Below are 230686 nucleotides of genomic sequence, written 5' to 3' on the forward strand. Positions count from 1 at the left end.
ACCCGGTCGGCCCAGTCGATCTGCAGGGTGGCCGGCCCGAACGAGAAGTCCCCGCGGGCGACGGCTGCGTCGCGGAGGGTGGCGACGACCGATCCGGAGCGCGGGGCGGAGGCGATCTCCATCCGCAGCTCCCACTCCTTGCGCGGTTCCTCGACGACGTCGAGGCGCTCGATCATGCGCTGCGTCTGCTTGGCCTTCGCGGCCTGCTTCTCGCTGGCCTCGCTGCGGAACTTGCGGCCGATCTTGTCGTTGTCGGTGGCCTTGCGCCGGGCGTTCTTGACGCCCTTGTCCATCCAGCCCCGCTGCATCTGGGCGCGGCCCTCGAGCGCGGAACGCTTGTCGGCGTACTCGTCGAACTCCTCGCGGGCGTGCGAACGGGCCCGCTCGCGCTCCTCCAGGTAGGAGGCGTAGCCCCCGCCGTAGAGGTTGATCTGCTGCTGGGCCAGATCGAGCTCCAGGACCTTGGTGACCGTACGCATCAGGAACTCGCGGTCGTGGCTGACGACCACGGTGCCGGCCCGGAGCCCCGAGACGAAGCGTTCGAGCCGCTCCAGACCGTCGAGGTCCAGGTCGTTGGTGGGTTCGTCGAGGAGGAAGACGTCGTAGCGCGACAGCAGCAGCGAGGCCAGACCGGCGCGGGCCGCCTGGCCCCCGGAGAGCGCGGTCATCGGGAGGTCGAGGCCGACGGTGAGGCCGAGGTCGGCGGCGACCTCCTCCGCCCGCTCGTCGAGGTCGGCGCCGCCGAGGGACAGCCAGCGCTCCAAGGTGTCGGAGTACGCGTCGTCGGCGCCGGGCGCCCCGTCGACCAGGGCCTGGGTCGCGGCGTCCATCGCGGCCTGGGCCTCGGCGACGCCGGTGCGGCGGGCGAGGAACTCCCGCACGGATTCACCCACCCGGCGCTCGGGCTCCTGCGGGAGGTGCCCGACGGTGGCGGTGGGTGGGGAGAGCCGGAGCTCGCCCTCCTCCGGCCGGTCGAGACCGGCGAGCAGGCGGAGCAGCGAGGATTTACCGGCGCCGTTGGCTCCGACGAGACCGATCACGTCGCCGGGCGCGACGACGAGGTCGAGTCCGGCGAAGAGGGTGCGGTCACCGTGCCCGGCGGCGAGTTCCTTGGCGACGAGAGTGGCAGTCATCAGGGTGCCGATCCTAACGAACCGGAGCGGCCGTGTTCCCGCCGGACGGTGGGTGCGACCATGGCCGCTGCGGCCTCGGGCACCCGGGGACGGCCCGGGGAGGGGTGAGCGCGGTGACGGACGTGATCGTGGTGGGTGGCGGAGTCAGCGGGCTGACGACGGCGCTGCTGCTGGCGGAGCGCGGCCACCGGGTGCGGGTCTGGTCGCGGGACGCGGCCTCGGCCACCACGTCGGCGGTGGCGGGGGCCCTGTGGTGGCCGTACCGGATCGAGCCCGCGGCTCTCGTCGGTGACTGGTCGCTGGAGACGCTCGAGGTGTACGAGGAGCTGGCCGCCGCGCCCGGGGAGACCGGCGTCCGCATGGTCGCCGGGGTGCACGGTGGTGAGCGGCTGTCCGCGCTCGGGGCCTGGGCGCGCCGCCTCGGCCGCGTGTCCGAGGTGGAAGAGGGGCTGCGGGTGACGCTGCCGCTGATCGACATGCCCGTCCACCTCGGCTGGTTGGAGGACCGGCTGGCCGCAGCCGGTGGTGCGGTCGAGCGGCGTACGGTGCGTGGCTTCGAGGAGGCCGCGGCCGAGGCCCCCGTGGTCGTCAACTGCGCGGGGCTCGGCGCGCGGGAGCTGGTGCCGGATCCCGGGGTGCGGCCGGTGCGGGGTCAGCTGGTGGTGGTGGAGAACCCGGGCATCGAGGAGTGGTTCACCCTGGCGGATCCGGCGTCGAGCGCGACGACGTACCTCTTCCCGCAGCCGGGCGGGCTGGTCCTGGGCGGGACCGCCGAGACGGACGACGCGCGTACGGAGCCCGATCCGCGCACGGCCGACGAGATCGTGGCGCGGTGCGCGCGGGTGCGGCCGGAGATCGCCGGGGCGCGGGTCATCGGCCACCGGGTCGGGCTGCGGCCCGCCCGGGACGCGGGCGTGCGGATCGAGGCGGAGGTACTGCCGGGCGGGGGCCTGCTGGTGCACAACTACGGGCACGGGGGCGCCGGGGTGACGGTGGCCAGGGGCTGCGCACGGGCTGCGGCCCAGCTGGTGGGCTGAACCGCCGGCCCCACGGTCCGGAGGCGTGACATCTCGGCCACGGCCCTGGCCCAGGCGCGCGGCACCGCGGCCACGGACCGGAGGCACGACGCCGGGGCCTGGCCGGGTCGAACCACGCCGTGCCCCGGTCCGGACGGACGGCGCCGGGCGGGAGGCGGCAGGGGTGCCGGGCCGCATGGCGGACGCCGGGTCAGGCGGGCGGGTCGTGCTTGTGCCGCTCGTCGGAGGTGACCTCCGCGGGCCCGGGGCCGATCCGGATCTCGAAGTCCCCGTCGTACTTGGCGTGCCCCTGGATGACCGCGCTCTCGACGGCTTCCACACCGAACTCCCTGCGGACGATCATCGGGTCACGCCGCAGGTCCCTCATCAGCGCGACGCACATGCCGATCATCACGAGGGTGAACGGGGCGGCCACCAGGATGGTCAGGTTCTGCAGGCCTGCCAGTGCGTCGCCCTGCCCGTTGCCGATGAGCAGCATGACGGCCGCGACCGCACCGGTGACGACGCCCCAGAAGATGACGACCCAGGTGGCGGGCTCCAGCACACCCTTCTGGGAGAGGGTGCCCATGACGATCGAGGCCGCGTCGGCACCGGAGACGAAGAAGATGCTGACCAGCAGCATGACGAGAACGCTCATCACCGTGGCGATCGGGAACTCGCGGAGCATGCCGAAGAGCTGGGCCTCCGGGGTGCTTCCGACGCCGCCGAGCCGGCCGGCCTCCTGCAGGCGGATCGCGGAACCACCGAAGATCGCGAACCAGACCAGGCTGACCGCGCTGGGCACCAGCATGACCCCGCCGACGAACTGACGGATGGTCCGGCCGCGACTGATCCTCGCGATGAACATGCCGACGAAGGGCGTCCACGAGATCCACCAGGCCCAGTAGAAGACGGTCCAGCTGGCGAGCCAGTCGGCGACCTCGCCCTCACCGGTCGCCTCGGTGCGCCCGGCGAGCTGCGGCAGTTCGCCGAAGTACGAGGCGATCGACGTGGGCAGCAGGTCGAGCACGATGATCGTGGGCCCGGCGATGAACACGAAGACGGCCAGGACGAGCGCGAGCACCATGTTGATGTTGGACAGCCACTGGATGCCCTTCTCCACGCCCGTGACCGCGGAGAAGACGAAGGCGGCCGTCAGGACGCCGATGATCACGATCAGCAGGCCGGTGCTCGTCTTCTCCATCCAGTTCAGCTCCTGGAACCCGCTGCCCACCTGGAGTGCGCCCAGGCCCAGGGAGGTCGCGGAGCCGAAGAGGGTCGCGAAGATGGCGAGGATGTCGATGATCCGGCCCCCGCCGCCGTGTGCGTGCCGTTCCCCGATCAGCGGCTCGAACACGGCACTGATGGTCTGCCGCCGGCGTTTGCGGTAGGTGCTGTACGCGATGGCGAGCCCGACGACGGCGTAGATCGCCCAGGGATGCAGAGTCCAGTGGAAGAGTGTGGTCGCCATCGCCGTCTGCATCGCCTCGGCGGCGTCGGCGGGGTGCGTGCCGGGGGGCGGATTGACGAAGTGGGCCAACGGCTCACTCACACCGTAGAACATCAGGCCGATTCCCATGCCGGCGCTGAACATCATGGCGACCCAGGAGATGGTCCGGAACTCCGGCTCTTCACCCTCCTGGCCGAGCGAAATCTTCCCGTACCGGCTGATCGCGAGCCAGAGGGCGAAGACCACGAAGCCCGAGGCCGCCAGCATGAAGGCCCAACCACCGTTGTGGATGAGGCCCTTGAGCATACTGTTGGACACGTCCTCCAGTGAGTCGGTGGCCGTGGACCCCCATACCACGAAGGCGACGGTGAGCACCGCCGTGACGCCGAAGACCACGCGGTCGGTGGAGGGCCGCCGACCGTGGTGCGGCTCGGCGGGTAGGTCGGCCGTGACCGCCAGCGGCTCCCCCTGCCCGCCCGATCCCTGCTCGTCTTGTGACACAAATGGCACCTTTCACGCAGTGCGAAATTTCGCTCCCCGTAGGCAGTACCACAAACGACGCGCCTCACACGGGATCAACAAGCTCTATCGGCTTGCCCGTTTGTGAGGTGATATGCGGCCCGTTCGTCCAGAAGCAACGGAATCAGTGCCCGGGCCGGCTGCCGCATCGGCACGTACGCTCCGTCACCGTCGCGGTGGGAAGCGACGCCGTGCAGCGCGAGTTCGTCCCCGACGTCCGCGTACTGCTGCGCGTCGAGCCGGTATCCGCAGGGCGGGTCCCGGAGGATCTGACCCGGCCGGGCAGGATCGTTGTCGGCGCCGCCCAGGTACACCGGCCCCGGGTCGCCGGCCGCCGCGTGGCGGGCGGCCCCGGTCGCGGCGGCGACGAGACCGCGGCGCTCCCCGACGAAGGAGAGCAGACCGTCCAGGGCGGCCCGGTGGGAACGGACCCTGCGCCGCTTGTTGAGCGCGTGGTCGGACCGCTCGGCCTCGCCGAGCGGATCCGCCCGGGACTCGACGAGCAGTCCCAGCGCGTGCTTGACGCCCGCGGCGTTACGCAGGATGCGCTCCTGGCCGTCCCCCGCCGTCTGCCCGACCGGTTCCTGGGTGACGGGGTCGGTCCGGATGCCGTAGTGACCGCTGGTGTACCCGGCCGCTGCCGCCGCGGGCCTCACGTAGTCGTCGGCCAGACTCCGCGCGGCGTCGCGCACCCCGGGCGCGGTGTTGCTGTTGCGGGGCCACAGGACGAAGAGGTCCTCGTCGTAGAACGGCGGGGTGGCACGGTATTCGTGCAGGTCCACGATCACGTCGGGCCGCCGGTCCCGGATCACCCTCGCCACGGCCCGGGCCTCCGCCGTGCGCAGCGCGATGTGGTCCCGGTTGATGTCGACGCCGTCGGCATTGCCCCGCGTGCCCGCCGCCCGGCCGTCCGGGTTGGCCGTGGGGATCACCAGGACACGCGTGCGGGACAGCAGGCCTCGGGTCGTCCGGTCCCCGGCGCGGGCGAGGTCGCGGACGGCCGACAGGCACGCCTCGCGGCCGGCCGGTTCGTCGCCGTGCTGGCCGCAGACCAGCAGGACCGTGACGGCGGCCGGGCCGGACACGCCGAGGTCGACGAGCCGCAGGGGCCGTCCCTGTCCGGTCGTACCGATCCCCTCCACGCGGACGCGGCCGCTCGACCGGTCGACCGCGGCGAGGAACGACCCCTCCTCCGTCTCCCCGGTCCACCGCGCGCCCCCGGTGCGCTCGAAGCCGGTGCGGGGCACCGGGAGCGCCGCCTCGGCCCGCACCGTCGCGTACGGCACGGCGAGCAGGGCCGCCGCAAGGCCCACGGTCAGGTCGCGGGAGACCGTGCGGCGGCGCGGAGGGGCGAGCCGCGGGGTGCGGGCGGGACGTGCGACCACCCGTGACGGCTGGGGGATCATGCGGCGACTGCCTCCCGGAAAACGGCGGGGCGAAGGACCCGGTGGTGCCTGTGCGTGCGTGAGTGTGAGCGGACGGTACACCGGACGGCCGCCGAGCGACAGGGGTTGATCACCGGCCCGGCCGCACGGCCCGTGCGGTCGGGCCGCCTCTCCCGCGACGGGGAGGACGACACCGCGAGCGGGGCTGCGCGGCGTCGGGTACCCGCTCCCTCGTGGACTCCGTCAGGCCCGCGGTCGTGGGTGCCGTCGGGTGCGGTCGGGGGCGCGATCGTGGGGCCGTCGCGGGCGAGGGAGGCCGTTAGGCTTGCGGCGTTCGTGCTGAATCCCGCCAGCTCCGGCCGCTCGCGGCCGGGACGCGCGCGTACGAGGAGCGTCTCCCTTGCCAGACCCCACCCCCGATCCGCAGCGTGACGTCCGGCCCACCCTGGAGGCCGTGGCGGCCCGCGCCGGTGTCTCCCGGGCGACGGCGTCGCGTGTCGTCAACGGTGGTGCGGGCGTACGGCAACCGCTGGTGGACCAGGTGCGCAGGGCGGTCGACGAACTCGGCTACATCCCCAACCACGCGGCGCGGACGCTGGTCACACGGCGCAACGGCGCGGTCGCCGTGATCATCGACGAGCCCGAGTTCCGGATCTTCTCCGACCCGTTCTTCTCACGCCAGATCCGCGGGATCAGCCGCGAACTGAACGCGCACGACGCGCAACTGGTGCTCCTGCTCGTGGAGGGCAGTGGCGACTTCGACCGGGTCACCCGCTATCTGGCCGGTGGGCATGTGGACGGGGTGCTGGCGTTCTCGCTCCACACCGACGACGAACTTTCCGCGATCATCCGGCGGTTCAGGGTCCCGACGGTCTACGGAGGCCGCCCGGAGCTTCCGGCCGCGGGAGCGGAGGCCGGCCCGACGGTGCCGTACGTCGACTGCGACAACCGGGGCGGCGCCCGGGAGGCCGTCCGCCACCTGGTCTCGCTCGGCCGGCGGCGGATCGGGCACATCGCCGGGCCGCGGGACCAGACGTCGGCTCTCGACCGGATCGACGGCTACCGCGACGTGCTGCCCGACGCCGATCCGGCACTGGTCGTGGACGGCGACTTCACCGTGGAGGGTGGCGCCCTGGCCATGACGCGTCTGCTGGAGTCGCGCCCGGACGTGGATGCCGTCTTCGCGTCCAACGACCTGATGGCCTCCGGCGCCCTGCGGGTGCTCCGCGAGCGGGGGATCCCGGTGCCGGACGAGGTGGCACTGGTGGGCTTCGACGACATGGGTTCGGTGGCGGAGACCACGGATCCGCCCCTGACGACGGTCCGTCAGGACGTGGAGGGGATGGGCCGCCTGATGGTCCGGCTGCTGATGGAGCGGCTCAACAGCGACAGCGGCGAGTGGCCCGAGTCCGTAATCACGCCGACCGAGCTGATCCGCCGCGCCTCGGCCTGAGGCCCGCCCGCTCCGCCCGCCACGCGGCCCGCGCCGACCGGGCGAGCGGCAGATAGCGCAGCCGGTCCGGGAGCACCGGCACCACCAGCCGGATCACGGTGCACAGCCGGCGGAGCCTGCGCTCCTGCACCGGGCTCCAGGTGAGGCCTATGGCCTCTCGGGCGTCCGGTGGCATCAGCCCGACGGTGACGAAGCTGCGGAACCGGGCCAGCTGCGGGAGCAGCGCCGGCCACACACTCCGCAGGAGCAGCCGTACGGCCGCCGGGCCCCGGTCGAGCGGGGGTACCGCGGCGTCGGTGGCGACCAGCTCCCGTACGACGGCGGTCGCCTCGATCTCCTCGGCCAGCATCTTGCGGTAGTACGGCCAGAACTCCTCGATCGTCTGCGGCATGTCCCGGTCGTGGATGCCGAGGATCCGGCCGACCTGGAGCCACTCGCGGTACAGGGCGCGCTCCTGCTCCCCGGTGAGCGGGCGGACCAGATAGCGCGCCGCGTGCTGGTACACGGGGAAGCCGGTGGCGTGGACCCAGGCGTAGTTCTCCGGCGTGAGGGCGTGGTAGCGGCGGCCGCGGGTGTCGGTGCCCTGGATGGTGCGGTGCAACTTCCGCAGCCTGCGCCCCTCCTCGGCGGCACCCTCTCCCCCGTACACCCAGAGCTGGAGCGAGCGCAGGGAGCGTTCGCCGCGGCCCCACGGGTCCGTGCGGAAGACCGAGTGCTCGTCGACGCCGGCGCCGACCGCCGGGTGGGCGACCTGGAGCGTGAGGGCGGCGGGCAGCATCAGCAGTCCCCGGATGTCGCCGGCGAGGCTCCACAGGACGCCGCCCGGCGGGGGCGGGGCTGGGGCGTCGCCCCTGACTGCTGCGTCGTTCATGCGGTGCTCCCCACGGCAGGCGGGCGACACGGCTCGGTGCCCGGCCCCCTGCGATCCAGTATGCGGGGGGAGCCGCTACGCCGGGCGGGCGGCTCCGCTGCAGGTCGCGGGCATGCCCCGGGGCGGGCCGCGGGTGGCCGTCCGGATGCTCCGCGTCGGTCGACGTCGTACACGGCCGCCGGTGTGCCCCGGTGCGCGGGCCGTTGTCGACCGGCGGCCCGATCCGGGACCGCGCGCCCCCGCCGCACGGTCGCCCACCGACGACGAGCACTTACACCGAAGTGGTGAGACAGCAATACTGTTGCACCTGTCGATGCCCGTCCGACGACAAGGAGCAGCAGACATGGCCACCGGGGCCGAGGAACCGACGCTCACCGTCGACGAGCTGGCGGCGCGCGCCGGGGTGACCGTGCGCACGGTGCGCTTCTACAGCACCCGCGGGCTGCTGCCCCCGCCGGTGATCGGGCCGCGCCGCGTCGGGCGCTACGGGCCGGACCATCTTTCTCGTCTCGCGCTGATCGAGGAGCTGCAGCGCCAGGGCATGACGCTCGCCGCGATCGAGCGGTATCTGGAGCAGCTGCCGCCCGATCTGAGCGCGCACGACCTGGCGATCCACCGCGCCCTCGTGGCGTCCTGGGCGCCGGACTCCTCCGAGGCCATGGGGCAGGCGGAGCTGGAACGGCGCGCCGGGCGGGCGCTCACCGGGCCGGACGTGGACCGGCTGGCGGCCATGGGCGTGCTGCAGCGCGCGGAGGCCGCCGAGGTCACCTACCGGGTGGATGTGGGGCTGCTGCGGCTCGGGGTGGAGCTCCTGGACGTGCCGATCGCGCACGAGACGATCCTGGCGGCGCGGACGGTCCTGCTGGAGCACACCCGGTCGGCCGCGCACGAACTGACCCGGTTGTTCCGCGACGAGGTGTGGAATCCCTACCGGGAGCGGGAGGCGGACCCGGAGCACGTGAAGGCGATGAAGTCGCTGTCGGCCCATATGCAGCCGATGGTGCTCCAGGCGCTGGTGACGGCCTTCCAGCGGTCGCTGAAGGAGGAACTGCGGGCCGCGTTCACCGCGGAGTGAACCGCGTGGCCACGGCCCGCAGGGACGCCCCGGTCAGTCGTGGAAGGTCTCGCCCTTCTCCGCCTTCTCCAGCAGGAGCGGGGACGGCAGGAAGCGGTCGCCGTAGCGCTCCGCGAGCTGCCGGGCGCGTGCGACGAAGCCGGGCAGCCCGCCCTCGTACCCGTTGATGTACTGGAGCACGCCGCCGGTCCAGGCGGGGAAGCCGATGCCCATGACGGAGCCGATGTTGGCGTCGGCGACCGTCATGAGGACGTTCTCCTCCAGGCAGCGGACACTGTCCAGTGCCTCCGAGAAGAGCATCCGCTCCTTCATGTCCTCGAAGGGGACGTCCGTGTCCCGTCGCCGGGTGAAGTGCTCCCGCAGACCCGGCCAGAGCGCGCCCCGGCTGCCGTCCTCGCCGTACTCGTAGAAGCCCGCTCCCCCGCTGCGCCCGGGCCGCCGGAACTCGTCGACCATGCGGTCGATGACCTCGTCCGCCGGGTGCGTGACCCAGGTGCCGCCCGCCTCCTCGACGGCGCGCCGGGTCTCGTTGCGGATCTTGCGCGGCAGGGTGAGGGTCAGTTCGTCCATGAGGGAGAGCACCTTGGCCGGGTAGCCGGCCTGCGCCGCCGCCTGCTCGACCGACGCGGGCTCGACGCCCTCACCGACCATCGCGACGCCCTCGTTGATGAAGTGCCCGATGACACGTGAGGTGAAGAAGCCGCGCGAGTCGTTGACGACGATCGGGGTCTTCTTGATCCGCCGTACCAGGTCGAAGGCGCGCGCCAGAGCCTCGTCGCCGGTGCGTTCACCCTTGATGATCTCGACGAGCGGCATCTTGTCGACGGGCGAGAAGAAGTGCAGCCCGATGAAGTCGTCCGGCCGCTCCACGCCCTCGGCGAGCACGGTGATGGGCAGCGTCGAGGTGTTGGAGCAGAGGAGCGCGTCGGGCTCCACGATGCTCTGGATCTCCTCGAAGACCTTGTGCTTGAGCGCGGTGTCCTCGAATACGGCCTCGATCACCGCGTCGCAGCCCGCGAGGTCGGCCGGGTCGCCGGTCGGGGTGATGCGGGCCAGCAGCCCGTCGCGCTCCGCCTCGGTCGTGCGGCCCCGGGAGAGCGCCTTGGCCAGCAGCTTCTCGCTGTACGCCTTGCCCTTGGCGGCGGCCTCGGTGGAGACGTCCTTGAGGACGACGTCGATGCCGGCGCGGGCACAGGAGTACGCGATGCCCGCCCCCATCATCCCGGCCCCGAGGACGGCGACCTTGCGTACCTGGCGCTCCTCGATCCCCTGGGGGCGGCTGGCACCGGAGTTCACGGCCTGGAGGTCGAAGAAGAACGCCTGGATCATGTTCTTCGCGACCTGGCCGGTGACCAGTTCGGTGAAGTAGCGGGCCTCGATGGTCAGGGCGGTCTGGAAGTCGACCTGCGCTCCCTCGACGGCGGCGGCCAGGATGTTGCGGGGCGCGGGCATGGGGGCGCCGGCGAGCTGCTTCTTCAGGTTGGCCGGGAAGGCGGGCAGGTTGGCCGCGAACTTCGGGTTGGCCGGGGTCCCTCCGGGGATGCGGTACCCCTTGACGTCCCAGGGCTGCTGCGACTCGGGGTTCGCGTCGATGAACGCGCGGGCCTTGGCGAGCATGTCCTGCGCCGTGGCGGCGACCTCGTGGATCAGGCCGTTCTCCAGTGCCCGCCGCGGGGTGTACTGGGTGCCCTGGAGGAGGACCTTGAGCAGCGCGTCGGTGATGCCCATCAGGCGTACGGTCCGGGTGACGCCGCCGCCTGCGGGCAGCAGACCGAGGGTGACCTCGGGCAGGCCGATCCGGGAGCCGGGGGCGTCCAGGGCGACGCGGTGGTGGGCTGCGAGCGCGATCTCGTAGCCGCCGCCGAGCGCGGCACCGTTGATGGCGGCGACGACGGGCTTGCCGAGGGTCTCGATGCGGCGCAGCGCGTTCTTGATGGCCATGCCGGCGTCGAAGGCGGTCCGGGCGTTCTCCGGGCCGACCTTGATCATGTCCTTGAGGTCGCCGCCCGCGAAGAACGTCTTCTTGGCGGAGGTGTAGATGATGCCGCGGATGGAGTCCTTCTCGGCCTCGGCGCGGTCGGCGACGGCTGCGATGGAGTCCTTGAAGGCCTGGTTCATCGTGTTCGCGGACTGGTCGGGGTCGTCGAGTACGAGGGTGACGACGCCGGTCTCGTCCTGTTCCCAGCGGATGGTCGTGCTCTCGGTCATTGCTTGTCTTCTCCGTAAGCAGGGGTGGCCGGGGACGGTCAGAGACGCTCGATGACGGTGGCGACGCCCATGCCGCCGCCGACGCAGAGGGTGGCGAGGCCGTAACGCAGGTCCCGGCGCTCCAGTTCGTCGACGAGCGTGCCGAGGATCATGGCGCCGGTCGCCCCGAGGGGGTGTCCGAGCGCGATGGCGCCGCCGTTGACGTTGACCTTGTCGAGGGAGAGGCCCATGTCCCTCACGAAGCGCAGGACCACTCCAGCGAACGCCTCGTTGATCTCCACGAGGTCGATGTCGTCGATGGTGAGTCCCGCCTTGGCCAGCGCTTTGCGGGTCGCGGGCGCCGGGCCGGTGAGCATGATGGTCGGCTCGGAGCCCGAGACGGCGGCGGACACGATCCGGGCGCGCGGGGTGAGGCCGTAGCGTTCGCCCACTTCCTCGGAGCCGATCGCGACGAGGGCGGCGCCGTCCACGATGCCCGAGGAGTTGCCCGCGTGGTGGACGTGGTCGATCTTCTCGACCCAATGGTACTTCTGCAGGGCCACGGCGTCGAAGCCGCCCATCTCGCCGATCGTGGCGAACGACGGCTTGAGGGAGGCCAGGGAGTCGGCGGTGGTGCCGGGCCGCATGTGCTCGTCGCGGTCGAGGACGAGGAGGCCGTTGCGGTCCCTGACGGGGACGACGGAGCGGGCGAAGCGCTCCTCCTTCCACGCCGTCGCGGCACGCTCCTGGGACAGGGCGGCGTACTCGTCGACGTCCCGGCGTGAGAAGCCCTCGACGGTGGCGATGAGGTCGGCGCCGATGCCCTGCGGGGCGAAGCCGGTCTCGAAGCTGGTCATCGGGTCCATGGCCCAGGCGCCGCCGTCGGAGCCCATCGGAACGCGGGACATCGACTCGACGCCGCCGGCCAGGACGAGGTCCTCCCAGCCGGAACGGACCTTCGCGGCGGCCAGGTTGACGGCTTCCAGGCCGGAGGCACAGAAGCGGTTCTCCTGCACGCCGGCGACGGAGTCCGGGAGTCCGGCCGCGACGGCGGCGATACGGGCGATGTCGGAACCCTGGTCGCCGAGCGGGCTGACCACGCCGAGGACGATGTCGTCGATGGCGGCCGGGTCGAGATCCGGGAAGCGGGCCCGGATCTCGTGGATGAGGCCGACGACGAGGTCGATCGGCTTGGTGCCGTGCAGGGCTCCGTCGGCCTTGCCACGGCCGCGCGGGGTGCGGATCGCGTCGTAGAGGAACGCTTCGGTACTCAAGACAACTGCCTTTCGGGGTGGGGGCGGCGCAACAGGGAGGTCAGGCGAGCAGCGAGCGGCCGATGATCTCTTTCATGATCTCGGTCGTGCCGCCGTAGATGGTCTGGATACGGCCGTCGGTGAAGGCTTTGGCAACCCGGTACTCCGTCATGTATCCGTATCCGCCGTGCAGTTGGAGACAGCGGTCCGCGACGCGCTTCTGCAGTTCGGTGGCCCACCACTTGGCCATCGAGGCGTGCACGGCGTCGAGTGTGCCGTCCGAGTGATCAACGATGCACCGGTCGAGGAAGGTTCGGGTGACGGCACATTCGGTTGCCATCTCGGCGATCTCGAACCGGATGTGCTGGAGCGCGGAGAGCGGGCGGCCGAAGGCTTCGCGCTCCTTGACGTACCGGGTGGTGATCTCCAGGAGGTGCTCGGCGGCGGCGATGCCCGCGACCGCTATGCCGATCCGTTCCTGGGCCAGGTTGGTCATGAGGTGGACGAAGGCGCCGTCGCGCTCCCCCAGGAGGTTCTCCTTGGGCACCCGTACGTCGTCGAAGAACAGCTCGGCGGTGTCCTGTGACTTCTGGCCGATCTTGTCGAGGTTGCGGCCCCGCTCGAAACCCTCGGCGCCGCGCTCGACGACCAGCAGTGACAGACCCTTCGCACCGCCCTGCGGTGCGGTCCTCGCGACGACGATCACCAGGTCGGCGAGGATGCCGTTGGAGATGAAGGTCTTCGAGCCGTTGAGGAGCCAGTGGTCGCCCTTGTCCTCGGCGGTGGTGCGGATGCCCTGGAGGTCCGAGCCCGCGCCGGGCTCGGTCATGGCGATGGCCGTGATCGTCCTCCCGCTGCAGAAGCCGGGCAGCCAGCGCCGCTTCTGCTCCTCGGTGCCCAGGCCCGTGAGGTAGGGGCCGATGATGTCGTTGTGCAGACCGAGCGCGAGCCCGGAGGCGCCGGCCCGGGTGAACTCCTCGGCCAGGACTGCGCTGTATCGGAAGTCGTCGTTGCCTCCGCCGCCGTACTCCTCGGGCACGGCGAGGCCGAGCAGCCCCTGCTGTCCGGCCGCGAGCCAGGCCCCGCGCGAGACGATGCCGTCCTGCTCCCACTGCTCGTAGTGCGGGAGGACCTCCTTGGCCAGGAAGGTACGGACGGTCTCGCGGAACGCGTCGTGTTCCTCGGTGAAGATCTGCCGCTGCACTTCAGGCCTCCTGGGGTCGGATCCGGACGGTGGAGCCGGCGCTGCGCACGGCACGGCCGCGGCCCGCCGCGCGGGGCGGTGGCGAGGTGGGTTCCATCAGCCGGTGGCCCCCTTCCTCCACAGGCCCGGCACGCCCCAGTCCGCGGCGACGGACTCGGCGTCCGCCCCGGGCAGGGCGGGGCCGGTGCGTACGGAGACCGGGGTGGCCGAGAATCTGGGCGCGGGGGCCGGCTGGGTGAGGCCGCCGTGCTCCACGTAGGTGGCACGGGCGGCGAGGTGCGGGTGGTGCGGCGCCTCGCGGAGCGAGAGGACGGGCGCCACACAGGCGTCCGTCCCTTCGAAGACCTCGGTCCACTCGGCGCGGGTACGTTCCGCGAACCGCTCGGCGACGACGGTGCGCAGCTCCTCCCAGCGACCGGGGTCGTTGCGGTCCGGGGCGCGGTCCCGGATGCCGAGCAGCGCGGCGAACTCCTCGTAGAAGGGCTCCTCGAGCGCTCCGACCGCCATGTACCGGCCGTCGGAGGTCTCGTAGGTGCCGTAGAAGGGGCAACCGCCGTCCAGGAGGTTGGAGCCGCGCCGGTCCTGCCAGGCGCCGGCCGCCATCATGCCGTGGATCATCGTCGCGAGGTGGGCGGCGCCGTCGACGATGGCCGCGTCCACCACCTGGCCGGCGCCACCGGGCGTACGGGCGTGCTGCAGGGCGGCGAGCACGCCGACGACGAGGTAGAGGGAGCCGCCCGCGTAGTCGCCGACCAGATTGGCAGGGACGGTGGGCGGCTCGTCGGCCTTGCCGATCATGGAGAGCGTGCCGGTGAGGGCGATGTACGAGATGTCGTGGCCCGCCCGCGGGGCCAGTGGCCCTTCCTGGCCCCAACCGGTCATCCGCCCGTAGACGAGGCGCGGATTGAGGTCCAGACAGACGTCCGGGCCCACGCCGAGACGTTCGGCGACACCGGGGCGGTTGCCCTCGATCAGGACGTCGGCGCGTTCGACGAGGTCCAGCACCTGCCGGACGCCGTCCTCGGCCTTGAGGTCGACGAGGACCGATCGCTTGTTGCGGTTGGTGAGGTCGCGGGCGGGATCGATGCCGAGCGGGGCGCCGCCCGGACGGTCGACGCGCACCACGTCCGCACCGAGATCCGCGAGGAGCATCGCGGCGAACGGCCCGGGGCCGATGCCCGCCAGTTCGACGACGCGCACCCCGGCCAGCGGGCCCTGCCCTGTCGTTGCCACCGAGCCCCCAAAAGGTATGACACAAATGATGTAACACCGACGATGCTAAGAACGCACCACGCTCCGCACAACCCTTTTGGCCGAGCAAGCGCTTAGCCCTTCCCCCGGATCCTCTCGCACCGGAGCCCGCCCGCGCGTACGACGCCACGAACCGCTCCGCTACCCTCTGCGTGCCACATCGGCGCCACTTCCCTCGGAGGCACTCGTGAACAGGCAGAACGGGGCGGAACGCCCTTACGACGTCGTCCTTTTCGGTGCCACCGGCTTTGTGGGGAAGCTCACCGCCGCCTACCTGGCCGAGCACGCACCGGACGGCTGCCGCTGGGCCCTGGCGGGCCGCAGCCGGAGCAAGCTGGAGCAGCTGCGCGGGCACCTCACCACGATCGACCCGCGCTGCGCGGACCTGCCGCTGCTGACGGCGGACGCGGGCGACCCCGGCGCGCTGCGCGAGCTCGCCGAGTCCGCCCACGTGGTGGCCTCGACGGTCGGTCCGTACGTCTGGTACGGCGAGAAGCTCGTCGCCGCCTGCGCGGAGGCGGGCACCGACTACGCCGACCTCACCGGCGAGGCGGAGTTCGTCGACCGGATGTACCTGGCCCACGACGCGCGCGCCCGGGAGACGGGGGCCCGCCTCGTGCACGCCTGCGGCTTCGACTCCGTGCCGCACGACCTCGGCGTCCTCTTCACCGTCCAGCAGCTCCCGCAGGACGTGCCGCTCACCGTGGACGGGTTCGTCCGCAGCAACGCCGTCTTCTCGGGCGGTACGTTCGCCTCCGCGCTCACCGCGATGGCCCGCGGCCCGCAGACGCTGCGGGCCGCGAGGGAACGCCGGCTGCACGAGCCCCGTCTCGTCGGCCGCCGGGTCCGGGTCCCGCAGGGCTCACCCCACTTCAGCAGGCGGACGGGTACCTGGGCGCTGCCCCTGCCGACCCTGGACCCGCGGATCGTGGAACGTTCGGCACGCGCGCTGGAGCGCTACGGCCCCGATTTCCGCTACCGGCACTTCGCCTCGGTGAAGCACCTGCCGGTGGCCCTCGGTGGTACGGCGGCCTTGGGGGCGCTGGCCGGGGCAGCCCAGGTCCCCGCCGTGCGCGACTGGCTGACGAGCCGCTACGAGCCGGGGTCCGGCCCCGACGCGCAGCGCAGGAGGCGCAGCTGGTTCACGGTCCGCTTCGTCGGGGAGGGCGGCGGGCGGCGGGTCTACACCGAGGTGTCCGGCGGCGACCCCGGCTACGACGAGACGGCGAAGATGCTCGCCGAGTCGGCGCTCGCCCTCGCGCTGGACGAGCTGCCGGCCACGTCGGGCCAGGTGACGACCGCCGCGGCGATGGGCGACGCGCTGCTGGGCCGGCTGCGGGCGGCCGGGCTGGGCTTCCGGGTCGCGGCAGTGCGCTGAGCCGGTCCCCTCGGCCCCCGGTACGTCGGTGCCGGGAGGCCGGGTCCGGCCCCGGGGTGCGTCGTACCGGGCGGTCAGAGCATCCAGGAGGCGAGGGTGACCATCATGGAGACGGTCCAGGCCGCTCCCGCGACCACGCCGAGGGTTACGCCCACGGCGACGCCACGCTGGGAGAGTCGTACGGTTCCGGCGCTCATTCGAGGTGCGTGCTGGTCGATCATGTGTACCAGCCTGCCCCTGAAGTTCGACAACCAACATCCGTTCATGTACTCAGACGGCAACAATCCGGCGCGTGCCCGAGAGCGGCCGGCCGCCCGGCGCGCGGGACCCGGTCAGGCGACCGCTTCCCGCAGCGCGGCCCGGCACAGTGCGTCGGCCCTGCGGGTGGTCTCCGGCTGACGGAACTCGCGGGCCAGCGCCAGGGTGTGGGCGCAGGCGTTGTCCAGCCCGGTGCGGTGGCCGACGGAGACGAACACGGGTTTGGTGGCGTCCTGCGTGCGCAGTGCCCGGCCCACCTCCTCGTCCCCGTCCAGGAGCGGGGAGAAGTCCCCGCGCGCGGGCCCCGGTTCCTCGTAACGGAAGGTGAAGGGGTTCTTCGCGACGCCGATGACCGGCAGGCCGGTGAGGACACCGAGGTGACTGGCCAGCCCGAACCTGCGCGGGTGCGCCCGTCCGTAGCCGTCGCAGACGACCAGGCCCGGGTCGACGGTCAGGGCCTCCAGCGCGGCGAGCACCGTCGGGATCTCCCGGAAGGCCAGCAACCCGGGGACGTAGGGAAAGGTGACCCGGCCCCGCGCGGTGGACTCGGCGACCACGTCGAGGGTCGCCGAGTCCAGGACGACGGCCGCCGCGACGACGACGTCGCGCTCGTCGTCGTAGGCCACGTCGACCCCGGTCACCCGGCCCGTGCCGGGCGGCGGCCCTGACTCGTCGAGCACCACGCGGGTGCGCAACGCGTCCTGGACGGCGCGCGCTTCGGTCTCGTCGGCGGGCGTCCGGAAAGTCGTCATGGTGCCGCCCATCCTACGGCCGTCCCGTAGCCTGGTGATCATGTTCATCCTCGAACTGACCTACACCGCACCGGTCGAACGCGTCGACGCGCTCCTCCCGGACCACGTGGCCTGGCTGGACACCCAGTACGAGGCCGGGGTGTTCATCGCCTCCGGGCGCAAGGAACCGCGTGACGGCGGTGTGATCCTGGCCGCCGGGGACGACCGCGCACGGATCGAGGCGGTCGCGGCGGGCGACCCCTTCGCCGTCCACGGCGTGTGCTCCTACCGGATCACGGAGTTCTACGCGACGAAGACGTCGCAGGCTCTCGCGCCGTACCGGCAGGAGCTGCCCGGATAGCCGCGTCACCGCATCCGCGCGACGCGCCCCTTCTCGCCGGAGGCCCAGCAACCTCCCCGCGGGGCGCAGTCCACGGAGTCGTAGGAGCCCGTGTCCACGGTGCGCCAGGTGCGCCCGCCGTCGCGGGTGAGATCCGTCCCGGTCGGGCCGACCGCCACGGCCGACGACCTGCTGTGCGGCAGCCAGGCCGCTCCGGAGCGGTAGGCGACGGGCGGCACGGAGGCGCGGCGCCAGCTGCGGCCCCCGTCGCCCGTCACGGCCGCGGCCTCCGGTGACGCCTGGTCCGCCCGGTAGTCGCCGCCGACCGCGATGCCGTGCGTACGGTCGCGGAAGGCGAGGCCGAAGACACCGCGCGCCGGATCCCCCGCGGGGATCGTGACCGCGGCCTCGGTCCAGGTCAGGCCGCGGTCGCCGGAGTGCAGCACCCGTGCGGTGGCCGCGCCGCCCGTGGCCAGCCATACGTCCTTGCCGCCGGAGCTGACGAGGCACTGGCCGCTCGCCGCGAATCCCGCCTCGCCGGGCCGGGCGGCGGGCATGCCGGCATCGGGCAGCACCCGCCAGTTCCGGCCGCCGTCCGCGGTCGACAGGATGCGGAACCGTCCGTCCACGGGGTCGCTCATCGCGAGCCCGTGGCGGCTGTCGAAGAAGGTCAGGCAGTCGTAGAAGGCCCGCGCGTCGGTGTTGCGGAAGGACTCGGTCCAGGTGGCCCCGCCGTCGTCGGTGCGAAAGACCCGGGACGCCTCGCCCTCGCCGATGGCCAGGGCCACCGCGCGGCGCTCGTCGAAGGCCTCGATGTCACGGAATTCGAGCTCCGCCGCACCGTCCGGGGACACGTCGCGCCAGTGCCGGCCCCCGTCGCCCGTCCGCAGCACCGTTCCCCGGGACCCGGCCACCCAGGCGGCACTGCGGCTGACGGCGGCGAGGCCGCGGAAGCGCGCGTCCGTGCCCGTGTCGGCGAGCGCCCATCCGGGCCCTCTCTGCTGCGCCCCCGCCGCGTCCCCGACCGTCCGCGCGGAGAGCGCGGACGGCACCGCTTGCACCGACGGCGCGGCCAGCACGGCGGTCACCGCGGCGCCGCACAGCCCCAGGGACATCAGTCGTCTCGTCTTCCCCATCGCCTTCATGGCGCTGGAAGCTAGCCGACGGGCCGACGGCCGTCCAGGGTGCGTCGGGCGAAACGGGGCAGGTGACGGGTGGACCGGGCGGTGACGCAGCTCACGCCGCCGGCCGGTGCACGGATCGAGGCGTTCCGTCGTCTACTCCAGTGCCGGGAACCGTTCTTACGAGGCGAGAGGGAGCAGGTCTTGTCCAGCGTCATCGAGCAGTCCGTGCAGGCCCGCATGGTCGCATCCGCTCCGCGGATGGAAACCCTGCCCGCCACCTTGCACTACGACCTCAGGGACCCTTTCGCGGTCCGCATGGCTTTCCCGGCACCGGCGACCCTCGAAGGCGCCGAGGTGTCCTGGGAGTTCTCCCGCGAGCTCCTGACGACGGGGATCGACGCGCCCGCGGGTCTCGGCGACGTCCGGGTGCGGCCGTTCGGGTACGACCGTACGGTCCTGGAGTTCCACGCCCTCGAGGGCATCGCCATGGTGCACGTCCGCACGGCGGAGCTGCGCCGCTTCCTGAAGCGGGCGCAGGAGCTGGTGCCGGCGGGGGACGAGCACCGCTTCCTGGACCTGGACCGCGGTCTGGGCGAGTTGCTGGGCGACGCCTCCTGACCGGGTGGCCCCGGAAAATCCCGTTGCGCAGCCACGGGGCCCGCTCGTAGCGTGAGCGGTGTCCCTGCTGTCGTCGTATCGGAGAAGGACGTTGCTCCACATCTGAGGTGTCCGTACCCGCGCCGCACGCCGTGCCGTCACATGGCCATCACGTGCGCGCCAACGGTGCCACCCAGTGTCCGAGCCGTCCTCCGTGTCATTCCGACGCAGCCGGGAGTCCCTTGTGCCTGCACCCACGACCCACATCACCTGTTCCTCCCTCTCGTTCTCCTGGCCCGACGGGAGCGAGGTCTTCCACGGCCTCCAGCTCGCCGTGGGCCCCGGACGGACCGGTCTCATCGGGCTCAACGGCTGCGGCAAGTCCACCCTGTTGCGGCTGATCGCCGGCGAACTCGCCCCGACCGGCGGCCGGATCTCCACGGCCGGCGACGTCGGCCACCTTCCGCAGAACCTCGCCCTGGACACCTCACTGCGGGTGGACGAGGCACTGGGCATCGCCCGGAAGCGGGAAGCGCTCGGCGCCATCGAAGCCGGCGACGTCCGGGAGGAGCACTTCGCCACGGTCGGTGACGACTGGGACGTGGACGAGCGTGCCCGCGTGACGCTGGACCGGCTGGGCCTGTCCGGTGTCGGTCTCGACCGGACCGTCGGCGAGATGTCGGGCGGCGAGTGCGTGCTGCTGCGGCTGGCCGCGCTCCTGCTGGCCCGCCCTGCGGTCCTGCTGCTGGACGAGCCGACCAACGATCTCGACCTGTACGCCCGCCGGCGGCTGTACGACGCCGTCGACGCCTGGCCGGGCGTGCTGGTCGTCGTCAGCCACGACCGGGAACTGCTGGAGCGGGTCGACCGGATCGCCGACCTCAGGGAAGGTGCCGTGACCTGGTACGGGGGCAGCCTCTCGGCGTACGAGGAGGCGCTCGCCGTGGAACAGGAGGCCGCCGGGCGGATGGTGCGTGTCGCGGAGGCGGACGTACGGCGCCAGAAGCGCGAGCTGGCCGACGCCCACGTCAAACTGGCCCGCCGCAAGCGGTACGGACAGAAGATGTGGGACACCAAGCGCGAGCCGAAGGCCGTCATGGGCCAGCGGAAGCAGACCGCGCAGGAGTCGGCCGGGAAGCACCGCATCATGCACACCGCACGCCTGGCGGACGCCGAGCAGCGGCTCGACGAGGCCGTCGACGCGGTGCGGGACGACGACGAGATCCGGATCGAACTGCCGCACACCCGGGTGCATCCGGGCAGCGGCGTCCTGACCCTGCGCGACCTCCGGCCGGCTCACGGGCCACGGCTGCGGGGCGAGTGGGACCTGCGGGGCCCGGAACGGATCGCGCTGACCGGCCGTAACGGCGCCGGGAAGACGACGCTGCTGCGCACGATCGCCGGCGAGCTGGCCCCGGTCTCCGGCGAGGCGGACGTGCACGTGCCGGTGGGATTCCTGCCGCAGCGCCTCGACGTCCTGGACGACGGCTCGTCCCTGGTGGAGAACGTGGCCCGCTTCGCGCCGGGGGTCACGGACAACCGGATCCGGGCCAGGCTGGCCCATTTCCTGTTCAAGGGGGCGCACGCGGACCGCCCTGCCGGGACGCTCTCGGGCGGGGAGCGCTTCCGGGCCACGCTGGCCGCGCTGCTGCTCGCCGAGCCGGCTCCGCGGCTGCTTATGCTGGACGAGCCGACGAACAGCCTGGATCTCTCCGGCGTGCACCGTCTCACGGAGGCACTGGAGGCGTACGAGGGGGCGCTGATCGTGGCGAGCCACGACATGCCCTTCCTCGAGTCGCTGGGAATCACCCGGTGGCTGGTGCTGGACGCCGGCGGAATCCATGACGCCACTCCCGGCGAATCGCCGCGAATCCGGGCCCAGGACGTGTGACTTCCTGCATCGCGGGCACCCGTGACCTGCACGAAGGACGACGGTTGCACGGGCCCTGCGAGGGTCCGGCTTGGCGATGCCCTTACCGCCGCCTTAACCTACGGTCACGTAACCTACGAAGCCGTAGGTAATTCTCCCGTCCCCAGGAGCCCCCGTGACGATCACCTCTCCCCACCTCGGCAGTCCGAAGGCGTGGACCGACGCCCACCTGCTGTACGCGCTGGAAGAGGTGGTGGAGAAGGAACTCAACCGCCACCTGAAGGTCGCCAAGGACTGGATGCCCCACGAGTACGTCCCCTTCTCCGACGGCCGGAACTTCCCCGGTATCTTCGAGGACGGCGAAGCCTGGGAGACGAGCCAGTCCAAGGTCACCGACATCGGCCGGATCGCCCTGGTCGTGAACCTGCTGACCGAGGACAACCTCCCCAGCTACCACCACGAGATCGCCTCGCTCTTCGGCCGTGACGGCGCCTGGGGCACCTGGGTGCACCGCTGGACCGCGGAGGAGGGCCGGCACGGCATCGTCATGCGCGACTACCTGCTCACCTCGCGCGCGGTGGACCCGGACAAGCTCGAGCAGTTCCGCATGGTGCACATGGCCGAAGGCTTCGAGTCCGACAACCGTCACTCGATGCTGCACTCCGTGGCGTACGTCGCCTTCCAGGAGCTGGCGACCCGCGTCTCGCACCGCAACACCGGCCACCAGTCGGGCGACCCGGTCTGCGACCGGATGCTGGCCCGGATCGCGACCGACGAGAACCTCCACATGGTCTTCTACCGCAACCTGCTGGGTGCGGCCTTCGAGCTCGCCCCGGACCTCACGATGCAGTCCGTGCGCGATGTCGTCGTCAACTTCCGGATGCCCGGCCACGGGATGCCCGGCTTCGAGCGGGCCGCCGCGCAGATGGCGATCGGCGAGATCTACAACATGCGCATCCACCATGACGACGTGCTCCAGCCCGTTCTCCGCTACCTGAAGGTCCTCGAGATCGACGGCCTCGGCCCCGAGGGCCTCAAGGCGCAGGAGGAGCTCGGGCTGTACATGAGCGGGCTGGACAGCGAGGCGTCGAAGTTCGACGCGAAGCTGGCGGCGCGCAAGGCCCGCATGACGGCCCGCGCCGCCCAGGGCTGACCGCACGGCCCGACGACGGTACGGCGTGCCCGGCCGTACCGTCGTCGGCTCCCTTTCGTGGCGGTTGTAGGGGACGAGGACGCCTCCTGGACTGACCCCCCGACATGGCGGAACGTACTCTGTGCCGGGTGAAGCCAGTGACGCGTCTTGTTCTTTTCGGTGGGCCCGTCGTCATAGCTGTTTCGATCTTGTTCAGCAATGGCGATTCCGAGCCGCCCACGCTCTCACCGCAGCCCTCCGTGTCCCCGAAGACCGCAGAGGCCACTGCGGACGGCGCCGCGGAGGCCGACGAGACCGACGCCCTGCCGCCCGGGCTCGCCGCTCCCCGGATGAAGGAGCTCGCGTCCGAGCTGGTGGCGAGCGCCGAGGCCTCCACCCTGGACTGGCGCAGCCAGTACGGGGCGATCGAGGACGTCGGTGACGGCAACGGCTACACCGCCGGGATCATCGGATTCTGCTCCGGTACGAACGACATGCTGCAACTGGTCGAGGCGTACACCGAGGAACGTCCGGACAACCCGCTCGCCCCGTTCCTCCCGGTGTTGCGCGAGGTGGACGGCACCGACTCGCACGAAGGGCTGGACCCCGGGTTCACCGCCGCCTGGCGCCAGGCGGCCGAGGACCCCGCCTTCCGCACGGCTCAGGACGCGACGAGGGACAGGCTGTACTTCGATCCCGCGGTGCGGCTGGCGAAGATGGACGGCCTCGGCACGCTCGGGCAGTTCATCTACTACGACGCGATGGTCCTGCACGGGCCGGGCATCGAGGAGAACGGCTTCTACGGCATCCGCGACGCCGCGATGGCCGAGGCGGACACGGCCGCGGAGGGCGGCGACGAGGAGACGTACCTCGACGTCTTCCTCGACGCGAGCCGGTCGGCGATCAAGGCCCGGAAGGTCCAGCGTGACACCACGCGTATCGACACGGCGCAGCGGGTGTTCCTCTCCGCGGGCAATCTGGAACTGAAGCCGCCGCTGGCGTGGCAGGTGTACGGCGAGGAGTTCCGCATCCCCTGACCACGGCGGGCCCGGTTCAGGCCCGGTCGCCCTGGCCTCTGCGCAGCCGCTCCCGCTCCTTCTCGGAGAGGCCGCCCCACACGCCGAAGCGTTCGTCGTGGGCGAGTGCGTACTCCAGGCAGGCCACCCGGCCCTCGCAGGCGTTGCACAGCTGCTTGGCCTCACGGGTGGAGCTTCCCGGCGCCGGGAAGAAGAACTCGGGGCCGGTCTGCGCGCACAACGCCGTCTCCTGCCAGGCCAGCGCGTCGTCGGTCATGGTGTTGATCGGCATGCGCCCACAGTGCACGGTGGCGATAAACAAGTGATCAACGCCGCGTCAATGCGCCTCGCTCCCCCGCGGCCCGTTGCGCGGACCGCGGGCCGGGCGCGGCCCCGTCCCGTCCCGCCGGACCGCTGCGCCGCCGCTCAGCCCTCCGGCATCGTGGGCTTGATCACCGCGAACGCCGCACCCGCCGGATCGGCGAAGGTGGCGATCCTGCCGACGTCCGGCACGTCCATGGCCGCCAGCGTGACCGAGCCGCCCAGACGCTCCACGTCGGCCACCGCCGTGTCGCAGTCCTCGACGGCGAAGTACGGCAGCCAGTGGGGCCCCGCGGGGGCCTGGCTCGGCACGCCGTCGATGGGGACGAGCCCGCCGAACCATGACATGTCACGCTCGGTGCCGGCGGGGCGGACCATCGTGTAGGAGCCACCGGGGTACGCCATGTCCTCGGTCTGCCATCCGAAGACGGTGTGGAAGAACGCGGCGGCGGCGGGGACGTCGGGTGTGTAGAGCTCGGACCAGATCAGTGCTCCCGGCTCCCTGATCACGTCGAGGCCGGTATTCGTACCCGGCTGCCAGACGCCGAAGTAGGCCCCGGCGTTGTCCGTGAAGCCGCCCATGCGCCCGTAGTCGAGGACGTCCATCGGGGGGAACGCCGCGGTGCCCCCGGCCTGCTCCACGGTCCTGGCGGTCGCGTCCGCGTCGGGGGTCTGGAAGTAGACCGACCAGGCGGGCTTGCCCTGGTCCTCCGGCACCGTCATGGCGCCCGCGACCGTCCTGCCGTTCAGCTGATACATCCCGTATCCGCCGGTCTCGGGTCCGCCGGGCACCAGCTCCCAGCCGAAGAGGCCGCGGTAGAAGGCCGTTGCCGCGTCGAGGTCGGGTGTGCCGAGGTCGACCCAGTTGGGTGCGCCGGTCACGAAAGCCGGATCGAGCATGGTGTGCTCCTTCAGCGATTCTCGCCGTCTCGCTCATTGGTTCGGACAGAGGGGTTCCCTCCCCGAGATCTCCCGCACCGAGTCTTGCACCGGGGACCGGCAACCGCAGTTCGCGCCGCGCCATGCGCACGGCGCATGGGACCATGGGACACGGCGGGGGCGGCCGGACGGTCCACGATCGTGGTGGGACAGCGGGGACAGAAGGACGTACATGACACAGGCCGCACCCACGGGCGCCGGCGCGCCCACGGGAAGAGCCATCCGGGAACTGCTCGACGACGCCAGGCGGCTCGCCGACGCGGCCGGCGCGGTCCTCGCCGACCACGCCCACGCCGTCGAGGCCGTGCACAGCACGCTCGCTCCACTCCTTGACTCCCTGGTCGGCCGGGAGCTGGCCGGGATCCCCGCCGGCCGGCTGGGCGACGTCACCGAGGGCCGGCTCCTGCTCGGCGCCCTCGAGCAGGCCGGTTACACGACGGTCGGCCGGGTCCACGCCGCCGGGCGCTACGAGCTCCGCCAGATCCCCGGCGTCGGGGCGCGGACGGCCGATCAGGCCCTGGCCGCCGCACGCCAGATCGCGCACGCGGTCCGGGACACCGTGGCCGTACGGCTGGACGTGCACGAGGCGGACGCGGCGGAAGGCGCCACGACCGCGCTGGTCGTCGCCCTGCACCGGCTCGCCGGGGCGGGCGACGACGCGCGCCGGGCCGCCACCGCCGCGCGGCGTCTCGCCGCGGAGCTGGAACCGCTGCTTGCCGCGGCCGTACCGGCGGCGAGCCGGCTGCGCCTGCTGCTCGCGGGGCGCGCGGCCCGTGCCCGGGCACGGGAGGCCGTCGCCTCCGTGCGGGCCGTGCTGGACGAGGCGGTGGCATGTGAACTGCCGTTGCTGTTCGGGCAGGTGTCGGTGGACCTGCTGCGGTCTCCGGCGTCGCCCGCCGAGGCCTGGGTGGACTTCGAGCTGCGGTCGGCGGAGTACTACGGTCTGCTCGCCGAGCTGTCCGGCACCGGACCCGGCCGGGACGCCGCCGAAGGTTTCCTGCCCGCCGGCATCGCGGACCGGGTACGGGGGCTGCGGCTCGACGACACGCGTCTGCGGGTCTCCCTGCGCGGCTACCAGTCCTTCGGCGCGCGCTTCGCACTCGCACAGAAGCGGGTGATCCTGGGAGACGAGATGGGGCTCGGCAAGACCGTGCAGGCCATCGCGGCACTGGCCCACCTCGCCGCACACGGCGAGTCGCACTTCCTGGTGGTCTGCCCGGCCAGCGTGCTGATCAACTGGAGGCGGGAGATCCGGGCCCGCTCCACGCTGCGGGCCGTGCCGGTGCACGGCGCCGAGCGGAGGGACGCGTTCGAGGAGTGGCGCGCGACCGGCGGGGTGGCCGTGGCCACCTTCGACGCGCTGCACGGCCTGCCGGACGGCCCGGGCTGCGGAATCCGGCCCGGCATGGTCGTCGTGGACGAGGCCCACTTCGTGAAGAACCCCGCGACCCGGCGGGCCCGTGCCGTGGCCGGCTGGACCGGCCACACCGAACGGGTGCTGTTCCTGACCGGCACCCCGATGGAGAACCGGGTCGAGGAGTTCCGGAGCCTGGTGCGTCAGCTGCGCCCGGAACTGGCCCCGGCCGTCACCGCCACGCACGGTGTCGCCGGTTCGCACGCCTTCCGCAGAGCCGTCGCCCCGGCCTATCTCCGTCGCAACCAGGACGACGTCCTCGCCGAACTCCCGGCGCTGGTACCGGCCGACGAGTGGCAGGAGTTCTCCGCCGCCGACCTCGAGGCGTACCGCGAGGCGGTCCACTCAGGGCACTTCATGCGGATGCGCCGTGCCGCGTACGCCCGCCCCGCGACGTCGGCGAAGCTGCACCGGCTGCGCGAGCTGGTCGCGGAGGCCGAGGCCGGCGGGCACAAGGTCGTGGTCTTCTCCTACTTCCGCGACGTGCTGCAGACCGTCCGCGACGCCCTGGGACACCAGGTGTTCGGTCCGGTCTCCGGGAGCGTTCCGGCGCCCCGCCGGCAGAAACTGGTCGACGCGTTCGGTGCGGCGGACGGACACGCCGTGCTGCTGGGCCAGACACAGGCCGGCGGTGTCGGGCTCAACATCCAGGCGGCCTCCGTGGTCATCCTGTGCGAGCCGCAGATCAAGCCCACGATGGAACGTCAGGCCGTCGCCAGGGTCCACCGCATGGGGCAGATACGGCCGGTCCGCGTCCACCGGCTGCTCGCGGCGGACAGTGTCGACCAGCGGATGCTGGACATCCTGGCGCGCAAGGACCGTCTCTTCGACGCGTACGCCCGGCGCAGCGACGTCGCCGAGGCGACGCCGGACGCGGTCGACGTGTCGGACGGGGCGCTGGCCCGGCGCATCGTCGAGGAGGAACAGCGGCGGCTGGCGGCCGAGGTCTGAGCGGCCGCCTCGAACCCGGCCCTCAGTGCGTGTGGGTGCTCGCCGCGCCCTCCACATGATGCGGCTCGTACCCGGGGACCGTGCCGTCGGGCTTGGCCACCAGCAGCAGTCCGGCCATGCCCATGTCGGAGTGGCTCTGGACGTGGCAGTGGTACATCCAGGCGCCCGCTCCCACGTGTTCGCCCGCGATGATCTGGAAGCCGAAGGAGTCGGCGGGGCCGCAGATCTTCGTGTCGACGACGCGGCTGGGATCCTCGGGGCCGGTGAGCATCCCGGTCCTGTTGTCCGCCCAGCGGTGCCCGTGGATGTGGAAGGTGTGGTAGTACTCGCCGTGCGTGATCATGACGACCTCGACCCGGTCGCCCACGGTGGCCTCGAAGTCGGGACTCTCGTCGGCGGCCTTGTTGTTGATCGTCATGTCGTTGAAGACGATGGTGATCGTACGGTCCGGCAGGACGTCCCCCTTGCGCCGGACGACGACGGGTCCGTACAGCCCCTTGCGGATGCCACCGGTGCCGTGATCCGTGCCGACGACGTGGTCGTGGTAGTGCCAGTAGCCGGCGCTGCCCGCCTGCCAGGTTCCGTCCTTGCGCCGGCCGGGGGCGTGCGTGCGCCAGGTGTACGTACGGGTGCCGCCCGGTTCGACGTGGCTCCGGTTCATGCGCGTGCCGTCGCTCGCTATGTCGTAGTCGACGCCGTGGACGTGGAGGCTGGCGTCGACGTCCGTGGTGTTCTCGAATTCGATGTGCAGGGTGTCGCCCTCGATGATCTCGATGAGCGGGCCGGGGATCGACGCCTTGCCCTTCTCCAGGCCGTACCCCATCTGACCGTCCGCCAGCTTCTCGGCGTACAGCTTGAGGTGCCGGACCTGGCCACCCGCCGGGGCGGTCCTGGCAGGGTTCTCCGCCGGGGTGGCCTGGACGGTGCCGAGCGACATCGATGTCACGCCGGTCGCCGCCGCCACCCCTCCACCCACGAGCATCCGCCGGTTGAAGGTCCTTCGGTCCATGTCGAACTCCCCAGTGCGAGACGGAAACTGACGCGCTGATCCCCGGAACGGCCCACACCGTAGCCGTGGATCCCTCGTTTATCCACACTCAGGACAAAGTTCGTTCGAATGCTGCCGTAGCTATTGGCGAGCCATGAAAAGGGGTCTAGCTTCGTGCGCTGTCGCAGTGACCACGAAGGCGCAGTGGCAGTGCATGGAGAGAAGTGCAGTGATCCAGGAAGTGAAGTGACCAAAGAGGGGTGGGTGACCACATGCAGCGCACACCACATCACAGGTCCAGATCGCGTCGCGGGCTCGCGGCGGCGGTGGCGGTCGGCGCTCTGACCGCGTCCCTGCTGGGCGGCAACGCCGCCAGCGCCAGACCGTATCCGGATCCGGGGCTCGCGGAACGGATGGCGACAACGTTGTCCCTTCCCTCACCGCCGGGCGGGGCCGACGTCAAGGTGCTGGTCTTCCACGCGTCGGCGGGCGAGGAGTCGCCGACCGTCGACGCGGGGATCGCCGCAGTCGAGAAGATCGGGCTCAGCGGTCCGGCGGCCGGGCGCTTCAAGACCGTGGCCACCGACGACGCCTCGGTCTTCACCAACGGCAAGCAGCTCGGCAAGTACAACGCCGTCGTCTTCCTGACCGGTGGCGGCGACGTCCTCACCCCGGAGCAGGAGGCGGGTCTGGAGGCGTACATGGAGGCGGGCGGAGGCTTCCTCGGCATCCATGACGCGGCCCGTACGGAACCGTACTCCGACTGGTTCACCGGCCTGGTCGGTGCCCGCCCCGCAGCGGGCAGTCCCACGGACGTCCAGCGCGCCACCGTGGAGATCGGCGACCGGCAGCACCCGGCGACCAGGAACCTCCCGCTGGAGTGGAAGCGCCCGGACACCTGGCTGAACTGGAAGGACAATCCGTCCGGCGACGTGCACACCGTGGCCCGGGTCCGCGAGATCACCTACTCCCCCGGCGAGAGTGCCAACGGCTGGGACCACCCGGTCTCCTGGTGCCGTGACTACGACGGCGGCCGGTCCTTCTACACGGCCATGGGCGGTACGGTCAGCAGCTTCGCCGAGACCGACTTCCGGGACCACCTGCGCGGTGCGCTGGCCTGGACGAGCCGCATCTCGCAGGCCGACTGCAAGGCCACCATCGACTCCAACTACACGGCGGAGCGCCTCACCCGGCCCAACCAGCCCGGGCAGAACGACCAGATCGGTGAGCCGCACGGCCTGGTGACCGCGAAGGACGGGCGGGTCTTCTACGTCGGGCGCGGCGGCACGGACAGCAGCGTGCCGGTGGTCACCGACTGGAAGGACCCGAACGTCGGCAAGGGCGAGGGCGAGATCCACGTCTACGACCCGGGGACGAAGAAGGTCACCCTCGCGGGCAAGCTCAGCGTCTTCGGCAACAAGGGCGGCGGCGACGAGCTGGTCAAGGTGGAGGAGGGACTGCTCGGCATCGAGCTGGACCCGGACTTCACCACCAACGGCTGGGTCTACCTGCACTACACCCCGCACGCGAAGATCGATCGCGACAAGCAGACGGCCGTGCGCCAGGTCTCCCGTTTCACCTTCGACCGCGCCACGAACAAGCTGGACCTGGCATCCGAGAAGGTGCTCCTGCACTGGCCGGTCCAGATCCACAGCTGCTGCCACGCGGGCGGCGGCATGGCCTGGGACTCGAAGGAGAACCTCTACATCGCGACCGGGGACAACAACTCCTCCGGTTTCAGCGACGGTTACTCCGGCAACAACCCCCAGCCCAACTACAAGGGCCTGTCCTTCGCCGATGCCCGCCGCACCGCGGGCAACACCAACAACCTCAACGGGAAGATCCTGCGGATCCACCCCGAGGACGACGGCACGTACACCCTGCCGGAGGGGAACCTCTTCACCGGCGAGGAGTCGGACGAGGGGGGCGGCAAGACACGCGGCGAGATCTACGTGATGGGTGTGCGCAATCCCGCCCGCATCTCCGTCGACAAGTCGACCGACACGCTGTACGCCGGCTGGGTCGGCCCCGACGCGGGCGCTCCGAGCACGACCTGGGGTCCCGCCAAGTACGACACGTTCGCGGCGATCACGAAGGCCGGCAACCACGGCTGGCCCTACTGCATGGGCAACAAGCAGCCCTACCGCGACCGCAATCTGCCGGACCCGTCCAAGCCGCTGGACTGGTACGACTGCGACGCGCCGAAGAACGAGTCGCCCAACAACGACGGACTGGTCAACCTGCCGCCGGTGACCGGCAACACGATCTGGTACTCGCCGCAGGGCGGTGGTGTGGACTACCCGCGCGACGCCGAGGGCATCCCCAGCTACAAGGTCGAGGACCAGAAGGAGCTCCTGCCCTGGCTCAAGGGCGGCGGCCAGGCCACGATGAACGGCCCTGTCTACCGGTACGACGCCGCGAGCGACAGCACGGCCAAGTGGCCCTCGTACTGGGACGGCAAGTGGTTCGTGGGTGACTTCTACGACGACACCCAGCCGCGCCACGCCGTGCTCACCGACCCGAAGACGGTCGGCAAGGGCGGGCTCCCCACCCACGCCGAGTCCCTCAAGAAGATCATTCCGGTCGGCGCGAACGGCATCCGCAACCTCATGGACTGGAAGTTCGCCCCTGACGGTTCCCTCTACGTCCTGGACTACGGGCGCGGCTTCTTCACCTCCGACTCCAAGTCCGCGCTCTGGCGTGTGACGTACAAGGGCGGCGGTCCGACCCCGGCCGCCGCCGATCTGGCCAGGAAGGCGGCAGCGCAGTGAGACAGCGATCGCTCCTTACGCGACAGCGGTACCGGCCCGTCAGGGTGTGGCTGGCCCTGCTCGGTTCGTTCCTGATGGTCCTGGGGCTGACGTCGACGGCCGCGTACGGACGTGAGGACGAACAGGCGGGCGCCGCGGCCGGCCAGGTCCTCGACTGGACCGCCGGCGACCCCATCGACCACTATCTGTCGGCACCGAAGACGGCCGTGGCCGGCGCCGCGACCATCGTCTTCGAGAACAGCGCCGCCACGGGCAACACGACCGGGATGCCGCACACGCTGACCTTCAGCGTCTCGGACGTGGAATTCAACGACGATGTCCAGGTGAACATCCTGGCCAACCCCAGCGACAGCGAGGGCGGCAGGCACAGCGTCGAGGTCACCCTCACCCCCGGCCGGTACTTCTACCACTGCACCATTCCCGGCCACGGGTCCATGCAGGGCATCCTCACCGTGACCGAGGGCGGCGGCGAGGACACCACCGCACCCGAGACCTCGGCGACGGTGGACGGGGACAAGGACGCCGACGGCGCGTACATCGGCCAGGCCACCGTCACCGTGGCGGCGACGGACGCCGGTTCGGGCGTCGGCACCGTCGAGTACGCCGTCGGAACCGACGGCGCCTGGCAGCCGTACACCACGCCCGTCGTGGTCGACCAGGTCGGGACGCACACCGTCCGCTACCGCGCCACCGACAGGTCCGGCAACGTCGCGGCCGAGAAGGCGGTCGACTTCACCGTCGCCGCACCGCCCACGGACGACGAGACCGCGCCGGAGACCTCGGCGACCGTCTCGGGCGAGAAGGACGACGCGGGTGCCTACCTGGGGATGGCCACGGTGACGGTGACCGCGTCGGACACCGGGTCCGGCGTCAACACCATCGAGTACGCCATCGGTGCGGACGGTGCCTGGCAGGCGTACACCGCCCCCGTCATGGTGCACGAGGTCGGGACGCACACGGTCCGCTACCGCGCCACCGACAGGTCCGGCAACGTCGCGGCCGAGAAGGCGGTCGACTTCACCGTCACCGCACCGCCGTCGCAGGACAGGACACCGCCGGTGACCGCCGCGGCGGTGACGGGTGACAAGAACTCGGACGGCGCGTTCATCACCAGCGCCACGGTCGCGGTCACCGCCACCGATGCCGACTCGGGTGTGGACAAGGTCGAGTACTCCCTCGACGGCGGCCCGTACCTGGCCTACTCCTCCCCCGTCATCGTGGACCGCGTCGGTCGCCACACCTTCGCCCACCGGGCGACGGACAAGGCGGGCAACACCTCGGAGGCGAAGCAGTCCTCGTTCACCATCGCCGAGAGCGGCGGTGTGCCCGCACCCAACTGCCCCGAGTACGACGAGCGGCTCACCGTCATCGTCGGTACGGTCGACAGCGGCGTCCCCAACCGGATCACGGGCAATCGCTGCACGATCAACGAGCTGATCGAGGACGAGAAGGACTGGTCCTCCCACGCCCTGTTCCTCAAGCACGTCGACAAGGTCATCGACAAGCTGCTGGCCGCAGGGGTGATCGACACCCGTGAGCACAAGAAGATCTACAAGGCGGCCAAGCAGTCCGGCATCGGCAGGCCGGGCCAGGACGAGGGTTACCGCAAGCTCTTCGACGGCACGGCCGGGTCCCTCGCCGCGTGGGAACAGGTGGGCGGCGGGAAGTTCGGGCTGAACGAGGAGGAGGGCTCGATCACCAGCTCGACCACCGTCGACGGCATGGGCATGCTGTGGTTCCCGTCCCGGCAGTACGGGGACTTCTCGCTGAAGCTGCAGTGGCGGGACGACGCACCCGGCACGGGCAACGCCAACGGCGGGGTCTTCGTCCGCTTCCCGAACGTCCACGACCACCCGGAGGAGTCACGTCCCGAGTGGGTCGCCATCAAGTACGGCCATGAGATCCAGGTCAACGACCGGCCCGACGGCGACATGTACAAGACCGGCTCGATCTACGGCTTCGACCGGGTCGGTCTCGGCGGCGCCGGGGTCACACCCAAGGGCACCTGGAACGACTACGAGATCCGGGTGGTGGACCAGCACTACTCGGTCTACCGCAACGGTGTCCTGATCAACGAGTTCGACAACAACGGCGGTCAGCTCTTCCAGCCGCCGCGGGGCGACGACCCGGGCACCGACGGCCGTCGTTACGCCTCCGGCTACATCGGGCTCCAGGTCCACAGCACCACGGACGTGATCTCCTACCGCGACATCCGCATCCAGGAGTTGTAGGGCGAGGCACACTCAGGCGGCCGCGGCCGCGTGCTCCGGCACGCGGCCGCGGCCTCCCGGGTGCCGGTGGCGCCACACCCAGAAGACGGTGCACGAGAGCAGTGACCAGGCCGCCAGCACCAGGAACGGGAACGCGTACTGATGGCCCTGGTAGTAGACCGCCGTGTGCTGTGCGTTGACCGAAGCACCCGGTGGCAGCCAGCGGCCGATGTGCCCGAGCACCGACGGCAGCAGGGGCCAGGACACCGCGCCACCCGATGACGGGTTGCCCAGCAGCACCATCAGCCCCCAGGTGGGGAGCATCGCCCAGCGCCCCATGATGGTGTTGAACATGGTGAAGACCATGCCCGACGCGAACATCGTGAGCGCCAGGATCAGCCAGGACTCGACGAAGGGCAGATCCAGCGCCCCGAGCCACCAGTCCACCACCGCCGCGATCGCGAAGCCGCCGAGCAGGGCGTAGGCGACGGTGAAGAGGATGCGTTCGAGGGGATCGAGCGCTCGCGCGTGCACGCTGAGCTGGATGGCCCCCACGAAGCCGATGATGACGGCGGCGAGCGAGATGTAGAAAAGTGCCAGTCCGCGCGGGTCACCTTCCTGGAGTGGCTTGACGTCCGTGATCGTGACAGGGACCCCGGTGGCCTTCGCGACCTTCGCGCCGGTCTCGGCGAGCAGTTGGGCGACCGTGGCCCCGCCGGCTCCGGCGATGTCCATGGCCACCCCGCGCTCACCCGGCCGCAGGGTCACGAAGACCTTCTGCTCCTCCATGGCCTGTCGCGCCCCGGCCCGGGTCGCGTACCGATGCAGGTGGAGGGAGGCGTCGAGGGCCTCATCCATCCCCACGACGAACTTCTTCCCTCCCCGTGCCTCGGCACCGTCGACCACCGCGGCCGGGATGCTGCGCGGTGTCGGGTCGGCCATCGTGTACGTGTACGAACCGGCGAAGAGGCCGGCCGCGGCGGCGAGGATGAAGAGCAGCACGACCGCCGGGACGTACGGCGACTGCTTGTACGACGCCCACCTGTCGGCCCGGGTCGGGGGCCTGCCGTGAGCTCCGTGCGCGGGCTGCTCCGCCCCCTCGCCGGCGCTCACGCTTCACCGTCGTCGTGCCGGGCGCGGCTGGGCTGCACCCGCTTCGGCTCCCCGGGCATCTTGGGGTACTCCGGCGGGTAGGGCAGGTCTCCGAGCCTGTGCTCCTGCTCGTCGCGCGTGGCCAGCTCCAGCAGCTGGTCGAGCCGGAAGGCGTGGTCGTCCATGTCGGCGTGCAGGTCTCCCACCTCGGCGTACCGCTCGGGCATCGTCCGGATGTCGAAGTCGCGGGGTTCCGCGTCGTCGATCTCCTCCCAGCGCAGGGGCGCGGAGACCGGGGCGTGCGGGAACGGGCGGACGGAGTAGGCGCAGGCGATGGTGCGGTCGCGGGCCGTCTGGTTGTAGTCCACGAAGATCCGCTCGCCGCGTTCCTCCTTCCACCACGCGGTGGTCACCCGCTTCGGCATCCGGCGCTCGAGTTCCCGCCCCACCGCGATCGCGGCGCGGCGCACCTGGGTGAAGGTCCACTCGGGGACCAGGGGGACGAACACGTGGATGCCGCGCCCGCCCGAGGTCTTGGGCCAGCCGCGCAGCCCGTGGTCCTCCAGGACGGACCGCAGCTCGTGGGCCGCCCGCACGGCGTCGGCGTAGTCGGTGCCGGGCTGCGGGTCGAGGTCGATGCGCAGCTCGTCGGGGTGATCGGTGTCGGGCCTGCGCACCGGCCACGGGTGGAAGGTCAGCGTGCCGAGATTGGCCGCCCAGAGAACGGCGCCGAGCTCGGTGGGGCACATCTCGTCGGCGTGCCGGCCGCTGGGGAATTCGATACGCGCGGTGGGTGTCCAGTCGGGCAGGTTCTTCGGCGCCCGCTTCTGGTAGAAGAACTCTCCCCCGACGCCGTCGACGAAGCGCTGGAGAGTGGTGGGGCGCTCGCGCAGGGCGCGCAGGATCCCGGGCCCGACGGCCAGGAAGTACTCGGCCACGTCTCTCTTGGTGTAACCCTTCTCTGGGAAGTACACCTTGTCCGGGTTGGACAGCCGTACGGGCCGCCCGTCCGCGTCCAGCTCGATCGCTGCTCCCATGACGGACACCGTAGGCCGGGGGCACATATGCCGCATATCGGGAGACGGGCTCCGTGCGATGGGCCAGAATCGGGCTATGGACCTGCCGGTGATGCCTCCTGTGAAACCGATGCTCGCCAAGTCCGTGTCCGCGATTCCGCCCGGCATGCAGTACGAGGCGAAGTGGGACGGCTTCCGCGCGATCGTGCACCGGGACGGCGACGAGGTGGTGATCGGCAGCCGGACGGGGAAGCCGCTCACCCGGTACTTCCCGGAACTGGTCACCGCGCTGCGGGACAACCTGCCGCCGCGCTGTGTGGTCGACGGGGAGATCGTGGTGGCGCACGGCGGCCGTCTCGACTTCGACCGGCTGAGCGAGCGCATCCATCCGGCGGATTCCCGGGTGCGGCTGCTGGCCGAGCGGACACCGGCCGGTTTCGTGGCCTTCGACATCCTCGCGCTGGACGACACGTCCCTGCTCGCCACCGCACAGAGCGAACGGCGTGCGGCGCTGGAGACGGCGCTGGCCACCGTGTCGGCCCCCGTCCATCTGGCTCCGGCCACCACGGACCCCGCCGTCGCCCAGGAGTGGTTCGATCGCTACGAGGGCGCCGGGCTGGACGGTGTGGTCGCCAAGCCGCTAGGTCTGCCGTACCGGCCGGACGTACGCGCGATGTACAAGATCAAGCACGAGCGTACGGCCGACTGCGTGGTGGCGGGTTACCGCTTCCACAAGAGCGGCCCGGTGGTCGGCTCGCTGCTCCTCGGTCTCCACGACTCCGGAGGCGCGCTGCAGCACGTCGGCGTGTGCGCCGCCTTCTCCATGCGACGGCGCGCCGAACTCCTGGAGGAACTCGACCCGTTGCGCATCGATCCGGCCGAACATCCGTGGGCGTCCTGGGCCGAGGCGGCGGCGCACGAGAGCGCACGGCTGCCCGGCGCCCCGAGCCGCTGGTCGGGCAAGAAGGACCTCTCCTGGGTGGCGTTGCGGCCGGAGCGTGTCTGCGAGGTGGCCTACGACCACATGGAGGGCGACCGGTTCCGCCACACCACCCAGTTCCGGCGGTGGCGGCCGGACCGCACCCCCGCCAGCTGCACCTACGCGCAACTGGAGGAAGTGGTGCGGTACGACCTGTCCGAGGTGCTCGGCACCGGCTGACCGCGGGCCGGGCCGTCAGGCGGACGGGGTGGCGCAGGGTTCGTCCGCGGGGGTGGCCGGATCGGTGTCCGCCGAGGCCGTGGGGCAGCCCGGGTCGGAGGTGCTGGGGTCCGGTTCGGGTGTCGTGGTGGGGTCGGGGGTCGCCGTGGGGTCGGGAGTCGTCGTCGGATCCGGTGTCGTGGTGGGGTCGGGGGTCGTCGTCGGGTCCGGGGAGCCCGTACCGGTGGGATCGGGACGGGGGTCCGTGGGGGTCGCCGAACCGTCCGGGTCCGGGCTGCCGGACTCCGACGGGGTGGGCGTGGGGGAGGTGGAAGGGCGCGGTGTACCGCTGGGCCTGGGCCCGATGACGATGCCTCCGCCGCCCCCCTTCCCGTCGCCGCCCGGGCTGCCCGGCCCTCCACCGACCGGGGCCTTCGGCCCGGTGCGGCTGCCCGCGCCGGGGCTGCCAGGGACCACGCCCTCGCCGTCTGCGACCGGGTGGGTGCCCCTGCGGTAGAACTCCAGCCACGACAGGACCGTACGCAGGTAGGTGTCCGAGCGGTTGTAGCTGAGGATCGCCCGGTTCAGGTCACCGCCTACCGACAGGTCGCGCGCTCCGGCGCAGAGGTAGTGGCCGGCGGCCAGGGCCGCGTCGGCGATGTTGCCGGGGTCCTTGCGCCCGTCGCCGTTGGCGTCCCTGCCCCAGTGCGCCCAGGTGGAGGGGATGAACTGCATCGGGCCGACAGCCCGGTCGTACCGGGTGTCGCCGTCGTACACCCCGCCGTCGGTGTCAGGGATGTCGGCGAACCCCGCCCCGTCGAGGACCGGGCCCAGGATCGGGGTGAGCGTGGTGCCGCCGGCGTCCACCCGCCCCCCGCCGGCGTGGCCGGACTCGACCTTGCCGATCGCCGCGAGCAACTGCCAGGGCAGACGGCAGCCGGGGTCGGTGCGGCGGAGGGAGTTCTGCGCCGTGCGGTAGGCGGCCAGCACGGTCGCCGGGATGCCGGCCTCGGCCCAGGACCGGGCCGCAGCCGGGCCGACCGGCTTCCCGCCGGTCCTCGGCAGCGGCGTCGGCGGCTCCGGCGACCGCAGGGGCGGCAGTTCGGTGTGATAGCTGTCGTCGTTGGGCACCTCGGTCCAGACCACGTCACCGGCCGCCGCGGTCTTCTCCCCGGCGGCCGCGCCGCCGGCGAGTCCGGGTGCCTGGGACGCGGTGAGCGCCGCCATGGCGGCGACGGCGGTCGCCGTGCCGGTGAGTCCCCGGCGCATCGTTCCGTCGAACCTCACGCGTGCTCCTCCCCGGATCACCTGGTGAACGTGTCGATGGCGGAGATCCGCCAGTTGCCGTCGCGGTGGACGACGTCCACGGCGAACATGGCCGCCGCGTACGTCGTCTCCTCCTGCTTGCCGGTCCGGGTGTTGCTCTGGTCGGCGAAGACGAGCAGCCGGGCGCGGTCACCGTCGAGCAGTTCGACCCCGGCCCCGGTGACGGTCGTGGTGAGCACGAGTTTCTGCTTCGGCGCCTGCGCGCGTACCTCGGCCAGCATGTCCTTGTGCTGCTGGACCGCCTTGCCCGTCAGGTACTTCTGCGCGGCCAGGTCCGACTTCCCGGGCGAGGCGTAGTCGTAGGAGAACACCGCCGCGACCGCCTCGGTGATCCGGCCCTTGACCTCGCTGGTCCGGCCGATGTCGGTGAGGGCGGTGTTCTGCCGGGTGGGGTCGTCCCGCAGCGTCGCGGCCGAGGTGAACGCCCAGGCGGAGAAGGCGCCGAGGAGCACCGTGGCGGCGCAGAGGACGGCGGGCAGCCGGATGCGCAGGCGGGGCAGGCGCCTGCGCGGAGGTTCGGAGGGCTCGTCGGCGCCGGTGGGTGCCGTGGGTTCCTCGGCGGCCTGAGCCCCCGGTGAGTCCGTGGCCGTCACCACGCCCTTCCGGGGTGCGGGTCCGGGCGCGGCGGCCTCCCGCTGCGGGGCGGCCGTCGCGGCGGCGACGGCCAGCCGGCGGCGGCGGTTCACGAGGTGTCGGGTCGTCGGCATGTCAGTGGTCCTCTCGGAGGCGGTGGCGGTGGCGGGTCAGCCGGCGGTGTTGCCGACGGGCGCCTGGCCGAGGGCGCTGAGTTTCCACCCCGCGGAGGTGCGGGTCAGTTGCCCGAGCATCCGGCTCTCCTTCACGGCGGGCTTGCCCGCCGGCGCGGTCACCGTGACCCGCAGGGCCACCATCACCCCGGCCTTCCCGGCCCGGTCGTCCAGCTCGGTCACCGCTCCCGACAGGACCTCGGCGGTGCTGACGGTCTTCGCCGCCTCGATCTGCTTGACGAACGCGCCCCGTCCGTCGACGAGTTGGGAGTGCAGGTCGCCGGTGGTCGAGTCCTCCCAGCTGTCGAGCCCCTCCTCCAGCTGTGCGTGGTCGAGCGTGTTCATGTTCTGCACGGCCTGCTCCCCCGCGGCCAGCGCGTCGTCGCGCGCCTGCGCGTAGGCCGCCGAGTCGTCGTGCGCGGCGTCGTAGCGGGACCAGCCGCCCCAGCCCGCGGCGCCGGCCGCCACGACGGTGAGCACGATCGCCACCACCACCAGTGGGTTCCTCGTCGTCCGTTCCCGTGCCATCGGTGCCTCTCCCTACCTGGAGGTGATCTCGACGATTTTCCAGTGGCCGTCACGCAGTCGTGCGGTCACGGACAGCTGGGCCGCCGCCGTGGTGGCGGGCTTTCCCTGGCGCTCGTACACCTGGTCGAGGAAGACGAGAAGGTGGGCGCTGTCACCGCCGAGCCGGGTCACTCCGGCGCGTAAAACCTGGCTGGTGAGGGTGAGCCTCTGGTCGGCGGCCTGCTTCTCGACCTGGCCGAACAGTGCGGCGTACTGCTGGAGCGCCCTGCCCGCGAGGAGGCGCTTCGCCGCCTCCTTGGTGGCGGCGGTGGCCTGTGGGCTGTACGAGAAGACCTTGGCCAGGGCGCTGCTGACGTCGCCGGTGACCCTGGTGGTCGCCTCGGTGTCGGTCAGCGCGCGGTTGGAGGTGGCGGGGGTGTCGCGGAGCCGCTGCCCCTCGGAGAAGAGGACGCCTCCCGCGGCCAGGAGGACGACGGCCAGCAGCGCCGCGAGGACGGTGAGCCGGTGCCGGTGCCCGAGACCGGTGGCTTCCGGCTCCTGGGCCGTTGCCCGGTCCGTGGTGACGGCCTCCGCCCCGGTGCCGGTCCCGGTGTCCACCATGGTCGTCCCCCGGGTCTCTTTCATGCGCCGCCCCCGACCGGGATCGCGTCGAGTGCCTTGACCTTCCAGCCGTCACCGGTGCGGGCGAGGGTCGCCTCGAAGCGTCTGCGCTCCGTGCCCGCCCTGCCGCCGCGTTCGGTGACCTCGACGTCGACGGTCGCGATGAGTGCCGCCGTGCCGGCCCGCTCGTCGAGTGCGGTCAGTGCCGCGTCGGTGACCGTGCCGCGTGCCGTGGCCCCCGACCCGGTGAGCGCGACCTCGTCCTGCTTCCGGGTGCTCTCCAGCCGGTCGTGCAGTGCTCCGGTCGAGGAGCCGAGCCAGGCGGTGAGTCCCGCCGTGACACTGCCGGCGTCCTTTCCGTCCATGGTGTTCAGCCGGGCCAGGTGGCGTCTGCCGTCCGCGAGGGCGGCGTCCCGGGCCTTGGCGTACGACAGGGTGCCGTCGCCGCGGGCCTGCGCGTACGACCAGCCGCCGAGCGCGCAGACCAGTGCGGCGGTGATCAGGACGGCCCAGCCGCTCAGCGCCTTCGTACGGGCGTTCATGCGCCGCCTCCGAGGCCCAGCAGGCCGGCCATGCCGTCGGCCGTGTCCGGGGTGTCGCCGGTGGTGGTGCCCGGACTGCCGAGGAGCGTCGATCCCGGCGTCGCGGGTTCGGGAACGGGGCCACCCTTCGGGGCGTTCGCACTGCCGCGGACGTTGATGCCCGTACCGGGCGGCGAGGCGCACCGGGCCTTGGTGTTGACGGCGGGGGCGGGCGAGAGGTCGGTGCCCGGGCGGTAGGTGGTGGAGCCGTATCCCGAGGTGCAGGGCAGCGGCTCGAAGAAGGTGACGGACATCCCGAACCGGGCTTTGCCGTCCTCGTCGATGATGCTCGCGCCGGCGGCCGCGACCGCGGGCACCTTCACCAGCAGTTCCTCCAGACCGCGTTGCCGGGTGACGGCGACCTCGGAGGTGGTGAGGAGGTTGGCGACCACGACCCCGAAGGCCGGGTCGAGATCGCGCAGCAGTCCGCTGACCTGTTCCGTGGCGCCCGGGGCGGCGGCGATCAGTCTGCGCAGGTCGGTGTCGGATCCCTTGAGTCGGGCGGCGAGTTCCTCGGCGCCCGAGGCGAAGCCCTTGAGCGCTTCGCCCTGCTCGGCCTGGGTGCGCAGGACCGTCTCGCCGTCCGCCATGAGCTTCGTGGTGGTCGGCAGCGCCTCGTCGGCGGCCTCGACGAACTCGCTGCCGGTGTCGAGCAGGACCTGGAGGTCGTCGCCGCGCCCGTCGAACGCCGCCCCGAACTCGTCGACGACGGTGCGCAGGGCCTCGGCGTCGACGGAGGCCGTCAGGTCGTTGACACCGGTGAGGACGTCGGTGACGGGGGCGGGGATGGTGGTGTCCGCCTGGTCGATGACCGACCCGTTCTCCAGGAAGGGCCCGTCGGAGCGGGTGGGCCGCAGGTCGACGTACTGTTCGCCGACGGCGGAGAGGTTGGCGACGACGGCCCGCAGGCTGTCGGGGATGCGCGGCGCGTCGTTCTCGATGCGCAGTTCGGCCTCGACGCCGTCGTCGGTGAGCTCGATCGGGCCGACCCTCCCGACGGAGACCCCCCGGTACGTGACGTCGGAGTGCGTGAACAGCCCCCCCGTCTGCGGGAGTTGCACTGTCACGGTGTAGTAGCTGCGCAGGCCGACGTAGTGGCCGAGGTCGGCGTACCGCACACCGAGGTAACCGAGGACGAGCACCGCGATGACGAGGAAGGCGACGTTCTTGATCCGGACGGCGGGAGTGATCATCGGCTGGTGCCCTCCGTGTCGGCCGGTCCGCCGGACGGTGCGTCCGAAGGCGGGTCCGTCCGTGTGTCCGGGGTGGTGAGCGACGGGAGCGGCAGAGGCAGGGCGGTCCCGGACCTCTGCTGGGCACCGGGGTAGGTGGGCGTGGGATCGCCGGGGGTGAGGGCGGGGATGATCTGCGTGCCGGGCATGGACGTCACGTCGAGGTACACGTTGAGGTAGTCCCCCTTCACACCGCGGAGCACCTCGTCGGTGAACGGGTAGGTGAGCAGCACCTGCAGGGAGTCCGGGAGGTCGTTGCCGGAGTCCGCGAGTGCGGTGAGGGTGGGGGCTATGGCCCGGAGATCGGCGATCATGTCGGCCTTGCTCCTGTTGACGGTGTCGACGGCGACGGTGGAGAGCGTGTCGAGCGAGCGCAACATGGTGAGCAGGGAGCCGCGCTGTTTCTCCAGGACCTCGAGGCCGGGGCTGAGGCCGGTGAGGACCGTGCCGACGTCCTGCTTGCGCGTGGCGAGGGTGGCGGCCAGCCGGTTGACGCCGTCGAGGGCCTGGGTGATGTCCTCCTTGTGGCCGTCCAGGTCGGTGACGAGCGTGTCGACGCGGCTCAGCATGGAGCGGACCTGCGGTTCCTGTCCGGCCAGTGCCTTGTTGAGTTCGGTGGTGATGGTCTTCAGCTGGGCCACGCCGCCGCCGTTGAGGAGCATGGACAGGGCGCCGAAGACCTCTTCGACCTCGGGGTTGCGGTTGGTGCGGACCAGGGGGATCCGGTCTCCGTCGGACAACGAGCCCCTGGCCGTGCCGTCCGCGGGCGGTGAGAGCTGGACGAACTTCTCGCCGAGGAGGCTGGACTGTTCGAGGTGGGCGTAGGCGTTGGCGGGCATCTCGATGTCCCCGTTGACGCGCATGGTGACCCTGGCGGTCCAGCCGCCCGGGGTGAGGGAGATCTTGGTGACCCGCCCCACGGCCACGTCGTTGACCTTGACGGAGGACTGCGGGGCGAGGCTCAGGACGTCCCCGAACTCGGCCGTTATCTCGTACGGGTGGTCACCGAGGTCGGCTCCGCCGGGCAGTGGCACCTGTTGGATGCCGGTGAAGGACGGCATGTCGACGGTGGTGACGACGAGCGCGACGCCGACCCCGAGCGCGACGAGGGCGGCCGTGCCCGTGGCCGCGCGGGCTCCGGGTCTGCGCAGGGCGCGGCTCATCCGTTCTTCTCCTTCTTCTCGCCCGTCCCGGTCTTCCTCGCCGTCCCGCTGTCCGCCGGGGTGCCGAAGACGGTGCCGACGGCCGGCAGCGGCAGCACGGGCAGCGACTTCTGCCGGTCGGCGTCCACCGGGGCCAGCCCTTCCAGTCCGTCGGCGCCGGATGAGGTGTCCGGCTCGACGAGGGGGCCGCCCATGGACAGCTCGTTGAGGTCGGTGCGTCCGTCCAGGGTCCGGTTGGCCGGGTTGTAGGCGTTGAGTACATTGCCTGCCGTGAGGGGCAGTGTGTCGAGGGATTCGGCGAGCGAGGCGCGCTGGTCGACCAGGGTCTGGGTCAGTGGCACCAGGAGGTCCACGTTCTCCTTGAGGGCGCCACGGTTCTTCTGGATGAAGCCCTTCACCTGGCCGAGTGCGGTGCCCAGCTCCTTCAGCGCCGCGCCGAGGTTCTCCTTGTCGTCGGCGAGGAACCCGGTGACGGTATTGAGCTGCTGCTCGGCCGCCCGCACCTCGCCGTCGTTGTCCTTCAGCATGGTGGTGAAGGTCTGCAGGTAGGACAGCGTGTCGAAGAGGTTGCCGCTGCTCTTGTCGAGCGTCTTCGTCGCCTTGCCGAACTGCTCGACGGAGTCCCCGATGGCCTTCCCGTTGCCGTCGAGGTTCTTCGCCCCGGTGTCCAGGAGTTCCGAGAGTGCTCCGTCGGTGTTGGCGCCGTCCGGGCCCAGTGCCGTGGAGAGTTCCGTGATCGACTCGTAGAGCTGGTCGACCTCGATGGGCGTGGCGTTGTGCGCGGCGGGCAGGACCGCGTGGTCCTCGAGTCGCGCTCCGCCGGAGTAGGCCGGTGCGAGCTGGACGTACCGGTCGGCGACGAGGCTGGGAGCGACGACGACGGCGTGTGCGTCCGCGGGGACCTCGACGCCCTCGTCGAGCCGCAGGCTGACCCTGACCTCCTCGCCCCGCGGTTCCACGGACTCGACGGTGCCCACCTTGACGCCGAGGATCCGCAGGTCCGACCCGGCGTACACGCCGGTGGCCCGGTCGAAGTAGGCGGTGACGGCCGTCGTGCCCTCCTGGTCCATGGCCGTCACCCCGGAGGCCGCGGCTGCCGCCACGACGGCCAGCCCGGCCCCGATGCCGATGATGCGTGTGCGTCTCATGTCAGCGGCCCCCCTGCTTCGGCGGCATGCAGTCGTTCTCCGGGAGCGTGCCGGCGGGCAGGTAGTTCTTGGGGACGACTCCGCAGACGTAGTTGTCGAACCAGCGGCCGTTGCCGAGGGTGTTGCCGACGAGCCGGTTGTAGGAACCGGCCAGCGAGAGCACCTTGTCGAGGCTCTTGCGGTTCTTCACGAGCACGGTGGTGACCCGGCCCAGCGCGTCGAGGGTGGGCCGCAGCTGTGCGTTGTTGTCCGTGACGAGTCCGGTGAGCTGGGTGCCGAGGTTCCGTGTCCCGGTGAGCAGGAGGTGGATGGAGTCGCGGCGGGCCTGGATCTCGCCGAGGAGCAGGTTGCCGTCCTCCAGCAGGGTCTCGAAGCTGCTCTTCCTGGTGGCGAGGGTCTTGGTGAGCCGCTTGCTGCCCTTGAGGAGGGTGGCCAGCTGTGCGTCCCGCTCGGAGACCGTCCTGGACAGGGCGGAGAGCCCTTTCGCGGCGCTCCGTACGTCGGGCGGCGAGTCCTTGAACGTGTCGGAGATGGTCCGGAAGCTCTGGGCGAGCTGGGCGGTGTCGATCTCCTCGATGGTCTCGCCGAGTCCGTTGAACGCCTGGGTGACGTCGTACGGGGAGGTGGTGCGGCTCGCGCCGATGCGGGACCCCGGGTCCTGGGGTGCGTCGCCGAGCGGGTCGACGGCGAGGTACTTCTCGCCCAGGAGGGTCTTGATGGCGATGCCGACGGTGGAGGCGTTGCCGATCCAGGCGTCCTTCACCGTGAAGTCGACCTTCACCTCGGCGCCGTCGAGCGAGACGCCGGTGACCTCGCCGACCTTCACTCCCGCGATCCGTACCTCGTCACCGGAGTCCAGTCCGGCGGATTCGGTGAAGTCGGCACTGTAGGTGGTGCCGCCGCCGATGAAGGGCAGCGCGTCGGCCCGGTAGGCGGCCAGTCCGACGAGGGCCAGGACGAGGAGTCCGGCGATGCCGACGGCTACGGGGTTGCGTTCCCGGACGGGCTTGATCCTCATGCCTGGCACCTCGGTTGGCTGATCGTGATGCCGGTGGGCGGGGCGCTGCCGTCGTCGGTCGTCACACCGCTGACCTTCGCTTCGCAGAGGTAGAGGTTGAGCCACGATCCGTACGAGGCCAGGCGGGTGATGGCCGCCATCTTGGCCGGGGTCTTCTCCAGGAAGCTCTCGATCTTCGGCGCGTTCCTGTCGAGTCCTTCGCTCAGGCGCCCGAGCTGTGCGATGTCCTCCTTGAGGGGCTCCCGCCCGTCCTGGAGGAGGCCGGCGGTGACCGTGGTGAGCGCGCCCATCGCGGTGACGGCCTCGCCGAGCGGCTTGCGGTCCCCGGAGAAGCCCGTGACGAGCTTCTGAAGGGTGTCGACGAGGTCGTCGAACCCGGCCTCCCGGTCGTTGACGGTCTTCAGGACCGTGTTGAGGTTCGTGATCACCTCACCGATCACCTCGTCCTTGGCCGCGACGGTGCCGGTCAGCGATCCGACGTGGGACAGGATGCTGTCCACGGTGCCGCCCTCGCCCTGGAGGACCTGCACGATCGAGCCGGCGAGCTGGTTGACGTCCGGCGGGGAGAGTCCTTCGAAGAGGGGCTTGAAGCCGTTGAACAGCTGGGTGAGGTCGAGTGCGGGCGTGGTCCGTGAGAGCGGGATGGTCGCTCCGGGCCGGAAGCTCGCGCCGACGGGCCCGGCGCCCTGGTCGAGGTCGACGTAGCGCTGGCCGACCATGTTGAGGTACTTGATCGACGCGGTCACCGAGGCGGGCAGCCTGCGGCCCTTGCGCACGGCGAAGCCGACCTCGGCCAGCCGCCGGTCGGCGACCTCGATGGACTCGACCTGCCCGACCTTGACGCCTGCGATGCGGACGCTGTCGCCGACGACGAGTCCGGTGGCGTCGGTGAACCTGGCCTTGTACTCGGTGGTGTCACCGACGCCCGTGTCGGCGATGGACAGGGCCAGGACGGTGGTGGCCAGGGCCGTCACGACGACGAAGACGAGGGATTTCGCGAGCGGTCCCGCGAGGGAGCGGCGCTTCACTTGAGCTTCACCTCCGCACCGCGGAAGGCCGGACCGATGAGCACGCTGCTCCAGTCGGGCAGGGTCTGCGGCCGCACTTTCAGTGAGGGGGCGACGAGTTCGTTGACGAGCTCGCTCTCCTGCGGGGAGTTGGGCATGCCCAGTCCCCCGTCGGGGGCGGCGGACCGGTCCGGTGCCTTCCCGTCCTGGGCGGGGCCGCTGTCCGTGGCGCCGGCGGTGCGGGCGCCGGCGGTGGGTGCCGCCCTGCCGATGTACGGCACCGAGTAGCAGTGCGGCCCGCCGGTCGCGTCGTAGACCGGGGTGTCCTTGCCGGCGACGTACTTGCCCTTCGATTCCACGGCCTTGACGGTGACGTGGAGGCCGGGCTCGTCGGTGCCCTTGCCGAGTGCCTTGTCCATGGCGGGGACGAATCCGGCCATGGTGCGCAGGGTGCAGGGGAAGGCGCCGGAGTACTCCGCGAGGAGTTCCAGCGTCGGCCGGCCCGAGGCGGAGAGGCGGATGAGGTTGTCCTTGTTCTTGCGCAGGAAGGAGGTGACGTCCTGGGCCGACGCCGTGGTGGCCCCGTACAGGTCGGCGAGCTCCGCCTGCTGCTCGGCGATCGTTCCGCTGGTGGTGGTGAAGTCCGTGAGCGCGTCGAGGACGTCGGGGGCCGCGTCCGCGTAGAGATGGCTCACCTTGACGAGTTCCTTGATGTCCGCGTTGAGCGTGGGGAGTTGGGGGTTGAACTTCTTGAGGTGGGCGTCGAGGGTGACCAGGGTGTCGCCGAGCTTGCCGCCGCGGCCCTCGAGCGCCTGGGAGACGGCGCTCAGGGTGGCGGCGAGCTTCTCCGGCTTGACGGCGGTCAGCATCGGCAGGACGTTGTCGAGGACCTCCTCCAGCTCGATCGCGTTGCTGGAGCGGTCCTGCGGGATCACCGCACCCGCCCGCAGCGTCCGTGCGGAGGGGACGGCCGGCGGGACGAGGGCGACGAAGCGCTCCCCGAAGAGGGTGGTGGGCAGCATCTGCGCGGTGACGTCGGCGGGGATCTGCCCCAGCCGGTCCGGTTCGATGGCGAGGGTGAGGCGGGCCCCTTCACCGTCGGTCCGGATGTCACGCACCTGCCCGATCACGACACCGCGCAGCTTCACATCGGCGTTGTCGTGCATCTCGTTCCCGACGCTCCCGGTGCGTACCGTCACGGTGGCGTCCTCGGTGAAGTCCTTCCGGTACACCGAGACCGAACCCCACACGAGCACGGCGGGCACGAGCACGAAGGCCACGCCGGCGAGTCTGCGGCGCACCGTCTGCGCCATCGAGGAATGCATCAGCCCGCCACCTTCACCGTGGTCGTCGCGCCCCAGATGGCGAGTGAGAGGAAGAAGTCGGTGACGCTGATGAGCACGATGGCGTTGCGCACCGACCGGCCCACGGCCACGCCCACTCCGGCGGGGCCGCCGGTGGCGTGGAAGCCGTAGTAGCAGTGGGCGAGGATCACCAGCACGCTGAAGATCAGCACCTTGAGGACCGACAGCAGCACGTCGTCCGGGGAGAGGAAGAGATTGAAGTAGTGGTCGTAGGTGCCCGCGGACTGCCCGTTGAACAGGACGGTGATGTACCGGGAGGCGACGTAGGAGGAGAGCAGCCCGATCGCGTACAGCGGGATGATCGCGACGACCCCGGCGATGATGCGGGTGGTGACCAGGTAGGGCATGGACCGCACGCCCATCGCTTCGAGCGCGTCGACCTCCTCGTTGATCCGCATCGCGCCGAGCTGGGCGGTGAAACCGGCGCCGACGGTCGCGGAGAGGGCGAGCCCGGCGACGAGCGGGGCGATCTCGCGGGTGTTGAAGTAGGCGGAGATGAAGCCGGTGAAGGCGGAGGTGCCGATCTGGTCGAGGGCGGCGTATCCCTGGAGGCCGACGACCGAGCCGGTGGCGAGCGTCATCGCGATCATCACGCCGATGGTCCCGCCGACGACTCCGAGGCCGCCGCTGCCGAAGGCGACTTCGGCGAGCAGCCGTTGCACCTCTTTCAGGTAGCGGCGCAGGGTCCTGGGAATCCAGATCAGCGCACGTACGTAGAAGGTGAGCTGTTCTCCGGAGCGGTCCAGCCAGCCGAGCATCGACATCGCTCAGCCCCCCTTCGGGGGGACGATCTGCAGGTAGATCGCCGTGAGGACCATGTTGACGGCGAACAGCAGCATGAAGGTGATGACGACGGACTGGTTGACCGCGTCGCCGACGCCCTTCGGGCCGCCGCGGGGGTTCAGCCCCCGGTAGGCGGCGACGATGCCGGCGATGAAGCCGAAGACGAGTGCCTTGAGTTCGCCGACGTACAGGTCGGGCAGCTGGGCGAGGGCGGAGAAGCTGGCGAGGTAGGCGCCGGGGGTCCCGTCCTGCATGATCACGTTGAAGAAGTAACCGCCCATCGTGCCGACGACGGAGACCAGTCCGTTGAGCAGGACCGCGACGAACATGGTGGCCAGCGCGCGCGGGACGACCAGACGCTGGATGGGCGAGACTCCCATGACCTCCATCGCGTCGAGCTCCTCGCGGATCTTCCGCGAGCCGAGGTCGGCGCAGATGGCGGAGCCGGCCGCACCGGCGATCAGCAGCGCCACGATGAGCGGGCTGGCCTGCTGGATGACGGCGAGGACGCTGGCGCCGCCGGTGAAGGACTGGGCGCCGAGCTGCTCGGTGAGGGAGCCGACCTGCAGGGCGATGACCGCACCGAACGGGATCGAGACCAGGGCGGCGGGCAGGATGGTGACGCTGGCGACGAACCAGAACTGCTCGACGAACTCCCGTACCTGGAACGGCCGGCGGAAGACGGCCCGGGCGACGGCCAGGGCCAGGGCGAACAGCTGACCGGTCTGCCGCAGCGGGGCCAGGAGCGGTGACGGCGGTCTCCTCCCGGGCACCCGCCCTGCGGGCGGTGGCTGAGGTGCGGGAGGCCCGGGCGGCCGCACCGGCAGGGGGGCCGTCACAGGCGCCCACCGCCCAGGGTCGGCGTGTAGCTGTGCATGATGGCCGTCCGGGCGGCCTCCGGCAGCTGGCCCATCATGGACAGGACCCGCTCCCGGCGGCGCAGTGCGCCCTGCCGGACGGGCAGCCCGGGTGAGGGCTCCAGCTGCGGTACGACGGTCCGGGGGCCGGGGGTGAGGCCGTAGCCGTTGCCGCTCGTCCGCTCGGCCGCCAGGGTGGCCGCGTCCTTCTCCTCCGACATGCCGATGGGCCCTTCGCGGCGCCCCGAGAGGAACTGAGCCACGACGGGGGTGTCGCTGGTGAGCAGTACCTCGCGTGGCCCGAAGGTGACGAGATTGCGGCAGAACAGCATGCCCATGTTGTCGGGGACGGTGGCCGCGATGTCGAGGTTGTGGGTGACGATGAGCATCGTCGCGTCGATCTGCGCGTTGAGGTCGATGAGCAGCTGCGAGAGATAGGCGGTGCGGACCGGGTCGAGTCCGGAGTCCGGCTCGTCGCAGAGGATGATCTGCGGGTCCAGGACGAGGGCGCGGGCGAGGCCGGCCCGCTTGCGCATACCGCCGGATATCTCACCGGGCAGTTTCTCCTCGGCGCCGAGGAGACCGACGATGTCGATGCGTTCCATGACGATGCGCCGGATCTCGGATTCCTTCTTGCGGGTGTGTTCACGCAGAGGGAAGGCGATGTTGTCGAAGAGGGACATCGAGCCGAAGAGGGCACCGTCCTGGAACATGAGCCCGAAAAGCTTGCGGGTCTCCATGATCTCCCGCTCGGGGCTGTTGACCATGTCGACGCCGTTGATGAGGACGCGTCCCTTTTCCGGCTTCAGGAGTCCGATGATGGATTTCAGGAACACGGTCTTTCCGGTGCCGGAAGGACCGAGCATGACACTCACCTCACCGGCCGGCAGTGTGAGGGTCACGTCCTGCCAGATGTTCTGCTTGCCGAAGGACTTGGTGAGGCCTTCGACGACTACTTCGATTCCCATCGGCCCTCCTTCGAAAGGGTGAAAGACGTCATCTGTCGGCGCTCCGGCTCCGGTGAATCCATGGGCAACTCGTCACGCGCGCACCGGGAGGCGCACGCTATGTCCGCCGAAACCGCCAGGACAAGCCGTTGAACAGCGGCAATCGTCGGACTTCGATCTTTGGGCGGATCACTTGTCACCGAATGACAAATCCGTTCCGCGGCGTTGTCGGAATCTGCGCAAGCACTCCGTGTGCACCGGGGTCCCGCAGCCCAGGAGGGCGGAGCCGCGGGGCCCCGGCAATGGGAGGGCTCCACCCCGGTTGGAGGGTTCTGGACCGGAGCGCCTCCCGGTGAACCCTGGTGGCAAGGGGGCGCGACCAGGACTCCACGTACGTCGAACGAGCAGATGAGGACGCGTTTCCGATCTGCTCAACCGGGACGCTACGGGTGAGTAACCTGGCTGCGCAATACCGCACACAAAGAATTCCGGAAGGACACCCGACCTGCTACCGATATTTGTTCACCGGTGAGCATGCGCGGTACGGCGATTGTCCGTGGGTGAGCAATCACGGCCACTTGGCCCGCCGACGGAAGGGCAGGGTTTGTCATCGTGCGAGAAGAGGTTCAGCACCATGGGTGCCGGGGCGCGGGAAGAAAGAAAATGGCCGGCGGCGCCCTTCCCGTGAGGAATGGGCCCGCCGGCCGGTGTGCGGCCGTCTCAGCGCTCAGGCGTGGGCTTCTTCGCCGGGCAGTCCACACTGGCGGTGTCGTTGAGGACGCAGAGCGGCGCCTGGGTGATCTTTATGTAGTTCCCGCCGCCCGAGATCGAGGAGGTGAGCAGGGAGGACACGTCCTCGTCGGCGCCGCAGCCCGTGAACGCCGGTATGTAGGTCTCTCCGTCCATGGACCCGCCACGGTTGACGGTGTATCCCGAGGGTGGATTGCCGGTGCCGAACGCGTGCAGGGTCTGCTTGATCGGTTTCACCGTGTGGCAGCCGGCCCCTACGTCGAGGGGGACTCCGTTGACCTCGACGTCACGGATCCGCAGGTCGAACTCGGCCGTGACCGTCGTGTACTCCGGCATGGCCGGGTCGCTGGTCACGCTGACCGACTCGATCTGCGCCGGCCCGCCGACCTGGATCAGCTCCATCGTCGCCGTGGTGGGCATGAACCCGTAGGTGAGGAAGGTGCCCTGGGCCGGGGGGAGCTGACGGCGTCCCCCGTACTCGAATTCCGCCTCGCTCAGCACCTTGAACGTGCTGGTGCACGGGTCCGGGATGTATTCCTTCATCAGGGTGACGTTCAGGTGCGCGGGCCCCAGCAGGGCCGCCCCGTCCATCTTCTCGACGTTGGTGTATCCGGCCACGTAGGTGTCGGCGGGGGTGGGGAGCGGGATCGGGGGGAACGGGCACGGATCGGGGCCGTCCGCGAGTGCCTCCACGTCCTGTCGCGCCGCCTCCAGCTTCTCCCTCGCGCCGGCGGGGAGTCTCCCCTCGATCCGTGGAGCCCCGGGGGCGGCCTCCTCCGGCTCTGCGGTTCCGCCGTTCTCCACGGGCTTTTCCGGCTCGGCCTCAGCCCCCTCCCCCTCCCCCTCCCCCTCGGCCTCGGCGACGACGACGGTGGCCAGCGTGCCGTCGGATCCGTCCGTGAGCCCGCATTCGACCTCGATCGCGGCCGGCTCCGTCGGGGACCCGTCCTCCTGGAGAGGACTCAGAAAGAGCGTCAGGTCCGAGGCCGACAGGGTGGCCGTCCCCGCCGATCCGAACGTGGCCGTGGGAACGGAACCCTCCGCATGGAGTGTCACCTGCTCCTGGCCGGTGATGCCCTGCGCGGACGCGGAGAGGCCGGACCAGTTCGCCGTGGCGGTCTCGTCGCCCAGCGTGTGCACCACCGTGAGGTCCGCCCGGGCGGAGACCGAGCCGGCACCGAGACCGGCCAGCTCCGCCACGGCAGGTGCGGGCAGCTCCAGGGCGAGGGCGATGTCCCGCGGTTCCACTGGCCGGCCCGCCGTCCCGTCGGCCGGAATGCTTCCCGTGATCACGGCCGTCATCGCATGGGATCCGGAGGGGAACCGGCAGGTGTAGTCGACCGGAACCTCCAGTCCTGGTGCGTCGGCCGCCGATTCGGCACCGGGCAGGAAGGTCGCGGCAGCGATCAGGATGCTGCCTGCGGCGAATCTCGATGAGTGACGCGTCGTCCGACGCACTCGGGCTGCCATGAGTTCATACCCTTCGGGACGCGGCCATGTGTTCACGACCTTCGGGACCCGGCGTCGGGCAGAGACAGGACCGACCGCTCCCCGGGATGCGCCGATCGGTCTACTCGGCGGTACGGTACGCGCGGCCCCACCCCTTGTGAAGCGAGCGACGCGTGCCGCCCCACCGCCCGCCTCCTGGATCCGTGAGTGTTGGCAATCGGTGACAACCACCCTGCGGAAAACTGTCAGTCGACGAGTGACGACGGGGGACGGACGGCCCGGCCGCCCGAGGGCGACCGGGCCGTCCGCCAGGACCGTTCCGTCGATCCGCCCCCGGGTCAGCTGTACTTGATGACCGGGGAGACGCCGGAGGTGTGCTTGATCGTGTAGACACCCTTGAACGTCGCAGTCGACCCGACGATGCCGCAGCCGGGGCCGACCTTGCTGCTGATGGTGAGCAGCAGCGGGCTGGTCGCGGCGGGGGCCACGTCGAGCGTGCCGTTGGCTCCGCCGGTGGACGGGTTGTTGTATTTCGCGTTCACCGATCCGGCCACCTTGAAGGTGCAGGCGCCCAGCACGCTGGTGCCGGTGACCGTGGCACCGATGGTGCTGATGTTGCCCGTGGTGACTCCCGTCCCGTTGGTTCCTCCCGCCGCGTACGAGGTTCCGTTCAGCTTCCAGGGCATGGTGGTGGTGATCGTCCAGGTGCTGCTGAACGGGCCGGTGCACGGGGCGTTGAAAGCCGCCGCGGTGATCGAGGCGAGCTGCGGCCCGGCGGTGGGTGAGGTGGGCGCGTTGCCGGAGGCGGACGCGGTCGTGCACTTGATCGCGTTGCCGATGTTGTCCGTCAGCGTCGTCACGCCGGCGGTGCCGCTGAAGTTGCCGGTCGGGGTGACGGTCCAGGCGGCGGTGGGGCCGGCGACGGCGGACGGCGCGGCCAGGGCGACCGCGGCAGCGGCGGCACCGGCCGCTGTGAGAATGCGCGCCTTGTTGAACATGTGTTTCTCCTCTTCCGTTGGGGATGTGACCGGCCGGTCGATATCCACGTGCGACACCGCCGGACCGGTACGGATACCTGGATCAGGCGGTCCGCTCGTCAGGGTCGGATTTCGCCTTGCCGATGGGAGGTGGCGCTGATCCGTCGTGGAACTCACGTGCTCATTGCCGTCAATTCACCGCACCGAACCGCATGTCGAATCGGTGCTGTGAAATGCCGTACCGCAGCCACGTCGTTCACTGCCGTCCCCGGGGGAACAACGGATCACCGGACGCGGAGTTCATGTCGGCCGCCGGGCCGGTCGTCACTCGGCGGCGGAGTGCCAGAAACCCGACAGGGCCTTGCCCTCGTCCGGCGCGTGGGCCGCCGGCGCGTACGGGCTGGCGAAGTAGGTCGACGTGTCGTCGAGGGTCAGGCTGTTCTTGCCCGCGGCGGAGGGCAGGCCCGTCTTGAGGTTCACGGCCCAGTCCAGGAGTCCGGCTCCGCAGCCGCTGGCGCCCGGCACCGCGAACGCGGTGTCGGCCTGGTCGGCCTCTTCGAAGGTGTACCGGCCCATGACGCCGTTCTCCTCGTCCGGATCCCCGTTGCCCGCGAACCGCTGGAGCGAGAGTTCGGGCGCCGTCGCGTTCTTCGGCTGGAGCAGGACGGGCTTGGACGTCGTGCCGATGTAGCACTTGTCGCCGAGGAGCGGGTTCTTCAGGTGGACGCGGACCGGCAGGGTGAGGATCGGTACGTCGGTGGTGAAGGCCGCCGCCATGTTGAAGTCACGGGGAGCGCCGGCCGGCTCGATGGTCGCCGTGATCCGGTTGAGTTCGACGCTGGTGATCTGCCTGCAGATGGCGGAGACGACCGGCACGCCGCTCGGGCACATCAGGCCGAGCAGACCGCCGGGGACCTCCGCGGAATCGGCGACCAGCGCTCCTTCCGCTGGGGCGACCAGGCTCGTCGTGCCGTCGCTGCGCTGGAGCACGCCGAGTTGGAGATCTGTGTCGCCGGTCGTCACGACCGTGTTCCCCAGCTTGATGGAGCCGCTGGTGGAACCCGAGGAGATGCACGTCGCGACGGTGTCGACGCCGTCCGCCGCGAGCATGGCGGGAGCGTCCACCGGACAGCGGTCGAGTGGTGCCCAGTGACCGTTCAGCTGGGTGGCCGCCGTCGCCGTACCGGTCGAGAACAACGCGCCGAGAGCGGTGACGGCCGCCAGCGTCCCCACACGTGTCCTGTTCGAAACGGATCTCATGTCGTCCCCTCTTGACTGACGCCCGGAAAGGCGACGTCGAAGCACGGAATTGAATGGCTCATCGTCACGTCTCGGCGCGATGGATGGCATGCGCTGACGGCTCGATGTATGCGGTGCATCGTGAGTGGTGCCGAACACGGGATCTCCGAGCACATAATTCGGGAGGATTTCCTGTCCCAATTCGACGAGCCGTGATGTTACTCGCGGGAAACACAGCGACACAATCCCGTCGCCAGAAGATCTTTTCGGTCCGGGATTTTTGATCCGGATATGAGCAGCGGCGCGGGTCGTTTTATCAAGGGGTGCGCATGAACGCGGGACGGGGAGGCCCCTGCGGGGCCTTCCCGTGATCGTGATGACCGAATGTGCCAACAGGGCTGCGCGACCGCCTCGGAACCCGGTGACGCACATGTGACCGTTACCGAGGGTTACCACCAGGCCCAGGGCCGGGCGCGCGGCCGAAAAGATTGTCCGGAAGTGAGCATTCGCGCCCCACCTGCACAGAAGCCCCATAATGAGGGCAAGATGTGTGCCCCTTGCACTTCGATCTCGTCCGACCGGTGGGCACTCCGCCCGACTTGGTCTATCTTCGGCGCCGATGTTGGTATACACCTGTCGGTCCGTGGGAGCGCTTTCCCCCAACTGCCTCACCAACACCGGGCACCGGAGAGCAAGGGGACGGTCATGCCGAGACTCATACAGCCGCTGGACACCGGCGACCCACTGGGGCCCCTCCCCCAGGAATTCGCCGCCATCATGCGGCCGGAACTGCCGAGCCTGATCAAAGAGATAGGTATGGAAGTGACGCGCGCTTATCCCGAGTACGCGCGTCTGCTGAACGGCCCCAACGGCCAGTCCATTCGGCTCGGCGTCGAGCAGAGCCTTTCCTCGTTCGTCGACCTGGTGGCCGAGCCGTCGACCCCCACCGTGTTACGCGACGACATGTGCCGAAGATTCGGGCGGTTCGAGGCGTACGAGGGGCGCACCATGGACGCCCTCCAGGGCGCCTACCGGCTGGGCGCGCGGATCGCGCTGCGGCGCGCGAAGAAGGTGGGCCGGAGCTACCACTTCTCGCCGACCCTGATGCTCAGCTTCGCCGACGCCCTGTTCGCCTACGTCGACGAGCTGGAGTCCCTGTCGCGCGAGGGCTACCTCGAGGTGCAGGCACAGTCCGACCAGCAGAGCGAGTCCATGCGCCGCCGGCTGCTCCACCTGATCCTGGCGGGCAGGCCCGTGCCCCGTACCGCCATAACGGAGCTGTGCGAGCAGACCGGCTGGACGCTCCCGGAGACCGTCACGCTGGTCGCCGTACGCACTCCCGTAGGCGTGGACCCCGCCGACCTCCCTCGCGACGCCCTGGTCGACCTCGGCGACCCGCAGCCGCACCTCCTGATCCCGGGCCCCATGGACGAGGCGCGGCGCGAGATGCTCGACCGCGTCCTGACCGGCACGCGGGCCGTGATCGGGCTGACCGTGCCGACCGCCGACGCCTCCGACTCGGTCCGCTGGGCTCGCCGCGTGGTCGAGCTCATCGACTCGGGCGTCATCGAGGACCTGCCCGTCGTCCGCTGCGAGGACCACCTCGTCACCCTGTGGCTCCTCAGCGACCCGGCCCTCCTCGACCAGCTCGCCGAACGTGAACTCGCGCCGGTCTCCGGTATCAGCGCCACCCGCAGGGAGAGGCTGCTCGAGACCCTGCGCATCTGGCTCGACACCCGGGGAACCGCCGCCCAGATGGGCGAACTGCTGGACGTCCACCCCCAGACGGTCCGCTACCGCATGCGAGGCCTGGAATCCATTTTCGGCGGGCAACTGACCGACCCGGAGACCCGGTTCGCCACCGAAGCCGTCCTGCGCGCCCTGCGGCTGCGCGCCCGGACCACGCACACACTTGGCTGACGCCGCATCACAGCTCGGCCCCGTTATCAACTTACCGACGAGTAACGCGAAATAGACGGTCAGTCCCAAACGGTTGCGACACGGAGACGTTCTCGCCGAAAAACCCGGAACTGCGTCCCGTACACATGGAGGAGCGGTGGCCCACCGGCCATCGCGGAGCATCACCTCCTGGCCAACCATCCGAGAGGGAACCCCCCATGACCGCCTCGCACCTCCTCGTCCCCGTGCCGATCCCGGACCGGGTCGCCGCGCTGATCGGGTCCTGCATCCCGCCGCACATCCTGGAGGCGGAGTTCGACGCCGACTGCGCCGCCCGCGAGGTGCGCAGGTTCCGCGGCCCGCGGCTCTGCGTCGAGGACCAGGCCGACCGCGAGCAGGCCCTGTCCGAGCTCGCCCGGGCCAACAAGGTGCTGGCCGCCCATCACCCCCGTCTGGCGGTGCGTCCGGGCGGACCTTGGTGAGGCTTGCGCGGACAGGACGGCACCCTTACCTTACTCAGAAGTAAGCTTACTTCGAAGTAAGGAGTTCTGCCGTGCCCGACGACACCTCCGGCAACCTCACCGACGAACTGTCCGGGCTCGACTTCGCCGCGGTCTCCCCGCAGGAGTTCGCGCGGATCGTCAAGGGCCTGACCGCCAGGCAGCTCGGCGAGGTCATGCACGGAGACCTGCGCGCCCGGGTCCTCAGCGAGGTCTTCGGCCGGATGCGGCAGCAGTTCCGTCCCGAGGCGGCGGGTCCTCTCAAGGCCCTGATCCGCTGGAGGATCACGGGTGAGAGCGACCGGGTCTACGAGACCTCCATAGCCGACGGGACCTGCACGGTGACCGAGGGCCGCTCGGAGGCCGAGCCCCGCACGACCCTGGTGATGGGTGACGCGGAGTTCCTCAAGCTCGTGTCCGGCAACGGCAACCCGGTGACGATGTTCATGATGCGCAAGCTGAAGGTGGCCGGTGACGTCGGCCTCGCCTCGGGACTCACCCGCTACTTCGACATCCCGAAGGCCTGAGCCCGTGAGCTACTTCTCCCTCGCCCTCACCGAGGAGCAGCAGGATCTGCGCGACTGGGTGCACGGCTTCGCCGCCCAGGTCGTCCGCCCGGCGGCGGCCGAATGGGACGCCCGGGAGGAGACTCCATGGCCCGTCATCCAGGAGGCGGCCCGCATCGGCCTCTACGGGTTCGAGTCGCTGGCCGACATGTACGGCGACCCCAGCGGGCTCTCCCTCCAGATCGCCAACGAGGAGCTCTTCTGGGGCGACGCGGGGATCGGCATGGCGCTCTTCGGCACCTCGCTCGCGGTCGCCGGCATCTTCGCCTCCGGCACCCCCGACCAGCTCGCCGAGTGGGTCCCGCAGTGTTACGGCGACGCGGACGACCCCAAGGTCGCGGCCTTCTGCGTCTCCGAACCGCAGGCCGGCTCCGACGTCTCCGCCATGACGACCAGGGCCCGTTACGACGAGGCCAAGGACGAATGGGTGCTCTCCGGCCAGAAGGCCTGGATCACCAACGGCGGGATCGCCGGGATCCACGTGGTCGTCGCCTCGGCCGACCCCGCGCTCGGCGTGCGCGGGCAGGCCGCGTTCATCGTGCCGCCCGGCACGCGCGGACTGGCCGCGGGCCGCACCGTCAAGAAGCTGGGCCTGCGGGCCTCGCACACGGCGGACGTCTTCCTCGACGACGTACGGGTCCCCGGACACTGTCTGCTGGGCGGCAAGGAGAAGCTGGACGCCCGGCTCGCCCGCGCCCGCGAGGGCGGCAACGCCAAGGGCCAGGCGGCCATGGCGACCTTCGAGGTCAGCCGCCCGACCGTGGGCGCCCAGGCGCTGGGCATCGCCCGGGCCGCGTACGAGTACGCACTGGAGTACGCCGGTCGGCGCGAGGCCTTCGGCCGGCCCGTGATCGAGAACCAGTCGATCGCGTTCGCGCTCGCCGACATCCGCACCGAGATCGAGGCGGTGCGTCTGCTGATCTGGCAGGCCGCCTGGATGGCCCGCAACGACCGGACCTTCGACGCGGGCCAGGGATCCATGTCCAAGCTGCGCGCGGGTGAACTCGCCGTGGCGGCGACCGAGAAGGCCGTCCAGATCCTCGGCGGCGCCGGGTACAGCAGGGAGCACCCGGTGGAGCGGATGTACCGCGACGCCAAGATCTACACGATCTTCGAGGGCACCAGCGAGATCCAGCGCCTCGTCATCGCCCGGGCCATATCGGGACGGCACATCCGCTGAGGCCTCAAGGAGCCGGTGCGGCGGCCCGCCCACCGGCCCCCGCTCAGACGGCGGCCGGGGTGAACCGCACGGGGAGCGATGCCGGGCCCCGGGTGAAGACGCCCTCCTCGACCGGGCCGAAGCCGTCGGCGAGCCGAAGGTCCGGCATCGCGTCGAGCAGCTGGTTGACGCCCGTCTCCACCTCGGCCCTGGCCAGGAGCGCGCCCACGCAGAAGTGCCGCCCGAGCGCGAACGCCAGGTGGTCGGCGGCCGCGGAGAACGCCGTGGTTCCGGTCAGGTCGTCGCGGAACAGGTCGAAGCGGTCCGGGTCGGTGTAGCGGGCCTCGTCCCGGTTGGCGGAGCCGATCAGGCAGGTGACGGTGGCACCGGCCGGGACGATGCCACCGGAGAGCTGTACCTCGCCCGCCGTCTGCCGCATGATCATGTGGACCGGTGGGGTGTAGCGCAGCGTCTCGGCGAAGGCCCGGTCGATCAGGGACCGGTCCCGCCGAACGGCGGCGAGCTGCTCGGGGTGGGCCAGCAGATTGGCGAAGAGCGAGGCGATGGCCTTGTCGGTCGTCTCCCCGCCGGCCGCGAGCAGCAGGCTACAGAAGGCCTTGATGTCCTCGTCGCTCATCCGTACGCCGTCGACCTCGGCGGCACAGAGTGCGGAGAGCAGGTCGTCCCCCGGCTCCTCCCTGCGCCGCTGGATGACCGGGATCATGTACTCGGCGAACTCCTGACGGGTGCGTTCGCCCGCCGCCGTGACCGCCGGGTCACCCGCCAGGTTGCCGAGGAAGGCGATGACGTGGGTGTACCAGTCGTGGAAGCGCTGGTGGTCCTCCCGGTCGAGTCCGAGCATGTCGGCGATGACCAGGACGGGGAAGCGGGTGGCGAACGCCTCGACGAGGTCGGCCTCGCCCTTGAGGCGGAAGGCGTCGATGAGCTCGCGGGCGTTGCGCTCGATGACGGGCAGGAACTTCTCCTGGAGGTCCGCGCCTCGGAAGGCCGGGGCGACCAGGGCCCGCCGTACGGCGTGTTCCCTGCCGCTGAGCTGGAGGATCGTCCTGCCGTGGACGGGCTCCAGTTGCCAGTCGTAGTTCTCGGTGGTGAACTCCTGCGCCCTGTCCTTGAAGACGCGCTCCACGTCCTCGTACCGGGAGACGAGGTAACTTCCGGTGGCTTCGTGGAAGAACAGCGGGGCGCTCTCGCGCAACGTCCGGTAGACCCCGTAGGGGTCGGCGGCGAAGGCGGGCGAGAGAATGTCGGGCGGTGACGATGCCTGGGACACGTGCGACTCCTGTGGGCAGAGATCAAGGTTGGCGTCATGACCGTGAACGAGCGGCACCAGCAAGGCTATTGACCGGGACCCCGATACCGAACCCCTTGGGAGTATTCGTGCACGCCCCATCCGGCGCACCCCGCCCCTCCGTCCTCTTCGTCACCGATCTCGCCTACGAGGCGCGCGGCAGGCGCTACTGCGACGAGGACATCTTCCTGACGTCCCGGTTGCGCGAGGCCTTCGACATCGCGCTCTGTCACCCCCGTGACGCGGCGGCGCTGCTGGGCGGATTCGACGCGGTCGTCGTACGCAACAGCGGCCCGGTCCTGCACTACCAGGAGGCGTACGACGCCTTTCGCACCCGGGCACGAGAAGCGGGCGCCCGGGTCTACAACACGCTCGACGGGCGCGGGGACATGGCGGGCAAGCAGTATCTGGTCGATCTGAGCCGGGCCGGTTTCCCGGTGATCCCGACCGTGGACCGCGCTGCTGACCTCGGACGGCTCCCGCGGTCGGCCGGGTACGTGGTCAAGCCCAAGCTCGGCGCGGACTCGGTGGGGCTGCGCTTCACGGAGGAGCCCGAGCTGCCCGAGGGTGCCGACGGCACCCTGCTCGTCCAGCCCCGGATCGACTTCCGCTACGAGGTGTCGTTCTACTTCGTCGACAACGACTTCCAGTACGCCCTCCACGCACCGCACCCGGACAGGCGCTGGGTACTCGAACCGTACGGACCGAGCCCCGCGGACCTGGAGTTCGCACGCGGCTTCGTCGAGTGGAACACGCTCGCGCACGGCATCCAGCGGGTCGACGCCTGCCGGGCACCGGACGGCGAGCTGCTGCTCGTCGAGCTGGAGGACCTCAATCCGTACCTGTCGCTGGACCGGGTTCCGCAAGAGCTCCGCGAGGCGTTCGTGGCCCGGATGACCGCATCGGTACGGGATCTGCTGGCCTGACCCGTCCGGACTTGCCCCGCATGCGCCGTAGCGGGGCCGGTGCGAGGGTGCGAGGGTGACCACTGCCAGCGAGACCGCCCCCGCCCAGCAGAGTGCCACCGCGCCCCCCGTGCTCGACCCCCGCCGCCGCAACATCGTCTTCGGGACGATCGTGCTGGGAATCCTGCTGGCGGCCCTGGACCAGACGATCGTGGGAACGGCGCTGCCCACCATCGTCTCGGACCTCGGCGGCGCGGAACACATGTCGTGGGTCGTCACCGCCTATCTGCTGGCGGAGACCGTGGCGACGGTCCTGGTCGGGAAGTTCGGCGACCTGTTCGGCCGGAAGCTGATCTTCCAGATCTCGGCGATCATCTTCATCACCGGCTCGTTCCTCTGTGGCCTCGCCTCGAACATGCTGCTGCTGATCATCTGGCGGGGCGTGCAGGGCATCGGCGCGGGCGGCCTCATGGTGACGTCCATGGCGCTGATCGCCGATGTCATCCCGCTGCGCGACCGCGGCAAGTACCAGGGGGCGATCGGCGCGGTCTTCGGTGTCGCCACGGTCGTCGGGCCGCTGCTGGGCGGGCTGTTCACCGACCACCTGACCTGGCGCTGGGCGTTCTACGTCAATGTGCCCATCGCGGTCGTCGTCGTCATCGCCGCGGCCCGGACGATCCCCGCCGTACGGGCGGCGGGCCGGCCGGTCATCGACTACCTGGGCATCGCCCTGGTCGCCGTCGGCGCCAGCGCACTGATCCTCGGGACGAGCTGGGGCGGCAACGAGTACGCCTGGGGCTCGCCGGTCATCATCGGCCTCTTCGTCGGTGGCCTCGTCGCCCTGGCTCTCTTCTGCCTCGTCGAGCTGCGGGCGAAGGAACCGATGCTGCCGATGCGGCTCTTCCGCAACCCGGTCTTCGCGGTCTGCTCCATCCTCAGCTTCATCGTCGGCTTCGCCATGCTCGGCGCGATGATCTACCTGCCGACGTATCTGCAGTACGTGGACGGGGACTCGGCCACGCTGTCGGGCGTACGGACCCTGCCCCTGGTGCTGGGGCTGCTGGCCGCCTCCATCTTCAGCGGCAACGTGGTGAGCAGGACCGGCCACTACCGGATCTTCCCCGTCGTCGGTTCGCTCGTGATGGCGGCCGGGCTCTACCTCCTGTCGCGGATGGGTCCGGGCAGCGGGGTCTGGCTGGAGTCGCTGTACATGCTGGTGCTGGGGGTCGGCATCGGCCTGTCGATGCAGGTGCTGACGATCGCCGTGCAGAACACGGTCGACTACGCGGACCTGGGCACCGCCACGTCCGGGGTGACGTTCTTCCGTACCCTCGGCAGTTCTTTCGGTACGGCCGTGTTCGGCACGATCTACGCCAACGCGCTCAGGCCGAACCTCACGCAGGGTGTCGAGCAGGCCGCGCGGGCGGGCGGTGATCCCGCGACGCTCGCGCGGGCCGCGGAGAGTCCGCAGGCCGTGCACGCCCTGCCCGCCGCACAGACCGCTCCCCTGGCACAGGCCTACGCGGACACGCTGCACACGGTCTTCCTCTGGACGGTTCCGGTGGCCCTGCTCGGGTTCGTCGTCTCCCTCTTCCTCAAGCAGGTGAAGCTCCGCGACAGCGCCCGGGCCGGCTCGACCGACATGGGTGAGGGCTTCGCCCAGCCCGGCGCAGGCGACTCGGCGAAGCTGCTCGAGTCCCGCCTGGCCAGAATCCTCCACGACGCGGATGCCGGTACGGCCCGGCGGATCGTCGCCGAGTCCGATACGCGCCTCGACATGGCGGGGGCCTGGGCGGTGATGCAGGTCGACCTGTTCACCCGGATGGTCGGGCACGCCGGACTGGGGCTCATCGCCGCGCGTCACCGGATCCCTCCGGAAGTACTGGTACCGGTCTTCGACCGGATGATCGAGGAGGGTTATCTGACCGGCGACGCCCGTCTCTTCACCCATACGGCGGCGGGGCGGCGGGAGGCGGCGACGATCTCCTCCGCGTGGAGCCAGTGGCTCAACGAACGGCTGGCGAAGGACGGCGCCCGGCCCGACGACCGGCAGCTGCGGGCCGCCGTCGACGTCATCGCCAAACGGCTCCTCGCGGAGGACCTGACTCACGAGCTGGCACCGGCGCCACGGGAGCGGGTCGCCGCCTGAGGCTCCTCACGGCTCCCAGGACCGGGGCGGGCCGGTGCCTCCCACTTGGGGGCCGTCCGCATGCGCGGGTCGTACGGGGAGGGCGACCGCCGGCGGCACCGCTGTTTCAGTCGACGAAGACCGCCGACGCGTAGACCCAGGCGCCGTCGTGGCGGACGAAGCGGCTCTGTTCGTGCAGTGAGTCGGGGCGGCCGTCGTCGGTGTAGTGCGCGCGGAAGGTGACCGTGCCGGTGGTGTGGAAGGCGCTGCCCTCCGTCGTCTCCAGGATCTCCAGGCGCACCCAGCGCAGCGCGGGGTCGAAGTCGACGGACGGCGGCCGGGTCCCGGGGTGCCAGGTGCGCAGCAGGTAGGCGGCGTCCCGGACGACGAAGGCGGAGTACCGCGAACGCATCAGCGCCTCGCACGTCGGGGCCGCGGCGGCGGACGCGTGCAGCCGGCCGCAGCAGTCCCCGTAGGTGCCCGGGAGCCCGCACGGGCAGGGCGAAGCCGGAGTGATCCGCGGGGATGCCTCCACGACGGGGGCGGGCCGGCGCGGGCGTGAGGTACGTCGTGACATGGGTCCATTGTGACCCGCGGCCCGCGTCTCTCGACGGCCGGCCGCTCCCCCGTCGGCTCGTGGCGGTCAGGGCTTGCGCGCCACGCCTGCGTATCCGGGGATCGGCTCGTCGCCCGGGACGTCGATGACCTCGCCGAGCTCCGGCCGCCAGTCCGCGGAGAGCGAGACGCCCGGTTCGACGAGCTCCAGCCCGTGGAAGAAGGCGGTCAGCTCGGCGCGCGAGCGGGGCCGCAGGGTCATCCCGCGCGCCCTGTACATGGCGCGGGCCTGGGCCGCGCCCTCGGGGTCGAAGTCGCCCGTGGTGTGCGAGAGGACCAGGTAGCTGCCGGAAGGCAGCTGCTCCACCAGCCGGTCCACGAGCTCGGCCGCTCCGTCCTCGTCGTCCAGGAAGTGCAGCAGGGCGAGGAGGGACAGGGCGACGGGCCTCGTGAGGTCGAGGACCTTGCCGGCCGCTTCGAGGATGGTCTCGGGATGCCGGGCGTCGGCCTGGATGTACTCGGTGGCCCCCTCGGGGGCGGAGCGCAGCAGGGCGGCGGCGTGCGCGAGCACGATGGGGTCGTTGTCGCAGTAGACGACCCGGGCGTCCGGGGCGGCCTGCTGGGCTATCTGGTGGAGGTTGGGCTCGGTGGGGATGCCCGAGCCGATGTCGAGGAACTGCCGTACGCCGTTCTCGGCGAGCCAGCGGGTGGCCCGGTGCATGAAGGCGCGGTTGACCCGGGCCATGTCGCGGCCGCGGGAGTCCAGGGCCAGCAGTTGCCGGGCCATCTGTTCGTCGACCGGGTAGTTGTCCTTGCCGCCGAGGAACCAGTCGTACATCCGCGCGGGGTGCGGCTTGCTCGTGTCGATCTCGACGGCGTGGTATTCCTGCCCGGTCATGACGCGCTCCGTTGGTCGGCGGATTCGGCGAACAGTGTGGGTGGCGGCGCTGGGTGACCGGCTGTCAGGTGAGAAGGAAATCGGCCTGGCCGGCCTTGGCGCCCTGGATGAAGGCGGCGATCTCGCCGTGGGTGTAGATGAGGGCGGGCCCGTCGGGATCCGCCGACTGACGGACCGCCACCCTCCCGTCGGCCAGCTTCATGGCCTCGATGCAGTTTCCCCCGTTACCACCGCTCCACGGCTTGTACCAGCCTTCGGTGCCGAGGTCGGCGGCCGGCATGCCGTTGTATATGTGGTTCATCACAGCTCCTTGCGGAAGTCCCGGAGGATTTCCTTCGTGCGTTGTGCAGTTGCGGCCTGAGCCGCCATGCGGTCCATGACCTCGAGGTAGGAGGCCACCTCGGGGCGCGCGTCGAAGTAGACGGCACCGGTCAGGTACTCGCTGTAGACCATGTCGGGCAGTTCCGGGACCGCGAAGCGGAAGAGGACGAACGGCCCGTACGTGCCCGGGTGGTGGCCGGTCGAGAACTCAGCCATCTGCAGGGTCACGTGGGGCAGGGTGGTCGCCTCGAGAAGGCGGTCGATCTGGGCCCGCATGACGTCCGGGCTGCCGACGGGACGGCGCAGGACGGTCTCGTCCATGACCACCCACAGCTTCGGCGCGTCCGCCCTGGTCAGGAGCGACTGCCGTTCCATGCGGAGCGCGACGTGGCGCTCGATGTCCTCGGGCCTGGTCTGGCCGACGGCCCCGGTGCGCAGCACGGAGCGCGCGTAGTCCTCGGTCTGCAGCAGGCCGGGGACGAAGTGCGGCTCGTACATGCGCAGGAGGCTCGCGGCGCCCTCCAGGCTGACGTACATGCTGAACCAGTCGGGCAGCACGTCGTGGAAGCGCTGCCACCAGCCCGGCTTGTTCGCCTCCTCGGCGAGTTCGACGAAGGCCTCGGCCTCGTCGTCGGCGATGCCGTAGGCCTTCAGGAGGAGCTGGACGTAGGGGATCTTCAGCCCGACCTCGGCGGTCTCCATCCTGCGTATCGTCCCGGGGGCGACACGGAGCACCTTGGCGGCCTGGTCGCGGCCCATGCCGACACGCTCCCGCAGATCCTGCAGACGCTTGCCGAGGACGACCTGACCCACGGTCGGGGCGGACCGCGGTTCGCTCACTTCAGACCTCCCGATGCGCTGTTGCGAGCAGTGTGCCATGCGCGTCGCCCGGAGGACACTGCCACTCTGAATTTTTCAGAGTGCCTCTTGCCAAGTGTTCTTGTCAGAGAGAGAGTTGGTGCGTGAACCAGTTCACGTGCTCGTACCCGCCCCTTTTCCACCCGGTGCGAAGCGTGACACAGCCCCCACTGTGAGGAATCGGTCGTGGCACCTGGCAGTGCGCTCATCTCCCGGCTCGCGGATCTCAGCCCCGGGACGGAGGCGCTCCGTTACTGCTTCGCACTGCCGGCGCAGCCCGAGTCGGTGGCCGGCGCCCGGCAGCTGACGCGAGCACGGCTGGCCCAGTGGCGGCTGGGCGGGGACACGCACGACGCGGCGGTGCTGATCGTCTCCGAGCTCGTCACCAACGCGGTGGTGCACACCGCCAGCGCGCGGGTGCTCTGCGAACTCCGGTGCGACGGCGGGCACCTGCGTGTCTCCGTGCAGGACCAGGGGCACCAGCCGGGCGGCCCCCGGCTGTCCCGCACGGCCGATGACGAACACGGGCGCGGGCTTCTGCTCGTCGACTCCATGAGCTCCTCATGGGGATCCCACGACGCGGGAGACGCGTCGGGACGCATCGTCTGGGCCGAACTGCCGTTCCGCAGGGAGCAGGCATGCTGAGGCACGCCCTGGCCCAGTTGCTCGGCGCACGCCGCACCCGTCCCGGCGAGGAGGCCGTCGGCCGGGGCCGGGTCCCACTGCCCCTGCCGCCCGCACTGTCGGCCAGTCTCGGCTGCGACGCCGTGGGCGTCCCCGCCCGCTACGGCTTCCGGCTGATGTCGCATCTGCCGCGCGCCGGCTGCGTGTTCGCGGACGCCGACCGGTGGTGGTGGATCGTGCCCTCGGGCTCGGACCTCGACCTGGACTGGCCGGAGCAGGTCTCCTACGCCACCGGTGGGTACGTCCCCGCCGGGCGTCCCAAGCTGATCCACGCACCGGACAGCCGTACGCCCTACACACCGCCCATTCCGCTCTTCCTCATGGTGTGTCAGGTCACCGGTGTGGCGCCCTCATGGGCCCCGGCCGGCCGGCGGCCCAGGGCGGTGTCCACCCCCTGACGGCCCGCGCGGCCGCGGGAGCGGCCGGGAGCGGCTGACCGCCTCACGGCCGGTCGAGGTAGGCGAGCCCCGGATGGACCCGTGTGTAGCCGTCGACCAGCCGGCGGGCCACGGAGACGGAGTCGACCAGCGGATGCAGGGCGAAAGCCCGTACCGCCGCCGACCGCGAGCCGCTCTCCGCCGCGTCGAGCACCGCGCGCTCCACCGCCTTGACCGCGGTGACCAGCCCGACCGCGTGGTACGGGAGCGGGTCGACGGCGACGGGATGGGCCCCGTTGGCATCGACCAGGCACGGCACCTCGATGACGGCGTCCATGTCGAGCACCGAGAGGGTGCCCCGGTTGCGGACGTTCAGGATGAGGGAGGTGCGTTCGTTGCGGGCGACGGCCCGCATCAGGGCGAGCGCCACCTGCTCGTAACCCCCTGACTCCAGATCGCTCTCCTCGCGCTCCCCGGCCCCCGCCACGTCGCGGTTCTCCGCCATGTACGTCGCCTCGCGTTCGGCGCGGGTGCGGTCCCAGGTGGCGAGTGCCGGGGCGGCGACATCCTTCATCCGGGCGTAGAACCCCTCCTGCTGGTCGCGGAGGAAGGCGCCTCGGGTCTGTTCGGCCTCCTGGTAGGCGCGGACGGCCTCACGGTTGAAGTAGTAGTAGTGCAGGTACTCGTTGGGGATCGCGCCCAGCGAGCGCAGCCAGTCCGCGCCGAAGAGCCTGCCCTCCTCGAAGGAGCCGAGCAGCGCCGGATCGCCGAGCAGGCGGGGGAGTTCGTCGCGGCCCTCGACGCGCAGGCCGCGTACCCAGCCCAGGTGGTTGAGCCCCACGTAGTCGATCCACGCCCGGTCGGGGTCTGCTCCCAGGACCCGGGCGATCCGGCGGCCGAGTCCCACCGGGGAGTCACAGATCCCGATGACCCGGTCCCCCAGGTGCCGGGACATGGCCTCGGTGACCAGGCCGGCCGGGTTGGTGAAGTTGATGACCCACGCGTCGGGGGCGAGCCGGGCGATGCGCCGGGCGAGCGCGGCGGCCACGGGCACGGTGCGCAGCCCGAAGGCGATGCCGCCGGCCCCGACCGTCTCCTGACCGAGGACACCTTCGTCCAGCGCCACGCGTTCGTCGGCGGCCCTGCCTTCCAGGCCACCGACCCGAATGGCGGAGAAGACGAAGTCCGCACCGCGCAGAGCCTCGTCCAGGTCGTCGGTGGCGACGACGGCGGGCGCGTCATGGAGGCCGCGCGCCTGTTCCTCGAGGACCCGGGCGACGGCGGTGAGCCGGTCCGCGTCCGTGTCGTACAGGGTCACCCGGGAGACGCGGCCCTCGGCGTGATCGCCGAGCAGTGCCCCGTACACGAGAGGAACCCGGAATCCGCCGCCGCCAAGAATCGTGAGCTTCACGCTGCCCGATGGTACGGGGCGGCAGCGGGACGCCCCGGTGGCCCGGAACCGCCCCGGGCCCCCCGCTCAGGGGGCCCGGGGGGAAGTCCGCGCGTCAGTGACCGTTCCACCAGCGCGCCACGGCCTGCCAGATCCGTGCCGGTGCGCTGCGCTGTGCGGGGATCGTGACACCCGCCCCGGGCTCGGCGGTCCGTACGCCGGTGGGCTCCTCCTCGTGCGGCGGGACCCCGCCGGGAGCGTGGCCGGGTTGCGGCCCCGCCGCCCCGGGGGCGGCGCGCCTCGGCAGCGCGGGTGACGACACCTCCCAGTCCGTACGCGGCTGCGAGCGGGCCGCCATCGACGTCAGCGGGTCGGCGTCGATCTCCTGCTGCGGGCTCGGGGCGAACTGCACCGGGAGGTCGACCAGGTGGCGGGACATGATGTTGCCGACCCAGCTGAGCTCGCTCTCGTCGACCGCGAGTTCCAGGTCGGGGAGGCGCATCAGCAGGGCGTCGACCCCCACGTCGGCGATGGCACGGCCGATGTCCTGGCCCGGGCACTCGTGCGGGCCTCCGCTGAAGGCCAGGTGGGCGCGGTTGCCCTCCATGTTGGCGGTGAGGTCGGGGCGTACCACCGGGTCGGTGTTGGCCGGGGCGATCCCGACGAGCAGCGCGTCGCCGGCCCTGATCTGCTGGCCTCCGAGTTCGGTGTCGCCCACCGCCCACCGGCCGAAGACGGCGGTGAACGGAGGCTCGTCCCACAGGGTCTGCTCCACCGCCTCGGGGACGGTCATGTGGCCGCCGCTGAGCCTGGCGCGGAAGCGCGGGTCGGTCAGCACCATGCGCAGGACGTTGGCGATCAGGTTGGCCGTCGACTCGTAGGCGGCGATGAGGATGAGCCGCAGGTGCTCCGCGACCTCGACGTCGCTCAGCCCGGCGGGGTGTTCGACGAGCCAGCTCGCGAAGTCGGAGTCCGGGGCCCTGCGCCGCCGCTCGACCAGACGGTTCAGCGTGTCGACCACGTAGGCGTTGCTCTCCACCGCGGTGGCGGTGCCCCGGGTCATGTCGCGGGCGGCCTGGACCATCCGGTCGTTGTACTCCTCGGGCATGCCGAAGATCGCGCACATCACCATCATGGGCAGGTGCTCGGCGAACTGGCCGACCAGTTCGGCCGTGCCCTTCCGGCAGAAGTCGTTCACGAGCCGGTTACTGAAGCGGTTGACGTGACGGCGGACGCCGCGGGTGTCGATCCGCTCCATGCTGTCCGTGACCGCGCCCCGCAACCGCTCGTGGGCGTCACCGTCGGCGAACGCGCAGACCGGCTGCCAGGTGAAGATCGGTGCGAGCGGGTGGTCCGGGGCGACGGTGCCGTCCTTCAGGGCACGCCAGCGGCGGGAGTCCCGGGAGAACTGCGAGGGGGTCCGGGTCACGTGCAGGTTCTCGCTGTGCCCGAGGACGAGCCAGGCGGGTACGTCCCCGTGCAGCAGCACGGGGGCCACCGTGCCGTGTTCGGCGCGGAGTCGGGCGTAGAGGCCCGCGGGGTCGTTCTCCGCCTCGGGCCCGTAGAGCCGGCGCAGGCCGCCCGGCCCGGAGCCCATGGCGTGGGCGGGGCACTCGGGGGGCGGCACCGGCCCCGTGGCCGCTCCGGGTTCGTGGTGGAAGGGGGTTGTCACAATCGCTCCAGGGATCGGGCTACACAAGATCAGCGGATCGGGCCGGGGGACGTGGCACGCGCAGAGGGGGATACACGTGCCGCCGTCAGGCGAGCGGAACGGCCAGACTGTGCAGATAGCGCATCAGGGTCATCAGCACATCGCGGCTGGACGCACGCAGCCGGGCGTCGCAGTCGATCACCGGCACCTCGTCCGGTAGGTCGAGGGCGGTGCGCAGGGCCTCGACCGGATGGTGGGGTGCGTCAGGGAAGGTGTTGACCGCGACGACGAACGGGACGCCCCGCTCCTCCAGCCGGCCGATCACGTCGAAACTGACCTGCAGTCGCCGGGTGTCGATGAGGACGACGGCGCCGAGGGCCCCTTCGAACAGGCCGTTCCAGAGGAACCAGAAGCGTTCCTGGCCGGGAGTGCCGAACAGGTAGAGGATCAGTTCCTCGCTGAGGCTGATCCGGCCGAAGTCCATGGCGACCGTGGTCGCGGTCTTGCTCTCCACCCCCGCGTTGTCGTCCACACCGACGCCGGCCTGGGTCATGGTCTCTTCGGTCGTCAGGGGGCGGATCTCGCTCACCGAGCCGACCATGGTCGTCTTGCCGACCCCGAACCCCCCGACGATGACGACCTTCACCGCGGCCGTGGCCGTGGTGGGGAGGACGTCCTCGCTGCGGGGGCCCGTGATCGTGTCAGAGCTTCTGAAGTCCATGCATCACCGCTTCGAGGAGGGACCGGTCCGGGAGCGCGGCGCGGACGATGGGCGCGCGCGACTCGATGAGTTCGGTCGCCAGTAGTTCTGTCAGGAGCGAGGTGACCACGCTGAAGGGCAGGCTCAGATAGGCCGAGATCTCGGCGACGGACAGCGGTGACCTGCAGAGCCGAAGGATCGCGGCCTGCTCGGGCTGGACCGTGGGCGACGGTTCGGCCTGCGCGACGACCATCGTCACGAGGTCGAGCGCCGCTCGTTCGCCGTCGGTGTCACCGGTGATCACGTACAGCCGCTCCGGGTCGCTCAGCGCCGGGTCGGCCTTTCGGCGTTCTCGTCGGGGAGCACTCATCCGGCCTGCCCGTCATGTCGCGGAGGACTGGTCAGGTGTGCACCGATACGGACGACCATGTCACGCATGCGGGCTCCGACCAGTCCGGCGTCGACGGTCTCACCGGCCAGGACCGCGAGGTACGCACCGGTGCCTGCGGCCATCAGGTAGAAGAAGCCGCCGGTGACCTCGATGACGACGAGCTTCATCTGGCCGTCGCTGTACGGGATCTCGGTGGCGACCGCGGCAGCCAGGCTCTGCAGGCCGGCGCAGGCGGCCGCGAGGCGGTCGGCGACGTCGGGATCGCCGCCGTGCCGGGCGATGCGCAGACCGTCGGCGGAAAGCACCACGATCTGGTGGATGCTCGGTACGTCGTCGGCCAGTTCCTTGAGCATCCAGTCCATGTTTCCCCGCTGCTGGATCACTTCAGGTCTCCCTTGTCCCACGCGTCATCGGAGTCTTCGCCGTTCTTCGGTTCCTGGGGCACACCGTTGACGGCCTGGGTGAAGGCCTCCAGCCAGAGGCCGGGCGGTGGTTCCGCGGCGCCGTGCCGTCCGCCGCCCGATCCGTTGTGCGCTCCGGACGCCGGCCCGGCGGCCGGGGCCGCCTGCTGCGGGAGGTTGTGGGAGCCGAGCGGGGCGCGGCCCCGGCTGCGGCGCTGGGGCAGCCCGCCCTCGGTCCACTCGGTCACCACGATCTCGTCGTCGTCCAGGGCGGAGACGGGGACGGCGGGCCGGGCCGCGGGTGCGGGGGCCGCCGGCACGGAGGCCACCGCGGGGGCGGGCGTGGACGGGACCGGTCCGGTCGCCTCGGCGCGCGCCCGCCGCTTGCCGCGCGGGGGTACGACGTGCTGCAGCTGCGACATGTCGAGGGAGCTCTGGGGGCGGGAGGTCGCGCCGATGCCGTGCGCGATGCCGGGGGCGGGTCCTGTGGTGATCATGTCGCGCGGGACGATGAGCACGGCGCGGACGCCACCGTAGGCGGACTGCCGCAGGGACACCTGGAGCTGGTACATCCGCGAGAGCCGGCCGACGACGGCCATTCCGAGGCGGGGGGACTCGCCGAGGTCGTTCATGTTGATGCCGGCCTGCGCCTGGGCCAGCATGTTCTCGGCCCGTGCGCGGGCCTCCTCGCTGAGGCTGACGCCGCCGTCCTCGATCTCGATGGCGATGCCGGTCTGCACCTCGACCGCGGTCACGTGGACCCGGGTCTGGGGCGGGGAGTAGCGCGTGGCGTTGTCGAGGAGTTCGGCGCAGGCGTGGATGAGCGGCTCCACCGCGGTGCCGACGATGGCGACCTTGGCGATCGAGTGCAGGTCGATGCGCTGGTACTCGAGGATGCGGGACATCGCGCCGCGCAGCACGCTGAACAGCGGTACGGGCTTGGGCCACTGGCGGCTGGGACGGGCGCCGCCGAGTACGGCGATGGAGTCGGCGAGCCGCCCGATCAGTGCGGTGCCGTGGTCGATCCTGAGCAGGTCGTCGAAGACCTCCGGGTTGCGCCCGTGGTGGTCCTCCATCTCCCGGAGCTCACTGGCCTGCCGGTGGACGATGGCCTGGACGCGGCGGGCGACGCTGACGAAGGCGCGCTGCGCGGAGTCGCGCATGGCCTCTTCGTTGTCGATGATGTCGAGGATCTGCAGGACCAGGGCGCGCTGGGCCTTGGGAAGGTTGCGGTAGGACTCGTCCGCGTCGACGACGTCGCGCATCACCTCCTGCGGCGAGTTGCTCGCGCGGAGCCTGCGGATCGCGGCGGGCAGCAGTTCCTTGGTGAGCCGTACGGTCTCCTGGTCGTGTGCCGCGATGCGGTGCTCCAGGTAGGCGATCCGCTGTTCGTACTCGGTCTGCTGGACGCGCATCGCGCGGCGCCGGCGGTTGAGTGCGACGGCGAGCGCGGCGACCACGACCGTGGCGATCGCACCGCACCAGACGACGGCCGCCCGGGCGGTGCCGGTAACCGGCACCGCGCCGGCCGCGGTGGCTCCGGCCATCACCACGACGGGCAGCAGCGCGGCGCGGACTACGGGGATGTTTCTTTTTGTCGGCGGTGATTCAGCACGAACCATCTAGACCCTCTGGCGGTTGATTCGGGAGGTATAGGCACTTGCACGGACAGTTGTGAACAAGTGCTCGAATTCATAGCAACTCGACTTCACTGCGCGTGAGCCTAGCCAGATCAGAACAGTGCTTCGGCACATTCACCCAACCCCCTGCGCGAGCACTCCCGCGGTAATACACTCGCCAGTTTTCACACTCACCGCCCCCATGCGTGCGCGCTGAGTGACCGAGACGGTGAATCGGCGGAAAGCAGACCGGTGCGTCCCGCAGCACGGGACAATGCGCCGGTGAGACCGCCCTGCTCCCGCTCGCAGGTTTCCAGTACGAGGCCGCGAAGTGCCGGACACCCGGACGAATTTCTGTCACACGTCCGAATTCCCATGCACCGCAGAGCGAGACAAAGGCACATGTGATCGAACCGGATCGAAAGGAGCACATTGGTGATCGACGGACGGGTGTACGGGGAGGCTTCCGCCGCGGCACCGGCCGGGAACTACACCATCGAGTCGCTGGACACCGGCCTGCGGCTGCTGCAGTTGTTCCTCACCGAGGAGACACTCACCGTGAGCGAGGCCGCCCGCCGGCTGGGCGTCGGCCGCTCCACCGCCCACCGCGTCCTGAGCACGCTGGAGGGGCGCGGCTTCGCCGGCCGCGATCCCTCGGGCCGCGGTTACGAGGCAGGACCCGAACTCCTGCGCCTGGGCAGCCCCGCGGGTTTCGACCGGGCGGTGCGTGCGCGGCTCGGGGCCGTACTGGACGACGCGGCACGGCGGACGGGCGAGACGGTGCAGAGTGCCGCGCTGATCGGCGACCGCGTCCTGGTCACCGACGGCCGTGAGTCCTCCCATCCGGTCCGGGTGATGCTGGAGACCGGCCGTACCCGCTGCGCCCACGCGACCGCCGCCGGCAAGATCCTCCTGGCCCGGCTCACCGAGGACCAGGTCTGCGCGCTCTATCCACAGGAGCGGCTGTCCGCGGTCACCCCGCACACCCTGGTGTCCAGGACCTCGCTGCTCGCGGAGCTGGCGGAGGTCCGCGAGCTCGGCCGTGCTTTCAGCCGCGGCGAGTCGGTCCTGGGGCTGCATGCCGTCGCCGTGCCTCTCACGGGCACGAGCCGCCGCAGCCGGCTCGCTCTCGGCGCGTCAGCCCCGGCCGGCCGCGGCGACGACGCGGCCCTCGCCGAGCGGGCCGAGCAACTGCGGCGGTCGGCCGCGGCGCTGCTCGCGGACGGAGGGACCCGATGACCTGGCTCCGCCTCAGCGGCGTCCGCCGCCGAGACGGCCCTCCAGCTGTACGAGCAGTTCGCTGAGCTGTTCGCTCAGCCCGTCACGGGTGCTCTCGTCCAGACCGGAGAGCACCGAGCGCTCGTAGGCGAGCTGATCGGGCAGCAGGCGGTCGACCAGGTCCCGGCCCTCGGTGGTCAGCCCGAGGTGGGCCACCCGGCGGTCCCTGGCGTCGCTGCGGCGGTCGATCAGGCCGCTCTCCTGGAGGGCGCGGAGCCGTTTGGTGACGGCGGCGCCGGACGAGAAGGTCTCCCTGGCCAGCTCGCCGGGCGTGAGTTCCCGCCCACTGCGGCGCAGGGCGCCGAGGAGGTCGAATTCGGCCCGGGTCAGTCCGGCGGCCCGCAGCGGGGCGTCCTCGGCCTGCTGCAGGAGTGCTGCGCAGCGGTTGATGCGGCCGATGAGCTCCATCGGTCCGGTGTCGAGTTCCGGGTTGACGGCATGCCACTGCCGTACCACCGAGGCAACGATGTCGTCGCTCACGCCGCTCCGTCCGCAGGGGGCAGGGTGATCAGTCCCTGCCGCTGTGCTGTCGCCGCGAGCGTACGGTGTCCGGCCTGCTCGGCGGCGAGCATGTCCTCCTCGGGCAGGGCACGCTGCCACCACTCCCCGGCGGCGACGTCGCTCGCGTCACGCAGTTCGACGAGGGAGGAGGTCAGGCGCCTGCGTGCCGTTTCGAGTGTCAGGGCGTCGGCGGCCGGATCGGAGAGGACCTTCTCTGCCCGGGCACGGGCCTCCCCGGTCGCGGCGAGGGCCCGCTCCACCTGGCCGCCGGCCCGGCGGTTGGGTACGGCGACCGCCACGAGGAAGCCGACCGCGGCGCCCACGAGCGTGTCCAGGGCGCGGTCGCTGATGAGCTCCCAGGCCGGATGGAAGCCGGCGAACTCGACGATGAGCAGGGCCATGGGGGTGACGGCCACCGAGCCGAGCCAGTAGTTCCGGGTGATCAGTGCCTCGGCGGCGAAGTTGAAGCACAGGACGCACAGGACGAGGGCGAGCGGGCCGGTACGGGCGACCGGGACGAGCGCGGCGAAGACCAGGACGCCGACCAGGTTGCCGACCGTGCGCTGCAGGGCCCGGCTCCAGGTCAGGGAGAGGTTGGGCTGGTAGACGGAGGCCGCGGTGACGATGGCCCAGTAGGGGCGTCCCACGCCGAGAGCCGAGGAGACGTAACCGGCCAGGGCGCAGCCGACGAGGGTGCGGACGGCGATCGGCATGACCGGTGAGCCGGGGCCGAGCGCGCGCAGGAGCCTGCGCCGGGCCTCACGCCGTCCCCGCCTGATGCGCTGTCCGGCCCGTTCGGCCTCGATCCCGAAGAGCTGTTCGACGGTGCCGGGCGCGGGCCGGGGGCTGGGTACGGGGCCGCGGGCACGGGTCTGCGCGGCCCAGGCCCGGAGCCGTTCGGCGTCCGCGGTGCGCGGGCCGCAGGCGGCGGACCCGGCGACGGCGCGCTCGGCGTGGACGACGAGGCGTTCGAGTTCCTGGCGTACGGGGGTGGGCCGCCCGGCGGCGAGCAGTGACTGCCAGGCCGCCTGGACGGCGGCGGCCGCCGCGTGCCGGGTCCGGGAGCCGGGGTCGGCCGCGCATGCCGCCGCGGCGTCGAGGGCGCGGGCGGTGGCGCGGCGTTCAGGGCCTTCCCTCCGCCACAGGGCCGGACAGACGGTGACCAGCCAGGAGAAGGCCCCGGCGGCCAGTGCCAGGGCGAGGTGCCCGGGCACCTGTCCGAGCTCCTGAGGCGCGAAGAGCGCGGCCGAGGTCACGAAGGTGAAGATCACGTTGCCCGGCGGGCCGATGCGGGTGGCGTCGCAGAAGGTCTTCTGCACGGCTGCGAGCACGGCGCCGACGGCGACCAGCACGGCCGTCGAGTCGGTGGCCGCGGCGGCGACCAGGGAGACGGCGAGGCCGGCGACCATGCCGAGGATCACCCGGACGACGGTGTGGGCGCGGCGGGCGTACGGAAGGTTGTGCCCGTAGAGGGCGCAGAGCGACCCGGCCATCGTGTACATCACGAGGTCGAGGCGGTCGACGGAGTAGAGCAGCAGGTTCGGGACGCCGGAAGCCACGACCACGCTCAGCGCGGGCTTGTACCAGGTCTCGGCCGGACTCTTCAGCCGGAGCGTACCGGTCACCGGCAATGTGTGGACGGATGGCTTCCGGGATCGCACAGCTGTATCACTCACCCCTGTAGATTAACAGGTATTACACCAGTAAACGATCCCGCCACGGGTCCCCGGACGGCCGGGAACGGCGGCGCCCCGCTCCGGTGGCCGGCGCCCCCGCAGTCGTGGCGTGCCGCACACACCAGCGTATGAAGGCGTCCGGCCGCTCGCCTCAGGAGGAACACGCGAAGCTCCCGGACGCCGGACGCACGGGCCATGGCCACGGCGCACGTCAGGAGCGACGCGCCGCACGGCATCGTCACCCGCCCGCGGCCGGCGGCTCGTCCGGCACCCGCAGGATCTCGGCCGCCTCCGACACCCGGCGCATCAGGTCGAAGAGCGACTGCTGCTCGCCGGAGGAGAGGGGGCCCAGGAAGACCTGGTTCATCCGGACCGTGCGCAGCGCGAGCTTCCGGTGCGTACGGGCGCCCTCGTCGGTGAGACGCAGCAGGGAGCGCCGGCCGTCGTGCGGGTCGCGCACCTTGTCCAGCAACCCCCTGCGCAGGAGCCGGGTGACCACCTCGGCGACGGTGGACCGGTCGAGACCGACCCGCTCCCCCACCGTCCGCTGATCGAGCCCGGGTTCGGCGGTGAGCGCGTTGAGGACGGCGAACTGGGGGGAGGTGATCTCCTCCGAGACCATCGAGTTCCAGAGCAGGTGGTGTGCCTGCTGGAGTCGCCGGGCCAGGTGTCCGGGGTGGGTGCTCAGGTCGACCGCCTGCACGGCACCGTCCTCTCCGTGTCCGCTGAAGTGCGAGCCGTTCGCAGATACGCAGTGTACTGAGGGCCTTGACCAGGTGGACAGGCCCTGGGTAGCTTCACGGGCACCACCATTTACTCAGTGCACTGAGCATCTCGGGCACTGGGCCGCACCACACCGCACCCGCATCGCATCGCATCGCATCGCATCGCATCGCATCGCATCGAGCGTGACCGGCCGAGCCGCCTCGCCTCTCCTCCGGAGCCGTGACATGACCGCATACCCACTCCCCGACGGACTGAGCCAGCAACAGATCGACGTCGAGGTGGCCCGGGCCCAGGCCGCCGCCCCGCCCGGCGCGCACCATCCGCCGCGCGACTACCCCCCGTACCGCAGCAGCCACTTCCGCCACCCGCACCGGCCGCTGATACCCGTGCGCGACCCCGAAGCCGTCGAGCTCTCCGGGCCGGCCTTCGGCCCCACGGACGTGACCGCACTGGACCGCGACCTCACCGCACAGCACCACGGGGAGCCCCTCGGTGAGCGCATCACCGTCAGCGGCCGGGTGCTGGACCGGGCCGGGCGCCCGGTGCGGGGGCAGCTCGTCGAGGTGTGGCAGGCCAACGCGTCGGGGCGGTACGCCCACCAGCTCGACCGGCATCCGGCCCCACTCGACCCGAACTTCACCGGCTTCGGACGCTGCCTGACCGACGACGACGGCGGCTACTCGTTCACCACGGTCAAGCCGGGCGCCTACCCGTGGCGCAACCACACCAACGCCTGGCGTCCCGCGCACATCCACTTCTCGCTGTTCGGGACGTCGTTCAGCCAGCGGCTGGTCACCCAGATGTACTTCCCCGGTGATCCGCTCTTCGCGTACGACCCGGTGCTCCGCTCCGTGACGGATCCCGCGGCCCGCGAGCGGCTCGTCTCGACGTACGACCACGATCTGTCCGTCCCCGAGTGGTCGCTCGGCTACCGCTGGGACATCGTCCTGGACGGGCCGCACGCCACCTGGACCGAGGAAGGCGACGCCTGATGTCCCACCCCCCCACCCCCTCCCAGACCGTGGGCCCCTTCTACGGGTACGCGCTGCCCTTCCCCGGCGGCGGCGACATCGCCCCGGCCGGACATCCCGGCACGGTCACCGTGCACGGCTTCGTACGCGACGGCCGGGGCGATCCGGTGCCCGACGCGATCGTCGAGACCTGGCAGCCGGCACCCGACGGATCGCGCACCGGGCACCCGGGGTCGCTGCGCCACGATCCGGCGACCGGTCAGGTCATCGGGCGCAACGGCGTGGACTTCACCGGGTTCGGCCGCGTGCCCACGGACGCGGACGGGCACTGGGCGGTGCGCACCCTTCCGCCCGGCGGCGTCCCCTACCTGTGCGCCGCCGTCTTCGCCCGCGGCCTGGTCCACCACCTCTTCACCCGCGTGTACCTCCCGGACCTGCTCACCGACGGCGCCGGGGACCCGCTCCTGGAGTCGCTGGACGCCGGGCGCCGCGCCACACTGATCGCTACACGCACGGACCCGCGCACCTACCGCTTCGACATCCGCCTCCAGGGCGAGGGCGAGACGGTCTTCCTGGAGTTCAGCTGATGCACGAGAGCGATGCCGGTCTCCTCGCCCCCGGCCGGGCCGGCTCCCCCGCCGAGACCGCGACCGGCGACCACGCCTTCCTCCAGGCCATGCTGGACGCCGAGGCGGCGCTGACACGGGCCCAGTCGGCCTGCGGTCTGGCACCGGCCGAGGCCGGTCCGGCGGTCACGGGGGCGGCCGACGCGGAACGCTTCGACGTAAGGGATCTCGCGCTGCGGGCGCGGTCCGGGGGCAATCCGGTGATTCCGCTGGTGGCCGACCTCTCGGCGGCGGTCGACCCGGACATGCGGCCCTATGTGCACCGGGGCGCGACCAGCCAGGACATCCTCGACACGGCGGCGATGCTGGTGGCGTACCGGACCCTCGCAGTCGTCCTCGGTGACCTGGGGCGGACGGCCGACGCTCTGGAGAGGCTGTCGGCCGAGCACCGTGACACGCCGATGCCCGGCCGCACGCTGACCCAGCACGCCGTGCCCACCACCTTCGGGCTCAAGGCCGCGGGCTGGCGCTCACTGGTGCTGGACGCACGGGACCGGCTGCGCACCGTACGGGAGTCGCTCCCCGCCCAACTCGGGGGCGCGGCGGGCACCCTGGCCGCCTTCGGCGCATTCGCCCCGGGTGGGAGGGACGACGCCGCGCTGCGGCTCGTCACCGCGTACGCACGTGAAGTGGGCCTTGCCGCACCCCTGTTGCCCTGGCACGCACTCCGCACCCCGGTCGCGGACCTGGCCGGGGCGCTCGCCTTCACAGCGGGTGCGCTCGGCAAGGCGGCGGGCGATGTGCTCACCCTCTCCCGCACCGAGGTCGCCGAGCTCGCGGAGGGCGAGGGCGGTGGTTCCTCCGCCATGCCGCACAAGGCCAACCCGGTCCGTGCCACCCTGATCGCCGCCGCGGCCCGCCGTGCCCCGGGGGCGGCCGCCACGCTCTACGGCTCGCTCGTGGCCGAGGACGAACGGCCCGCCGGGGCCTGGCACGCCGAATGGGAGCCGCTGCGCGAGCTGTTGCGGCTGGTCGGCGGCGCCGCGCGGGACGCCGCCGGGCTCGCGGAGGACCTGACCGTCCTCCCGCAGGCCATGCGGGCCCATCTCGACCTCACCGGCGGGCTCATCACCTCGGAACGGGTGGCCGCCGTCGCCGCCGTCCGGGTGGGCCGCGCCCGCGCCAAGGAGATGCTCGCCGAGGCAGCCGGGCGGATGCGCGACGAGGGCGGTACCCTCGCCGAGGCGCTCGCCGGGGAGCCCGCGTTCGCCGGCGTCGACCTCGGAGAACTCACCGATCCCGTGCGGTACACCGGCTGCGCCGGGCCGCTCACCGACCGCGCCCTGGAGCGCCGATGACCACCCCAGCCGCTCGTCTTCCCCACCACCGCGCCGAGGGACCGGCCACCGCTCCCCCGCTGCTGCTCGGTCCGTCGCTCGGCACCTCCACCGCACTCTGGGACGGGGTCGCGCCCGAACTCTCCGCCACCCACCGGGTCGTGCGGTGGGACCTGCCCGGCCACGGCGGATCGCCCGCCGGGCTGATCGGGCCCGGCGCGGACGTCGCGGATCTGGCCTCGCTGGTCCTGCGCCTCGCCGACTCGCTGTCCCTGGACCGGTTCTCGTACGCCGGGGTCTCGCTGGGCGGTGCCGTGGGCCTCTGGCTCGCCGTCCACCACCCGGAACGGCTCGACCGCCTCGCCGTCGTCTGCTCCTCCGCCCACTTCGGCGATCCCGGCCCGTGGCGGGAACGGGCCGCGCGCGTGCGCGCCGAGGGCATCGGCCCGGTCGCCGAGAGCGCTGCGGCCCGGTGGTTCACGCCCGGCTTCACCGCGCCCCGGCTGCTGGACGACCTCCTGGGCGTCGACCCGTCGTCGTACGCCGCCTGCTGCGACGCGCTCGCCGCCTACGACCTGCGGCCGGCGCTGTACGGGATCCGGGCGCCCACGCTGGTGATCGCGGGCCGTGAGGATCCGGCGACGCCGCCCGCGCATGCCCGGGAGATCGCCGACGCGGTACCGGGCGCCACCCTGATCGAGCTGCCGCGCGCCTCCCACCTGGCACCCGCCGAACGCCCCGCGGCCGTACGGGAGGCGCTGCGCGCCCACTTCGTCCCCGGGGAGCCCGGGGACGGGACGGCCGTCCGGCGCGAGGTCCTCGGCGACGCGCATGTGGACCGGGCGCAGGCCGCCACCACCGCGTTCACCGCTCGTTTCCAGGACTTCATCACCCGCTACGCCTGGGGCGAGGTCTGGACCGATCCGACGCTCTCCCGGCGCGAGCGCAGCCTGATCACGCTGACCGCCCTCGTCGCGCACGGCCACCACGACGAACTGGCGATGCACGTCCGGGCCGCCGTGCGCAACGGGCTGACCCCGGAGGAGATCGGCGCGGCCCTCCTCCAGACGGGGGTCTACTGCGGGGTTCCCGCCGCGAACTCGGCGTTCGCCGTGGCGAAGCGGGTGCTGGCCGAGACGGAGTGAGCGCGGGGGCCCGGCGGTGCTCGGGCGGGTCGGCCGTCTCCCCGTGACCGAGCACGCCCCCGCCCCCGGGCTCAGCCGAAGCCGCGGGCGTCCTGCTTGAGTGCGGTGTCCACGGTGAGAGCCGTCGCCACCACGAGGCTCAGCAGCGGTTCGGGCAGCTGGTAGTGGATCTGCAGGACGTAGTTGTCGGCCGTGGTGAACATGGTCTTCGCCAGGCCTTCCCAGGTCTTGGTGATGCGGGCGATCTCGGCGTCGTTGTGGTCGACGATCGCGAAGTTCCAGGCGCGCCAGTTCTCGGCCTTGATCGCCCCGACCTTCTGCCCGTCGACCGTCATGGCGAAGTTGATCTTGCCGATGGCGTTCTGCTGGACGATCTCGCCCACGGGCCGGCCGTCCGGGCGCTGCACGATCACGCGGGACTTGATGAACTTCGCCGGCCGGGTCAGGAGCAGCTGCGGCCGCCCGTAGGCGTCGCGGATCTCCAGCCGGTGCGTCAGGTACTGGTCGACGCTGGAGACGAACCTGAGCACCTTGCGCAGGGCGCTCTGGCCGACCTGGACGACCGAACCGACCGTGTTCCCCTGCTGGTCGAAGACGCGGTATTCGTTCGTGACCTCGATCAGCTTGGCCTTCTGGTTCACGACCAGGACCTGCTGGTCGAACAGCGAGCCGGAGCTGACGGCCCCCTGCTGCGGAGGCACCTGGTGCTGAGGCACCGCCTGCGGGCCCCCCGCCGCCTGTGGTTGCGCGGCGGCCTGACCGAAGGCGGGAGCCTGACCGAAGGCGGGAGCCTGCGCCGGCGCGGAAGCCGGGGCGTGGACGGTCTGCGCGGCCGGGCCCTGGGCAGCCGGGCCTTGCGCCGGGTGCGTGTGCTCGGTCCACCGGGAGCCGTCCCAGTAGCGCAGCAGCTGGGGTGCGCCGTGGGGGTCCGGGTGCCATCCCGCAGGTATGTTCGATTGCGTTGTCACCGGGGCACATTATCCTGCCAAGCTGTGGACCCGACTCATTGAAATTTCACACACCACTACGATGGCGGCGATGACCAGGACGAGTGGGCGAACGGACCGGCGACGGGGTGGTTCCGCCCTGCCCGCCTCGCTGGGCTGGGTACTGGTCCTCGTGGCCGTGGTCTTCTGCTGCTCCCCCGCCGCGGCCTCCGCGCACCACACCGACGCCTCCCCCGCATCCGCCGCCCGGACGTTCACCCCGGTACTCGCCGCGCCGGTGTCGGTCGTCACGGCCGATGCGCCGGGTGAGCGCGGGATCGGCAGCTCCTGCCACGGTGCGACGAACCACTCGACGCCCGTCGTGCTGCCCGGGCCCACCGCCCCCGTGGCACTCCCCTGTCCCTCGGCCGTGGCACCGCCCGGTCCGCTCACCGGGGGCGAGGCCATCCGCGGCCCCTCCGACGACGGAGTCGGCGCCGTGGACCATCTCCGTCTGCAGGTCCAGCGGATCTAGGAGGACCGGATCCGCCCCTCCCGCCGTCACACGGCGCCGGGGGCGGCGTTCCGTACGCCCCCTGATCCCGCGTCGCGCGCCCCCGTGCGGGCGACCGCCGAAACCGAGGACCTCACATGGCTTCCGCCAAGAACCAGAACACCCCTTCCGCCGCCCGCCGCGCCAAGCTGGAGGAGGCCCGCCGCAAGGAGCGGGCTCGCGAGCGCCGCAGCCGCGTCATCACCATCACCGCCGCCGTCGCCGTGGTCGCCGCGCTCGTCGCCGGCGGTGGCTACCTCGTGTCGGCCGCCGACGAGCAGGACAAGGCCGAGGAGCGGGCGAAGACCTCCCCGGTCACCGGCGAGCGGTCCTGGGACAAGCTGACGCAGAACCACGTCGAGAAGGACGTCGACTACCCGATGAACCCGCCCGTCGGCGGTGACCACGACCCGGTCTGGATGAACTGCGACGCCGACGTCTACACGGAGGCGATACCGGACGAGAACGCGGTCCACTCGCTGGAGCACGGCGCCGTCTGGGTCACCTACAACGACAAGGCGAAGGACGCGGACGTCAAGGCACTCGCCGAGCGCGTGTCCGGGACGCCCTACTCGCTGATGAGCCCGGTGACCGACCAGGACGACCCTCTGATGCTCAGCGCCTGGGGCAAGCAGATCACGGTGAAGAGCGCCACCGACACACGCGTCGCGCAGTTCTTCACCAAGTACGTCCAGGGCCCCCAGACCCCGGAGCCGGGCGCCGCCTGCAGCGGCGGGGTCGCCAAGTGACGCCGGCCGTGCGCGTCCCCCGTCCTCTGGTCCTGGCGGGCTCCGTGATCTTCCTGGTGGCCGTGGGGCTGATCCTGCTGATGGTCGTACGCCCCTCGGCGGCCTCCTCTTCGGATTCCGCGGCGTCCGTCCCCGCGGAGTCCTCGGTGGACGTCGGGTTCGCCCGGGACATGTCGGTCCACCATCAGCAGGCGGTGGAGATGGCGTTCATCGTCCGGGACCGGACGGGCGACGAGGACGTGCGGCGGCTCGCGTACGACATCATCAACACCCAGGCCAACCAGCGCGGCATGATGCTGGGCTGGCTGGAGGCATGGGGCAGGCCCAAGAGCCCGGACCGGCCGCGCATGGAATGGATGGGCCACCCGGCTCCCGCCGGGACCGGCGGTTCCCTGATGCCGGGCATGGCGACCGACACGCAGCTCGACCGGCTGCGTGGTGCCACGGGCAAGGACGCGGAGGTGCTGTTCCTCCGGCTGATGACCGTCCACCACCGCGCCGGTGCCGACATGGCGCAGGCGGCGGCCGGCTCGGCCGGGACGGAGGAGATCAGGAACCTGGCGGCGGGTATGGCGCGCGCCCAGGAGTCCGAGATCGCCCTCATGGCCGACATGCTGAAGGAGCGGGGCGCGGGGGCCTGAGCCTGCGGGCCGCGGGCCCGTGCGCGGTCCTCGCGGGCCTGAGCCTCCGCCGCGGGCCCTTGCGCGCGGTCCGCGACGCCGCGCAGGGGCCCGCCACGCGGCGCCCGCCGCGCATGGGCCCTCGCAGGCGGTTCGTCGTACGCGTGTCACGGCACACCTCCCCGCACGCCGCCGCGCGTCCGGCGTCCGGCCCTGTGTGCTCCACCCCGCGTGCGCTCGCCCCCGTACGCCCCGCCCCGTGCGTGTCGCCGGGCACGTGCGCGAATTCACCCGGTGCCCATGCCCTCCTCATCGTGCGGACACCTGGACACCTCGCGGTCGCCCGACACTTCCCGACGAGTCATGGACATGTCCCCGAACGACAGGAAGCATTCGTGCGCATGCACCGATCCCCGCGCCTTGCGGCCACCGCCCTCCTCGGTACGGCTCTGGTCACCCTCGTCCCGCTGTCCCCCGCGCACGCGCACACCCTGCCGGCCGTCCCGGCAACGGCCGAGACGGCGCCGCTGTACGACGACGAGGCGGGCGGCAACGCCGACGCCGACGACCCGGCGATCTGGCGCAACGCACCCGCTCCGGAACGCAGCCTGGTCGTGGCGACCGCCAAGGAGGGCGGTCTCAGGGTCTACGGTCTGGACGCGGGCCTTGTCCAGTCGGTCCCGGCCCCCGCACCCGCGGCCGAGGGCGACGCCCCCGGCCGGTTCAACAACGTCGACCTCGTCACCGGACTGCGGACCCCGGCGGGCCGGTCGGACGTGGCCGTGGTGAGCGACCGGGGCAACGACCGGCTCCGCATCTACCGCATCGACCCGTCGCAGCCCGGCGGGCCGCTGAAGGACGTCACGGACCCCGCAGCCGCCCCTGTCTTCTCGGCCGGCCAGGCGGAGATCAACGACCAGCGGACCGCATACGGTCTGGCCGCCTGGCAGGACCGTGCCACGGGGCGCTCCTACGCCCTCGTCAGCCGGCGCAACACCACCGAGCTCGCACTGCTCGAACTGCGGCCGACGGCTTCGGGCACGGTCGGCTACCGCGTGGTGCGCAAGCTCGCGCTCCCGTCGTCCTTCCGGCTCCCGGACGGCACCTCCTGGACCCCGTGCGGCGAGCCGGGCGAGGGCCCGCAGGTCGAGGGCATGGTGGTGGACCCTGCCGACGGCACCCTCTACGCCGGTCAGGAGGACGTCGGCATCTGGCGGATCCCGGCGGCGCTGGACGGGAAGCCGGTCCTGGTGGACAAGGTCCGCGAGTACGGCGTCCCGGGGGCGTACGACCCGCTGACCGAGGAGTGCGAGGCCGGTTCGGACCCCGGCTTCGGCGGGAAGCGGCTGGCGGCGGACGTCGAGGGCCTGACCCTCTACCAGGAGCCGGACGGCGACGGCTACCTCATGGCCTCCAGCCAGGGTGACAGCACCTTCGCCCTGTACGACCGCGAGATCTCCGAGGACAACGAGTACGAGGGCGGGTTCCGGATCACCGGCGCCTCCGCCGACCTGGACGGCAGCGAGGAGTGCGACGGCGCCGCCGTGCTCAACGCGCCGCTCGGCTCCCGCTACCCGCGCGGTCTGCTCGTCGTCCAGGACGGACACGAGACCTCCGCCTCCGGTGGTGAGGAGGACCGGGAGGCGACCGGTTTCACGTTCGTCGACCTGGGTGCGGTGGCCGACGCCGCGGACATGTAGGGGACGGGCCGGGCCCCCTGCCGCCGGTACCGCGTCGTCGCACATCGCATAGGCTCGCCGACGATATGAAGAACTACCTCTCGCCCCTGGGACCCAAGGCGGACAAGGACACCGTACGGCGTCACAACCTGAGCCTCGTGCTGCGTGCGGTGCGGGACGAGGGCGAGGCCGGCGAGGCCACCAGGGCGGGGGTCTCGGCCCGGGTGGGTCTCACCCGGGCCGCGGTGTCCTCCCTGGTCGAGCAGTTGCTGGACAGCGGCTTCCTCACGGAGTCGGGCAAGACGTTCAGCGGGCAGGCGGGGCGCCCCGGCACGGCCCTCAAGGTCGCGCGCACCGGCCCGGCCGGGCTCGGCGTGGAGATCAACATCGATTACGTCTCGGTCTGCGTCGTGGACCTGGCCGGCACCGGCCGGGTCCGGCAGACCGAGCACCTGGACAACCGCGGCTCCGCGCCCGGCGACGTGCTGGCCAGGGCGGCCGGCATCGCCGCGCGCACCCTCGGCTCGGCGCGCGAGCAGGGCCTGTACCCGGTCGGGGCGGCACTCGCGCTGCCGGGCCTCGTCTCGGGCGGTACGGTGCGCCAGGCGCCGAACCTGGGCTGGAACCAGGTGGCGGCCGAGGACTTGTTCGCCGAGGCCCTCGCCGGGCTGTGCCCCGGTTCGCCCGCACTGCCCGTGCGCTCGGAGAACGAGGCGAATCTGGCGGCGCTGGCGGAACTGTGGTTCGGCGGGCTCGACGCGGTGCGCAGCTTCCTCTACCTGACGGGCGAGATCGGTGTCGGTGGCGCCCTGGTCCTCGACGGCCGGCTGCTGCGCGGGGCGCACGGCTTCGCGGGGGAGATCGGGCACGTGGTGGTGGATCCGGCGGGGCCGGAGTGCCGGTGCGGTTCGCGCGGCTGCCTCGAGCAGTACGCGGGTCAGACGGCGCTGCTGCGAGCGGCCGGCGTCGACGAGGCCGGCGGCGGGGCCGCCGGGGTGATGGAGCTGGAGCGGCGCGCGCGGGCCGGGGACGCCCGGGCGGTCGCCGCGGTGGCCGGGGCGGGCCGGATGCTCGGGCAGGTCCTGTCCGGTGCGGTCAACCTGTTCGACCCGGACGCGGTGGTACTGGGCGGGATCTACCGGGGCCTGATGCCGTGGCTCTCGCCTCCCGCAGACGAGGAACTGACGGGCCGGGTGGTCTCCGGGCTCTGGTCCCCGGGCAGCGGCCGGCTGCGCGCGTCGTCCGTCGCGGGTGACGCGGCGCGGGGTGCGGCGGCCCTCGTGGTGCAGGACGTCCTGGCGGACCCGGTGGCGTACGCGCGGCCCGCGCCGGTGGAGGCCTAGGTGTTCTGTCCAGGGAGGTTGTGGACGGGCCCACGACAGGGGTACGGGGCGGGTCGGCCCGTACCCCTGTCGCCGCCGGATCAGCGGACGCCGAGGAGGTGGTCCATGGCGAGCTGGTCGAGGGCTTCGAAGGCCATGGAGCGTGTCGCGGCGGCGTCCACGTCGAAGTCCTCGTAGGCGGTGCGGTCGGCGAGGAGGCTCTTGAGGCCGTCGTCGGCGGTGGGGCGGGCGAGTTCGTGCAGGCGGGAGGCGGTGAGGGCGTCCTGGACGGCGGGGTCGGCGCGGAAGGCGGCGGCGCGTTCCTTGAGGATGAGGTAGTTGCGCATGCAGTTCTTCGCGGATTCCCAGACGCCGTCGATGCCGTCGGTGCGTACGGGCTTGAAGTCGAAGTGGCGGGGGCCTTCGTAGCCGGCGGTCTCCAGGAGGTCGACGAGCCAGAAGGCCTGGCGCAGGTCGCCGGCGCCGAAGCGGAAGTCCTGGTCGTACTTGATGCCGGACTGGCCGTTGAGGTCGATGTGGAAGAGCTTGCCGGCCCACAGGGCCTGGGCGATGCCGTGGGGGAAGTTGAGTCCGGCCATCTGCTCGTGTCCGGTCTCGGGGTTCACGCCGACGAGTTCGGGGCGCTCGAGGCGCTCGATGAAGGCGAGGGCGTGGCCGATGGTGGGCAGGAGGATGTCGCCGCGGGGCTCGTTGGGCTTGGGCTCGATGGCGAAGCGCAGGTCGTAGCCCTGTTCGGTGACGTAGTCGCCCAGCAGGTCGAAGGCTTCCTTCATGCGGTCCAGGGCGACGCGGACGTCCTTGGCGGCGCCGGACTCGGCGCCCTCGCGGCCGCCCCAGGCGACGTAGGTCTGCGCGCCTAGCTCGGCGGCGAGGTCGATGTTGCGGATGACCTTGCGCAGCGCGAAGCGGCGGACGTCGCGGTCGTTGGAGGTGAAGCCGCCGTCCTTGAACACCGGGTGGGTGAACAGGTTCGTCGTCGCCATCGGGACCTTCATCCCGGTGCGTTCCAGGGCGGCCTTGAACCGGCCGATCAGGCGGGCCCGCTCGCTGTCGCTCGAGCCGAAGGGGATGAGGTCGTCGTCGTGGAACGTCACACCGTGTGCCCCGAGCGCGGCCAGCTGCTCGACCGACTCGACCGGGTCCAGCGCGGGCCGGGTCGGCTCACCGAACGGGTCGTTGCCACGCCAGCCGACCGTCCAGAGACCGAAGGTGAACCTGTCCTCAGGGGTGGGTGTGAAGCGTTCCGTCATCGTCTGTCCGCCTTCGCATGCGTCGGGTCCGGCACCGGCCGGTTCGGCCGGACGTATTTGTTCAGTGCCATGACTAATTATGCACGGGCCGCCTCCGTGACGTAAACCCTCATGCGTGAAACCGGGGGCGCCTCTGGCTCACAGGCCGCTCATCACGTAATTTGTTTGTCGCACGACCAAAATCCGCATGCGCACCACCGGCACTCGCACGCCTTCACCTGCGGGTCCCTCCACCGCATGACCCGTACCCGCACGAGAAGAGGTAGCCCATGCCGCCGCGTAACGTCGTCATCGGCGTGGACAGCTCCACCCAGTCCACCAAGGCGGCAGTCACCGATGCAGAGACCGGTGAACTGCTCGCCGTCGGCCGCGCCCCGCACGTGGTCACGGGTGCGGGCGGTGCGCGCGAGACCGATCCCGAGGTGTGGTGGCAGGCGCTGTGCGACGCCGTCGCCGCCGGGCTCAAGGAATCCGGCCTCTCGGCGTCCTGCGTCACCGGCATCGCCGTCGCCGGGCAGCAGCACGGCCTCGTGGTCCTGGACCGGTCCGGCCGCCCGCTCCGCCCGTCGCTGCTGTGGAACGACACCCGCTCCGCGCCGCAGGCCGCGGCGCTGACCGCCGCCCTGGGCGGCCCCGAGGCCTGGACCGCGCGGACCGGCACGGTGCCCGTCGCGTCCATGACCGCGACGAAGTGGCAGTGGCTGCGCGAGAACGAACCGGCGACCGCCGGGGCGACCGTCTCCGTACGCCTGCCGCACGACTTCCTGACCGAGCGGCTCGCGGGCACCGCGGCGACCGACCCGGGTGACGCGTCGGGCACCTGCTGGTACTCGACGGACACCGGTACGTACGACCCCGAACTACTCGGTCTGCTGGGCCTCGACACCTCGATGCTGCCCCCGGTCGCCGCCACGGGCGGGACGAGGATCGGCTCGCTGACCCCCGCCGCGGCGGAGGCGCTCGGCCTGCCCGCCGGGATCGCCGTCGCGGCCGGCACCGGGGACAACATGAGCGCCGCCGTCGGCCTCGGGCTCGGCGGCGCCGGGCTCCTGGACCACCCCGTCCTCAGCCTCGGCACCTCGGGGACGGTCTTCGCCGCGTCCCGGACGCGGCCCGCCTCCACCGCCCTCTCGGGCTTCGCCGCAGCGGACGGCACGTACCTCCCCCTGGCCTGCACGCTCAACTGCACGCTGGCCGTCGACAGGGTCGCCACCCTGCTGGGCCTGCACCGCGACGACGCGACGCCCGGCGGCGAAGCCGTCCTCCTGCCCTACCTGGACGGCGAGCGCACCCCGGACCTGCCCACCTCCTCCGGTCTGCTGACCGGGCTCCGCCACGACACGACGCCGCAGCAGCTGCTGGGCGCCGCGTACGAGGGCGCGGCGTTCACCGTGCTGCGCGCCCTGGACGAACTGCTGCTGGCCTGCGGCCTCGACCCGGCCGACCCCGAGGTGGCCGGACGGCCGCTGCGGCTGATCGGCGGCGGCGCCCAGGGCCGCACGTGGGTGGAGACCGTGCGCCGGCTCTCCGGCCGTCCCCTGATCGTGCCCAGCAGCGGCGAACTGGTCGCGCTCGGCGCCGCCGCGCTCGCCGCGTCGGCCGCGGGCGGCGGTGACCCCGTCGCCGTGGCCACCCGCTGGAACGCGAAGGCCGAGGACGACCGGATCCCGGCGGTGGAACGGGACACGGAGACGTGGGAGCGCGTCGGATCGGTACTGGACCGGGCGGCCGGGCCGCTGCTCGGCGGGTGAGCCCGGCCCCCCGAAACGGCGTCCGCTGGACCCCTTTTGGGGATGACCGCGGGTCTTCAATAGGATCCGTCGATGATCATAAGAAAACGGCTGACGGCCGGGGTGTGCGTTCTGCTCGCCACCCTGGCCGCCGGACTCGGCACCGCACTGCCGGCCGTCGCCGACGAACCCTCCGCCGCCGCGTCGCCCAAGGTCGAACTCGTCCTTGACGTCAGCGGCTCCATGCGCACCCGCGACATCGACGGCCGGTCCCGCATCACGGCCGCCAAGCAGGCGTTCAACGACGTCCTGGACGCGGTGCCGGAAGAGGTGCAGCTCGGCATCCGGACGCTCGGCGCCGACTACCCGGGTGACGACCGGAAGGTCGGCTGCAAGGACACCAAGCAGCTCTACCCGGTCGGTCCGCTCGACCGTACGGAGGCCAAGACGGCGGTCGCCACCCTGGCGCCCACCGGCTGGACCCCCATCGGCCCCGCCCTCCTCGGCGCGGCCGACGACCTCGAGGGCGGGGACTCCACCCGCCGGATCGTCCTGATCACGGACGGCGAGGACACCTGCGGCCCGCTCGACCCGTGCGAGGTGGCGCGCGACATCGCCGCACGCGGGATCCACCTGGTGATCGACACCCTGGGCCTGGTGCCCAACGCCAAGATCCGGCAGCAGCTGACCTGCATCGCGGAGGCGACGGGCGGCACCTACACGGCCGTCCAGCACACGGAGGAACTCTCCGGCCGGGTCAAGCAGTTGGTGGACCGGGCCGCCGAGCCCGTCGTCACGCCGGTCGCGACCGAGGGCGCGGGCAGCTGCGCCGCGGCGCCGCGGCTCGAGCCGGGCCTGTACACGGACCGCCAGGAATTCGGCAAGCACCGCTGGTACCGCGTGGACGTCCTGCCCGGCCAGGAGCTGCGCGCCTCGGTGAGCGTGTCGGCGGACCGTGCCGTCAACGACGACTACGGCGTCCTGCTGCGCGCCCTGACCACACACGGCCGCGAAATCGTCCGGGGCGCGGAGTCCGGCACCGGGCGTACGGACGCGATCTCCGCCGGACTTCGCTACCCGAAGCCCGAACAGGACAGCCCCGACGACTCAGACGTGAAGCCGGCCCCCGAGGCCGTCTGCCTCCAGCTCAGCAACTCCTTCTCGGCGCCCGCGTCCGTGAAGACCACCCCGGGCATGCCCGTCGAGTTGACCATCGACGTGGTCGACGGCCCCGACGAGGCCTCCGACGCCGCCGCGTTCGGTCTGGGCCGCGGCTGGTGGCTGCTGGGTGTCATGGTGCTGACCGGCCTGATCGCCGGTCTGCTGTTCGGCTGGATCTCGCGCTGGCGCGTCGCCGTATGGAGGACCAACTGATGCGTAACCCCCGCAGGAACCGACTGGGCCGCGTCTGCGCGGTCGCGCTGCTCGCCGGAGTCACCCTGCTCACCTCGGCGGGGGCGGCCGCCGCCGACGACCCGTCGGCGAGCGCGAGCCCGGACGGCGCGGAGAGTGCCGGACCGACGGAGGCGGGCACCACCTTCCGCACCGCCACGCCCGTCCAGCAGGAGCAGACCGCCACGGCGGACGCCTCCACGGGTGACTACCTGTACTGGGTCTTCCCGGCCGACGCCGGCGAACGGGCCACCGTCCGGGCGAAGATCACCATGCCGGACAGCGCCACCCGCCACGGTGCGTCGACCTGGCAGGTCGACGTGTACGACGGGCTGCGCCGCAGGCAGGCCTGCATGTACGGCCACCAGACCAGGAAGGCGGCGCCGGACGCGAACACCGTCGAGCTGTCCTGCGTGCTGCGTACCGTACGTGCCTGGTCCGAACCGTGGGCGGACGACCCGCTGCCCGGTAGCTACTACGTGCGCCTGACCGCGGTCGAACCGGCCGAGGAGGACCTGGGTCTGCCGGTCCACGCCGAGACGCGGGTGACCTCGGCCGACCAGGGCGGCGCGCACGACGTGGACGGGACCCTTTCCGAACCGCTGGTGCCGGGTGTGTCCGTCGTGTCGGCGCAGGGCGGGGCCCGGCTCAGCAGCGAGCCGGAGGACGGCTGGGCCTCCGGCTGGTGGACCGACCGCTGGCTCTGGACCGTGGGCGGCGGCGTACTCGCCGCGCTGGCGGCGGTGTTCGGCCACGGGCTCACCCGCGGCGGTGGACGGCCTTCCCGGGTGCCTCCGGGGGTCTGAGCCGGCCCGCTGTCCTTCAGGTGCGCCCCCGCCCGGGTCCGGGCGGGGGCGCACCGCTGTGCCGGCCGACGGGGCGCCGTGTCAGCCCTGTCCGATCACCTGACGGAGTCCACCGAGGAGGTGGGCGCGGAAGGCGGGGTCGCGGTAGATCTCACGGGTGTGGCCGAGGGCGGTGTAGAAGACCTGGGCGCCGCCGTGTTCGTGGGCCCAGACGAGGGGGTGGCCGGCGCCCGCGCCGCCCTCGTACGTCGTCCCGTCGGCGCGGGCCAGCACGCGTACGGTGCCGCGAGGGCTGGTGGTGAACTCGTACCACTCGTCGGTCAGCTGCCAGGCGGCGCCCAGGTGCCGGGTCGCGGGATGGTCGTGGTCCTCCACGACGACGGTGCCCGGCTGCAGCTCGGGGTGACGGGCGAAACGGGCGCCGAGGAGGTCGCCGTAGAACGGCCAGGCGTACTCGGTGCAGGCCGCGGCGTGCACGCCCATGAAACCGCCGCCCGCCGCGCAGTGGGCGCGGAGGCCGTCGCGTCCCCGTGGGGTGAGGACGTCGCCGCTGGTGGAGAGGAACACGACGGCCGCGTATCCCGTGAGCCCGTCCTCGAAGACCTCCGGCCGCTCCGTGGCGTCGACGGAGAAGCCGTGCTCCGCACCGAGTTCCCGGAAGGCGGCGAGACCGTCAGGGATGGAATCGTGCCGGTAGTCGGTGGTGCGGGTGTACAAGAGGACCGACGGCGAACCGGTGGTGGGGGGCATCACGGGCTCCGGGGGGGGGCGGGGACACGGAGGGACGGGCCCATCATGTGCGACGTCCGGCCCGCGTGTCGCCCCCGGGGGACCACCGCGCCCGGGGACCTTGCCGCCCTGGGACGTCGTCGAACCCGGGGCGACGTCGAACCCGGGACATGGCCGCACCCGGGACAGCTGCGTGGACAGGGCAGCGTTGTGAACGGGGTGTTGCCGCGGCCGGGGTATCGCCCTACCCGCAGGCCCGCCCCACCCGGCCATGGCGGCTTCTCCCGGCACCGCTCCTCCCGCACGTCGTGGAACCACTATGCGAGAGGGGGGTTGCACGGCCTGGATGGCCGGGATTGGCTGATCACATGCAGCAACCGGTTTCCCTGCCTCGGCAGCCCTCCACGCTCGACCACCGGTACCGGGGCGAGCACCCGATCCGTACCCTCGGCTACCTCCTGCGGCCCGACCGGAGGCGGCTCGTCGTCGCCGTGCTGGCGTTCGTCGTCAAGCACAGCCCTGTGTGGCTGCTTCCGCTGATCACCGCCAACATCATCGATGTCGTCGTACAGCACCGCCCGGAGCGGGAGTTGTGGCTCAACGCCGGGGCCCTCCTCTTCGTCCTCGTCCTCAACTACCCCCTGCACCTGCTGTACGTGCGGTGCCTGAACGGCAGTGTCCGCCGCATGGGCACCGCGCTGCGCGACTCGCTGTGCCGGAGGATGCAGCAGCTGTCGATCGGTTACCACAGCCGGACGAGTGCCGGGGTGCTGCAGGCCAAGGTGGTCCGCGACGTGGAGACCGTCGAGCAGATGGTGCAGCAGTCCGCCGACATGGGGCTGGCGGGAATCGTCACGCTGACCGGCGGCCTGATCGTCATCGCCGTCCGGGTCCCGTCCTTCCTCCCGGTCTTCCTGGTGGTCGTGCCGCTGGCCGCCCTGCTGGTCATGAAGCTGCGGACGCGGCTTCGCAGCCACAACGAGTCCTTCCGGCAGGAGGTCGAACAACTCTCCGCCCGGGTGAGCGAGATGACCAGCCTCATCCCGATCACCCGGGCGCACGGCCTGGAGCGGGCCGCGCTGAACCGTGTCGACGGCTCGCTGCGCCAGGTGCTGTTCGCCGGGTTGCGCCTCGATGTGCTCAACGGCCGTTTCGGCGCGCTCGCCTGGATCCTGCTCAACTCCCTCGGGGTGGCGTGCCTGGCGGGCTCGGCGCTGGTGGCGTACCACGGCTGGCTGCCGATCACGGCGGGTGACGTCGTCATGCTGAGCGCCTTCTTCACGACGCTGACCGGTTCGATGAGCACCCTGCTGAGCCTCGCTCCCGTCATCAGCAAGGGGCTGGAGTCGGTCCGCTCGGCGGGCGAGGTGCTGGAGGCCCCCGACCTGGAGAACAACGCGGGCAAGGACGTGGTCGACCGGGTCGAGGGCCGCATCGACTTCGACCGGGTCGGCTTCGCGTACGAAGGTTCGGGCGGTGTCGCCGTGGAGGACTTCACCCTGTCCGCACGCCCGGGTGAGACGGTCGCGCTGGTCGGCGCGTCGGGGGCGGGCAAGTCGACCGTCCTGAACCTCCTCATCGGTTTCATCCGTCCCACGTCGGGCCGGATCCTCCTCGACGGCACGGACATGGCGACCCTCGATCTGCGCAGCTACCGGCAGTTCCTGTCGGTCGTCCCGCAGGAGTCCATCCTGTTCGAGGGCACCATCAGGGAGAACGTCACCTACGGCATGGGCGAGACGGACGAGGCGACGGTCCGGCGCGCGCTCGCGGATGCCAACGCGCTCGAATTCGTCGAGGGGCTGCCGGACGGCATCCACACGGTGGTGGGCGAGCGCGGCGCACGGCTCTCGGGCGGGCAGAAGCAGCGTCTGGCCATCGCCCGCGCGCTGATCCGCGACCCCCGGGTACTGATCCTGGACGAGGCGACGTCCGCGCTGGACACCAGGTCGGAGGCGCTGGTCCAGGAGGCCCTGGCCCGTCTGGTGCACGGCCGCACCGTCTTCGTGGTGGCGCACCGGCTGTCCACGATCCGGGCGGCCGACCGCATCGTGGCCATGGACCAGGGACGGATCGCCGAGGTGGGGACGCACGGGGAACTGCTGGCGAGCGGCGGGGTGTACGCGGGGCTGCAGCCCAGGCAGTCGGCGTAGGCACGGCCCCTTCGATCGACCCCCTCGGGCAGCTCCCACCGCCGCTCGAACGTCTGACGTAGTGTGGAAGCCGTCGAAAACTCGGCAGCACCGCACGGTAGATGATGGGCCGTCAGCTCGGTTTGCGGCCCGCCGCCCCGGTGACATGCCGGTACGCCATCAGCGAGCGGAGTCCCTCATGTCCACGGAAACCGGCGCGGCCCTCGACGCGGAGCCGGGCCGTTACCGGCTCGTCCAGGGGCCCAGGGGGCTGCCCTTCCTCGGGAGCCTGCCGCAGTTCGGCAGGGACCCGCTCGGGTTCTTCGAGCGGTTGCACGGCTACGGGTCCGTGGTGCGCTGGCGCTTCGGCCGCAACGACTGCGTGTTCGTCGCGGACCCCGACTGCGTCGGCGAGCTCCTCACCGAGACGGAGCGTACGTTCGACCAGCCCCTGCTGGGCATCGCGTTCCGGACGGTCATGGGCAACGGCGTGGTGGTCGCGCGCGGCCAGGACTGGCGGCGCAAGCGTTCGCTGGTGCAGCCCTCGGTGCGGCCGAAGCAGGTGAAGTCGTACGCGTCGACGATGGCCGGCTGCGCGGTCGAGCTCGCGGACACCTGGTCGGGCGGCGAACGCGTGGACGTGAAGCGGGAGATGGCGGCCCTGACGCAGAAGATCGCGGTCCGTACGATCTTCGGCGTCGACACCCCTGCCGACGCGGAGTCGATGGGCCGGGCCATGGACGTGGCCCAGCGGGAGATCGGCAAGGAGTTCAGCGGTCTCGGCGCCGTCCTGCCCGACTGGGTGCCGACACCCGGACGGGCCAGGATCAAGAAGGCCGCCGCGGTGATCGACGCGGAGGTCGCACGGGTGGTGGCCCGCCACCGCGACGGGGGCGGGGAGCGCCCCGACCTCCTGAGCCGGCTGCTCACGGCGGTCGACGAGAGCGGGACGCCCCTGAGCGACCGGGAGATCCGCGACGAGACGGTCACCCTGTACATCGGCGGCCACGAGACGACCAGCTCCACCCTCGTGTGGGCCTGGTACCTGCTCTCCCGCAACCGCAGGACGCGGGCGGCGCTCACCGAGGAGCTGGACCGGGTACTCGGTGACCGGGAGCCCGGCATCGACGACTACGCACGCCTGCCGTACGCACAGGCGGTGGTGAAGGAGACGCTGCGGCTCTACCCGACGATCTGGCTGGTCACCGGGGTCGCCAAGGAGGGTGCCCGGATCGGCGGCATACCGATGCCGGCCGGCACCCGGGTGTGGAGCAGCCAGTGGGTCACGCACCGGGACGAGCGGTGGTTCCCGCAGCCCGGGGAGTTCCGCCCGGAACGCTGGGATCCGGACCACGGGGACGAGATCGAGGAATACGCCTGGTTCCCCTTCGGCGGCGGACCCCGCGCCTGCCTGGGAACACGCTTCGCGATGGTCGAGGCGGTGCTGGTCCTCGCCGTCCTGGCGCGCCGCTTCGAGCTGGACGTGGACCCCGGCGCCGTCGATCCGGTACCGACGCTGACGCTGCAGCCGGACCGGGAGGTCATGGCGACGGTCCGGGCGCGCTGAACGCGCTGCCGGGTGAAGCCGGACGGAAACGGTTGACCTGAAGTTTGGTCGAGGTCTTAGCGTTCGGTTGTACACACCGACGCCGGAGGCACCCGCATGGACATGGAAGTCACCGCGTGGACATCGCTCCACACCGCGATGAACGCGCAGCAGGACCGCAGACCCTTCTCCCGGGCCACGTTGCGCCGCATCGCGGCGTTCGCCCGGCCGCACCGGGCGCGCATCGGCCGTTTCCTGCTGCTGAGCGTGGTCACCGCGCTGCTCGCGGTGGCCACGCCGGTGCTCGCCGGGCACGTCGTCGACGCGATCGTGGACGGCAAGGAGAGCGGAACGGTCGTCCGGCTCGCCCTGCTCATCGCCCTGATCGCCGTGAGCGAGGCCGGCCTCGGGCTGCTCATCCGGTGGCTGTCGGCCACGCTCGGCGAGGGGCTCATCCTGGATCTGCGGACCGCCGTCTTCGACCACGTCCAGCGGATGCCGGTCGCCTTCTTCACCCGCACCCGGACCGGCGCGCTGGTGAGCCGGCTCAACAACGACGTGATCGGCGCCCAGAGGGCGTTCAGCAACACGCTGTCCGGCGTCGTCTCCAATGTCGTCACCCTGCTGCTGACCCTTGGCGTGATGCTCACCATCTCGTGGCAGATCACCGTGCTCGCCCTGGTCCTGCTGCCGGTGTTCGTCGTGCCCGCCCGCCGGATGGGGGCACGGATGGCGGCGCTCCAGCGGGAGGCCGCAGGTCACAACGCCACGATGGGCACCCAGATGACGGAGCGCTTCTCGGCTCCGGGCGCGACCCTCATCAAGCTCTTCGGGCGTCCCGCCGACGAGTCCGCGGAGTTCGCCGCCCGCGCCGGCCGGGTGCGTGACATCGGCATCCGCACGGCGATGCTGCAGTCCACCTTCATCACGGCGCTCACCCTCGTCTCGGCGCTCGCCCTCGCCCTGGTCTACGGCCTCGGCGGGTACTACGCGCTGCGCGGCAGCCTGGAACCGGGGGCCGTCGTGGCCCTCGCCCTCCTCCTCACCCGGCTCTACGCCCCCCTGACCGCACTGGCCGGGGCCCGGGTCGAGGTGATGAGCGCCCTGGTCAGCTTCGAGCGGGTCTTCGAGATCCTCGACCTGAAGCCGCTGATCGCCGAGAAGCCGGACGCCCGCAGGGTGCCGGCGGGGCCGGTGTCCGTGGAGTTCGACGGCGTGTCCTTCGGCTACCCGTCCGCCGACAAGGTCTCCCTCGCCTCCCTCGAGGAGGTCGCCACACTCGACACCGGGGGAGGCGCGCAGGTGCTGCACGACGTCTCCTTCACGGCGGAACCGGGCCGGATGGTGGCGCTCGTCGGTTCCTCCGGCGCCGGCAAGTCGACGATCGCCCAGCTGCTGCCCCGGCTGTACGACGCCGACACCGGTGCCGTACGGCTGAACGGCGTCGACGTACGCGACCTGACGGCCGACTCGATCCGGGAGACGCTCGGCATGGTCACCCAGGACGGGCACCTCTTCCACGAGTCGGTGCGCGCCAATCTGTTGCTCGCCCGGCCGGACGCCACCGAGGACGACATCTGGGACGCCCTGCGGCGCTCACGCCTGGACGGGCTGGTGGCCTCGCTGCCCGAGGGGCTCGACACGGTGGTCGGTGAGCGTGGATACCGGCTCTCGGGCGGCGAGCGCCAGCGGCTGACCATCGCCCGGCTGCTTCTCGCCCGGCAGCGGGTGGTGATCCTGGACGAGGCGACCGCACATCTGGACTCCACCTCGGAGGCTGCCGTCCAGGAGGCCCTCGCGGAGGCGCTGGAGGGCCGCACGGCCGTGGTGATCGCCCACCGGCTCTCCACGGTGCGGGCCGCCGACCTCATCCTGGTCGTCGAGGACGGCCGGATCGTCGAGAGGGGCACGCACGAGGAGTTGCTGGCCCTCGGCGGACGGTACGAGGAACTCCACCGCACCCAGTTCGAACGGCCGGACACCGAGGAGACGCCGGTGGCCCGCTGACCGGTCAGGGCTCCCGCCGGCAGTGCGGGAGCCCACGCGGCGAGAGGCGCCTGTCGTGTCGCCGAGGATCGCAGGGAACACCTCAAGGAACATACGTTCGAATGCCGCGTTAGGCTTGACCCATGTCCATGCATCTCCAGGGCTCTCTGTTCGACCAGGACGAAGGCCCGCACCTCTCGCCGCTCACCGGAGTACGGAGAACCGTCCTCGGTGACGGCGCCTGGATCGACCTGCTGCCCGGGTGGCTGAGCGGGGGCGACCGCCTGATGGCCGAGCTGGCCGCCGAGGTCCCCTGGCGGGCCGAACGCCGGCAGATGTACGACCGGACGGTGGACGTGCCCCGGCTGCTGGCCTTCTACCGCGAGACCGACGCGCTGCCGGCCTCCGTGCTGGCGGAGGCGCGCGACGCCCTGTCTTCGCACTACGCCGACGAGCTGGGCGAGCCCTTCGCCACGGCGGGCCTGTGCTACTACCGCGACGGGCGTGACAGCGTCGCCTGGCACGGCGACCTGGTGGGGCGTGGCGCGCACCAGGACACGATGGTCGCCATCCTGTCCGTGGGTGCTCCGCGCGACCTCCTCCTGCGCCCGTTGCACGGCCACGGCAGCACGGTGCGCCGGCCACTGGGGCACGGCGACCTCATCGTCATGGGCGGCTCCTGCCAGCGCACCTGGCAGCACGCCGTCCCCAAGACCACGGGTGCGCGGGGCCCTCGGATCAGCATCCAGTACCGCCCCCGCGGCGTGCGCTGAATCCCGGAACGGGGGCCCTCGGCCGGGCGACCACGATCGGGTGCCCACGCCCTCCCGGTGACCCGCGGCCCGGTTGTCCGTCCACGAGCCGCCCAGGCCCGGCACCGGCCGGGACCCGCACCGGCCGGTGCCCGATCGCGGGACGGCCGGCCTCGTCCCGTCCCCGTGCCCGTGCCCGGCGGACGAGGCCCTAGCCGAGCCACTTCTTCCAGGTGTCCGGGTTCTCCCGGATCCAGCGAGCGGCGGCCTCGTCAGGGCTCAGCCTGTCGGAGGCGATCAGTTCCGAGACCTCGTTCTGGTCCTCCTGCGACCAGTGGAACCTCTTCAGGAAGGCCGCCGCGTCCCCACCGCGCTTCGCGAAGCCGGCGTTGAGGTACTTCTGGAGCGGGGTCTTCGGGTAGGCGCAGTCGATGTCCTCGGGGGCCTTGGCCGCGCACGCCTCGGAGTACTCCGGGAGCCGCACCTCCACCATGGGCACCTCGTTGAACAGCCACTGCGGCTGGTACCAGTAGCTGAGGAAGGGCTTCTTCTCCTTGGCGAACTGCTGCATCTGCGTGATCTGCGCGGCCTCGGAGCCGGCGAAGACGACCTTGTAGTCCAGGCCGAGATTCTTCACCAGCGCCTTGTCGTTGGTGACGTAGGACGGCGAACCGTCCATCAGCTGACCCTTGTCGCCGCTCTCGGCGGTGCGCAGTTCGTCGGCGTACTTGTCGAGGTTCTTCCAGTCCGTGACGTCGGGGTGCTCGTCCGCCCAGTACTTCGGGACGTACCAGCCGATGTGGCCCGTGACTCCCAGGTCCCCACCGGAGACGATCGTCTTCTTGTCCTTGACGTACAGCTTCTCCTGGTCGGGGTGGCCCCAGTCCTCCAGGATGGCGTCCACCCGGCCCTGGCTGAGGGCGTCCCAGGCGGGGACCTCGTCCGTCTGGACGAGGTCGACGCGGTAGCCCAGCTCGTCCTCCAGGATCTTCTGCGCGACGGCCACGTCGGCCTGGGCGCCGACCCAGGACTGCACGGAGAGCGTGACGGTCTTCATGCCGGCGGGGGCCGCGAAGGGTGACGCCTGCTTGGTCATGTCGGCGGCGCCGCAACCGGTGAGGGCCACCAGGGCGGCGGCCGAGGTCACGATCGCGGACGTACGCAGACGGGCCCGGACGAGCGTGCGGGTCATGTCAGCTCTCCTTCCGCGGGTGGCGGGCCGTGGGCTGGGTCACCCGGTCCAGCATCAGTCCCAGGCAGACGATGGCGGCGCCCGCGACGAGGCCGGTGGCCAGGTCGCCCTGGGCGAGGCCGAACACGACCTCGTAACCGAGCGCGCCCGAGCCGACGAGACCGCCGATGATCACGACCGCGAGGACCAGGACGACGCCCTGGTTGACGGCGAGCAGCAACGCCGGCCTGGCGAGTGGCAGCTGGACCTGGCGCAGTTGCTGGCCGCTGGTGGCTCCGAGCGAGCGCGCGCACTCCATCGCGGCGGGATCCACGCCCCGCAGTCCCTGGGTGGTGATGCGGACGACGGCGGGCAGCGCGTAGACGACCGCCGCGGCGGCCGCGGGGGCGCGGCCGACGCCGAAGAGGGCGACGACCGGGATGAGGTAGACGAACTGCGGCATGGTCTGGAAGACGTCCAGGACGGGCCGCAGGAGCCGTTCGAGGCGTGCGCTGCGCGCGGCGCCGACGGCGATGGCGAAGCCGAGGACCAAGGTGACCGCCACGGCGGCGAGGACTTGGCTCAGAGTGTCCATGGAGAGGTCCCACACGCCGAGGACCCCGATGGCCGCCATGGCCAGCACGGCGGTGAGCGCGGTGCGCCAGGTGCCGATCGTCCAGGCCAGGGCGGCCACGAGCAGCAGGACGGACCACCAGGGCAGACCCTGCAGTCCGCTGCGCAGCGGGTTGAGGATCCAGCTGGTGAAGTGTCCGGCCCAGTCGGCGGTCCCGCCGACGACGGGGACGCCGGTGTAGAGGTGGTCGACCATCCAGTCCTTGGCGGTGTTGACCGGGCCGGCGAGGGCCACGATCCCGCTCTCGGGCCAGACGCGGCCGCCGGTGAACCGGCCCACGACGGTGACGGCCACGGCGATCAGCGCGGCGAGTCCCCAGCCCCGTGCTCCGCGCAGGGCCGCCGGCCCGGTGGGGTCCGTGCCGATCTTCCGGCCGGCTGCCTCGGTCGTACGGTCCAGCACGACGGCCAGCAGCACGATCGGGATGCCCGCCGCGAGGGCGGCGCCCACATCGACCGCGGAGAGGGCCTGGTAGACGCGGTCACCGAGACCGCCGGCGCCGATGACGGAGGCGATGACCGCCATGGACAGCGCCATCATGATGGTCTGGTTGAGACCGAGCAGCAGCTCCTTGCGGGCCAGCGGGAGCCGGGCGGTCAGCAGGCGCTGCCTGCCGGTCGCGCCGAGCGAGGCCACGGCCTCCATGACGCCCGCGTCGGCGCCGCGCAGCCCCAGTGCGGTGAGCCGGGCCATCGGCGGAGCCGCGTAGACGACGGTGGCGAGAACGGCTCCGGGCACGCCGATGCCGAAGACGAGGACGACGGGAAGCAGGTAGGCGAAGGCGGGCAGCACCTGCATGGTGTCGAGCACGGGACGCAGGAAGCGGAACGTGCGGTCCGAGAGCCCGGCCGCGAGCCCGAGGAGCATGCCGAGCACCACGGAGGCCAGAACGGCGACGGTCATCAGGGCGAGCGTCTGCATGGTCGGCACCCACATGCCGAGCAGCCCGCACACCAGGAAGGAGGCACCGGCCGTCAGCGCCAGGCGAACTCCGGCCGTCCGCCAGGCGGTGAGCACGGCGACGGCGGTGACACCGGCCCAGCCGAGCGCCAGCAGTGCCAGGTAGACGCCCCGCACCGACAGGACGACGGCGTTGCTGATGTGGCCGAAGAAGTAGAGGAACAGCGGGTGGCTGTCGCGGTTGGCGATGATCCAGTCGTTGACCTCGCCGAGGGGCCCGGTGAGGTCGACGGTCAGGGCCCCGGGCCACGTTCCGCCGCCCCAGCGGGCATGGACGACGGGTACGGCGACGGCCGCGATCGCCAGCAGCAGGAGCAGTTTGCCGAGCGCGGGCCGGCCGCGCAGCGCGGCGAGCGGTCCGCCGCCCGGCGGTCCGGCGGCGGTACGGGCGGGGGCGTGGGCCGTGGCCATCAGACGGTCACCTCGCGGCTCCCCGTACCTGCGACGACGTCGAGCAGGCACGCGTGGTCGACGACTCCCACCAGCCGTCCGCCCTCCGTGACCCTGGCGGTGGGCTCACCGGACCGGGAGAGGGCCTCGATGGCCTCGGAGACGGTGGCGTCGGTCCGCAGGGCCGGGCCGTGTTCGCTCTCGCCGGCGGCCGGGGGGCGCATGGCGGTGGCCACGCTGAGGACCTGCTCGCGGGGGACGTCCCGGACGAACTCGCGTACGTAGTCGTCGGCGGGCGAGCCGACGATCTCCTCGGGCGTGCCGAGCTGGACGATGCCGCCGTCGCGCATCAGCGCGATGCGCGTGCCCAGGCGCAGTGCCTCGCTCAGGTCGTGGGTGATGAAGACCATGGTGCGGCCCTCCTCGCGGTGCAGCCTGACGACCTCGTCCTGCATCTCGCGGCGGATGAGCGGGTCGAGAGCGCTGAACGGCTCGTCGAAGAGGAGGACGGACGGGTCGACGGCGAGCGCGCGGGCCAGCCCGACGCGCTGCTGCTGGCCGCCTGAGAGCTGGGCGGGCCTGCGGCTCTCGAGGCCCGCCAGGCCGACCTTGTCGACCAGCTCGGCCGCCTTGGCGCGCCGTTCGGACTTGCCGAGGCCCTGGATCTCGAGGCCGTAGGCGACGTTGTCGAGGACCGTGCGGTGCGGCAGCAGCCCGAAGTGCTGAAAGACCATCGCGGCCCGGTGGCGGCGCAGTTCACGCAGCCGTGTGCGGTCCATGGCCAGCACGTCCTCGCCGTCGATGGCGAGGGTGCCGCCGGTGGGCTCGATGAGCCGGGTCAGACAGCGCACCAGCGTGGACTTGCCGGAGCCGGAGAGGCCCATGACGACGAAGACCTCGCCCTTGTGGACGTCGAAGGAGACGTCGCGCACGGCGGCGGTGCAGCCGGTGCGCTCGCGCAGGTCGGCCGGGGAGAGGTCCGCGTACTCACTGCCGGGGATGCGGCCGGCCTTGGGGCCGAAGACCTTCCAGAGGTTCCGGACGCTGAACACGGGGGTACTGGCCTCGCTCATCGGACATCGCCTCCGGTGGCCGGGGTCGTTCGGAGCAGCTCGGCGCACTTCTCGCCCACCATCAGGACGCCGATCATCGGGTTCACGGCGGGCATGGCCGGGAAGACGGACGCGTCGGCGATCCGGATGCCCTCCAGGCCCTGGATCCGCAGCTGCGGGTCGACGACGGCCGCCGGGTCCCCGGGTGCCCCGATCCGGCAGGTGCCGGCCGGGTGGTAGACGGTGTGCGCGACCTTGCGGGCGTACTCGCTGATGTCCTCGTCGGAGGTGACCTCGGGTCCGGGGCACACCTCGCGCTTGAGCCAGTGGGCCAGCGGTTCGGTCTTCGCTATCTCGCGGGCGAGCCTGATGCCGTCGACCAGGGTGCGGCCGTCGTAGTCGTCCTCGTCCGTGAAGTAGCGGAAGTCCAGGGCCGGTTTGACCTCCGGGTCGGCGCTGGTGAGGTGGAGCCGGCCGCGGCTGCGCGGCTTGGGGATGTTCGGGGTCATCGACACGCCGTGCTCGGGCTTCTCGTAACCGAGGCGCTCCGGATTGTCGGTGAAGGGGATCTGGTAGAAGTGGAACATCAGGTCGGGGCCCGGGGATCCGGGGTCGCGGCGGACGAAGAGCCCCGCGTCGGAGTCCATCGCCGAATTCTCCGGGATGGGCCCGTGGGTCTCCCAGACGATGACCGACTCCGGGTGGTCGAGCAGGTTCTCGCCGACGCCGGGCGCGTCGTGGACGACGGGGATGCCGAGCGCCGTCAGGTCCTTCGCCGGGCCGACGCCGGAGTGCAGCAGCAGCCGGGGGGTGTCCACCGCGCCTGCGCAGACGATGACTTCGCGGGCGGCGCGCAGCAGCAGCTCCTCACCCTCCTTCGTCCGTACGTGGACGCCGGTCGCCCGGTTGCCCTCGAACTCCAGCCTGTAGGCCCATGTCTCCAGCACGAGCGAGAGGTTGGGGCGGTCCCCGGCCTCGATGTGCGGGTGGAGGTAGGCGACGGACGCGGAGGAGCGCTTGTTGTTCTCGGGGTGGTAGGCCAGGTCGAAGAAGCCGACGCCCTCGTGGAAGGGCTTGCGGTTGAAGCTCTCCACCCGCGGGACCCCGGCCGCCGCCTGGGCGGCGTCGACGAAGTCGCGGGCGATGGCGTTCCGGTCCTTCTCGTCGACGGGCACGATGTTGTTCCGCAGCCGGGCGAAGTAGGGATCCATGGAGGCCGCGTCCCAGCCGTCGGCTCCGGCCTCGGCCCATTCGTCCCAGTCTCCGGGCAGCGGTTTGAAGCTGATCAGCGTGTTGTGCGAGGAGCAGCCGCCGAGGACCCGGGCACGGCTGTGGCGGATGTGGGAATTGCCGCGTGGCTGCTCGGTGGTGGGGTAGTCGTAGTCGAGGTCGCCACCCAGCAGTCCGAGCCAGCGGCGGAGGGTGAGGACGTCCTCGCGGTCGATGTCGGTGGGGCCGCCCTCGATGACGGTGACGGTGACGCCGGGGTCCTCGGTGAGGCGGGAGGCGATGACCGAGCCGGCGGTTCCGCCTCCGACGATCACGTAGTCGACGGGTTCGGGGCGTGCGGTGCTGGGGGACGGTGGCATCGGTCACTGCTCCTTCTGCAAGGTGCTTGCGTGTGCGCGGCGCTGCGGACAGGCCGGGGGCGTCGGGGCGTCGTCGCTTCCGTCAGCCGGCGAACCAGCGCTGGGGGCGCGGGTTGAGGTTCTGGTAGATGTGCTTGGACTCGCGGTACTCCGCGAGCCCGGTGGGGCCGAGCTCACGGCCGGTGCCGGACTTCCCGAAGCCGCCCCACTCGGCCTGCGGGAGGTAGGGGTGGTAGTCGTTGATCCAGACGGTGCCGTGCCGCAGCCGTCCGGCGACGCGCCGGGCGCGGCCCGCGTCCGTGGTCCAGACGGCGCCCGCGAGCCCGTAGTCGGTGTCGTTGGCCAGGGTGACGGCTTCTTCCTCGCTGCGGAAGGTCTCGACGGTGAGGATCGGGCCGAAGGTCTCCTCACGGACCACCTTCATCTCCCGGTGGCAGCCGTCGAGGACGGTCGGCCGGTAGAAGTAGCCGCTCGCGGGCCGGATGTCCGAGGGCTCCGGGCGGGAGCCGCCGGAGCGGACGACCGCGCCCTCCTCGCGGGCCGACGCCACGTACGCCTCGACCTTGGCGAGCTGCTGGGCGGAGACGAGGGGGCCGCACTCGACTCCGTCGACGGTGCCCCGGCCGAGCCGGATCGCGTCGGCGCGGCGGGCGAGTTCGGTGACGAACCGGTCGCGGACGGACTCCTCGATGATGAGCCGGGCTCCGGCGGAACAGACCTGGCCGCTGTGGAAGAACGCGGCGTTCAGGGCCTGGTCGACGGCGGTGTCGAAGCCGTCCTCGGTGGCGCACGCGTCGGCGAAGACGACGTTGGGGTTCTTGCCGCCGAGTTCCAGGGCGACCTTCTTGACGGTGGGCGCGGCGGCCTGGGCCACCTTGGTGCCGCTGGCCAGGCCGCCGGTGAAGGAGACCAGGTCGACGTCGGGGTGCGCGGAGAGGCGGGCACCGACGGGGTCGCCCGCGCCGGTGACGAGGTTGGCGGCGCCGTCGGGCAGCCCCGCCTCGGCGAGCAGCCGCATCAGGTGCACGGTGGAGAGCGGGGTGACCTCGCTGGGCTTGAGCACGAAGGTGTTGCCCGCCGCGAGCGCGGGGGCGATCTTCCAGCTCGCCTGGAGCAACGGGTAGTTCCACGGGGCTATGAGGGCACAGACGCCGACCGGCTCGTGGACGACGATGCTGTGCACATCGGGATCGCCCGCGTCGACGACCCGGCCGCCGCTCTCGTTCATCACCAGGTCGGCGAAGTAGCGGAAGGCGTTGGTCACGTCGTCGACGTCGACGCGGCCCTCCTCCAGGGTCTTGCCGGTGTCGCGGCTCTCGGTGATCGCGATCTCCTCGCGGTCCCGCTGGAGCAGGTCGGCGACCCGGCGCAGGAGCCCGGCGCGCTCGGCGACGGGCCTGTGCGGCCAGGGGCCGTCGTCGAAGGCGCGGCGGGCCGCCGCGATCGCCGCGTCGGCGTCCTCGGCACCGCCTTCGGCGACGCGTGCGAGCACGGTGGCGTCGGCGGGGTCGAGGATCTCGCGCGTCGCGCCGGAGAGGGCGGGGCGCCAGGTGCCGTCGATGTGCACGGTCTCCAGCACCGCGTCGTGCGGGGCTGCCGGGCGGGGAACCGACGAGTGGGGAGCCGACATGAAGTGGTCTGCCTTCCGTGCCTGGATTGCTCCGCACCGGTCCGGCCGAGCACTGTTACGCGTCGGCGGCCAGGGTCAGGCCACACCAGCAGCCGGGACACCTGTCCAGACCGCCGAGATGTATGCCGAAAAGTTCACTCTGAGTGATGCGGCTCACTCGGAGCACGGATACGATGAGGCGGCCCGGCGCGCGTCGTGCGCCGGGCCGCCTCGTCGTGCAGGGTGAAGGTCAGGCGACCGTCACCGTCCCCGCCCCCGCCCCCGTCTCTCCGGAGTCCTCCACGCTCACGCGGTACGGACGGTCGGTGCCCCGGGCCGTGACGTGGGTGCCCGCGCCGTCCCGTACGACGTGGAAGGAGGCAGCCGGGCTGCCGGTCAGGTCCGGCACCGTGACCGTTCGCCCATCCGCGCCGGGGCCGAACACGCGCAGGGTGAGGCCCTCCAGCCAGTCACCGTCCGGACGCTGGTCGTCGGCGCCCCACGGCAGTACGGCCCCGTCCCTGACGAGCACGGGGAGGCTCTCGAAACCGTGGGTCTCCTGCCGCCACGCGGGGCCGGTGATCCGCTCACCCGTGAGCAGCGAGGTCCAGGTCCCCTCCGGGACGTAGTACTCGACCTCGCCGTCCTCGGTGAAGACGGGGGCGACCAGGAGGTCCGGGCCGAGCATGTACTGCCGGTCCAGGGTGCGGGTGGCCGGGTCGCCGGGGAACTCCACCAGCATGGGGCGCATCATCGGGACACCGGTGCGGTGGGCCTCGGCGGCCACCCCGTACAGGTAGGGCATGAGCCGGTGCTTGAGCAGGGTGAACGTGCGGGCCACGTCGACGGCTTCCTCGCCGAAGGCCCACGGCACCCGGTAGGACACGTTGCCGTGCAGCCTGCTGTGCGAGGAGAGCAGGCCGAAGGCGAGCCAGCGCTTGAAGACCGCCGGGTCGGGGGTGCCCTCGAAGCCGCCGATGTCGTGGCTCCAGAAACCGAAGCCGGACAGGGACAGCGAGAGGCCGCCGCGCAGGGACTCCGCCATCGCTGTGAAGGAGGCGAAGCAGTCCCCGCCCCAGTGCACGGGGAACTGCTGCCCTCCCGCGGTGGCGGACCGGGCGAAGAGCACCGCCTCGCCGGTGCCGCGCTCCTTCTCCAGCAGTTCGAAGACGGTCCTGTTGTAGATCTGCGCGTAGTAGTTGTGCATCCGTTCGGGGTCGGAGCCGTCGTGCCAGACCACATCGGTCGGCACGCGCTCGCCGAAGTCGGTCTTGAAGCAGTCGACGCCCTGGTCGAGCAGCGCGCGCAGCTTGCCGTTGTACCACTCGCGGGCGGCGGGGTTCGTGAAGTCGACCAGGGCCATGCCCGGCTGCCAGAGGTCCCACTGCCAGACGTCACCGTTCGCCCGCCGCACCAGGTAGCCGTGCTCGGCGCCCTCGGCGAACAGCGGGGACTTCTGCGCGATGTACGGGTTGATCCACATGCTGATGCGCAGACCGCGCTCCTTGAGCCGGGCCAGCATGCCCTCCGGGTCGGGGAAGACCTCGGGGTCCCACAGGAAGTCCGACCACTGGTACTCGCGCATCCAGAAGCAGTCGAAGTGGAAGACGCTGAGCGGGATGTCGCGCTCGGCCATGCCGTCGACGAAGGAGGTGACGGTCTCCTCGTCGTAGGAGGTGCAGAAGGAGGTGGTCAGCCAGAGGCCGAACGACCAGGCCGGCGGCAGCGCGGGCCTGCCCGTCAGTGCCGTGTAGCGGGCCAGGACGTCCTTGGGGGTCGGCCCGGCGATGACGTAGTACTCCAGCGACTGGTCCTCGACGCTGAACTGCACCTGCCCGACGGACTCCGAGCCGATCTCGAAGGACACCTTCCCGGGGTGGTTGACGAAGACGCCGTAACCGCGGGAGGAGAGGTAGAACGGAATGTTCTTGTACGCCAGGTCGCTGCTCGTGCCCCCGTCCGCCTGCCAGATGTCGACGGTCTGGCCGTTCTTCACGTACGGGGTGAAGCGCTCGCCCAGCCCGTAGACGTTCTCGCCCACGTCCAGGCGGAGCTGGGCGATCATGTGGTGCGCGCCGTCGGGTGTGGTGGCGAAGGCGGTGCCCTTGGGGTCGACGCCGGTCAGGCGTCGTCCGTCGCCGTCGAGGAACGCCATCCCCCACGGACCGTCGTCGTCCATGCGCAGGGTCAGCGGCCCGCTGGTGAGCTCGGTGACCGGGCCTTCCCGGCGGGTGCGGGCGTGGGGCGTGTCACCGTCTCCGGGCAGCAGGGCGAAATCGGGGCCGCGGCGGGCCTTGCCGGCGTGATGGGTGGTGCGTACGCCGATGACGCCCTCGGCCGGGGAGAAGCATTCTACGGTGATCAGCGGGGTGTTCAGCGTGTCACCGCGCTTGGCGACCTGTTTGACGGCGGCGTACGCGGTGAACCGGCCGTCCTCGACCCGCAGGTCGCGGGTCTCGGTCGCGTAGGAGGCGCGTACGCCCTCACGCATGAGCCAGAAGCCGTCGGTGAACTTCATGAGGACTCCTCGAAGTCGATGCGGGCGAAGTCGATGCGGGCGAGGCGGACGGAACCCTGGAGCGTGACGTGTACGTCGTGCACGCCTCGGACGTCGAGCGCGGCCTCGAAGGTGTGGTAGTCGTACGCTCCGCCGCCGGCGGGGAGGACGACCTCCCTCACCTGTCCGCCCACGCGCACCCCGATCGATCCGCCACCGGAGGCCACCAGTACGAGCCCCGTGGTGCCGTCACGGAAGTCGCAGCCACGGTAGAGGAGTTGCCCCGGCCCCTCACCGGCGGGAGCGACAGCGTCCCCTGCCGTCCTCGTGCGGTCGAGGATCAGCGTCCCCTGCTGCTCGTCGTAGTCCGCGGCATCCAGGCCACGGGCCAGGACGGGACGCGGGCCGGACGGTTCGCCGTCGACGACGACCGTCGTGGTGAGCCGGATGTCGGCACTGGACGCGCCTGCCAGGAGCTCGTACGTCCCGGGCTCGACGGTCCACCGGCCGTGCGCCACGCTCCAGTGACCCAACTCCTCCAGCGGGACGACGAACTCGACCCGTCCGGCCGCTCCGGGCGCGAGGTGGACGCGGCGGTGACCGACCAGCTTGCGCAGCGGCAGGTCCGTCGCGGCGCCCGTCGCACGGACGTAGAGCTGGGCCACCTCGTCCCCGGCGACGGAGCCTTCGTTGGTGACGGTGAGCGACACCCGCAGCCGTTCCCCCTCCAGGTCCGCCGCCGGCGCGGAGTAGCCGAAGCCGGTGTACCCGAGGCCGTGCCCGAACGGGTAGAGCGGGGTGCCGTCGAAGTAGAGGTACGTCTGCCGGGAGCCGATGATGTCGTAGTCGAACAGACCGGGCAGATCGGTGTCGGAGGCGTACCAGGTCTGCGGCAGCCGCCCGGCCGGGGACACGTCACCGGCGAGGACCCGGGCGAGCGCGGTGCCCGCGGCCTGGCCGCCGTGGGCGGTCCAGAGCAGGGCCGGCAGCCCGGCGGCGGCGTCGCCGACCGCGTACGGGTAGGCGGAGGTGAGGACCAGGACGGTGCGCGGGTTGGCGGCGTGCGCGGCGCGCCACAGCCGGTCCTGCTGCGCCGGGAGGGCGAGGGTGGTGCGGTCCTCGGTCTCGCGGCCGTTGATGTGCGGGTCGTTCCCGGCGACGACGATCACCGTGTCGGCCGCGGCGGCGACGCGCGCCACGGCGTCCTCGCCGCGTTCGACGGTCTCCGTCTCGAAGACAGTCGCGTCGGCGGCGGAAATCTTCTCCCCGTCCACGGCAACCTTCGCGCCGTCGGCGGCGACTGTGACGTACCCACCCGTTCCGATGTGCAGAAGGCGGTGTCCGCCGTCGTGTCCCTCCACCGCTTCCATGCGGAACGTCTCCTGGACGATCCAGCCGCCCGGCTCGTCCGCCGACGCCCGCACGTATCCGTCGTCGGCGACGGAGAGGTACAGGCCCTGCTCGCTGCGGAAGGTGAGGACGCCGTCGCCCCAGTCGACGACAGCCAGTTCACCGGCCTCCTCGCCGCAGGTCAGCGGCGGGAGGTCGGTACGGCCGGCGAGGAGCGCCGGGTCGAGGGCGCCCTCCGCGCCCCGGGCCCCGCTGTCCGCCGGGCCGTCGGCCTCGGGCACGCGCAGCCAGCCGTCGGCACACTTCAGGCGGACCCGGTCCGCGCCTTCGGCGAAGAGCACGTTCCCGGCGCCGTACCGCTCGCGCAGGCCGTCCAGCGGCGTGGACCGGTGCAGGAGCGTGCCGCTGTACCAGTCGAGCTTGCAGGCGTCCGCGAGCAGTCCGACGACGGCGACGGTCCGGTCCTTGCCCGGCTCGAGCGGCAGCAGCCCGTCGTTCTTGAGCAGGACGACGGCCTGTTCGGCGGCCTCCAGGGCGAGCGCCCGGTGCTCCGCGGTGTCGAAGGCGTCCGTGTCCGCGTAGGGGGCGAGCTCCGGGTCGAACTCGCCGAGCGTGAGGCGCAGGTGGAGGAGTCTGCGGACCGCCGTGTCGATGTCGCTCTCGTCGAGCAGCCCCTTGGCGAGCGCGTCGCGGATGCGGCCGGTCATGACCGTGGAGTCCTGGCCGTGGTCGGTGAAGTTGTCGACACCGGCCTTCAGGGAAGCCGCCGTCGCCTCCTCGTGGGTGTCGAAGTAGTGCTCGGAGTCGACCAGGTTGGAGGGCGCCCCGGCGTCGGAGCAGACGACGAGGGGCTGGTCGGTCCACTGCCGCAGGTGCTCCCCGAGGAGCGGGGAGACGTGGTTGGGGCGGCCGTTGACCAGGTTGTAGGCGGGCATGACACCGGCCACCGCTCCGGCGCGCACCGCGTCGCGGAAGGCCCGCAGGTCGTACTCGTGCAGGACGCGCGGGCGCACCGAGGAGGAAGCGGTGTCGCGGTCGGTCTCGTTGTTGTGCGCCAGCCAGTGCTTGAGCACCGGAGCCGTGCGCCAGTACCGGGGGTCGTCGCCGCGCAGCCCCCGGGTGTAGGCGACGGCGATGGCGGAGGTCAGGGCCGGGTCTTCGGAGTACCCCTCCTCCCCACGGCCCCACAGGGGGTGGCGCAGCAGGTTCACCGTCGGGGCCCAGACGTTGAGGCCGACCCGGTCGTCCTGGGCGCGCTTGGCGCGTACCTCGTTGCCGACGGCCTCCCCGACCCGGCGGACCAGGTCGTCGTTCCAGGTGGCGCCGAGACCGACGGCCTGCGGGAAGACGGTGGCCGGTCCCATCCAGGCGACTCCGTGCAGGGCCTCCTGTCCGGTACGGAACGCCCCGAGCCCCAGGCGCTCCACCGGGGGTGCGAACTGGTGCAGCATCGCGATCCGCTCCTCGAGCGTCAGCCGCCCGAGCAGATCGTCGGCGCGCCGGGCGAAGGGCAGCTGCGGGTCGCGGAAGGGAAGCGGATGGTCCGTCACGTGCGGGTCCCCTTGGAGAGGTGGGAGGTTTCCGGGTTGCGCGCTTGTCGAAGTCGCCCTCGAACCGGGGAGAAGATCCTTCGAAGCGCTTCGATGCTCCGTGCCCCAACCGCCGGTGTCAAGGGTGCGACTCTCCTCATCAGGACGTCCGACCCGAATCAGGCGGGAAACGGTTCGGAAACACGTCGGAGGAATCTGGAAACCAACTCTTGTGCGTCCGTGACCCTTCACTTAATCTCGCTGCAACATCGAAGCGCTTCGACAGCGGAAGCCGCTTAAGTTCGGCCGGCGACGTAGAGCCGGCCCGGCCGGTAACGCCCCACCTCAGACACAGGAGCCGAACGGCGGTCGCCCGCCGCATGTCGTCCTGGTGTGCCTCGAAGGGTTGACGCAATGACGCCGAATTCCTCCTCCACCGCCCCGAGCCGGAGAAGCTTCCTCGCCTCGGGCGCCTTCGCCGCCGTGGCCGTGGCCGGTGGAGCCCCCCTGCTCGCCGCGTGCGGCGGCAGCGGCTCCGGTTCAGCGGGCAAGGAGGGCACGACGACGGGCAAGGCGCTGAAGAAGATCCTGCCGAGCTACGCCCCGTCGAATCTGGTCCAGCCCGACGTGCCGGGCGTCAACGGTTCGAGCCCCGGGTTCACCAAGCTGCCCGACCCGCTGGTCACCTCGGTGAAGTCCGCGCCGGGCAAGGGAACTTCCTTCCGCGTCATGACCCCGCTGTGGGGCACCGTCCCGAAGAAGGACAACCCGTACTACACGGCGGTGAACAAGGCGGTCGGCGCGAAGCTCAACTTCGACCCGCAGGACGGCAACACCTACCAGGAGAAGATCGGCGCGGTACTCGCCGGTTCCGACATCCCGGACGTCATGACCATCCCCGGCTGGAACATGCAGGGGCAGATCCGCAACGCGATCACCGCCAAGTTCGCCGACCTGGGCCCCTATCTGGCGGGCGACGCCGTCAAGAAGTACCCGAACCTGGCCAACATCCCGACCGGCGCCTGGCAGTACTCCGTCTTCGGCGGCAAGCTGCGCGGTCTGCCCATGCCCAACCCGGTCATCGGCAACGCCTTCTTCTACCGCAAGGACCTGATCGGCTCCGGCGCCCTGCCTGCGAGCGCCGACGACCTGCTCGCCTTCGGTAAGGAGTACACCGCCCCGAAGAGCAAGGTGTGGGCCTTCGACGACCTCTGGACCTGCGTCCAGAAGATCTTCGGCCTGCTGCCCGACGCCCCGCACTACTGGCGGCTGGAGGACGGCAAGCTCGTCCACAAGATCGAGACCCAGGAGTACCGCGAGGCCCTCGCCTTCCACCGCAAGCTGCACGACGGCGGATACGTCCACCCGGACGCCGAGGCGAACAAGGACGCCGACTCCAAGATCCGCTTCACCAGCGGCCACGTCCTCATGTACAACGACGGCACCGGCGGCTGGAAGGGCATGGTCACCGAACAGAAGGCCGCAAACCCGAAGTTCGACATGCAGGCGCTGGACTTCTTCGCCGCGGACGGCGGCAAGCCGGTCCTGTGGCAGGACGACCCGGCGGGGATCTTCACCTTCATCAGCAAGAACCTGCCCAAGGAGAAGATCGAGGAGTTCCTCGGGATCGCCGACTTCGCCGCGGCGCCGTACGGCACCGAGGAGTTCATGCTGACGAACTACGGCGTCGAAGGCACCCACTACAAGGTCGAGGGCGGGGTGCCGACCTTCACACCGAAGGGCATCGAGGAGGCCCAGCCCGCCACCCTCCTCTACGTCACCTCCCCCCCGCACACCATCGCCTTCCCCGACGAGCCGCAGCTCGTGAAGGACTACGCCGGCTGGATGGCCCGCCAGGCCCCGCACGTCAGGAAGCCGCTCTTCTTCGGCATGCAGGTCGTGGAGCCCCAGCGCTTCGCCTCCCTGTACACGCCGTTCGACGACCTGCAGAAGGACATCCGTCGCGGCCGCAAGAAGGTCAGCGACATCGACTCCGCGGTGACGACGTGGAAGAACAGCGGCGGCGACAAGCTCCGCGACTGGTACCAGGACCTCCTCGAGAAGAACGGCTCCGGAGTCTGACGCGTACGGCCACCTGAGACACACGTACGACAGAGGCCGCCGGGCGCGAGGAGTCCGGCGGCCGGGGCGGAGAGCACGACATGGGGAGCACAGGGTGAAGCCTCGGGCCACGGTGGCGACCGACGCGGACGGAACGGCAGGGCCGGCGACAGCCACCGGCGGCGGCGCCGAGGACGACAGCCCCGCCCGGGGCAGGTCACGGGCGGGCGGAGCGGGCGGGGACACCACGCCGGGGACGGACGGAACGAAGGCCGGGAAGAAGACGGCCGGGAGGAAGAAAGCGGCACGCGCCGGCGGTATCACGCGACGCCTGCGCCTGCGCCGGGACCGCACGCTGATCCTGATGACGCTGCCGGCCATGGCCCTGCTGCTGCTCTTCAACTACATCCCGCTGCTCGGCAACATCGTGGCCTTCCAGGACTACGACGTCTACGACCTGGGGATCACCGGGAGCCCGTTCGTCGGGTTCGACAACTTCACCCGGATCTTCGAGGACTACCGGTTCTGGGAAGTCCTCGTCAACACGCTGGTGATCTTCCTGACCCAGCTGCTCCTCTTCTTCCCCATCCCGATCGCCATCGCCCTGCTGCTCAACACGATCATGAGCGGCCGGGTGCGGGCCTGGGTCCAGGCGATCGTCTACCTGCCGCACTTCTTCTCCTGGGTCCTCGTCGTCACCGTCTTCCAACAGATGTTCGGCGGCGCCGGTCTGGTGGCGCAGTGGCTGCGCGAGCACGGCCACGAGGGCTTCGACCTGATGACCAACCCGGGGTTCTTCAAGTTCCTCGTGACCGCGCAGGCGGTGTGGAAGGACGCGGGCTGGGGCGTCATCGTGTTCCTCGCCGCCCTCGCAGCCGTCAACACCGACCTGTACGAGGCGGCGGCCGTCGACGGCGCGGGCCGCTGGCGCCGCATGTGGCACGTCACCCTGCCGGCGTTGCGCCCGGTCATCGCCCTGCTGCTCGTGCTGCGGGTCGGCAGCGCGCTCAACCTCGACTTCGAGCAGATCCTGCTCCAGCGCGACCAGGTCGGCGCGGGTGCGTCCGAAATCCTCGACACCTACATCTGGTGGACGGGCATCAAAACCGGTGACTTCGGCTATGCCGCCGCGGCCGGGATCTTCAAAGGCCTGTTCAGCGTCGCCATGGTGCTGGGAGCCAACAAGGTCGCCCACATGATGGGCGAGCAGGGGGTGTACTCCAAGAAATGACGACTCTCCTGGACATGGAAAAGGACGCGAACCCGCCGGCGAAGCCCGCCGTCGCACGCGTGGAGACCCCGTTCCAGCGCGCTCTGCGCATGGAACCGCGCCCGGTGTGGGAGGAGGAGCCCACCAAGGCGGGCCTCGCCTTCAAGGGCTTCGGCCTCTTCGCCATCTGTGCGGTGATCCTCGTCCCCATCTGGGTGGTGGTGATCACCAGCCTCTCGGACACGAAGGCCATCAACGACGCGGGCGGCCTGGTCGTCTGGCCCAAGAGCGTCACCTTCGTGGCGTACAAGGAGCTGCTCAGCGGCGGCGCCGTCACCCGGGCCGCTCTGGTGAGCATCGGGCTGACAGTGGTCGGCACGGTGTTCAGCATGGTGATCTCGGTCCTCTGCGCGTACGGACTGAGCCGCAAGGACTCCTTCGCGCACCGGCCCCTGCTGATGACGATGATGGCGACGATGTTCTTCGGCGCCGGGCTCATCCCGACGTACCTGCTCGTCACGGGCATCGGCTTGAGCGACAGCTACTGGTCGATGATCCTGCCGAGCGCCCTCAGCGTGTTCAACATCCTGGTGCTGCGCGGATTCTTCATGGACACCGCCCCCGAGCTGATCGATGCGGCCCGGATCGACGGAGCGGGCGAGTGGCGGATCCTGCTGCAGATCATCATGCCGCTGTCCCGCGCGGTCATCGCGGTGATCTCGCTGTTCTACGCGGTGGGGTACTGGAGCCAGTGGTTCAACGCGATGCTGTACATCCAGGACAGCGACAAGTATCCGCTGCAGATGATCCTGCGCCAGCTGGTCCTCCAGCACCAGGTGCCTCCCGGGGCCATGGGCTCGGCGGTGAACAGTGGGCAGATCAACAGCCTGGCGGTGCAGATGGCCGTGATGGTCCTGGCGCTGATCCCGGTGGCCGTGCTGTCGCCGTTCGTCCAGAAACACTTCCAGAAGGGCATGCTCACGGGCGCCGTCAAGGGCTGAGCCCCGCCCCCCTTCATTCCTGAGCCCCGCCCCCCTTCACGTACGGCCTCTCCCCCGGGAAGCACCCGGGCCCCTTCACGACTCGCCAACACCCGGAACCACCGGAAGGTGTTCGTCATGCACGCTTCGTCCGTTCCGCAGCCCGACCCGGCCCGGCGGCCCCGGCGCCGGACCGTGCTCGCCGGCGCCGCCGCGGTGGCGGCCACGGCCGCCGCGCTGCCGGTGGCCGCGCCCGCCTCGGCCGCCGGGCGCCCGGCGAGGACCCAGCCGCACCGCTGGCGCACGGCGGCGATCGGCGGAACCGGCTTCGTGACCGGCATCCTGTTCCATCCGGCCGCACGCGGACTGGCCTACGCCCGTACCGATATCGGCGGCGCCTACCGGTGGGACGACCGCAGGTCCCGGTGGACAGCACTGACCGACCACATCGGCTGGGACGACTGGAACCTGATGGGCGTCGAGGCGATGGCCGTCGACCCGGGGCACCCGGACCGGCTGTACCTGGCGCTCGGCACGTACTCCCAGCCCTCCTACGGGCCCGGCGCGGTCCTCAGGTCCGAGGACCGGGGCGCGACCTGGGCGCGCACGGACCTGACGGTACGGCTGGGGGCCAACGAGGACGGCCGCGGTACGGGCGAGCGGCTGCTGGTCGACCCGCGCGACAGCGAGACGCTCTGGCTCGGCACGCGCCACGACGGGCTGCTGCGCTCCACGGACCGCGGGACGAGCTGGGCGGCCGACACGGCCTTCCCCGCGGCCGGATCGGCGGGCGGTCAAGGCGTCACGTTCCTGGTGGCGGCGGGCCGCACGGTGTACGCGGGCTGGGGTGACGGGGGGACGGCGCTGTACCGCACGACGTCCTCGGGCGGCTGGGAGCCCGTCCCCGGGCAGCCGTCCTCGGCGGGGGCCGCCACGAGGATGCCGATCCGTGCCGCGTACGACGCGCACACCCGCGCCCTGTACGTGAGTTACGCGGACGGACCGGGCCCCAACAACCAGGCCGACGGCTCGGTGCGCCGGCTCGACACGGTGACCGGCACGTGGACGGACGTCACCCCGGTCACGCCGGGCAGCGGTGACGCGTTCGGCTACGGCGGGGTCGCGGTCGACGCGGCGCGTCCGGGCACGGTGGTCGTCTCCACGAACAACCGCTGGGGGCAGGTGGACACGCTGTTCCGCTCCACCGACGGCGGCGAGAGCTGGACCTCGCTCAAGGACACCGCCGTCCTGGACGTGTCCGAGACCCCGTATCTGAGGTGGGGCGGCGAGCCGAAGTTCGGGTGGTGGATCCAGGCGGTCGCCGTCGACCCGTTCGACTCGCGACACGTCCTGTACGGCACCGGCGCGACGATCTTCGGGACGCGCGACCTGGTGCGCTGGGCGCCGGAGATCCGGGGCCTGGAGGAGTCGTCGGTGCGTCAGCTGATCGCCCCGCCCTCGGGGGCCCGGCTGCTCAGCGGGCTCGGTGACATCGGGGTGATGTACCACGAGTCCCTGACCGCGTCCCCGTCGCGCGGCATGGCCTCCGACCCGGTCTTCGGTACGGCGACGGGCCTGGCCCTGGCCACCCTGAAGCCGTCGTACGTCGTACGGACGGGCTGGCCGTCGGGTTCGGACGCCGCCGGCGCGTACTCGCACGACGGAGGCGCGAGCTGGCGGCCGTTCGCCTCCCAGCCGGCGATGGCCGCGTCCGCTCCCGGACCCGTGGCCGTGTCCGCCGACGGGACGACCCTGCTGTGGTCGTTCATCCACTGGGACGGTACGAAGTACCCCGCGCACCGCTCCACGGACGGCGGCGCGACGTGGGCGGAGGTCGCCACCTTCCCCAAGGGCGGCACGCCGGTCGCCGACCCGCTCGACCCCGCCCGCTTCTACGTGTACGACACGGACACCGGCACGGTGTTCCGCTCCACGGACCGGGGTGCCACCTTCACGGCGGGCGCCTCCCGGCTGCCCGCCGGGGACACGCAGTTCCGTATCGCGGCGGCGCCGGGCCGCTCCGGGGACCTGTGGCTGTCGGCCAAGGACCACGGGCTGCTGCGCTCGGCCGACGGTGGCCGCACCTTCACGGTGGTGGCCGGCTGCCAGGCCTCGTACGCGCTCGGCTTCGGCAGGGCGAAGGGCCGCGGACGCCACGCCTATCCCGCCGTCTTCCAGACGGGCCGCGTCCTCGCCACGCACGACGAGGTGGCGGTCCTGCGCTCGGACGACGCGGGCAGGACGTGGATCCGCATCAACGACGACTCCCACCGGTGGGGGTGGACCGGTGAGGTGATCACCGGCGACCCCCGCGTCCACGGCCGTGTCTACCTGGGCACCAACGGCCGCGGCATCCAGTACGCGGACCCCGAATGAGGAACGAGAAGTCCATGCCGTCCCTGCACGACGCCACCCGTGGCCGCATCCTCTTCGGAGGCGACTACAACCCGGAGCAGTGGCCCGAGGACGTGTGGGCCGACGACGTCCGGCTGATGAAGGAGGCGGGGGTCAACTCCGTCACCCTCGGCGTCTTCTCCTGGGCCATGATCGAACCCCGCCCCGGGGCGCGGGAGTTCGGCTGGCTGGACCGGCTGATGGACCTGATGCACGCACACGGGATCGGGGTGGTCCTCGCCACCCCGACGTCGTCGCCGCCGCCGTGGATGGGCGCGCTGCACCCGGAGACGCTGCCGCGCGCCGAGGACGGCACGGTGGTCTCGTACGGCTCGCGGCAGCACTTCTGCCCGAGCTCGCCGGTCTACCGCCGTCACGCCGCCGCACTCACCGAGGACCTCGCGGCACGGTATGCCGGACACCCGGCGCTCACCGTGTGGCACATCAACAACGAGTACTGCACCCACTGCTGGTGCGACGAGACGGCCGCCCACTTCCGTCGCTGGCTGGCCGCCCGGTACAGGACCACCGACGCGCTCAACGAGGCGTGGGGAAGCGCCTTCTGGAGCCAGCGCTACGACACCTGGGCGCAGATCCTGCCTCCGCGCAGGGCGCAGTACATGAAGAACCCGGCACAGGTGCTGGACTTCAGACGCTTCACGTCCGACGCCCTGATGGAGTGTTACGTCGCCGAACGGGACATCGTCGCACGGCACACCCCGCACATCCCGGTGACCACCAACTTCATGCCGCTGTGGTCGGGCCAGGACGGCTGGGCGTGGGCGGAGCAGGAGGACGTCGTCTCCGTCGACATCTATCCGGACCCGCAGGACCCGCAGGGCGGCCAGTACAACGCGATGCTCGCCGACATGACGCGCGGGCAGGCCGCGGGCCCGTGGATGCTGATGGAGCAGTCCGCGGGCGCGGTCAACTGGCGGGAGGTCAACCACCCCAAACCGGCCGGGCTCAACCGGCTCTGGTCGCTCCAGGCCGTCGCCAGGGGCGCGGACGCCGTCTGCTACTTCCAGTGGCGCCAGTCCCGCCAGGGTGCCGAGAAGTTCCACTCCGGCATGCTCGGCCACGCCGGTGAACACGGGCGCACCTTTCAGGAGGTCAAGCGTATCGGCGCCGAACTGGCGCTGCTCGGACCGGAGATGGCGGACGCGGCCGGGCCTGCCGACGTCGCCGTGCTTCACGACTGGGACGCCTGGTGGGCGAGCGCCCAGGAGGGCCGCCCCTCCTCGCTCGTCGAGTACCCCGACCTCGTGCGTGCCTGGCACCGGGGGTTGTGGGAGAGCGGTATCGCGACGGAGTTCGCCCGCCCGGGGGCGGACCTGAGCGCCTACCGCCTCGTCGTCGTTCCGCAGCTCTACCTGCTCGACGACGCGGCGATCGACAACCTGGTCCGGTACGCCGGGGCCGGCGGCACGCTCGTCTGCGGGTTCTTCACCGGCGTCGCGGACGCCGACAACCGGATCAGGCCGGGTGGCATGGACAGCCGCCTGCGTGAGCTGTTCGGCATCCGCACGGTGCACGAGTGGTGGCCGCTGGACGCGGACGCGACGGTGCAGTGCGACGGCTTCCGCGGCACCCTGTGGTCGGAGGAACTGGAGCCCGACGGGAACGCCGAGACCGTCTCCGCGTACCGGGGTGGCGAGCTGGACGGGCTCCCCGCGGTGCTCCGCAAGGACACGGCCTGGTACGTCTCGACGCTCCCCGAGCCGGAGGCGCTGCGTGACCTGCTCGGCCGGGTGGCGGACGGGGCGGGCGTGCGCCCGGTGGTGGAGGGGCTGCCCGCCGGGGTGGAGGCGGTGCGCCGCGGCTCCCTGCTCTTCCTGCTGAACCACGGCAGGTCCCTCACACCGGTGAATGTGGCGGGCCGTCACCTGGACGTACTCACGGGCGTGGAGCATGACGGCGTCGTGGAGTTGGGCCGCTTCGGTGTGGCAGCGCTCAGAGACGTCTCGGCATGATCGACGGTACGTGGGAGCCCGCCCCCGCCACCCGCTGGGAGGACGCCTTCCTCAGTGGCAACGGGCATCACGGGGCCATGGTGTACGGCGATCCGGGGGACGACCGGGTGATCGTCGACCACCACACCCTGGTCCGGCCCAACGGCAGCGAGAACGTCCGGCCGCCGGAGCTCGCGGACGGCCTCGGCCGCCTCCAGGACGCGCTGCTGGCCGGGGACGTGACAGCGGCCGAGGGGTTCGGTGCGGGGCACCCTCTCGTATGGGTGCAGCCCTTCCATCCGGCGTTCCAGACCCGCGTCCGCCGCGACCGGGGCCTGCACGAGGCGGTCGCCGGCTACCGGCGCGAGGTCGACTTCACGACCGGCGAGGTGACGGCGTCGTACGAGGCCTGGCGCAGCCGTGTCTTCGTGTCGCGGGCGGACGACGTGATCGTGCAGCACATCACCGACCTCGGCCTGAGCGCCCATCTCTTCCTGGACCACGCCCTGCCCGGCGCACCGGCTCAGCTGGCGGTCGGCCGTACGACCGTGCTGACCCCGGAAGGCGCGAACCTGGCTCTGCGGATCGGTTACCCGGGCAGCGACGTCGCGTACACGGGAGTCACCGTGGCCCGCGTGGACGGTGGGACGGTGCACGTGGCGGACGAGGGCATCCGCGTCGAGGGCGCGCGGAGTCTCACGCTGACGACCCGCGTCCGGCGCGGGGCCGGCGGCCACCCGGACCTCGCGGCGCTCTGGGCGGCCCTGCCGCACGAGGACTACGACGCCCTGCTCTCCCGTCACCGCCCGCTGCACCGCACGGCGTACGGGCGTACCACGTTGACGCTGCGGGAAGCGGCCCGCGAGCGGGATCTGCCCGGCAGCGCGCTGCTGCGCACCCCGAAGAGCCCGGCGCTCCTGGAACGACTCTTCGCTGCGGGCCGCTACCACCTGCTCTCCTCCTCGGGGCTGCTGCCTCCCCGCCTGACCGGGCTGTGGACCGGTGACTGGGAGACGGCCTGGTCCGGGGCGTTCACCACGAACGCCAACCTCAACCTCCAGATCGCCTCGGCGGCGAGCGCCGCCCTGCCGGAGGTGACCGAGGCGCACGCCGCCCTGGTTCACGGCCAGCTGGCCGACTGGCAGGACAACGCCCGGGCGCTCTTCGGGGCGCGGGGCATCGTCGCCCCGTCCCACACGGACGGCGAGTCGGGGCACACGCGCCACTTCCAGCGGGCCTACCCGCTGCACCTGTGGACGGCCGGGGCGGACTGGCTGCTGCAGCCGCTCCTGGAACACGCCGAGGTGACGACGGGCACGCCGGACCCCCGGCTGACCGCCGCACTCGTCGAGGTGGCCCTGTTCTACGAAGACTTCCTCACGCGCGAGGACCCGGACGGGCGGGTGGCCGTGGTGCCCTCGTACTCCCCGGAGAACCGTCCGGCCAACGCGAGCTGGGGCACGGTCAACGCCACGATGGACATCGCCGCGGCCCGCCACGCCCTGACCACGGCCGCGGCACACGCCCCGGGCCACCCGTCGGCAGGCCGGTGGCGCGCTCTGGCCGACCGGCTTCCCGACCACCTGGTGAACGAGGACGGGGCGCTCGCCGAGTGGGCGTGGCCGGGCCTGGCGGAGACGTACGACCACCGCCACCTCAGCCATCTCTACCCGGTCTGGCCGCTGGACGAGATCAATCCGTACGACACCCCGCAGCCGGCCCGGGCCGCACATCGCGCCCTGGAACTGCGCGGGTCCGAGAACGACTCCGCCCACGGCCACCTGCACCACGCCCTGATCGCGGCCCGGCTGCGGGACCCGGCGCGTGTGTCGGCCGCCCTGGACGCCGTACTGGGCGGCGACTTCTTCCACGACTCGCTGATGAGCGCCCACTATCCGTCCCGCAACGTCTACAACGCGGACGCGGCGCACGCCCTGCCCGCCGCCGTCATCGAGGCGCTCGTCCAGTCGACACCCGGCCGACTCGTCCTGCTGCCCGCCCTTCCGGCGGCCTGTCCCGCCGGTGAACTCCGGGGTCTGCGCACCCGGTTCGGGGCGGGGCTGGACCTGAGCTGGTCGGACGGCGGCGCCACGGCTGTCCTGCGCCCCACCCGTGACGCGCGCGTCGACCTGCGTACGGGCGACGGCCACACCCTCACCGAGACCCCCGCCGGAGATCCCCCGGCTCCGCTGGAGCTGACGGCCGGCGTGGACCGCGTCCTCACCCTGGGGCCGCGGTAGCAGTCCTCCATCCCCACATGGAAGGAACACCCCATGGCACGACCCACCCTGACCCGGCTGCTCCTGGCCCCGACCGCGGCCGTGGCCGCACTGATCGGCTTCGCGGCCGCACCCGCCCACGCGGCGGTATGGACCTCCTCGGACCAGTGGGGCAACTACACCACGTCCGACGGGTACACCCTCTACAACAACATCTGGGGCTCGGGAGCGGGCACCCAGACCATCTGGGCCAACTCGTCGAGCAACTGGGGCGTCACGGCGAACCACCCGAACACCGGCGGCATCAAGTCGTACCCCAACGCCAAGAAGGTCGTCAACAAGCCGATCGACTCACTGTCCTCGCTGACCAGCGGCTACAACGTGACCGTCCCGTCCTCCGGGGCGTACAACACGTCGTACGACATCTGGGACACGGACTACGACTACGAGGTGATGCTCTGGGTGAACTACAACGGCGCGGTCGGCCCGCTCGGCACCTCGCAGGGGACCGTCAGCCTGGGCGGCCACACCTGGACCGTCTACAAGGGCAGCAACGGGGCCAACGAGGTCTTCTCGTTCCTACGGACCTCCGACTCGTCCTCCGGCACCGTGAACGTCCTGCCCATCCTCAAGTGGATCAAGGACACCAAGGGCTGGTGGGGCAACGAGACCATCGGTGACGTGCAGTTCGGGTACGAGATCACCTCGTCGTCGGGCGGCCTGAACTTCGTGACCAACGGCTTCAACGTCTCGTCGCGCTGATCCGGGCGGGCCGGGGGGATCCCCCCGGCCCGTTCTCCGTACCCCGTGCCGGGGCGCGTTCCCGACGGGTGCGGGAGGCCGGCAGCGCTCAGGCCGGAGCCGGCCCCGTGCTCGCGCGCACCGTCAGAACCGGTTCGAGCAGTTCCACCTCGTCCGTATCCCGGCCCGCGAGCTTGGCCACCACCTGCTCCACGGCCCGGCGTCCCATCTCCTGCGCGGGGATGGCCACGGACGTGAGCCGCACCGACGCCTGCGTCGCCACCTGTTCGGGGCAGATGGCCACGACGGACACGTCCTCCGGCACCGCGCGCCCCTGCTGCTGCAGCAGGTTGAGCAGCGGCTCGACCGCGGCCTCGTTCTGTACGACGAACCCGGTGGTGGCCGGCCGCTCGTCGAAGATCCGGGCCAGCGTGCCGGCCATCGCCGCGTACCCGCCCTCGCACGGCCGGTGCAGGACCCTGACGCCCGCCTCCTGCGCCTTGGCCCGTATGCCGTCCACGGTCCGTTCGGCGAAACCGGTGTGCCGCTCGTAGACCGCGGCCGCTTCCCCGATCACCGCGATGTCCCTGTGCCCGAGCCCCGCGAGATGGTCGACGCAGAGGGCGCCGGTCGCCTCGAAGTCGAGGTCGACGCAGGTCAGCCCGGTCCTGTCGGCGGGCAGGCCGATGAGGACGGCCGTCCGCCCGGACTCGCGCAGCAGCGGCAGCCGTTCGTCGTGCAGTTCGACGTCCATGAGGATCATCGCGTCCGCGAGCGAACTCCCGGCGATCCGCCGCACGGCCGCGGGGCCCTCCTCACCGGTGAGGAGCAGCACGTCGTACCCGTGTGTGCGGGCGGTCGTGGCGACGGCGATGGCGATCTCCATCATCACCGGCACGTACATGTCGGTGCGCAGCGGAACCATCAGCGCGATGATGTTGGATCTACTGCTGGCGAGTGCCCGCGCGCCCGCATTGGGGTGGTAGCCGAGCTGCTGGATGCTGTGTTCCACCCGCTCCCGGGTGGTGGCGGAGATCGACCGCTTTCCGCTGAGGACGTAGCTCACCGTGCTCGCGGAGACTCCGGCGTGCTGGGCGACCTCGGCAAGCGTGACCATTCAGCTCTCCATTACGGACGAGGGGAGAAGAGAGAGAGGAGAGGACGGGAGGTGGTGAAGCGCTTCAACAGCACTCCGCTCCCACCTCGCCCTCTGCTCTGACATGCACAGACACCGTGAACCTTAGACTCGCTCACAGATGCTGTCCAGAGTCGTTCCGGGGCACCGTCGAAGCGCTTCGATTCCGCTGTCCACACTGCGTGCCGTGCCCGTCCGCACCGGGCGCGGTCCTTTCCGCGCCCGGGGAACGACCGTCCCCTCCCACACCGTGGCTCAGGACGCCGAAGGTGTCCAGTCACCCAGCCAGTCGGCGGCCTCCTGACCGGCTGCCGCGGAATCCGAGAGCTGGGGCCGGTCACCGCTCGCCTGGCCCGCACCCGGACCGGAGTTCCGGTACTCGGCGAAGTGGTCGTCCCGCCATGAGAAGCCGCTCATGTCGGTCCACGGGGCGGACTTGACGGCGGCGCCGAGGGTGGTGTCACGGAAGGTGGCCATGGGGTCGAGCGAGGTGTCACCGCCGGCGTGCCACGGCCGCCCGAGAAAGAAGGAGGAGGCGGAGACGTCGCCGTTGACGGTCGAGCCGACGATGAGGAAACCCTTGCGGCCGGCGGCCGTGCTGGGCGCCACGACGTAGCCGGCCGAACTGCCGTCCCACCGCTTCTTCAGCGTGATGACCGACCTGTCGATCACCGCGCTGGCCCGCCCGAAGATGAAGTCGACGTTGCCGATGACATAGGAGTTGGTCATGAGGACGCGACCCAGGGAGGCCTTGGAGGCCGTGTCGAGCAGCAGGGTGTCCTGGTCCCCGGTGACGATGAGGGAGTCGAGGAGGACCTTGTCGGCGGCGGTGCGCAGGGCGACCGCCTGGCGTGCGCTCATGTCCTGGTGCGCGGCCTCGTCGAAGTCGTTGGAGATCGTGAGGTTGCGGGCCTGGAAACCGTTCGCCTCGGCCGCGACGGTGGCGCTGCCGCTCGTCCCGTACGTGCCCGAGCCGTCGGGCTTCTGCGTGCCGGAGGCGTTGCCGTAGACGATGACGGTGTCCTTGCGGCTCGATCCGCTGCCCTGCAGGGTGACGTTCTGCTTGGTCTCGGGGATCTTCACGGTCTCGCGGTAGGTGCCGGGCTTGATGGAGACGGTGACGCGAGCGGTGTTGCCCGCCGCGATCGCGTTCACCGCGGCCTGCACGGTCGTGTACTGCCCGCTGCCGTCCTTGGCGACGGTGAGCACGGCGGCGGCTGCCACGCCGTGCGCCTGCCCCTGTCCTCGGCCGTCCGCCCGCACCGCCCCGGACGCCTGGACCGGTCCTGTGACGGCCAGCAGGGCGGTCGCCCCCGCCAGCAGTGCCGTGCCTCGGCCGGGACGGAACGCGGTACGCCGTCGCTTCGCTGCCATGTCGGAATCCGTTCCGTGTGGGGAAGTGGGGGTGCGGGCAGTAGTCGCCACCGTCACGGCAAAGGTTGCCGGGGCGGTCGCCGGTGAAATCGGGCGTCGCGTTCGCGGACCGCAGCGCGGGGCCCTGCCGAGCGGAGCACCACGTCCAGGGCGCGGGCGGGCTCGGCGGCGTACACGTTGCTGAACCAGGCCATGTTGGCCTCGACGACCGCCCACTGCCCGGCGTCCCCGCCCCCGGGTCGCCGCAGGACCCCGATGTCGACGACGACACCGCTGGGCAGGGTGTCCCCGGCCGCGTCCGTCAGCTGCCGCGCGAAGTCCTGGACGGCGGCCTCGTCCCGATGGCCCCGCAACGGGACAGCGTCCAGCCGTCCGAAGGTGGCGTACTGCGATCCTGTCCGTATCCGGCCGTCGAGCAGAAAGAGCCGGAACTCCCGTGTCCAGATGACCACTTCGCTGAGCTGCACCAGCGAGTCGCCCAGCGGTGCCGGACGTGCCGGGTGTGCGAGAGGTCCCGGGAGTGCGCCACCGTTCTCGTACACGGCGGCGGGAAAGCTCTTGTCGGTGGGAGGCTTCGCGAAGAACGGGCCGTCGGCGCGGCGCGCCACGGAGAGCGGGACGCTCTCGACCCGGCGTCCGGTGAACGCGTGGGGCAGGCTGTCCAGCCACCTCTCCCCCGGCTCCAGCAGGGAGATTCCGAGGGGGCCGACGACGCCGGAGGCGAAGTGCGGGCCGCCGTAGTAATGCGCGCCCTCGTTCACCGGCGGCCGCTCCGGGACGCCGCACCGCGGCAGGACCATGACGTCCATGCCGCGCTCCCGCGCCGCCCCCGCCAGCAGTCCGGCCGTGGTGGAGCGGTGAGGAGCGAGTGCGAGGAGCGCGGCCATGACACCGCAGCGTACGGGTCCGCGCCCGCACGCTGCGGCGTGTTCAGGCGGCCGGTGTCAGCTTCCACTGCTGGCAGGTGTTGTTCAGCCAGCTCCACTGCCGTACGTCCGCGCCGTCGGCCGTCGAGCAGCCCGCCACGTCGGCCACCTTCCCGGTGGCCTGGTTGACGATGCGCACCCATCCTCCCGCCGCGGTGGTGAGGAAGCGGAAGCGCTGGCAGGTGTTGTCGAGCCACGACCACTGACGCAGGTCGGCGCCGTCGGCGGCGGAGCAGTCCGCCGTGTCCAGCACCTTGCCCGTCGCGACGTTCACCAGCCGGCTGGTGTCGTCGCCGCGGTCCTCGACACGCCATTTCTGCTGTGCGCCGCCGTTGCACGTCCACTGCCGCACGTCGGCCCCGTCGGCCGTCGAGCCACCGCTCACGTCGAGACACTTCCCGGTGGCCCGGCTGACGACGGTGTAAGCGGCCGGGGTGGCCGCCGTCTCCCCGGAAGGCCCGGCCGCCGTCGTACCGAGGCCGACGGGAGTGCCGAGGTTCGGGGTGCCGTCGGCGTTCCAGGTGAACTTCTGCGCCCTCGTCGTCCGTCCGTTGTCGCAGCCGTCGGACGCCGAGTCGTTGGCGTGGTAGACGATCCAGCTCTCCGTTCCGTCGGGCGAGGTGAAGAAGCCGTTGTGGCCCGGCCCGTAGACCCCGGCGGCGTCGTTCCGCTGGAAGACCGGGGTGGACTTCTTCGTCCACGAGGACGCGGAGCGCGGGTCGGAACCGGTCAGTGTGAGCTGCCCCAGTGTGTAGTCGGGGGTCCAGCAGCCGCTCGCGGAGTAGACGATGAACGTCTTCCCGCCCCGCTGGAGCACCTCGGGCCCCTCGTTGACCGTGCCCCCCGACTTCTCCCAGCCATGGCCGGGCGTCGAGATCGTCGAGAAGGAGCCGCTCAGCGTGTACGGATTCGACATCGGCGCGATGACGAGGTTCTGCGTGCCGCCGCCGCTCGCGCTGCCCAGCAGGTACAGGGACCCGTCGACCGTGAGCACGCTCGGGTCGAGCATCCAGCCGCTGCCCAGCTGGTTCCTGTACGTGTAGGGCCCCATCGGGTCCGGGCCCGCGCTCTCCAGCACGTGTACGCGCTGCGTGGGGTTGTAGTCGGTGACGTTCTGGCCGGCCACGTAGTACAGGTACCAGCGGTCGCCCGACCGGTGCAGTTCGGGGGCCCAGATGTTGCAGCAGCGGGAGGCCGCGTCGCCCTGCCACACCTGCACGCTCGGCGCGGTCGCGAGGCCGGCCAGTGTCGGCGACTTCCGCATGGTGATGACGTCGGTCCAGCTCGTCGACACCAGGTGGTAGTTGCCGTCGTGGTACGAGATCCAGGGATCGGCGCCCTTCTGCGCCTTGACCGGGTTGGTGTACGGACGACCCTCGGCCGCCGACGCCGATGCCGGCTGCCCCAGGGCCGCCGCCAGCAGGAGGGCGCTCAGCAGGATCAGTAGGCGACGGGCCATCCGCTGCTCCAGTTCAGTAGGTTGACGCCGAGCTTCGGGGTGCCGTTGTCCTGGCCGTCGTAGTAGTGGTAGACGAGCAGGTCGCCGTCGGAGTCGGCCAGGATCGACTGGCCGCCGGGGCCGATGTAGCGGCCGTGCGACTCCATGACGGGTGTGCCGCCGTTGCTGAGCATGCTGACGCCGTTGCGGTCCTTGTAGGGGCCGGTGACGCTGGTGGCCCGGCCCACCTTGATCTTGTACGTGGAGCTGGTGCCCGCGCAGCAGGTGTCGTAGGAGGCGAAGAGGTAGTAGTAGCCGTTGCGCTTCACGACCGAGGGCGCCTCGACGGCCTTGGTGCCGGTGGGCCGGGAGGCGAGCGAGCGGCGGGCCGTGTCGCCGGAGTGCTGCTTCCCGGTCGACGGGTCGATGCGGATCATCTTGATCCCGGTCCACCAGGAGCCGAAGGAGAGCCACCACGCGCCGTCGTCGTCCACGAAGAGGTTGGGGTCGATGGCGTTGTAGTCGCTCGACGAGTTCGACGTGTACACGATGCCGTAGTCGCTCCAGCTGCCGGCCTGGCCGGTGGTGGAGCCGGCCAGACCGATGGCCGAGGTGTTGCTGCCGAAGGACGAGACGGCGTAGTACATCAAATACTTGCCGTTGCGGTACGAGATGTCCGGGGCCCAGGGGTCGGAGGCCGAGGAGTAGTTCTTCCACCAGCTCGGCTTTGTGGTGAAGGCGTTGCCGGAGCGGCCGAAGGCCGTGCGGTCGGTGGAGGTGCGGAGCTGGAGGCCCTCCCCGGTGGAGTAGAGCAGGTACAGGCCGGACGAGCTGCGGACCATGCTGGGGTCGTGGACGACGATGTCACCGCTGACCACGCCGGGGTTGGGGTAGGCGGACGCGCTGCCTGGCACGAGGGCCAGCAGAAGGGCGACGGGCAGGGCGGCGAGGGTTCTTCTCGGGATGCGGCTCATGAGCACTTCCTTGGTCGTGATCCGGGGGGGGGCCGGGGGCGCTCGGGCAGTCACCACGGAGGGCACACGAGTTGCCATGCACCTGCCATGTGGACGTTCGAGATGCCGAATGGCGATCGGGAGCTCGGACGGGACCGTAGAATCGAACGCACCTTGCGTCAACGGATCGCGCACGTTCGGCGCGCGCGTCAGGAGAAAAATGCGATGGCGTCCGGAATACCGAACCGGACGCCGTCGCAGCGTGGCCGGGACCACCTGACGGAACTACAGACCGTAGGTGAAGTCCCCGCGCCCGGAGTCCGTGCGCCGCGAGGCCGGGGCGACGGTCGCGCACAGGGGGCCGCCCTCGGTCCCGACGTTCACCAGCCCGGTCGCCTCGCCGTCGAGGCCGACGAACCGCAGGGCGTGCCAGCGCGGCAGCCAGAACACACGGCCCCGGTGCCCCGCCAGCAACTCCCGCAGGTCGGTGGGTGCGTGCATCCACACCGCGGGGAGCTCCTCCGCGTGATCGAACGCCGCCCGCAGACCCAGCCAGCCGTCGTCACGCACGTCGCCGGAGGTCAGCAGCAGTTCGACGGCCCGCCCGGGCTCCTGGACACACTTCTTGGCGTGGATCCAGTGGACGTGGTGGCCGGGTGCGTACATGGTGCAGCCGTCGCGGTGGTCGAGGTGAGGGAGCACGGCCGTCGCCTGCCTTCCGGGGTCGTGGACCCCGGGGGCCCGTCCCCGGTGGTCCGCTGTTCCCCGCGCGGTGCCGCGCGGGGCAGGTCGTCACCCGGAGCACCCGCAGCGGAGCGGGGTGCCGTCCAGCCAGCCGGGGCTTTCCACTGGAACTCATGACCCGTCAAAAGCGTAACAGCAGCCGAGACGGCGTCACGGCGTGCGCAACGTCCCCGTGACACCGGCCACATGACGCCTCAGCCGTGCAGGAGCACCGGGAACGCCTCCATGTCGTTCTGCGTCATCACCGGCAGCTTGCGGATCTCGTCGTCGGGTATCGCGAGCTTCATGTCCGGGAACCGGCCGAACAGCGCGCGCAGCGCGATACCGGCCTCCACCCGGGACAGCGCGGCTCCGGGGCAGATGTGGGGGCCGTGCCCGAAGGTCATGTGCCGGATGGGCGCCGGCCGGGTGACGTCGAAGGCGTCGGCGTCCTCCCCGTGCTGCGCGGTGTCCCTGCCGATGGCCCGGTAGGAGATCACGACCCCCTCCCCTGCGGCGATCGTCTGCTCGCCGACCTGGACGTCCTCGGTCGCGAACCGCATCAACAGGTGGGTGGTGGGGGTGTCCCAGCGCAGCGTCTCCTCGACCACCGACTCCCAGGAGACCTCCCCTTCCAGGACCTTCTCCAGCTGGTCCGGGTGGGCGAGCAGCGCGCGTACGGCGTTGAGGATGAGCCCGATCGTGGTCTCGTGCCCGGCGGCCACCATCGCCTTGAGGTTGCCGACGACCTCCTCCTCGGTGAGCGGCTCCCCGCCCTCCTCGGCCGTGATCAGCGCGCTGGTGAGGTCGTCCGTGGGGCGCGCCGTCTTCTCACGTACCAGTTCGGCGTAGAAGACATCCAGCTCCGCGAGCAGTGCCAGCCGCTCCTCCTGCGGGGTGAGCATGGAGAAGAAGGCCTTGTACTGCCGTGTCAGCATGGGGTGCAGGGACCGGTCCACCCCCATCAGCAGGCCGACCACCCGCATCGGAAGGGGCTGCGCGAAGACGGCCTTGAGGTCGACGACACCGTCCCTGCCCTGCTCGGCGAGCGCGTCCAGCAGTTCCTCGGTGAACCTCTCGATGTCCGGGCGGACCGCCTCCAGCCGGCGCGGGGTGAGCGCCTGGGAGGTCTTGGTCCGCAGCCGCCGGTGCTCCTCCCCGTCCACGGTGAACATGGAACGTCCGGCGTCGATCATGCCGATCAGCGGCCACTCGTGGGTCACCTCACCGCTGCGCCAGAGCCCCCACGCGTCCAGGTTCTTCACCAGCCGGTTGTCGACCAGGAGTTGGCGTGCCTCCGCGTGCCGGGTGACGGTCCACGCCGGCACGCCGAGGAGCTCGATGCGGGTGAGTGGTTCGGCTCGGCACAGCTGTTCGGTCTCTCCGTCGAGGTCCTGGACCATGGGGTCGATGACGACGGTGGCGTGCGGGCAGGTCACAGCAGGTCTCCTGTCGTACGTACGGGGGCGAACCGGACGGGCAGCGCGTTCATCCCGCGCAGGAAGGCGGACGGCCGGCGGACCAGGTCCTCGGCGGGGACGGCGAGCCGGAGATCGGGCAGCCGGTCGAGGAGGACCTCGATACCGGTACGGGCGATCGTCTCGGCGATCTCCTGGGCGGGGAAGGGGCAGCGGTACTCACCGTGGCTGAACGCCAGGTGCGAGCCGTTGCTCGCGTGGTGGGCGCCTCCCAGGTCCTGCCGTACCGACGGGTCGGTGTTGGCGGCCCCCAGGCCGAGGAGGAGCATGTCACCGGCCCGGATCGTCCGTCCGCCGAGCCGGGTGTCCCGGACCGCCCAGCGGCCGGCGAGGATCTGCGTCGGGCTCTCCTCCCACAGCACTTCGTTCATGGCCTCGCCGACGCTGCGCCGGCCGCCGGAGAGGGAGTCGGCGAACTGGTCCTCGGTGAGCATCAGCCGCAGGGAGTTGCTGATCCAGTCGGCGGTGGTGAGGTGCCCGGCGGCCGTGACGGCCATCAGGTCGAGTGCGTACTCCTCGTCCGTGAAGGGCTCCGGGTCGGCGAGCATGCGGGAGGTGATGTCGTCCCCGGGCACGGCCCGCTTGGCGGCCACGAGACGCCGCATGTGCTCACCGAACCGCCCGTACGCCTCCTGTGCTCCGGGGCCCCCGTCGGCCAAATCTTTGAGGACCCGGGCGATGTCCGCCCCTTCCGCGTCGGGGAAGCCGACGAGGCGGGCGAGGACGAGGACGGGCAGCGGCTCCGCGAAGTCCGCGACGAGATCGGCCGTGCCCCGGCTGCACATGTCGTCGACGAGCCGGTCGGCGAGTTGCTCGCAGTGGCCGCGGATCTCGAACGGGTTCGAGCCTTCGAGCGCGGGCACCACCATGTCGGAGTGCCGCCGGTGCTCGGCGCCCGCGGTGAAGTAGATGGACGGCATGGGCCGCCCGACCATGGGCAGGAGCGGCCAGTCCTCGGGGATGTGCTCCCACTGGTTCCAGAGCCCGACGTCCCGCGGGAACAGTTCGCCGTCGCTGGTGACCTGGTGGAGCTCGCGGTAGCCGACGACGAGCCAGGCGGGGAAGCCACCGGGGAGCTCGACGGGCACCACGGGGCCGTACGCGTGCCGCATACTGCGGTACAGGGCCTGCGGCGCGGTGTGGAACTCCGGCCCGCCGAGCGGCACGGGGTCGGTCGCGGCGTGCGCCGGGCAGCCGCCGCCGGACGCGGGCGCGGCGGATAAGGAGGGGTTCGTCATCGTACGGGCTCCCGGGAGACGGCTTCGCGCGTTGCGGCCATACGATCAACGCGGCCCCACTATAGGGAGGTTGCGTGAAGCTTTGGGGAGTGATCACGGGACCGGTCGCCCGATCCGTCCGCCCCCGAGGCAGGGTGGGGCCGGCTCGGCGGCGCACCCGCACGCGCTTCGTCCGCACGTCTCGCACCTGTGGCGGCCGAAGTTCCCGGGCCGGCCGCGACCGGGCTCACCGCACGCGTGCGAAGCGCGGGGGTGTGCCCGCCTTCATGTGCGCGCAGTGGGGGACGAGCCGGTGGGTCCGGGGTGCCCTCGGCGGAGTGAGGCGTTCGACCACCCGCCGCGGGGAGCCCGCAATGGTGTGAGCGCGGGGTGGACACAGGACCGTGCCCATGTTGTCATGCTGCACATCGCCGGAATTTCCAACGTAGTACACCCCCCAAGACGCCCGGACCACCGGCCGGCCCGCCGCACAGGTGCCCGGCCGCCCTCGACGCAACGCCCGCGCCCTCGAACCCTCCTGAACGCCCGCCGGTCGCAACGCCCGGGCGGCAGCCGGCTCCTCCGTGGCCCTGTCCGTCGTGTTGCGCGGCATCTCGTCCGGACAACGTTGTCACACACGAGAAAGGCTCCTCGATCCATGGTGCGCATAGTCCGCAGACTCTCCGTCGTCCTGGCCGCCGCCCTGCTGGCCGGCTTCGCGTCCCCGTCCGTCGGAGCCGACCTCCCGGGCCCCGGCCACCCGGCCGCCGCAGGCACGGCCGATGACCGCACGGCCGCCGACCGCACGGCCGCCCCCTTGGCCCCAAGTACGGCCGAGTCAGGAAACCCGATCGTCGACGGGTGGTACGCCGATCCGGATGTCGCGGTCTACGGCGACCGCTTCTGGATCTTCCCGACGACGTCCCGGAGCTACGGCGAACAGACCTTCATGGACGCGTTCTCCTCGACGGACATGGTGCACTGGACCAAGCACCCCAAGGTGCTGGACATCGCCGACGTCTCCTGGGCCGAGTACGCGTTGTGGGCGCCCGCACCGGTCTTCCGCGACGGCAAGTACTACCTGTACTTCGCCGCCAACGACATCCAGAACAACTCCGAGCTCGGTGGAATCGGCGTCGCGGTCGCCGACCGCCCCGAGGGCCCGTACAAGGACGCCGTCGGCGGTCCGCTCATCTCCCGGTTCCACAACGGCGCCCAGCCGATCGACCAGGACGTCTTCATCGACGACGACGGCCAGGCGTACATGTACTACGGCGGATGGGGCCACGCGAACGTCGTCAGGCTGAACCCGGACATGACCAGTCTCGGCACCTTCCCCGACGGATCGACCTACAAGGAGATCACCCCGGAGAACTACGTCGAGGGTTCCTTCATGTTCAAGCGCGGCGGCACGTACTACATGATGTGGTCCGAAGGCGGCTGGACCGGCCCGGACTACTCGGTGTCGTACGCGATGTCGGACTCCCCGACGGGACCGTTCAAGAAGATCGGCAAGGTGCTGGCCCAGGACCCGGCCGTCGCCCGTGGTTCCGGGCACAACTCGGTCGTCAACGTACCGGGCACCGACATCTGGTACATCGTCTACCACCGCCGCCCGCTGAGCGAGACCGACGGCAACCACCGGGCTCTCGCCTACGACCGGATCCACTTCGACGAGGACGGCACGATCCGGCCGGTGACCATGAAGGTCAAGGACGACTTCGACGACGACAACGCCGTCGGCTGGCGCACCTACGGCGGCGCCGACTGGGCTCCGAAGGGCGGCGCGTATTCCGCCGCGTCGGTCTCCGGCGGCCTGGCCCTCCAGGACACCGACTTCTCGGACCTCGTCTACGAGGCCGACGTGACCCTGCGGCACGGCCGCAGCGCATCGGGGCTCGTCTTCCGCGTCACGCAGCCGGAGGCCGGCGCCGAGGGCGGCTTCCGCGGTTACTACGCCGAACTCGGCGCGAACCGCCTGACCCTCGGCAAGGCGACGGGCGACGAACGGACCCCGCTGGCGACGACCCGGTCGGCGGGGGCGGTCGGCAAGACCCACCACGTGAGGATCGAGGCGATCGGGGCGTCCCTCACAGTCTACGTCGACGACATGGCCAAGCCGAAGATCAGCACGGTGGACGCCTCGTTCGGTTCCGGTGCCAACGGCCTACGGGCCACCCGGCTGACGCCGGACACCGGCGCAACGGCCCCCAGCACACCTCTCGCACGCTTCGACAACGTCTCGATCCGCTCCAACGTGTTCAGCTTCGAGGCGGCCGACGTACCGAACCGGTTCGTCCGGCACGCGTGGAGCCGCGGCCGGGTCGATCCCGACGTCACGCCGTACGCCGACACGCAGTGGAAGGTCGTCCCCGGCCTGGCGGACCCTTCGGCCGTTTCACTGGAGTCCGTCAACTTCCCCGGCACCTTCCTGCGACAGCGGGACGGGGAGGTGTGGATCGACGCGCGGACCGATGACGCCGGCTTCCGCACGGATGCGACGTGGCGCCGCGTACCGGGGCTCTCCGATCCGTCGCTGGTGTCCTTCGAGTCGTACAGCGCGCCCGGCCGCTACCTGCGGCACCGCGAGGCGCTGCTGTACGTCGACGACGTCGCTGCCGCGGAGCGGCCGGAGGCCACCTTCAGGGCCTGGTGACCAGGTGAGGCGGTCCGGCCGGGCGGCGCCCGGCCGGACCGGTGGATCATGGGGGTACCGTGTCGAACCCCGAGTCCGATCAGGCCTCTTGGCACCACGAGGTGACAGACGATGAACGACCACGCGCTGCCCGCGCCGCATCCCACGACCGCCCACCCCGCCCGCGTCTACAACGTCTGGCTGGGCGGCAAGGACCACTACACGGTGGACGAGGAGGCAGCCGAGCTCGCCGCCCGGGCCAACCCGACGATCGTGCCGTCGGTCCGGGCCAACCGCGCTTTCCTCGGCCGCGCCGTACGTCACCTCGCGGCGGCCGGTGTCCGCCAGTTCCTCGACATCGGCACGGGCATCCCGGCGGCGGACAACACCCACGAGGTGGCCCAGCAGGCCGCGCCCGCATCACGTGTCGTCTATGTCGACAACGACCCGATCGTGCTCTCCCACGCCCGGGCGCTGCTGGTCAGCGGCCCCGAGGGACAGACCGATTACGTGCAGGCCGACGCACGGGACGTGGACACGATTCTCGGCGCGGCCTCCCGCACCCTGGATCTGGAACAGCCCGTCGGCCTCATGCTGGTGGCGATCCTGCAGTACATCAAGGATGCCGAGGACCCCTGGGACATCACCCGGCGGCTGCTCGACCGCCTCGCCCCGGGCAGTTACCTGGTCCTGTCCCATCCGGCCGCCGACGTCACCACTCCGGAGGTCGCCGAATCCATGCGCATCTACAACGAGCGTGCCGCCGAGCACGCTTCGGCCACCCCCCGCACCCGGGCACAGGTCCAGCGCTTCTGCGACGGCCTGGAGCTCCAGGAACCGGGAGTCGTCACTCTGACCCGCTGGCGCCCGGGCCCGTCCGACACACCGGACGACACCCTGCCCATGTGGTGTGCCGTCGCCCGCAAGCCGGTGCGGCCGAGCTGATCCGGATACCCGGGCGGAGGGGAAGCACGTCACTGGTCATCCACATGGGGAGCGAGGAGCCCGTCGTCCGAAGGCGGTACGAAGCCGCCAGCATCGCCAACGACGTCCTCATCGCCCTATGGTTCATCGTCGGCAGCATCATGTTCTTCTCCGATCAGTGGACCACTGCCGGTACATGGTGCTTCCTCATCGGCAGTGTCGAACTGCTCGTCCGGCCCGCTATCCGCCTCACCCGCCACGTGCACCTCCGGAACGTCCGATCCCGCGCATCGGGGTCCGACTCGCCCGCTGCCGCGCCCCCCGACAGCGCACAGGACTACTGACTGCCTGCCCGCACATGGGCACCGTCGCTCCCCACGGCCGTCCGGCTGCGACCGGCCAGGCCGCGAGCTGCGCATCAGGACACCCTGGGCCACCTGGGCGTCCTCGTACCGGCCCGTCGTCTCGGTGAGCCGACGTCGTGCGCGGTCGCCGCCCGTGATGCCGTCGGCCGCCAGGTCGTGCTCCGGCTGTTCGTCCCTGCCCGATCAGACCGCGAGGAACCCGCGCGCCGCCGCTGCCCCGGCCTCCACGTCCCAGTCGGCGGAAGGGGCGACGGCGGCCACCAGAGCGGCATCGACCTCGCCGTCGGCGGCGATCAGCGCGTCGATCGACTCGCGGGACGGCTCACCCCCACCAGCGTCCCGCACGTGCCGGACGACGGTGTCGATCGCCTCCCGGGTCCGGCCGGCGCTGAGCGCGGGCAGCCCCACACTCGTGAACCCGTCCTCGAGGTCGTACCGGGCGCGCTGCCACGTGCTCCCGTCGAAGCCGTAGGCGAAGCCGAGGAACAGCTCCGCGTCCCGGACCCGCCTCACGGGCGGTTCCCACCACTCGGGCGCACCGGCCAGCAGGTCGGTCTCCGTCTCCTCGAAGAAGTCGGCGCCCTCGGCGTAGAAGGTCTCGGAGTCGTTCCGGTCCTGCCCGAGCAGGACCGCGCGCCCTTCGTCGAGGTGATGCAGGTCGGCCCAACTGCCGTGCCCGTCGTCGTAGTGCCACAGCGGCCAGAGCGCCTGGCAGCGCTCACCGTGCCCGGCGGCGGCCTGCACAGCGGCGAGTGCCGCCCACCGCCCCCGCATCGCCATCGGGTCGGGTAGGTCGAGCTGCACCAGGGCCACGGCCGGCTCCTCACGGGGGTCGAGTGACGAGGGGAACGAGTGACGGGGGGGGACGAGTGACGGGGGGGGACGAGTGACGGGGGGACGCGGGATCAAGCGAGAGGGGATCGAGTGACAGGAGAAAGGGAGTGACGGGTCAGCCCTTCTGATGCCCGGGAAACGGCGTCTGTCACGCGCGGTGCGCCTCCCCGCCGGAAATGCGCCGGTCGTCCCTATGGAGCGGTCGCCACAACGCAGTTGGCCGCACGATCGACGTCTCAACGCCCGCAGAGGGGGTAAAGAGGCGAGCATGGCTCTCGTGAAGCGTGTTGCTCTTGCTCCTCGTGCGGTGCGGCAGCTGCGGCGCGTCCGCTCTGTATACGTGGCGGGGATGCTGCTGTCGGCCTTCGGCCTGCTCTCCCTGGACGACTCGGCGGAGGGAGGCGGTCGGCAGACGGTGATCGCCGGCGTCTTCCTCGTGGTGTTCGCCGCGCTCCTCACGCTGACCGCGGTACAGCTGTGGCGGCACGGGCGGACGAAGCACTGCAGTACGGCGAAGAAGCTCACCCCGCTCCTCTGACGTCCGCCCGTACGGTTCACCGCTCGATGTGCCGGACCGTACGCCGACCGGCACCCGCCCGGCTCCGGGCCGCGGGCAGGACCGGCCTGGGCGCGCGGTTCGTCTTCCGGTCGTGCCGGGCAGCGAGCTCCCGTCCCCACCGCACGCGTGTGATCCCGCCGCGCCGTCCCACGCCCCGCCCCTGATCAGCCGGTTTCCGTCAACGCGGTGTGCGCCGCGGTGAGGATCTCCTCGGAGAGCGGGGTGCCGGTGGTGGCCCGGGCGAGGACCAGCGCGCCGACCATGGTGCACAGCCGGGTGATGCCGTCCTGGTCCTCGGTGGCGAGCCAAGCGGCGAAGTCGCGCACTCCCTCGGTGTAGACGCGGTGGGCGTCACGGTCGCCCAGCCCACGCGACATGTCGGCGGCGAGCGCTGCGGTGGGGCAGCCCTCCGCCACGTTGTCGCGGTGCTCCGAGGAGAGATAGGCGTCGATCAGCGCTTGCTGGGCGGCCTCACGCCGGCCTTCGTGCTGTTCGAGCCCGGCGTCGCGGAGCCGGGTGAGCCCTTCGAACGCGTGGGCGGTGGCTTCGTCGATGAGCGCCTCCTTGGAGGCGAACTGCTTGTAGAAGCCGCCGTGGGTCAGGCCGGACGCCCTCATGAGGTCGGCGACGCTGACCTGGGTCCCCTGCTCCCGGAACAGCCGGGAGGCGGTTTCCACGACCCGCTGGCGGTTCTCCTCGGCTTGCGCCTGCGATACGCGGCCCATCTGCCACCTCCCGCTGTTGGATGTCGATTGGCATCTATCCTAGACCAGTGTTTAGATTATGGTTGTAATCTAAATGAGTGGGCCGCTCCGGCCCACAGATCCTGGGAGCAGACATGGACCTGAAGGACGCGGTCGCCGTGGTCACCGGAGCCAATCGGGGGCTCGGCCGCCATCTGGCCTCACAGCTCCTGCAGCGCGGTGCAAAGGTGTACGGAGCGGCCCGCCGCCCCGAGACCATGGACCTGCCGGGCGTCATCCCCCTACGGCTGGACGTGACGGACGAGGAGTCGATCCGGGCGGCTGCCCGTACCGCGTCCGATGCGACGCTGCTGGTGAACAACGCGGGCATCTCCACCGCCACACCGCTGATCGCGGGCGACCTGGACGCGGTGCGTCTGGAGATGGAGACGAACTTCTTCGGTCCGCTCGCCGTGACGCGGGCCTTCACCCCTGTCCTGGCAGGCAATGGCGGCGGCACCGTGCTCAACGTCCTCTCCGTGCTGTCCTGGTTGCACCCGGCCGGTCTCGGGTCCTACGCCGCGGCCAAGGCCGCCGCATGGGCGCTGACCGACGCGTCCCGGGAGGAACTGGCGCCGCGCGGCATCACCGTCTCGGCGCTCCACGTCGGATACATGGCCACCGACATGGCCGCGGGTATCCCCGCCGAGCAGAAGGCCGACCCCGCCGACGTCGCCGCCCAGGCCCTGCAGGGCATCGAATCCGGCCTGCTCGAGATCCTCGCCGACGAGACCACCCGGTACGTCAAGCAGAGCCTGGCCACCTCGCCCGACGTGGCCTGACGGACACCCGCCGCCCGGCCCGTGAGCGTGCTCGTCCCGATCGGCGCGATGCGCCGTATCGGCGAGCGACGCCACGGATCCGAAGTACACGCCACACCGAAGTACACGCAACACAGTGCCTCCTGCGGAAAGAAGCCGAGGATGGACGGTGGACGAGGGCCTGTGCCCTCGCGGACGAGAAGCGGAGACGACGATGCAGGCCTTCATGGTCGAGCGGTACGGCGACAAGGACGGGATGCGCGCCCGTGAGATACCCACTCCGCAGGTGGGTGCCGACGACGTCCTGGTCCGGATCCACGCGGCAAGCGTCAATCCGCTCGATCTCAAGCTCCGCGACGGGGACTTCAAGGCGGTCCTGCCGTACCGTCTCCCGTTCGTCCTGGGCAACGACCTCGCCGGGGTCGTCACCCAGGTCGGGCCGGCCGTCACGCGGTTCGCGGTGGGCGACGAGGTGTACGCGCGCCCGGACAAGGACCGCATCGGCACGTTCGCGGAACTCATCGCCGTCCGCCAGGACGACGTCGCGGCCAAACCGTCCGCCCTCACCATGGCGGAGGCCGCATCCCTGCCCCTGGTCGCCCTCACCTCGTGGCAGGCGCTGGTCGAGCGGGCCCATGTGCAGCCGGGCCAGAAGGTCCTCGTCCACGCGGGCTCGGGCGGCGTCGGCACCATCGCCATCCAGCTGGCCAAACAGCTGGGTGCGCACGTGGCCACCACTGCGAGCACGACAAAGGTCGAGCTGGTGAGGGAACTGGGCGCCGACGTCGTCGTCGACTACCGCAAACAGGACTTCGAGACGGTCCTGGACGGCTACGACGTCGTCCTGGACACCCTCGGGGGTGAGACCCTGCGGAAGTCACTGCGGGTGCTGAAGCCCGGCGGGCAGGTCATCAGCATCGCGGGTCCTCCCGACGCGGCACTCGCCCGCGAGTTGGGCGCGAGCGCCGTCCTCCGGTTGGCGATGAGCGCGCTGAGCTTCGGGACCCGGCGGCGCGCCGCACGCCGCGGTGTGACGTACTCCTTCCTGTTCATGCAGGCCGACGGCGGCCAGTTGAGCGAACTCACGCCGCTCATCGACGCCGGACACATCCGTCCCGTCGTCGACCGCGTCTTTCCGTTCGGTCAGACCCTGGAGGCCATGGAGTACGTGGAGAAGGGCCGCGCGAAGGCCGGAAAAGTCGTCGTCACGATGACGTGAGAAGGCAGATGACGGGTCTCGCTTCCCGTCCCTGAAGGGACGGTGCCTGCCGGGAGGCGTGGGCATCCGAGCGGGTATACGCAGGTGACGCCACCCGGGCCGCAGGAGTCCGGGGCGCGTGCAACAGGTCGTCAGCGCTCTGCGCACCGCCGGATGGGGAGAACGTGGACGAGTAGGCCCCATATATATACGCGGAGGGCCCCGGCGCGACGCCGGTTCGGCGCGCAGCGGGGCCCCGCGTATGGTGTTCAGCCTGCGACGAGCCCGACGAAGCCGGCCCACGCGCCGGGCCCCACGGTCAGCACGGGACCGCCGGCCTGCTTCGAGTCGCGGATGTGCACGTGGGTGGCCGCGGAGGCGAACTCAACGCAGTCACCGCCCTCTGCACCGCTGCGACTGCTCCAGCGCCAGGCGACTTCCAGGCACTGGCCGCCTTCAGCACCGCTGTAGCTGCTCTTGAACCAAGCCAGATCCCGCTCGGCAGTTGCATCGGTGGTCTTCATAGGTCTCCCAGCAACTTCTCGATGAAATTAAGTGTCTCTCGCGGAGTGAGAGCCTGACTCCGGATGATTCCATAGCGCGCTGCGGCCAGCCTGGTCTCGTCCCGGTCCGTAAGCAGGTTGCTGCGCCCTTGGACCTCCATGTACACGAATTGTTCCCCGCCCTTGCGTGTGATCACGGTGTACGGCCCGTCCACGCCCGCGTTGTCCTCGCGGTCCATGGGCATCAACTGCAACTCCACGTTGCGCATGGCGCCGAAGAGAAGCAGCTGCTCAAGCTGCCCGCCCATCGCGGACTTGCCACCGAGGCGTTTACAAAGAGCGCCTTCCTCCACCACGAAGCTCAGCAAGGGAGCCGGCCAACGGCTGAAGATGTCCTGCCTCGCGATGCGGGCACCAACTCGCAGCTCAATCGTCTCCTCATCAAGGAGCGGGCGCCGCATGGCCAGAACAGCGCGCATGTACTCCTCGGTCTGGAGCAGCCCATTGACGATGTGGGTGTCGTAGGCGCACAGCTCAACGGCCTCAGCCTCCAGGCGCGCCATGTCCCGGAAGAACGCCGGGTACTGCGACCGCGCCAGCTCCTCCTTCAACGCCACCAGCAGACCACCGGCCTCCAGCACCCGGTCCGCCTTGTCGACGAACTCCGGCTGCGGGATGCGTCGCCCCTGCTCGAAGGAGGCCACCGACTGGGCCGCGTACCCCACCCGCTTCCCGAACTCCACCCGGTCCAGCCCCGCCCGCACCCGCAGCAGCTTCAACTGCCGCCCGAACACGACCGCCACCCCGTTCTCCGACTTGCCCTCGGGCTGGTTGCCGGACGAGGGCTCCGCCCCTTCCCCCGCATCCACGCCCGCCTCGTCCTGCGTCATCGCCACCGCCTGTCCCACGTACGTACACACCTCGGCCCATCGCGTACAACCAGCCCGCGAAGGAGGCTTTTCAAGCTGACGCCTGTACCGGCGGTGCCCGCCCGTAAGGCAGCGCCCGCCCCGGTTCGTCCCACTCCGGCACCGTAACGAGCCATTCGTGCACGCGCACACCTTCCCACCCCGTTCCATCGAAGGAGTGGTCCGGCGCCCGGGACTCGGCGCTCGGAACTCGGGGCTCAGGCGCCGAGCTTCGAGCGTCGAAATCGGAGCGTGCACTCATCGGGGGCGGCCTCGGGGGCCGTGAGCCAGATCATGAGGGCCGCAAAGGCGACGGTGCCGAGGTAGATGTAGGCGCGCTTCTCGTAGCGGGTGGCGACGGCGCGGAAGCCTTTGAGACGGTTTATGGTGCGCTCGACGATGTTGCGTTTCTTGTAGCGCTCGCTGTCGAAACCGGTGGGCCTTACGAACATCGGTTATTGCGGTGTCTCCGCTGGTCGAGACGTGGCAGGGATGGTGTGCCGGATGCCGCTTCGTCGCACGTAGCGCCGGTTCCTTCGGGACGTGTAGGCCCACCGAGACCTGTGCTAGCACCCACTCGAGCTGGGGTCCGTCTCCGTAGTGCGTCCGATCTGGAAGTATCGGCTTGGTCCCCGCCCACTGCGCGTCAGTCAACGGCACGCCTAGACAAGAGACGGTCGAGAGGGAGCGGCTATGCGCTGCCGGTGCGGTCGGCCTTGCCGGCAGCGGTCCACCAGACAATCACTCGGGCGGCCATCGTTTCAGGACGCAGGCCGAGAGTGCCGAGAGTATCGAGTCCGAAGTGATCTTCCAGCTCGTGCCGTAGAAACTCACCGATCCCCGTCTGGTCGGCGCCTACACGGAGCTGCTGAAGCAAGGGGGCGAGCATGCAGTCGTACTCGTCCTGCACGTCGTCGGCCACGCCGATCGGATCCCACTCATTGAGCAGATGCCGCAGGCCGTTCTCGACGGATGGGGTCCATGACTGCATCACCCCAGACTGCGACCAGAAACAGGCGCCGAACCCCCTCTTGGCCCAATCGAAACGGCCTGACTCCCGGGGCTCAGGAGCGCAGCCGTCGAGACAACCGCAGGCACTTCAGAGGCCGTCCAGCTCGGCTGTTAGGTCCGCGTCGCGCATACCGGGGAAGGCGTAGCCATCGGTCTCGTCCCACGGGACGTCGAGGTCATCCATGTGCACGCGCCACTCCGCTCCTGGCAGGGCTCGGCGCAACTCCGTCACCGAGTCCAGCACATGGGCGAGCACCGGCAGTACCCGGCCGGAATCGAGCGGCAGCTTGGTGGACCCGGCCACGATCTCGTCCGGTCGGCTGGCGTCGTTGTCGTACAGGTACAGACTCTCCTGGTCCTCATAGGGGAAGGACGCCATACGGGCGGCGACGATGCGTTCGACAGCCGCCGCCTCGGTATCCGTCGGTGGCGTCGCCCGGCTCGCGCAGTAGTAGAGAGAAACACTCATGCCCGGAGCGTACTGAGTAGGTACGACAGAGCCGTCGGGCATCGCTCCCGGCCGGCTCCCGGTCCGCCGGGCCCGTGCGGCTGCCCTGCCCTTCGGCGGCCGAGTCGGCGCCGTCGGGGGGGCGGAGCCCTGTGATGGGATGGTGCCGTGAGCCGCACCGTGGAAGAGACGAACCGCCGCATGCTCCGGGCACGGGACGCGATGGACCGTGCGTACGCGCAGCCGCTGGATGTGCCGGCACTGGCCAGGATCGCCCATGTGTCACCGGCACACTTCGCCCGTACCTTCAGGGCCACCTTCGGAGAGACGCCGCACCGCTACCTGCAGCGCCGCCGTGTCGAGCGTGCGATGTTCCTGCTGCGCGAGAGCGACCACAGCATCACGGACATCTGTTACGAGGTCGGCTTCGGCAGCACCGGCACCTTCAGCCGCACGTTCAGCGACATCGTCGGCCGGTCACCGAGGACGTACCGCAAGGAGGCGGCGGCCGTGAACGTACCCACATGCTTCACGAAGGCGTGGACGAGGCCGAACGCCTGAACGCAGGTGCGGGCCGTCCACCCCGCCGGCCGGCTGAGCAGTTTCGGATAAGTTTTCGCCGGGCCCGCCGACTAGCGTGAAGAACATGTTCAACGCAATCACGCACTCACAGATCTTCGTCCTCGACCAGGACGAGGCCCTCGACTTCTACGTCGGCAAGCTCGGCATGGAGGTCAACGCCGACGTCGACATGGGCTTCATGCGCTGGCTCACGGTCAGCGTCCCCGGCCATCCCGACCGCCAGGTCCTGCTGGAGAAGCCGGGCCCTCCGGCGATGTCCGAGGAGACGGCCGAGCAGGTCCGCGAGCTGCTGACGAAGGGTGCGCTGGGCAGCGCACTCATCCTCACCACGGACGACTGCCGCAAGACGTACGAGACGCTGCTGGCCCGGGGCGTGGAGTTCACCGATGAGCCGACGGAGCGCCCGTACGGGATCGACTGCGGGCTGCGGGACCCCTTCGGCAACAACCTCCGCTTCACCCAGCTGAAGGGCTGAGAAGCGGAGGGCGGGGGTCGGGAGCGTCCGGGTCGCGTGGCGGTCACGCCACCGGCGCCGGTCGCGTCCGCCCCCCGCCACCCGCCGCCGGTCGCCTCCGCCCCCGGCAGTCCGCCAGCACCTGCCCTCCCTGCGTACAGGCCCCGCCCCACCACGTACAGCCACACCGCGACAGCGCGTCACACCTGGTGGCAGTCAGCCACAACGCCCAACGTCGAGGGCATGACCAGCAAGCAGCCACTCCTGCCCGTGCGCCCTGTCCGCGCCGCCCGCGCCCGTTTCCCCTGGCACCACTTCACGATGCGCTTCAGCTCCACCCCGCGCGGCGCCCGCCTCGCCCGCCGGCTGGCCGGCGAACGCCTCGATGCCTGGGGCGTCCCGTACGGAAGCGACGCACACCACGCACTGACGCTGACCGTCGCCGAGTTGAGTGCGAACGCGGTGCGGCACGGCCACGTGTCCGGCCGGGACTTCCGCCTCCGGCTCACGGCCGAAGGATCGGCGATCCGTATCGAGGTCACCGACACCCGAGGCGAACGCCTCCCCGCCCTACCCGTAGCAGCCACAGCGCTTCAGGACGGTGGCCGCGGCCTGCTCCTGGTCGCCGCCCTCGCCGACCGATGGGGCTGGTACCCGTGCCCGGACGGCCCCGGCAAGACGGTGTGGGCGGTCCTTGAGGTCTCCCCGTGATCCGTGATCCGTGCTGTGCCCATCGGGTCGACAGCGTGCTCCTGTGAAGCACACGGCACTCCGGCCCAGGCGGGGCGGGGGGCAGGGGGCCCGGATGGAAGAGCCCCTCTTCATGCGGCCCTGCGGAGACGGTGGCGAACGCAGCGATCACCGCGACGAGCAACTGGAGAGTCTCGCGACCGGTGGGGAAGGGCACGGGAACCACACAGCGACCGCCCAAAGGGCCGATCAGTAGTCGAGGCTCGGATACCAGTCGTCGCGGCCCTGCGGGGTCAGGTCGAGAAGGTGCCACACCGGGGTCAACAGATCGATGCCGCGCTGGTCGATGTCGTCGGCCATACGCGGGTGCGTGGAGTAGAAGTGGCGGACCGTGCCGTCGTCGTCGCGGGTGAAGACGGAGACCGTGGAGTCCTGTGCACCGTCCTCGTCCTCGCTTCCCAGGTCGTACTTGAACGTGCTGTCACCGCAGCTCAGCAGCCTCAGCCGGTGCCAGCCGCGGTTTCGGGCATGTCGCCGCAGGTCGGGCGGGTCGGCGGCGGCGGCGATGACGAAGTCGGCGTTGCGGGCGATGTGTGGGGCGATGCCGTCGTAGCCGTCGGTCCACAGGGTGCACATCGGGCAGGGCTCGGTCTGCAGCTTGCCGTACATGAGGTGGTAGACGATCAGCGGGCGGCCGGGGGCGGTGAACAGCTCACTCAGTGCGACCTCGCGGACCGGTGAGTCGCCGGCGTCGAGGTCGGCAGGACCCTCGAGAAAGACGTAGTCGTCGACAGGCGGCCCCTGCGGCAGCGCCCGCCGCTGGGCGGCGACCTTCTCACGGTGGCGCATGAGGTCGATCTCGGCGAGGCGCAGGTCTTCGCGCGCGGCGAGGTAGTCAGCTGATTGCCCGGCCGGCCTGGTGTACCCCGACATATCGTCCTCCTGGGGTGGCTGTCCTCCCGGTGCCCGGTCCGGCTTCCGCACCCGCGTACCGGATCTGACCATCAACGTTACGGCCGCTCCGGACTCGCCGACAGTCGGACTCGAGCCGGCCGGTCGGTGTGCGGATCCCGGATCGGGTCGGCCGCGTATGAGGCTCCAGGGCTGGGCGCGTGCTCCTGGGAATACCACGCCGAGATCACCGGGGCGGCGGCTGGGCGAGCCCGCCCGCCCTGCCCCCGTCTGCCGGGATCGCCCTATGGCTGAGCACGACACCGACCGCGGCTACCTGCTGGACAACAGACAGTCGGAGGCGGGGGTCCGCTTCAGTGCCCTCTCCGAGTTGTTCGACCCGGTGACGTTCCGGCACGTCGACCGGCTGGGGATCGGTCCGGGCATGCGGTGCTGGGAGGTCGGCGCCGGCGGCCCCTCGGTGCCCCTCGGGCTGGCCGAGCGAGTCGCCCCGGAGGGCAGGGTGATCGCCACCGACATCGACGTGTCCTGGACCCGGGGCGTGGCCGGGGGCGTGATCGAGGTGCTGACCCACGACGTCGCGGCCGACCCGCCGCCGCCCGGCAGCTTCCGATCGCCACGGACGAGGAGATCGACCGCCATCTGGCGAACGTCGCCACCGGACGACTCGACCTGGCCACCGCCCCGATGATCTCCGCGTGGGGACGCCGCCCCTAGGGCTCGTCCGGCGACTCATGGGCCGAGCCAGGGCCGGACCGGGCGAGGGCCGGCCAGTGCCCCAATCGTGTTGACCGCCCCCGGCAGGCAGTGCTGGAGTCGGCACGTGGACAGCATCCCCGCCAACCGGCGGCTCTGGAACCGGATCAGCAGCGCCTACCAGCACAAGCACGACCCGCACATCGGCGCCACACCCCGGCTGTGGGGCATGTACTCCATCCCCGACGCGCACCTGCACGCCCTGGGCGACGTCACCGGCAAACGCGTCCTCGAACTCGGCTGCGGCGCCGGCCAGTGGTCCGGGGCGCTCGCCGCCGAGGGCGCCACCGTGGTCGGTCTCGACCTGTCCGAAGCCCAACTCGCCGCAGCGGCCCGCGCGATGGGTGCGGCCCGCTACGCGTTGGTGCAAGGCGCCGCCGAACAACTCCCCTTCGCCGCCAACAGCTTCGACCTGGTGTTCTGCGACTTCGGCGGGCTCAGCTGGGCGCCCCCGCACCTGGCCGTCCCGCAGGCCGCACGCGTCTTGGGCCGAGGCGGGCGCCTGGTGTTCAACGTCGCCAGCCCATGGTTCGAAGTTTGCTACGACGAAGCCGCCGGCCGCGTGACCACGACGCTGCAGCAGGACTACTTCGGGCTGAACACCATCGCCGAAGACGACGGCGCGACCAGCTACCAACTCACCTACGGCGACTGGGTCAAGGTCCTGCGCGGCGCAGGTCTCGTCATCGACGACCTCATCGAGCCGCGGCCCGAACTCGGAACACCCAACGGCTACAACGAAACCGACCCACCCGACTGGGCACGCCGCTGGCCGGCGGAACTGCTCTGGGTGACCCACAAGCCGTAAGTTCCGCCGCGCCGAGACGTGAAGGCATCCCCTCGCCGAGCAGGCCTGGTAGGGCTTTGTCAGGTGGTGTCGTAGGGCTGCCATGGGGTGGGTGTCGGCAGGTGGGGCAGGTGAGCTGCCCTCCATGGCAGCCGGGAACGCCTGTGCACCGGGCTGTCACACCGGTGCCATACGATGCGCACATTCGCTCGTAAGATCTCCGTTTGAGGATGCACACGTCATGTCTATCGGTGTCACGCCCCGTTCCCTGGGCCGTATATCTGTTCTCGTCGCCTTGCTCGTGGTCGGTACGACGGGATGTTCCGGTGTCGCCGACGTCGTCGACGGGGCCAAGGACGGGGCCAAGAAGGTGGCTCGTCAGCGCTCGGTCTTCTCGCTCGCGACCGGTGACTGCTACAACCCGAACAGCGCGCCGACCGATCAGGCCGGACAGGAGGAAGCCGCCATCGAGATCGTGCCCTGTGAAGAAGCGCACCAGGGCCAGGTGGTCGGCGAGTTCTCGATCGACGAGAAGACTTTCCCGGGGGACGACGCCATTTCGGTGATCGCCGACGAGCGCTGCCCCGTCGAGGCGCAGAAGTTCGCCCCGGACACCTGGGCTCTGCCCAAGGGAGTCTCCGTCTTCTACTACCACCCGACCAAGGAGAGCTGGGCGACGGGTGATCGCGGCGTGAGCTGCGCGTACACCAAGGATGCGGGCACGATCTCCGGCTCCTTGAAGAGCGCGCCCCTGAGCGCCGACCAGACCGCGTACCTGAAGGGTTCCAACGCCGTCTACGACGCCTTCTGGACGAACCAGCCCGAGGGTCAGGTCGAGGACGACCTCCCTGGCTACAAGAAGCAGGCCGAGGCCGTTGCCGCAGCTCTCGACGCCCACCTCGCCACGCTGAACGGCTTCCAGCAGCCGGAGACCGTCAAGCTCCGTAAGCAGCTGGAGAAGGCGGCGGGCGGGTGGAAGAAGGCCGCTTCCGCCGGTGACACGGACACCTTCTACATCGCCTACGACATGGCGTTCACCGGCATCGACCCCAACAAGACGGTCGCCGCCCGCAAGGAACTGGCCCTGGCCACGACCGTCCCTGCCGACGAAGCCGACGTCTGGGCCGGCTGATCTCCTCCACGCCGCCGTACGGGAGCCAGGTCCGCGACTGATCGCGCCCCGTACGGCAGCGTGACCATCAGGAGGCGGTCGAGCGGGCCGCCCGCGTGACACTCGCACTCCTTCCGCTTCCCACTCTCCGTGACCACCACCCTCACCCGACCCACCAGCTTGTGAAGGTTCGCCCCCGCATGGTCGGGTTTCCTGCTCAACTCTTGCGAGCGCTTCTTACGCGACGGTAACTACATGCAGCATGAACTTCTTCAGCCGCAACTCCTCACCCCGGCGGACGGAACTGTCTGCCGCTCCGGCGGCCACCGGCACTGCTGTCCTGCCGGATCCGGACCTGAGGGCTCTCACGGGGGAGTGGATGATCGACCCTGCGCACAGCAGGATCGGGTTCTCCGTGCGGCACGCGATGGTGACGACGGTGCGCGGCTGCTTCCTGGAGTACGACAGCCGCCTCTACTTCGACGGGCGCGACCCGGCCCTTTCTACGGCCGAGATCAGGCTGTCCACCGCCAGCGTCGACACAGGGGTGGAGCAGCGCGACGCGCACCTGGTCGGCCGTGATTTCCTGGACGCCGCCCGGTATCCGCAGATGGTCTTCACGAGCACCGGTGTGGAACTCGTCGGCAAGGACGTCTACCGCATGACCGGCGACCTCACCATCAGGGGCGTCACCCGCCCCGTGATCCTGGAGCTCACCTACATCGGTTATGTCACCGACCCGTTCGGCTACGAGCGCGTCGGCTTCGACGGCACCACCACCATCAACCGCTCCGACTGGGGCCTGACCTACAACGCCAGGCTGGCCGAGGGCGGGGCCATGGTGAGTGAGAAGCTCCGCCTGCAGTTCGACATCGCGGCCATCCGTACGCCCTTCACCGGCTGACGAAGCGTTGAGGTAGAACCCGGAACACCCACCGGCGTACGCGCCATCCCCGACGGGTGACCTGGCAGGTCGTCATTGACCGCGTATGCGTTCCACCGGCACAGGGCCCGGGTGAGGAGCAGGATGCCCGTGTGGCGAGGGACGCGGGCCACAGAGGAGTCGGTGATCCGGTGACCCCGCGCCGGTCCGACGTGACGTCGTGCACCGGGAGTTCGGGCGGCGGTGGGCACGGGCGGGCAACAGACCGACCTGGCGGTCGGAGCCGGCATCCTGGGAGACTGGTCCCGGTCAGGGCCCGGGCCGGGCCGGGCTCGGAAACATCGAGGAGAGCGCAGCCGTGGTGGGGAATCAGCAAGGCAGTCCGGCCGTGGCGCCGTCTGCCGGACCGGAACACGTGCAGGGACGTCGGCTGGGGCGGCGCAGGACGGGTCCGCTGGGCTGGGCACTGACAGCTCTCGCCATGCTCGTACTTCTGATCCTGGAACCGCTGCTCAGGACAGTGTGACTGCTTGAACGCCCCCTCCCCTGCCGCTTCCCGGCGCGGGTGACCACCGTGAACGCCCTCTCCCTGTCGCTCTCCGGCGCAGGGTGACCACCGTGAACGCCCCCTGACACTGTCCGGGGCAGGGTGACTGCCCCTCCCCTCTCTCCACGAAGGACGCCACCGTGCCCCAGCAGCAGCCCATCGCGTTCCCCCAGCAGCCCGAGGGAGCGCCCGACAGTGCGTATCAGCGGCTCATGTCGCTGCTCGATGGACACGGCGCCCGGTACCGCGTCATCGATCACGAGCCGGAAGGTCGCACCGAGGAGGTGTGCAGGCTCCGGGGCCAGCCGGTGGCGCAGGGGGCGAAGTGCCTCGTCGTCATGGTCAAGACCGGCAAGCGCACCAAGCGGTACTTCCTCGCGGTCGTCCCCGGCGACGCCAGGGTCGACCTGGCCGGCCTGAAGGCCCTCGCGGACGGCTCTTACGTCTCCTTCGCGTCGGCGGAACGGGCCGAGGAGTTGTCGGGCAGCGTCAGCGGCACGATTCTTCCGTTCAGCTTCCACCCGGACCTCGAACTCATCGTCGACCCGGGGGTGTTGAAGCACGAGGAGATGTTCTTCAACGCCGCACGGCTGGATCGCTCCCTGGCACTGAACACCGAGGACTACCACGCGCATCTGCGCCGCACCGGCGCGCGGATCGAGCCGATCGCCACCGGGGGCTCCGCGGACGCGCGGTGACGATCAGGCGCGAGCCGGGAGCGTGCCGGCCGCGTGCCGGCCGCGTGGGGCGGCGGATCAGGAGCGGAAGCCGCGCCACCCATGGCCCGATGGCCGAACGGGCTGCGCAGGCTATGGCAGCCCGGGACCCGCATGCACGTCGGCCGCCCGCAGCCCTGGGTATGCACGCACGTCGGCTGCCGGGTGGTCGGGGCCCGCACGCACGTCGGCCGCCGGGCGCCCAGGGCCCGACAGCAGGTAACCGCGGAACTCCCCTCCCCCGCGGGTGTGCGGCAGACGGATGAAACGCCGGCCGGCGACGAAGCCGGGCGGCTCGGCACCGCCGGACACGAGGACGACCGTCGGGACCTCGCGCGCAGCGTCGCGGAGAGCTTCGGGGGACGTACTCGCGTCATGGCCACCGGTCTGACGCGAGGAGCAACCGGCGTAGTACGCGATCGGGACGGCCTGGTCCCCGCTGACCACACACGGCGGACGCACCCCCTGCCGGTTCAGCGCGCCGGCGACCGCGGCGAAGTCGGCCGTCGTGGCACGGCTCGTGCGGATCACATGGCTGAGGACGGAGAGCTGCACGGTGAGGTGGCTCGCCAGGACCAGCGCGAGTGCGACGACGCCTGCCGGCCGCCGGGCGTGCCACAGCCGCGTGAACAGGTGGACCACACCCTCGGCCGCCGCCACGGCCAGCAGCGCATAGGCGGGCAGCAGGAAGCGCGGCGCGGCGTACTCGACCAGGAACAGGTAGGGCACCGCCATCGACGCCCCCGTCGCCGCGGCCGGCAGAACGGCGAAGCCGCGGTTCGCCCGGCGGGCGGCGAGGATTCCGGCGACCGGGACCACGGGCAGCAGCGCCCACCACACCGCCGTGGCCGGGCTCTCCCACGGGATGTCGCAGGGTCGGCACAGCGTCCGCCCCGCCAGGGCACGCAGGTGGTCGTCCACGGCGATGTTCCATCCGAGCCCGCCTTGGATCTCTCCGGCCCTGTGGAGCCGGGCGCTCAGGCCCCCGTAGTGGGCGTACGCCTCGGCCGTCCAGGGCGCGCAGCCCGCCACGAGCCCGGCGGCGATCGCCGCGCACATGCCCGGCCGGCGCCGGCCGGGCAGCAGCATCACGAGGGCCAACGGCATTGCCAGCCAGAAGCCGTCGGCAGGGCGCATCAGGGCGACCATGGCGACCGCCGCCCCGGCACCGGCCGGCTCCACCCATCCGGCAGGGCCGCGCGCGGCTCGTACGACCCAGCCGGTGGCGGCCAGGGCTCCGAAGGCGCACCAGAGGTTCGGCATCGCAGCCGGGCCGTAGAAGAGGGTCGGCCACAAGCCCGCGAACAGCGCGCCGGCGCAGGCGAGTACGGGCACGGGCAGCACCGTGCGCCAGATCCGCAGGACGACGACCAGTGCGAGGGCGGACAGCACGGCGAGGTAGATCCGCAGCAGTGTGGTGGAACCGGTGAGTGCCGCCGCTGGGGCGACCAGGTAGGAGATACCCCGGGCGCGTGGTGCGCTGAAGAACGCGGGGGGAGCGTTGCCACCGACCTGGCTGACGTAGACCGTCTCGTCCCAGGCCAGGCCGGACCCCGGTGCGACGAGAGCCAGTTGGAGGGCGAGGAAGACCACGGCGACGGCCGTCAGCCACGGCAGCGGCCGGGTGGCCCACCGGGAACGGCGGGCGTTCACGGCTGTCGGGCCCGGGCCCCGTCGCCCGCATGCCTCCGAACCGGCTTCCCGGTGACGCCCGTTGGCGTCGTGAGCGCCGTGCACCCTGTCGCCGGTTCGCACTACCTGCCCCCTCGCTCCGCCCGTGCGCCGGCATTGACGCACAGTGGGTGGACGCCAGGTCAACGACAGGGGCGGGCGTGGGTCACGGCATCCGCACCGGGCGAAACGCCTGACTGTCAGACCCCCGTCCTACAGTGCACGCATGGACGTCAACGACCCGCAGCAGGTAGGTATCGCCTTCGCCGAGATCGTCCTCGGCGTCACGGTGAGCGACGATCCGCCGGACCCCTCGTCCGCGCTCGGCCGCGTCAGAGCGTTCACCGAGAAGTACGGCGAGGACGCGCTCAGACCGGAGCACTTCACGGCGGCGCGGGAAGGACGCCCCCTGCTGCCGTGAGTGCCGCTCGCACGAGGACGTCGAGGGCCGGGCACCCCGGCATGCACCACCCGGTCCGCCGCCCGTCCGTCCCTGAAGGCCGGGGACGGGGCGGTGTTTCCGGGCCCATGAGGTCCGGGTGGTGGCCCGGTCCCGTGCAACCCGTCTTCGTCCACCCGGTTCGGACTCCACCTCCCGCGTCCCCGGCTTGTATGGGCGAGCCCGGCACGGTCCGTCGTCCCGAGAGCGTCGTGGGGGGTATCACCCAGGGCCCCCTGGGGGATACCCCCCACCGAAGTCGGGGACTGGCAGGGTCGTGTGGATGATGTGCGGTTCCTAGATTGTGGGGTGGAATCGAAGCACCGTTCCAGACACCTCCGGAGGCTCCCCCGTGACCGCCCCTGCACAGCGATCCCACGACCGGCCGGCACCCACGGCCCACTCGCTCGTCGCGGCGTTCGTGCGCTTCGTCGTCTGCGGCGGCGGCGTGGGGCTGGCCAGCAGTGGGGTGCTCGTGCTGCTCAGCGGGTCGATGCCGATGATGGTCGCCAATGCCCTGATCACCGTGGTGTCCACCGTGGTGGCGACCGAGCTGCACAGCCGGATATCGTTCCGGAGCGAGCGCCGGGGCTGGGGCGTGCACCTGCAGTCCGGGCTGACGGTGGCCGTCAGTTACGCGTTCACGACAGGGGCCCTCCTCGTGCTGCACTCCGTGCAGTCCGCACCGTCGGCTCTGGTCGAGCAGAGCGTCTACCTCTCGGCCTCGGCGCTCGCCGGAGTCGGCCGGTTCGCGCTGCTGCGGGTCGTCGTCTTCGCCAGGCCGATAACCCTGACGGCGGCCGCGGCCGAGGCGGGAGCGGTCGACGGCATCGCCGCCCCCGGCCGTCTCGCCATGGCAGCCTGAACCGCCTGATGTCCCGCTCGTGCGCCCCGGTTCACCTCGTCCTGCGCAGCTGTTCGGCAGCCGCTTCGCCACTGTGGCTGTCGTGGGAGAGCAGAGCCCAGAGGAGACAGCCGAAGGACGCGGTGTGCAGGAGGGCGCGGACCGTGTTCCACCTGACCCACCGGGCCTCGAAGGCGACTCGGGCCGCGTGGAGCCGGTCGGAGGAGGCGTCGAGCGGCACCTTGTCGAGTGCGTCGTTGAGGGGCACGTTCTGTGCGCCCGTGACGAGGAAAGCGGCGAGGTACAGCACCAGCGCGGCGATGGTCCAGGTCAGGGCCCCCGGCCTCTCACCACGTGCGGACAGGACCGCGGCGAGCACCAGCAGGGGCAGGGGCAGGAGGAACGGCGTCATGAACCAGCCGTTGATGATCGACCGGTTGATGTGGTGCATGGCCTGTACGAAGCCGTGGTCGTCCGTGCGTGCCAGGCCGGGCATGACCGCGTAGGCGAATGCGGTGAACAGTCCGGCCATCAGGCCGGTGCACAGGGTGGCCAGGAGCAGTGATGCGGTGTGCAGTGTCTTCACGCACGCTCCGATTCCGGCGGGTGATCCGTTCGGCGGACTGGACGATGACGCCGTGGTGGTCGGTGACCTGAAGAGGCGTTCACCTCAGGGCTCTTCACGCAGCGGCATCGTAATCTCGGCGCCTTCGGCTCGCAGCCGCTTTTCCTCAGGACGATGCCGGCGGTGGCGTCCTCGTGGCCTAGGTGAGTGGTGACAGGTCGATGTCGCTCGTGGCGGGAAGCGGTGCGCCGAGGCGCTCGCCGACTTCCCGGAGACGGTCGGCCTGTTCGCATGGGGATGAGCGTGGCGACGAGCCGAAACAGGACTCCTCTACGATCACCGCGTGTGCGCACATGTGGTGGTCGCGGAAGACGACGCGAAACAGGCCGAGCTCGTACGCCGTTACCTCGAACGCGAGGGGTATGCGGTGACCGTGGTCGGCGACGGCCTCGCCGCCCTCGAACAAGTCCGGCAGGAGTCGCCTGACCTGCTCATCCTCGACGTGATGATGCCGCGGGCCGACGGACTGGACGTGGTGCGCGTGCTTCGTGCCGAGGAACGCGAGCTGGCGGTGCTCATGCTGACCGCCCGGTCCACGGAGGACGACCTGCTGCTCGGTCTCGACCTGGGCGCGGACGACTACATGACGAAGCCGTACAGTCCGCGCGAGCTGATGGCACGCGTCCGCACCCTGCTGCGGCGCAGTCGGCGGGGTGCGGATCCGGTGCGCGACGACGGGGCGTTGCGGGTGGGGGCGCTCGCCGTCGACCCCGTACGGCACGAGGTGTCCGTCGACGGCGTGCACGTCGAATGCACCCCGGGGGAGTTCCGGCTCCTCGCCGCGCTGGCCGCCGAGCCCGACCGGGTCTTCACCCGGGAGCAGCTGCTCGCTGAACTGCACGGATTCGGCCGGTACATCAGCAGCCGTACCGTCGACGTCCACATCATGAATCTGCGCAAGAAGATCGAGCCCGCGCCCCGGCGGCCGGTCCGGCTGCTCACCGTCTTCGGGGTCGGGTACAAGCTGACGGACCCTCGAAAGGGGCCCTCGCATGCGTCGGCGCGGTAGGAGCGCAGGGCCGGACGGTCCACGGCGGCGCGGTGCGAGCGCAGAGGCGGACGGTCCACGGCGGCGCGGCAAGGGGATGGAGGCGGACGGTCGCCGGCTTCCGCTCCGCAGGAGTCTGCTGGGCCGGATGCTGGCCGTATCGGCGCTGGTGGCCTCCTGTTCGGTCGCCGCGACCGCCTGGCTGGCCGTGCAGACCACGTCCGGCGCGATCGAACAGGAACAGGGTGAGAACCTGACCGCCGGTGCCCGGATCCACGACACCCTGCTCGGTTACGCGGCGCGGCATCCGACCTGGGACGGAGTCGGGGCGACCGTCCGCGAGCTGGCCGACGCCTCGGACCGCAGGATCACGCTGACCACGCAGGGCCGGGAGATCCTCGCCGATTCCGCCTCCCCCTCCCCGCTGCCACCGGCTCTGCCGCCACAGGCGTCGGCGGTGGTGGACCCCCTCTCCGTGGATGCGGCCCCGACGGCCGGGACGCCGGTGGCCGTCTCCATGTCCGGCCCCGGCGGGGCGTTCACCTCCAGGAACGACCGTGTCGATCCTCGCGCCGTGGGGCCGTTCCGCCTGCCCGCGGCGGAACGGCGTTCGTTGCGGCGCACCGCCGAGGAGACCACGCGGTGTCTCAACGAGAACGGGATCGCCTCTGACGTCGTCGACGGTCCGAGCGGGCGCCCCCGCATCCAGCTCGTGGGGAACGACCCCGAGCGCATGCTGGGCACCCGGTGCGCGACCGATGCCCTCGACAGCCCGACCGGCACGGAGGAGAAGGCGCTCACCGCTCTGAACGCCCTCGTCGACGCGTGCCTGGACCGGCAGGGACGCGAGCCCGTACGCCTCGGTCTGGACCTGGCGTGGGGTACGGACCGCGAGGCGGGCACCGCGGTACCGGTTCCCCAGGAGGCGGCGGACCCGGTGACCGCGATGCCCCGGCCGACTTCGATGCCGGTGCCGGTGCCCTCGGCGGCTCCGAGGGTCCGCGACAGTGCCGACGAGCGGGCCGTCGACTCGTGCGTCGGCAGCGCGCGGCGTGAACAACTCGGCTCCTACGTCGCCTCGCCCGCACTGTTGTTCATCAGCGGCCCGGCCGGCACATCGGTCCCCGGTCTCGACCTCTCCCCCGCCAACACGGCGAAGATCGCCGGTGTCGCGGCGCTCGTCCTGGCCCTGACCGTCGGCGCGTCGGTCTTCGCCGGGATCCGGCTCGTGCGGCCGCTGCGCGCGCTGACAGGCGCAGCCCAGCGCATGCGGGACGGCTTGGCCGCCGGGTCCGAACCGGTCGTGGTCGCGTCGGACAACGAGATCGGACGGCTCGCCAGGGCCTTCAACGACATGTCCGCACACCGCGCACGGCTGGAGCAGCAGCGCAAGGTGATGGTCAGTGACGTCGCCCATGAGCTGAGGACCCCGCTGAGCAACATCCGGGGCTGGCTGGAGGGTGCGCAGGACGGCGTCGCCGCCCCCGACGCGGCGTTCGTCTCCTCCCTCCTGGAGGAGGCGGTCCAGCTGCAGCACATCATCGACGACCTGCAGGACCTGTCGGCGGCGGACGCGGGAGTGCTGCGTCTGCACCCGGAACCGGTACGGATCGGCGAGTTGCTCACCCATGTCGCCGCGGCCCACCAGGCGCAGGCCGATGCGGCCGGGGTGAGCCTGACGGTCGCCGCGGGTCTGCCCGCACCCACGCTCACCGCCGATCCCGTACGGCTGCGGCAGGCCGTGGGGAACCTGGTCTCCAACGCGGTGCGCCACACCCCTGCGGGCGGCCGTGTGACCCTGCGCGCGTACGCCGACGAGTCCGGCGAGGCGGTGGGGGTGGAGGTGGCCGACACCGGTTCCGGAATTGCGCCCGACAACCTTCCGTACGTCTTCGACCGGTTCTGGCGGGCCGAGAAGTCCCGCAGCCGCCGCACCGGCGGGAGTGGGCTGGGCCTGGCGATCGTCCGCAAGCTCGCCGAGGCGCACGGCGGAACGGCCGGGGTGGTCAGCACGGTGGGTGAGGGGTCGGTGTTCACGCTGCGGCTGCCGGCGGCAGGCCCTGATGCCCTGATGCGATGAACACAGCGTTCTGACAGCTTCCTCACAACTCCGGTCCAGGCTGTCGGCATGCCCGGCGCCCGCCGCGCAACGGCGCGGCGGGCACCAACGACGCCGGGCGGATTCGGAGTCGTCCATGTCGTCCCGTTCAACCCTGCGCACCGCCCTTCTCGGCCTCGTCGCCGCGGGCGCGGTGCTCGCACCCGCAGCCTCGGCGGTAGCGTCCGACTCGCCCAAGCCGGCCGCCACCGCGGCCGACCGTACGGCCACGCCCTCGCCCGTGCCCGAGGGCACCGAGCCGACGGAGGCCCCCCAGGCCGCCGAGCCGTCGACGGCCCCCGCACCCGCGCGGGCGGAGGCGGACCGCACGCCCGCCCTGCCGCGCGGCGGCGTCGCCGCCGGTGAGCGCCCGGTCGTGGGCACGGACGCCGCCACCACGCTCTACGGACCGGCCGCGGGCGCCGTCCTGCTGGCCGGCGTGGCCACGTTCGTGCTGCGCCGCCGGTCCGCCGCGCACCGTAACGGCTGATCCGCCACGGGTGGCGTCGCCCCGCGTGCGGGGCGGCGCCACCCGCCGTTTCCCCCGCCCGTCCGACGCACGGAGCCTCCATGTCCCGTACCACGCACGTCATCCGTAAGGCCCTTCTGCCGGCGGTCGCCGCCCTGGTCGCCCTTTCGCCGCTCACCGGTTGTTCGTCGTCCGGCGCGGCGCGGCCCGCCACCACGTCACCGTCCACCGCCGCCGGGCGCCCCGCCCAGCCCGACAGCCCTGCAGCGACGGCCCAGGTCACGGACGCGGCGGCTCCCGTCGAGGTGTCCATCCCCTCCATCGGGGTGTCCGGTCCGCTGATGCGGCTGGGCCTGAACAGGGACGGAACGGTGGAGGTGCCGCCTGCGGAGAAGGGGATGACCGCCGGCTGGTACACCGGCGGGGCCGTTCCGGGAGAGCCGGGTGCCGCTGTCCTCATCGGCCACAACGACACCCGGTACGGCAGGGCCGTCTTCCACCATCTGAAGGAGATCGCCCGGGGTGCGGAGATCATCGTCCGCGACGGGGACGGGGGACGGGCCCGCTTCGCGGTCACGGGCACCGAGACCGTGAGGAAGAACGCCTTCCCCACCGAGAAGGTCTACGGAGCCACCGGCGAGCGCGTGCTCCGGCTCGTCACGTGCGACGGCGCGTTCGACGCCGACGGGCACCCCGTAGACAACCTCATCGTGTACGCGTCGGCCCGCTGACCGGTGCGGCCGGCGCCCGGTACCCGCCCGGCCGGTGCGGGGAACGCCCCGGGTGCCACGCCGGCGGTCCGGGACCGGTCCTCGGCTGAGTGCGGTCGCCACGGCGGAGTTCACCACGCGGGCGCTGCTCATCTCGGGCCTCCGGGCCGGGGGCGACCCGGCGGGGGTGTGCGCCGTGGACAGCTGACCGGCGAGGAAGCGGATTTCCTCCCACGAACTCCTCGGTGCTCCACCACGCATGAGGACGGGCGCACGACGATCAACACCGTGCCCACGTGCGGGAAACCCCGGGTGGATACGCTACGTCACGTTCGTCCCGGCCTGAGCGGGTCACCCGCCGAGGAGAGCCGCCGGGCACGGCCCCCTGAACCACACCCGGAGGACCGACCGTTGCATCCTGGCCCCGCACCGTTCCAGCTCGTCCCCGGAGCTGCCGGCTCGCCGGTGCTCCTGCACGTGCCCCACTCGTCCCGAGTGGTCCCCGAGGAGGTGCGCGGCGGCGTCGTGCTCGACGACCCGTCGCTCGCCGCGGAGCTCGACCACATCACGGACTCCCACACCGCGGAGCTGGCGGCCGTGGCCGCCCAGGCGTGCGGAACGGCCCCCTGGCGGTTCGTCAACGGCCTGTCGCGGCTGGTCGTGGACCCCGAGCGGTTTCCCGACGAGCGGGAGGAGATGCTGGCCGTCGGCATGGGCGCGGTCTACACGCACACCACGCACCGCGCCCGGCTCCGCGCGCCCGGGTCGGACCCGCAGCCGCTGCTCGAACGCTACTTCCACCCGTACGCGCGGGCCATGACCGCGGCGGTCGACGAGCGGCTGGCCGCCACGGGGCGCGCGGTCGTCATCGACGTCCACTCGTACCCCACCACCGCACTCCCCTACGAACTGCACGGCACGGGTCCCCGTCCTCCGATCTGCCTGGGCACAGACGGCTTCCACACCCCCGCCGGCCTCCTGGCCGGGGCGCAGGCGGCGTTCGCCGGATTCGGCGGGACGGCGCTCGACAGCCCCTTCCCGGGCACCTACGTCCCGTTGAAGCACTACGGGACCGACCCCCGGGTCTCCGCGCTGATGATCGAGATCCGCCGCGACCTGTACATGACGGAGCCTGGCGGCCCGGCCGGCCCGGGCCTCACCGCACTGGCATCCGCGCTGGCCGAGCTGGTCGACGGCCTGCAGGCCGTTTGAGGCCTTCGGGTACGCACCGGAGCACGAGGGGGCGCACCCGAGGCGCATGGGGGGCGCCCAGGGCGGGCATGCGTTCGGCGGGCGACGGATACGAATACCCTTGTGTCGCACGGGAGTTCCGGCGTCCCTCGGGGGCGTCGTCCGGTCGGCGGGGGGAGCTGGATGGCCGACGGCAGAGCGGGCGGATCGGAGCGTGACGTCGCCGTGCGCCGGCACGTGGCCGCGAGCCTGAGCAGGCAGCAGGGGCCGCTGCGTCCGCTGCCCGCTCTGGTGCTGCTGGGTCCGCGCGGCAGCGGGAAGACGGCACTCACCGCGCATCTGCGCCAGTGGGGCCGGCGCGTGCCGCTGGCGAGCATCGACCTGGAGCCGGTCAGCGAGCGGGGCGGGACGCCCATCGACGTACTCATCGAGCTCGCGTTCCAGCTCAGCGCACACCACGACGGCATCCCGCAGCTGGGCTTCCCCGCGCTCGGCGCGCTGCTGGCCGCGGTCGGTACCGCCGTGGACGCGCGCGACCGCGAACGCGCCGTCCGCGACATGGCGGAGGCCCTGCGCGCGGGGCGTGCGCGGGAACACTCCTACGAGGAGCTGCAGGGGATCGTCGACGGAATCGCCCAGCTCGCCGGGCTCGGCCTGCCCGGCTGGAGTTCCGTCGTCATGCCGCTCGTCCAGGGCGGGATGCGCCTCCGGCTCGGCATGCGGCTGCGCCGCCGCTTCGCCGAGACGTCCGCCGCCGGTCCGGGCCGGGGCGCGACGGCCGACTTCCTGGTCGGCGTCAACCGGCTGTACCACGGCTACCCGGCCCAGCGTGCCGAGGCCGAACGCGTCCTGCTGGACTCCTTCCTGGCCGACCTGCGCGGCGCCTACGCCACCGGCCGCGCCGACCGGCTGCGTACGACGCACTGCCTGGCGCTCCTGGACAACGCCGACTCCGCCGTCGGTGAATCCTTCCTCGCCCTCCTGCTCGACTCGCGGGAGCGCTCGGGCCGCCCCGACCCCCTCCTGGTCGTCGCCACGGCACGCAGGCGCCCGGAGCCACTCGTCCGCGCGGAGACCGGCAGCGGGCACCGCCCCGACTACCGCGAGAGCTGGCCCCGGCCGGCCGACTTCCGGCCGCTGACCGCGGGCGCGCTGGCGGGTGGGCAGTTGCGCGACCTCAGCCGCCGCGAGGTCGAGGCGCAGGCCGGCGCCGCACTCGACACGCTGCCTGCCGGCTCCGTCCTGCCGCGCACCGACAACGCCGTGCAGTGGCTCGGCTGGCTCGTGTACGAGCTCACCCGCGGCCACCCGGCGGGCACGGCCGCGGTCCTCGACACCTTGCGGCGCATGCCGGCCGACCTGCCCTGGGACGAACGCGTGCACCGGTGCCTCGCCCCGCTCGACGGCAGCGTGCAGCCGGTGCCCGCCCTGTCAGCCGGGTCCGGCCTGCTCGAACTGCTGCTGAGGGACTGCTCGGCCCAGTTGGCCCGGCTGATGCCTCGGACCGCAGCCGGGGTGACCCTCGGCCGGGCGGAGACGTGCGACGCGCTCTGGGAGGGGCAGGAGCCCGTGCTCCGGGAGTTCGTCAGCTACTCCGCGGACGAACTGCGCACCGTGCCCGATCCCGACGAAGGGCTCCCCGCACTCCACCGCCTGACCCGCTTCCTGCTGCTGCGCCGCCTCGACGGGGCACGTGGGGCCGGCGACGACCCCGGTACGTGGACCGGCGCGCACCGGGCGCTGCGTGCGGCGGCCGTCGCCCGCGGTGACCTGCGGGCCGTCGCGTACCACGACCTGGCGCTGGGGGACCTGTCCGCGGCGGTCGACTACCTGCGGGACCGTTTCGACGAGACGGGCGCCGACGGGTGGTGCGCCGACCTCGCATGGCTTCAGCGTGCCCCGTGCCGGTGGGACGGGGCCCTGCCCAAACCGGCCCGGGACCGGTACGAACGCCTCGTCGGCGTCGCGGAGGGCGATGCCGCACGGCGTGCCATCACGCGTCTGCTGGCGGCCGGCTGGATCACACCGCACCCCCGGCCCGACGGTGCTGCCCAGCCGTACGGGGACCCGCTGGGCGATCCGTACGCGGAGCTGTACCCCGACATCGTCGAGGAGTTCCTGACGCTCCGCCGGCCCATCGGCAACGAACACGACCGCCATGTGCTGTTGCGTATGGCCCAGCGGTACGAAAGGAAGCCGTGGTGGTAGCCCCCGACGACGACGCGTTCGTCCCCCCGCGCCCGCCCCGGCGCAAGGCTCCGTGGATCGCCGTGGGCGCGGTCGTCCTGGCCGGTGCGGTGTGGGGTGGCACGGAGGCGTACCAGGCCTGGCAGCACGACAAGGTGGAGTGCGCGCCGGGCATCTCGAAACAGGGGACCCGGGCGGAGTGCATCGGCGTGACGGACGGGTCGTTCGCCTTCGACCCGTCGCTCAAGGAGGTCATGGGCAAGATCGAGGCGGAGAACGTGCGCGTCGAGAAGTCGGGCAAGGAGTACGTGTCGATCGCGTACGTCGAGCCGCTGACCACCGTCAAGGGCGAGGAGGAGGCCAAGTACGGGCTGCGCGGCGAACTCATGGGCGCGTACCTCGCACAGCGCGAGCTCAACGACCCGGACCTCGGCGCGGGGCGCGGGGACCTGCCGCAGATACGTCTGCTCGTCGGTAACCTCGGGCTCCGCTCCGAACAGTGGCGGACGCTCACCGACGACCTCGTCGCGATGTCCCATGACGGCAACCACCTCGTCGCCGTGGCCGGGTTCGGGCAGAGCCGCGGCGGCACCCGGGCCGCGGTCGACGCCCTGCGTGACGCGGGTATCCCGATGATGGGCGCGACGGTCACCGCCGACAGCCTCTCCGACGCCGCGGACCCCGGCTTCTTCCGCACCTCGGCGCCCAACCGCGACCAGGCGCGGGGAGCGGCCAACTACCTCAGGGCGCAGCAGCGGAAGAACCCCGGTTACAAGGTCGCCGTCATACGTGACCGCAACGAGGACGACATCTACAACACGTCCATGTCGAGCGCCTTCCAGGAGGCCGCGGTGAGCCGGGGCCTGAGGACGGAGGGGGCGCCCCTGGAGTTCCTCTCCGGTGTGGACGGTGTCTCCAACGCCTTCTCGTCCGTCGCCGACAAGGTGTGCGACCTGGAGCCCGACGCGGTGTTCTTCGCGGGCCGGGGCGTCGACATCCGCAATTTCATCTACTCCATGTCGGCACCCGACCGGCGCTGCCCGGTCACCCTGGTCACGGGCGACGACGCGGTCGGCGCCTATTACGGCTCCCTGGAGAGCGAGTCCCGGCGCGAGAAGTTCCGTACGGAGTGGACCGACAGCAAGGTGACCGTGCTCTACACCTCGCTCGCCCACCCGGCGCTCGCCGGGGAGCTGTACGCCGAGGCGAACAACCCGCTGCCGGACTTCCTCTCCCTCTACCGCACCGAGTTCGGCGGCGCGGCCGACGGCACCATGCAGGTGCTCCAGGACGGTCAGGTGATCATGGGACACGACGCGGTCTGGACCCTGGGCATCGCGGTACGCAACGCGGCGGGTCCGGACGGCAAGGGTCAGGTCAACACGGGCGCCACCCTGCAGATGCTGCTCCAGCTCAGCGGCAGGTCGGCGGTGTCGGGCCTCAGCGGCCCGATCTCCTTCGCCTCCGACGGCAATCCGGACGGCAAGCCGATGGCGCTGGTACGCATGGAGCCCTCGGGCGTGTACACGTTCCGGGAGGTGCTGCGGCCGTAGGGCAGGCCGAGCCGGGCCGGCTAGGCCGACAGCGCCTCAGACGACCCGGAAGACAGCGCCGGGTGATGCGTGGTCGACGGGCCCGTCGAAGCGGGCGGAGGCACGCGCCACCGCGTCCCCCGGGGTGAGGGAGCGGCCGACGTGCGTCACGACCAACCGGCCTGCCCGGGCCGCCTCGGCGGTGTCACCGGCGTCCTCGGGTGTGTGGTGCACTCGTTCACCCTCGGCCCGCACCTGCGCGCTCTCGGCCTCGCACAACAGGAGGTCACACCGCTCGGCGAGGCTTGTGAGGTTGGCGCACGGCGCTGTGTCTCCCGAGTAGACCAACGACCTGTCCGAGGTCTCGACGCGCAGCGCGAAGGCGGGAATGCCGTGCGCCACCGCCCTGCTGATCAGGGTGAGCGCGCCGGCGTGCGCTTGATGCCCGTCGTGGAGTTCATGTACCTCGAAGGCCTCTTCGACCGGGCTGCGGGCCGAGGTGTTGGTGAGGAAGTGGGCCAGCCGGCCGGCGATGCCCGGCGGGCCGTACAGAGGGATCGGCGCGGCGAGCTCCACGTCCGCGAAGAGGGCGGCGTAGTAGGCGGTGAGCAGGTCGGCGCTGTGGTCGGCGTGCAGATGCGAGATCCAGATGGCGTCCAACTCATCGATTCGCGTGTGCCGTTGCAGCTGGGCCAGCGTCCCGCTTCCCGCGTCCACCCACACCCGGGTACCACGGTGCGACACCAGGTATCCGGAACACGGGTTGTCCACGCTCGCATACGGCGTGGCAGACCCCAGAACGGTGAGAAGAAGGTCGTCGGTCACACGGGAAGTCTATGAGCTGTCCCGTAGGGCGCCGGCTGCCGGTGACAGTCGCCGAGGGGCGCGGTGGAGCACCGGCTGCGCGCCTGGCGGGCCCACCGTTCCACGGTGCGTCCCCATGCCTCACGGTGAGCCCTCCGGGTGTCGGCGGGTGGTGCGTCGCTCTGTGTCGCCGGGGTCGGGGTCATTACGGCCCGGAGGTCCGGGCCGTCACGCTTCGCGCCGGGCGCGGAGAGGGGGCGAGGGGGCCGGGGATGATGTCCGGCGGGGGGGCCGGCCGGACATCACCTTCGCGCAGGGCCCGGGTTCAGCAGGTGCCGAGGTCCTGCCAGACACCCCACTGGCCGGTGGTGCCGGGCTCCTCGCCCGTCGTCCACCACTTGGCCTTCCAGGTGTGGCCCTTGTGCGAGACCTGCTGACCGCCGGTGTAGACCGTCGCGGTGGCCCACGGTGCGGACGCGCACTGGTTACCGGCTCCGCCGGTGACGGTGAGGGTGTACGTGGCCGTGTGACTCCCGGAGGCTCCCCTGCCGGTGACGCTGATGCGGTACGTGCCCGAGGCCGCGGCCCGCGTGGTGGTCAGGGTGAGCGTCGACGAGCCACCGGCCGTCACCGACGTGGGGCTGAGTGACGCGGTGACACCGGCGGGGGCTCCGCTGACGGTCAGGCCGACCTGCTGGGCGTCGCCCGACGTCACCGCGGTCCTCACCGTGGTGGTGGCCGAACTGCCCGCCGCCACCGACCCCGAGGCGGGTGTCGCCGTCACGGAGAAGTCGTCGCCCGGCGTCGTGGTGCCGCTGGTGAAGGGCGAGAAGATGTGGGTGAAGTCCCAGGTGTTCTGCTGGATGCCGGAGCAGTGGTCGGCTGCCGGGCCGCCGGGGCAGCCGCCGTTGTCCCGCTGGAGTGCCCAGAACGACAAGGTGTCGATGCCCTTGGCCACGGCCCAGTCGTACACCTGCGTGGCGTCGGCCAGGGTGAAGGTCTCGGCCGGCCCGAAGTCGTCGACGCCCGGCATCTCGGTGACGCCGATCATGCCCCACAGCTGGGTGGACGTCTTGTCCGGGTGCAGCCGGGCAAGTTGGTCGTGCAACCCCTGAGCGGCCGTCTCGGTGTCGTCGGCCATGTCGTGGGCGGCGTTGTCGTAGTAGTCGAAGGTCATGATGTTCACGACGTCGACGCGCGTGCCGTTGCTCACCGCGTTACGCAGCACGGCCAGCCCGCCGGCGGCCAGGCCGTCGGTGGTCGTCGGCAGCGTGTAGGAGATCTCCAGCGGGCGGCCCTCGGCCGCGGCCCACTCCTGGACGAGCTTGATGGCCTTGTTCCGGCGGTCGATGCCGGCGGCGTTGTCGAGCGCGTCGACCTCGATGTCCATGTCGAGCCGCGAGACGTCGTAGGTCGTGATGACCTTCTCGTACGCCGCGGCGATCTGGCCGACGTCGGTGCAGCTGTCGGCGATCTCCGTGCCGGTGGTGTCCGCCGTGTAACCGCCGAACGAGGGAATGACGTCCCCGCCGGCAGCCTGGATGGTCCTGATGTCGGCGCCGAAGCTGGCGGGGGCGATCGGCAGGCCCGTGTCGCCGTTCCAGTACGGCGTGCAGGAGCCCGGGGACGCGGTCTGGAGAAACGCCATGGTCAGGTGCTTGGCACCCGACTCGGCTGCCATCGCCGCGGGGCTCTCGCCGGTCCAGGACTCGAAGTAGGGAGCGAAGACGTGGGCCGGCAGCGGGGTCGCCGCCTGGGCGCTGCCGGCGCCCGTCACGGCCATGCCGGCTGCTGCCACCGTGGTGACGGCAGCGGTCGCGAGCGCGCGGACGGATCGTAAGCGTCTCATGTCTGTCCCAGCTGTAGGGGGGATGGCCGCGCACCCGCGGCCCTGTGCACCGGTGTCGGGGTACGGGATACCGCTCCCGCCGTCGACAAGTCAATGGTCTGGACCAAAAGAGGACTAGACCATTCGCGACGATGGCGGTACCCGCCCCTGGTCGGCGCACCACCGCGGGGCGGACCACTTCACGTGAGAAGTGGTCCGCCCCACGGGCCCGGCAGCGGCTCAGCTCAGCGGTTCACTCAGGTCGATCGCGCGCAGGGCGGCCGCCAGGGCCGGTCGGTCACCGGTGTCGAGGGCCGTGTCGGTCAGTTTGATGACGTGTTCGTCACCGTGGGCGAGGGCACGTTCGACGACCTCTTCGGCCGTGAAGGTGCCGGGTGGTGTGAACGGCACCGGCGCGTCGGACGCGTACATCGCGGTGACCGCGGCGGAGGCCGTCCAGGCCGCTCGCAGACTCGGCACCCACAGGGCGCGCGGAAGCGCGGGGAGCGTGCGCAGTACGGCGTTGGGCGCGGTGGCCGCGTGCACGAGCATCGTGGGTTCGCCGTGACCATGGGTGGCATACCGGTGGGTCGCCGCCCGCACCAGTTCGGTGAGGCGGCGCCGCGCCGCGTCGGGGTCCGTCACATCGGCCGCCCATACCGGCAGGCCCCGGATGCGGCCGAGCCGGTCGGGGAAGCCGCCCTCTCGTGCCGAGATGGGCGTCACCGCATCGAGGGCGGCGGTGGCGCTGCCCGCGCCGGGCAACGGGGCGAGGCCGGGGACGGGGTGATGGCGGGCCGCCCAGTAACCGAGACCGTGGGCGAGTTCGGCCCGACGTGGTGCCGTGCTTTCGCCGGCCAGCAGCGTGCGTACGGCGTGGCCCACCCGGATCACCGGGTGCGCGGAGCCCCCGTACATGCCGGGCAGGAGACGCGGCCACCACTGGGCGAGCACCTCGCGCCAATCACGCTCGGCGACCTCGTGGGAGAAGTAGCCGATCCAGTCGGCAGCCCGGCGGGGATCACCGAGCGCCTCGGGCCAGTTGGCGGCGGTGACGGGCTCGACGCCGGACGGGAAATCCTCCAGCCTGGGTGCGTACAGATCGAGCCACCGGTGCACCGCACGCGCCTGCCCGCGGGCCGCGAGTGCCTCGACCGCCATCGGTGCGTGGTTGGTCAGCCGCCCGAGCCGCTCGGGCCCCGACTCGTGCAGTCGCTGCAGTGCCTCGTCCAGTGCCCCTGTCTCATCCATGGACAGGACGCTATGCGGGGCAGGGCGGCGGCGTAACGGGCTGGAGGCGTAGGACGGGGCCTACGCCGTACGGCGGATGAGGTGTCCGCCCCGTCGTAGGCCCCGGTGACCGTTGCCGCACTCCGCTTCCCCTGGCCGTGCGCGTCTGCGCGTCCGTGCGCCTGCCGGCCCGAGAGCCCACGCGCCTGTACCGCTGTTCTCAGAAGAAGACCCCGCACCGCAGCAGCACGTTCGCGTACGGCCTCGCCTCCCCCGTCCGCACCACCAGACGGGCTCCGGAGGTGAGGGACTTGAGGGTCTCGTGCGGGACGTGGGTGAGGACGGGGAGGCGGGCGGACAGGAGGCGGGCCGTCTCCGGGTTGGCCTCCCGTACTTCCTCGGCCGCCGTCGCGGCCTCCACCACGATCTCGTCGAGCAGCCCGTCCAGGACCTCCGCGAAGGAGGGGACGCCGGCGCGGAAGGCGAGGTCGACGATCCGGGGGCCTGCGGGGACGGGCATGCCCACGTCGCAGACCAGCACGCCGTCGCCGTGCCCCAGTTCGGCCAGGGCCCCTGCCAGGTGGCGGTTGAGGATGCCTGACTTCTTCACCGTCCCCGGACCTCTTCCGCGGTCGGGAAGGATGCCTGCGCACCCTCCTTCGTGACGGCTGCCGCACCCACGCGAACGGCGAAGGTGGCGGCCTCCGGCAGCTCCTCCCCCAGGCCGAGACGCCAGGCCAGGGCGGCCGTGAACGCGTCACCCGCGCCCGTCGTGTCCACGGCCTCGACCGTGGGGCTCGGTACGCGCACGGGGCTGCCGCCCCGCGTGTCGGCGACCAGCGCGCCGGCCGCACCCAGGGTGATGACCACCGAGCGGGGGCCGAGCTCGATGAGCTCCCGCGCCCAGGACTCAGGTGTGTCTCCGGCTCCGTCCCCCAGGATGAAGCGCGCCTCGTGTTCGTTGACCACCAGTGGGTCGCAGGCCGCCAGCACCCCGGCGGGGAGCGGGGCCGGCGGGGACGGGTTGAGGACGAGCCGGGTGCCGGGCGCGAGGGTGCGTGCCGTCTCGGCGACGGTGTCCAGCGGGATCTCCAGCTGTACGGAGACGACCCGGGCGGCGGACAGCAGCGGGGCGGCAGCCCGGATGTCCTCGGGGGTGAGCCGGGCGTTGGCCCCCGGGGAGACGACGATGCTGTTGTCCCCCGAGGGGTCCACGGTGATCAGGGCCACCCCCGTGGGCGCCCCTCCGACGAGGACTCCGCCGGTGTCGACGCCCGCCGCCCGCTGCGACTCCAGCAGCAGCCGGCCGTGCGCGTCGTCCCCGACCCGGGCCAGCAGTGCCGTACGGGCTCCGAGGCGGGCGGCGGCGACCGCCTGGTTCGCGCCCTTGCCGCCCGGGTGGACGGCGAGGTCGGAGCCGAGCACCGTCTCCCCCGCCGCGGGGCGTCGGTCGACGCCGACGACCAGGTCGGCGTTGGCCGAACCGACGACCAGGAGGTCGTATGGGGAGAGGGCGGAGTCCTCGTTCTCGTGCATCTGTGCTGCTGCCTTCCGTGGGCGTGTGCGATCAGGAGAAGTCGGCGACGTTCTGGCGGGTGACGACCTTGACCGGCACCTTCACCGTGCTGTCGACCTTCTTGCCGTCGGCCGCCCGCACCGCGTTCCGCACGGCGATCCTGCCGAGCTCCTTCGGCTGCTGGGCCACGGACGCGTACAGCGTGCCCGCCTCCACGGCCTGCAGCCCGTCGGGGGTGCCGTCGAAGCCGACGACGGCGACGGACCTGCCGGCCTCGGAGCCGAGGGCCTTGACCGCCCCGAGTGCCATTTCGTCGTTCTCGGCGAAGACACCGGTGATGCCGGGGTGCCCCTGGAGCAGGTTGGTCATGACGTCCAGGCCCTTGGTGCGGTCGAAGTCGGCCGGCTGGGTGGCCACGACCTTGATGCCCGGGTACGCCTTGATGCCTGCGGCGAAGCCCGCGCCGCGCTCGCGGCTGGCGGACGTGCCCGCGGTGCCCTGCAGGACGACGATGTCACCCTTGCCGCCGAGCTTGCCGGCGAGCGCCTTGGCGGCGAGCTTGCCGCCCGCCACGTTGTCTGAGGCGACCAGCGTGGCCGTGTCCGCCTTGTTGACGCCGCGGTCGGCCGCCACCACCGGGATGCCGGCCTCGTTGGCGCTGCGGACGCCGGGTCCGACCGCGTCGGAGTCCACCGGGTTGACGATGATGGAGTCCACGCCGGAACTCGTGAAGTTCTGCAGCTGGTTGGCCTGCTGCGACGCGTCGTTCTGGGCGTCGGTGACCGTCAGGTCGATCCCGGCGGCCTCGGCCTCCGCCTGCGCGCCCGCCTTCATCTGGACGAAGAAGGGGTTGTTGAGGGTGGAGAGCGACATCCCGACCTTCGTGCTGCCGCCGGAGGAACCGGAGTTGAAGAAGGTCACGGCCGCGATGACGGCGGCCACGCAGACGACCGCGAGGCCGGCCCTGATGGCTCCCCTGCGGCCGGATCCCGGCGCCCCCGGGGCGGGCCCCGACGTGGCCCCAGCTCCCGAACCGGCCTTGCGGCGCAGCGTGTCGAGCAGCACCGCGAGGGCGATGACGACGCCGATGACGACCTGCTGCCAGAACGCGGACACCGAGAGGAGGTTGAGGCCATTGCGCAGCACGGCGAGGATCAGGGCACCGATCAGGGTGCCGGACGCCTTGCCGACCCCGCCGGCGAGGCTGGCACCGCCGATGACGACCGCGGCGATCGCGTCGAGCTCGTACCCCTGTGCGGCCTGCGGCTGGGCGGAGACCAGGCGGGACGCGAGGACGATGCCCGCGACTGCGGCGAAGAGTCCGGAGAGGGCGTAGATGGCCAGCTTCTGCTTCTTGACCCGCAGCCCGGAGAGCCGGGCCGCCTCCTCGTTGCCGCCGATCGCGTACATCGAACGGCCGATGTAGGTGCGGGCGAGGATGAGCGCCGTGACCAGGCCCATCACGATCATGACGATGACCGGGACGGGGAGCCAGCCGCCGAGGGTGTCGCCGAGGACGGAGACGGAGTCGGGGAACGCGATCGGGCTGCCCTGGGAGATCACCAGGGACAGGCCGCGGGCGACCGAGAGCATGGCCAGGGTCGCGATGAACGACGGCAGCTTCCCGTACGCGACGAGTGCGCCGTTGACGAAGCCGCAGGCGATGCCGGTGGCGACGGCGAGGACGACCGCCAGCCAGACGGGAACTCCGGCGGACGTCGCCGACCAGGCGAGGACCGTCGCGGAGAGCGCGGCGACCGAGCCGACGGAGAGGTCGATGCCCGCGGAGACGATGACGAAGGTGACGCCGAACGCGAGGATCGCGGTGACGGCCGCCTGCACGCCGACGTTCAGAAGGTTCTGGGTGGTGAGGAAGTCGCCGGAGAGCAGCGACATCGCCACCAGGAGGACGACCAGCGCCGTGAGGGCGCCGTTGTCGAGCAGGAGACGGCGGAGGGTGTGTCCGGCGCCGCCCGCGCCCGCCTTGCTCGGATGCGTGTCAGTGGCCACGGGGGCTCTCCTCTGCGTTCTCGGTGGGTGCGGTGACAGGTGGCACGCCGACGGCGAGGGCCATCACGGCGTCCTGGGTGGCTTCGTGGGCGGGGAGTTCGCCGGCGATCCGGCCGTGCGCCATGACGAGCACCCGGTCGCTCATGCCGAGGACCTCCGGCAGATCGCTGGAGATCATCAGGACCGCGTGGCCGGAGGCCGTCAGCTCGTTGACGAGCTGGTAGATCTCGACCTTGGCGCCGACGTCGATGCCCCGGGTCGGTTCGTCGAGGATCAGCACACGGGTGTCCGCGAGCAGCCACTTGCCGATGACGACCTTCTGCTGGTTGCCGCCGGAGAGTGTGCGGACGTGCTGGCCGAGGCCCGCCATCCGCACCCCGAGCTGCTCGGCGATCGCGGCGGCGGCGGTGCGCTGCCCCTTGAGGTCGACGAGGCCGGACCGGCTCGCCGACCGCAGGGTCACCAGTCCGAGGTTCTCCTGCACGGAGGCGTCGAGCACCAGGCCCTGGCCCTTGCGGTCCTCGGGGACGAGACCGATCCCCGCGCCCATGGCGGCGGTCACGTCGTGCTTGGCGAGCCGCTCGCCGAGTACGTCGACCGTGCCGGCGTCGTACGGGTCGGCGCCGAAGACGGCACGGGCCACCTCGGTCCGGCCGGCGCCGACGAGTCCGGCGAGGCCGACGACCTCGCCGGCCCTCACGTCGAAGCTGATGTCGTGGAAGACACCGTCGCGGGTGAGCCCGCGCACGGAGAGCAGGGGCCTGCCCGCTTCCGGCCGTTCACGGGGGTACTGCTGCTCGATGCTGCGTCCCACCATCAGCTGGACGAGTTCCGGTTCGGGGGTGGACGCGGGCACCTGGTCGATGCTCCGGCCGTCGCGCAGCACGGTGACGCGGTCGCCGAGGGCGGCGATCTCGTCGAGGTGGTGGGTGATGAAGACGATGCCGACGCCGTCCTCGCGGAGCTGCCGCACGATCCGGAACAGCTTGTCGACCTCCTCGGAGGTGAGCACGGCGGTCGGTTCGTCCATGATCAGGACGCGCGCGTCCAGGCTCAGCGCCTTGGCGATCTCGACCATCTGCAGCCGTGCGATGCCGAGTTCACGGACCCTGGTCCGGGGCGGGACGTGCAGGCCGACCCGGCGCAGCAGCACCTCGGCGTCGGCTTCCATGGTCCGCCGGTCGATCATCCCGTAGCGGCGCGGCTGGCGTCCGAGGAAGATGTTCTCGGCGACCGTCAGATCGGGTACCAGGTTGAACTCCTGGTAGATCGTGGCGATCCCGAGCTTCTCGGCGTCCTGGGCACCGTGGATGCGGACCTCCTCGCCCCGGGCGAAGATCCGGCCGCTGTCGGGGCGGTAGGCGCCCGAGAGCATCTTGATGAGGGTGCTCTTGCCCGCTCCGTTCTCACCGAGCAGGACGTGCACCTCCCCGCTGCGCAGGTCGAAGTCGACGCTGTCAAGGGCGACGACGCCGGGGAAGGTCTTGCGTACGCCTTCGATGCGCAGCAACTCCACTGACTCGCTCACACGTCCCTCCTCGGGTCGGGTGCGGGCAGGGCCGGCTCGCCGCAGGAGCTGCGTACGACGAGACGGGCGGGCAGGGTGACGGACTGCGGAGGCCGGCCCTCGACGATGTCGACGAGGGCCCGCACGGCGGCGCGGCCGAGGTCGCCGGTCGGCTGGGCGATGGCGGTGATCGGCGGCCCGGTGTGGACGAACCACGGGATGTCGTCGAAGGCCGCGATCCCGATGTCCTCGGGGACGCGCATGCCACGTGCGCGGATGGCGTCGAGCGCGCCGAGGGCCATGAGGTTGTCGGCGGCGAAGACGATCTGGGGCGGCTCGGGCAGGGACAGGAAGTGCTCGGTCGCACGCCGTCCGCTGGCCGCCTGGAAGTCACCCTGCCCGATGTACGCGTCGGGCAGGGCGAGGCCGTGCGTGCGCATCGCTGCGCGGAAGGCCTCGACACGCTCGTTGCCCGTGGTGGTTGCCGCGGGACCCGCGATGATGGCGAGCCTGCGGTGGCCGAGGGCGTACAGGTGGGCGACCAGGTCCTGGATCGCCCGGTGGCCGTCGGCGCGCACGACGGGGACGTCCACTCCGGGCATCCAGCGGTCGACGAAGACCATCGGGGTGCCGGTGCGCGCCACGTCCGTCAGCAGCGGGGAGTCCCCGTCCGCCGGCGAGACCAGAAGCCCGTCGATCCTGCGGTCCAGGAGCGTTCGGACGTGGTGGTCCTGCTGCTCGGGCCGCTCGTCGGCGTTGCCGATGATCACGCTGTAACCCAGAGCGCGGGCCTCCTCCTCCACGGAGCGGGCCAGCGCGGTGAAGTACGGGTTGAGTACGTCGCTGATGACCAGGCCGAGCGTGCGGGTCTGGTCGGTGCGCAGCGAACGGGCGACGGCGTTGGGCCGGTAGCCGAGGGCGTCGACGGCGGCGAGGACGCGTGTGCGCGCGTCGGGGCTGACGGAGGGATGGCTGTTCAGGACGCGGGAGACCGTGGCGACAGAGACTCCTGCCTGGGCCGCGACATCCTTGATGCTCGCCATTTCCGGACCACCTCCTTGTGGTTACCGTGAGCCTCGAGACCAGCGGACGGGGCCGTGGAATCGATTACACGGACGATTGGAATCGATTACACGGCCGAAAACAACCCCCGCCCCGGTGTCCGAGACCTGATCGTGATGCAAGCCGCCCCGAAGGGTTCGAGGAGCACCGAGGGCCGGCCCGCCGATCCGGCGGGGCATCGAGGCATCCCCTTCCGAGAGGACGCCGCACGGCACAGCGGCCGATCGCCGCCCCACCACCCGAAGGGCCGTCCGAGGGAAGGGCTCGGGCCCCGCCTTGTCGTCGGCGCCCGTCGACAGGAGCCCGCGGCGATAAGACCCGGCCATTAGCCTGTCCGGAAATAGCTGACACTTATTCGCCGCGGGGGACGGCACAATGCTGACGCCCCATCACCCGTACCGCAGAGGCCCGTCCGATAAAGGGGACACCGGCATCCCGGAGCGGTACAGCCGCTCCCGTCGAGGCCCTTTCCCTCCCGGACAACTCCCCCGGACGCAGCCGTTCGAACACGCCGCCCGAACGGTCAGGGACGAAACGGGGCGTGGGCGCACCACCGACAGCACCTGGTCACAGGGGTGCCTGCGAGGCCCGGGGCGGGTCGGAAGCCCGCGTACTTCGGATACGAGAAGTGAGGCGGTGGACGCCTCCATCCGCTCAATGGGCTTTCGGGGCGGAGGATTTCACTCATTCCACCACCGACTTCCGGACTCTTCACACGAGGTTTACCCGGCATGCGTTCTCGGCCTGTTAGCGTCGACGGAAACGGGGACGAAGTCCGGGAGGAGGCGCAGGGTGCGAGAGGCGACGGCCCGGTTCGTGTTCACGCTTCTGACCGCAATCCTGCTCGCCCTGCAAGGTCCCGGCCCCGCCGCCTCCGCCGCATCCGCCCACAGCGCCCAAGAGCCCGCCCCCGGCCCCCCGGTGGGGCATACGGTCCACGGCACGCACATGACCGCGGGGGAGGCCGGCCGGAATTTGGTCCCGTGCGATACGCCGGCCGAGGACGGGCCCGACCACGGTGCGCTGCGCACAAGGGACCGGCACCGCACCGCGGTCGGGGCCACCCCGGAGAGCCCTTCGCGGTCCCTCGTGACGGACGGCGCCGGGGACCGGTCCGCGGGCGCGGCACTCCCCGCCGCGGACGCCTCCCCTCGCGCACCGGAATCCTCGGCCTCCTCCTCCCCCGCAGTGCTCCAGGTGTTCCGCTGCTGAGCTGATCCGCGGCCGTCACGGATCCCGCCCCACACGCCCCGCCCCTTCGGGTGCGTCGCCGTGGGGCCATGCCGTCGTGCCCGCCGCGCCTCTGTTCCCGTACGCACACCGACGCGCACCAACCGCGCGCCAGGAGGAACAACCGGTATGCACATCCCCCTCGATCACGCCCGAACAATCCGCGAGCGGTCCGCGGAACCTCACGAGGCACGCGTCCGACCGTCCCACGACGCGCCCTGCGACCCCTTCCCGACGCCGTGAGGGCCGGGATGGACCACCGCACGGCGTTTCCCCACCTGCGGCAGGACTTCGCCGCGTCGATCGTCGTCTTCCTCGTCGCCCTGCCGCTGTGCGTGGGCGTCGCCGTGGCCTCCGGGGTACCTGCGGAACTGGGGCTGATCACCGGCATCGTCGGTGGTCTCGTCACGGGCTTCATGCGCGGCAGCAGCCTGCAGGTGTCAGGACCGGCAGCCGGCCTGACCGTGCTGGTCTTCGAAGCCGTGCAGGCCTTCGGGCTCGCCGCCCTCGGAGTGATCGTGCTGACCTCCGGGCTTCTTCAACTCCTCATGGGCGCACTGAGACTGGGGCGCTGGTTCCGGGCCATCTCCGTGTCCGTCGTGGAGGGCATGCTCGCCGGTATCGGACTCGTGATCATCGCGGGCCAGCTCTACGCGGCGGCGGGCATGGAGGCCCCGGCGTCCGGCCTGGACAAGGTGACCGGCCTCCCCGGGATCCTGGTCGATGCCGTCGGCAGCACCGCGGCACTCGCGTCGCTCGCGCTCGGCGCAGGCACCGTCGCGGTGATGGTGCTGTGGCCGCGGTTGCCCGAGCGGGTGAGAGCCGTCCCGGGCGCCCTGGCCGCGGTCGTGCTGGCCACACTCGCCTCGCTGGCGTTCAGCCTGCCCGTCGCCACCGTCGAGGTGCAGGGACTGCTCGGTGCCGTCCAGCTTCCCGGGGCCGACGCCTTCGGCCGGCTGGCGGACGTCGGCGTCCTCGGGACGGTCCTGGCCTTCACGCTGATCGCCTCGGCCGAGAGCCTGTTCAGCGCCGCCGCGGTCGACCGGCTCCACGACGGGCCACGCACGCAGTACGACAAGGAGCTGATGGCCCAGGGAACCGGCAACGCCGTGTGCGGGCTGCTGGGCGCGCTGCCGATGACCGCGGTCATCGTCCGTAGTTCGGCCAACGTCCACGCGGGCGCGAGGACCAAGGCGTCGAGGGTCCTGCACGGCGTGTGGCTGCTGCTGTTCGCGGCGCTGCTGCCCGCGGCCCTCGAAATCGTCCCGCTGCCCGCCCTGGCCGGCATCCTCGTGCATGCGGGCTGGAAACTGATCCCGCTGCGCACCGTCGTGACGCTGTGGCGCGGGCACCGGGGCGAGGTGCTGGTCCTGGTGGTCACAGCCGTGGCCATCGTCACGGTGAACATGTTCGAGGGCGTCCTGATCGGTTTGGCCCTTTCCGTGGCCAAGACGGCCTGGGACGCCTCGCACATCGCTCTGGACGTCGACGACGAGGGAGCCGGGCCCGTGCGGGCGCGCCTGTCGGGCAATGCCACGTTCCTGAGGCTGCCGAAGATACTGGACAGCCTGGAGGCACTGCCGCAGGACCGGCCCGTCGAGCTGGATCTCGCCGGCCTGACCCACCTCGACCATGCCTGCCGGGCGGCGCTGGAGAACTGGGCGGCACGGCACAGCGACCCCGGCACGCAGCCCGTGCAGCTGACCGAACCGGTGACGGCGAAGGCCCCCTCCACCTGATGCCGGTCACGCCCCGGCCGCCGGCCTCCGGGCCGGTGGCCGGGGCTTCCAGCGACCGGGCCTCCTGTTCCGTCCGGAACAGGAACGGCGACCCACGCGTTGTTCAGTTCGGCCTTCCGGCGGTCCGTCCGTGTCCAGGGGCGCGGATGTCGTGACGCCGGTCCCGGCCGCGGGGCAGATCCCGCTCGACGTCCGGTACGCCGGGGTCGGCTTCCGGGTCGGCGGGACCGCGCGGGGCCGTACTCGTCCGCGTCGGGCCCCGCAGCCGGATCCGGAAAGGGGGACGGCCCGCATCATGATCATGATGCGGGCCGTCTCGCCGTCACTGCCGGACACGAACGCGTCGGTGTCCTTCTGGTGTCCGAGGGGGGACTTGAACCCCCACGCCCGATAAAGGGCACTAGCACCTCAAGCTAGCGCGTCTGCCATTCCGCCACCCGGACAAGGTGTCTGTCGTCCACGAGGTGTTCCCCGTGGCGACAAAGAAAACAATACCAGGGGTTCGGGGCGGCTCTCACCTGCGTTTCCGGTGGTCAGTGCGGTGCGCTCCGGTTCGGGCAGCGGGCCGGGCCCGCCCGCCGCAGGGTGTGTACGGTGCGTGGCCCGGCGTGTACAAGGAGTCGTTCCGGGCTACCTTCGCGGGCATGAATGACCGTGCCCATCGACGGCCCCGCACGCTGTCCCCGTTGCGTGAGCACCTGCGCGACACGTTCTGGTTCGCCCCGACGGTGGGGCTGATCTGTTCCTACCTGGTGTGGTGGGGCCTGTCCGGCCTGGACACGCAGATCGTGACCCGCCTGCAGGAGGAGAAGGCCTACGACGAGATCCGGAGCCTGATCTCGTTCACCACCGACGCGAAGTCGATCGTCACCACGATCAGCTCGGCGATGATGACCTTCATCGGAGTCGTGTTCAGCATCTCCCTGGTGGCCGTGCAGATGGCCGCCGGGCAGCTCACGCCCAGGGTGGTGCGCATCTTCGTACGGAGCCGGATCAGCAAACTCACGCTGACGGTCTTCCTGGCGACGTTCGCGTTCTCGCTGCTCGTGCTCACGTCGTACGAGAGCGAGACCGATCCGCGCCGGATCGTGTCCGTCCCCCTGCTCCAGAGCCTGCTCACCGTGTTCATGGTCGGCCTGAGCCTGCTGCTGTTCATCGCCTACGTGACGTCCACCCTCCGCCTCATGCAGGTCGGCCCGGTCGTCGACCACATCGCACGCGAGTCCTTCCGGGTCCTCGGCCGGGTGTCGGGGGAGCCTGCGGGGGACGCGCCGCTCCCGCCGGAGACCGCGCGGATCACACATCAGGGGCGTGCCGGGGTCCTGCGGGACGTGAACGTGGCGCGCCTGGTGCGGGCCGCGCGCCGGCAGGGTGTCGTGCTGCGGCTGATCCCGCGGATCGGGGACTTCCTCGTCCCCGGCACACCGGTGTTCGCCGTGCACGGCGGGGAGACGCCGCCGCCGGCACATCGGCTGAGGTACACGGTCTTCGTGGGGGTCGAGCGGACGCTCCACCAGGATCTGACGTTCGGGCTGCGCCAGCTCTCCGACATCGCGCTGCGCGCGCTGTCGACCGCGGTCAACGATCCGACCACCGCCGTGCAGTGCCTGGACCGCATCGTGCAGTACCTCGCGGCCGTGGTGCACCGGCCTCTCGGACCCGTGCACCACCGCGACCACCGGGGCGACGTGCGGCTCGTCCAGGACGGCCCCGGCTGGACGGACGTCGTGGATCTCGCCTTCGAGGAGATCAGGTGGTGCGCTGCTGCCAGTCCGCAGGTCACCCGGCGTCTGCTGGCGGGGGTCGACGACCTGCTGCTGCTCGCTCCGGAGGGACGGCGGACGCCGCTGCTCAAGCACCGTGCGCTCCTCGTGCAGGCGGTGGAGCGCACGGTACCCGAGGCGGCCGAACGCCAGTTCGCCCTGCTGCCCGACCACCAGGGAATCGGCTGACGGGCGGGCGCCAGGGCCGTCGGCGGAGCCGGTTACGGGAGGAGGCGGTAGTCCGGGAAGTTGCCCGGCAGCCTCTCCCCCGCCGGGCCGTCCGTCACGGCCCGCACGAGCAGTTCACCGCCGACGAAGGCGCCGCGCCAGGAGCCGCCGAAGCCGCCGAAGAGCTCGTCACGGTCGCCCCGGGAACGGGGGGTGCCGTGTCCCGTCTGTACCACTCCGGGAACATCGGCTCGATGCCGTTCTTCCTGTGCTGCTCGATGATCTCCGGCTTCGGTGGCGGCGCCATCTTCCCGCTGTTCGCGGCGATGACCGCGGACTTCTTCGGGGAGAACAACAACGCGTCCAACTACGGCATGGTCTACAGCTCCAAGCTCGTCTCCGGGCTCGTCGGCTCGGGTATGGGCGCGGTCGTCGTCGGCAACTGGGGTTACGACGCCGCGTTCGCCATCGCCGGCGGCGTCGGTTTCGGCTCCGCCGTCCTCGCCTGCTTCCTGCGGGCGCCGGGCCGCCCGGACACGAAGGCCGGGCCGGTGGCCGGCGTGGCCGGCCAGGGGGCGACCTGACCCGGATCATCGTGCGCGCACAGCGGTACGGGGGCCCCGGCCGGGCCCCCGTACCGCTGTGCGCCGGGTTCAGTCCCCGCAGCGCCCTTCCCGGAGCGAGTGCAGGTGCTCGCTGGACTTGCGGGCGAAGGCGAAGGACTCGACCGGGTTGTCGTGCTCGGTCTGCCAGTGGTGGTAGGTACGGCCTCGGTGCGTGCGCTCCGTGACTCGGGTCAGGAACGTCTTGTAGTCGATGTCGCCGTCACCGACGTCCGTCATGTCGTAGCCGTCGCGGGCGGCGTCGTCCCTGGTTCCGTCCTTGACGTGGAAGAGGGGGTAGCGGTCGGGGCGCCTGAGCACGTAGTCGACGGGGTTGAAGGGGGCAGGGGTGCCGTCCACGCGCTTGCCGAAGCGGAACTGGGCGACGAAGGCCCAGTAGATGTCCATCTCCAGGTAGACGAGATCGGGGTCGGTCTCGGCGAGCAGGACGTCGTAGAGACGTACGCCCGGCTTGTCGGTGGCGAAGGAGAACTCCTCAGCGTGGTTGTGCTGGTAGAACTTCATGCCGCGCTTGCGGGCGGCGGCGCCGTAGGTGTTGAAGTCCTCGGCCGCGCGCTTCCAGCCGTCCACGGTCGAGCCGTAGCGGAAGGGTCCCGAGGCGGTGCCGATGTGCTTCAGGCCGAGGGCCTCGGCGTCGTCCAGGACCTTGGTGAGGTTCTGGGCGAAGGAGTAGGCGCCGGGGTTGTTGTCGTCGTAGTAGTTGACGTGGCTGCCGATGGGGTTGAGCCCGTGGTCCTTCGCCAGGCGCCTCAGCTGGGCGAGGGTGAGGGCGCCTGCGGAGCCCTGGGTGTATCCGGCGAACTCGATCTCGTCGTAGCCGTACTTCTCCAGTTCCGCGAAGACGGGACCGAAGCCGAGGGTGGAGACCTTGTCGCGGAGGCTGTACAGCTGGATGCCCAGCCGGCCGGGGGGCAGGACCGCACGGCCCCGGCCGTGGCCGTGGGTCTCGTGAGCGTGGCTGCCACGAGCGCTGCCGGTGGTGGCGGCCTGGGCGGTCGCGGCGCCGAGGAGGGTGGCCGCCGTGGCTCCGGCGGCGACGCCCAGGACGTTGCGGCGGCTGAGTCTGCGCGCGAGCTCGAGGTCCTTCGGGGTGCGGCTCATGATCACGAATCTCCCTCTGAAGGTGCGGACGGGGCGGACGGTCGGTGCAGTCCGGCGAGCTGGAGGAGCAGGGACTTCACCTCGGTGGCCTGGACTCGGCCGGGGAACGTGTGGGGGGTGGAGCAGAGGATGAGCGGACCTTCGTCGTCGCTCGTGGGCAGGCGGCCGTGGCTGCCGCGGATGGGTGAGGGATCCAGGGGGACGACCGCCATGCGGTAGCGCATCCCGAGCTTCTTGCGGGCGACCGCCGAGGCGGCCTTGACCCGGACATAGGGGTCCTGGGGGTCCATGAAGAGCTCTACGGGGTCGTAGCCCGGTTTGCGGTGGATCTCGACGAGCTGTGCGAAGTCCGGTGCGTGGTCGTCGTCGAGCCAGTAGTAGTACGTGAACCAGGCGTCCTTGTCCGCGACGGCGACGAGCTCGCCGGAGCGGGGGTGGTCCAGGTGGTGGGCCTTCTTGCCCTCGTCGTCCAGGAGCTGGTCGATGCCGGGCAGGTCCGCGAGGGCGGCCCTGGTGGCCTCGAGGTCCTCGGGCCGGCGCACGTAGATGTGGGCCAGCTGGTGGTCGGCGACGGCGAAGGCACGGGAGGCCATCGGGTCGAGGTACTCCATACCGTCCTGGGTGTGGACCTCCAGCAGGCCCGCGCGGCGCAGGGCGCGGTTGATGTCGACGGGCCGGTCCACACGGGTGATGCCGTACTCGGAGAGCGCGACTACGGTGCGGCCCTGGGCTCGTGCGTCGGCCAGGAGGGGGGCGACGGCCGTGTCGAGTTCGCCGGCGGCCCGGTGGGAGCGGGGGTCGTCGGGTCCGTAGCGCTGGAGGTCGTAGTCGAGGTGGGGCAGGTAGCACAGGGCCAGGTCGGGGGTGCGGGTGGCGAGGACGTGCCGGGTGGCGTCGATGATCCACTGCGAGGAGACGATGTCGGCGCCGGGTCCCCAGAAGTGGAAGAGGGGGAAGGTGCCGAGCTTGTCGGTGAGTTCGTCGTGCAGGGCGGGGGGCCGGGTGTAGCAGTCGGGTTCCTTGCGGCCGTCGGCGTAGTAGACGGGGCGGGGGGTGACGGTCCAGTCGGTATCGGCGCCCATCGCGTACCACCAGCAGATGTTGGCGACGGTGTACCCGGGGTGCGCGCGCCGGGCGGCGTCCCAGAGCTTGTCGCCCTCGACGAGCCCGTTGTGCTGGCGCCACAGCAGGACGTCGCCGAGTTCGCGGAAGTACCAGCCGTTGGCGACGATGCCGTGCTCGGCGGGCATGGTGCCGGTGAGGAAGGTGGACTGGGCGGCGCAGGTGACGGCGGGCAGGACGGTGGCCAGGGGGGCCTGGGAGCCTGCGCCGGCCATGGCCCGGAGGTTCGGCATGTGCTCCAGCAGCTGGGGGGTCAGGCCGACGACGTCCAGGACGAGGAGTGGGGTGGGCTGTGCGGTGGCGGTCATGGGAGCTCCTTCAGCCCGAGGTCGGTCAGGAGGTCGCGGGCGAGGGTGAGCTCGGCCGCGATGCCGTCGGCGAGCTGCGCACGGGTGCGCGGCCGCAGTTCGGCCGGGAGCGCCTGCCAGGTGTACGTCTCGACCTCCAGGTGGCGGGTGAGTGGCGCCGGTCCTCCCACGAGCCGGGTCAGGGCCGACCGGAGTACGGGGAGCGTCGAGGTGAGCGGGGGCGCGGGAGGAGCGTGCAGGGGTACGTGGAAGTGGGAGCGCCAGGGTGCCCCGTCGGGGAGGGCGCCGCCGGACACCGCCTCGTCGAGGTCGTCGGTGCCGCGCAGCCCGGCCGCGGTGAGGGTGCGGGTCTGGTGCAGGAAGCGGGGCTCGGCGAAGGCGGCCAGCGCTGCGCGGACCTCGGGCAGGTGCGGGTGCTGCGCGTGCAGCGCCGCGGACAGCTGGGCCTTGACGACGGGGATGCCGGCCGTGCGCAGGGCGTCGAGTGCGGTGTCCGGGTCCTCGAAGGAGGTCGCGAGGTGGCAGGTGTCGACGCAGATGCCGATGCGGTCGTGGCCCACCGCGGTGAGGGGGGCGATGGCGTCGGCCGTGGTCTCCACCGTGCAGCCCGGTTCGGGTTCGAGGCCGATCCTGATGGATTTGCCGGTCAGCTCGGCGAGGGCGTCGAGCCGCTGGGCGAGCGTGGTGAAGGCCCTCTCCGCGGTGGCGGCGGCCGTCGGGTCGGTGGCGTACGGGGTGCGCCAGGCGATCGGCAGGGTGGAGACGGTGCCCTCGGTGACGTCGTCGGGCAGGAGGGCGGCGAGCAGCCGGGCCAGGTCGGTGGTGTGGGCGAGCCGCTCGGGGTCGGTCCAGTCCGGCGTGTAGACCCGGTACTTGACCTCGTCCGCCCCGAAGCCCTCGTACGGGAAGCCGTTGAGGGTGACCACTTCGAGGCCGCGGTGCTCGAGTTCGGCGCGCAGCGAACGCAGGGCCGCCGGATCGTTGATCAGGGCGCGGGCGGCGTCCCTGGCGAGCCAGAGGCCGATGCCGAGGCGGTCCCGGCCGAGCCGCCTGCGTACGGGCTCGCAGTGGTCCCGCAGCTGGGCGCGGACTCCTGCGAGGGTCTCGGCGGGATGCACGTTGGTGCAGTAGGCGAGATGGACGGTGGAGCCGTCGGGGTGACGGAAGCGCATCGCTCACTCACCGCCGCGGAGTATGGAGTTGCCCTCGTGCAGCGGGTCCGGGGCGGCGATGTCGAGCTGGAGCCGGCCGCTCTGCCCGTAGAAGGCGACCGGATTGCGCCAGAGGACCTTGTCGACGTCGTCCTCGTCGAAGCCGGCCTTCAGCATGGTGTCGGCGACCTTGCGGGTCTTCAGCGGGTCGCTCCTCCCCCAGTCGGCCGCCGAGTTGACGAGGATCCTGTCGGTGCCGTGGTTCCTGAGGACGGTGACCATGCGGTCCTCGTCCATCTTGGTGTCGGGATAGATGGAGAAGCCCGCCCAGCACCCGCTGTCCAGGGCGTCCCGCACCGTCGTCTCGTTGAGGTGGTCGAGGAGGACGAGCTCCGGGGCGAGATCGGACTCGCGCACGACGTCGATGGTGCGGTGGAGCCCGGCGAGCTTGTCGCGGTGCGGGGTGTGGACGAGCGCCGGCAGGCCGTGGTCGGCGGCGAGCTGCAGCTGGGCGGCGAGGGCGGTGTCCTCGGCCGGGGTCATGGAGTCGTAGCCGATCTCACCGACGGCGACGACGGAGTCCTTGACGAGGTAGCGGGGCAGGGCCTCCAGGACGGGGGTGCAGCGGGGGTCGTTCGCCTCCTTGGGGTTGAGCGCGAGCGTGCAGTGGTGCGCGATGCCGTACTGGGAGGCACGGAAGGGTTCCCAGCCGAGGAGGGCGTCGAAGTAGTCGAAGAAGCTGGCCGGGGAGGTGCGGGGCTGGCCGAGCCAGAAGGAGGGTTCGACGAGGGCCCGGACTCCCGCGTCGTACATCGCCTGGTAGTCGTCCGTGGTGCGGGAGGTCATGTGGATGTGGGGGTCGAAGATACGCATCAGGACTCCTCCGTGGGGGCGGGGGCCGGGGCCGTCAGGGCGAGGACGGTCCGCAGGCCGTCGGGGACGGCGCGGCCGGCGGCCGTGCGTTCGGCGGCGAAGTCACCGAGCATGCGCGCCAGTTCGGCGTCGCCGTGGGCGCGGTCGCCGAGCCGGTCGACGGTGTCGACGGGGACCTCGATGAAGAGGCATTTGAGGACTGCGTGCCGCCAGCCGTGGGCGTCCAGGTGCGTGGCGCCGTACGGGCCGACGGCCGCGGCGACCAGCCGGGGGTCGTTGGTGCGCAGGGCGTCCTCGACGAGTGGGAGCGCGGCAGGTCCCAGGTCCAGCCGGTGCAGCGTGAGGAGGACGGCGCGGCGCTCGGCGGCGGTGCCCTGCTCGTAGAGTCTGGTCACGGCGGACAGGCCGGCGCGGGCCTCGACGAGCAGCAGCGCACGTACGGAGTCGGCGTACTCGAGTCCGCAGTGCCTGCCCGCGGAGGCGAACCGCAGCTCCCAGGGCGGGTTGCCGGTGCCTGAGCCGGGGTGGGCCGCGGCGTGTGCGGCCTCGGCGAGCGCTTCGTCGAGCCATGCCCTCGCCGCTCCGCGGAGCCGCTCGTCGAGTTCCTTGCGATCGATCAGCACGGTGCGGCTCCGTTCGTGGTCCCGGAGGCCGGGCGCAGGAATTCGATGGAGCGGCGGGCGAGTTCGGGACCGGCGTGGGAGTGACGGGGCAGTTCGACGACGGTGAGTCCGCCGTAGCCGGTGGCGGCGAGGGCTTCGAGCACGGGCGGGAAGTCGATCTCCCCCTCCCCGAAGGGCAGGTGCTCGTGCACCCCGCGCCGCATGTCCTCGATCTGCACGTGGCGGAGCCAGGGCGCGGCCTCCTTGACACAGTCGGCGGGCGGGGCGGGTTCCAGGCACTGGCAGTGGCCGATGTCGAGGGTGAGCCCGAGGGGTTCCGGGTCCCCGAGGAGGGCGCGCAGGTGGTGGAAGTCGGCGAGCGTGGCCAGCAGGTGGCCGGGTTCCGGCTCGATGGCGAGGGGGACGCCGGCGCGGGCCGCGGCGTCCAGTACGGGGGCGAGCGCGTCGGTCAGCCGGTGCCAGGCGGTCTCCGCGGTGGTGCCCGGCGGGGTGATGCCGCTGAAGCAGTGCACGGCGTGGGCGCCCAGTCCGGCGGCCACGTCGACGGCCCGTACGAGCAGCGCGGTGCGGGCCGCGCGGGCGTCGGGATCCGGGTCGAGGAGGGAGGGGCCGTGTTTGCGGCGGGGGTCGAGGACGTAGCGGGCGCCGGTCTCGACGGTGACGCCGAGGCCCAGCGAGGAGAGCCTGCGCGCCACGTGGCGGGTGCGGGCCACGAGGTCGGGGGCGAGGGGGTCCAGGTGCATGTGGTCCAGGGTCAGCCCGACGCCGTCGTATCCGAGGTCGGCGAGGAGCCCGAGGGCGTCGTCGAGGCGGAGGTCGGTCAGGCCGTTGGTGCCGTAGCCGAGGCGGAGGCTCATGTCGGGCTCACCTTCCGTGCGAGCTTCCGGGCAAGGGGGACGAGCGCCATGACCGCGAGTCCGCCGAGCGGCGCCCCGGCCTTGGCGGCCAGCGCCGCCTGGAGCGGGATCATGGCGCGGATGCCGCCGCCGACGGCGCGCTGGGTGAGGGGCGGGGAGGGGTTGAGGGCCGCGTGGAGCAGGGGTGTCGCGGCGGTACGCAGGTAGGCGCCGGCGAACGCGGTGCGCAGGAGCCGGTGGGCGGCGGCGCCGGGCTTCTCGGCCCCGTCCCGGACCGCTATCGGCTGCTCACCCGCCACGGCGGCGGCGAGCGCGGCGGTGGCGGTGAGCGCCGCGAGGGGGACGGTGGTGGAGCCGCCCTGTGCCTCGTGGCGGGAGACCTCGGTGATGGCGTACGTGTGCGCGCCGAGCAGCAGGGCGGCCCGGACCGGCCGTGTCGTCACCGTCCTCGTCCTCGTCCTCGTCGGGCCGGGCGTACCCACCGCGGCCGGCGTGTGCGCCGGACCTGTCGTCCGCGCCGGGCCCGCGGCGCTCGCCCGGCCGGCGGCGCCCGCAGGGCCCGTCGCCCCCGCCCGGACCGACGGTCGCGGCCCGCCCGTCGCCGTCGCGCCGAGCATCAGGTCCAGTGAGCGGGCGGTGGCCATGGCGGCCGGGCCCAGCTTCGTGTGCTTGAGGCGCAGGTCGTAGGCCCACACCGTGGCTGCCAGGCCGGATGCGACCGCCAGGGCCGGCCGGCCCGCGCGGGCGGCGAGGGCCAGGCCCGCCATGGTCAGGGCGCCCGCCACGGCCAGCGCGGCGCCCGGGGCGATACGGCCGGAGGGGATCGGGCGGTGCGGTCGGTCGATGGCGTCCTCGTCGCGGTCCACCCAGTCGTTGAGGGCCATCCCCGCCTCGTAGAGGCACAGGGACGCGCCGACCGCGAGCACGGTGCCCCGGTCGGGGCGCCGGCCGGCGGCGGCCGCCCCGGCCAGCGCGTCCCCGGGGATGGTGAACAGCGCGGACACCCGCAGCAGTTCGGCCCAGGCGCGCAGGTCCGTCCGGATACGGCGCCTGTCCGGTGCGGGCGCAGTCCCGCCCGCACCGGACAGGCCGTGCGGGGGCGCCGCGGGGCGGGCGCCGAGCAGACCCGGCACGCCTGCCAGGGCGCCGAACAGCCGCAGCGGGTTCACCGGGCGGCCCGCAGGCGCCCGGCGAAGTCCACCAGCGCCGCGTACTGTTCGGACAGCCCGGCCGGTCCGCCGTCCGGGTCCTTGAAGTAGAAGCCCAGCTCTGGGCGTGGCCCGGCCAGGCCGGCCTCGTGGGCGCGGGCCAGCAGCCGGGCGAGGTCGAGGACCAGCGGGGCGGCCAGGGCCGAGTCGCACCCCTGCCAGATCGTCTGGAGGATCATCCGCGAGCCGAGGAAGCCGTCGAAGGCGATGTGGTCCCAGGCCGTCTTCCAGTCCCCCATCGCCGGTACGTCGTCGATGTGGACCTCGCCCTCGGGGGCGGCGCCGAGCGTGTCGGCGAGCACCCGCGCCTTGCCCGCGTTCTTGGCGGCCGCGGCCGCCGGGTCGGCCAGCGCCGCCCCGTCGCCACCGCCCAGCAGGTTCGTGCCCGACCAGGCACGGACCGGCAGGGCCCGCTGGACGAACATCGGGGCGAGGACGGAACGGAGCAGCGTCTGGCCCGTCTTGCCGTCGCGGCCGGCGTGGGGGAGTCCGCAGGACGCCACGGCGTCCTGGAGGTGTGGGCTGTGCAGTCCGGTGGAGGGGGTGAAGTTGGCGTAGGCGCAGCCGGCGCGGAGGGCGGCTGCCGCGTAGAGGGAGCTGGCGGGCAGGCGTGTGTCGTCGTCGCCGGGTGCGGGCTCGGTCGATGCGACGTTGATGACGACCGTGCGGGCCAGGGAGTGGCGCCGCGCGAAGTCGCCGAGGTCGTCGGCGAACGCGGTGATGAGTTCCGCGTCGGTGCGGGTGTCACCGGGCAGGGGCCCGCCCGTGCGTATCTCCGCGTCGGCCGCCGTCAGTTCGGCCTCGACGGCGGAGGGCAGTCCGTGCGGGAGGACTCCGCCGGCCGCGAGTGCCTCGGCCCGCTTGGGCAGCGGGCAGTCGAGGGTGTCGTGTCCGCCGAAGACGAGGGAGGCCAGGGGTGGCAGCCCGCTGCCCGCGAAGGGCGGTGTCTCGGTGACCATGCCGGTCGCCGGGTGGAGGCCCGCCGCGACGGCGGCGCACCCCGCGGTGGCGGTGGTGGCGACGGAGCCGCGTGCTCCGATGAACCAGACTCCGGTACGAACGGCCTGTGCGGTCACGGACTGCCTCCCTGGGGGGATGAAGAGGGGGTGGAGGACGGTGGGCGGGGAGGGCGTGCTCCCCGCCCACCGCCGGCAGAGGCGGCCGCCCTACGTCGAGGGCAGCTCCTTCAGCTGGATGTTGCGGAAGGACACCTGGTCGTCGGCCCCGTGGTTCTGCAGGCCGATGTAGCCCTCCTTGAGGCTGCGGACCGGATCGGTGTTGGTGAAGTCGTTGATCTTCGCTCCGTTGAGGAAGACCTGGAGACGTTCGCCCTGGACCCGGATCTCGTAGCTGTTCCACTGGCCGGGCGGCCGCAGGACACGGTCGCGGGCCTTGAGGTCGGCCGACTTGAAGGTGTAGACGGCCCCGGTCGTGCGGTCCGCCGCGTCCGTGGCGTCGATCTGGACCTCGTAGCCCTTGTTCACCGCGGACCACGGGTCGTCGGACTCGGGGAAGCCGACGAAGACGCCGGAGTTGTCGTCGCCCGCCATCTTCCAGTCGAGCTTCAGCGAGTAGGAGTTCAGCTCCTTGGCCTGGTAGGTCAGCAGGCCCATGCCGCCCTGGGAGCGCAGTTCGCCGTCCACGACGTCGAACTTGCCGGGACCGCCCTGCTTCCATCCCTCCAGCGTCTTGCCGTTGAAGAGGGGCCGGTAGCCGGTGTCCGGCCTGCAGTCGGCCTTGACCTGGCCGGCCGCGTAGCGCAGCCCGCCGAGCAGGTGTGCGCGCATGGCCGGTTCGGCGTAGGACTCCTTGGTGTGGCCGAGGCCGGTGTAGAAGGAGCGGCCGCCCTGGTAGGCCTGGCACCAGGAGATCGGGTGGTCGCCCTTCATGGTGCCGCCGGTGTAGGTGGTCTCGTCGAGTGTGGCGAGGACCTGGGCCTTGTCCCGGGGGTTGGTGCGGTAGTTGTACCACTCGTCGGTGTGGTCCCAGGCCTCGTCCAGGTGCGCGGTCGCGGGGTGGTCGTGGTTCTCCACCCGGACGGTCGCGGGCTGGATCTGCGGGTGGGAGGAGAAGTACGCGCCGACGAGGCCGCCGTAGAACTCCCAGTCGTACTCGGTGTCGGCGGCGGCGTGGACGCCCATGTAACCGCCTCCGGTGGCGACGAAGTTCTCGAACGCCTTCTGCTGGGCGGTGTCGAGGACGTCACCCGTCGTCGAGAGGAAGACGACGGCGTCGTAGCGTGCCAGGTTGCTGGTGGTGAACTGGCCGGCCTCCTCTGTGGAGTCGACGGTGATGTTGGTGTCCTTGCCCAGCTCCTTCAGTGCGGCGATGCCGGTCGGGATCGAGTCGTGCCGGAAGCCGCCGGTCTTGGAGAAGACCAGGACGCGCTTGGCGGTCCGGTCGACCGGGCTGTCGGAGAGGCTGAAGTCGTCGACGTCGTAGAGCGCCCCGTCGCCGCCCTTGAAGACCAGGTAGAGCTCCGTGGCCTTCTTCGGGGCGCCGCGCAGCGGAACGTCGACGTCCTGGAACGTGTCCCAGCTGCCGGTCACCGGTATCGGTGCCGAGCCGAGGATCTTGCCGGTGGGCGACCCCGCACGCACCTCCAGGAAGCCTCCCGCGCCTGCGGAGGACGTACGGGCGGTGAGCTTGGTCGTGCCGTCGAGGATGTACGGGGTGAAGGAGATCCAGTCGTCGTTGTGGATGTCCCCGACGGTCCGGCCGCCGTGGGCGCTCGTCTTGCTCGGCGTGGTGATGCCGGAGGAGTTGTCGTAGTGCTCGGCCTGGCGGTGGCGCGGCTGGAGCTTGGCCTGGTCCCGGCCGGTCAGTGCGGCCTGGCCGCCTCCGCCGCCGTCGGTGTAGGACGCGGAGATGCCGCCGTAGATGTTGGCGTTCGGGTCGTGCCCGCCTTCCATCGCGGTCTTGACGGTGCCTTCGCAGCCGTGCTCGGTGGTGATGTCGTGCCCGTGGCTGTCGTGGCCCAGGGTGAACTTGACCTCGACCTTGGCGCAGTCGACGACGCCGTCCTCCGGGTCCTTGACGGTCACCTTGAAGGGAACCTCGTCACCGAACTCGAACATCTGGCCGTCGGCCGGGAACTGCATGTCCACGATGGGCGCGGTGTTGCCGACCGTCACGTGCACGCTGGCCGATCCGGTGCGCCCCGTGGGGTCCTTGGCGGTCACGGTGGCGGTGTAGGTGCCGTTCTTCTTGTACGTGTACGAGGGGTTGGCGGCCGTGGAGGTGCCCCCGTCGCCGAAGTCCCAGGCATACGTCAGGGCGTCGCCGTCACCGTCGGTGGTGCCGGCCGAGGAGAAGTTCACCCGGAGCGGTGCCACGCCGGAGGTCTTGTTCGACGAGGCCTCGGCGATGGGCGAGCGTCCGCCGGTGGCGTTCTCGATGCGGTACAGCGCCGAGTGCTCGTCGCCGCCGAACCAGGAGAGGCCGTAGTCCAGGACGTACAGCGCCCCGTCGGGCCCGAACGCCATGTCCATCACCTGTGTCCCGGTCCACGGGATGTCGTTGATGGACTGGACGGCGCCGTCGGCGTCCTGCTCGATCCGCTTGATCCACTGGCGGCCGAACTCTCCGGCGAAGACGTCCCCGTCGTAGGCCTCCGGGAACTTGACGGGTGAGTCGAGGTCCGCGTCGTAGTGGTAGACGGGCCCGCCCATCGGGGACTCGGAGCCGGTGCCGAACTCCGGTACGGACGCGCCGTCGTACGGGATCCAAGCGGCCTGCGCGGGCGGCAGGTCGACCAGGCCGGTGTTGTGCGCCGACTCGTTCTTCGGGGCCGCGCAGTCGAAGGCCGGTCCGGACGTCTGCGTCGCGAAGTCGTAGTCCCGGTAGGCGTCGTTGTCGCCGGTGCAGTAGGGCCAGCCGAAGTTTCCGGGTTTGGTCACCCGGGCGAACTCGACCTGTCCGGCGGGTCCGCGGTTCGGGTCTGCGGCACCCGCGTCGGGGCCGTAGTCACCGACGTACAGGATGCCGGTCGCCTTGTCGACACTGAAGCGGAAGGGGTTGCGGAAGCCCATCGCGTAGATCTCGGGGCGCGTCCTGTCCGTGCCCGGCGCGAAGAGGTTGCCCTCCGGGACGGTGTACGAGCCGTCGTCGGCCACCTTGATGCGCAGGATCTTCCCGCGGAGGTCGTTGGTGCTGCCCGCGGTGCGGCGGGCGTCGAACGCCGGGTTGCGGTCGGGCCGGTCGTCGAGCGGCGAGAAGCCGTCGGAGGCGAACGGGTTGGAGTCGTCGCCCGTGGAGAGGTAGAGGTTGCCCTGCGCGTCGAAGTCGATGTCGCCGCCCACGTGGCAGCACATGCCACGGGTGGTCGGGATGTCGAGGATCTTCTTCTCGCTGGCGTTGTCGAGGGTGCCGTCCTCGTTCAGCACGAAGCGGGAGAGGCGGTTCACACCGTCGAACTTCGCGAAGTCGGCGGCGGTGCCGTTCTCCGGCGCGTCGCCGGCGGGGGTGTCCAGCGGGGGCGCGTAGTAGAGGTAGATCGCCCGGTTCTCCGCGAAGCCGGGGTCGACCCCCACCCCTTGGAGGCCCTCCTCGTCGTGCGAGTAGACGGGGAGGGTGCCGGAGATCCGGGTGTTGCCCGCGCTGTCGGTGATCCGCAGCTCGCCACTGCGCGAGGTGTGCAGCACGCTGCGGTCGGGCAGCACGGCCAGCGAGATGGGCTCGCCGGTCTCGGCGGCGCCCTTGGCGAGCGTGACCTGCTGGAAGTCCTCGGCGGCGGCGTCCTGTGCGGCCGGGGAGACCGGGGTGCCGGCGGCGGTGGCGGGCGAGGAGCCCAGGGTGAGGGTGGCGGCTGCGAGCAGTCCACCGGTGAACAGGGCGAGTGTTTTTCGGGCGCGGAGCCGTTTGCTGCTTCTGTGCACGTGCGTCCTCCGGGAGGTGCCGGTTGCTCGGGCGGGTGCGTTTCTGCCGTTCCGCGCGGGGACTGCCGCGCTCGTCACCAGGGGCGGGTGAGCCCCTGGTGACGCGAGTCATGTCGTGTACACGTAGTGGACCGTAGCTGGGTTCGTCCGGTACGGAAAGCCCTTGTGCGGGTTGTGCGTCGAGCTTTTTCCCGCGTGTGGACAAAGGCGGTTTCGGGCATGGCGAACCGCCCGGCGGGCTTGACGTCGTCGAGCCACGTCGAGCCCCGCCGGCGATCGAGGCGCGGGGTCCCGGGGGCGGAGCCCCGGGACCCCGGACTACTCGCCGCCCCCGAACGCCGCGTCGAACGACGCGCTCGGCGGGTCGAAGTCGAACCGCTTCAGCGACGTGAGCGCCTCGGGCGCCCCCGTCAGCCGGTCCATGCCCGCGTCCTCCCACTCCACCGAGACCGGCCCCTGGTAGCCGATCGACCGGAGCATCCGGAAGACGTCCTCCCACGGCACGTCGCCGTGTCCGGCCGAGACGAAGTCCCAGCCGCGCCTCGGATCACCCCACGGCAGGTGGGATCCGAGACGCCCGTTGCGTCCGTCGAGGCGCTTTCGGGCCTCCTTGCAGTCCACGTGGTAGATCCGGTCCCGGAAGTCGTAGAGGAAGCCCACCGGGTCGAGGTCCTGCCACACGAAGTGGCTCGGGTCGAAGTTCAGCCCGAACGCGGGGCGGTGGTCCACGGCCTCCAGGGCCCGGTGCGTGGTCCAGTAGTCGTACGCGATCTCGCTCGGATGCACCTCGTGGGCGAAGCGCACCCCCTCCGCGTCGAAGACGTCCAGGATGGGGTTCCACCGCTCCGCGAAGTCCTCGTACCCGCGCTCGATCATGTGCGGTGGAACCGGCGGGAACATGGCGACCGTGTGCCAGATCGAGGAGCCGGTGAACCCGATGACCGTGTCGACGCCGAACGCGGCCGCCGCGCGGGCGGTGTTCCTGATCTCCTCGGCGGCCCGGCGGCGCACACCTTCGGCGTCCCCGTCCCCCCAGATCCGGGCGGGCAGGATGCCCTGGTGGCGTTCGTCGATCGGGTGGTCGCAGACGGCCTGACCCACCAGGTGGTTCGAGACGGCCCAGCACTTCAGGCCGTACTTGTCGAGCAGCTGCCGCCGCCCGTCCAGGTAGCCGGGGTCCGCCAGCGCCTTGTCGACTTCGAAGTGATCACCCCAGCAGGCGAGTTCGAGTCCGTCGTAACCGAATTCCCGGGCGAGCCGGCAGACCTCCTCCAGTGGCAGGTCGGCCCACTGGCCGGTGAAGAGGGTGAAGGGACGGGGCATGCGCCCAACCTCCTAGAAAGGGACCGGAGTGAGTACGGAGTTCTTGGCGGCGCTCTCCTCGACGGCGGCGAGCACCCGCTGCACCTGGAGGCCGTCGGCGAACGACGGCACAGGAGCGGCTCCTTCGGCGATCGTGCACACCACGTCACGGGCCTGGTGGACGAAGGTGTGCTCGTAGCCCAGTCCGTGGCCCGGCGGCCACCACGCCTCCAGGTAGGGGTGCTCGGGTTCCGTGACCAGGATCCGCCGGAAGCCGGCGGAGGTCGCGGGCTCCGTGTGGTCGTGGAAGGAGAGTTCGTTGAGCCGTTCCAGGTCGAAGGCGATCGAGCCCAGCTCTCCGTTGATCTCCAGCCGCAGGGCGTTCTTGCGGCCGGCCGCCATCCGGGTCGCCTCGAACGAGGCCAGCGCGCCGGAGGCCAGCCGCCCGGTGAACAGGGCCGCGTCGTCGACGGTGACCACCCCCCGTGCGGCACCGTCGGCGATGCCCGTGAGCCCGGCCGCGGAACCGGCGAGCACGGGCCGTTCCCGTACGAACGTCTCGCTCAGCGCCGACACACCGACCAGCAGCTCGCCGGCGAGGTACTGGGCGAGGTCGACGATGTGCGCCCCGAGGTCTCCCAGCGCACCCGAGCCGGCGTGCTCGCGCTCCAGCCGCCAGGTGAGGGGTGACTCGGGGTCGACCAGCCAGTCCTGGAGGTAGGTGGCCCGTACGTGCCGCAGGCGGCCCAGCCGGCCCTCCGCGATCAGGGAGCGGGCGTACGTGATGGCGGGCACCTTGCGGTAGTTGAAGCCGACGAGCGCCACCTGACCGCGGGCCGCGGCCCGCTCGGCGGCCTCGGCCATGGCCTCCGCCTCGGCGACCGTGTTGGCGAGCGGCTTCTCGCACAGCACGTGCTTGCCCGCCTCCAGCGCGGCGATGGCGATCTCCGCGTGGCTGTCGCCGGGTGTGCAGATGTCGACCAGCTGCACGTCGTCCCGGAGGATCAGGGCGCGCCAGTCGGTCTCAGCCGCCGCCCAGCCGTGGCGGGCCGCGGCGGCCTCGACGGCCGTACGGTCGCGTCCGCAGATCGCGGCGAGAGCGGGCCTCACCGGCAGGTCGAAGACGTGTCCCGCGGTCCGCCACCCCTGCGAGTGGGCGGCCCCCATGAACGCGTATCCGACCATGCCGACCCCGAGTGTCGTCGTCGGTCGCTCAACCGGCGGCGGTGCCTCGGTCTCCTGCTCCGTCTCTTCCCTACGGGCCATGCGGGCTTCCTCCTCGTCGGTGGTTCGGTGGCGGCAGCACGGTGCGGGATCAGCTGAAGCCCGTCGGCAGGTACTGGTCGACGTTGTCCTTGGTGACGACGGCCGAGTACAGGGTCAGCGAGCTCGGGATCTCCATCTCGGAGAGGCCTGCGATGCCCTTGCTCTGGCCGAGGGCGCGGGCCAGGTCGATGGCGGACGCGGCCATCGTCGGCGGGTACAGGACGGTGGCCTTCAGGACGCTGTTGCCGGCCTTGATGGCGTCCATCGCGGACTTCGCCCCGGCGCCGCCGACCATGATGAACTCGTCGCGGCCCGCCTGCTGGATGGCGCGCAGGGCTCCCACGCCCTGGTCGTCGTCGTGGTTCCACAGGGCGTCGAACTGCTTCTGCGCCTGGAGGAGCTGGGCCATCTTCGCCTGCCCGGACTCCACGGTGAAGTCCGCTGCCTGACGGGCCACCAGCTTCACGTTGGAGTAGTTCTTCAGCGCGTCGGCGAAGCCCTGGCTGCGCTGCTTGGTGAGCTCCAGATTGTCGATGCCCGCGAGCTCGACGACCTTGGCGTCGGCCTTGCCCTTGAGCTGCTCGCCGATGTAGTGCCCGGCGTTGAGCCCCATGCCGTAGTTGTCGCCGCCGACCCAGCAGCGGTAGGCCTGCGGGGAGGCGAAGACGCGGTCGAGGTTGACGACGGGGATGCCCGCCTTCATGGCCTCCAGGCCGACCTGGGTAAGTGCCTTCCCGTCCGCGGGGAGGACGACGAGGACATCGACCTTCTTGTTGATGAGGGTCTTGACCTGGCCGATCTGCGCTGCGGTGTCGTTGGAGCCCTCGGTGATCTCCAGGGTCACCTCGGAGTACTTCTCCGCCCGGGACTTGGCGTTCACGTTGATCGCGTTGAGCCAGCCGTGGTCGGCCTGGGGCCCGGCGAAGCCGATGGTGACGGGCGTGCCCGGCTTGTCGTCGGCGGCCGGCTGATTGCTCTGCGCGGTCGCCTTCTCCTTGGGCTCGTTGCTGGTACAGGCGGTGAGGAAGGCTCCCGCGGAGACGGCCGCGGTGCCGAAGAGCAGTCCTCTACGGCTGGTTTCTGGCATGGCTGTCAAACCCTTCATCCGGTGCGTGGCATGCGGAACAGCGGGCGGGGCGTGGGTGGACCGGGAGTCGCTCAGGTCTCGCCGTGGCGCGAGGTGCGGCGCTGGACCAGGACGGCGGCGACGATGATCGCGCCCTTGGCGATCTGCTGGACATCGCTCTGGAGGTTGTTGAGCGCGAAGATGTTGGTGATCGTGGTGAAGACGAGGACACCGAGCACGGAGCCGACGATCGTTCCGCGGCCCCCGCTCAGGAGGGTGCCACCGATGATCGCGGCGGCGATGGCGTCGAGTTCGTACAGGTTGCCGTTGGTGTTCTGGCCCGATCCCGACAGGATGATCAGCATGAAGGCGGCGATGCCGCAGCACAGGCCGGAGAGCAGGTAGAGGTAGAGCCGCTGGCGGCGTACGTCGATGCCGGCCAGCCGGGCGGCTTCGGCGTTGCCGCCGACCGCGACCGTGCGGCGCCCGAAGGTCGTCCGGTTCAGGATCAGCCATCCGGCCACGGTCACCGCGGCGAAGACGAGGACGAGCGGCGGGATGCCGAGGACGTACGCGTCGGGCAGGCCGAGGTCGAGGACGGACTGGACCGTCACGATCTGCGTCTTGCCGTCGGTGATCTGGAGGGCGAGTCCGCGGGCGGAGGCGAGCATCGCCAGGGTCGCGATGAACGGCACCATGCCGCCGTACGCGATGAGCAGCCCGTTGACCAGCCCGGCGGCGAGCCCGACGACCACGGCGGTGAAGAGGATGCCCGCGAAGCCGTACTCCTGGGTGGCGAGTGTGGTCGCCCACACGGAGGCGAGGGCGACCATCGCTCCGACGGACAGGTCGATGCCGCCGCTGGTGATGACGAAGGTCATGCCGACGGTGACGACCCCGATGACGGACGACTGCGTCAGGATCAGCTGGAGGTTCCCGGTGTCCAGGAACGCGTCCGGTTCGGTGAAGCCGCCGACGGCTATCAGGACGGCGAGGACGCCGAGCAGCGACAGGTTGCGGACGTCGGCGCGCACACCGAGTGCGCGCAGGCCGCCGCCCTGCTTCGGAGCCGGAGCGGCGGGGCCGGTCAGGGGCGCCTTCTCCGGCCCGTGGTGCTGCGCCGACGTTGCGGGCTGTGTCATGTCGTCGGGCTCCCTTCCATGACGAGGTCGAGTACACGGTGCTCGTCGAGCTCCCGGGCGTCGGCCGTGTGCACGACCCGGCCTTCACGGAGCACCAGCACCCGGTCGGCGAGGCCCAGCACTTCGGGCACTTCGCTGGAGACGAGCAGGACGGCGAGGCCTTCGTCGGCCAGCCGGCGGATCACGGCGTAGAGCTCGGCGCGGGCGCCGACGTCGACTCCGCGGGTGGGTTCGTCGAGCAGCAGAACCTTGCAGCCCCGCAGCAGCCAGCGGGCCAGGACCGCCTTCTGCTGGTTGCCGCCGGACAGGGTGCGGACGGCCGCGTCCGGGTTGTCGGGGCGCAGGGAGAGCTCCCGGGTGGCTGCCCTGGCGGCCGCGCGCTCGGCTCCCCGGTCGACCCAGCCGGCGCGGGCGAAGCGGGAGAGGGAGGAGACGGAGACGTTGCGGGTGACCGATTCGGTCAGCAGGAGGGCCTGTGCCTTGCGTTCCTCCGGGGCGAGCCCGATCCCCGCGGCGACGGCGGCCCGCACACTGCCGGGGCGCAGCGGTGTGCCGGCGACGGTGACGCGGCCCGTGGCCGGCTTGCGGGCGCCGTAGACGGTCTCCAGGATCTCGGAGCGTCCTGAGCCGACGAGACCCGCGAGGCCGACGATCTCGCCCGGCCTCAACTCCAGGTCCAGGGGCTCGAACTCACCCTTCCTGGAGAGGCCCTCGATCGTGAGTACGGGGTCGGCGGCGGGAGGTCCGAAGCCGGGTTCGGGACGCGGCGGAAACACGTACTCGACGTTGCGGCCGGTCATCATGGCAACGATGTCCCGGGTCGGGGTGGACTCGGCGGGGAGGCCGACGGCGACGGCCCGGCCGTCCTTGAGGACGGTCACCCGGTCACCGATGCGGCGGATCTCCTCCAGCCGGTGGGAGATGTAGACGACGGCCACACCGTCGGCGGTGAGGCCGTCGACGATGCGGAAGAGGTTGTCCACCTCGTCGGGGTCGAGCGCGGCGGACGGCTCGTCCATCACGATGAGCCGCACGTCGTGGGAGAGCGCCCGTGCCATGGAGACGATCTGCTGGTGGGCGGCGGACAGGTCACCGACCGCGCGCGCGGGGTCGATCTCCGGGTGGCCGAGGCGCTTCAGGAGCGCGGCGGCGGCGGCCTTGGCCTCGCGGGTGCGGACGACGAAGCCGGCGGTGGTGGGCTCGTGGCCCAGAAAGACGTTCTCCGCGACGGACAGGCCCCGCACCAGGTCGAGTTCCTGGTAGATGGTGGCGATGCCCAGGCGCATCGCGGTGATCGGCGAGGAGAGCTGGACGGGCTCGCCGCGCCAGGTGATGGCGCCGTCGTCCGGCTGGTGGGCCCCGGCAAGCACCTTGATGAGGGTGGACTTTCCGGCGCCGTTCTGACCGAGGAGGCAGTGCACTTCGCCGGCCTGGACCTCCAGGTCCACGCCGTCGAGGGCGCGCACACCGGGGAACGATTTGGTGATGCCGGACATCGTGAGCAGGGGTGGTTCTGGTGCCATGACGAATCCCCTCGGCGAATGGGGTCTCCCCTGCTCGAGCGAAGCCGAGAGCGTGGGGAAGGCCGGTGAGCGGGCAGGGCGCAGTGCCGGCGGTGCCGTACTGCTGACGGAACTGCTGGTCGGTGCTGCGGGGGGCGGTACTCGGTACGGGCTGTGCGCGGAGACTGCTGCGGGGGCGGTACTCGGTACGGGCTGTGCGCGGAGACTGCTGCGGGGGCGGTACTCGGTACGGGCTGTGCGCGGAGACTGCTGCGGGGGGCGGTACTCGGTGCGAACTGCTTACGGAGACTGCTGCGGGGCGCTTGCCGAACGGCGCACCGGCCCGGACGTCAGGCCGGCGAGAACAGGTGGTCGCTGATGAGTCTGGCCGCGCCGGTCACTCCGGCGACCGGCCCCAGCTCACCGAGGACGATGGGGAGGTTGCCCGTGGCCAGCGGGAGGGACTGCCGGTAGACCTGGGTGCGGATGCTGGCCAGCAGATTGTGGCCGAGCCCGGTCACTCCGCCGCCGATCACGACGAGCCCCGGGTTGAAGAAGCTGACGAGTCCCGCGATGACCTGTCCGACCCGGTTGCCGCCCTCGCGGATCAGGTCCAGGGCGGTGGGATCACCCGCCGCCGCGGCGGCCGCCACGTCGACGGCCGTGAGTCTTCCGGACGCGTCCAGCCGGGCCGCGAGCTCCACCGACAGGCCGGCACGGGCCGCGTCCTCGGCGTCGCGGGCGAGCGCCGCCCCGCTGAAGTGGGCTTCCAGGCAGCCCCGGTTGCCGCAGGCGCAGGCGCGCCCGTCGGGTTCCACCTGGATGTGGCCGATGTCGCCCGCGCTGCCCGTCGTCCCGCGGTAGACCTCGCCGCCGACGACGATGCCGCAGCCGATGCCGGTACCGATCTTGACGCAGAGGAAGTCGCCCACGGAACGGGCGACACCCGCGTGCTGCTCCCCCATCGCCATCAGGTTCACGTCGTTGTCGACCATGACGGGGCAGCCGAGTTCCTGGCTGAGTGCCTCCCGGACCGGGAAGCCGTCCCAGCCGGGCATGATCGGCGGTGCGACCGGGACGCCTTCGGGGAAGCGGACCGGCCCCGGTACGCCGATGCCGGCTCCGTCGAATCCCTCGGCGAGCCCGGAGACCCGGAGCTTGGCCGCCATGGCCAGCACCTGTTCGAAGATGGCGACGGGGCCCTCGCGTACGTCCATGGGGTGGTTGAGGTGTCCGAGAACCTCCAACTCGGCGTTGGTGACGGCCACGTCGACGGAGGTGGCGCCGATGTCGACGCCGAGGAAACGCAGTTCGGGGGCGAGCCGGATGTTGTGCGAACGACGCCCGCCTCGGGAGGCCGCCAGGCCGTCGGCGACGACGAGCCCGGTCTCCAGGAGACGGTCCACCTCGACGGCGAGCTTGGATCGCGAGAGGTCGACCTGGTCGCCCAGCTGCGCACGGGAGTTGGGTCCGTCGTCACGCAGGAGCCTCAGCAGTCGCGCCTGGTGTGTGTTCGCGGGTCGTGCCGTCATGCGTCTCACGCGTCCCTCCCCGCCACATCGGCCAGTCCGTCGGGCTTTCGAGGGGAACGTAGCAGCGGTTTACCCGAGTGGGAAGAAGTTGCGCATGAATCCGATCCAACTTTCTCCACACTCAGGACAAAGATGCGCCCCGGCGGACACACAGGGAGGCGGGCACGGAGAAGGCCGGGGCGGCGGCCCCGGCCTTCGTCACCGAGCGCTCAGTGTCCCTCGCGCTGGTGGTACGTCGTGCGCGTGTGCTCCGTGTGCGCCCGCATGACCTCGGTCGCGCGCTGTTCGTCACGGGAGGAGATCGCCTCGATCAGCGCGCGGTGCTCGATCCATGACTGGGTTCCGCGCTGCCGTGCCACCGGCGTGTAGTACCAGCGGACCCGGCGGTCCACCTGCGCCGCCAGCTCGGACAGGACGACGTTGCCGGCCAGCTCCATGACCTTGGCGTGGAAGGCGGCGTTCGTGACGACCGCCAGGTCCACGTCGTCGGCGGCCACCGCACGCTCACCCTGGGAACAGAGCTCTTCGAGGGCCTCGATGCCCGCCCGGCCGGAATTCGCCGCGGCGAGCCGGGCGGCCTCCGCCTCCAGGAGCGTACGCACGGAGAGCAGTTGGTCCGCCTCCTCCTCGGTGGGCTCGTGGACGAAGGCACCCTGCGCGGGACGCAGATCGACCCAACCCTCGGTGTTCAGCCGCTGGAGGGCCTCCCGCACCGGCTGGCGCGACACCCCGAGGTGGCCGGCCAGTTCGCTCTCCACGAGATGCCGGCCGGGGCCGAGCGCCCGCGTGGTGATCAGCTCGAGCAGCGCCTCGTAGACGCGCTCGCGCAGAGGACCGGGCCGCTCCAGCTTCGGCACCGTTCCTTGCGGCAGTCCTGCGGACAACATCGCGGTCCCCCTCCGGGCGCCGGGCAATTGCCTATCGTCTACAGTCTACCGAGCACAATGCCCTGGCGGGGCATGCTCAGGGGATACGAATCACTTGACCGGCGTACGAGAGGTTCCCGCCGAAGCCGAAGAGCAGGGCGGGAGCGCCGCTCTCGACCTCACCCCGCTCGACCAGCTTGGACAGTGCCATGGGGATCGACGCGGCCGAGGTGTTGCCGGAGTCCACCACGTCCCGGGCGATGACCGCGTTGACCGCTCCGATCCTCCTGGCGACGGGTTCGATGATCCGCAGGTTGGCCTGGTGCAACACGACGGCGGCGAGCTCCTCGGGAGTGACACCGGCCCGCTCGCAGACCGTGCGGGCGATGGGCGGCAACTGCGTCGTGGCCCAGCGGTAGACGGACTGCCCCTCCTGCGCGAAGCGCGGGGGGGTGCCCTCGATCCGCACGGCGTTGCCCATGCCGGGGACCGAGCCCCACAGGACGGGGCCGATCCCGGGCCGGCCGCCCGCGTCCGGGTCGGCGGTGACGACGGCGGCGCCCGCTCCGTCCCCCATCAGGACGCAGGTGGAGCGGTCGGTCCAGTCGACGATGTCGCCCATCTTGTCGGCGCCGATGACGAGGGCGCGGCTCGCGGCACCGGCCCGGATCGCGTGGTCGGCGGTGGCCAGCGCATGGGTGAAGCCGGAGCAGACGACGTTGATGTCCATCACGGCCGGCGAGCCCATGCCCAGGCGTGCGGCGACCCGGGCCGACATGCTCGGCGACCGGTCGATCGCCGTGGACGTGGCGACGAGAACCAGATCGATGTCGGCGGGCTGCAGTCCGGCCGTCGCGAGCGCCTTGGCCGCCGCGTGCGCCGCCAGCTCGTCGACCGGCTCGTCGGGACCGCCCAAGTGCCGGGTCCTGATGCCGACACGACTGGTGATCCACTCGTCGCTGGTGTCGACCATGGCCGCCAGGTCGTGGTTGGTGAGGACCTTGGCGGGCTGGTAGTGGCCGAGCGCCACGACACGTGAGCCGGTCATGTACGGGTTCCCCTCGCTACGAATGGCAGGAGTTCACCAGTCTTGGTTGCTACCGATCGGTACAGAGGCATGTAACCCGACAGGAATCCGGCCCCAGCCTTGGAGCGTCTCGAACAGCCCCGCGGGAACTTCTGGCGAGACTCCGGGAACGACGCGAGAAGGGCACCCGCTGTCACGAGTATTGACCCGCTTCGAAGGCATACTGTAGACAATATTCTGTCGACTTGACACCCTCGCTCGGTCCTCTCACCGAACGGAGAGCCCTGTGAAAGTCGCAGTTGTCGGCGCCGGTGCCATCGGTGCCTATGTCGGGGCCGCGCTGCACCGCGCCGGCGCCGAGGTCCACCTCATCGCCCGGGGTCCGCACCTGGCGGCCATGCGCCGCGACGGCGTGCGTGTGCTCAGCCCGCGCGGCGACTTCACCGCCCGGCCCGCCGCCACCGACGACCCGTCGGACGTCGGGCCCGTCGACTACGTCTTCCTCGGCCTCAAGGCCAACTCGTACGCACGCTCGGGCCCTCTGGTCCATCCGCTGATGCACGAGCGCACCGCCGTGGTCGCGGCACAGAACGGCATCCCCTGGTGGTACTTCCACGGCCTGCCCGGGCCCTACACCGGGCGCCGCCTCGACAGCGTCGACCCGGCGGGCTCGGTGAGCGCCACCCTGCCGCCGGAACGCGCCATCGGCTGCGTCGTCTACGCCGCCACGGAGATCGAGGCACCCGGCGTCGTACGCCACCTCGAAGGCACCCGGTTCTCCATCGGCGAGCCGGACCGCTCGGTGTCCACCCGCTGCCTGGACTTCAGCGAGGCCATGGTCGCGGGCGGGCTCAAGTGCCCCGTCGAACCCGACCTGCGCGACGACATCTGGATCAAGCTGCTCGGCAACATCTCCTTCAACCCGATCAGCGCGCTGGCCCGGGCCACCATGGGCCAGATCTGCCGCCACCCGGACACCCGCGCACTCGTGGAGTCGATGATGCGCGAGACCCTCACGGTGGCGGCCGCCGTCGGCTGCCACCCGCAGATCTCCGTGGAGCGGCGCATCGCGGGCGCGGAGCGCGTCGGTGACCACAAGACCTCGACCCTCCAGGACCTGGAGAAGGGCAAGCCCCTCGAACTCGACGTGCTGCTCGCGGCCGTCGTCGAGCTGGCCACGCTGGCCGAAACACCCGTCCCGACGCTGCGCGCCGTGCACGCACTCGCCGATCTCCTCGCCACCACCTCATCCTCGGCCCCAGCAGGGAGCGCGCCATGAACAGCGACCGCACGGGCGGCCCGAACCGCAAGGGCCGCCGCCCCAAGACGTACGAACGCCTCACCCACCCCCTCGTCCGGGGAAGCGACGGCGTGCTGCGCCGCGCGAGCTGGGAGGAGGCACTGGACCGGGCCGCTGCCGGGTTCCGGCGGACCCGGGACGCATACGGTCCCGACGCCTTCGCGATGCTGTCCTGCGCCCGTGCCACCAACGAGATGAACTACGTGGCACAGAAGTTCACCCGCGTCGTCATGGGCACCAACAACGTCGACTCCTGCAACCGCACCTGCCACGCACCCAGCGTCGCCGGCCTCTCCGCCGCCTTCGGTTCCGGCGGCGGAACCTCCTCGTACGAGGAGGTCGAGCACACCGACCTGATCGTGATGTGGGGATCCAACGCCCGCCTCGCGCACCCGATCTTCTTCCAGCACGTGCTGAAGGGCATCCGCAACGGGGCCCGGATGCACGCCGTCGACCCGCGTCGCACCTCGACCGCCGAGTGGGCGGAGAGCTGGCTCGGCCTCGATGTCGGCACCGACATCCCGCTGGCCCACGCCATCGGCCGCGAGATCATCCACGCGGGCCTGGTCAACCAGGCGTTCGTGCGGCGCGCGACCACCGGGTACGAGGAGTACGCCGCGCTCGTCGAGCCCTGGACCCTCACCGCCACCGAGAAGGTGACCGGCGTGCCGGCCCGGGCGATCCGGGAGCTCGCCCACGCCTACGCCACGGCCGAACGGGCCCAGCTGTGCTGGACGCTGGGCATCACCGAACACCACAACGGAATCGACAACGTCCGGGCGCTGATCAACCTCTCCCTGCTCACCGGACACGTCGGCCGGTACGGCTCCGGCGTCCAGCCCCTGCGCGGGCAGAACAACGTGCAGGGAGGTGGCGACATGGGCGCCATCCCCAACAAGCTGCCCGGCTTCCAGGACATCCTCGACACGCCGTCGCGGCAGAAGTTCGAGCGTTCCTGGGACGCGGTCATCCAGCCCCGGTACGGCAAGACGCTGACCGAGATGTTCGAGGCGATGGAGACGGGCGAACTGCGCGCCGTCTACTGCATCGGGGAGAATCCGGCACAGTCGGAGGCCGACAGCGACCAGGCGATACGCCGGCTGACGTCCCTCGACCACCTCGTGGTGCAGGACATCTTCCTGACGAGGACCGCCGGGCTGGCCGACGTCGTCCTGCCCGCCACGGCCGCCTGGGCGGAGACGGACGGCACGACGACCAACAGCGAACGGCGGGTGCAGCGGGTACGGGCCGCACTCGTGCCGCCCGGCGAGGCCCGCGAGGACATCGACATCATCTGCGCCATGGCCGGGCGCCTGGGCCACGCATGGAAGTTCGAGGGCGCCGAGGCCGTGTGGAACGAGCTGCGCTCCCTGTCCCCCGACCACTTCGGGATGACGTACGAGCGGCTGGCCGAGCACCAGGGGCTGCAGTGGCCCTGTCCCGATACCGAGGAGCTGCCGTCCAGCTTCCTGCACGCCCGGCTCTGGGAGACCGATCCGGTGCGGCGCGGTCCGGCCGCGCCCTTCGGCCTGGTGCGGCACGACCCGCCGGTCGACCTCACCGACGAGTCCTACCCGCTGCGCCTCACGACCGGGCGGCGACTGGACTCGTACAACACAGGTGTCCAGAGCGGAAGTTACGCCTCCCCGTTGCGCCGGGGCGAGTACATCGAGCTCTGCCCCGAGGACGCGGAGTCGTACGGCGTCTCCGTGGGTGAGGAGGTGCGGGTGTCCTCCCGGCGCGGCAGTGTCACCGCGCCCGTCTGGATCGATCCGGGGCTGCGGCCTGGCCTGGCCTTCATGACGATGCACTTCCCGGACGAGGTCGACACCAACCAGCTGACCATCGAGGCGAACTGCCCGATCGCCGGTACCGCCGAGTTCAAGGCCTCCGCCGTACGGATAGAGAAGCTGGTGCCCGCATGGACCTGAGATTCACCGACGCCGCACCCGACGCGGCCGAACGGGCCGCCGTGGACGACCTGCTGGGTCCACCGCCGTCCGGCTGGGAGGGCGGAACCGGACGCAGCGACGCGGACCTGCGCTGGGCGAGGGGTGGCGCCTCGGCTGCCAAGGACCGCCGCGACCAGTTGCTCCCCGCCCTGCACGCGGTCAACGACCGGGTGGGCTGGATCAGTGAGGGCGCGCTCAACTACATCTGCCGCCGGCTCACGGTGGCCCCGGCCGAGGCGTACGGCGTCGCGACGTTCTACGCGATGTTCTCCGTGCGGCCCCGCCCCGCGAAGGTGCTGCACGTCTGCACGGACCTGGCCTGCGCCGCCCGGGGTTCGGCAGCCCTGCGCGCCGAGCTGACGGACCGCATGGGATCGCCGGGCTCCCCGGCCGACGGCACGGTCTGGCAGGAGAGCCCCTGCCTGGGCCTGTGCGAACGCGCCCCGGCCGCACTGCTGCTACGGGCCGGCCAGGACCCGGCGCGGGACGGCCAGGACCCGGCGCCGGCCGGAGCGGACGGCTCCCGTCGCGCCGCGGTCGTCGCCCCCGCCACCGCGGCCGCCCTCGTCACCGCCGCCCGCGCCCCGGAGAAAGCCCCCCAGGAGCCTCCCGCCACCGCAGCCGTCCCCCAGGCCGGCGATCCCGCCCTCGTCCTCCTCAGGCGCATCGGCGTCGTGGACCCCGCCTCCCTGGACGACTACCGCGCACGCGGCGGCTACGCGGCCCTGCGCCGCGCCTTCGCGCTGGGCCCGTCGGGCGTCGTCCGCGAGGTCCTGGACGCCGGCCTGGTCGGCCGGGGCGGCGCCGCCTTCCCCACCGGACGCAAGTGGCAGGCCACGGCCCAGCAGGCCGACGGCCCCCACTACCTGGTCTGCAACGCCGACGAGAGCGAACCGGGCACCTTCAAGGACCGGGTGCTGATGGAGGGCGACCCGTACGCCCTGGTCGAGGCCATGACGATCGCCGGGTTCGCGATCGGCGCCCACCACGGGTACGTCTATCTGCGCGGCGAGTATCCCCGCGCGTACGAGTGTCTGAGTCACGCCGTGGCGAGCGCCCGCACCCGGGGGCTGCTGGGTCCCGATGTCCTCGGGCAGGGGTACGCCTTCGACATCGAGATCCGGCGCGGCGCGGGTGCGTACATCTGCGGCGAGGAGACCGCGATCTTCAACTCGATCGAAGGGCAGCGCGGCGAGCCGCGCTCCAAGCCGCCCTTCCCGGTGGAGAAGGGCCTCTTCGGGAAGCCGACCGCGGTGAACAACGTGGAGACCCTCGTCAACGTGCTGCCGATCCTCGAGCACGGAGCCGCCGCGTACGCCGCGACCGGCACGGGGACGTCCACCGGCACCAAACTGTTCTGCGTCTCCGGGCAGGTGGACCGCCCCGGCGTCTACGAACTGCCGTTCGGCGCGAGCCTGCGGGAGCTCCTCGTCCTCGCCGGGCCTCCTGAACGCCTGCGGGCGGTCCTCCTGGGCGGCGCCGCGGGCGGCTTCGTACGCCCTGACGAACTGGACGTCCCGCTCACCTTCGAGGGCACCCGCGCGGCCGGGACGACGCTGGGGTCCGGGGTGGTCCTGGTCCTGGACGAGTCGGTGGAACTCCCCCGTGTCCTGCTGCGCATCGCGGAGTTCTTCCGCGACGAGTCGTGCGGCCAGTGCGTGCCCTGCCGGGTGGGGACGGTCCGCCAGGAGGAGGCGCTCCACCGGATCGTGGACCGCACGGGCGCCGGGGCCGCCGACGACATCGCGCTGATGAGAGAGGTGGGGCAGGCCATGCGGGACGCCTCGATCTGCGGTCTGGGACAGACCGCCTGGAACGCCGTGGAGTCCGCCATCGACCGTCTGGGGGTCTACAAGTGACCGCTGTGCCGCTGCAGCCGCCGCGCCGCCTCGTCCCTTTCACGCTCGACGGCACGGAGACCCGGGTCCCGGAGGGCTCGACGATCCTGGACGCCTGCCGGTCGGCGGGCACGGACATCCCGACGCTGTGCCAGGGCGACACGCTCACCCCGAAGAACGCCTGCCGGGTGTGCGTGGTCGAGGTGGAAGGCGCCCGCACGCTCGCCCCGGCCTGCTCCCGGCGCGCCGAGGAGGGTATGACGGTGCTGACGGACACCGAACGGGTCCGGCACAGCCGGAAGGTGGTCCTGGAGCTGCTGGCCTCCTCCACGGATCTGTCGACGACCCCGCGGGCCGCCGAGTGGATCAAGGAGTACGAGGCGAAGCCCGGCCGCTTCGGTGCGGACGCCGCCCGGGTCGACGAGCAGCCGAAGATCGACAACGACCTCTACGTCCGTGACTACGACAAGTGCATCCTCTGCTACAAGTGCGTCGACGCCTGCGGTGAGCAGTGGCAGAACACGTTCGCCATCGCCGTCGCGGGGCGCGGTTTCGACGCGCGCGTCTCCACCGAGCACGACGCCCCGCTCACCGACTCGGCCTGTGTCTTCTGCGGCAACTGCATCGAGGTGTGCCCCACGGGTGCTCTGTCGTTCAGCACGGAGTTCGGCATGCGTGCCGCCGGGACGTGGGACGAGCCGGCCCAGACGCGCACGACGACCGTCTGCGCCTACTGCGGCGTCGGCTGCAACGTCACACTGCACGTGCAGGAGAACGAGATCGTCAAGGTCACCTCGCCCCACGACAACCCGGTGACCCATGGCAACCTCTGTATCAAGGGCCGCTTCGGCTTCCAACACGTACAGAATCGGGATTGACGGCTATGGGACGGGTCACCGAGCGCCGCCGCACCATCCGCATCCGGGACGGGGCGGTCACCACCCGCCCCGACACGCTCGTCGCCGAGGAGCCCCTGGAGATCCGGCTGAACGGCAGGCCGCTCGCCATCACGATGCGCACCCCCGGCGACGACTTCGCGCTCGCGGCCGGTTTCCTGGTGAGCGAGGGCGTGATCGGTGCGGGCTCCGAGGTGCAGTCGATCGTGTACTGCGCCGGGGCGACGGCCGATGGAGTGAACACGTACAACGTCGTGGACGTGCGGCTCGCGCCCGGCGTCGTGGTCCCCGACATCACCCTCGAACGCAACGTCTACACCACGTCCTCCTGCGGGCTGTGCGGCAAGGCCAGCCTCGACGCCGTCCGCACCACGACCCGCCATCCCGTCGCCGACACTCCCCCGGTCCGGGTGACGCCCGCGCTGCTCGCCACCCTCCCCGACCGGCTGCGCGAGGCACAGCGGGTGTTCGACCGGACCGGGGGCCTGCACGCCGCGGCGCTCTTCTCGGAGGAGGGCGAGCTCCTCGACGTCCGGGAGGACGTCGGTCGCCACAACGCGGTCGACAAACTGGTGGGGCGGGCCCTGACGGACGACCGGCTGCCACTCTCCCGGGCGATCCTGCTCGTGTCGGGGCGCGCCTCCTTCGAACTGGCGCAGAAGGCGGTGATGGCCGGGATCCCGATGCTCGCCGCGGTCTCCGCTCCGTCGTCGCTGGCCGTGGACCTCGCGGCCGAGAGCGGACTGACCCTCGTCGGCTTCCTGCGGGGCCCGTCCATGAACGTGTACGCGGGTGACCACCGCATCGCCCTGGAGGCGACGGTGGGCGGGCGCTGAGGCGCCCACCCGCTGCACGGGTCAGCGGACCGGCCGGCGGGGAGCGCCCCCTGCGCCGGCCGGCCCCTACCCCGGTGGGCTCGGCCCACCGCGGCGCGCTCAGCCCACCGCGACGGGCGCGGGCGACACCGGCTCCTGCCCGGGCAGCGGGTCGCGCGAGCGACGCTTGGCGATCACCGCGCAGACCATCAGCTGCATCTGGTGGAAGAGCATGAGGGGCAGCACCGCCAGGCTCGCGTGGGCGCCGAACAGGACGCTCGCCATCGGCAGCCCCGCGGCCAGGCTCTTCTTCGATCCGGCGAACTGGATCGCGATCCTGTCCCCCCGCCCGAAGCCGAGCCGCTTCGCCCCGTACCAGCTCAGCGCCAGCATGAGGGCGAGCAGCGCCGCCTCGGCGGCGACGAGCGCACCGAGCCGGAGCGGGGTGACCTGGTGCCACACGCCGGTGACCATGCCTTCGCTGAACGCCGTGTAGACCACGAGCAGGATCGATCCCCGGTCGGCGTAACCCAGTGCCTCGCGGTGCCTGGCGATGAAGCCGCCGACCCAGCGGCGCAGGAGCTGCCCCGCCAGGAAAGGCACCAGGAGCTGCAGGACGATCTTCATCAGGGAGTCCGCCGAGAAGCCTCCCGCGCCGCCGCCGAGCAGGAGCGCGGCGAGGAGCGGGGTGAGCAGGATGCCGGCGAGGCTGGAGAAGGATCCCGCGCAGATCGCCGCCGGCACGTTGCCGCGGGCGATGGAGGTGAAGGCGATCGAGGACTGGATCGTCGACGGGACCAGGCACAGGAAGAGGAAGCCGTCCTGGAGCTGCGGGGTCAGCACGTACGGGACGAGCCCGTGGCTCGCGAGCCCCAGCAGCGGGAACACCACGAAGGTGCAGGCCAGGACGGTGACATGGAGCCGCCAGTGCTTCAGCCCGTCCAGTGCCTCGGTGGTGGACAGGCGCGCCCCGTACAGGAAGAAGAGGAGGGCGACCGCCCCGGTGGACGCGCCGCCTGCCACATCGGCGCCGGCGCCCGACGCGGGCAGCAGGGCCGCGAGCACCACCGTGCCGATCAGCGCCAGGATGTACGGGTCCACCGGCAGCCAGGACGGCGGCTTCGGTGTTCGGCGGATACGGCGGCTGGTGCGGCAGCTCATGTGCTCCGTGCTCTCTCGGCGGGGTCGTGTCCTCCCCATCGTGCTCCGCTCCGGGGCGATCGGGAATCCGGTACACCGCTCTGACTGCCATCACGGATCGCGATAACCTGTGCCATGTGTACGACCCCGTCCAGCTCCGGACCTTCCTGGCAGTCGCCCAGACGCTGAGCTTCACCCAGGCCGCGCGCCGGCTCGGCGTCCGGCAGTCGACGGTCAGCCAGCACGTGCGTCGCCTGGAGGCGGAGGCGGGCCGCCAGCTGTTCAGCCGGGACACGCACCGGGTCGACCTCACCGAGGACGGCGAGGCCATGCTCGGGTTCGCCCGCACGATCCTGCAGGCCAACGAGCGGGCGGCGGCGTTCTTCGCCGGGACGCGGCTGCGCGGGCGGCTGCGCTTCGGGGCGTCCGAGGACTTCGTCCTGACCCGGCTGCCGGAGATCCTGGAGTCCTTCCGGCGCGAGCATCCCGAGGTCGATCTCGAACTGACCGTGGAGCTGTCCGGGACGCTGCACCGGCAGCTGGCGGCGGGCCGGCTGGATCTGGTGCTGGCCAAGCGGCGGACCGGGGACACCCATGGCGAGCTGGTGTGGCGGGACACGCTGGCCTGGATCGGTGCCCCGAACCTGCGGATCGATCCGGAGCGCCCGCTGCCGCTCATCGCCTTCCCGCCGCCGGGCATCACGCGGGCGCGGGCCCTGGAGGTGCTGGAGGAACACGGCAGGTCCTGGCGGTTCGCCTGTACGAGTACGAGTCTGAGCGGTCTCGTCGCGGCGGCCCGTGCCGGCCTGGGCGTGATGGCGCACACCCGTGGGCTGATCCCGCCGGGCCTGGCCCCGGTACCCCCCAGGGCGGGGCTGCCCGACCTCGGTGACGTGGACTTCGTGCTGCTGCACGGGCGGAGCAGGGACGCCGCCCAGGAGGCGGCCGGCGCGCTGGCCGCGGCCGTCCTCGCGGGAGCGGACCGGCTGCACCGCGGGCCGGTCGTGCCCGCGCACCCGGGGGGCGCGTAGCGGCCCGGTGCACGACGGCGGATGCGGCGGGTCGTGAGCGCGGGGTACAGATTCGGTGGAGATTCCCGCGCCCGCTACTTACCCCGTGGTCAGAAGTGCGCCCGGGCCTTGCCCATCTGGCCTGATTTTCTGTGGCCGGCCTGTGCGGATGTGATGGTTTCCGGATACTTCGGACTCTCCCGCTACCGCTCCGTGTGGGGTAGCGTCGCGGCGCCGTGCGGAGCGCCACAAGGAGCAGGTCATTGCGCGAGTTCACTGTCCCACCCATGGCCGCTGCCCCTCAAGTCGGCGGTCTTGCCGACACCGTCTTCGACCACGCCGAGACCGATCCGCACCGGGTCGCCCTCGGCCGCAAGGACGCGGAGGGACGGTGGCACGACGTCTCCGCGGCCACCTTCCGCGACGAGGTCATGTCCCTCGCCAAGGGGCTTATCGCGCACGGGGTCCGGTTCGGCGACCGGGTCGCCCTGATGTCCCGTACGCGCTACGAGTGGACGCTCTTCGACTTCGCGCTCTGGGCGGTGGGTGCCCAGTCGGTGCCCGTCTACCCGACGTCGTCGGCCGAGCAGGTCCTGTGGATGCTGCATGACGCCGAGGTCGCGGCCGTCATGGTGGAGCACGAGGACCACGCGATGACGATCGGCTCGGTGATCGACCGGCTGCCGCACCTGAAGCGGCTCTGGCAGCTGGACGCGGAGGCGGTGACCGAGCTCGTCCAGGCCGGGGTCCAGATCGACGACGAGGTGGTGCACCGGCACAGACGCGCCGTGACGCCCGAGTCGGTGGCGACCGTCATCTACACCTCGGGCACCACCGGCCGCCCCAAGGGTTGTGTGATCACGCACGCCAACTTCATGTTCGAGGCCGACACCATGGTCGGCCGCTGGCACCCGGTGTTCCACTCCAAGCCGGGTGAGGAGGCCGCCACGCTCCTCTTCCTGCCCCTGGCCCACGTCTTCGGGCGCATGGTGGAGATCGCGGCGCTGCGGGGCCGGGTGAAGCTGGGCCACCAGCCCGAGCTGTCGGCGAAGGCACTGATGCCCGACCTGGTGGCGTTCCGGCCCACGTTCATCCTGGCGGTGCCGTACATCTTCGAGAAGGTCTTCAACGGCGCACGGCGCAAGGCGGAGTCGGAGGGGCGGGCCGGGCCGTTCGACAAGGCCGTCGACATCGCGGTGAAGTACGCGGAGGCGATGGAGGAACGGGCCTTCGGGACGGGCCCAGGACCGTCGGCCGGGCTGCGGATGCAGCACCAGTTCTTCGACAAGGTCGTCTACAAGAAGGTCCGCGACGCGATGGGCGGACGGGTCAGGCACGCGATGTCGGGCGGATCCGGCATGGAGCGGCGGCTGGGTCTGTTCTTCGCGGGGGCGGGCGTCACGGTCTACGAGGGCTACGGCCTCACCGAGTCGACCGCCGCGGCGACGGCCAATCCGCCCGAGCGCACCCGCTACGGCACCGTCGGCCAGCCGATCCCGGGCTCCACCGTGCACATCGCGCAGGACGGGGAAATCTGGGTCCACGGCGCCAACGTGTTCTCCGGTTACCTGGGCGACCCCGAGGCCACCGCCGCGGTGCTGCAGGACGGCTGGCTGGCCACCGGCGATCTCGGCGCGCTCGACGAGGACGGTTATCTGACCATCACCGGGCGCAAGAAGGAGATTCTGGTGACGTCCGGCGGCAAGAGCGTGTCGCCTGCCGGACTGGAGGAGCGGGTGCGTGCGCACCCGCTGGTGGCGCAGTGCATCGTGGTGGGCAACGACCGGCCCTACATCTCCGCGCTCGTGACCGTCGACCAGGAGTCGGTGGACCACTGGCTCGCCATGCAGGGCAGGGCGCCGATGCGGGCCGCCGACCTGGTGCGCGACCCCGATCTGGAGATGGAGGTCCGCCGGGCTGTGGTGGCCGCCAACACCGCCGTGTCACAGGCCGAGTCCATCCGGACGTTCCGGATCCTGGCGCACCAGTTCACCGAGGAGCACGGCATGCTCACGCCCTCGCTGAAGCTGAAGCGGAAGGCGATCGAGACGGCGTACGCGGCCGAGGTCGACGCACTCTACCGCTGAGTCCGGACCGTCCCTGACGCTACATCAGCCGTTTTCGCCGCGCGCGTTCATCCCTTCCCCGCAGGTGGGAATGCCTGGGCTTCGTCGATCGTTCCCCTGGGGAGTACCAACCGACGACGTAAGGATCGACCGCTCGTGAGCCAGGTCCCCTCCATCACCCTGAACAACGGCCTCGAGATGCCGCAGCTCGGCTTCGGTGTCTGGCAGGTGCCGGACGACGAGGCCACGACGGCCGTGGCCACGGCCATCGAGTCCGGGTACCGGAGTATCGACACCGCCGCGATCTACGGGAACGAGGTGGGCACCGGCAAGGGCGTCGCCGCCTCCGGTGTACCGCGCGAGGAACTCTTCATCACCACGAAGCTGTGGAACGCCGACCAGGGCTTCGACTCCACGCTGCGCGCCTTCGACGCCTCGCTGGACAAGCTGGGTCTGGAGTACGTCGACCTCTACCTCATCCACTGGCCGCTGCCGGTCAAGGACGCGTACGTCGACACGTACAAGGCCCTGGAGAAGATCCACGCCGACGGCCGCGCGAAGTCCATCGGTGTGTCGAACTTCCTGCCGTCCCACCTGGAGCGGCTGATGGGCGAGACCTCCGTCGTGCCCGCGGTCAACCAGATCGAGCTGCACCCGCAGTTCCAGCAGGCGGAGTTGCGCGCCTTCCACGCCCGGCACGGCATCGTCACCGAGGCCTGGTCGCCGCTGGGGCAGGGCAAGGGCCTCGGGGTGCCGACCGTCGCCGCGATCGCGCACAAGCACGGCCGGACCCCGGCCCAGGTGGTGCTGCGCTGGCACCTGCAGACCGGCCACGTCGCGATCCCGAAGTCCGTGACCCCGTCGCGGATCGTGGAGAACCTGGACGTGTTCGGTTTCGAGCTGGACGCCGACGACCTGGCCGCGTTCGCGGCCCTCGACGACAACCTGCGCATCGGCGCGGACCCGGCCGTGTTCGACGCCGGCGCCTGACGCGCACGACACGGAGCCCTCGCCGCGGATACGGTGAGGGCTCCTCCGTCATCACCTACGCCGAAGGAACCGGACCATGAGCGGGGACACCGCGCCCGTCGTCGAGGCGGGTCCGCACCGTCTGCGCAATGTGGGCAGCGGGCTGCTGCTCGAGGTCGCCGACGGCTCCATGGCCGGCGGAGCCGACGTCCGGCAGGGCAAGGACAGCGGCGCCGCCTCCCAGCACTGGCACCTCAGCCCTGTCCATGAGGGCGCCGCACTGTTCCACCTGGTCAACGCGCACAGCGGAAAGCGGCTGGACGTCGCGGGCGCCTCCACGGAGAACGGCGCGAACGTCCAGCAGTGGAGGGCCAACAACTTCGGCGCCCAGGAATGGCTCATCGAGCGGCATCCGGAATCACCGGGCACGGTGACGCTGGTCAGCTTCGTCAGCGGCCTCCTCCTGGAGGTCGCCGACGGGGCCAACGAGGACGGTGCCGACGTGCGGCAGTGGGAGGACACCGACTCCCCCGGCCAGTGGTGGCGGCTGGAGGCCGTGCCCGCCTGAGCCCGGACCGTCAGGACCGGGCCCGCCTGGCGACGTGCACGGTCCGCACGGACAGGGTGAACACGTCCTGGCGCCGGCGCAGGCCGGCGGGGTCGGCGGGGTCGAGCAGCCGGTCGAGCGTCGCGACGTCCTCGTCCGTGAGCAGGTCGGTGAGCACCTCACGCCTACGCGTGAAGTCCGCCACCGCCCGGTCGAGGGCCACCCCGCCCAGCGGGGCCGGGAGATCGAGCAGGAAGCTGCGGGCGCCCTGGGGTTCCAGGCCCACGGCCGCGAACAGGCCGCGCCAGTCCTCGGTCTCCCGCCGGGTGTCCGGCAGCGAGGCGCGCATGTCCTCGAACCAGTCCTCCCGGATCGCCTCGAGCCGCGTCTCCAGCCCCGGCCTGCCGATCCCGATGTCACGCGGGAGGTACCGGGCGGTCAGCCCGCCCTCGGCAAGGGCCACGGTGCCACCGGGACGGAGCAGAGCCGCGAAGCCCGCCAGCGCACCCCGCTGGTCACCGAGGTGGTGCAGGGTGTTGCCCGCCCAGATGAGATCGGCCTGGTCCAGCGTCCCGAGATCCCGTGGAAGGTCCGCGCGGACGGTGCGTACGCGCCCCGCCAGGCCGTTGCGCTCCGCGCGCGCCCGGGTGCGCTCCAGCAGGGCCGGGGTGCCGTCCACCGCGACGACCTCCGCCTCGGGGAAGACGCCGGCCAGCAGGCAGGTGATCACGCCCGGGCCGCTGCCGATGTCGAGGACCCTGCGCACCTGCGGCGCCGCGGGCAGCCCCGCGATCCAGCGGGCGGCCGCCTCGTACTGCGGAAGGCTCAGTTCGGCCTCCTGCTCGAGCATCGTGCCCATGACGCCCCAGTCGAAGTCATCGGTGTCATGGGCGTGCCCGTGCGCGTGTCCAGCGCTCAGCGCGCGCCCGGTGCCGTGATCGTGTCCGGCGCCCTGCGCCTGCCCGGTGCCGTGATCGTGGGCGGCGTGACCGGCGCCGTGGGCGTGTGCGGTGTGCTTGCTCATGGAACCAGCTTCCCCGCGAACGGTGCCCGAGGCGAGTTTTCTTGCTGTTCCGGCAAGCGGCTTTCCCATTGCCGCAGACCTGCGATCGGCGCCCCGCTCGCGAATCGCCAGGAGCCCGCTCAGCGCCGGAGGCCGGCAACCGGCACACCGGGTCGCCAGGGGGCGGTCGGGGCCGGGCCGTGCGGCGAGGTGGTCCGCCATGAGCCGGCCGGTCGCGGGTCCCGGCAGAACGAGCCGTGAGGTGTGGTGGCCACCCAGGACCACCCGGGCCGTCGGCAGCGGGGAGCCTGTGGTGGCCACCCAGGACCACCCGGCGTCCGCAGCGGGGAGCGGCCACGGGCCGTGGTCCGCGAACTCCTCCGCGCACGGCCCGGGCGGCGGCCGCGGCGCGGGGCCCCCACCCCCGGGTGGCGTCGTGGGCGGCGGCCGCGACGTCGCGGGCCGGCACGGGACGGGCCTTTATCGGGCGATCAGCGTGCAGAACGACCGGCTGCGTATTGCCGGTGACCACCGGCGGCCATAACGTGCCTGCATGGAGCTGGAGTTGCGTCATCTGCGCACCGTACGGGCCATTGCCGACACCGGCAGCCTCACCAAGGCCGCTGCCGCTCTGGGGCTCGCCCAGCCGGCGCTCAGTGCCCAGTTGCGGCGGATCGAGAAGGCGCTCGGCGGCCCGCTCTTCGACCGGGACCACACGGGGGCCCGGCCCACTCCGCTCGGCGAACTGGTCCTCGACCGGGCCCGGGTGGTGCTGCCCGCGGTGAGCGAACTGCAGGAGGAGGCGGTGCGGTTCGCCAACGCCCGGGCCACCGTGGAGCGTTTCCGGCTCGGCGGCACGCACGGCCCGCTGCTCGGCGGTCTGGTCGACCGGCTGGCCGCCGCGCACCCCACGGCGCCGGTGACGACGTACACCTCGTGGTCGGTGGCGGAGATCGCCTCGTTGCTGGTGGACGGCCGGCTCGACTTCGCCCTGATAGGTACCTGCGGGGAGAGCCCGCCGCCCATGGCGGACCGGCTCCTGTGGCAGGTCATCGGCATCGACCCCGTGTTCGTGATGCTGCCCGACAGCCATCCGCTGGCCGACGAGCCGGAGCTCGAACTCTCCGCGCTGGCGGGCGAGTGCTGGGCCGACGTGCCGGGCGACGGTTGTTTCGCCGACTGTTTCGCCACCGCCTGCGCGCGGGCGGGCTTCACCCCCGTGTCGGTCTACGAGACCGACACCTCCTCCGTGGTCCACCTGGTCCAGGTGGGCCGCGCGATCGGGCTGTGCCGGGCCACGTTCCCGCCGACGCCCGGCGTGGTGACCCGCCCCGTCGCCGGCTCGCCACTGAGCTGGCGCCATCTGCTGGGCAGGCATCCTCGGTCCCCCGCCGCCGAAGCCGCGGCCGGTGCGGTGAGCGGGCACACCCGCTCCGCGTACGCGCAGGCGGTGCGGCGGAGCGACAGCTACGTGCGCTGGCTCGCCGCTCATCCCCGCTTCGGACCGGCGCTCTGACACGTGGCGCCGGTCCGTCGTCCCGGGTGCGGTTACTGCGCGCCGTGCCCCGCGGCGACCGCCTCCACCCGCCGGGCGAGTGCCAGGTCCTTGCCGGTGACCTTGCCGCCCGCGTCGTGCGAGTTCACGGCCAGGCGCACGGTGTCGTAGCCCAGGGTCAGGTCCGAGTGGTGGTCGAGCTCGTCCTGGATCCGGGCGACGTGGACGGTCATCGCGGCCGCGGCGAAGTGCGAGGGGAGCCGGTAGGTGCGGGTGATCCGGTCCCCTTCCAGCCGCCAGCCGGGCAGGTCACGCAGCCCGGTCTCGATGTCGTGCGCGGACAGCGGCTCAGGGGGCATGAGTGGCTCCTGTGTGGGGCGTTGCGGACAGCAGTGACCGTGACGCTACGGTCTTCCCATGACGACTGTCGCGCTCGACACGGGGGTAGGGCCGCTACTGCGCGGCTGGCGGGAGCAACGGCGGATCAGCCAGCTGGAGCTGGCCCTGCGCGCGGATTCCTCGGCCCGGCACATCTCGTTCGTCGAGACGGGCCGCGCGCGTCCCAGCGAGGAGATGATCCTGCGGCTGGCCGAGCACCTCGACGTCCCGGTCCGGGAACGCAACGCCCTGCTGGTGGTGGCCGGTTACGCGCCCCGCTTCGGACAGACGGCGCTCGACGACCCGGCGATGGACGCGGTACGCGAGGCCCTGGAGCGGCTCCTCCAGGGCTACGAGCCGTATCCGGCCCTCGTCGTCGACGCCACGTACACGGTGGTGGCCGCCAACAGGGGGATGCAGCTGCTGCTGGAGGGCGTCTCGCCGGAGTTGCTGGCCCCGCCGCTGAACGCCATGCGGATCACCCTGCACCCCATGGGCCTGGCCCCCCGCATTCTGAATTTGCCCGAGTGGCGTGCCGACCTGCTGGCGCAGATGGCGCGCCAGATCGCCCTGCACCGCTCCCCCGAACTCCGTTCGCTGTACGACGAGGTGGCGGCCTACCCCGTGTCCGGGCCGCCGGAGGACCGGGCGGCGGGCGGGGCGGCCGGGGCCGGCGCGGGGCTGCCGTCGCTCGCGCTGCCGTTGCGGATGAGCCACCGCGGGCGTGAGCTCTCCTTCCTCTCGTCCATCGCGACGTTCAACACACCGATGGACGTCACCGTGGCCGAACTCGCCATCGAGACCTTCCTGCCGGCCGACCGGGCCACCGCCGAGCACCTGCACGCGCTCATGGCGTGACGGGCCCGCCCGGCCTCTGCCTCCGGCGCACCGGTCCGGCCTGCCGGCCCGGCGGGGCCCGGCAGGCCGGACCGGCGGGGCCCGGCAGGCCGGACCGGTGCGCTACACCCGCGCCCCGTTGTCGAGCGACTTGCCGGGCCGCCGGGCGGATCCGGATGACGGGCGCCCCGGGCCCCGCTTCCGGGCCGGGGGCGGGGCCTTGCTGCTCCGTTCCAGGACGAGCGCTCCCGGGACGGCGGTCATGACGGAGGAGTACGTCCCCACGCAGATCCCGATGAGCAGGGCGAGGGCGAAGTCGGCGAGCGAGTCCCCGCCCAGCACCGCGAGGGCGATGAGGATGAACAACGCGCCCATGCCGGTGTTGACCGTGCGCGGCACGGTCTGCAGCACGGCCCGGCCGGCGATGTCGGCGATCGGTGCACGACGGTTCCTGCCCCACAGCTCGCGCACCCGGTCGAAGACGACCACCGAGTCGTTGACCGAGTAGCCGATGACGGTCAGCAGGGCGGCCAGGAAGATTCCGTCGACGGGACGCCCGAGCCAGGCGAAGGCGCCGATCAGGATGACGACGTCGTGGACCAGTGCGCCGACCGACGCCACCGCGAACGTCCAGCGGAAACGGGCAGCCAGGTAGGCGAGCTGGACGAACACGGCGACGGCCAGGGCGATCAGGGCGTTGCGCCGCAGTTCGTCACCGAGGCTGGGGCCGATCAGCTCGTCCCGCATCTTGGTGGCCTCACCCCCTTCCGCGGCGAGTGCTGCCCGCAGGGCGTGTTCCCCGTCGTCGTCCAGCTCCCCGACCCGTACGGAGAGGTCGCTCTCGCCCGCGGTCGTGACCTCGGCCGCACCGAATCCTGCGGCTGCGACGGCCTCGCGGGCGGTGTCGACGTCCACGGGCCGGCCGGTGGAGTACTCGACGAGCCGTCCCCCGGTGAACTCCACACCGAGATCGACGCCGCGGACGACGATGCCGAGGACGGCGACCGCGACGAGGGCCGCCGAGACCGTCAGCCAGCGGCGGGGCGACCGGAACAGGTGCGGGTCGCGGCTGTTCAGCCAGGTCCGGATCCGGCCCGGCCGGGCGATGCCGTTGACACCCGGGTAGTCGCGGACGAAGCGGCTGCCCGCCGCCGTCTCGGTGAGCGCGCGGGCGACGACGAGCGCGGAGAACATCGAGGCGATGACGCCGATGGCGAGCGTGACACCGAAGCCCTTGACCGGTCCGGAGCCGAGGAGGAAGAGCAGGCCGGCGGCGATGAGGGTGGTGACGTTGGAGTCCGCGACCGCGCTCCAGGCGTTGCGGAATCCGGCGGTCAGCGCGGAGCGCAGCGAACGCCTGGGGTGGGCCGCACTCTCCTCGCGGGCCCGTTCGAAGACGAGGACGTTCGCATCGACCGCCATGCCGATCGCCAGGACGAACCCGGCGAGGCCGGGAAGGGTGAGGGTGACTCCGAGGACGACGAGCGCGGCGTACGAGATCACGCCGTAGGCGGCCAGGGCGAGGGCGGCGAGCCCGCCGAAGAGCCGGTACATGAAGGTGATGAAGAGCGCGGTGGCCGCGGCCCCGATGAGGGCCGCCCGGGCGCCGGCGTCGATGGCGGCGGCGCCGAGGGTCGGGCCCACGGTCCGCTGTTCGACGACCTCCACGGGGACGGGGAGGGCGCCGCCCTTGACGAGCAGGGCGAGGTCCCGGGCTTCGGCGGCGCTGAAGGAGCCGGTGATCCGAGTGGATCCGGAGGGCAGGCCCACCTTGCAGCCGATCGACGGATCGACCTGGGGGGAGGAGATGACCTTCCCGTCGAGGACGATCGCGACCCGGCGCCGTTCGTCTCCGGCCGGGTGGCAGGCGGCCTCCGCGGTCAGGGCCGTCCACTGCTTGCCCGCGTTCTCGTGGAAGTCGAGCGACACGGTCCATCCCGCACCCTGCTGGGCGTCGAAGTCCGCGGTGGCGTCCTCGACGCCTGCGCCGGACAGCCGCACGGGGCCGAGAGCGAGCAGACCGCCCTGTTCGTCGGGCAGCGTCGGACCGGCCTTCGCCGTCCTGCCTTCCGTGCTCCCTTCCTGCTTCTGCGCGGTCCCCGGCCCCTGGACCGCGTGGAAGCCGAGCTGGGCGGTTCTGCCGAGCACATCGGCGGCCTCACGCGGGTCCTGGACGTCGGGCAGTTCGACGATGATCCGGTTCTCGCCGGAGCGGGTCAGGGTCGGTTCGGTGATGCCGAGTGAGTCGATGCGCCGGCGGAGCACCTCCAGGGTGCGTTCGGTGCTGTCGCGGTCCGCCTTCGCGGTGTCCGAGTCCTTCGCCTGCAGCACCATCCGGGTGCCGCCCTGGAGATCCAGGCCGAGTCTGGGTGACATGGTCAGCGTGATGAACACGGAGGCGAGCAGGACGGCGGCAGCCAGAACCGCTCGCACCGTGGTGGCGCGAGTCATGGGGATTCCTCCGGGAGGGCGTCGTCCGCCCTCCTCTCAGAGGGTGCGGGACGACGGGTCTGTGGAGCAGGACCGGCGAAGGGCCGGCTGACCGGCCCTCTCCGTGGGAGGGCCCCGCACCCCGGGCAGCTTCGTCCTGCTGCGGCCGGGGGCGCGGAACACGGCGCCTGCCACCCCCCGGCGCACGGCGCGCGGGACGAGCAGGGCGGGGGCGCGAGGCGGCAGCGCGCCGTGGCCGGGCGGGGGGAAGTGCTGCGGGGCGTGCGGGCGGTCGGATCCTGCGCGGGGGCCGGGCGCCGGCGCGGTCTCGGCCGGCCACGCAGAGGCCGCCGCTTCGGCCGGCGCGGAAACGACGAGGCCGGGCGGGACGGAGCGCCGGTCACTCCGGGTGCCGGCCGCGAGGGCGGCGCCGGCTGTCGGCGACGCGAGGGCCGTGATGACGGTGGCGGTGTTCGCCGGTGCGGGCCCGGGCGCTGACCCGGGAAGCTCAGGTCCAGGAAGTGCGGCCCCGGGCGCGTGCCCGGTGAGTCCCCGGACGGGGAGGACGGCGTAGTCGGCGGGCGCGCCGCCGACGACGATGAGGACGGCGAGCAGGAGCGCGGCGAAGGCGTCGCGCACCCGGGCGCCCGGCCGCCCCCCTGGGGGCGCGTTTCCCCGGGGCGCCCCCGGGAAGGGGCTCACCTCAGCCGGCCCGGGAGTGCGGACGCCGCAGGCGTACCGGCGTGGTGCAGTACGGAGGCCAGGATCAGCCCGGCACCCCGTACGACCGCGGTCGAGGGGTCCTCGTCGAGACGCACCCGCACCCCCAGGCGTCCCGCGATCCGGTGGGTGACGTCGGGGCGCAGCGCACCGCCTCCGGTGAGCACGGGGCCCCGGCGCAACGCGCCACGTACCGCTCCGTGCTTGTCCTGCCGCCACATGCCCATGATCATGTCGAGCACGTTCCGGACGAGTTCCGCAGGCAGCGCGGCCGGCTCCAGGTCACTCAGGCCCGTTTCGGCCTGGCGGGCGTCGGCGACCAGCCCGTCGACGAGCAGCGTGACCTCGGTCAGCTCGGCGCCCATGTCGACGACGAGCAGCGGCCCCCCGGCGCCCGGCCCGGTACAGGCCGCGGCTGCCCGGGCACTGTCGAGGACCACGACGCCGGACGGACCGAGCGCCTCGAGCAGTTCCCTCGCCAGGCCGCGGTGTTCCGGTCCGGCCAGCACCGGATGGCTGAGGACGATCACGCTGCCGTGACGGTCCTCGCCCAGCGTTCTGTCGGCGAGGCGCCGGAGCAACCTGCCGCAGGCCTCCGGGTCGACGATGCGGCCACGCCGGACCGGCCGGCCGGTCCCGTCGTCCCATGAGGAACCCGGGACGAGTCCCTGCCCGGGAACCCAGGCCCGCGCCGCCGAGCTGCCCAGATCGATGGCCAGCCCACGTGAGGCTCCGTGGTGGTGCGCCTCATCGGCGTGCCCGCCATGCCCCAAGTGGACCGGCCGGCCGCGCCGCCGTCCGTCGCGCACAGAACGCATCGCCCCTCGCCCCCGGCTTGACGCCGCAGCCGCTCACCACTCACTGACCCGCTGATAGCGAGGCATGACCGAACCCTCACTATGCAATATCGGGCATGGGAACGCCACTGCTTCGATGATTCCAAGGACGACGAGGTAGGGGCCGACGAGCGCCCGCCCGACCCGGCAGGGGGAGCCAACGGGCGCCCGCCCCTCACCGTCTCGTGTCCCTGTCACACCTGCGGAGTCAGGAAGTCCGAGATCAGCTCCGCGAACGCGTCCGGCGAGGTGATCGTGACGCCCAGGTCCTCGGCCTTGGTCCGCTTGGATCCGGCCTTCTCCCCGGCCACCAGCAGACTCGTGCGCTTGGAGACGCCGGAGGAGGACTTCCCGCCGGCGCGCTCGATCAGTTCGTTCATCTCGTTGCGTGAGAGCTTCTCCAGGGCGCCGGTCATGGCGCCGGTGACCACCACGGTCATGCCGTCGAGCGGCAGCCCGCCCGGCCGGTCCCCGGCTCCTTCCTCGCCCTCCGCAGCGGCCCCGGGCTCCGGCGGAGGAGTGGCTCCCGGCTCCGTCATGTTGACCCCGGCCGCCACCAGCTTGCCGATCAGCGGCGCAAGCTCCCCGAGTTCCGTGACGACCGCCGCGGCCTTCTCCTTGCCGATGCCGTCGACCTGCTGCAGCGTCTCGGCGTCGGCGGCGACGATCCGGTCCATCGTCGCGAAGTGGCGGGCGATGCGGCGGGACATGGAACGGCCCGTGCCGCGGACGCCGAGGGCGCAGAAGACGCGGGAGAGCGGGCGGCCCCGGGCCGTGTCGATGGCGGCGAGCAGCTTGTCCGTGGAGGTCTCGCCCATCCGTTCCAGCGAGAGCAGCTGCTCCCGTTCGAGCGTGAAGAGATCGGCGAGGTCCTGGACGAGGCCCGCCTCGACGAGCTGGACGACCCTGGTGCCGCCGAGGCCCTCGATGTCGAGCTGGTCGCGCCCCGCGGCGTACGACACGGAGGCGACCAGGCGGCAGTCGCGGCCACGGACGCAGCGCCAGCGCTGCTCGCTCGTGTCGATCTCCGAGCCGCACTGCGGGCAGGTCTGCGGGAACTCGATCGGCTTCTCGTCACCCGTCCGCAGGTGCGCCACGGGCGCTTCGATGCGGGGGATGATGTCACCCGCCTTGTAGACCATCACCTGGTCGCCCAGGCGCAGATCGCGGCGGGTGATGTCGGCGGGGTTGTGCAGCGTGGCGTAGCTGACGGTGGATCCGTCGATCTCCACGGGCTCCAGCACGGCGCGCGGCGCGATGATGCCCGTCCTGCCGACGTTCCACTCGACGTCCAGGAGCCGGGTGACCTTCTCCACGGCCGGGAGTTTGTAGGCGATGGCCCACCGCGGGGCCCGTGTCCCGGAGCCGGCGTCGGCCTGGTCGGCCGCGAGGTCCGCCTTGATCACGATGCCGTCGATGCCGAAGGGCAGCGAGGCGCGCAGCGAGGCGATCTCCTCGACCCGGGCCTGCACCTCCTCGACCGTGGAGACGGTGCGCGGCGCCACCGCCGTGTCCGCCGCGGTGTGCACGCCGAGCCCGGCGACGTACTCCAGCAGCTTGCTGTGCGGGAGTTCGGCCAGGGAGGTGGTCGACCCGCCCGAACCGGGCAGCGCCGGCGCGCCGTAGGCGAAGAAGGTCATCTCGACGCGGTAGGGCCGGTCCTTGGCACGCAGGGTGCCCGCCGCGCCGTTGCGCGGATTGGCGAAGGGGGCGCCGCCGTGTTGCGTCCGCGCCGTGTTGGCCTGCTCGAACTGCTCCTCGGTCATGAGGATCTCGCCGCGCACCTCGAGGGTGACGGGAGCGTCCAGCTGCCCGGGAAGGCCGAGCACCGTACCGATCGCGTGCGAGACGTCCTCGCCCGCCGTCCCGTCCCCACGGGTGATCAGCTGCTCCAGACGGCCCTGCCGGTAGCGCGCGGCGACGGCCAGACCGTCGAGCTTGGGCTCCACGCTCCAGGCCGTGACGGGTCTGCCGATCCGGCGTTCCAGGGAAGCGGTCCACGTGACGAACTGGTCGGCGGAGAAGACGTTGTCCAGCGAGAGCATCGGAACCGTGTGGGGCACGTCTCCTACGGCGGCGCCGCCCGCGACCTTTCCCGTCGGCGAGGCGGCCAGCGTCTGATGGGGATGCTCCTGCTCGTAGGCCGCGATCGCCCGCGCCAGCCGGTCGTACGCGTCGTCGTCGAGCGTGCTCTCGCCCGTTGCGTAGTACGCGGCGGCGGCCTGCGTCGCCTGCTCCACCGCGGCGGCATAGGCGGCGGCGTCGGCGAGCGCGACAGCTGAGTTCGTCGTCATGGCCACCATCCTGCCGCCCACCACTGACAATGCCTTCGGCCACACTTCCCACCACGTTGGCGATAGAGCGCTCTCCCATATCCACCTGCGCCAAGTCCATTCAATTTGCAGGTAGTTAGGGGTGGCGTCCGCACACTTGACATGCCTGGGTCACGCTTCTACTTTCGGGCGAGAGAGCGCTCTCTACCGTGATCGGACGACCGGTCAAGGAACCCCACTTCCTCAGTCAGGAGTGCCGTGCTCTTCCGCAACCGACGCACGAGCGAACACCGCGGTCGCAGGACCCTGCCGCCGTGGCGCTACAGAATCGCGGGGCTCGCCGCCGCCGCCCTCGCCCTGTCCTTCGTCCACGCACAGGTGGGCAACGCGGCCGCCGAGCAGAGCCCGCAGAACGCGCCGAAGGCCGCGGCCGACGTCGTGCGCGTCGCCGAGTTCCTCGCCGAGTGCCCCTACACGCACCGGGCCCCCGACGACCCGATCGTGCTGCCCAACCTGCCGGGCGCCTCGCACATGCACAGCTTCTTCGGCAACGTCTCCACGAACGCCCGCTCCGACCTGGCGTCCCTGGAGAGGGCCGGCACCAGCTGCGCGCCGGCCACCGACCTGTCCTCGTACTGGGTGCCCACCCTCTACGACGGCAACAAGGAGGTCGAGCCCACCGGCACCACCTTCTACTACCTCGGGGAGGGCGTTCGGGACGACATCATCCGGACGATCCGGCCCTTCCCCCGTGGTCTGCGGATCGTCGCGGGGAACGCCAAGGCGACCGGCCCCGACGACAACACGATCTCCCGCTGGTCGTGTCTGCACCACGGCGAGGTGAACCCGTCCCACGACTTCGTCAACTGCCCCGCCGGCTCGATGATGGAGTCCTATCTGGACTTCCCGCAGTGCTGGAACGGCCGGGACCTGGACTCGGCCGATCACAAGAGTCACATGGCCTACCCGGTGGGTGGGGCCTGCCCGTCCACCCACCCCGTCCCGGTACCCAAGCTGCGTCAGGTCCTGCGTTACCCGGTCAACGGCGACCCGGCCCGCTTCAGACTGGCATCGGGGCGCGGCTACACGATGCACGGTGACTTCTTCAACGTCTGGCCCGAGGCGGAAATGGCGCAGCGGGTGCGCGACTGCATCAACGCCATCATCAAGTGCGGTGCCAACGGCACTCCCTGACCCCTCGTCCGTCCACACGGCCACCACCGGTGCCTGTCCGGAGCACGCGCTCCGGACAGGCACCCCACCCAAGGACACTGCATTGAAGGCGGCTTCCCACCTCCCGGCGTCGATCCTCGTCCCCCTCCTGCTGCTCCTCACCGCTGCGACGTCCTGCTCCGCCGGGCCTGAAGCCGTTCCCGGGGCCGGCCCGAGGACCGGAGCACACGCCCCCTCGACACCCGGTACCGGGAACCCGACCGACTCCGCGTGGGTCCAGCTGATGGTTCCCATGGACGAACGGGCCCTGTCCCTGCTGGCCCTCGCGGCGCACCGGACCGCCGACCCCCGGCTGCGCCCCTGGGCGGCCGGCCTGCGTACAGCCCTGGCCGCCGAGCTGACGGCACTGCGCCACCTGCGCGACCGGATGGGACTGCCGGACACCGATGTGCACGAGGGGCACGACATGCCGGGCATGGTGACGGACACGGACCTCGAGCGGGCCCGTACGACCGTGGGCGCGCCGTTCGACCGGCTGCTCGTGGACCAGGTCCGCGAGCACTTGCGGCAGTCGCAGCAGGTGTCTCGCTCCGAGACGGCGGCGGGCGGCGACGCCGAGGCCAGGGAACGGGCCCGGGCGCTGGTGGCCGCGCGCCGGGACCAGCTGGCCGCCCTGGCCGAACTCCCCGCACCCCGGCCTCCGGGGCAGGGCGCCGGCGTGTGACCACCGGCAGGGCGCTGACGTGCCGGGACCCTCCACGCCCCCCTCGGGCCACCCGGTATAAAGACTGCATGACTGTCGACGTCCCGCCGCCCCTGCGCCCAGCCACCCTGGAGGACGTGGCCGCGGTGGCGGGCGTCTCCCGGGCCACGGTCTCGCGGGTGATCAACGGCGCTCCCACGGTGGATCCGGCCCTGCGCCAGGTCGTGGAGGAGGCGGTGGCCACCACGGGCTACGTCCCCAACCGTGCCGCTCGTTCACTGGTGACCCGGCGGACCGACTCGATCGCGCTGGTCGTGTCCGAGCGTGAACGGCGCCCGGACTCCGAGCCGTTCGTCGGCCGGATGTTCTCCGACCCGCACTTCGGGCGCGTGGTCGCCGGACTGCTCGAGGTCCTGCGCCCGGCAGGCATCCAGATGGTGCTGATGCTGGCCGACGACGAGGCCTCGCGCAATCAGCTGCTCTCCTACCTGCGCCAGGGCCATGTCGACGGGGTGGTGCTGATCTCGTCGCACGGCGACGACCCGTTGCCCGGCCTCCTCCGTGACACCCGGCTGCCCGCCGTGCTGGCCGCCAGGCCCCGGCGTCCTTCGCCTCTGACCTACGTGGAGGCCGACCAGCGCGCGGGGGCGCAGCTGGCCGCCGACCACCTGGTGTCCCTGGGGCGGCGGCGCGTCGCCACGGTCGCGGGCCCGCAGGACATGCCCGCGGGGCGGGCACGGCTGACCGGCTTCCTGGATGCGCTGACCCGGCACGGCGTCGAGGACGTGGTGAGCGCCGAGGGCGACTTCACCCAGGCGGGCGGGGCCTCGGCGATGCGGCGGCTGCTGGGCGAGCGGCCGGATCTGGACGCGGTGTTCATCGCCTCGGACCTGATGGCGCTGGGTGCCCTGCCCGTGCTGCTGCGGGCGGGCCGGGACGTGCCCTCGGACGTGGCGGTCGTGGGCTTCGACGACAGCAGCGCCGCGGTGGCCTGCGACCCGCCCTTGACGACCGTGCGGCAGCCGGTGGAGGAGATGGCGGCGGAGATGGCCCGGCTCCTGCTGGAGCAGATCGGCAAGCCGGGCGGGCCGGCACCGTCCGTCATCTTCCAGCCGACCCTGGTACGCCGCGATTCGGCGTGACCCGCACCCCTCAGCCGCGGGCGCCAGGCACGACGTCCCCCTCGCCCGGCACGACGACCTCCTCGCCCGGCACGGTGTCCCCCGACCCCGGTACCGCACCGTCCGGGTGAGGCACGGCGTCCCTCGGACCCGGCACACCGTCCCTCAGGCCCCGGCACACCGTCCCTCAGGCCCGGCACACCGTCCCTCAGGCCCGGCACGGCGTCCCTCAGGCCCGGCACCGTGCTGTCCGGGCCCGGCACCGCGTCGACCACGGTCGCGAAAGGTTCGTCCGCCGGCCCGGGACCCATGTAGCTCTCGGGCAGCAGAGGTACCTGGGGCCCGGAGAGTTCCTGCAGCCAGCGCGCCAGCACGCGGTGCACGGACTCGGCGCCCACCGGCTCGGCCGGTATCGCCTCCCCCGGTGCGGCATCCGCCGCCATGGCGTCGAGCGGGTCCGTCAGTGTGCGCGGCCAGAGCAGGAAGGGCCGCGACTGTGCGCCGCCGAGCCCGCCGTGCGAGCCGATCTGCTCCTCGAACGCGTGGACGCGTCCGGTGTCGGGGTCGTACATCGAGTTGACCATGACATCGGCGACGTGCGGGAAACCGTCGGTGCGCCGCACCGCATCCGCTGCCCCCGGCCCGTATCCGGCGAGCGGCCCCTCGTCGTCCCTCAGCTCCGACACCGGGACCTCGGCGCCACCGTGCCCCAGCACCACGGAACCGTGCCGTTCGCTCCGTACGAGCAGGAAGCCGATGCCGGGGTGGTCGGCGAGCGTGCTGAGCAGTGCCGGGTGGCGGCGGTCGAGCTGTTCGCGCGAGGCCCGTCCCTCGATGTCGGGGAAGGACAGCAGCCCGAGGTTGCCCGAGGCGAGCACGACGGGGTCCGACGCCGTGGCGGGGTGTTCCGCCTCCTTGTCGCCGACCGGCCGGTGCAGGGCGATGCGCACGGCGTCCCGGGCCTCGGAGGCACTGCGGGTGCGCTGCGCCCGGCGGGGTACGGTCAGCCCGCATCCCGCCCGTACGAGGTCCTTGAGCGTGAGTCCGTAACGCCCGGCGAAGGTCTCCCCCGGGCTCTGGCCGTGGTCGGAGAGCAGCACGATCCGGTAGGTCCGGGGGGTGTGCTCGGCGACGTCCGTGATCAGGCCGAGCGAGCGGTCGAGGCGCTGGAGGACCTTCTCCGCGTCCCTGCTGTGCGGACCGGAGTGGTGGGCCACCTCGTCGTAGGCGACGAGGTCGGCGTAGACGGCCGTGCGGCCCGCGAACATGTCGCCGATCACGGCCGCGACCACCACGTCTCGTTCGACGACGGTCGCGAAGGCCCTGATGAACGGGTACAGCCCACCGCGCTTGACCCGGGGCGTCACCCTCCGCACCCGGGCCCTGGTGGACTGGCAGACCTCGCGGACCACCTCGGCGACGAAGGAGAGAGCGGTGCGGACCGCGTTGGCGGGGTCGGAGAAGTAGGCGAAGTAGCCGGCGCGCGAGCGGCGCCCCTTTCCCAGCCTGGCGGCCATCGACAGCACGAGGGCGAGCTGGTCGGCGCCGCCGCTGAAGAGGTTGCCCCGGCTCGCCCCGTCGACGGTGAGCAGGCCGCCGTCGTGGGTGCGGGCGATGGCCCTGCGCTGGAGTTCCAGCGCGCTGGCGGGCCTGCTGGAGACCATGACGGTGCCGGTCTCCTTCTCGTACCAGCGGAAGGCGGGCACGTCGAAGTTGCTGCCGTGCAGGATGCCGAGCTGGCTGGCGCCGGTCTGGCTCGACCAGTCCGTGGTCCAGGGCGTGAGCCGGTGGCCCGCCTCGTCGGCCAGCCGGGCGGCCACCGTGGGCATGAGGCCGGCAGCCGCCGCCCGCGCGAGGACGTCGTGGCCCACTCCGTCGAGCTGCACGAACACGATGCCGGGCGGTCCGCCGCGCCCGCCGTCCGCGGTCCCCGGCGTCCCGCTGCGCCGGCGGCGGCGGTCGGCGAGGCGGGAGAGCCTGCGCCGGTAGGCGTCGTCGTCGCGGACCGCCAGGGCGGTGGAGGTCGCCGACGCGACGGCGGACATGACGGCCGCCACGACGACGGCGTTCTCCGGGTCGGCGGCCCCACGCCCGTCCGGGATGAGCCGCAGCGCGAGCAGCAGCAGCGACCCGTTGAGGAAGAAGACGAGCCCGCCCAGCACCAGGGCGGGGACGATGAGCAGCGCCCTGACCAGGACGGGCCATACCAGGGCGGAGAGCAGGCCGAAGGCACCCGCGCCCCAGGCCGCGGTGAACGCGGTCCTCGTGACGCTGTCGCCGTCGCCGGACTGGAGCTGGAAGTCGGGCAGGATGCCGGCGAGCGCCAGCATGGTGAGCGTGGAGACCGCCCACACCGCGACCACGCGCAGGAGGGTGCTTCCCGCCGTACGCCATCGCCCGTCAACCACGCCGTTCCACCTCACGTCCGGGCCCAGGTGTCGGCGTGGGCCCGCGCCCAGCCTTTCACAGCCGGTCCGGACGCCGTCCGGTGGCCGGGAACCGCCGTACCCGGAGGCGGCCTCTACCCGTACGACGCCGGCGACGCCCGCCGTGCCTGCCCCTCCCCGCACGGGCGTCGCGGCCGGATCCTACCCATCGGGCGGCTTCCCGTACCCGCGCGTGCCCGCATCGGAGCCGGCGGGAGGAAGCACACCGGCGTGGCAGGGGCGCGGAACGCATGGGTCGGCGCGTTCGGAACAGGCTGGACGAGGGCCGGGGGCCCGGCACGATGCGAACGGGAGGGCCTACGCTCGTACGCGGACGGCGGCAGCGGCGGCACGGGTGAGGAGGCGGGACGGTGGAGGTCACGTGGTGGGGGCATGCCACCTGCACGATCGAGGACGCCGGGGTCCGGGTGCTGACGGATCCGCTGTTCGTACGGCGCTTCGCGCATCTGCGCCGGCGCCGGGGCGCCGTTCCGCCGCCCGAGGCCGCGGTGGCCGACGCGGTCCTGATCTCCCATCTGCACTCCGACCACCTGCACCTGCCTTCCCTGGCCCGCCTCGCTCCCGGCAGCCTGCTGATCGTGCCGAGGGGTGCCGTCGGGGCCGTGCCGGGTCTGCGGGTGCTGCGCCGGATGCGCAGGCTGCGGATCACCGAGGTCGGCCCGGGCGACGTGGTCCGCGTGGGCGGGGTGCTGATCCGGGCGGTCGTGGCCCTGCACGACGGCCGGAGGCTTCCGGTGGGTCCGCACCGCGTCCCGGCCCTGGGGTACGTGGTAGAGGGTGAGGCGCGCACCTATTTCGCCGGGGACACCGGGCTGTTCGACGGCATGGCCGAAGCGGTGGGGCCGGTGGACGTGGCGCTGCTGCCGGTCGGCGGCTGGGGCCCGAATCTGGGCCACCACCATCTCGACGCCGCCCGCGCCGCCCAGGTCCTGACGTTGCTGGCGCCGCGGTCGGCGGTGCCCGTGCACTACGGCACGTACTGGCCGATCGGGATGGACGCGGTCCGGCCGCACGAGTTCCACTCCCCGGGGGACGAATTCGTCCGGCACGCGGCGCTGGTGGCGCCCGAGGTGGCGGTGCACCGGCTGGGGCACGGCGAGCATGTGAGGCCGGAGGCCCGTAGGTGATACAGGAGTTGGTGCGGCAGCTGCCGACGGCGTCGACCCAGCAGGCCGCGGGCTACCCGACGTTGTTCCTGTTCGTGGCGCTGGGTTCGCTGGTGCCGGTGGTGCCGACCGGGGCGCTGGTGAGCTCGGCCGCCGTGGTGGCGTTCCACCAGACGTCACCGTTCGCCCTGCTCGTGGTGTTCGGTGTGGCCTCGGCCGCCGCGTTCCTCGGGGACGTATGCCTGTACTGGCTGGGGCAGCGCGGGGTGCGGTCCAAGAACGGCTCGCGGTGGCTGAAGGCGATCACCGGACGGGCCGCTCCGGACCGTCTGGCGCAGGCGCAGGAGAAGCTGGAGGAGCACGGCACGGTGGTGCTGGTGCTGTCGCGGCTGGTGCCTGCCGGGCGGATTCCGGTGATGCTGGCCTGCCTGCTCGGCCGGATGCCTCTGCGGCAGTTCGCCCGTGGTGACGTGCCGGCGTGCCTGGCGTGGGCCGTGACGTACCAGCTGATCGGGCTCCTGGGTGGTTCGCTCTTCGCGGAGCCCTGGCAGGGAGTGGTCGCGGCGGTCGTCCTGACGCTGCTGATCAGCGGGACGCCGGCGCTCTGGCGGCGGCTGCGGACTCGCTTCGCGCACTGACCGCCGGCTCCGTGTCTCAAGCGCCCAGGACACGGGAGCCGCCGACCGGCAGGTCCCAGAGGCTGTCGCGGGGGTGACCGGCCCGGCGCCAGGCGGTACGGAGCCGGGTCAGCGGCTCGAGCACGGGTTCGGCCGAAAGAAGGAACGTCGCCCAGTGCATCGGTGCCATCGCCCGGGCGCCGAGATCCTCGTAGGCCTGTACGGCTTCCTCGGGGTCGGTGTGCACGTCCGAGAGCCACCAGCGCGGCTCGTACGCCCCGATCGGCAGCATCGCGAGGTCGAGTCCGGGGTAGCGGCGGCCGATCTCCCGGAACCAGTGGCCGTAACCGGTGTCCCCGGCGAAGTAGATCCGCTGTCCCAGCCCGTCGCCGATCACCCAGCCGCCCCACAGGGAACGGCAGGTGTCCAGCAGGGTGCGCTTGGACCAGTGGTGGGAAGGCACGAAGTCGAAACGGACGCCGTGCAGCTCCGCCGACTCCCACCAGTCGAGTTCGGTGACGCAGGTGAACCTGCGGCGCCGGCACC

The 230686-nt window shown here is 71.5% G+C and carries 194 protein-coding genes, 1 tRNA gene, 4 pseudogenes and 1 riboswitch (2 of these 200 running past the window's edge); of the genes and pseudogenes, 88 read left to right on the forward strand and 111 right to left on the reverse strand.

Annotated features, from left to right (window positions below; genetic code table 11):
* A protein-coding gene (locus QFZ58_RS05900) for an ABC-F family ATP-binding cassette domain-containing protein (protein WP_307123836.1) crosses the window boundary here: on the reverse strand, nucleotides 1–1133 show its 5' portion. It extends 508 nt beyond the left edge of the window; 1133 of the gene's 1641 nt are visible here — the first part of the coding sequence; the start codon lies at nucleotides 1131–1133; the stop codon falls past the left edge of the window.
* 104 nt (nucleotides 1134–1237) lie between these two features.
* Between QFZ58_RS05900 and QFZ58_RS05905 the strand changes: the two genes are divergently transcribed.
* Complete coding sequence (locus QFZ58_RS05905) at nucleotides 1238–2170, forward strand: FAD-dependent oxidoreductase (RefSeq protein WP_307123837.1); 933 nt, start codon at nucleotides 1238–1240, stop codon at nucleotides 2168–2170.
* Nucleotides 2171–2360: 190 nt separating this feature from the next.
* On the opposite strand, the gene QFZ58_RS05910 is transcribed toward QFZ58_RS05905, so the two are convergent.
* Together QFZ58_RS05910 and QFZ58_RS05915 are read right to left on the reverse strand one after the other, a co-directional pair.
* Nucleotides 2361–4100 (reverse strand): BCCT family transporter, encoded by a 1740-nt coding sequence (locus QFZ58_RS05910; RefSeq protein ID WP_307123838.1) that lies wholly within the window; start codon nucleotides 4098–4100, stop codon nucleotides 2361–2363.
* A 74-nt stretch (nucleotides 4101–4174) separates the two neighbouring features.
* Nucleotides 4175–5524: a M14 family metallocarboxypeptidase gene (locus QFZ58_RS05915; RefSeq protein WP_307123839.1), complete on the reverse strand. Its 1350-nt coding sequence runs from the start codon at nucleotides 5522–5524 to the stop codon at nucleotides 4175–4177.
* A gap of 379 nt (nucleotides 5525–5903) precedes the next feature.
* Here QFZ58_RS05915 and QFZ58_RS05920 point away from each other — a divergent pair, with 379 nt between their 5' ends.
* Entirely contained in the window at nucleotides 5904–6956 is a 1053-nt protein-coding gene (locus QFZ58_RS05920) for a LacI family DNA-binding transcriptional regulator (RefSeq protein ID WP_307123840.1), read from the forward strand.
* Here QFZ58_RS05920 and QFZ58_RS05925 read toward each other — a convergent pair.
* Nucleotides 6919–7827: an oxygenase MpaB family protein gene (locus tag QFZ58_RS05925; RefSeq protein ID WP_307123841.1), complete on the reverse strand. Its 909-nt coding sequence runs from the start codon at nucleotides 7825–7827 to the stop codon at nucleotides 6919–6921. The two genes, QFZ58_RS05920 and QFZ58_RS05925, sit on opposite strands and share 38 nt — an antisense overlap.
* 343 nt (nucleotides 7828–8170) lie before the next feature.
* On the opposite strand from QFZ58_RS05925, the gene QFZ58_RS05930 reads away from it, so the two are divergent.
* Complete coding sequence (locus QFZ58_RS05930; RefSeq protein ID WP_307123842.1) at nucleotides 8171–8902, forward strand: MerR family transcriptional regulator; 732 nt, start codon at nucleotides 8171–8173, stop codon at nucleotides 8900–8902.
* A 33-nt stretch (nucleotides 8903–8935) separates the two neighbouring features.
* Here QFZ58_RS05930 and QFZ58_RS05935 read toward each other — a convergent pair whose 3' ends face one another.
* The 4 genes from QFZ58_RS05935 to QFZ58_RS05950 all read right to left on the reverse strand — a co-directional run bounded on the left by QFZ58_RS05935 (nucleotide 8936) and on the right by QFZ58_RS05950 (nucleotide 14779).
* On the reverse strand, nucleotides 8936–11110 hold the full coding sequence (locus QFZ58_RS05935) for a 3-hydroxyacyl-CoA dehydrogenase NAD-binding domain-containing protein (RefSeq protein WP_307123843.1): 2175 nt from the start codon (nucleotides 11108–11110) through the stop codon (nucleotides 8936–8938).
* A gap of 38 nt (nucleotides 11111–11148) precedes the next feature.
* On the reverse strand, nucleotides 11149–12363 hold the full coding sequence (locus QFZ58_RS05940) for an acetyl-CoA C-acetyltransferase (RefSeq protein ID WP_307123844.1): 1215 nt from the start codon (nucleotides 12361–12363) through the stop codon (nucleotides 11149–11151).
* A gap of 40 nt (nucleotides 12364–12403) precedes the next feature.
* Nucleotides 12404–13546 (reverse strand): acyl-CoA dehydrogenase family protein, encoded by a 1143-nt coding sequence (locus QFZ58_RS05945; protein ID WP_307123845.1) that lies wholly within the window; start codon nucleotides 13544–13546, stop codon nucleotides 12404–12406.
* 96 nt (nucleotides 13547–13642) lie between these two features.
* Nucleotides 13643–14779 (reverse strand): CaiB/BaiF CoA-transferase family protein, encoded by a 1137-nt coding sequence (locus tag QFZ58_RS05950; RefSeq protein WP_307123846.1) that lies wholly within the window; start codon nucleotides 14777–14779, stop codon nucleotides 13643–13645.
* Between the two features lie 205 nt (nucleotides 14780–14984).
* Here QFZ58_RS05950 and QFZ58_RS05955 point away from each other — a divergent pair, with 205 nt between their 5' ends.
* The gene (locus QFZ58_RS05955) at nucleotides 14985–16175 is read left to right on the forward strand and encodes a trans-acting enoyl reductase family protein (protein ID WP_307123847.1); all 1191 of its coding nucleotides are present in this window, start codon (nucleotides 14985–14987) and stop codon (nucleotides 16173–16175) included.
* 74 nt (nucleotides 16176–16249) lie between these two features.
* Here the strand turns inward: QFZ58_RS05955 and mmpA are convergent, their stop codons facing one another.
* Complete coding sequence (gene mmpA / locus QFZ58_RS05960; protein WP_307123848.1) at nucleotides 16250–16396, reverse strand: morphogenic membrane protein MmpA; 147 nt, start codon at nucleotides 16394–16396, stop codon at nucleotides 16250–16252.
* Between the two features lie 111 nt (nucleotides 16397–16507).
* Nucleotides 16508–17185 (reverse strand): endonuclease V, encoded by a 678-nt coding sequence (locus QFZ58_RS05965; protein ID WP_307123849.1) that lies wholly within the window; start codon nucleotides 17183–17185, stop codon nucleotides 16508–16510.
* A gap of 40 nt (nucleotides 17186–17225) precedes the next feature.
* Between QFZ58_RS05965 and QFZ58_RS05970 the strand changes: the two genes are divergently transcribed.
* Complete coding sequence (locus tag QFZ58_RS05970) at nucleotides 17226–17525, forward strand: YciI family protein (protein WP_307123850.1); 300 nt, start codon at nucleotides 17226–17228, stop codon at nucleotides 17523–17525.
* A gap of 5 nt (nucleotides 17526–17530) precedes the next feature.
* Here the strand turns inward: QFZ58_RS05970 and QFZ58_RS05975 are convergent, their stop codons facing one another.
* Nucleotides 17531–18649, reverse strand: a complete 1119-nt coding sequence (locus tag QFZ58_RS05975; protein ID WP_307123851.1) for an oxidoreductase — start codon at nucleotides 18647–18649, stop codon at nucleotides 17531–17533.
* Nucleotides 18650–18829: 180 nt separating this feature from the next.
* Here QFZ58_RS05975 and QFZ58_RS05980 point away from each other — a divergent pair, with 180 nt between their 5' ends.
* The 4 genes from QFZ58_RS05980 (at nucleotide 18830) to QFZ58_RS05995 (ending at nucleotide 23264) form a co-directional block, all read left to right on the forward strand.
* Nucleotides 18830–19246, forward strand: coding sequence for an SsgA family sporulation/cell division regulator (locus QFZ58_RS05980; RefSeq protein WP_307123852.1), 417 nt, complete (start codon nucleotides 18830–18832; stop codon nucleotides 19244–19246).
* 223 nt (nucleotides 19247–19469) lie between these two features.
* Entirely contained in the window at nucleotides 19470–21116 is a 1647-nt protein-coding gene (locus QFZ58_RS05985) for an ABC-F family ATP-binding cassette domain-containing protein (protein WP_307123853.1), read from the forward strand.
* 154 nt (nucleotides 21117–21270) lie between these two features.
* Nucleotides 21271–22248, forward strand: coding sequence for an acyl-ACP desaturase (locus QFZ58_RS05990; protein WP_307123854.1), 978 nt, complete (start codon nucleotides 21271–21273; stop codon nucleotides 22246–22248).
* 137 nt (nucleotides 22249–22385) lie between these two features.
* A complete protein-coding gene (locus QFZ58_RS05995) occupies nucleotides 22386–23264 on the forward strand; it encodes a chitosanase (RefSeq protein ID WP_373428651.1) in 879 nt (292 codons plus the stop codon).
* Between the two features lie 16 nt (nucleotides 23265–23280).
* Here the strand turns inward: QFZ58_RS05995 and QFZ58_RS06000 are convergent, their stop codons facing one another.
* Together QFZ58_RS06000 and QFZ58_RS06005 are read right to left on the reverse strand one after the other, a co-directional pair.
* Nucleotides 23281–23535, reverse strand: coding sequence for a WhiB family transcriptional regulator (locus tag QFZ58_RS06000; protein ID WP_307123856.1), 255 nt, complete (start codon nucleotides 23533–23535; stop codon nucleotides 23281–23283).
* A 134-nt stretch (nucleotides 23536–23669) separates the two neighbouring features.
* The gene (locus tag QFZ58_RS06005; RefSeq protein WP_307123857.1) at nucleotides 23670–24464 is read right to left on the reverse strand and encodes a VOC family protein; all 795 of its coding nucleotides are present in this window, start codon (nucleotides 24462–24464) and stop codon (nucleotides 23670–23672) included.
* Nucleotides 24465–24675: 211 nt separating this feature from the next.
* Here QFZ58_RS06005 and QFZ58_RS06010 point away from each other — a divergent pair, with 211 nt between their 5' ends.
* Nucleotides 24676–26868 (forward strand): DEAD/DEAH box helicase, encoded by a 2193-nt coding sequence (locus tag QFZ58_RS06010; RefSeq protein WP_307123858.1) that lies wholly within the window; start codon nucleotides 24676–24678, stop codon nucleotides 26866–26868.
* 22 nt (nucleotides 26869–26890) lie between these two features.
* Here QFZ58_RS06010 and QFZ58_RS06015 read toward each other — a convergent pair whose 3' ends face one another.
* Nucleotides 26891–27877 carry a multicopper oxidase domain-containing protein gene (locus tag QFZ58_RS06015; protein WP_307123859.1) on the reverse strand — a complete coding sequence of 329 codons (987 nt, stop codon included), beginning with the start codon at nucleotides 27875–27877 and terminating at the stop codon, nucleotides 26891–26893.
* Between the two features lie 251 nt (nucleotides 27878–28128).
* Here QFZ58_RS06015 and QFZ58_RS06020 point away from each other — a divergent pair, with 251 nt between their 5' ends.
* Entirely contained in the window at nucleotides 28129–30627 is a 2499-nt protein-coding gene (locus QFZ58_RS06020) for a ThuA domain-containing protein (RefSeq protein WP_307123860.1), read from the forward strand.
* Complete coding sequence (locus tag QFZ58_RS06025; RefSeq protein ID WP_307123861.1) at nucleotides 30624–32858, forward strand: OmpL47-type beta-barrel domain-containing protein; 2235 nt, start codon at nucleotides 30624–30626, stop codon at nucleotides 32856–32858. The genes QFZ58_RS06020 and QFZ58_RS06025 overlap by 4 nt, the downstream gene beginning before the upstream one ends.
* Nucleotides 32859–32870: 12 nt before the next feature.
* Here QFZ58_RS06025 and QFZ58_RS06030 read toward each other — a convergent pair whose 3' ends face one another.
* Entirely contained in the window at nucleotides 32871–33950 is a 1080-nt protein-coding gene (locus tag QFZ58_RS06030) for an ABC transporter permease (RefSeq protein WP_307123862.1), read from the reverse strand.
* A complete protein-coding gene (gene ligD, locus QFZ58_RS06035; protein WP_307128782.1) occupies nucleotides 33947–34954 on the reverse strand; it encodes a non-homologous end-joining DNA ligase in 1008 nt (335 codons plus the stop codon). Before ligD ends, QFZ58_RS06030 begins: the two co-directional genes overlap by 4 nt.
* Before the next feature lie 88 nt (nucleotides 34955–35042).
* Here ligD and QFZ58_RS06040 point away from each other — a divergent pair, with 88 nt between their 5' ends.
* The gene (locus QFZ58_RS06040; protein WP_307123863.1) at nucleotides 35043–36104 is read left to right on the forward strand and encodes an ATP-dependent DNA ligase; all 1062 of its coding nucleotides are present in this window, start codon (nucleotides 35043–35045) and stop codon (nucleotides 36102–36104) included.
* Between the two features lie 15 nt (nucleotides 36105–36119).
* On the opposite strand, the gene QFZ58_RS06045 is transcribed toward QFZ58_RS06040, so the two are convergent.
* The 17 genes from QFZ58_RS06045 to QFZ58_RS06125 all read right to left on the reverse strand — a co-directional run bounded on the left by QFZ58_RS06045 (nucleotide 36120) and on the right by QFZ58_RS06125 (nucleotide 53819).
* The gene (locus QFZ58_RS06045) at nucleotides 36120–37370 is read right to left on the reverse strand and encodes a lytic transglycosylase domain-containing protein (protein ID WP_307123864.1); all 1251 of its coding nucleotides are present in this window, start codon (nucleotides 37368–37370) and stop codon (nucleotides 36120–36122) included.
* A gap of 17 nt (nucleotides 37371–37387) precedes the next feature.
* Nucleotides 37388–38116, reverse strand: coding sequence for a hypothetical protein (locus QFZ58_RS06050; RefSeq protein ID WP_307123865.1), 729 nt, complete (start codon nucleotides 38114–38116; stop codon nucleotides 37388–37390).
* 36 nt (nucleotides 38117–38152) lie between these two features.
* Nucleotides 38153–38683, reverse strand: a complete 531-nt coding sequence (locus QFZ58_RS06055; protein ID WP_307123866.1) for a nuclear transport factor 2 family protein — start codon at nucleotides 38681–38683, stop codon at nucleotides 38153–38155.
* A gap of 12 nt (nucleotides 38684–38695) precedes the next feature.
* Nucleotides 38696–39307 carry a hypothetical protein gene (locus tag QFZ58_RS06060; RefSeq protein WP_307123867.1) on the reverse strand — a complete coding sequence of 204 codons (612 nt, stop codon included), beginning with the start codon at nucleotides 39305–39307 and terminating at the stop codon, nucleotides 38696–38698.
* Nucleotides 39304–39825 (reverse strand): hypothetical protein, encoded by a 522-nt coding sequence (locus tag QFZ58_RS06065; protein ID WP_307123868.1) that lies wholly within the window; start codon nucleotides 39823–39825, stop codon nucleotides 39304–39306. The genes QFZ58_RS06060 and QFZ58_RS06065 overlap by 4 nt, the downstream gene beginning before the upstream one ends.
* Nucleotides 39822–41057: an MCE family protein gene (locus tag QFZ58_RS06070; protein ID WP_307123869.1), complete on the reverse strand. Its 1236-nt coding sequence runs from the start codon at nucleotides 41055–41057 to the stop codon at nucleotides 39822–39824. Before QFZ58_RS06070 ends, QFZ58_RS06065 begins: the two co-directional genes overlap by 4 nt.
* Nucleotides 41054–42259 (reverse strand): MCE family protein, encoded by a 1206-nt coding sequence (locus QFZ58_RS06075; RefSeq protein WP_307123870.1) that lies wholly within the window; start codon nucleotides 42257–42259, stop codon nucleotides 41054–41056. Before QFZ58_RS06075 ends, QFZ58_RS06070 begins: the two co-directional genes overlap by 4 nt.
* Nucleotides 42256–43407 carry an MCE family protein gene (locus QFZ58_RS06080; protein WP_307123871.1) on the reverse strand — a complete coding sequence of 384 codons (1152 nt, stop codon included), beginning with the start codon at nucleotides 43405–43407 and terminating at the stop codon, nucleotides 42256–42258. The genes QFZ58_RS06075 and QFZ58_RS06080 overlap by 4 nt, the downstream gene beginning before the upstream one ends.
* Nucleotide 43408: 1 nt before the next feature.
* Nucleotides 43409–44425, reverse strand: a complete 1017-nt coding sequence (locus tag QFZ58_RS06085) for an MCE family protein (RefSeq protein ID WP_307123872.1) — start codon at nucleotides 44423–44425, stop codon at nucleotides 43409–43411.
* Entirely contained in the window at nucleotides 44422–45453 is a 1032-nt protein-coding gene (locus QFZ58_RS06090) for an MCE family protein (RefSeq protein ID WP_307123873.1), read from the reverse strand. Before QFZ58_RS06090 ends, QFZ58_RS06085 begins: the two co-directional genes overlap by 4 nt.
* Nucleotides 45450–46757, reverse strand: a complete 1308-nt coding sequence (locus tag QFZ58_RS06095; RefSeq protein ID WP_307123874.1) for an MCE family protein — start codon at nucleotides 46755–46757, stop codon at nucleotides 45450–45452. Before QFZ58_RS06095 ends, QFZ58_RS06090 begins: the two co-directional genes overlap by 4 nt.
* Complete coding sequence (locus QFZ58_RS06100) at nucleotides 46757–47560, reverse strand: ABC transporter permease (protein ID WP_307123875.1); 804 nt, start codon at nucleotides 47558–47560, stop codon at nucleotides 46757–46759. Before QFZ58_RS06100 ends, QFZ58_RS06095 begins: the two co-directional genes overlap by 1 nt.
* Nucleotides 47561–47563: 3 nt before the next feature.
* Nucleotides 47564–48418: an ABC transporter permease gene (locus QFZ58_RS06105; protein ID WP_307123876.1), complete on the reverse strand. Its 855-nt coding sequence runs from the start codon at nucleotides 48416–48418 to the stop codon at nucleotides 47564–47566.
* The gene (locus QFZ58_RS06110; RefSeq protein WP_307123877.1) at nucleotides 48415–49404 is read right to left on the reverse strand and encodes an ABC transporter ATP-binding protein; all 990 of its coding nucleotides are present in this window, start codon (nucleotides 49402–49404) and stop codon (nucleotides 48415–48417) included. Before QFZ58_RS06110 ends, QFZ58_RS06105 begins: the two co-directional genes overlap by 4 nt.
* A gap of 699 nt (nucleotides 49405–50103) precedes the next feature.
* On the reverse strand, nucleotides 50104–51603 hold the full coding sequence (locus QFZ58_RS06115) for a DUF6801 domain-containing protein (RefSeq protein WP_307123878.1): 1500 nt from the start codon (nucleotides 51601–51603) through the stop codon (nucleotides 50104–50106).
* Between the two features lie 317 nt (nucleotides 51604–51920).
* Nucleotides 51921–52580, reverse strand: coding sequence for a hypothetical protein (locus tag QFZ58_RS06120; protein ID WP_307123879.1), 660 nt, complete (start codon nucleotides 52578–52580; stop codon nucleotides 51921–51923).
* Nucleotides 52581–52883: 303 nt separating this feature from the next.
* A complete protein-coding gene (locus tag QFZ58_RS06125) occupies nucleotides 52884–53819 on the reverse strand; it encodes a hypothetical protein (RefSeq protein ID WP_307123880.1) in 936 nt (311 codons plus the stop codon).
* Between the two features lie 684 nt (nucleotides 53820–54503).
* Here QFZ58_RS06125 and QFZ58_RS06130 point away from each other — a divergent pair.
* The 4 genes from QFZ58_RS06130 (at nucleotide 54504) to QFZ58_RS06145 (ending at nucleotide 57943) form a co-directional block, all read left to right on the forward strand.
* The gene (locus QFZ58_RS06130; RefSeq protein ID WP_307123881.1) at nucleotides 54504–55718 is read left to right on the forward strand and encodes a helix-turn-helix domain-containing protein; all 1215 of its coding nucleotides are present in this window, start codon (nucleotides 54504–54506) and stop codon (nucleotides 55716–55718) included.
* Between the two features lie 197 nt (nucleotides 55719–55915).
* Complete coding sequence (locus QFZ58_RS06135) at nucleotides 55916–56179, forward strand: hypothetical protein (RefSeq protein ID WP_307123882.1); 264 nt, start codon at nucleotides 55916–55918, stop codon at nucleotides 56177–56179.
* A 71-nt stretch (nucleotides 56180–56250) separates the two neighbouring features.
* A complete protein-coding gene (locus tag QFZ58_RS06140) occupies nucleotides 56251–56724 on the forward strand; it encodes an SCP2 sterol-binding domain-containing protein (RefSeq protein WP_307123883.1) in 474 nt (157 codons plus the stop codon).
* Nucleotides 56725–56728: 4 nt separating this feature from the next.
* Complete coding sequence (locus tag QFZ58_RS06145; protein WP_307123884.1) at nucleotides 56729–57943, forward strand: acyl-CoA dehydrogenase family protein; 1215 nt, start codon at nucleotides 56729–56731, stop codon at nucleotides 57941–57943.
* A 43-nt stretch (nucleotides 57944–57986) separates the two neighbouring features.
* Here QFZ58_RS06145 and QFZ58_RS06150 read toward each other — a convergent pair whose 3' ends face one another.
* Complete coding sequence (locus QFZ58_RS06150; protein ID WP_307123885.1) at nucleotides 57987–59213, reverse strand: cytochrome P450; 1227 nt, start codon at nucleotides 59211–59213, stop codon at nucleotides 57987–57989.
* Nucleotides 59214–59320: 107 nt separating this feature from the next.
* On the opposite strand from QFZ58_RS06150, the gene QFZ58_RS06155 reads away from it, so the two are divergent.
* Nucleotides 59321–60157 carry a hypothetical protein gene (locus QFZ58_RS06155; protein ID WP_307123886.1) on the forward strand — a complete coding sequence of 279 codons (837 nt, stop codon included), beginning with the start codon at nucleotides 59321–59323 and terminating at the stop codon, nucleotides 60155–60157.
* Nucleotides 60158–60212: 55 nt separating this feature from the next.
* Nucleotides 60213–62285 carry an MDR family MFS transporter gene (locus QFZ58_RS06160; protein WP_307123887.1) on the forward strand — a complete coding sequence of 691 codons (2073 nt, stop codon included), beginning with the start codon at nucleotides 60213–60215 and terminating at the stop codon, nucleotides 62283–62285.
* A gap of 106 nt (nucleotides 62286–62391) precedes the next feature.
* Here QFZ58_RS06160 and QFZ58_RS06165 read toward each other — a convergent pair whose 3' ends face one another.
* From QFZ58_RS06165 to QFZ58_RS06180, 4 genes are all read right to left on the reverse strand, one after another.
* On the reverse strand, nucleotides 62392–62841 hold the full coding sequence (locus QFZ58_RS06165) for a YchJ family protein (RefSeq protein WP_307123888.1): 450 nt from the start codon (nucleotides 62839–62841) through the stop codon (nucleotides 62392–62394).
* Between the two features lie 66 nt (nucleotides 62842–62907).
* Nucleotides 62908–63717, reverse strand: a complete 810-nt coding sequence (locus QFZ58_RS06170; protein ID WP_307123889.1) for an SAM-dependent methyltransferase — start codon at nucleotides 63715–63717, stop codon at nucleotides 62908–62910.
* 64 nt (nucleotides 63718–63781) lie between these two features.
* Nucleotides 63782–64018, reverse strand: coding sequence for a DUF397 domain-containing protein (locus tag QFZ58_RS06175; RefSeq protein ID WP_307123890.1), 237 nt, complete (start codon nucleotides 64016–64018; stop codon nucleotides 63782–63784).
* Nucleotides 64018–64878, reverse strand: a complete 861-nt coding sequence (locus QFZ58_RS06180; protein WP_307123891.1) for a helix-turn-helix transcriptional regulator — start codon at nucleotides 64876–64878, stop codon at nucleotides 64018–64020. Before QFZ58_RS06180 ends, QFZ58_RS06175 begins: the two co-directional genes overlap by 1 nt.
* A gap of 204 nt (nucleotides 64879–65082) precedes the next feature.
* Here QFZ58_RS06180 and QFZ58_RS06185 point away from each other — a divergent pair, with 204 nt between their 5' ends.
* Together QFZ58_RS06185 and QFZ58_RS06190 are read left to right on the forward strand one after the other, a co-directional pair.
* Nucleotides 65083–65541, forward strand: a complete 459-nt coding sequence (locus QFZ58_RS06185; RefSeq protein WP_307123892.1) for an ATP-binding protein — start codon at nucleotides 65083–65085, stop codon at nucleotides 65539–65541.
* Entirely contained in the window at nucleotides 65535–65978 is a 444-nt protein-coding gene (locus QFZ58_RS06190) for a hypothetical protein (protein WP_307123893.1), read from the forward strand. Before QFZ58_RS06185 ends, QFZ58_RS06190 begins: the two co-directional genes overlap by 7 nt.
* Nucleotides 65979–66021: 43 nt before the next feature.
* On the opposite strand, the gene QFZ58_RS06195 is transcribed toward QFZ58_RS06190, so the two are convergent.
* The 6 genes from QFZ58_RS06195 to QFZ58_RS06220 all read right to left on the reverse strand — a co-directional run bounded on the left by QFZ58_RS06195 (nucleotide 66022) and on the right by QFZ58_RS06220 (nucleotide 72112).
* Nucleotides 66022–67368: a 6-phospho-beta-glucosidase gene (locus tag QFZ58_RS06195; protein ID WP_307123894.1), complete on the reverse strand. Its 1347-nt coding sequence runs from the start codon at nucleotides 67366–67368 to the stop codon at nucleotides 66022–66024.
* Nucleotides 67369–67462: 94 nt separating this feature from the next.
* Complete coding sequence (locus tag QFZ58_RS06200) at nucleotides 67463–69019, reverse strand: cytochrome P450 (RefSeq protein ID WP_307123895.1); 1557 nt, start codon at nucleotides 69017–69019, stop codon at nucleotides 67463–67465.
* Nucleotides 69020–69104: 85 nt separating this feature from the next.
* Nucleotides 69105–69719 carry an ATP/GTP-binding protein gene (locus tag QFZ58_RS06205; RefSeq protein WP_307123896.1) on the reverse strand — a complete coding sequence of 205 codons (615 nt, stop codon included), beginning with the start codon at nucleotides 69717–69719 and terminating at the stop codon, nucleotides 69105–69107.
* On the reverse strand, nucleotides 69700–70068 hold the full coding sequence (locus QFZ58_RS06210; RefSeq protein ID WP_307123897.1) for a DUF742 domain-containing protein: 369 nt from the start codon (nucleotides 70066–70068) through the stop codon (nucleotides 69700–69702). The genes QFZ58_RS06205 and QFZ58_RS06210 overlap by 20 nt, the downstream gene beginning before the upstream one ends.
* Nucleotides 70065–70472, reverse strand: a complete 408-nt coding sequence (locus tag QFZ58_RS06215; protein ID WP_150486381.1) for a roadblock/LC7 domain-containing protein — start codon at nucleotides 70470–70472, stop codon at nucleotides 70065–70067. The genes QFZ58_RS06210 and QFZ58_RS06215 overlap by 4 nt, the downstream gene beginning before the upstream one ends.
* The gene (locus QFZ58_RS06220) at nucleotides 70469–72112 is read right to left on the reverse strand and encodes a sensor histidine kinase KdpD (protein ID WP_307123898.1); all 1644 of its coding nucleotides are present in this window, start codon (nucleotides 72110–72112) and stop codon (nucleotides 70469–70471) included. The genes QFZ58_RS06215 and QFZ58_RS06220 overlap by 4 nt, the downstream gene beginning before the upstream one ends.
* A 432-nt stretch (nucleotides 72113–72544) precedes the next feature.
* Between QFZ58_RS06220 and QFZ58_RS06225 the strand changes: the two genes are divergently transcribed.
* Nucleotides 72545–73348, forward strand: a complete 804-nt coding sequence (locus QFZ58_RS06225) for an IclR family transcriptional regulator (protein WP_307123899.1) — start codon at nucleotides 72545–72547, stop codon at nucleotides 73346–73348.
* Between the two features lie 12 nt (nucleotides 73349–73360).
* Here QFZ58_RS06225 and QFZ58_RS06230 read toward each other — a convergent pair whose 3' ends face one another.
* The 3 genes from QFZ58_RS06230 to QFZ58_RS06240 form a co-directional block, all read right to left on the reverse strand.
* A complete protein-coding gene (locus QFZ58_RS06230) occupies nucleotides 73361–73867 on the reverse strand; it encodes a MarR family winged helix-turn-helix transcriptional regulator (RefSeq protein WP_307123900.1) in 507 nt (168 codons plus the stop codon).
* Nucleotides 73864–75564 carry an FUSC family protein gene (locus QFZ58_RS06235; protein ID WP_307123901.1) on the reverse strand — a complete coding sequence of 567 codons (1701 nt, stop codon included), beginning with the start codon at nucleotides 75562–75564 and terminating at the stop codon, nucleotides 73864–73866. The genes QFZ58_RS06230 and QFZ58_RS06235 overlap by 4 nt, the downstream gene beginning before the upstream one ends.
* A gap of 238 nt (nucleotides 75565–75802) precedes the next feature.
* On the reverse strand, nucleotides 75803–76267 hold the full coding sequence (locus QFZ58_RS06240; protein ID WP_307123902.1) for a MarR family winged helix-turn-helix transcriptional regulator: 465 nt from the start codon (nucleotides 76265–76267) through the stop codon (nucleotides 75803–75805).
* Nucleotides 76268–76514: 247 nt separating this feature from the next.
* On the opposite strand from QFZ58_RS06240, the gene pcaH reads away from it, so the two are divergent.
* The 4 genes from pcaH to pcaD are packed head-to-tail and all read left to right on the forward strand — an operon-like array spanning nucleotide 76515 to nucleotide 80309.
* Complete coding sequence (pcaH, locus tag QFZ58_RS06245) at nucleotides 76515–77282, forward strand: protocatechuate 3,4-dioxygenase subunit beta (protein ID WP_307123903.1); 768 nt, start codon at nucleotides 76515–76517, stop codon at nucleotides 77280–77282.
* Nucleotides 77282–77848 (forward strand): protocatechuate 3,4-dioxygenase subunit alpha, encoded by a 567-nt coding sequence (gene pcaG / locus QFZ58_RS06250; RefSeq protein ID WP_307123904.1) that lies wholly within the window; start codon nucleotides 77282–77284, stop codon nucleotides 77846–77848. The genes pcaH and pcaG overlap by 1 nt, the downstream gene beginning before the upstream one ends.
* Nucleotides 77848–79185, forward strand: a complete 1338-nt coding sequence (pcaB, locus tag QFZ58_RS06255) for a 3-carboxy-cis,cis-muconate cycloisomerase (protein WP_307123905.1) — start codon at nucleotides 77848–77850, stop codon at nucleotides 79183–79185. Before pcaG ends, pcaB begins: the two co-directional genes overlap by 1 nt.
* Entirely contained in the window at nucleotides 79182–80309 is a 1128-nt protein-coding gene (gene pcaD, locus QFZ58_RS06260; protein ID WP_307123906.1) for a 3-oxoadipate enol-lactonase, read from the forward strand. Before pcaB ends, pcaD begins: the two co-directional genes overlap by 4 nt.
* Before the next feature lie 71 nt (nucleotides 80310–80380).
* On the opposite strand, the gene QFZ58_RS06265 is transcribed toward pcaD, so the two are convergent.
* Nucleotides 80381–81277: a phospholipid scramblase-related protein gene (locus QFZ58_RS06265; RefSeq protein WP_307123907.1), complete on the reverse strand. Its 897-nt coding sequence runs from the start codon at nucleotides 81275–81277 to the stop codon at nucleotides 80381–80383.
* 70 nt (nucleotides 81278–81347) lie between these two features.
* On the opposite strand from QFZ58_RS06265, the gene QFZ58_RS06270 reads away from it, so the two are divergent.
* From QFZ58_RS06270 to QFZ58_RS06290, 5 genes are all read left to right on the forward strand, one after another.
* Complete coding sequence (locus QFZ58_RS06270; RefSeq protein ID WP_307123908.1) at nucleotides 81348–81770, forward strand: hypothetical protein; 423 nt, start codon at nucleotides 81348–81350, stop codon at nucleotides 81768–81770.
* Nucleotides 81771–81886: 116 nt separating this feature from the next.
* Nucleotides 81887–82537, forward strand: coding sequence for a DUF3105 domain-containing protein (locus QFZ58_RS06275; RefSeq protein WP_307123909.1), 651 nt, complete (start codon nucleotides 81887–81889; stop codon nucleotides 82535–82537).
* On the forward strand, nucleotides 82534–83178 hold the full coding sequence (locus QFZ58_RS06280) for a DUF305 domain-containing protein (RefSeq protein ID WP_307123910.1): 645 nt from the start codon (nucleotides 82534–82536) through the stop codon (nucleotides 83176–83178). Before QFZ58_RS06275 ends, QFZ58_RS06280 begins: the two co-directional genes overlap by 4 nt.
* A gap of 380 nt (nucleotides 83179–83558) precedes the next feature.
* Entirely contained in the window at nucleotides 83559–84857 is a 1299-nt protein-coding gene (locus QFZ58_RS06285) for a phytase (protein ID WP_307128783.1), read from the forward strand.
* 65 nt (nucleotides 84858–84922) lie between these two features.
* The gene (locus tag QFZ58_RS06290; protein WP_307123911.1) at nucleotides 84923–86179 is read left to right on the forward strand and encodes an ROK family protein; all 1257 of its coding nucleotides are present in this window, start codon (nucleotides 84923–84925) and stop codon (nucleotides 86177–86179) included.
* 80 nt (nucleotides 86180–86259) lie between these two features.
* Here QFZ58_RS06290 and xylA read toward each other — a convergent pair whose 3' ends face one another.
* Entirely contained in the window at nucleotides 86260–87429 is a 1170-nt protein-coding gene (gene xylA, locus QFZ58_RS06295) for a xylose isomerase (RefSeq protein ID WP_307123912.1), read from the reverse strand.
* A gap of 269 nt (nucleotides 87430–87698) precedes the next feature.
* Between xylA and xylB the strand changes: the two genes are divergently transcribed.
* From xylB to QFZ58_RS06310, 3 genes are all read left to right on the forward strand, one after another.
* Entirely contained in the window at nucleotides 87699–89180 is a 1482-nt protein-coding gene (gene xylB, locus QFZ58_RS06300) for a xylulokinase (protein ID WP_307123913.1), read from the forward strand.
* A gap of 72 nt (nucleotides 89181–89252) precedes the next feature.
* Nucleotides 89253–90533 (forward strand): VWA domain-containing protein, encoded by a 1281-nt coding sequence (locus QFZ58_RS06305; protein WP_307123914.1) that lies wholly within the window; start codon nucleotides 89253–89255, stop codon nucleotides 90531–90533.
* Complete coding sequence (locus QFZ58_RS06310; protein WP_307123915.1) at nucleotides 90533–91357, forward strand: hypothetical protein; 825 nt, start codon at nucleotides 90533–90535, stop codon at nucleotides 91355–91357. The genes QFZ58_RS06305 and QFZ58_RS06310 overlap by 1 nt, the downstream gene beginning before the upstream one ends.
* 81 nt (nucleotides 91358–91438) lie before the next feature.
* Here QFZ58_RS06310 and QFZ58_RS06315 read toward each other — a convergent pair whose 3' ends face one another.
* Complete coding sequence (locus QFZ58_RS06315) at nucleotides 91439–92107, reverse strand: ThuA domain-containing protein (RefSeq protein ID WP_307123916.1); 669 nt, start codon at nucleotides 92105–92107, stop codon at nucleotides 91439–91441.
* 347 nt (nucleotides 92108–92454) lie between these two features.
* Between QFZ58_RS06315 and QFZ58_RS06320 the strand changes: the two genes are divergently transcribed.
* From QFZ58_RS06320 to QFZ58_RS06335, 4 genes are all read left to right on the forward strand, one after another.
* Nucleotides 92455–94239 (forward strand): ABC transporter ATP-binding protein, encoded by a 1785-nt coding sequence (locus tag QFZ58_RS06320; protein WP_307123917.1) that lies wholly within the window; start codon nucleotides 92455–92457, stop codon nucleotides 94237–94239.
* A gap of 178 nt (nucleotides 94240–94417) precedes the next feature.
* The gene (locus QFZ58_RS06325) at nucleotides 94418–95785 is read left to right on the forward strand and encodes a cytochrome P450 (protein WP_307123918.1); all 1368 of its coding nucleotides are present in this window, start codon (nucleotides 94418–94420) and stop codon (nucleotides 95783–95785) included.
* Between the two features lie 96 nt (nucleotides 95786–95881).
* Complete coding sequence (locus QFZ58_RS06330) at nucleotides 95882–97771, forward strand: ABC transporter ATP-binding protein (protein ID WP_307123919.1); 1890 nt, start codon at nucleotides 95882–95884, stop codon at nucleotides 97769–97771.
* Between the two features lie 122 nt (nucleotides 97772–97893).
* Nucleotides 97894–98523 carry an alpha-ketoglutarate-dependent dioxygenase AlkB gene (locus tag QFZ58_RS06335; protein WP_307123920.1) on the forward strand — a complete coding sequence of 210 codons (630 nt, stop codon included), beginning with the start codon at nucleotides 97894–97896 and terminating at the stop codon, nucleotides 98521–98523.
* A 190-nt stretch (nucleotides 98524–98713) separates the two neighbouring features.
* Here QFZ58_RS06335 and QFZ58_RS06340 read toward each other — a convergent pair whose 3' ends face one another.
* The 7 genes from QFZ58_RS06340 to QFZ58_RS06370 form a co-directional block, all read right to left on the reverse strand.
* Nucleotides 98714–99694 carry an ABC transporter substrate-binding protein gene (locus tag QFZ58_RS06340; RefSeq protein WP_307123921.1) on the reverse strand — a complete coding sequence of 327 codons (981 nt, stop codon included), beginning with the start codon at nucleotides 99692–99694 and terminating at the stop codon, nucleotides 98714–98716.
* A 1-nt stretch (nucleotide 99695) separates the two neighbouring features.
* The gene (locus QFZ58_RS06345; protein ID WP_307123922.1) at nucleotides 99696–101678 is read right to left on the reverse strand and encodes a proline/glycine betaine ABC transporter permease; all 1983 of its coding nucleotides are present in this window, start codon (nucleotides 101676–101678) and stop codon (nucleotides 99696–99698) included.
* Entirely contained in the window at nucleotides 101678–102730 is a 1053-nt protein-coding gene (locus tag QFZ58_RS06350) for a glycine betaine/L-proline ABC transporter ATP-binding protein (RefSeq protein ID WP_307123923.1), read from the reverse strand. The genes QFZ58_RS06345 and QFZ58_RS06350 overlap by 1 nt, the downstream gene beginning before the upstream one ends.
* Nucleotides 102727–104298, reverse strand: a complete 1572-nt coding sequence (locus QFZ58_RS06355; protein ID WP_307123924.1) for a GMC family oxidoreductase — start codon at nucleotides 104296–104298, stop codon at nucleotides 102727–102729. The genes QFZ58_RS06350 and QFZ58_RS06355 overlap by 4 nt, the downstream gene beginning before the upstream one ends.
* 82 nt (nucleotides 104299–104380) lie before the next feature.
* The gene (locus QFZ58_RS06360; protein ID WP_307123925.1) at nucleotides 104381–105928 is read right to left on the reverse strand and encodes an aldehyde dehydrogenase family protein; all 1548 of its coding nucleotides are present in this window, start codon (nucleotides 105926–105928) and stop codon (nucleotides 104381–104383) included.
* Nucleotides 105929–106157: 229 nt separating this feature from the next.
* Nucleotides 106158–108425, reverse strand: a complete 2268-nt coding sequence (yicI, locus tag QFZ58_RS06365; RefSeq protein WP_307123926.1) for an alpha-xylosidase — start codon at nucleotides 108423–108425, stop codon at nucleotides 106158–106160.
* Nucleotides 108422–111304, reverse strand: a complete 2883-nt coding sequence (locus QFZ58_RS06370; protein ID WP_307123927.1) for a glycoside hydrolase family 3 C-terminal domain-containing protein — start codon at nucleotides 111302–111304, stop codon at nucleotides 108422–108424. Before QFZ58_RS06370 ends, yicI begins: the two co-directional genes overlap by 4 nt.
* 393 nt (nucleotides 111305–111697) lie before the next feature.
* On the opposite strand from QFZ58_RS06370, the gene QFZ58_RS06375 reads away from it, so the two are divergent.
* The 7 genes from QFZ58_RS06375 (at nucleotide 111698) to QFZ58_RS06405 (ending at nucleotide 122861) form a co-directional block, all read left to right on the forward strand.
* Nucleotides 111698–113365 (forward strand): extracellular solute-binding protein, encoded by a 1668-nt coding sequence (locus tag QFZ58_RS06375; protein WP_307123928.1) that lies wholly within the window; start codon nucleotides 111698–111700, stop codon nucleotides 113363–113365.
* Nucleotides 113366–113459: 94 nt separating this feature from the next.
* Nucleotides 113460–114575, forward strand: coding sequence for a sugar ABC transporter permease (locus QFZ58_RS06380; RefSeq protein WP_307123929.1), 1116 nt, complete (start codon nucleotides 113460–113462; stop codon nucleotides 114573–114575).
* Nucleotides 114572–115555: a carbohydrate ABC transporter permease gene (locus QFZ58_RS06385; protein WP_307123930.1), complete on the forward strand. Its 984-nt coding sequence runs from the start codon at nucleotides 114572–114574 to the stop codon at nucleotides 115553–115555. The genes QFZ58_RS06380 and QFZ58_RS06385 overlap by 4 nt, the downstream gene beginning before the upstream one ends.
* Before the next feature lie 117 nt (nucleotides 115556–115672).
* Nucleotides 115673–117910, forward strand: coding sequence for a sialidase family protein (locus tag QFZ58_RS06390; protein WP_307123931.1), 2238 nt, complete (start codon nucleotides 115673–115675; stop codon nucleotides 117908–117910).
* 14 nt (nucleotides 117911–117924) lie between these two features.
* The gene (locus tag QFZ58_RS06395) at nucleotides 117925–119901 is read left to right on the forward strand and encodes a beta-galactosidase (RefSeq protein ID WP_307128784.1); all 1977 of its coding nucleotides are present in this window, start codon (nucleotides 117925–117927) and stop codon (nucleotides 119899–119901) included.
* Nucleotides 119898–122120, forward strand: a complete 2223-nt coding sequence (locus tag QFZ58_RS06400) for a glycoside hydrolase N-terminal domain-containing protein (protein ID WP_307123932.1) — start codon at nucleotides 119898–119900, stop codon at nucleotides 122118–122120. Before QFZ58_RS06395 ends, QFZ58_RS06400 begins: the two co-directional genes overlap by 4 nt.
* Before the next feature lie 33 nt (nucleotides 122121–122153).
* The gene (locus QFZ58_RS06405; RefSeq protein WP_307123933.1) at nucleotides 122154–122861 is read left to right on the forward strand and encodes a hypothetical protein; all 708 of its coding nucleotides are present in this window, start codon (nucleotides 122154–122156) and stop codon (nucleotides 122859–122861) included.
* A gap of 88 nt (nucleotides 122862–122949) precedes the next feature.
* Here QFZ58_RS06405 and QFZ58_RS06410 read toward each other — a convergent pair whose 3' ends face one another.
* From QFZ58_RS06410 to QFZ58_RS06445, 8 genes are all read right to left on the reverse strand, one after another.
* Nucleotides 122950–123957 (reverse strand): LacI family DNA-binding transcriptional regulator, encoded by a 1008-nt coding sequence (locus QFZ58_RS06410; protein ID WP_307123934.1) that lies wholly within the window; start codon nucleotides 123955–123957, stop codon nucleotides 122950–122952.
* A gap of 273 nt (nucleotides 123958–124230) precedes the next feature.
* Nucleotides 124231–125349 (reverse strand): pectinesterase family protein, encoded by a 1119-nt coding sequence (locus QFZ58_RS06415; RefSeq protein WP_307123935.1) that lies wholly within the window; start codon nucleotides 125347–125349, stop codon nucleotides 124231–124233.
* 53 nt (nucleotides 125350–125402) lie between these two features.
* Nucleotides 125403–126236 carry an ATP-grasp domain-containing protein gene (locus QFZ58_RS06420; protein WP_307123936.1) on the reverse strand — a complete coding sequence of 278 codons (834 nt, stop codon included), beginning with the start codon at nucleotides 126234–126236 and terminating at the stop codon, nucleotides 125403–125405.
* A 43-nt stretch (nucleotides 126237–126279) separates the two neighbouring features.
* Nucleotides 126280–127734, reverse strand: coding sequence for a family 43 glycosylhydrolase (locus tag QFZ58_RS06425; RefSeq protein ID WP_307123937.1), 1455 nt, complete (start codon nucleotides 127732–127734; stop codon nucleotides 126280–126282).
* The gene (locus tag QFZ58_RS06430) at nucleotides 127716–128687 is read right to left on the reverse strand and encodes an arabinan endo-1,5-alpha-L-arabinosidase (protein ID WP_307123938.1); all 972 of its coding nucleotides are present in this window, start codon (nucleotides 128685–128687) and stop codon (nucleotides 127716–127718) included. The genes QFZ58_RS06425 and QFZ58_RS06430 overlap by 19 nt, the downstream gene beginning before the upstream one ends.
* A 264-nt stretch (nucleotides 128688–128951) precedes the next feature.
* The gene (locus tag QFZ58_RS06435) at nucleotides 128952–129368 is read right to left on the reverse strand and encodes a hypothetical protein (RefSeq protein WP_307123939.1); all 417 of its coding nucleotides are present in this window, start codon (nucleotides 129366–129368) and stop codon (nucleotides 128952–128954) included.
* A 50-nt stretch (nucleotides 129369–129418) separates the two neighbouring features.
* Nucleotides 129419–129529: riboswitch (SAM riboswitch) on the reverse strand.
* 75 nt (nucleotides 129530–129604) lie between these two features.
* A complete protein-coding gene (locus tag QFZ58_RS06440; RefSeq protein WP_373428523.1) occupies nucleotides 129605–130828 on the reverse strand; it encodes a cytochrome P450 in 1224 nt (407 codons plus the stop codon).
* Complete coding sequence (locus QFZ58_RS06445) at nucleotides 130825–132105, reverse strand: cytochrome P450 (RefSeq protein WP_307123940.1); 1281 nt, start codon at nucleotides 132103–132105, stop codon at nucleotides 130825–130827. The genes QFZ58_RS06440 and QFZ58_RS06445 overlap by 4 nt, the downstream gene beginning before the upstream one ends.
* A gap of 637 nt (nucleotides 132106–132742) precedes the next feature.
* Here QFZ58_RS06445 and QFZ58_RS06450 point away from each other — a divergent pair.
* From QFZ58_RS06450 to QFZ58_RS06460, 3 genes are all read left to right on the forward strand, one after another.
* Nucleotides 132743–134740, forward strand: a complete 1998-nt coding sequence (locus QFZ58_RS06450; protein WP_307123941.1) for a family 43 glycosylhydrolase — start codon at nucleotides 132743–132745, stop codon at nucleotides 134738–134740.
* Between the two features lie 111 nt (nucleotides 134741–134851).
* Complete coding sequence (locus QFZ58_RS06455) at nucleotides 134852–135664, forward strand: SAM-dependent methyltransferase (RefSeq protein WP_307123942.1); 813 nt, start codon at nucleotides 134852–134854, stop codon at nucleotides 135662–135664.
* Between the two features lie 44 nt (nucleotides 135665–135708).
* Nucleotides 135709–135987, forward strand: a complete 279-nt coding sequence (locus tag QFZ58_RS06460) for a YrhK family protein (protein WP_307123943.1) — start codon at nucleotides 135709–135711, stop codon at nucleotides 135985–135987.
* A 204-nt stretch (nucleotides 135988–136191) separates the two neighbouring features.
* On the opposite strand, the gene QFZ58_RS06465 is transcribed toward QFZ58_RS06460, so the two are convergent.
* Nucleotides 136192–136821 carry a proteophosphoglycan 5 gene (locus QFZ58_RS06465; RefSeq protein WP_307123944.1) on the reverse strand — a complete coding sequence of 210 codons (630 nt, stop codon included), beginning with the start codon at nucleotides 136819–136821 and terminating at the stop codon, nucleotides 136192–136194.
* 289 nt (nucleotides 136822–137110) lie between these two features.
* On the opposite strand from QFZ58_RS06465, the gene QFZ58_RS06470 reads away from it, so the two are divergent.
* Nucleotides 137111–137380 (forward strand): hypothetical protein, encoded by a 270-nt coding sequence (locus tag QFZ58_RS06470; protein WP_307123945.1) that lies wholly within the window; start codon nucleotides 137111–137113, stop codon nucleotides 137378–137380.
* A gap of 185 nt (nucleotides 137381–137565) precedes the next feature.
* Here QFZ58_RS06470 and QFZ58_RS06475 read toward each other — a convergent pair whose 3' ends face one another.
* Nucleotides 137566–138126 (reverse strand): TetR/AcrR family transcriptional regulator, encoded by a 561-nt coding sequence (locus QFZ58_RS06475; protein WP_307123946.1) that lies wholly within the window; start codon nucleotides 138124–138126, stop codon nucleotides 137566–137568.
* 113 nt (nucleotides 138127–138239) lie between these two features.
* On the opposite strand from QFZ58_RS06475, the gene QFZ58_RS06480 reads away from it, so the two are divergent.
* Together QFZ58_RS06480 and QFZ58_RS06485 are read left to right on the forward strand one after the other, a co-directional pair.
* Complete coding sequence (locus QFZ58_RS06480; RefSeq protein WP_307123947.1) at nucleotides 138240–138926, forward strand: SDR family oxidoreductase; 687 nt, start codon at nucleotides 138240–138242, stop codon at nucleotides 138924–138926.
* A gap of 193 nt (nucleotides 138927–139119) precedes the next feature.
* Entirely contained in the window at nucleotides 139120–140124 is a 1005-nt protein-coding gene (locus QFZ58_RS06485; RefSeq protein ID WP_307123948.1) for an NADP-dependent oxidoreductase, read from the forward strand.
* 248 nt (nucleotides 140125–140372) lie between these two features.
* Here QFZ58_RS06485 and QFZ58_RS06490 read toward each other — a convergent pair whose 3' ends face one another.
* From QFZ58_RS06490 to QFZ58_RS06510, 5 genes and pseudogenes are all read right to left on the reverse strand, one after another.
* A complete protein-coding gene (locus QFZ58_RS06490; protein WP_307123949.1) occupies nucleotides 140373–140627 on the reverse strand; it encodes a DUF397 domain-containing protein in 255 nt (84 codons plus the stop codon).
* Complete coding sequence (locus tag QFZ58_RS06495) at nucleotides 140624–141496, reverse strand: helix-turn-helix transcriptional regulator (protein WP_307123950.1); 873 nt, start codon at nucleotides 141494–141496, stop codon at nucleotides 140624–140626. Before QFZ58_RS06495 ends, QFZ58_RS06490 begins: the two co-directional genes overlap by 4 nt.
* Nucleotides 141497–141732: 236 nt before the next feature.
* Nucleotides 141733–142065 (reverse strand): annotated as a pseudogene (locus QFZ58_RS34435) (transposase); the annotation flags it as partial.
* 140 nt (nucleotides 142066–142205) lie between these two features.
* Complete coding sequence (locus QFZ58_RS06505) at nucleotides 142206–142505, reverse strand: hypothetical protein (RefSeq protein ID WP_307123951.1); 300 nt, start codon at nucleotides 142503–142505, stop codon at nucleotides 142206–142208.
* A gap of 108 nt (nucleotides 142506–142613) precedes the next feature.
* Nucleotides 142614–142994: a hypothetical protein gene (locus QFZ58_RS06510; protein ID WP_307123952.1), complete on the reverse strand. Its 381-nt coding sequence runs from the start codon at nucleotides 142992–142994 to the stop codon at nucleotides 142614–142616.
* Nucleotides 142995–143141: 147 nt separating this feature from the next.
* Here QFZ58_RS06510 and QFZ58_RS06515 point away from each other — a divergent pair, with 147 nt between their 5' ends.
* The 3 genes from QFZ58_RS06515 to QFZ58_RS06525 all read left to right on the forward strand — a co-directional run bounded on the left by QFZ58_RS06515 (nucleotide 143142) and on the right by QFZ58_RS06525 (nucleotide 144720).
* Nucleotides 143142–143534 carry a helix-turn-helix domain-containing protein gene (locus QFZ58_RS06515; RefSeq protein WP_307123953.1) on the forward strand — a complete coding sequence of 131 codons (393 nt, stop codon included), beginning with the start codon at nucleotides 143142–143144 and terminating at the stop codon, nucleotides 143532–143534.
* Between the two features lie 85 nt (nucleotides 143535–143619).
* Nucleotides 143620–144030 carry a VOC family protein gene (locus tag QFZ58_RS06520; protein WP_307123954.1) on the forward strand — a complete coding sequence of 137 codons (411 nt, stop codon included), beginning with the start codon at nucleotides 143620–143622 and terminating at the stop codon, nucleotides 144028–144030.
* A 222-nt stretch (nucleotides 144031–144252) separates the two neighbouring features.
* Nucleotides 144253–144720 carry an ATP-binding protein gene (locus QFZ58_RS06525; RefSeq protein WP_307123955.1) on the forward strand — a complete coding sequence of 156 codons (468 nt, stop codon included), beginning with the start codon at nucleotides 144253–144255 and terminating at the stop codon, nucleotides 144718–144720.
* A 228-nt stretch (nucleotides 144721–144948) separates the two neighbouring features.
* Here the strand turns inward: QFZ58_RS06525 and QFZ58_RS06530 are convergent, their stop codons facing one another.
* Nucleotides 144949–145632 (reverse strand): DUF899 family protein, encoded by a 684-nt coding sequence (locus QFZ58_RS06530; protein WP_307123956.1) that lies wholly within the window; start codon nucleotides 145630–145632, stop codon nucleotides 144949–144951.
* Between the two features lie 265 nt (nucleotides 145633–145897).
* Here QFZ58_RS06530 and QFZ58_RS06535 point away from each other — a divergent pair, with 265 nt between their 5' ends.
* The 5 genes from QFZ58_RS06535 to QFZ58_RS06555 all read left to right on the forward strand — a co-directional run bounded on the left by QFZ58_RS06535 (nucleotide 145898) and on the right by QFZ58_RS06555 (nucleotide 150393).
* On the forward strand, nucleotides 145898–146302 hold the full coding sequence (locus QFZ58_RS06535) for a hypothetical protein (protein WP_373428524.1): 405 nt from the start codon (nucleotides 145898–145900) through the stop codon (nucleotides 146300–146302).
* 132 nt (nucleotides 146303–146434) lie between these two features.
* Nucleotides 146435–147175, forward strand: coding sequence for a class I SAM-dependent methyltransferase (locus QFZ58_RS06540; RefSeq protein WP_307123957.1), 741 nt, complete (start codon nucleotides 146435–146437; stop codon nucleotides 147173–147175).
* A 220-nt stretch (nucleotides 147176–147395) separates the two neighbouring features.
* Nucleotides 147396–148286 (forward strand): septum formation family protein, encoded by an 891-nt coding sequence (locus QFZ58_RS06545; protein WP_307123958.1) that lies wholly within the window; start codon nucleotides 147396–147398, stop codon nucleotides 148284–148286.
* Nucleotides 148287–148527: 241 nt separating this feature from the next.
* Nucleotides 148528–149169 carry a YceI family protein gene (locus QFZ58_RS06550; protein ID WP_307123959.1) on the forward strand — a complete coding sequence of 214 codons (642 nt, stop codon included), beginning with the start codon at nucleotides 148528–148530 and terminating at the stop codon, nucleotides 149167–149169.
* 738 nt (nucleotides 149170–149907) lie between these two features.
* Complete coding sequence (locus tag QFZ58_RS06555; protein WP_307128786.1) at nucleotides 149908–150393, forward strand: YbaK/EbsC family protein; 486 nt, start codon at nucleotides 149908–149910, stop codon at nucleotides 150391–150393.
* Nucleotides 150394–150504: 111 nt separating this feature from the next.
* Here QFZ58_RS06555 and QFZ58_RS06560 read toward each other — a convergent pair whose 3' ends face one another.
* Nucleotides 150505–152064: a hypothetical protein gene (locus tag QFZ58_RS06560; protein WP_307123960.1), complete on the reverse strand. Its 1560-nt coding sequence runs from the start codon at nucleotides 152062–152064 to the stop codon at nucleotides 150505–150507.
* Between the two features lie 244 nt (nucleotides 152065–152308).
* On the opposite strand from QFZ58_RS06560, the gene QFZ58_RS06565 reads away from it, so the two are divergent.
* Together QFZ58_RS06565 and QFZ58_RS06570 are read left to right on the forward strand one after the other, a co-directional pair.
* Nucleotides 152309–152503, forward strand: a complete 195-nt coding sequence (locus QFZ58_RS06565; RefSeq protein WP_307123961.1) for a hypothetical protein — start codon at nucleotides 152309–152311, stop codon at nucleotides 152501–152503.
* Between the two features lie 370 nt (nucleotides 152504–152873).
* The gene (locus QFZ58_RS06570; protein ID WP_307123962.1) at nucleotides 152874–153386 is read left to right on the forward strand and encodes a GtrA family protein; all 513 of its coding nucleotides are present in this window, start codon (nucleotides 152874–152876) and stop codon (nucleotides 153384–153386) included.
* A 31-nt stretch (nucleotides 153387–153417) separates the two neighbouring features.
* Here QFZ58_RS06570 and QFZ58_RS06575 read toward each other — a convergent pair whose 3' ends face one another.
* Nucleotides 153418–153951: a DUF1772 domain-containing protein gene (locus QFZ58_RS06575; protein ID WP_307123963.1), complete on the reverse strand. Its 534-nt coding sequence runs from the start codon at nucleotides 153949–153951 to the stop codon at nucleotides 153418–153420.
* A gap of 322 nt (nucleotides 153952–154273) precedes the next feature.
* Between QFZ58_RS06575 and QFZ58_RS06580 the strand changes: the two genes are divergently transcribed.
* The 7 genes from QFZ58_RS06580 (at nucleotide 154274) to QFZ58_RS06610 (ending at nucleotide 163186) form a co-directional block, all read left to right on the forward strand.
* Nucleotides 154274–154999 carry a response regulator transcription factor gene (locus QFZ58_RS06580; protein WP_307123964.1) on the forward strand — a complete coding sequence of 242 codons (726 nt, stop codon included), beginning with the start codon at nucleotides 154274–154276 and terminating at the stop codon, nucleotides 154997–154999.
* A 76-nt stretch (nucleotides 155000–155075) separates the two neighbouring features.
* On the forward strand, nucleotides 155076–157058 hold the full coding sequence (locus tag QFZ58_RS06585; RefSeq protein WP_373428525.1) for a sensor histidine kinase: 1983 nt from the start codon (nucleotides 155076–155078) through the stop codon (nucleotides 157056–157058).
* A 115-nt stretch (nucleotides 157059–157173) separates the two neighbouring features.
* A complete protein-coding gene (locus QFZ58_RS06590) occupies nucleotides 157174–157566 on the forward strand; it encodes a hypothetical protein (protein ID WP_307123966.1) in 393 nt (130 codons plus the stop codon).
* An 80-nt stretch (nucleotides 157567–157646) separates the two neighbouring features.
* Nucleotides 157647–158276 (forward strand): class F sortase, encoded by a 630-nt coding sequence (locus QFZ58_RS06595; RefSeq protein WP_307123967.1) that lies wholly within the window; start codon nucleotides 157647–157649, stop codon nucleotides 158274–158276.
* Between the two features lie 390 nt (nucleotides 158277–158666).
* Nucleotides 158667–159467 (forward strand): N-formylglutamate amidohydrolase, encoded by an 801-nt coding sequence (locus QFZ58_RS06600; protein WP_307123968.1) that lies wholly within the window; start codon nucleotides 158667–158669, stop codon nucleotides 159465–159467.
* Nucleotides 159468–159629: 162 nt separating this feature from the next.
* On the forward strand, nucleotides 159630–161654 hold the full coding sequence (locus QFZ58_RS06605) for an ATP-binding protein (protein ID WP_307123969.1): 2025 nt from the start codon (nucleotides 159630–159632) through the stop codon (nucleotides 161652–161654).
* Nucleotides 161645–163186 carry an ABC transporter substrate-binding protein gene (locus QFZ58_RS06610; RefSeq protein ID WP_307123970.1) on the forward strand — a complete coding sequence of 514 codons (1542 nt, stop codon included), beginning with the start codon at nucleotides 161645–161647 and terminating at the stop codon, nucleotides 163184–163186. Before QFZ58_RS06605 ends, QFZ58_RS06610 begins: the two co-directional genes overlap by 10 nt.
* Nucleotides 163187–163222: 36 nt before the next feature.
* On the opposite strand, the gene QFZ58_RS06615 is transcribed toward QFZ58_RS06610, so the two are convergent.
* The 8 genes from QFZ58_RS06615 to QFZ58_RS06650 form a co-directional block, all read right to left on the reverse strand.
* The gene (locus QFZ58_RS06615; RefSeq protein WP_307123971.1) at nucleotides 163223–163990 is read right to left on the reverse strand and encodes an MBL fold metallo-hydrolase; all 768 of its coding nucleotides are present in this window, start codon (nucleotides 163988–163990) and stop codon (nucleotides 163223–163225) included.
* A gap of 304 nt (nucleotides 163991–164294) precedes the next feature.
* The gene (locus tag QFZ58_RS06620; protein WP_307123972.1) at nucleotides 164295–165818 is read right to left on the reverse strand and encodes a chitinase; all 1524 of its coding nucleotides are present in this window, start codon (nucleotides 165816–165818) and stop codon (nucleotides 164295–164297) included.
* A 219-nt stretch (nucleotides 165819–166037) separates the two neighbouring features.
* Nucleotides 166038–167048 (reverse strand): questin oxidase family protein, encoded by a 1011-nt coding sequence (locus tag QFZ58_RS06625; protein ID WP_307123973.1) that lies wholly within the window; start codon nucleotides 167046–167048, stop codon nucleotides 166038–166040.
* Nucleotides 167049–167247: 199 nt separating this feature from the next.
* The gene (gene rbsD, locus QFZ58_RS06630; RefSeq protein ID WP_307123974.1) at nucleotides 167248–167637 is read right to left on the reverse strand and encodes a D-ribose pyranase; all 390 of its coding nucleotides are present in this window, start codon (nucleotides 167635–167637) and stop codon (nucleotides 167248–167250) included.
* The gene (locus QFZ58_RS06635) at nucleotides 167634–168563 is read right to left on the reverse strand and encodes a ribokinase (RefSeq protein WP_307123975.1); all 930 of its coding nucleotides are present in this window, start codon (nucleotides 168561–168563) and stop codon (nucleotides 167634–167636) included. The genes rbsD and QFZ58_RS06635 overlap by 4 nt, the downstream gene beginning before the upstream one ends.
* A gap of 31 nt (nucleotides 168564–168594) precedes the next feature.
* Nucleotides 168595–170553 carry a substrate-binding domain-containing protein gene (locus tag QFZ58_RS06640; RefSeq protein WP_307123976.1) on the reverse strand — a complete coding sequence of 653 codons (1959 nt, stop codon included), beginning with the start codon at nucleotides 170551–170553 and terminating at the stop codon, nucleotides 168595–168597.
* Nucleotides 170543–172081 carry a sugar ABC transporter ATP-binding protein gene (locus QFZ58_RS06645; protein WP_307123977.1) on the reverse strand — a complete coding sequence of 513 codons (1539 nt, stop codon included), beginning with the start codon at nucleotides 172079–172081 and terminating at the stop codon, nucleotides 170543–170545. The genes QFZ58_RS06640 and QFZ58_RS06645 overlap by 11 nt, the downstream gene beginning before the upstream one ends.
* A complete protein-coding gene (locus tag QFZ58_RS06650; RefSeq protein WP_307123978.1) occupies nucleotides 172078–173103 on the reverse strand; it encodes a LacI family DNA-binding transcriptional regulator in 1026 nt (341 codons plus the stop codon). The genes QFZ58_RS06645 and QFZ58_RS06650 overlap by 4 nt, the downstream gene beginning before the upstream one ends.
* Before the next feature lie 811 nt (nucleotides 173104–173914).
* Here QFZ58_RS06650 and QFZ58_RS06655 point away from each other — a divergent pair.
* A complete protein-coding gene (locus QFZ58_RS06655; RefSeq protein WP_307123979.1) occupies nucleotides 173915–174334 on the forward strand; it encodes a hypothetical protein in 420 nt (139 codons plus the stop codon).
* Nucleotides 174335–174603: 269 nt separating this feature from the next.
* A complete protein-coding gene (locus QFZ58_RS06660; protein WP_307123980.1) occupies nucleotides 174604–176091 on the forward strand; it encodes a SulP family inorganic anion transporter in 1488 nt (495 codons plus the stop codon).
* Nucleotides 176092–176446: 355 nt separating this feature from the next.
* Here the strand turns inward: QFZ58_RS06660 and QFZ58_RS06665 are convergent.
* Nucleotides 176447–176534 (reverse strand) — tRNA-Leu (locus QFZ58_RS06665).
* Nucleotides 176535–176735: 201 nt separating this feature from the next.
* On the opposite strand from QFZ58_RS06665, the gene QFZ58_RS06670 reads away from it, so the two are divergent.
* Nucleotides 176736–178043, forward strand: coding sequence for a DUF2254 domain-containing protein (locus QFZ58_RS06670; RefSeq protein ID WP_307123981.1), 1308 nt, complete (start codon nucleotides 176736–176738; stop codon nucleotides 178041–178043).
* Nucleotides 178044–178075: 32 nt separating this feature from the next.
* Here QFZ58_RS06670 and QFZ58_RS06675 read toward each other — a convergent pair.
* Nucleotides 178076–178252 (reverse strand): annotated as a pseudogene (locus tag QFZ58_RS06675) (aldehyde dehydrogenase); the annotation flags it as partial.
* A 6-nt stretch (nucleotides 178253–178258) separates the two neighbouring features.
* On the opposite strand from QFZ58_RS06675, the pseudogene QFZ58_RS06680 reads away from it, so the two are divergent.
* Nucleotides 178259–178606, forward strand: a pseudogene (locus tag QFZ58_RS06680) (MFS transporter); the annotation flags it as partial.
* Between the two features lie 69 nt (nucleotides 178607–178675).
* On the opposite strand, the gene QFZ58_RS06685 reads toward QFZ58_RS06680, so the two are convergent.
* The 17 genes from QFZ58_RS06685 to QFZ58_RS06765 form a co-directional block, all read right to left on the reverse strand.
* Complete coding sequence (locus tag QFZ58_RS06685; protein ID WP_307123982.1) at nucleotides 178676–179746, reverse strand: sugar phosphate isomerase/epimerase; 1071 nt, start codon at nucleotides 179744–179746, stop codon at nucleotides 178676–178678.
* Between the two features lie 2 nt (nucleotides 179747–179748).
* A complete protein-coding gene (locus QFZ58_RS06690; RefSeq protein WP_307123983.1) occupies nucleotides 179749–181176 on the reverse strand; it encodes a nucleotide pyrophosphatase/phosphodiesterase family protein in 1428 nt (475 codons plus the stop codon).
* A complete protein-coding gene (gene eboE, locus QFZ58_RS06695; protein WP_307123984.1) occupies nucleotides 181173–182348 on the reverse strand; it encodes a metabolite traffic protein EboE in 1176 nt (391 codons plus the stop codon). The genes QFZ58_RS06690 and eboE overlap by 4 nt, the downstream gene beginning before the upstream one ends.
* 3 nt (nucleotides 182349–182351) lie before the next feature.
* On the reverse strand, nucleotides 182352–183200 hold the full coding sequence (locus QFZ58_RS06700; RefSeq protein WP_307123985.1) for a TatD family hydrolase: 849 nt from the start codon (nucleotides 183198–183200) through the stop codon (nucleotides 182352–182354).
* Nucleotides 183200–183823, reverse strand: a complete 624-nt coding sequence (locus QFZ58_RS06705; RefSeq protein WP_307123986.1) for an EboA domain-containing protein — start codon at nucleotides 183821–183823, stop codon at nucleotides 183200–183202. Before QFZ58_RS06705 ends, QFZ58_RS06700 begins: the two co-directional genes overlap by 1 nt.
* A complete protein-coding gene (locus QFZ58_RS06710) occupies nucleotides 183817–184680 on the reverse strand; it encodes a sugar phosphate isomerase/epimerase (RefSeq protein WP_307123987.1) in 864 nt (287 codons plus the stop codon). Before QFZ58_RS06710 ends, QFZ58_RS06705 begins: the two co-directional genes overlap by 7 nt.
* Nucleotides 184677–185849, reverse strand: coding sequence for an SCO3242 family prenyltransferase (locus QFZ58_RS06715; protein ID WP_307123988.1), 1173 nt, complete (start codon nucleotides 185847–185849; stop codon nucleotides 184677–184679). The genes QFZ58_RS06710 and QFZ58_RS06715 overlap by 4 nt, the downstream gene beginning before the upstream one ends.
* Nucleotides 185846–186964: an inositol-3-phosphate synthase gene (locus tag QFZ58_RS06720; RefSeq protein ID WP_373428526.1), complete on the reverse strand. Its 1119-nt coding sequence runs from the start codon at nucleotides 186962–186964 to the stop codon at nucleotides 185846–185848. Before QFZ58_RS06720 ends, QFZ58_RS06715 begins: the two co-directional genes overlap by 4 nt.
* 90 nt (nucleotides 186965–187054) lie before the next feature.
* Nucleotides 187055–190765, reverse strand: a complete 3711-nt coding sequence (locus QFZ58_RS06725) for a ThuA domain-containing protein (RefSeq protein ID WP_307123989.1) — start codon at nucleotides 190763–190765, stop codon at nucleotides 187055–187057.
* Between the two features lie 318 nt (nucleotides 190766–191083).
* Complete coding sequence (locus QFZ58_RS06730; RefSeq protein WP_307123990.1) at nucleotides 191084–192088, reverse strand: sugar phosphate isomerase/epimerase; 1005 nt, start codon at nucleotides 192086–192088, stop codon at nucleotides 191084–191086.
* 12 nt (nucleotides 192089–192100) lie between these two features.
* Nucleotides 192101–193333, reverse strand: a complete 1233-nt coding sequence (locus QFZ58_RS06735; RefSeq protein WP_307123991.1) for a Gfo/Idh/MocA family protein — start codon at nucleotides 193331–193333, stop codon at nucleotides 192101–192103.
* 49 nt (nucleotides 193334–193382) lie between these two features.
* Nucleotides 193383–194420 (reverse strand): substrate-binding domain-containing protein, encoded by a 1038-nt coding sequence (locus QFZ58_RS06740; protein ID WP_307123992.1) that lies wholly within the window; start codon nucleotides 194418–194420, stop codon nucleotides 193383–193385.
* Between the two features lie 71 nt (nucleotides 194421–194491).
* Entirely contained in the window at nucleotides 194492–195541 is a 1050-nt protein-coding gene (locus QFZ58_RS06745; protein WP_307123993.1) for an ABC transporter permease, read from the reverse strand.
* On the reverse strand, nucleotides 195538–197064 hold the full coding sequence (locus QFZ58_RS06750) for a sugar ABC transporter ATP-binding protein (RefSeq protein ID WP_307123994.1): 1527 nt from the start codon (nucleotides 197062–197064) through the stop codon (nucleotides 195538–195540). Before QFZ58_RS06750 ends, QFZ58_RS06745 begins: the two co-directional genes overlap by 4 nt.
* A gap of 329 nt (nucleotides 197065–197393) precedes the next feature.
* Nucleotides 197394–198575 carry an ROK family transcriptional regulator gene (locus tag QFZ58_RS06755; RefSeq protein WP_307123995.1) on the reverse strand — a complete coding sequence of 394 codons (1182 nt, stop codon included), beginning with the start codon at nucleotides 198573–198575 and terminating at the stop codon, nucleotides 197394–197396.
* Between the two features lie 209 nt (nucleotides 198576–198784).
* A complete protein-coding gene (locus tag QFZ58_RS06760) occupies nucleotides 198785–199462 on the reverse strand; it encodes a GntR family transcriptional regulator (RefSeq protein ID WP_307123996.1) in 678 nt (225 codons plus the stop codon).
* A gap of 76 nt (nucleotides 199463–199538) precedes the next feature.
* Nucleotides 199539–200489, reverse strand: coding sequence for a beta-ketoacyl-ACP synthase III (locus QFZ58_RS06765; protein WP_307123997.1), 951 nt, complete (start codon nucleotides 200487–200489; stop codon nucleotides 199539–199541).
* 265 nt (nucleotides 200490–200754) lie between these two features.
* Here QFZ58_RS06765 and QFZ58_RS06770 point away from each other — a divergent pair, with 265 nt between their 5' ends.
* From QFZ58_RS06770 to fdhD, 5 genes are read left to right on the forward strand one after another with little or no spacing between them, the layout of a single operon-like run.
* A complete protein-coding gene (locus QFZ58_RS06770) occupies nucleotides 200755–201747 on the forward strand; it encodes a 2-dehydropantoate 2-reductase (RefSeq protein ID WP_307123998.1) in 993 nt (330 codons plus the stop codon).
* Nucleotides 201744–203699: a molybdopterin oxidoreductase family protein gene (locus QFZ58_RS06775; RefSeq protein ID WP_307123999.1), complete on the forward strand. Its 1956-nt coding sequence runs from the start codon at nucleotides 201744–201746 to the stop codon at nucleotides 203697–203699. The genes QFZ58_RS06770 and QFZ58_RS06775 overlap by 4 nt, the downstream gene beginning before the upstream one ends.
* Nucleotides 203690–205579, forward strand: coding sequence for an NAD(P)H-dependent oxidoreductase subunit E (locus QFZ58_RS06780; protein WP_307124000.1), 1890 nt, complete (start codon nucleotides 203690–203692; stop codon nucleotides 205577–205579). Before QFZ58_RS06775 ends, QFZ58_RS06780 begins: the two co-directional genes overlap by 10 nt.
* On the forward strand, nucleotides 205576–206436 hold the full coding sequence (locus QFZ58_RS06785; RefSeq protein WP_307124001.1) for a 2Fe-2S iron-sulfur cluster-binding protein: 861 nt from the start codon (nucleotides 205576–205578) through the stop codon (nucleotides 206434–206436). The genes QFZ58_RS06780 and QFZ58_RS06785 overlap by 4 nt, the downstream gene beginning before the upstream one ends.
* 5 nt (nucleotides 206437–206441) lie before the next feature.
* Nucleotides 206442–207290 (forward strand): formate dehydrogenase accessory sulfurtransferase FdhD, encoded by an 849-nt coding sequence (gene fdhD, locus QFZ58_RS06790; RefSeq protein ID WP_307124002.1) that lies wholly within the window; start codon nucleotides 206442–206444, stop codon nucleotides 207288–207290.
* A gap of 99 nt (nucleotides 207291–207389) precedes the next feature.
* Here the strand turns inward: fdhD and QFZ58_RS06795 are convergent, their stop codons facing one another.
* Nucleotides 207390–208430, reverse strand: coding sequence for a bile acid:sodium symporter family protein (locus tag QFZ58_RS06795; RefSeq protein ID WP_307124003.1), 1041 nt, complete (start codon nucleotides 208428–208430; stop codon nucleotides 207390–207392).
* Nucleotides 208431–208546: 116 nt separating this feature from the next.
* Here QFZ58_RS06795 and QFZ58_RS06800 point away from each other — a divergent pair, with 116 nt between their 5' ends.
* From QFZ58_RS06800 to QFZ58_RS06815, 4 genes are all read left to right on the forward strand, one after another.
* Nucleotides 208547–209440, forward strand: coding sequence for a LysR substrate-binding domain-containing protein (locus QFZ58_RS06800; protein ID WP_373428527.1), 894 nt, complete (start codon nucleotides 208547–208549; stop codon nucleotides 209438–209440).
* Nucleotides 209441–209706: 266 nt separating this feature from the next.
* On the forward strand, nucleotides 209707–211506 hold the full coding sequence (locus tag QFZ58_RS06805; protein WP_307124004.1) for a long-chain fatty acid--CoA ligase: 1800 nt from the start codon (nucleotides 209707–209709) through the stop codon (nucleotides 211504–211506).
* A 135-nt stretch (nucleotides 211507–211641) separates the two neighbouring features.
* Nucleotides 211642–212475, forward strand: coding sequence for an aldo/keto reductase (locus tag QFZ58_RS06810; RefSeq protein ID WP_307124005.1), 834 nt, complete (start codon nucleotides 211642–211644; stop codon nucleotides 212473–212475).
* 76 nt (nucleotides 212476–212551) lie between these two features.
* Nucleotides 212552–213022 carry an RICIN domain-containing protein gene (locus QFZ58_RS06815; protein WP_307124006.1) on the forward strand — a complete coding sequence of 157 codons (471 nt, stop codon included), beginning with the start codon at nucleotides 212552–212554 and terminating at the stop codon, nucleotides 213020–213022.
* Nucleotides 213023–213032: 10 nt separating this feature from the next.
* Here QFZ58_RS06815 and QFZ58_RS06820 read toward each other — a convergent pair whose 3' ends face one another.
* Nucleotides 213033–214025, reverse strand: coding sequence for a class I SAM-dependent methyltransferase (locus QFZ58_RS06820; protein ID WP_307124007.1), 993 nt, complete (start codon nucleotides 214023–214025; stop codon nucleotides 213033–213035).
* A gap of 532 nt (nucleotides 214026–214557) precedes the next feature.
* Here QFZ58_RS06820 and QFZ58_RS06825 point away from each other — a divergent pair.
* Nucleotides 214558–215520, forward strand: a complete 963-nt coding sequence (locus QFZ58_RS06825) for a LysR family transcriptional regulator (protein ID WP_307124008.1) — start codon at nucleotides 214558–214560, stop codon at nucleotides 215518–215520.
* Nucleotides 215521–215552: 32 nt separating this feature from the next.
* Here the strand turns inward: QFZ58_RS06825 and QFZ58_RS06830 are convergent, their stop codons facing one another.
* Entirely contained in the window at nucleotides 215553–215858 is a 306-nt protein-coding gene (locus QFZ58_RS06830; RefSeq protein ID WP_307124009.1) for a 4a-hydroxytetrahydrobiopterin dehydratase, read from the reverse strand.
* A 58-nt stretch (nucleotides 215859–215916) separates the two neighbouring features.
* Here QFZ58_RS06830 and QFZ58_RS06835 point away from each other — a divergent pair, with 58 nt between their 5' ends.
* Nucleotides 215917–216735: a helix-turn-helix domain-containing protein gene (locus QFZ58_RS06835; protein ID WP_307124010.1), complete on the forward strand. Its 819-nt coding sequence runs from the start codon at nucleotides 215917–215919 to the stop codon at nucleotides 216733–216735.
* Between the two features lie 102 nt (nucleotides 216736–216837).
* Here QFZ58_RS06835 and secD read toward each other — a convergent pair whose 3' ends face one another.
* The 4 genes from secD to ligA all read right to left on the reverse strand — a co-directional run bounded on the left by secD (nucleotide 216838) and on the right by ligA (nucleotide 222994).
* Entirely contained in the window at nucleotides 216838–219165 is a 2328-nt protein-coding gene (gene secD, locus QFZ58_RS06840; protein ID WP_307124011.1) for a protein translocase subunit SecD, read from the reverse strand.
* 36 nt (nucleotides 219166–219201) lie between these two features.
* Complete coding sequence (locus QFZ58_RS06845) at nucleotides 219202–219783, reverse strand: hypothetical protein (RefSeq protein ID WP_307124012.1); 582 nt, start codon at nucleotides 219781–219783, stop codon at nucleotides 219202–219204.
* 59 nt (nucleotides 219784–219842) lie between these two features.
* Nucleotides 219843–220682, reverse strand: a complete 840-nt coding sequence (locus QFZ58_RS06850) for a rod shape-determining protein MreC (protein ID WP_307124013.1) — start codon at nucleotides 220680–220682, stop codon at nucleotides 219843–219845.
* 212 nt (nucleotides 220683–220894) lie between these two features.
* Nucleotides 220895–222994 carry an NAD-dependent DNA ligase LigA gene (gene ligA, locus QFZ58_RS06855; RefSeq protein WP_307124014.1) on the reverse strand — a complete coding sequence of 700 codons (2100 nt, stop codon included), beginning with the start codon at nucleotides 222992–222994 and terminating at the stop codon, nucleotides 220895–220897.
* Nucleotides 222995–223231: 237 nt separating this feature from the next.
* Here ligA and QFZ58_RS06860 point away from each other — a divergent pair, with 237 nt between their 5' ends.
* From QFZ58_RS06860 to QFZ58_RS06870, 3 genes are all read left to right on the forward strand, one after another.
* Entirely contained in the window at nucleotides 223232–224167 is a 936-nt protein-coding gene (locus QFZ58_RS06860; RefSeq protein ID WP_307124015.1) for a DUF1996 domain-containing protein, read from the forward strand.
* A gap of 82 nt (nucleotides 224168–224249) precedes the next feature.
* Entirely contained in the window at nucleotides 224250–224870 is a 621-nt protein-coding gene (locus tag QFZ58_RS06865; RefSeq protein WP_307124016.1) for a DUF305 domain-containing protein, read from the forward strand.
* Between the two features lie 68 nt (nucleotides 224871–224938).
* Nucleotides 224939–225991, forward strand: a complete 1053-nt coding sequence (locus QFZ58_RS06870) for a LacI family DNA-binding transcriptional regulator (protein WP_307124017.1) — start codon at nucleotides 224939–224941, stop codon at nucleotides 225989–225991.
* Between the two features lie 218 nt (nucleotides 225992–226209).
* Here QFZ58_RS06870 and QFZ58_RS06875 read toward each other — a convergent pair.
* Nucleotides 226210–228378 (reverse strand): annotated as a pseudogene (locus tag QFZ58_RS06875) (alkaline phosphatase family protein); the annotation flags it as partial.
* Between the two features lie 389 nt (nucleotides 228379–228767).
* Between QFZ58_RS06875 and QFZ58_RS06880 the strand changes: the two are divergent.
* Entirely contained in the window at nucleotides 228768–229544 is a 777-nt protein-coding gene (locus tag QFZ58_RS06880) for an MBL fold metallo-hydrolase (RefSeq protein WP_307124018.1), read from the forward strand.
* Nucleotides 229541–230161 carry a DedA family protein gene (locus QFZ58_RS06885; protein WP_307124019.1) on the forward strand — a complete coding sequence of 207 codons (621 nt, stop codon included), beginning with the start codon at nucleotides 229541–229543 and terminating at the stop codon, nucleotides 230159–230161. The genes QFZ58_RS06880 and QFZ58_RS06885 overlap by 4 nt, the downstream gene beginning before the upstream one ends.
* A gap of 16 nt (nucleotides 230162–230177) precedes the next feature.
* Here the strand turns inward: QFZ58_RS06885 and QFZ58_RS06890 are convergent, their stop codons facing one another.
* Nucleotides 230178–230686, reverse strand: the final stretch of a protein-coding gene (locus QFZ58_RS06890) for an MBL fold metallo-hydrolase (protein WP_307124020.1). It continues 517 nt past the right edge of the window; the window shows 509 of its 1026 coding nt (coding positions 518–1026); its start codon lies beyond the right edge, outside the window; it ends in the stop codon at nucleotides 230178–230180.

This window comes from Streptomyces sp. B1I3, assembly GCF_030816615.1.
In the GTDB taxonomy this organism is placed as follows: domain Bacteria; phylum Actinomycetota; class Actinomycetes; order Streptomycetales; family Streptomycetaceae; genus Streptomyces.

Bases quoted from the DNA above. Each gene is read 5' to 3' on its own strand.
- QFZ58_RS05915 (WP_307123839.1), bottom strand. From the start codon at position 5,524: ATGATCCCCCAGCCGTCACGGGTGGTCGCACGTCCCGCCCGCACCCCG.
- QFZ58_RS05925 (WP_307123841.1), bottom strand. From the start codon at position 7,827: ATGAACGACGCAGCAGTCAGGGGCGACGCCCCAGCCCCGCCCCCGCCG.
- QFZ58_RS05930 (WP_307123842.1), top strand. From the start codon at position 8,171: ATGGCCACCGGGGCCGAGGAACCGACGCTCACCGTCGACGAGCTGGCG.
- QFZ58_RS05935 (WP_307123843.1), bottom strand. From the start codon at position 11,110: ATGACCGAGAGCACGACCATCCGCTGGGAACAGGACGAGACCGGCGTC.
- mmpA (WP_307123848.1), bottom strand. From the start codon at position 16,396: ATGATCGACCAGCACGCACCTCGAATGAGCGCCGGAACCGTACGACTC.
- QFZ58_RS05965 (WP_307123849.1), bottom strand. From the start codon at position 17,185: ATGACGACTTTCCGGACGCCCGCCGACGAGACCGAAGCGCGCGCCGTC.
- QFZ58_RS05970 (WP_307123850.1), top strand. From the start codon at position 17,226: ATGTTCATCCTCGAACTGACCTACACCGCACCGGTCGAACGCGTCGAC.
- QFZ58_RS05975 (WP_307123851.1), bottom strand. From the start codon at position 18,649: ATGAAGGCGATGGGGAAGACGAGACGACTGATGTCCCTGGGGCTGTGC.
- QFZ58_RS06000 (WP_307123856.1), bottom strand. From the start codon at position 23,535: ATGCCGATCAACACCATGACCGACGACGCGCTGGCCTGGCAGGAGACG.
- QFZ58_RS06005 (WP_307123857.1), bottom strand. From the start codon at position 24,464: ATGCTCGATCCGGCTTTCGTGACCGGCGCACCCAACTGGGTCGACCTC.
- QFZ58_RS06010 (WP_307123858.1), top strand. From the start codon at position 24,676: ATGACACAGGCCGCACCCACGGGCGCCGGCGCGCCCACGGGAAGAGCC.
- QFZ58_RS06015 (WP_307123859.1), bottom strand. From the start codon at position 27,877: ATGGACCGAAGGACCTTCAACCGGCGGATGCTCGTGGGTGGAGGGGTG.
- QFZ58_RS06020 (WP_307123860.1), top strand. From the start codon at position 28,129: ATGCAGCGCACACCACATCACAGGTCCAGATCGCGTCGCGGGCTCGCG.
- QFZ58_RS06040 (WP_307123863.1), top strand. From the start codon at position 35,043: ATGGACCTGCCGGTGATGCCTCCTGTGAAACCGATGCTCGCCAAGTCC.
- QFZ58_RS06050 (WP_307123865.1), bottom strand. From the start codon at position 38,116: ATGCCGACGACCCGACACCTCGTGAACCGCCGCCGCCGGCTGGCCGTC.
- QFZ58_RS06055 (WP_307123866.1), bottom strand. From the start codon at position 38,683: ATGGCACGGGAACGGACGACGAGGAACCCACTGGTGGTGGTGGCGATC.
- QFZ58_RS06060 (WP_307123867.1), bottom strand. From the start codon at position 39,307: ATGAAAGAGACCCGGGGGACGACCATGGTGGACACCGGGACCGGCACC.
- QFZ58_RS06065 (WP_307123868.1), bottom strand. From the start codon at position 39,825: ATGAACGCCCGTACGAAGGCGCTGAGCGGCTGGGCCGTCCTGATCACC.
- QFZ58_RS06070 (WP_307123869.1), bottom strand. From the start codon at position 41,057: ATGATCACTCCCGCCGTCCGGATCAAGAACGTCGCCTTCCTCGTCATC.
- QFZ58_RS06075 (WP_307123870.1), bottom strand. From the start codon at position 42,259: ATGAGCCGCGCCCTGCGCAGACCCGGAGCCCGCGCGGCCACGGGCACG.
- QFZ58_RS06080 (WP_307123871.1), bottom strand. From the start codon at position 43,407: ATGAGACGCACACGCATCATCGGCATCGGGGCCGGGCTGGCCGTCGTG.
- QFZ58_RS06085 (WP_307123872.1), bottom strand. From the start codon at position 44,425: ATGAGGATCAAGCCCGTCCGGGAACGCAACCCCGTAGCCGTCGGCATC.
- QFZ58_RS06095 (WP_307123874.1), bottom strand. From the start codon at position 46,757: ATGCATTCCTCGATGGCGCAGACGGTGCGCCGCAGACTCGCCGGCGTG.
- QFZ58_RS06100 (WP_307123875.1), bottom strand. From the start codon at position 47,560: ATGTCGATGCTCGGCTGGCTGGACCGCTCCGGAGAACAGCTCACCTTC.
- QFZ58_RS06110 (WP_307123877.1), bottom strand. From the start codon at position 49,404: ATGGGAATCGAAGTAGTCGTCGAAGGCCTCACCAAGTCCTTCGGCAAG.
- QFZ58_RS06115 (WP_307123878.1), bottom strand. From the start codon at position 51,603: ATGGCAGCCCGAGTGCGTCGGACGACGCGTCACTCATCGAGATTCGCC.
- QFZ58_RS06120 (WP_307123879.1), bottom strand. From the start codon at position 52,580: ATGTTCAACAAGGCGCGCATTCTCACAGCGGCCGGTGCCGCCGCTGCC.
- QFZ58_RS06125 (WP_307123880.1), bottom strand. From the start codon at position 53,819: ATGAGATCCGTTTCGAACAGGACACGTGTGGGGACGCTGGCGGCCGTC.
- QFZ58_RS06130 (WP_307123881.1), top strand. From the start codon at position 54,504: ATGCCGAGACTCATACAGCCGCTGGACACCGGCGACCCACTGGGGCCC.
- QFZ58_RS06135 (WP_307123882.1), top strand. From the start codon at position 55,916: ATGACCGCCTCGCACCTCCTCGTCCCCGTGCCGATCCCGGACCGGGTC.
- QFZ58_RS06165 (WP_307123888.1), bottom strand. From the start codon at position 62,841: ATGTCACGACGTACCTCACGCCCGCGCCGGCCCGCCCCCGTCGTGGAG.
- QFZ58_RS06170 (WP_307123889.1), bottom strand. From the start codon at position 63,717: ATGACCGGGCAGGAATACCACGCCGTCGAGATCGACACGAGCAAGCCG.
- QFZ58_RS06175 (WP_307123890.1), bottom strand. From the start codon at position 64,018: ATGAACCACATATACAACGGCATGCCGGCCGCCGACCTCGGCACCGAA.
- QFZ58_RS06190 (WP_307123893.1), top strand. From the start codon at position 65,535: ATGCTGAGGCACGCCCTGGCCCAGTTGCTCGGCGCACGCCGCACCCGT.
- QFZ58_RS06205 (WP_307123896.1), bottom strand. From the start codon at position 69,719: ATGGACTTCAGAAGCTCTGACACGATCACGGGCCCCCGCAGCGAGGAC.
- QFZ58_RS06210 (WP_307123897.1), bottom strand. From the start codon at position 70,068: ATGAGTGCTCCCCGACGAGAACGCCGAAAGGCCGACCCGGCGCTGAGC.
- QFZ58_RS06220 (WP_307123898.1), bottom strand. From the start codon at position 72,112: ATGGTTCGTGCTGAATCACCGCCGACAAAAAGAAACATCCCCGTAGTC.
- pcaH (WP_307123903.1), top strand. From the start codon at position 76,515: ATGACCGCATACCCACTCCCCGACGGACTGAGCCAGCAACAGATCGAC.
- pcaG (WP_307123904.1), top strand. From the start codon at position 77,282: ATGTCCCACCCCCCCACCCCCTCCCAGACCGTGGGCCCCTTCTACGGG.
- pcaB (WP_307123905.1), top strand. From the start codon at position 77,848: ATGCACGAGAGCGATGCCGGTCTCCTCGCCCCCGGCCGGGCCGGCTCC.
- pcaD (WP_307123906.1), top strand. From the start codon at position 79,182: ATGACCACCCCAGCCGCTCGTCTTCCCCACCACCGCGCCGAGGGACCG.
- QFZ58_RS06270 (WP_307123908.1), top strand. From the start codon at position 81,348: ATGACCAGGACGAGTGGGCGAACGGACCGGCGACGGGGTGGTTCCGCC.
- QFZ58_RS06275 (WP_307123909.1), top strand. From the start codon at position 81,887: ATGGCTTCCGCCAAGAACCAGAACACCCCTTCCGCCGCCCGCCGCGCC.
- QFZ58_RS06285 (WP_307128783.1), top strand. From the start codon at position 83,559: ATGCACCGATCCCCGCGCCTTGCGGCCACCGCCCTCCTCGGTACGGCT.
- QFZ58_RS06290 (WP_307123911.1), top strand. From the start codon at position 84,923: ATGAAGAACTACCTCTCGCCCCTGGGACCCAAGGCGGACAAGGACACC.
- xylA (WP_307123912.1), bottom strand. From the start codon at position 87,429: ATGACGGAACGCTTCACACCCACCCCTGAGGACAGGTTCACCTTCGGT.
- xylB (WP_307123913.1), top strand. From the start codon at position 87,699: ATGCCGCCGCGTAACGTCGTCATCGGCGTGGACAGCTCCACCCAGTCC.
- QFZ58_RS06305 (WP_307123914.1), top strand. From the start codon at position 89,253: ATGATCATAAGAAAACGGCTGACGGCCGGGGTGTGCGTTCTGCTCGCC.
- QFZ58_RS06310 (WP_307123915.1), top strand. From the start codon at position 90,533: ATGCGTAACCCCCGCAGGAACCGACTGGGCCGCGTCTGCGCGGTCGCG.
- QFZ58_RS06315 (WP_307123916.1), bottom strand. From the start codon at position 92,107: ATGCCCCCCACCACCGGTTCGCCGTCGGTCCTCTTGTACACCCGCACC.
- QFZ58_RS06320 (WP_307123917.1), top strand. From the start codon at position 92,455: ATGCAGCAACCGGTTTCCCTGCCTCGGCAGCCCTCCACGCTCGACCAC.
- QFZ58_RS06325 (WP_307123918.1), top strand. From the start codon at position 94,418: ATGTCCACGGAAACCGGCGCGGCCCTCGACGCGGAGCCGGGCCGTTAC.
- QFZ58_RS06330 (WP_307123919.1), top strand. From the start codon at position 95,882: ATGGACATGGAAGTCACCGCGTGGACATCGCTCCACACCGCGATGAAC.
- QFZ58_RS06335 (WP_307123920.1), top strand. From the start codon at position 97,894: ATGTCCATGCATCTCCAGGGCTCTCTGTTCGACCAGGACGAAGGCCCG.
- QFZ58_RS06340 (WP_307123921.1), bottom strand. From the start codon at position 99,694: ATGACCCGCACGCTCGTCCGGGCCCGTCTGCGTACGTCCGCGATCGTG.
- QFZ58_RS06345 (WP_307123922.1), bottom strand. From the start codon at position 101,678: ATGGCCACGGCCCACGCCCCCGCCCGTACCGCCGCCGGACCGCCGGGC.
- QFZ58_RS06350 (WP_307123923.1), bottom strand. From the start codon at position 102,730: ATGAGCGAGGCCAGTACCCCCGTGTTCAGCGTCCGGAACCTCTGGAAG.
- QFZ58_RS06355 (WP_307123924.1), bottom strand. From the start codon at position 104,298: ATGCCACCGTCCCCCAGCACCGCACGCCCCGAACCCGTCGACTACGTG.
- QFZ58_RS06360 (WP_307123925.1), bottom strand. From the start codon at position 105,928: ATGTCGGCTCCCCACTCGTCGGTTCCCCGCCCGGCAGCCCCGCACGAC.
- yicI (WP_307123926.1), bottom strand. From the start codon at position 108,425: ATGAAGTTCACCGACGGCTTCTGGCTCATGCGTGAGGGCGTACGCGCC.
- QFZ58_RS06375 (WP_307123928.1), top strand. From the start codon at position 111,698: ATGACGCCGAATTCCTCCTCCACCGCCCCGAGCCGGAGAAGCTTCCTC.
- QFZ58_RS06385 (WP_307123930.1), top strand. From the start codon at position 114,572: ATGACGACTCTCCTGGACATGGAAAAGGACGCGAACCCGCCGGCGAAG.
- QFZ58_RS06390 (WP_307123931.1), top strand. From the start codon at position 115,673: ATGCACGCTTCGTCCGTTCCGCAGCCCGACCCGGCCCGGCGGCCCCGG.
- QFZ58_RS06395 (WP_307128784.1), top strand. From the start codon at position 117,925: ATGCCGTCCCTGCACGACGCCACCCGTGGCCGCATCCTCTTCGGAGGC.
- QFZ58_RS06400 (WP_307123932.1), top strand. From the start codon at position 119,898: ATGATCGACGGTACGTGGGAGCCCGCCCCCGCCACCCGCTGGGAGGAC.
- QFZ58_RS06405 (WP_307123933.1), top strand. From the start codon at position 122,154: ATGGCACGACCCACCCTGACCCGGCTGCTCCTGGCCCCGACCGCGGCC.
- QFZ58_RS06410 (WP_307123934.1), bottom strand. From the start codon at position 123,957: ATGGTCACGCTTGCCGAGGTCGCCCAGCACGCCGGAGTCTCCGCGAGC.
- QFZ58_RS06415 (WP_307123935.1), bottom strand. From the start codon at position 125,349: ATGGCAGCGAAGCGACGGCGTACCGCGTTCCGTCCCGGCCGAGGCACG.
- QFZ58_RS06420 (WP_307123936.1), bottom strand. From the start codon at position 126,236: ATGGCCGCGCTCCTCGCACTCGCTCCTCACCGCTCCACCACGGCCGGA.
- QFZ58_RS06425 (WP_307123937.1), bottom strand. From the start codon at position 127,734: ATGGCCCGTCGCCTACTGATCCTGCTGAGCGCCCTCCTGCTGGCGGCG.
- QFZ58_RS06430 (WP_307123938.1), bottom strand. From the start codon at position 128,687: ATGAGCCGCATCCCGAGAAGAACCCTCGCCGCCCTGCCCGTCGCCCTT.
- QFZ58_RS06445 (WP_307123940.1), bottom strand. From the start codon at position 132,105: ATGACGAACCCCTCCTTATCCGCCGCGCCCGCGTCCGGCGGCGGCTGC.
- QFZ58_RS06450 (WP_307123941.1), top strand. From the start codon at position 132,743: ATGGTGCGCATAGTCCGCAGACTCTCCGTCGTCCTGGCCGCCGCCCTG.
- QFZ58_RS06455 (WP_307123942.1), top strand. From the start codon at position 134,852: ATGAACGACCACGCGCTGCCCGCGCCGCATCCCACGACCGCCCACCCC.
- QFZ58_RS06460 (WP_307123943.1), top strand. From the start codon at position 135,709: ATGGGGAGCGAGGAGCCCGTCGTCCGAAGGCGGTACGAAGCCGCCAGC.
- QFZ58_RS06470 (WP_307123945.1), top strand. From the start codon at position 137,111: ATGGCTCTCGTGAAGCGTGTTGCTCTTGCTCCTCGTGCGGTGCGGCAG.
- QFZ58_RS06475 (WP_307123946.1), bottom strand. From the start codon at position 138,126: ATGGGCCGCGTATCGCAGGCGCAAGCCGAGGAGAACCGCCAGCGGGTC.
- QFZ58_RS06480 (WP_307123947.1), top strand. From the start codon at position 138,240: ATGGACCTGAAGGACGCGGTCGCCGTGGTCACCGGAGCCAATCGGGGG.
- QFZ58_RS06485 (WP_307123948.1), top strand. From the start codon at position 139,120: ATGCAGGCCTTCATGGTCGAGCGGTACGGCGACAAGGACGGGATGCGC.
- QFZ58_RS06490 (WP_307123949.1), bottom strand. From the start codon at position 140,627: ATGAAGACCACCGATGCAACTGCCGAGCGGGATCTGGCTTGGTTCAAG.
- QFZ58_RS06495 (WP_307123950.1), bottom strand. From the start codon at position 141,496: ATGACGCAGGACGAGGCGGGCGTGGATGCGGGGGAAGGGGCGGAGCCC.
- QFZ58_RS06505 (WP_307123951.1), bottom strand. From the start codon at position 142,505: ATGCAGTCATGGACCCCATCCGTCGAGAACGGCCTGCGGCATCTGCTC.
- QFZ58_RS06510 (WP_307123952.1), bottom strand. From the start codon at position 142,994: ATGAGTGTTTCTCTCTACTACTGCGCGAGCCGGGCGACGCCACCGACG.
- QFZ58_RS06520 (WP_307123954.1), top strand. From the start codon at position 143,620: ATGTTCAACGCAATCACGCACTCACAGATCTTCGTCCTCGACCAGGAC.
- QFZ58_RS06525 (WP_307123955.1), top strand. From the start codon at position 144,253: ATGACCAGCAAGCAGCCACTCCTGCCCGTGCGCCCTGTCCGCGCCGCC.
- QFZ58_RS06530 (WP_307123956.1), bottom strand. From the start codon at position 145,632: ATGTCGGGGTACACCAGGCCGGCCGGGCAATCAGCTGACTACCTCGCC.
- QFZ58_RS06535 (WP_373428524.1), top strand. From the start codon at position 145,898: ATGGCTGAGCACGACACCGACCGCGGCTACCTGCTGGACAACAGACAG.
- QFZ58_RS06545 (WP_307123958.1), top strand. From the start codon at position 147,396: ATGTCTATCGGTGTCACGCCCCGTTCCCTGGGCCGTATATCTGTTCTC.
- QFZ58_RS06550 (WP_307123959.1), top strand. From the start codon at position 148,528: ATGAACTTCTTCAGCCGCAACTCCTCACCCCGGCGGACGGAACTGTCT.
- QFZ58_RS06555 (WP_307128786.1), top strand. From the start codon at position 149,908: ATGTCGCTGCTCGATGGACACGGCGCCCGGTACCGCGTCATCGATCAC.
- QFZ58_RS06565 (WP_307123961.1), top strand. From the start codon at position 152,309: ATGGACGTCAACGACCCGCAGCAGGTAGGTATCGCCTTCGCCGAGATC.
- QFZ58_RS06585 (WP_373428525.1), top strand. From the start codon at position 155,076: ATGGAGGCGGACGGTCGCCGGCTTCCGCTCCGCAGGAGTCTGCTGGGC.
- QFZ58_RS06590 (WP_307123966.1), top strand. From the start codon at position 157,174: ATGTCGTCCCGTTCAACCCTGCGCACCGCCCTTCTCGGCCTCGTCGCC.
- QFZ58_RS06595 (WP_307123967.1), top strand. From the start codon at position 157,647: ATGTCCCGTACCACGCACGTCATCCGTAAGGCCCTTCTGCCGGCGGTC.
- QFZ58_RS06605 (WP_307123969.1), top strand. From the start codon at position 159,630: ATGGCCGACGGCAGAGCGGGCGGATCGGAGCGTGACGTCGCCGTGCGC.
- QFZ58_RS06620 (WP_307123972.1), bottom strand. From the start codon at position 165,818: ATGAGACGCTTACGATCCGTCCGCGCGCTCGCGACCGCTGCCGTCACC.
- QFZ58_RS06625 (WP_307123973.1), bottom strand. From the start codon at position 167,048: ATGGATGAGACAGGGGCACTGGACGAGGCACTGCAGCGACTGCACGAG.
- QFZ58_RS06635 (WP_307123975.1), bottom strand. From the start codon at position 168,563: ATGCACGAGAACGAGGACTCCGCCCTCTCCCCATACGACCTCCTGGTC.
- QFZ58_RS06650 (WP_307123978.1), bottom strand. From the start codon at position 173,103: ATGGCGAGCATCAAGGATGTCGCGGCCCAGGCAGGAGTCTCTGTCGCC.
- QFZ58_RS06660 (WP_307123980.1), top strand. From the start codon at position 174,604: ATGGACCACCGCACGGCGTTTCCCCACCTGCGGCAGGACTTCGCCGCG.
- QFZ58_RS06670 (WP_307123981.1), top strand. From the start codon at position 176,736: ATGAATGACCGTGCCCATCGACGGCCCCGCACGCTGTCCCCGTTGCGT.
- QFZ58_RS06685 (WP_307123982.1), bottom strand. From the start codon at position 179,746: ATGAGCCGCACCCCGAAGGACCTCGAGCTCGCGCGCAGACTCAGCCGC.
- QFZ58_RS06690 (WP_307123983.1), bottom strand. From the start codon at position 181,176: ATGACCGCCACCGCACAGCCCACCCCACTCCTCGTCCTGGACGTCGTC.
- eboE (WP_307123984.1), bottom strand. From the start codon at position 182,348: ATGCGCTTCCGTCACCCCGACGGCTCCACCGTCCATCTCGCCTACTGC.
- QFZ58_RS06700 (WP_307123985.1), bottom strand. From the start codon at position 183,200: ATGCGTATCTTCGACCCCCACATCCACATGACCTCCCGCACCACGGAC.
- QFZ58_RS06710 (WP_307123987.1), bottom strand. From the start codon at position 184,680: ATGAGCCTCCGCCTCGGCTACGGCACCAACGGCCTGACCGACCTCCGC.
- QFZ58_RS06730 (WP_307123990.1), bottom strand. From the start codon at position 192,088: ATGCCCCGTCCCTTCACCCTCTTCACCGGCCAGTGGGCCGACCTGCCA.
- QFZ58_RS06735 (WP_307123991.1), bottom strand. From the start codon at position 193,333: ATGGCCCGTAGGGAAGAGACGGAGCAGGAGACCGAGGCACCGCCGCCG.
- QFZ58_RS06740 (WP_307123992.1), bottom strand. From the start codon at position 194,420: ATGCCAGAAACCAGCCGTAGAGGACTGCTCTTCGGCACCGCGGCCGTC.
- QFZ58_RS06745 (WP_307123993.1), bottom strand. From the start codon at position 195,541: ATGACACAGCCCGCAACGTCGGCGCAGCACCACGGGCCGGAGAAGGCG.
- QFZ58_RS06750 (WP_307123994.1), bottom strand. From the start codon at position 197,064: ATGGCACCAGAACCACCCCTGCTCACGATGTCCGGCATCACCAAATCG.
- QFZ58_RS06755 (WP_307123995.1), bottom strand. From the start codon at position 198,575: ATGACGGCACGACCCGCGAACACACACCAGGCGCGACTGCTGAGGCTC.
- QFZ58_RS06760 (WP_307123996.1), bottom strand. From the start codon at position 199,462: ATGTTGTCCGCAGGACTGCCGCAAGGAACGGTGCCGAAGCTGGAGCGG.
- QFZ58_RS06765 (WP_307123997.1), bottom strand. From the start codon at position 200,489: ATGACCGGCTCACGTGTCGTGGCGCTCGGCCACTACCAGCCCGCCAAG.
- QFZ58_RS06775 (WP_307123999.1), top strand. From the start codon at position 201,744: ATGAACAGCGACCGCACGGGCGGCCCGAACCGCAAGGGCCGCCGCCCC.
- QFZ58_RS06780 (WP_307124000.1), top strand. From the start codon at position 203,690: ATGGACCTGAGATTCACCGACGCCGCACCCGACGCGGCCGAACGGGCC.
- fdhD (WP_307124002.1), top strand. From the start codon at position 206,442: ATGGGACGGGTCACCGAGCGCCGCCGCACCATCCGCATCCGGGACGGG.
- QFZ58_RS06795 (WP_307124003.1), bottom strand. From the start codon at position 208,430: ATGAGCTGCCGCACCAGCCGCCGTATCCGCCGAACACCGAAGCCGCCG.
- QFZ58_RS06805 (WP_307124004.1), top strand. From the start codon at position 209,707: ATGGCCGCTGCCCCTCAAGTCGGCGGTCTTGCCGACACCGTCTTCGAC.
- QFZ58_RS06815 (WP_307124006.1), top strand. From the start codon at position 212,552: ATGAGCGGGGACACCGCGCCCGTCGTCGAGGCGGGTCCGCACCGTCTG.
- QFZ58_RS06820 (WP_307124007.1), bottom strand. From the start codon at position 214,025: ATGAGCAAGCACACCGCACACGCCCACGGCGCCGGTCACGCCGCCCAC.
- QFZ58_RS06825 (WP_307124008.1), top strand. From the start codon at position 214,558: ATGGAGCTGGAGTTGCGTCATCTGCGCACCGTACGGGCCATTGCCGAC.
- QFZ58_RS06830 (WP_307124009.1), bottom strand. From the start codon at position 215,858: ATGCCCCCTGAGCCGCTGTCCGCGCACGACATCGAGACCGGGCTGCGT.
- QFZ58_RS06835 (WP_307124010.1), top strand. From the start codon at position 215,917: ATGACGACTGTCGCGCTCGACACGGGGGTAGGGCCGCTACTGCGCGGC.
- secD (WP_307124011.1), bottom strand. From the start codon at position 219,165: ATGACTCGCGCCACCACGGTGCGAGCGGTTCTGGCTGCCGCCGTCCTG.
- QFZ58_RS06850 (WP_307124013.1), bottom strand. From the start codon at position 220,682: ATGCGTTCTGTGCGCGACGGACGGCGGCGCGGCCGGCCGGTCCACTTG.
- ligA (WP_307124014.1), bottom strand. From the start codon at position 222,994: ATGACGACGAACTCAGCTGTCGCGCTCGCCGACGCCGCCGCCTATGCC.
- QFZ58_RS06870 (WP_307124017.1), top strand. From the start codon at position 224,939: ATGACTGTCGACGTCCCGCCGCCCCTGCGCCCAGCCACCCTGGAGGAC.